Raw genomic sequence first — 230686 nt, 5'->3', positions numbered from 1 at the left:
GCCTCGGGAAAGCCCTCGTCAGCCACCCGATCCCACACCTGCACGCCATTCACCAGGATGCGAAATTCACCCTTGCTGGCCGGTACCAGGGCTACCTCACCTAGCTCGCTGTCGAAGGTGGAGAGCAGCTCCTGGGCCAGCCAGGCGGCGCGCAACATCCAGCGGCAGAGGGTGCAGTAGCGGATCTCGATGCGGGGTTTGCCGACCAGGATGGACAAGTCGCTCATTCGGTCACTCCATGAAAATCGGTCAGCCAGTGGCGGGCGATGGCCCGCATGGTGGATTCCGGCAGCTCCAGCAGGCTGGGAGCCAGGGGGCCGGCGGCCAGCATCCTTATCCCCTCCATGATCTCCGCCAGCACCAGATAGACGTATTCACCGATGACGGCGCCATGGACGAAGTTGACCGCCTCGCCCCGGTTGAGCAGATAGATCTGGCTGCCATCGGGACGGTTGAGGGCCAGCACATGGGGACACACCTCCTCGCTCGGCCAGGGTAGCCGGGCCAGGCAGAAGGCGAACTCGTCGTCGGCGGAGGTGACCGAGGCCACCATGGTGCCCGGGCGCAGTGCCTGCAGATCCGCGAGATCGAGAGAGCCATTGCCGGTGGAGCAGATCACCAGCTCGGCGCGGCGCAGGGCCTCCTCCTTGGTGATCAGGCGAAAGCCGTGGGAGAGCGCCTCGACCTGGCGCAGCACGTCCGTCTCCACCAGCCCCAGATGGAGGTTGCGGCAGCGCAGGTCGCGGGCGATGCTGCGCCCCACCTTGCCATAACCGAACAGCGCCGCCTCGCAGACATTGAAGGTGCGGTTGAGCGTGCGAGCCAGCGATTCGGCGGAGTAGACCACGCTCAGGCCAATCTGGATATCCTCGGCCTGCTTGAGGGGGCTGCGCGCCACCGACACGACAGGGGTCGCCAGCACCTCCTGCTCGTAGCGCTGATGGCCATTCTCGGTCATCTCCACCACGCCGAGAAAACGGGGGCCGAAATACTCGCTCAGGGTCGCCTGGGTCTTGGCAAAATAACCGCCGATATCGAGGATGATAAGTCGTTCGTGGGGGGCTACCAGCGGGGCTATCTGGGCGATGACACCATCGGGATCATTGGTCCACTGACGGTTGAGGGTACAGACGGGATAGTGGCGGGAGACCCACTCCAGGGTCGGCGCATGCACCGATTTGGGCTTTGGCAGGATGGCTGCGATGCGCCCCATCTGACCAAGGGCCTCGATAAAGCGGGGGCGGTCGGGGAGCAGATGGGTGACCAGCAGGATGCAAAGACCATCGATACGTCCCTGATCGATAAAATGGCGAAAAAACAGATGCTCAGATCCTTGACTGCGCAACTGTGGCCTCCTTAATGTGCCGCAAAGCAGGCAAACAGAACCCGGCATGACCGGGTTCTGTGTGTATCCAGTGAAATGAAAATCCTTTTTATCTTAAACACATAGGCGGCTCAATCATTATCTGCCAAGAGTATGAGCAGGTATGCAAAAATGCTCATAATTGTCTGTTTTTTATGCAAAAACTCAGTAAAGAGAAGCCTCGGGCCAGACCCACCACAGGCTGATGCCAGTCCCCACCCCGGCCAGCAGGATCAGGATCCCCCAACGGGTCTGCCACCGGGTGTTGCGAAGCCCCCACTCCAGCAGCGGCAGCAGCCAGACCGGCAGCAAGACGCTCAAAGGCACCTCCACGTATTGCCAGGCGAGCATCTGGACGAAGGCCAGCGCCAACGCCAGGGCGGCAGGCGCCACTTTCGCCCCGGCAAAGGTGGCCAGCAGCGCCCGAAAACCGGTCAATGCCGCCAGGGCCCCCGCCAGCTGGGCGATCAGCAGACTGCCATCGATACCGATCACCAGCGCCAGCCAGACAAAGCCGAGGGCAAAACCCAGCCCCTCGCGGCTATCCCCCTGCCAGGCGGCAACGCCGTACCAGACGATGGCGGGCAGCAGCGCCAGCCAGATGCGCGGCTCGCCAGCCAGCACAGAGGCCAGCCCCTGCCACCACACCAGGGCACCCGCCACGGCAAACAGCAGCAAGGCTGCGCGCTTGTCCGCCAGCTGGGCCGCGATGGCGGGCACCAGCAGGGTCAACGGCAGCCACTGCCACGCCTTGACCGGCACGCCATAGAAACCGCCCAGCAGCGAGCCCACCAGCCAGAGGGCCAGCGCCCCCCACAGATACGCCGCGCGCGGCCAGCGCCATGACAGCAAAGCGGCCCCCAAGGGGGCCGCCAGGGTTTGAAGCAGAAGTGCCGCACCCATTACTTGCGCACGCCTTCGACAAACAGCTGAATAGCCATCTCGTCAGGGATGCCCGGCAGCATGTAGTTCACGCCGAAATCGCTGCGCTTGATGGTGGTGGAGGCGTTGAAGCCGCTGCGATAGCCGCCCCAGGGATCCTTGCCCTCGCCGATCTTGACCAGATCGAAAGCCACTTCCTTGCTGACGCCGTGCAGGGTCAGGGTCCCCTTGAGCACGCCCTTATCCTTGCTGCCTTCATAGGCGGAGCTGACGAAGGTCATTTTGGGATACTGCTTCACGTCGAGAAAATCGGGACTACGCAGGTGCTTGTCCCGGGCCTCATGGTTGGAATCCACGCTGGCGGCATCCACCTCGAAGCTCGCCTTGGCGGCGGTCGGGTTGGCGTCATCCATGCTGAAGGTGCCGCTGAAGGTGTTGAAACGGCCCACCAGTTCGGAGAAGCCGAGGTGGCCCACCTTGAACTGCACCGTGGTGTGCGCCGCATCGACATCGTAATCGGCCGCCATCAGGGGGGTCGCCATAAACAGGCAGGAGGCCAGCAGGGCCTTGGTCATTTTCATCCGTTCGTTCCTTCATTGGGTTCACATCGGTAAACAAAATGCTAACCTCCTTGCCTGAATGAATAATCAGTGATTTATTAAATTAATTATTTACTGAGGATGGAAAATGGATCAGATCGCCGCCATGCGTACCTTCATCAAGGTGGTGGAGTGCCAGAGTTTTACCAAGGCGGCCCATCAGCTCGGCATCTCGGTGGCCATGGCCTCCAAGCTGATGCAGCAGCTGGAGGAGTCTCTCGCCACCCGCCTGCTGTCGCGCACCACCCGCCAGGTCAATCCCACCGAGGCGGGCCAGTTCTACTATCAGCGCTCGCAGGCCTTGCTGGCGGAGCTCGAAGAGACCCACAGCCAGCTCACCCACCATAACCAGCAGCCCAATGGCACTCTCAAGCTGTCGGTGCCGATGGATTTTGGTTACCTGCACCTCTCCCCCGCCCTGCCGCTGTTTCGCGAGCGCTTCCCCGATCTCAAGCTGGATATCGAATACAGCGACAGGCGGGTGGCACTGGTGGAAGAGGGGTTCGATCTGGCGCTGCGGATCGGCCATCTGAGCGACTCCTCCCTGGTGGCGCGCCAGCTGGCGACGATCCGGCTCGAGCTGTGCGCAAGCCCGGCCTATCTGGCCCGCAAGGGAATACCAAAGAGCCCTGACGATCTCAGGCAGCACGACTGCCTCGTCTACACCCTGACCCAGCCGGAGTGGCACTTCAAACGGGATGGGGAGTCCCAGAGCGTGCGCCCGCAGGGGCCGCTTCGCGCCAACAACGGGGTGGCGCTGACCCGCGCCGCTTGTGATGATCAGGGCATCATATTGCAGCCCACCTTCATCGTGGGGGAGGCCCTGAACGATGGCAGGCTGGTAAGCTTGTTGCCCGAGTGGAACAAGGGTGAAGTGGGGCTCTATGCGGTCTATCCGCATCGGCGCTTCGTCTCGGCCAAGGTGCGCTGCTTTATCGAATTCGTGCAGGAGCGTTATCTCGCCCCGCAGAAGTGGGATCAGCCGGCCTGAAGCTAAGCCTGACTGGAGACAGAAGGTGACGCAGGCAGGTGGGCCAGCAGGCGTGCCGGCTCCGGGGTCAGCAGCCAGCGCGGCAAACGGGTGCGGATCGCCGTCAACTGCTGGTCGCTCAAGGCGTAGGGCAGTGTCACCTCAAGCTCCCTGCAGTCAAACATGGCGGCCAGCTGCAGGATCAAGATGAGGTTTGCCTCGTCGCTGCGACGCTTGTTGATGCGTTTTGCGATCTCGTGTTGCAGCTGGGTGCGCGAGTCCTGGGTCATCGCCTGCCAGCCAAACCCGAACAGGGGCACCAGGGCGCTGACGATGCCAAGGGCGGTGAGCGGCTGTTTGGGCGGGTGATAGAGCGCATTGAGATCCAGCAGAAGAGGATCCTGAGCACTCTCTCCCTCACCAAATAAAATCGTTTTCGTCATTGGATTACCCGTTATATTCCACTAGACTTCGCCGCATATTCTACCCCGACATGCCAACGAGGTGCTGATGCTAAGCGATATCGAGATCTCCCGCCAGTCCCCCCGCCTCCCCATCCACGAGCTGGCCCAGCGCCTCGCCATCCCGCCGCATCTGCTTTATCCCTACGGCCACTACAAGGGCAAATTGAGCCTGGATCTGCTCAAACAGGCCAACCCCAAGGCCGGCAAGCTGGTGCTGGTGAGCGCCATCACCCCGACCCCGCTCGGCGAGGGCAAGACGGTCACCACCCTCGGACTCTCCATGGGGCTCAACCATATCGGCCACCCCAGTATCGCCACCATACGTCAGCCGAGCCTCGGTCCCGTATTCGGGGTCAAGGGGGGCGCCGCCGGGGGCGGTCATGCCCAGGTGGTGCCGATGGAGGAGATGAACCTGCACCTGACCGGTGATTTTCACGCCCTGAGTGCCGCCCACAACCTGGCCGCCGCAGCCCTCGATGCCCGCCTGTTTCACGAGCGCAAACTCGGCGACCAGTTCAGCGCCAAAACCGGCCTGCCCCGGCTCGACATCGATCCGGCTCAGGTTCTCTGGCCACGCACCCTCGACATGAATGATCGCGCCCTGCGCCATCTCACCATAGGTCAGGGAGAGCCGGCCGATGGGGTGGAGCGCAGCGATCGCTTCGTCATCACCGCCGCCTCCGAGCTGATGGCCATCCTGGCGCTGGCCAGCGATCTGAAAGACTTGCGCGCGCGCATCGGCCGTATCCAGCTGGCCCTTGATATCCACGGCAACCCCATCACCGCCGAGCAACTTGAAGTGGCCGGCGCCATGACGGTGCTGCTCAAAGATGCCCTGCAACCCACCCTGATGCAGACCACGGAGCAGACCCCTGTGCTGGTGCACGCGGGGCCGTTTGCCAACATCGCCCACGGCAACTCCTCGGTGATTGCCGATCGCATCGCCCTTGGCCTCACCGACTATGTGGTGACCGAGGCAGGCTTTGGCTCCGACATGGGGCTGGAGAAGTTCTTCAACATCAAGAGCCGCCAATCCGGCATCACCCCCTCCTGCGTGGTGCTGGTGGCCACGGTGCGTGGCCTCAAGGCCAACAGCGGCCTGCTCGATATCCGCCCCGGCCAGCCGTTGCCCGCCAGCCTGCAGGGGGAAGATCTGGCCACCCTGCGCCAGGGCTGTGCCAACCTCGTTTGGCATATTCGCAATGCCCGCCGTTACGGGGTGCCCGTGGTGGTCGCCATCAACCGCTTCCCCACCGACAGCCAGGCTGAACTTGAGCTGCTGATGAGTGAAGCAATGAGCGCAGGAGCCTGTAGCACCGCCATCTCCCATGCTTTCGTGCAGGGCGGTGAAGGGGCCGCCGAGCTGGCCCAAGCTGTGGTCGATGCCTGCGCGTTGCCGAGCCGGAGCTCCCTGCTCTATCCCGACGAAATGAGCCTGAGTGCCAAGCTCGCCACCCTGGTGGAGTGCGGCTACGGCGGCCGCGGCGTCATCCTCTCCGACAAGGCGCGCCAGCAGCTGGCACGACTCTCGGCCGAAGGTTGGGATCATCTGCCCATCTGCATGGCCAAGACCCCCCTCTCCATCAGCCATGATCCGGCAAAAAAGGGCGTGCCCCGAGATTTCGAGATCCCCGTCGACGAAGTGAAACTGTGCGCCGGCGCCGGTTTCGTCTATGCCCTGGCGGGCCCCATCATGACCATGCCGGGCCTGGGCAGCCTGCCAGCCTATCGTCATATCGATATCGACGATAACGGCGACATCATCGGGCTGAGCTAAATAGTCAGGTAAGGGGTCTGGCGTCGGCCGATTACGCTTCGCTAATCGACCCTACGGTCAAAAAAACTGCCAGAAACGACAAGGCCCCGCCAATTGGCGGGGCCTTTCGTTATCACGCCAGCAAGGCTCTAGAGGGTAAAGCGCTGAGTCATATGGTGCAGGGTATTGGCCAGCTTGCTCAGCTCGCCACAGGCCTGGGCAATCTGGCTCGCGCCCTGGGCATTCTCGTCCGCTGCATTGTGAATGTTGACGATATTGCGGTTGAGCTCTTCGGTCACCGCGTTCTGCTCCTCGGTGGCGGTGGCGATCAGGGTGTTCATGTCGGTGATGCGCACCACGGCACTGTTGATGGTGTCGATGCTGGTCCCCGCATCCCGCGCCAGTCCCACGCTCTCCTGCATCTGGTGACGGCTCAGCTGCATGGCGTTGCCCGCCTCGGCGGCGCGGCTTTGCAGCAGCTCGATCATCTTGCTGATCTCGGCGGTGGAATCCTGGGTGCGCTGGGCCAGGGAGCGAACCTCGTCCGCCACCACGGCAAAGCCACGACCCTGTTCCCCTGCCCGTGCGGCCTCGATGGCTGCATTGAGGGCCAGCAGGTTGGTCTGGCCGGCGATGTCGCGGATCACATCCAGCACTACTGTAATGTTGGCGCTGTCCGCCTCCAGCTGCTGAACCACGGCACCGGCTTGCTCAATCTTCTCGGAGACCTCTTCGATGCTGCTGATGGCGCTGCGTACCACCTGGTTGCCATCGGCCGAGGTACGGGAAGCATCCTTGGCGGCACTCATGGCATCCGTGGTATTGCGGGCTACTTCGTTGACGGTGGACTGCATCTCGTTCATGGCGGTGGCAACCTGGGAGACTTCGCTCTGCTGGATGGCCATGCCGCTGGCAGATTGACTTGAGATGGCACTCACCTCCTCCACCGCGCTGCTGAGCTGGCTGACAGATCCGGCGATCTCACTCACCAGCTCGGACAGGGAGGTCTGCATCCGGTTGATGGCGCTGCCCAGCTGGCCCAGCTCGTCACGGTTGAAGCGGTTCTCCTTGATCCACTGTTGCAGTTCGCCCTGCCCCAGCTCGCCACCGGCGATACGCTGCGCCTGACGAGCCAGCATGATGAGGGGATCGCGGATCTGGCGGGTGAGCAGCATGGAGAGCATGACCACCAGAATGAGGGAGACCACCAGGGCGATGGAGACACTCCACTTGGCGCCATCGTAGGAGGCCACCACATCGGAGCGAGAGTCTGTGGCATAGCCGTGGTTGATACGGATCAGCTCGTCAACATAGTGATGCAGTGAGCCAAAGAGCGGCACCCCTTCTGCCAGGAAGATTTTCTGGGCTTCGGCCATCTGGCCGTTGTCCTGCAGCTGCGTGACCCGCTGGTGCAGGGCGACATAACGGGTCCACTCCGCCTTGACGCCGTCGAAGGCGCGACGCTCTTCCACATCTTCCGCCCAGATGGTGCGGTCATGGCCGGCCAGTTGCTTATCCACCTTGCGGATCAGATCAGCGGCCACATTACGATATTCCGCTCGCAGTTTCGGATCCTCGGCCACCACGAAGTAGCCGAGTTCATAGCGACGCAGTTCGCTGATGCGATCCCCAATCAGGGTGGTCCGGTTGACGGCCGGCAGTATGCTGTCGGTAAAGCGCAGCGCCGCTCCGTTCATGTTGCCAAACTGAACGATTGCAAAGCCGCCGATAAAGGCAACCATCAGGCCGAGCACGGCAAAACCGGCCGACAGTTTCTTGCCTATGGTCATGGAGCTGGTATTCATGGCATTTCCTGAAATTGAGTGAACAGGTTCCGCGGGCCTGTTGCGCGAGGCAAAGACCCGGATCCCGCGTTCCATCGCAGCTCATCGAGAAAATGAGTTTGGTCCTGAGGTAAAACAAGGGGCGTCAGGGGACAAACAGCCGTCTCCCGTGTCCCGAACAAGAAGGAATGGAGTCAAAACAACCCATTGTAAAAGCCTTATCGACCGACCTGGCCTATTCCTTGAGACTTTTATTGGTAAAAAATGCAGGCCGACTGTCAGCCTGCAGCAGAGAGGGAAAGTGCAGGGGCGGTTCTCATCGCCCCGCAAGTATCAGCTGCGCAAACCACCCAAAAACTCGGCGCGGGTATCAGGCTGGGTCTTGAACACGCCACCGAGGGAGGTGGTGGTGGTGTAAGAGGTGGAGTCCATCACCCCGCGAGCTTTCACGCAGAAGTGGGTCGCCTTGATGCTGATGGCCACATCCTGGGTGCCCAGCAGGGTCTGCAGCGCCAGCAGGATCTGCTGGGTGAGCCGCTCCTGCACCTGGGGACGACGGGCGAAGAACTGCACGATGCGGTTGATCTTCGAGAGCCCGATCACCTTGCCACGGGGGATATAGGCGACATGGGCCAGCCCGTCGATGGTCACGAAATGGTGCTCGCAGGTACTGGTGAGGCTGATGTCCCGCACCATGATCATCTCGTCTACCTGCATCTTGTTCTCGATCACCGTCACCTTGGGGAAGGTGGTGTAGTCGAGGCCGGAGAAAATCTCGTTCACGTACATCTTGGCGATGCGATGCGGCGTCTCGGCCAGGCTATCATCGGCCAGGTCCAGCCCCAGCGTCTCCATGATGGCGCGCATGTGGCCTTCGATCTTTTCCCGCTTCTGCTGGCTATCCAGCTGGTTGGCAACCAGGGGGGTTTCCAGTCCCTGGGCCTCGAGGGCAGCCCTGACCAGCAAGGCTTCCTGACTTAAGGTTGTCATTGTCGTCTCTCCCACGCTCAGGGACGGTGAGGGCCAATCGGGCGGCCCTTTATGGTATGGCGGCATAGTAAACGGCCATTGCCGCCAATATTCAAGTCAACTTGCGTTCCTAATCATACTTTATGGTCTAACGGGCACTTTTACCCTGCCACGACCTGCCCATCCGCAGGGATTTTTGTGATAATCCCGCCCTCAACCATAGAAAGAGGTAATGACGATGGGATTTGATACCAGCGGACTACTCCCCTTGAGCGATGCCCTGCAAGGGATGCTGGAGCAACTTGCCTGCTGCTGCGACACCGAGCAGCTGCCGCTGCCAGAGGCCCTCGGCCGGATCCTCGCGGACGATATCGCCTCTCCCCTCTCAGTGCCTCCGTTCGACAACTCCGCCATGGATGGCTATGCCGTGCGCCTGGCGGATCTCGCCGCGGGCACGCCGCTCATCATGGCGGGCAAGGCCTTCGCCGGCCAACCCTATCAGGGGGAGTGGCCCGCCGGCCACTGCGTGCGCATCATGACGGGGGCTCCCGTCCCCGCCGGTACTGATGCCGTAGTGATGCAGGAAGAGACCCGGGCCGATGGCGAACGGATCACCTTCCTCTGCCAGCCCGTGCCGGGTCAGAACATCCGCCGCGCCGGCAGCGACATGGCCAAGGGCGCCTGCGTGCTCGGCGCCGGCACCCGCCTCACCCCTCGGGAGATGCCGCTGCTGGCCTCTCTTGGCATCGCCACCGTCAGCGTGCGCCGCCCGCTCAGGGTCGCCATCTTCAGCACAGGTGACGAGCTCAAACCGGTCGGTACCCCGCTCGCTCACGGCGACATCTACGACTCCAACCGCTACGGCGTCAAGGCGATGCTGGCGCGTCTGGGGTGCGACTGCCTCGACCTTGGCATCCTGCCCGACAACCCGGATCTGCTGCGTGCCGCCTTCATCCGGGCCGATCAGGAGGCCGATGTGCTGATCACCACGGGTGGCGTCTCGGTGGGGGAAGCGGACTTTACCAAACAGCTGCTGGACGAGCTTGGCGAAATCGGCTTCTGGAAGCTCGCCATCAAGCCGGGCAAACCGTTCGCCTTCGGCCGCCTGCCCCACGCCTGGTTCTTCGGCCTGCCGGGCAACCCTGTCTCCGCCATGGTCACCTTCGATCAGCTGGTGCAGCCGGCACTGGCCAAGCTGGCCGGTCAGCGTTTCGAGCGCCCGCTCCAGCTCCAGGCCGTCGCTGCCGAGCCGCTCAAGAAGAGCCCGGGGCGCCTGGATTTCCAGCGCGGTATCCTCTGCCAAGGTCCAAACGGCCTCGAAGTGCGCAGCACCGGCTCCCAGGACTCCGCCGTGTTCAGCTCCCTGTCGCGGGCCAACTGCTACATCGTCCTTGAGCGCGAGCGCGGTCGGGTCGCGGCGGGTGAAACCGTCACCGTCGAGCCGTTCGGGGGATTGCTGTTGTGAGCGAGATCCTCTCTGACGCCGAGCTCTTACGCTACAACCGCCAGATCATCCTCAAATCCTTCGACTTCGAGGGGCAGGAGGCGCTCAAGCAGGCCCATGTGCTGGTGATTGGCGCAGGGGGTCTCGGCTGCGCCGCCAGCCAGTATCTCGCAGTAGCCGGGGTCGGCCAGCTTACCCTGGTGGATTTTGACAAGGTGGAGCTCTCCAACCTGCAGCGCCAGGTGCTGCACACAGATGAGCGCATCGGCCAGTACAAGGTGGACTCCGCCGCCCAGGCGCTGCGCGCCCTCAACCCCTGGCTCAAGGTCGACACCCACGCCACCGTCGCCGACGAGGCACTGCTCGATGCCCTGTTGCCCCTGCACCAGCTGGTGCTCGATTGCACCGACAACCTGACCATTCGCAACCTGCTCAACCAAAAGGCCCGCCAGCACGGGGTACCCCTGGTCAGCGGCGCCGCCATCCGGATGGAAGGGCAGATCTGCAGCTTCACCTGGCAGGAGGGCGAGCCCTGCTATGCCTGCCTCAGCGCCCTGTTCGGCGAGCAGGCCCTCACTTGCGTCGAGGCCGGGGTGCTGGCGCCCGTGGTCGGTCTGGTGGGCAGCCTGCAGGCTCTCGAAGCCATCAAGCTGCTGGCCGGCATGGGCAAGAGCTACAGCGGTCGCCTGCTGATGATCGATGGCTTGGGCGGCAGCTTTCGCGAGATGAAGCTACCCAAACGGCCAGACTGCCCGGTCTGCTCGCACGAGTGAGTTGCCCAGCCACTCTTTGCACCAACAAAAAGCCGACGCATAGGGTCGGCTTTTTGCAAACATGTATACGACAGTGATTAACCGGCGCAGTAAACACGCGCCTCGCGAGGGGTGTAAACACCGAAGGTCACGGCACCCAGCAAACCATTGAGGAAGGTATGCTGCGCTTCGACCCGCACTACCTTGTCGGCACCGTTGCAAACGGCAACAGCATCGATGGTTTTGCTTTGACCGAGGCCTGAGATGAAGAAGTGATGGGTCACTTCTTTGGTGGGTTTCACTGAATTACCGGAATGCACGGTAAAACCTTGCTGGGCACAACCAGCGATCATCATTGCAACGACCACAGTCAATACCATTTTTTTCATTTTATTATCCCTGACAACATTATTTCTCCCCGCTCTGCCGGTGCCACGCAATGAAATATTATTGTTTACTATCAATTATATAAACAAAACAACACTCCACGCTGCGCACACATTATCAAAATCCAGAGAGGGAAATTAGACCCCATTTGAGGCCCTTTAATATCTAATCCAAAATCACAGATTGCAATAAACCCGAGCCGTTCTCGGGGTATATATTCCCAGTGTCAAGACGGCCATCAGCGCATCCTGTGGGCTCTGTTGCATTTCAACCCGCACAACTTTCCTCGGGTCCCCATGGCAAGCCAAGGAAGCATCAACCATCTCACTCTGGCCAATCCCCGCCAGTACAAAATCATGGCTCACTTCTCTGTTTGGCTGGCCTGGGTTACCTTCGTGCACGAAAAAGGTCTGCCGAGCACACCCCGATAACAGCAAGGCGCAGCACGCCATCCATACTACTTTCTTCATCTGTTTTACCTTGACGAAGGTCATTGAGATCTTCTTAGAAGATCCCCTTGGCCTTCACTTTTCTCATGTTAGCCACTTGGCTCGAAAGATCTTCCACCAGAGGCTCAGGGGCTTCGGTGGCAGTGCTCTGGCGAGCAGGCGCACTGGCCAGGCGCTGGATCAGCCTGTGTTGCTCGCGAATCAGCCTGGATTGCTCCTCAAGCTGGCGCGAGAGCAGCTGGATGCTGCTGGCGAGGGGCGCCAGATCCGGCTCAGTCCCCGCAGCCGGCAACTTGCCCGCGATGGCCTCGGCCAGCTGATCATGATCCAGAGGGGCCGGCAACCCCTGGCGCAACTCATCCCACAATTCGGTGGGCTGCTGTTCACCCAACCGGCTCACTATCTCGTCCACCAGGTTGTCCGGCACCGGCGCCGCAGCCTGTTGGCCCAGACGCTGGACTATCTCATCCGCCAGCGCCCGGTTGTCCCCCTGTTCCAGCCGGGGGGCCAATCTGGCCACTATTTCGTCGATCAGGGTATCGGAGGATGGCGTATCCTCCGCTCCCAGCGAGAAGCCACAGCTGGCGAAGGCGTGGCGCAAGGTGGTCATGCTCACCTGCTCCGGCCCCAGGGCATTGGCGATGGCCTTGCACAGATTGGGGGCCAGCACATACATGAACATGCCGGAGAGATAGATATCCTTGTGGAACCGACTCTTGGAGAAGTCGAACTCCTCGCTGCCATCCTGGATCTTGCGTGCCCGCTGATACCAGTTTTGCAGCACCCCGACCGCATAGCGATCAGACTCCAGCGCACCCGGATCCATGTAGATGGAGAAGGTCATGCGCTTGAGTTGACTACTCATCGGCGACCTCGGCCATCACAGGCGCCTCGCGATAGACCTCGTCCTCTTCGGTGGTGTAGAGACAGATCTCGCGGGCCAAGGCGGCCTGTGCATCGTCCAGCAGTTCAACCCGCTCACCCAGGGTCGGATAAGCCGCCTTGATCGCATCATAGATAAGGGAAGCACCACCACCGACCAGATAGACCCGGTTCGGGTTCTTGGCGAACTTCTTCGCCTCATGGGCAACCTGGGAGCCCAGTTCGTCGATCTTGTTCTGCATCTTCTCGAGGATGCGCGGGATCTGGCTCTCGTCGTTCACTACGTCGCGCACAAAGCTCATGTCGTGGCGACGCTTGATGAACTCGTTGGCCACCAGATAGCTGGAGTCGCTGTCCGCCGCCGCCAGCGCCTTGCGGGTCGCGTCGGTCACCATGGAGACGCCGATCTCGTTGTTGCCGTAGACATCGGAGACGTCGTCGAATTCACCGACGATGATCCCCATGTCCAGGGTGGTACCACCACAGTCGATCACCAGGGTCTTGGTGAACTCGTTGCAGCCCGAGCCAATGAGGCGGGACAGGGCCGCAGGCAGGCTCTCCGGCATCACCTCGACGCTGACGATATTGAACAGCTCGCCCTTGTTGAGGCTGATGTCACGCATCAGGTTGCGGCGCTTCTTCTCGATCTTCTCTTCATTGCGCTGGCAGTCATCCGGGTTGTAGAACTCGGTGATGGGCAGGGTTACCGTGATGGCCACGTCACAGGGGGTCACGCCGGTCTGCAGCAGGGCATGGTGCACGGAGAGCAGGTTCAGATCGTCGTACTGGTACTCCACGTGAGTCGTTGCCAGCGACTTGTCGGAGGTGGCGTCATAGGTGTACTTGGTGTTGCCTATCTCGTAGTTGTAGATCTTCTTGTCCTTGCGCAATGCGGCACTCTTCCAATCCTTGCGAAAAGAGTTGGGAGAGATGATGGTCTTGAGCACCTTGTTCTCAATCCAGCTCACCTTGACGTTGGTCGAACCATCATCGATGGCCATTTTCATTACTTCAGACATGAGGAAATACCTGTTTTAAAAGCAAATTGAGCCCGCTTCCGTTGCCTTTTGCCAGTGGCAAGGGAAGCGGGCCAAGACATACACGGCTAAAAAAAGCGACAAGTTTAATGAATTTCTAGAATCCGGTGAAGCAATTGATTGAACCCGGAAGGATCTTCCGCCGGCCAGGCATGATGACCATTGGGGGTGTGAATGGTGGCATTGGGCAGGGCAGCGAACTGCTCAACCCGTCTGGCCAGCGGCAGATAGTCGTGACTGGTGGAGATGATGGCCACCGGCTGCCAGATCTGGCCGAGGCGGGATCGCACCGACCAGCCGGGCAAGGCCTCCAGCAGCGCCTTGTAGACCTTCTTGCGGTTGCGCACGAAACGCAGCCGGAAGGTGTGGCGCACCTGGGCGAGATCCGGACCGGGAAAGAGCTCCCGCCCCAGCCACCAGGCCAGCGGCCGCATGCCGAACCAGCGCAACCACTTCAGGCGCTGGGCGTAACGCTCCTGCTCTTTCGGCGTCTCCAGCAAAAACTCGCTAAAACCGTTGACCAGTACCAGACCACTCACCTTGTCGGGCCGTTGCAGCGCCAGCTCAAGCGCCACCATGGCCCCCAGGGAGAGCCCCACCACCCAGGCAGGCCCAGGCTGTGCATCGAGCCATGCCAGCACGTCGGCCGCCAGGGTAGGCACGTCAAACGGCCCCTCCTGCATACTCTGGCCGTGACCGCGCAGATCGATGGCCACGACCCGATAGCGTTCGGAAAAACGCTCCATCTGCGCCTGCCAGTCCAGGCTGGAGGAGCCCAGCCCATGCAACAGCAGCAACAAGGGTCCCTCCCCCGCACTGCGCAGGGCCAGGCCGTTGAATTTGATTACCTGATTGCGACGCATCCGTCTGTTGCCTCTCGACTCATCCCCTGATGCCTGTCCGTTGTCATCACACCCTTGGCATCACACAGTGCAGAAAACCTGCCGGTCAGCCTTCACTGACCAGGCTGACCGCCTTGATATAAGCGTATATTCGCTGATCCGGTTCCAGCGCCAGCCGGTTTGCCGAGCGGCTGGTGATCCGGGCCAGCAGTATCTGCTCCCCCAGCGCCAACTGCAACAGGGTCTGGCCGGGGCGCACTTCGCGCAGAGCCAGCAGGCGGGTAACCAGACAGTTGGAGAGACTGGAGTACTCGATGGGGGCGGTGGCGATCACCACGTCCCGTCCCGCCACCTTGATCTGCAGCGGGCCAACCTCGTCCGGCGCATGAGACATGGTGACCCTCAGGGTCTGCTCCCCCAGTTGCAGGGTCGCCATCTGCTCGTCGTCATCGTAGTGGGCCAGGGTGGCATCGAGCATGACACCGGCATCGTCACGACTGGCGAGCGACAGATCGGTGCGGGCGAAGATCTCGCTCGGCCGGCCCTGCGCCTCCACCTTGCCTCCCTCCAGCAACACCAGCTGATCACACAAGAGGCTCACCTCCTCCATGGCATGGCTGACGAAGATCATCGGGATGCCGCTCTCTCGCTGCAGCCCCTTGAGCACATGGGCCTGATGGATGCGGCTGCGCCGATCCAGCGCCGAGAAAGGCTCGTCGAGCAGCAGCAAATCAGGCTCGGCCAAGAGCGCCCGCCCCAGCGCCACCCGCTGGCGCTGGCCACCGGAAAGCGCATGGGCCGGCTGGCTAAGCAGCTCGGCAAACCCGAGCCGCTCGGCCAGCACCTGCGGCTGCCAGCGGCCGCGCCCCTTGCGCGCCGCCAGTTGCAAGTTGCCCAGCACTGTCATGTGGGGAAAGAGTCGCGAGTCCTGAAACACCAGGCCGATGCGACGCATCTCGGGCAGCAGGGGAGCCAGCTCGTGTCCTCGCCAGTGCAGGCGGTCGCACGGCTGGCGATCCAGCCCGGCAATGATCCGCAGCAAGGTACTCTTGCCACAGCCGGAAGGACCGAACAGACCGAGGATCCCCCCCAGTTCGAGAGCGAGTTCGCAGTCAAGGGTAAAGGGGCCGAAGGCACGGCGAGCTTTGAATTGCAGGCTCATCCAAACAGTCTCCGCTGACGGCGCTGCAGCACCCCGTACACCAATACCAGCATCACCAGGGAGAAACCCATCAGCCCGCCCGCCAGATAGTGGGCGTTCTGGTAGTCCATCGCCTCCACATGGTCGAACAGGGCGATGGAGAGCACCTGAGTTTCACCGGGTATGTTGCCCCCTATCATCAACACCACGCCGAACTCCCCCAGGGTGTGGGCAAAGCCGAGCGCCGCCGCCATCACGAAGCTGGGCAGCGTCATCGGCAAGATGATCTGGAAGAAGCGTTCCCAGGGCCCCAGCCCCAAGGTGGCAGCAGCCTCCAGCTCCTTGTTGCCCATGTTGACAAAGGCAGAGGTGAGCGGCTGCACCACGAAGGGGAGCGAGTAGAGGATCGACGCAAACAACAGGCCGGTGAAGCTGAAGGCAAGTGGTGCCCCGAAGGTGTGGCGCCACCATGCCCCCAGCCCGTATTCAGGGGAGAAGGCGAGCAGCAGATAGAAACCGAGCACGGTCGGCGGCAGCACCAGCGGCAGGGCCACCAGTGCTTCCACCAGGGGGCGCAACCGGTTCTGGCTGCGCGACAGCCACCAGGCCAGCGGCGGTGACAGCAAGAGCAGGATGCCCGTGGTACTGGCCGCCAGTTTCAGGGTCAACCAGACCGCCTGCAGATCCCCTTCACTCATGAATGACACTCGTCATGAATATCAAGGCAGGGCATAACCCGCCTCCTTGATGGTGTTCTGACCCGGCCCCTTGAGCCAGGCGACCAGAGCATCCACGGCCTCACCTTTTTTGAGCACCAGCCCCTGCTGCTCGATGGCAGGATAGAGGTTCTGTGGCACAGCCCAGGCTTCGCCGGTTTTACCCGCTTCAACCAGATTGGCCCAGGCCACGAAACCCATTTCGGCATTACCTGTGTCGACAAACTGCCAGGTCTGGCTGATGTTGGCCCCGGTCAGCACACGGTACTGCTTGGGATCGATCTTGAGACTCTCGAGGGTCGCCATGGCGGCGGCGCCATAGGGAGCGGTACGCGGGTTGGCGATGGCCAGGTTGCCCTGCCAGGCGCGAAGCTGAGCCTCATCCGGTGCGGGACCCCCTTTCTTCCACAGCCCCAGTTGGCCAATGGCATAGGTGAAGCGCTCGCTGCCCTTGCCCTCTTTCTCCAGCTTCTGCGGGGTGGCCACGTCGGCTGAGAGGAAGAGATCGAACGGTGCACCATGGCTTATCTGGGTGTAGAGCACGCCGGTTGCGGCCGAAGAGATGGTCACCTGGTGGCCGGTCTTGGCGGTGAACTCCTGGCCAATACGTTCCAGCGTTCCCTTGAAGTTGGCCGCCACGGCCACCTTCACTTCGTCGGCCTGCACCTCGGCACTGTGCAGCGCACCGGCACAGACTCCCAACACCAATACAGATAACAGCGGTTTCATTTCTTTCCTCCTGATGCGGGTCTGGCATGGCCCGGCCCGAAAATAGGAGCCATGGTTCTCGGCGAACCTACTCCTCTCGTTGCGACCCGGGCTGCTGCCAGCGGACGGCGGCCGCATTGTCGCTCTCTTTTGCGTCAACCCAGCGCTTGACCCCGTCAGCGGTCAGCTCTTTTTTCCAGAAGGGAGCGCGGGTTTTCAGAAAATCCATGATGAAGTGACAGGCATCGAAGGCCGCCTCGCGATGGGCACTGCTCACCGCCACCAGCACGATTTGATCGCCCAGCATCAGCTCGCCGATGCGGTGGATGAGCGTGCACTCCTGCAGGGGCCAGCGGCGGCGTGCTTCAGCCACGATCTCGATCAGCGCCTTCTCGGTCATGCCGGGGTAATGCTCGAGGGCCAGCCCCTTGACCTCCTCCCCCTGATTGAAATCACGCACCTTGCCCACGAAGGTGACGATGGCGCCGGTATCGGCGCGCGTGGCGAGACGGGCATACTCATCGGCCAGCGAAAAATCAGCCTGCTGGACCAGGATGCGATCCGTGGTGCTTGTCTGGCTCATATCAGCCTCCGGTCACGGGAGGGAAGAAGGCCACTTCATCGCCATCGTGAAGCTCGGTGGCAAGGGGCACCAGAGTCTGGTTGACCGCCACCAGCAGCTTGCCCTCCTCCAGCGCCAGCGCCCACTTGTCACCGCGCTCGCACAGGGCGGCACGCAGCGCCTCGGCAGTGGCATAGTCGCAGGGCAGGGTCAGCTCGTCGCACGCCACCAGCTCCCTGACCTGGGCAAAAAATAGTACCTTGATCATGCCTGCTCTCCTCTGTTGTCACCGACCTGGAAGTGGCCGGATTTGCCCCCCCGTTTCTCAACCAAGCGTACCTGTTCGATCACCATGTCTTTTTGTACCGCCTTGCACATGTCGTAAATGGTGAGGGCCGCTACCGACGCGGCGGTAAGCGCTTCCATCTCTACCCCCGTCTTGCCGGCGAGTTTGCACAGGGTGCGGATATGCACCCGGTTCTGCTCGGGCAGCGGAGCAATCTCTACCTCTACCTTGGTGAGCGCCAGGGGGTGGCAAAGGGGGATCAGATCCGAGGTCTTCTTGGCCGCCATGATGCCGGCGATGCGGGCGGTGGCGAACACATCCCCCTTGTGGTGCTGTCCGCTCAGGATCAGTGTCAGGGTCTCGGGGGCCATGGCCACAAACGCCTCGGCGCGCGCCTCACGCTCGGTGACCTGCTTGTCGGTCACGTCCACCATGTGGGCTTCGCCGCTTTGGTTGAGATGGGTCAGGTTCATCACTATCCCTTTAATGCAGGTGTTCAAAGATGGGAGACAAAATTGCACGGCTTGGTGCGGGCATCGAGCTGATCGCGGATAAGCTTCTCCCACCCCAAGCGGCAGGCACCGGTCGAACCGGGCAGGCAGCAGATCAGGGTGCGATTGGCCAACCCCGCGAGGGCACGGCTCTGCATGGCAGAGCCCTTGATCTCGGCAAACGAGAGCTGGCGAAACAACTCGCCAAAACCTTTGACGGTGCGGTCGAACAGCACGCCGACCGCTTCAGGCACCCGGTTCTGATCGTTAAAACCTGTGCCGCCATTGACCAGTACCACCTGGATGCCCTCATCGGCAATCCACTGGCTGACCCGGGAGCGGATCTGATAGAGATCGTCGGCAAGCAGCGCCCGATCAGCCAGCTGATGTCCCGCCTCGCTCAACGCCGACACCAGGTAGTCACCCGAGCTGTCTTCGGCGGCGGTGCGGCTGTTGGAGACCGTCAGCACGGCGATCTTGAGGGGAATAAATTCGTTATGTTTCTGTCCCATCGGGCAGCTCCTGTTAGCTATAAACCGTGAGAAATATGAGAAAAGGGCGAGGAGCCCGGGGCAGTCTCCCCTGGCAGGTTGACGGGAACAACCAGGTTCAGTCACCAGCACTTGTTCACTCGGGATCCTGCACGGTGGGCTGATTCTATCAAAGGTTTCACTGGATATGGGTCTAAAGGGTTCACAAAACCGTCCTTTACCCCACCGGTTGGCAAAAAAAGATGCAGGCCGGATAAATCCGGCCTGCATCTTTTGGGTTAGAAACCCTTCACCCCTGTCATGTCCGGGAGCTGGTGCGCTATCCCCTTGTGACAGTCGATACAGGTATTCTCGCCACTGGCCAGGTTGGTCGAGTGCATCTTGGCAGCGCGCTGCCCTTGCAGAGAGAAGTCCATGTATTCGAAGTTGTGACAGTTACGGCACTCTCTCGAATCCGTGTCCTTCATCCGTTTCCACTCCCGCTCGGCCATCTCGCGCCGGTGCGACTCGAACTTCTCGCGGGTGTCCACCTTGCCGGTGAGCTTGCCCCACAGCTCCTTGGACGCCTGCACCTTGCGAATGATCTTGTAGGTCCACTCATGGGGCACGTGGCAATCCGGGCAGCTGGCGCGCACGCCGGAACGGTTGGCGTAGTGGATGGTGTCACGGTACTCCACGTAGACGTTGTCGCGCATCTCGTGGCAACTGGTACAGAAGGCTTCGGTGTTGGAAGCTTCCATGGCGGTGTTGAAGCCGCCCCAGAAGATGACCCCGCCAAAGAAACCCATCATCAGCAGCACCCAGAGGGCGGCCTTCGAGGGAGACTTGAAGGTGGTCCACAGTCGCTGCAAAAAACCGGGTAATTTCATCTATGGGCTCCTCAGTTCAGGGCTTCAACCGGCTTGAAGGTATTCTCCACCAGCGGCTTGGCATCAGCTTGCGGTACGTGGCACTGCAGGCAGAAGTAGCGACGCGGGGAGACTTCACCCAACGTGCTGCCATCACGGGTCTCGAAGTGAGTCGGGCTGATCTTGGGCGCCTTCATCCTGGTGGCATTCTTGAAGCTGTGGCACGCCAGGCACTTGTTGACCTTGTTATCCACCTCGTAGTTGCGGATATCGTGGGGGATCAGCGGCGGCTGATGGATATATTGGCGATCATAGCTGTCGCCATCCTTACGGAAGTTCTTCAAGGGGGCCGGCGGCGCCTCGGTCACCAGATCGGTAGACCCCCGCTCAGACTTGATCCCCCCGGTGCTGTTGGTGATCTCGGAGGTGGCAGCCATCAAGGAACCCGCCATCAGGCAGGCCAGCATTGCTCCAATCAGCTTTTTCATTAGTTATTCTCCAATGTTTTTTCTGCCTTGACGGCAAAACCTACTTTGATTTCAAAAACATGCTCCGCGCAGACATCGATGCAACGGCCGCAGTTGGTACATTCCTGAGCCACTATCAGGGGCCCGTGACCGCGCTTGGCGCCATGAACCGGCCCGCGCAGGATGGGGCGCTCGGGACAGACTGCATAACAATCCATGCAGTTGCTGCAACGCTCGCGCCCCGAGGCTGCAATCTTGATAAAACCGACCCGGTTCACCAGGGCGTAGAAGGCCCCGACCGGGCAGAGGTGACCACACCAGCCGCGCTCCACCACGAACAGATCGAACAGAAACAGCACCGCCAGCAGCATCCACCCCGCCCCCATGCCGAACAGCAGGCCACGCAGGGCAAGCGATACCGGGTTGACCAGCTCCCACACCAGTACGCCGGCGATGGCCGGCGCCACCAGCACCATGGCCAGCAGCCAGTAACGGGTATTGCGGCTGAACTGGCCATTGCCCTTGAGACCGAGCCGGGCTCGCAGCCAGGCGGCGGCATCCGTGATGAGGTTGACCGGACAGACCCAGGAGCAGAACACCCGCCCCCCGACCAGCCAGTACCCCAGCAGCACGATGGCCGCTCCCAGCCACAGGGTGGTGATGGGCCAGTGGCCCGCTGCCACCGACTGAAGCAGGGTGAGGGGATCCGTCAAGGGAACCGTCTCCAGCAGCAATGAACTGGAGAGGTTGCCCTTCAAGATCCACACGCCGGCCAGCGGTCCTAGCAGAAACAGCCCCAACACGCTGAACTGGCTCAAGCGACGCAGCAGCAGGAAACGGTGTGACCGCCACCAGCCGAGACGCGCCCGTGCCTCTTGTCCCGGATAACGGCTCATAGTCCCTCCGGTTTGCGAGTTGGCAGGGTCAGTCGCTCACCGATGAGCGACTTGCCCGCCTTCTGTTTCTCTTCCCAGCCAAGCCGGTAGTGATGGCCCAGCTCCCCCTTGGCAAGGGCACGGGGCACCACCTTGATGGCAGCCTCCTCCAGCACGCAGGCATGCTCGCACTTACCACAGCCGGTGCAGACATCGCTGTGCACCGTGGGCAGGAACATGGCGTGCTTGCCGGTACGCTGGTTGTGTTGCAGATCCAGGGTGATCGCCTTGTCGATGAGCGGACAGACCCGATAACAGACATCGCAACGCAGGCCCAGATAGTTGAGGCAGGTCTCATGGTCGATGAGTACAGCCACCCCCATCCGCGCCTGATCGATGTCGGTCATGGCCTGATCCAGCGCCCCGGTCGGGCAAGCCACCACGCAGGGGATGTCGTCACACATCTCGCAGGGGACGCTGCGCGCCTTGAAATAGGGCGTTCCCGTGGTGACGGGCTCAAACAGCCGGGCAAGCTTGAGGGTATCGTAGGGGCAGGCCTCGACGCAGAGCCCACAGCGCACACAGGCACCGAGAAACTCAGCTTCATCGAGGGCCGCTGGCGGGCGCAGTGCCTGGGCCGGCACCGCCTCCACCTGCTGGCGGGCCATGCCGCCCAGCCCCACACCAAGCAGGCCCATACCACAGGCCCCCTTGGCCATGTCGGCCAGAAACTGGCGACGACTACGACTCATCTCTCGCTCCCCCGCCTCAGGCCTTCATCACCTTGACGGCGCACTTCTTGTAATCCGTCTCTTTGGAGAGCGGATCGGTGGCGTCCAGGGTCAGCTTGTTGACCAGCTGGCTCGCATCGAAGAAGGGCATGAACACCAGGCCTTTGGGCGGACGGTTGCGACCACGGGTCTCGACACGGGTCTTCACCTCGCCACGGCGGGAGGTGACAATCACCTCTTCACCACGGCGCACACCACGGGCTTTGGCATCTTCCGGGTGCATGAACAGCACCGCATCCGGGAAGGCGCGATAGAGCTCGGGGACACGGCGGGTCATGGTGCCGGTGTGCCAGTGTTCCAGCACGCGGCCGGTGGAGAGCCACAGATCGTACTCTTTATCCGGCGATTCGGCGGCAGGCTCGAACGGCAGCGCGAAAATCACAGCCTTGCCGTCAGGTTTGCCATAGAAACGCACTCCCTCCCCCGCTTTCACGTAAGGGTCAAACCCTTCGCGATAGCGCCACAGGGTCTCCTTGCCATCCACCACAGGCCAGCGCAGGCCGCGCGCTTCGTGATACTGCTCGAACGGTGCCAGATCGTGACCATGGCCACGACCGAAGATGGCGTACTCCTCGAACAAGCCCTTCTGCACATAGAAGCCAAAGTGTTCGGCCTCGTCGTTAAGATCCCCCTTGCTCTGCTCTTTCGGGAACTTGTTGACCTGACCGTTGGCATAAAGCACGTCGAACAGGGTTTTGCCCTTGAGTTCAGGCATCTTGGCAATAAGCTCGGCCGGCCACACCTCGTCCACGGTGAAGCGCTTGGAGAATTCCATCAGCTGCCACAGATCGGATTTGGCCCCTTCCGGAGACTTGACCTGCTGGTGCCAGAACTGGGTACGACGTTCGGCGTTGCCATAGGCCCCCTCTTTCTCCACCCACATGGCAGTTGGCAGGATGAGGTCTGCCGCCTGGGCGGTCACGGTCGGATAGGGATCGGACACCACGATGAAGTTGCGCGGATCCCGGTAGCCGGGCAGGCGCTCCTGATTCATGTTGGGACCGGCCTGCATGTTGTTGTTGCACATCACCCAGTAGGCGTTGAGCTTGCCGTCTTTGAGCATGCGATCCTGCAGCACGGCGTGGTAGCCCACCTTGTCGGGAATAGTGCCTTCCGGCAGTTTCCAGACTTTTTCGGCGATGGCGCGGTGCTTGGGATCGGTCACCACCATGTCCGCCGGCAGACGGTGGGCGAAGGTACCCACTTCACGGGCAGTACCGCAGGCAGAGGGCTGACCGGTCAGGGAGAAGGGACCGTTACCCGGCTCGGAGATCTTGCCGGTGAGCAGGTGAATGTTGTAGCAGAGGTTGTTGGCCCAGACGCCACGAGTGTGCTGGTTGAAACCCATGGTCCAGTAGGAGACCACTTTCTTGCTCGGGTCGGCATAGAGTTGGGCCAGTTTTTCCAGCTTGTCCTTGGAGACGCCGGAGAGCTTGGAGACGGAGTCGACATCGTAATCGGCGACGAACTTGGCAAACTCCTCAAAGGTCATCGGGGTCGCGTCGCCGCTATCCGGGTTCTTGGCCTTCTGCTGCAGCGGATCGGTCGGGCGCAGACCGTAACCAATATCGGTCACCCCCTTCTTGAACACTGTGTGCTTGTTGACGAAGTCCCAGTTCACCTTGTCGTTCTGGATGATGTAGTTGGCGACATAGTTGAGGATCGCCAGATCGGTCTGGGGCGTGAACACCATGCCGTTGTCCGCCAGTTCGAAGCTGCGGTGCTCGAAGGTGGAGAGCACGTGCACCTGCACTTCCGGGGTGGAGAGACGGCGATCGGAGATACGGGACCAGAGGATGGGGTGCATCTCGGCCATGTTGGACCCCCACAGCACGAAGGCGTCGGCCTGCTCGATATCGTCGTAGCAGCCCATGGGCTCATCCATGCCGAAGGTACGCATGAAACCGACGACCGCGGATGCCATGCAGTGGCGGGCGTTGGGGTCGATGTTGTTGGAGCGAAAACCCGCCTTGAACAGCTTGGCCGCGGCATAGCCTTCCCACACGGTCCACTGGCCGGAACCGAACATACCGACCGCAGTCGGGCCCTTATCTTTCAGGGTGGCCTTGAACTTCTCGGCCATGATGTCGAAGGCTTGATCCCAGCTGATGGGGGCGAAATCACCATCTTTGTCGAACTGGCTGTTTTTCATCCGCAGCAAAGGCTGGGTGAGGCGATCCTCGCCATACATGATCTTGGAGAGGAAGTAGCCCTTGATGCAGTTGAGGCCACGGTTGACCGGTGCATCGGGGTCACCCTGGGTCGCCACGACACGCCCATCCTGGGAACCCACCAACACGGAGCAGCCGGTACCGCAGAAGCGGCAGGGGGCCTTGTCCCATTTGATGGCGGTTTTATCGGTACTGGTGATCAGATTGGCCGCCATGGCGGGGGCACTGACACCAGCCACGGCAGCAGCAGCCGCCACCGCATTGGCCTTCATAAAGTCGCGTCGACTCAGCTTCATGACATATCCTCGCATTGCTTATCGAGTTCATCGAACTGGTGGTAAATCAGGGCGGCGGACAACACTCCCGGCATCGCCTGAATAGCATCAATAGCCGCCATGATGGGTTGCTGGCTCTCACCTTCCAGGGTGACGACCAGCTTGCCCTCTTCACTGACAGCGTGGACCTCGGCTCCTTCCAAAGCCGCGATCTGTTCAGCGAGCCGGTGACGCAACATGGGTTGGGTCAGCACCACCAGGCTCGATACGTGGAACTCTTGGGTCATTGTGGCTCCTGCTTCACAAACATCCTGATTCATATTGGGTTCTCCGACCCGGGAGCGCCAACCCGGATGCTGCCTACCGGGCAGTCCATCACACAGGCACCGCAACCGGTGCACGAGGCGGCATCAATACTGGGGGTTGGCACCCGACCCAGCATGGGAGAAAAGCGAATGGCGCGGGTTTCACAACTGTCCTGGCAGCGCTGGCAAAACACCTGGGCACTGGCCAGACAGTTGGCTTCAATATGGGCTATGTATTGCCAGGGCGCCTCCGTGGTCGGACGAAAAATCGGCGCCTTGCAGGCCGCAACACAATCACCACAGAAGGTACATTCACCGTGCCGGAACTCCACCATGGGAAAGCCGCCATCTCCCTTGACCAGGATCTGCTCTGGACAGGCCGTCAGGCAGTCGCCACAGCGAGTACAGTCGGCTACGAAGTCGGGCCAGGGGAGCGACCAGGGCAACTGGACGCCAGGCTCCTTCGACGTCAAACGGCCGCGAAACAGACCCCGACGTGACAGGTTGACACCCTCTGGCATATCGACTCCTTCCTGGTGATAGATAGCGCACTGGTGATCAATAGCGCACGGGCGAGTCCGATGACGGACATCTGCAATACCAATTATAAGATTGGGCGTATATTGCGACCCTGACAAGTTCAGGGATATACCACCAGGGAGATAAACAGGGGGGATTCTTGCGCTGGATCAAACCCTTGGCGCAATAATGTTCGATGGGCGCACATTTTGTACCCCATTGGGAAAAGCCACTTGGTAGGTGGTGATGGTCAGGTGTGCGAGCGGTTTAACCGCCTATCGATGCCAGATGAGGCGTCGCACCGGCATTCCCTTCATGCAGCCGATGAGTCGCCGCCTTGCCACTGAGCGCTGAGCGAATGCGTTGTTGCAACGCCTCCTGCTGGCTGTCTGCGCCAAGCAGATCCCGCAGCTCGACGCCATTGTCGCCAAACAGACAGAGGTGCAACTTACCCACCGAGGAGACCCGCAGCCGGTTGCAACCGGCGCAGAAATCCTTGCTGTAAGGCATGATGAGACCGACGCCCCCTTGTGACTCCGGGTGCATGAAGACCTGGGCCGGACCGTCGTCCTTGCCGCGCAGTTGCTGAACCCAGCCACTTTCCAGCAGGCGCTGTTTGATCTGCTCACCGCTGACATGATGGTTCTGGAACAGGGTATCCATCTCACCGGTCTGCATCAGCTCGATGAAACGCAGCTCGATGGGCTTGTGCTTGATCCAGGCCAGAAAGGCCTCCAGCTGGTAATCGTTGAGCCCCTTGAGCAGCACCGCATTGATCTTGACCGATTTGAAACCGGCGGCCAGGGCGGCTTCGATCCCCTCCATGACTTCTGCCAGCTTGTTTTCGCCGGTGATCTGGTGAAACTGGCGGGGATCCAGGCTGTCGACACTGACATTGAGGGCGGAAAGCCCGGCATCAAACCACTCGCGGGCCCGCTCCTTGAGACGATAACCGTTGGTGGTCATCGCCACTTTCTCGATGCCCGGGGTGCTTGCCACGGCTTCAATGATCGAAGTGAAGTCGCGACGCAGGGAGGGCTCCCCTCCGGTCAGGCGCACCTTGCGGGTCCCCATGGCGGCAAAGCCGCTCACCACACGGCGGATCTCGTCTACCGAGAGAAAGGATTTGCGCCCTTCCGGACGATAGCCGTCCGGCAGGCAATAGGTGCAACGGAAATTGCACACGTCGGTGATCGACAGGCGCAAATAATAAAAACGACGGGAAAAACCATCTTCAAGTGGCGACATAAACACCTTTCCAAATACGGGAGGCCAGGGCATTTCTTTCCTGACCCTTACAGCTCGAACATCGGCTGACGGCTGGTTTCCCCCTATCTCAAGGACTTAGGCAAAACCGCTCGGAGTTCATCTAGTTTTCCGATACTAACACAAGTTGGAGTACACTCCCACGCAACTAAAGAGGTAATCCACACATTCCGGAGACTTTTGGCATCATGCAAAAACGGTTCAGGGTCCGCTCGGTCAGCAGTGCCATCGGCCGATCCATGATTTTGATCCTCTTCATGGCCAGTCTGATCGCGCTGGTCGCCATGGTCACCCTGTTCTATTCGGTGCCCGACGCCAAGGCGATCAACCTGTCCGGTTCCCTGCGGATGCAGGCCTACCGAATGGCCTACGAAATCGAGCAGGGTGAGAGCGTACTGGGACGCCTCAACCAGTTCGAAGAGACGCTCCATGCCAGGGAGTTGCAGGAGACCCAGCGCTGGATCACCCCGGCCTCCCTGCGCCGCACCTATGGTGAGGTGGTCAGCCAGTGGCAGGAGATGCGCCAACATATCGAAGATCGGACTCCCAGACGATATACCGACAACACCGAAAAATTTGTGGCGGCCATCGACAATTTCGTCAACCAGATGCAATACCACGTGGAGTTCAAGGTACGCATGCTGGCACTGGCCGAAGGGTTGGGGTTGCTCTCCATCATTACCATCGCCTGGTTCACGGTGCGCTTTACCCGCCAACAGGTAGTGGCCCCCCTCAATCAGCTGGTTTATTGCGCCCGCCAGATCCAGCGCCAGGAGTTTGATCTGATCCTGCCGGCCCATCGCGACAACGAGTTGGGAGAACTGTCACGGGCCTTTGGCACCATGGCGGACGAGCTTGGCAAGCTCTATCGGGAGCTGGAGAACAAGGTCGAGGAGAAAACGGCCAAGCTGCAGCAGGCCAACGACACCCTCTCGTTTCTCTACAGCACGGCCCAGAAGCTGCACACGGCCCCGCTCAGTACCCGCACGCTTATCAAGCTGCTGGATCGCGCAGCGGCCCACCAGCATATCGATTACATCCGCCTGACCCGTTTCGAGAACAACGTCATGCCGGTTTACCTTTCCGGTCGCACCGGCTGGCCCGGGGATCTCGACGCGGTAGCCAGCTTCTATCTGCAGATGGATGAGCAGGAGTTTGGCCGGCTCGACATCATCAGCCAGCATCCCATCGACGAGCGCCTTATCAAGAACTTCACCATGTTGCTGGCCCAGGTGCTGCACAAGGATCAGACCCTGCTGCAACAGCAAAGGTTGCTGTTGATGGAAGAGCGCGCCGTCATCGCCCGCGAACTGCACGACTCGCTGGCCCAGGCCCTCTCCTACCTCAAGATCCAGTCCACCCTGCTCAAGCGCTCCCATGCCAAGGGCCAGCAGGAGAAAGCGCTGGAGGCGATGCAGCAAATCGACGAAGGACTCAGCAACGCCTATACCCAACTGCGCGAACTGCTCGGCACCTTCCGCCTGACCATAGGAGATGCCAATCTGGGTGAAGCCATCCGGGTCATGCTGGAACAACTGCAGCCCCAGACCACGACAGAGATCCGGCTTCATTATGGTCTGTCCGACACGGATCTGGAGGCTGGCCAGCATATTCATATCCTGCAGCTGATCCGTGAGGCAGTGCTCAATGCCATCAAACATGCCCATGCACAAGTGATTGATGTTAGCTGTCAGACCCTCGCAGATGGTAATATTGAGGTTCAAATTTCAGATGACGGTGTCGGGATTGGTCTCGCCAGCTCAGCGATCAACCACTACGGTTTGAGCATTATGAACGAGCGCGCCAGCAAGCTGCATGGCCTGCTGACCATCAGTGAACTGCAGCCACAAGGCACCCGGGTGCATCTGACTTTTCCCACCAGTCTAACGAGAGACGCTTGATGGACGTGATGAAATACAGTGTTCTGGTCGTAGATGACCATCCCCTCATGCGCAAAGGGATTGTGCAGTTGCTGGCTCTGGAAGAGAACATGGATGTCACCGGCGAAGCTTCCAATGGTACCGATGCCGTGGCCCTTGCCAAAGAATCCGAACCGGATCTGATCCTGCTTGATCTCAACATGAAAGGGCTATCCGGCCTCGACACCCTCAAGGCGTTGCGTGCCGAGGAGATCACCTCGCGGGTAGTTATTCTGACCGTCTCCGATGCCCGCCAGGACGTGGTGGCCCTGCTCAAGGCCGGCGCCGATGGTTACCTGCTCAAGGATACCGAACCCGACCTGCTGCTGGCCCAGCTGGCCGACGTGATGACCGGCAAGCAGATCCTGAGCGAGCCGCTGCGTCCCTACCTCGAGAACATCTACGAGCTGGATCACCTGCAGCAGAAACTCGAAAGCCTCACGCGTCGCGAAATGCAAATCCTGCGCGAAATTGCAAAGGGACTCTCCAACAAACAGGTGGCTTCCGTGCTCCATATCTCCGAAGGCACGGTCAAGGTGCATGTAAAGAGCCTGCTGAAGAAACTCGAGGCGCAAAGCCGCGTGGAAGCGGCCGTCATGTATCTGGAGCAGCGCAACTAAGCGCCTTCCTTCCCCCTAAAAGCCACCTTCAGGTGGCTTTTTTCATTCTCTGGCACAGTCGCTGCATTGTCTTATCCAGCAACTACTCAATGGAGGATGGAACATGAAAATTCAACCTTTGGCCCTGTTCCCCCTGCCTTCCCACATACTTCCGGGCGGCAAGCTGCCTCTGCGTCTGTTCGAGTCCCATCATCTGCAGATGCTCAAGGAATCGTTCATCAACGATCAGGGCTTCGGCATCGTGATGGAAGAGTCGACCACCTCGGGACAATCCGGCCGGATCCTGCCTGTCGGCACCCGGGTCAAGGTCACCGATTTCTACACCCTGAACGACGGATTGCTGGGCGTCACCGTACTCGGTCTGGAACGCTTCTGCATCCATGAGATGGAGACGGATCCGAGCGGTTTGCGTCGGGCAAAAGTAGAAATGCTGCCCAACTGGCCCAGCATCCATTCGGACTTCAACGACAAGTTGCTGGTGAATCGCCTGCGGGAGGTCTTCGAGCAGTATCCGGAACTGGATGAACTCTATCCCGAGAAACGGTTTGAAGATGCCTCCTGGCTTTGCCAGCGCTGGCTCGAGATCCTGCCGATGCCGATTTATGAAAAGCAGATGCTGATTGCCAAACAAAACAGCGAAGCGGCTCGTCAATTTCTGCATCGCCTGATTTCGCAGTGATAAAAGACCTTTGCAAAATGCAATTATTCCGACAATGAAAATTCATTATTCGCATTTTGCAAAAGACAGGGAGACGAAAAAGAGAGAGCCGTTGCGCTAATCGGCCGAATTGAACACAAAAAGAGTCATTAAAAGTTGGCACAGATTTTTCATACAGTTTAATACAACCCGATTTATCCCGTGCTCTCTTCAGTATTTGCTGAAGAACTGGTCAACCTAACAAGTTGACCATTTTTTTTATCCGCGCTCCGGCAATCGCTGGCTGAAATGACGCGCCAGGCACTCCCGCAGCCTCGCCAGGGTGATCGGCTTGGCCAGAAAATCATCCATCCCCTGCGCCAGGCAGCTCGCCTTGTCCTCCGCCATTGCATTGGCCGTCAGCGCGACTATGGGGATGGTCACCCCTTGCGCACGCAGTCGCCTGGTGGCTTCCAGCCCATCCATCTCGGGCATGCGCATATCCATCAAGATCAGATCCGGCAGCTGCTCTTCCACCAGTGTCAGAGCATCCAGGCCATTGGCGGCCAGGCGCACCTTGCTGACCAGTTTTTGCAACATCAGGGAGACCACCAGCTGGTTGACCGGGCTGTCTTCCACCACCAACACATCCAGTGGCAGCAAGGTCTGGGCACTCTCTTCCCGTACCGGTTGACAATGACAGGGCTGGGCCATGCCGGGGAGATCGAACCAGAAACAGCTCCCTTTGCCAGGCTCGCTCTCCAGCCATATCTCCCCTCCCATCAATGCCACCAGACGTTTGCTGATGGCAAGCCCGAGCCCAGCGCCGGAGAAGCGGCGCGTCGCCGAGTTGTCGACCTGAGAGAAGGGTTTGAACAGCAGGGTCTGATCGGCCGCAGCAATACCAAGCCCGGTATCGGTCACGGACACCCTCAACATCTCGTCATGCCACTCCAGTCGCAAAACGACCCGGCCCTGCTCGGTAAACTTGAGGGCATTGTCCAGCAGGTTGCCGATCACTTGCGACAATCGCATCGGATCCCCCTGCAACGTCTGTGGCACCGCCTCGTCTACCTGGCACAATAGTTCGATGCCACTGGCCTTAGCCCGGGGCAGCAGGGGTTCGTTGATCGATTGACACAACCCGACAGGTTGCAGACTTTCGCACTGCAGCAACAAGGTCTGGGACTCGATTTTCGAGAAATCGAGCACATCGTCGATGATGGTTTGCAGCAGACGGGCAGAATGGGTGGCATGGCGCAGCAGCGCCTGCTGATCGCTAGACAATTCGGCATGCAGCAACAGATCGAGCATGCCCAGCACCGCATTCATGGGAGAGCGGATCTCGTGGGTCATCATGGCCAGGAACTGGGATTTTGCCCGGTTGGCGGCTTCCGCCTCATCACGAGCCCTGGCCAGCTCCTCTTCCCGCTTGATCTGGTTGCTGATATCCCGTGCCGTCCCGCGATAGCCGAGGAAGTGGCCGTTCTGATCCATGTAGGGTTCCGCGTTCACCTCCATCCAGCAGGCTCTGTCCTGCAAGGCCACCAGAACCCGTGCCGCCCGTAGTGGCACCCGCTGCTCAAGCAGCCGCAGATAGCCCTGGGATTCCGGACTCTGCTTGTTGTAGAGATAGTCATGCAGGGTTGGTTGGGAGGAAGGGGTAATGAACTCCTCCATGTAACCCGGTTCGGAGGCAAAACTGAGGCGATGCTCGGCATCGGTTTCCCAGAACCAGTCGGAAGCCATGGCGGCAAAGCTGCGAAAACGACGCTCACTGGCCTGCAATGCCTCGGTTTTGGCGGCGACCTGCTCCTGCAAACGGGCACGGTAGGTGATATTGACCAGCGCCTGGGCGATGAGCGGACGACAGCGTTGCATCGCGGCCTTGCTGGTAAGATCGAAGGTGCCTGCCTGGGAATGGCGACAGATGAGGATGGCGGTAAAACCCGGGGCCTGCAATCCGGTCAAGAGCAGGCTGGCCCAGCCAGGTTCACAGGCCAGAGGCGCCAGCTCGGGCAGCAAGGAGGGATCGTAGATCACCAGGGTTTCGCCGGCGATGGCCCTGGCAAACGCCGGCGTCATTGACCAGAAGCGCCCCTGCTCTCCCGTCTCGCTGCTCAGGTGGGTAATACCCTGTTCTCCCTCCCAGGCCACCACATCCGCGTGTTCAAAACCGATGAAGGGTCTCAGTACCTCGATCAGACTCTCCAGTACCCGTTCTAGGGTCTTGGCATCTGCCAAGGTCTCTACCCCTTTGAGCAGAGTGTGGGACTCGTCACGGTACCTGGCTTCACGTTCACGGCAACGGGTAAGATCGACCAGAGCGGTTTGCAACTTTTCGCCCAGCGCCTCCAGTTCACCGCTCTCCATCATCTTGTCGCCTGTCCTGTGTCATTGGTCAGAAAGATCACGCTCGATACCATCAGGTTGCCATGAGCCAGTTCACCATGGGGCAGCCGCCCCTGCTCCCCGAAGGTAAAGGGAGTAATGAAGGGGATCTGGCCAAGCCGGGCCTGGCTCTGCTCCACAAACTGATACAGCATATCACCCAGCGCCAGACGGCAACCAGCACAGAAGATGATCAGCGCCCCGACGGGTTGCAATCTGGCATCGACACCGTACTCGGGATCGATCCGGATGGCACTGAGGCTGCGCTGCAACAGCCCTTCCTGGCTGCTGTACATCAACCACAGGCGCTCGCCCACGGTCACGTCGGTGAAAAGACGTAGCCCACCTCGCTCCGTCACGGCTTCGGGATGGGAGAGTTTGTAGTAGGGGACGCCATCCAGGGTACCCACCTGACGAGCCAGAGGAGTCAGGGTGCTTTCGTGCAGGATGGGGCCCACTGGCCAGGATTGCTGCCGACCACACCAGCGGGCATACACCTCTGCGGCAGGCTCATGCTCGATCGTCAACACTTCGCGCCCATCACAGGAAGTGATGGCGCCGTGGCTCTCGGCAGGTACATAACCGGAGTGAAACTGGAAGGCCAGCTGGCAGTCAGAATAGAGCACCGCCAGCGCCACCCCCTGCTTGCTCTGCCCTTCACTCCAGCAAAGTTGCCAGTCGCCACTCACCTTGTTGTCCGCCGCCGAGCCACCGACCACGGGCACCGAGTGACCAAACTCAGCTTCGATAGAGGCAAGCACTTCCTCCTCCTGGCCCGGGCTGGCATGAACCAGAACAAGCTGGGGCAGTTCGCCCGGGCGGCCGCACTCGAGCATGGCCCGGCGCAGCAACAGGCGCACATCGATAGGTTCCCCCTCGGCGCCGGCAACGCCGTAAGCCCCCTTCTCATCATAAAAAGCAGCCACTGCCACGCCATGCTCCTGCCTGACATGATGTCCCATTTCGGTCATCACGCCACCGCAGGAGCTGCACCCCAGCAAGGGGGTCGTCGGAAATTGACGCCCAAGCTGCTCACGCAGTACTGCAGCATCATGGGCCTGGGTAAAATAGACCAGCAACAGGGAAGGCGCCTGCATGGCATGGTGATGAAGCCGCGCGCAGATATCTTGAGCCGCCAGCAGGGAATTTTCCTCAAGAGAGTGAACGGTCAGAAAGTTCAACACCATCTCCTTGCGTTATCGGATTCATGTCGCAAGCAAAAGTCATACCCTTATCAAGTAATTAGCTGATATTCCTTGCTAACATAACCTTCTATCAACCCCAGTGACAGGATGCCCTCATGTGGCAAAAAAACATCAATGACTTCGATCGGGTCGTTGCCATCGGTGGTGGCCACGGTATGGGCCGGGTGCTCTCCGCCCTCTCCTTCCTTGGTCAGCGGCTGACCGGTATCGTCACCACCACGGATGATGGCGGCTCAACCGGCCGTCTGCGCAAGAGCCAGGATTGCATCGCCTGGGGGGATCTGCGCAACTGCCTGAACCAGCTGGTCACCGACCCCAGTATCGGCAGCCTGCTGTTTGAGTACCGCTTCGCCGGCCGTGGCGAACTGGCAGGGCACAATCTTGGTAACCTGATGCTGCTGGCACTGGACAATCTCTGCGTCCGCCCTCTGGATGCTATCAAGCTCATCAGTGACATGCTCAAAATTGAATCACAATTGTTACCCATGTCCGAATTACCCACCGATCTCTGTGCCCATATGGAGTGCGGCAACCAGATCCTGGGGGAGGTCTCCATCGATCAGCTGGCCACTCCCCCCCTCTCCTTGAGCCTGATGCCGGAAGTGCAGGCTACCCGCGAAGCGGTACAGGCGCTGCAGCAGGCTGACATGATCATCCTGGGCCCAGGCAGTTTTCTCACCTCCATCATGCCGCCGCTGCTGCTGGCGGAGATCGCCCAGGCTATCAACGAAAGCAATGCCATGGTGGTGTTCATCTGCAACCTGGTTGCGGAGAAAGGACCTGCCGGTCAACTGGATCTGGCCAGCCAGTGCCGCTGGCTGGAATCCAAGATCGGACATGGCCGAATTGATGCCATTCTGGCTCCCTTTGGCGCAGGGGAAGGGGGAACATGGCAAGGTCGCCTGATCGAAGCCGATCTGGGCGAGACGGCATTGCCCCATCGCCATGACCGGCTGAAACTGAAGCTGGCGCTGGACAAGACCATAGGGCACCTGCTCAACCAGCGTTAAGACGCCGCCACTGCCGTGTGGCAGTGGCCGGTTTTCAGTGGTAATCGGCCAGAAAGGCCAACACCTGTGGCAGAGAGTGTTCGAGTTGCTGCAGCTGACGCGCAGCCTCGTCACCATCGGCCTGCTTGCACGCAAGCTCCAGCGCCATCACCTGCTGATAGCTCGTCAGGGCACCATAGCTGCCGCAGGAGGATTTCATGCTGTGTGCCACCCTGGCCAGCGCCTCCCAATCCTGTTGTTCATACAGTGGCCTGAGCTGGCTCAGCTGCTCCCCTACCTCTTCGATAAACACGGTTATCACGACTGGCAACATCTCCTGACCGATATCGTCAGCCAGCTGTTGCAACACCTTGCGATCCACCCACTCCATGCGAGGCCTCTCAAAATGGTATTCAAACAGACCATACTATAGATAGTTTTCGGGCCACGGACGCCCGGACAGCTCACCTGAGACCGGCAAACTGCTTCAACACCCAGCCCAAAAGACGAAAAACGTGATCGGATTCAAAATATCAACACGCTTTGACAGCAATGCAAAATAACATCATTGCAACAAATTAACATTCAAGTAACACTGAGCATCATCAGAGTGATGATGCTCAGCAACACCTCTCATCCCTTTTGCCCTTTATGGCTGCTGCGAAGAACCAGGGTAGGTATCTACCCTGGTATTTTTTTATTGGCCGATCTCGTCGTGATTGCTGGCGATACGCTCACCCAACCGGAACAAGTTAAACTCACCAGGTTCCATCTTGACCCAGTGTTCATTCCCAGTCAGCGGACGAGTCGTGATGATGGTCACCACGTCATTGGGGGTCGTCTCGCTATGAAAATCGATCACCACCTCTTCATCCAGCAGACTCGCTTCACCAAAGGGGGCTCGCCGGGTCAGCCAGTGCAGGTTGTTGGAGCAAAAGGTCATCACATACTCCCCGTCCGAGAGCAGCATGTTGAACACCCCGAAGGCCCGCAGCTTGTCACACAGGGTAGCGAGGTAGCGAAACATGGCGGGGAAGTTGGCCGGTCGCCTCGGATACTTCTGCTCCAGCCTGTCGAGCAGCCAGCAGAAAGCGTGTTCGCTGTCGGTATCCCCCACCGGTCTGTGCCGCCCGGTGGCCAGCCTCTTGTAGCCGGTCAGCTGACCGTTGTGGGCAAAGGTCCAGTACCGTCCCCACAGCTCGCGGGTAAACGGATGGGTATTTTCCAGCGACACGCAGCCCCGGTTGGCCTGGCGGATATGGCTGACCACGGCGCAGCTCTTGATGGGCAGCGCCTGTACCAGCCTGGCGATGGGAGAGTGGGCACTGGGCTCGGGATCCTTGAAGGTACGAAACCCCTTCCCCTCATAGAAGGTGATCCCCCAGCCATCCTTGTGGGGACCCGTCTTGCCACCGCGCAGCATCAGGCCGGTAAAACTGAAGCAGATATCGGTCGGCACATTGGCGCTCATGCCGAGCAGTTCGCACATATCTGGACTACTCCTTCCTTGACTACTTGTTCATCTGGCTGACTTGGCAGAAAAGCATAGCCTTTCTTTGCATCAAGCCGCTTGTCCAGATTGGCGATGCCGGACAGGCACACTCCTGCCCGGCGTCAATGCCACTTACTTGGCCATCTCTTTTTCGACCAGCTGGATCAGGATATGGATCACCTTGATGTGCACTTCCTGAATGCGGTCGGCATAACCAAAGTGCGGAACGCGGATCTCCACATCGGCCAGACCCGCCATCTTGCCGCCATCCTTGCCGGTCAGGGTGATCACCTTCATGCCCTTGGCACGGGCCGCCTCGATGGCCTTGAGGATGTTGCCTGAGTTACCGCTGGTGGAGATGCCGAGCAGCACGTCGCCACGACGGCCGACGGCCTCGACGTAGCGGGAGAAGACGAAGTCATAGCCAAAGTCGTTGGAGACGCAGGATAGGTGGCTCGGATCCGAGATGGCGATGCCGGCATAACCCGGACGGTTCTCGCGATAACGGCCAGTCAGCTCCTCGGCAAAGTGCATGGCGTCGCAGTGGGAGCCACCGTTACCACAGGAGAGTACCTTGCCTTCCTCTTTGAAGGAGTCAGCCAGCAGCTTGGCGGCCGCCTCGATATTCTTCAGATTCTGCTCATCGGCCAGGAAGGCTTGCAGCACGCTGGCGGCTTCGGTCAGTTCATTGCGGATCAATTCTTGGTACATGATGTCTCTTCCACTTTTTTAGTGTGCGTGTAAGTCGCCGCTATTCTCGCACAAGGCAATCCCGTCGTCGCCCCCTCCCTCGGCAGGTCGCGCCACAGGCTGGCCTGCCACGTTACGGGGATCACAGTCGCAAGGTAATGAGCTTGTAAACAACTTGATAACTTTGTGCGTATGAATTACAACAAGGGCCAGACCAAACAGGTCAGACCTCTGGATCAGTTACGCCACATTGGCAACCTATCACGCAAGGAGCAAGCAATGACGACGACCCTCACTCTGCTCGGGGTGATCCTGGTTATCGGAGCCCTGGCCTATCGCCGGGCATCCCTGTTCATCTCGACCCTGGTAACCTTCGCCGCCCTTATCATCGGGGCCCTCTACGGTCATGTGCCCTTGCTGGTATGGGCCCTGTTTGCCGTGGTTGCCATCCCCCTCAACCTGGTGGAATTTCGCCGCAACCAGTTGACCAAGCCGCTGTTCAAGCTCTACAAATCCATCATGCCAGAGATGTCCCGCACCGAAAAAGAAGCCATCGAAGCGGGCACTACCTGGTGGGAAGCCGACCTCTTTGCCGGCAACCCGGACTGGAAAAAGCTGCACGCCATCCCGGTCAGCACCCTCTCTGCCGAAGAGCAGGCCTTCCTGGACGGCCCGGTGGAAGAGGTGTGCCGCATGGTGAGCGACTGGGAGGTAACCCACGAGCGCGCCGATCTCTCCCCCGAGGTGTGGCAATACCTGAAGGACAACAAGTTCTTCGCCATGATCATCAAGAAAAAATATGGTGGCCTGGAGTTCTCCGCCTACGCCCAGTCCTGCGTGCTGCAAAAGCTGTGCGGCGCCAGCGCCGTGCTGGCCTCCACCGTCGGCGTGCCCAATTCCCTCGGCCCGGGCGAACTGCTGCAACACTATGGCACCGATGAGCAGAAGGATTACTACCTGCCTCGTCTCGCGGTCGGTAAAGAGATCCCCTGCTTCGCCCTGACCAGCCCGGAAGCGGGTTCAGATGCGGGCTCCATCCCTGATTTTGGCATCATCACCAAGGGCGAGTGGGAAGGGGAAGAGGTGCTCGGCATGCGCCTGACCTGGAACAAGCGCTACATCACCCTGGCCCCTATCGCCACCGTGCTGGGGCTCGCCTTCAAACTGCGTGACCCGGAGCACCTGCTGGGGGAGGAAGAGGAGCTCGGCATCACCTGCGCCCTGATCCCGACCCACATCAAGGGAGTCGGCATCGGCCGTCGCCACTTCCCGCTCAACGTGCCGTTCCAGAACGGCCCGACTCAGGGCAAGGATGTGTTCGTTCCGCTCGATTTCATCATCGGCGGCCCGGCCATGGCCGGTCAGGGTTGGCGCATGCTGGTGGAGTGCCTCTCGGTCGGTCGCGGCATCACCCTGCCCTCCAACAGCACCGGTGGCGTCAAGATGCTGGCCCTGGCGAGCGGCGCCTACAGCCGCATCCGTCGCCAGTTCAAGCTGCCCATCGGCAAGATGGAAGGCATTGAAGAGCCGCTGGCCCGCATCGGTGGCAACGCCTACATCATGGGCGCCGCGGCGAACCTGACCGTGACCGGCATCGACCTTGGCGAGAAGCCCTCGGTCATCTCCGCCATCGTCAAGTACCACCTCACCGACCGTGCCCAGAAGTGCATCATCGATGCCATGGACATCCACGGCGGCAAGGCCATCTGCATGGGTCCCAACAACTATCTGGCCCGCGGCTATCAGGGTGCCCCCATCGCCGTCACGGTGGAAGGAGCCAATATCCTGACCCGCAGCATGATCATCTACGGCCAGGGCGCCATCCGTTGCCACCCCTACGTGTTGCCCGAGATGCTGGCGGCCAGCCACCCGGACAAGGAACAGGCCCTCAAGGACTTCGACAAGGCAGTGTTCAGCCATGTCGGCTTTGCCATCAGCAACCTGGTGCGCAGCTTCTGGCTGGGTCTCACCGGTGCCCGCTTCGCCGCAGCCCCCTATGGGGATCAGACCAAGCGCTACTACCAGCAGCTCTCCCGTCTCTCCGCCAACCTGGCGTTCCTGTCGGACATGGCGATGGGCACCCTGGGGGGCGAGCTCAAGCGCAAGGAGCGGGTCTCCGCCCGTCTCGGCGACGTGCTGAGCCAGCTCTATCTGGCCTCCAGCGCTCTCAAGCGCTATCAGGACGAAGGACGCCAACAGGCCGACCTGCCGCTGCTGCACTGGGCGCTGCAAGATGCCCTGTTCAAGGCACAGGAGGCGATCGATGAGCTGCTACGCAACTTCCCGAACCGCTGGATTGGATTGGCTCTGCGCGTCATCGTGCTGCCGCTGGGTCGCGACATGAAGCGCCCGAGCGACAAGCTGGACAACCAGGTAGCCCGCCTGCTGCAAACGCCGAGCGAAACCCGCAGCCGCCTGGCCAAGGGACAATACCTCACCCGCGAGGAGGGCAACCCCTTCGGCCTGCTGGAGCAGGCACTCGATGACGTGCTGGCCGCCGAACCGCTGTTTGACAAGGTGTGCAAGGCCGATGGCATCAAGCGCCCCTTCCTGGCGCTGGACAAGGTAGCCGACATCGGGCTGGCCGCCGGCGTGCTGAACCAGAGCGAGGCCGACCTGCTGCGCCGCGCCGAAGTGAGCCGCCTGCGCACCATCAACGTCGATGATTTCGAGCCCATCGATCTGGTGGCCAACAAGCAGCTGTTTGAAGCTTCCGCCTACCATCACGCGGCCTGAGTCGCCGCTCTGCCAATAACGCCTCCCACCGGGAGGCGTTTTTTATTCTGTACGGTGGCGACAAAGCGCCAGCCGCCTCCCCCCTGTTCTTGATCACAAAAAAGGGCACAATAGCCGGCAGTTCAAACACACAAGGAAGCCGAGATGAGCCTTGAGCACCTGATCCAGTGGCGCCGCGATCTGCACCGCCTGCCGGAAGCCGCCTGGAAAGAGTTTCGCACCACCAGCCTGATTGCCCACCACCTGAGCGGGCTCGGCTACCACATCGTGCTCGGTGACAAGCTGCTGGCCAGCAATCTGGTGATGGGACGGGATCTGGACGTGGCGGCCGAGAAGGCCCGCGCCCGCCGCCAGGGGGCGCATCCCGACTGGCTGGATCGCATCGGTGACTTTACCGGTCTGATGGGGGAGCTGGACACCGGCCGCCCCGGCCCGACGCTCGCCTTTCGCTTTGACATCGATGCGGTGGAGGTGGAAGAGTCCGGCGACGAGCAGCACCAGCCGCAGCGGGAGGGGTTTGCCTCCCACAACAAGGGGTGGATGCACGCCTGCGCCCACGATGGCCACACCGCCATTGGCATGGGGCTGGCCAGCCGGTTGATGGCGATGAAAGAGCAGTTGGGGGGGCGCATCAAGCTCTTCTTCCAGCCTGCCGAAGAGGGGTGTCGCGGCGGCAAGGCGCTGGCGGCCGGCGGGGAGCTCGATGACGTGGATGCCCTGCTCTCCCTGCATATCGGTATCCACGCGAGCAGCGGCGAACTGGTGATCAACCCCACCGAGTTTCTCTGCTCCACCAAGTTCGATGTGCACTTCATGGGTACGGCGGCCCACGCAGGTCTTGAGCCCAACGCCGGTTGCAACGCACTGGCCGCCGCCTGCATGGCCACCAGCGCCATGCTCGCCATTCCCCGCCACCGGGATGGCATGACCCGCATCAATATCGGCCAGCTCAACGGCGGCAGCGGCCGCAATGTCATCCCCGATCATGCCGAACTGCGCGGCGAGACCCGCGGCGCCGACAGCGCGTTGAACGACTACATGTTCGGCCAGGTGCAGCGCATCGTCGAAGGGGTTGCCATGGCCCACGGGGTCACCTACCAGATCATCAAACAGGGCGAGGCCATCGCGCTGGACAACAGCCCTACCCTGCAGGTCGAACTGACCGCCCTAGCCCGCCAGCAGGGGCTCGCCACCATCCAGACCCGCCGCTTCGGCGCCAGCGAGGATGCAGGTTTCCTGATGGAGCGGGTACAAAAACAGGGAGGCGAAGCCGCCTACCTGGTGCTCGGAGCAGATCTCGCGGCGCCGCACCATCACAATGCCTTCGATTTCGATGAGCGGGTGATGCAAAGCGGGGTCGATCTGCTGGCCGCCTGGGTGCTCTCCCGTCAAAGCACACAGCCAGCGGCGGCGCGCTGACCAGCACGGTAAAAGGCTATATCGCAGGATCAAAAAGGCGCCCTGGGCGCCTTTTTGACGAATGCATCGCAATGGATCCCGGAGCGACTCACTAGTGCGACTCGCCATCGCCCCGCTTGCGATTGGTGTTGGGGCGACCGCCGGTCACAGCATCGGCCCGCCCTTCCTCTTTGGCCTTCTCGGCCCGCTTCTTGCGCATCTCGCGCGGATCGGCGATGAGCGGTCGATAGATCTCGATACGATCCCCGTCCTGCAAGTGATCACTCCCCTTGACCGGACGACTGTAGATACCGAACTTGTTGACTGCCAGATCGATCTCCGGGTGCTTTTGCACGATACCGGACTGCTCGATGGCATCCAGCACGCAGGTCTCTGGCGCAACCCTCAGCTCAATCACCGTCTGCTGCTGCGGCAAGGCGTAGACCACCTCTATGGTGAGCTGCTCAGACACCGTAAACCTCCTTCGCCCGGTTGGAGAAGGCGGCGACCATGGAACTCACCAGATCGCGGAACACCTGACCGAAGGCCACCTCGATTAGCTTGGAGGTAAATTCGAAATCGAGATCGAACTCCACCTTGCAGGCATCCACATCCAGCGGAGTGAAGGTCCACCAGCCCGCCAGCTTGCGAAACGGGCCATCCACCAGCTCCATCCTGATCTGGCGGTTCATGTCCAGCTGATTGCGGGTGGTAAAAGTCTTGGCAATGCCCGCCTTGGCCACATCCACCGAGGCCATCATGTAGTCATCGCCGGCCTCGTGCACGCGACTGCCGACGCAACCGGGCAAAAATTGCGGATAGGCATCCACATCGTTAACCAACTTGAACATCTGTTCTGCACTGAACATCACCAGCGCACTGCGAGTAATACGGGGCATGGCTTTTCCTCATCCAATCGCCGCGATTTTATCATCATGTTCCGGCTTGTGGAGGTAAAACCTCGGCCAAACTGCTCATTAAGCCGCCACTCGAGCCGCTGCGCGTTTTACAGCCGCCCTCGCCTACGTATAATACGAGCCTCCTAGTCATTGCCGGAAATCGCCCGTCATGAGCAAAAAAAACAGTAAAAACAAAGCCGGGTCCAGCACCATTGCACTCAACAGAACCGCGCGCCACGAATACTTCATCGAAGAGAAGATCGAAGCGGGTCTGTCTCTGCAAGGGTGGGAAGTCAAATCCCTGCGGGCGGGCAAGGCCAACATCAGCGAAGCCTATGTCATCTTCCGCGATGGCGAGGCCTACCTGTTCGGCTCCAGCTTCCTGCCGCTGCAGGCCGCGTCCAGCCACGTGGTGTGTGACCCGACCCGTACCCGCAAGCTGCTGCTGAGCCGGCGCGAACTCGACAAGCTCGAGAGCCTGATCGCCCGTCAGGGCTACACCATAGTGCCGCTCGCCCTCTACTGGAAACAGTGCTGGGTCAAGGTCGAAATCGGCCTGGTAAAAGGCAAGAAAGAGCACGACAAGCGCGAAGATACCAAGGCCCGCGAATGGGATCGGGAAAAAGCCCGCATCATGAAGAACAAAAATCGCGGCTAATCCGATTGATGCTGCAAGGTCCGGGCTCCAGGCCCGGACTTTTTCTTTTCTGGCCTGCCTCTTACCCTCTCCCGCCCTGCTTGCGCGCAATAAATCGGCAAACAGAGCGGCTCCCCGCGGGAATGGCCATCAACGCCTTGCCATGGCAGCATTTTTGCGTACAATCCCTCTTAACAACTTGGGGCTGATTCTGGATTCGACAAGATTCACGAAACCCAAGGTGCATGCCGAGGTGCGGTAGGCCTCGTTAATAAACCGCAAAAAAATAGTCGCAAACGACGAAAACTACGCACTGGCAGCTTAATAACCTGCGCAGAGCCCTTCTACCCTAGCTTGCCTGTGTCCTAGGGAATCGGAAGGTCATCCTTCACAGGATCGTGTGGAAGTCCTGCTCGGGGCGGAAGCATTAAAACCAATCGAGCTAGTCAATTCGTGGCGTGTCTCTCCGCAGCGGGTTGGCGAATGTAAAGAGTGACTAAGCATGTAGTGCCAAGGATGTAGTAATTTTGGACGGGGGTTCAAATCCCCCCAGCTCCACCAAATACCGGTCCAACAGTGACCAACGAAGTCCAAGAAACCCGCATAGCATAAGGCTTTGCGGGTTTTTTGTTGTCTTATGCTGTCCAATGGGGTGCGTTGCCATCCAGCCCTTTTAGGCATATCGTTAGGCATATCGTTTTGTATGCCTTCCGGAGCGTATGCCTATGCCTCGTATCACCCGTCCCTTATCCCCAACCGAGATCAAAGCAGCCAAGCCCAAAGAGAAGGAATACACCCTCTGCGACGGGGCTGGTCTGGAGCTCGTCATCAAGCCCAATGGCTCCAAGTTGTGGCGCCTGCGTTACTACCGCCCCCTAACTAAACAGAGAAACATGATCAGCTTTGGCTCCTGGCCGGAGATGTCGTTGGCTGAAGCGAGAGAGAAACGCTCCGAAGCCAAAACGTTGCTGCAACAAAACATCGATCCCCAACACCATCGTGATGAGCAGGCATCCGCTGCGTTATCACAGAGCGAGCACACCTTTGAAGCCGTCGCCAAGCGCTGGTTTGATGTTAAGCGCCCTTCCGTCACCCCGGCATATGCCGAGGATCTCTGGCGTTCTCTCGAAATGTACCTGTTCCCCGAGATAGGCACAGTGCCCGTTATGGAAATAAAGGCACAGCGAGCCATCAAGATCATCGAGCCCATCGCTGCTGCTGGAAAACTCGAAACCGTGCGTCGCCTCACGCAACGGGTGAACGAGATCATGACCTTTGCTGTTAACTCTGGTCTGATCGACGCCAACCCTTGCTCGGGGATCAGCAAGGTGTTTCAGCGGCCAGCCAAACAGCACATGCCCAGCATTAACCCCAACCAGTTACCAGAACTGATGAACAGGCTATCGAAGGCCAGCATCAATTTGCAGACCCGCTGCCTCATCGAATGGAGCCTGCATACCTTGGCTCGCCCCAGCGAGGCGGCCGGAGCAAGGTGGGCAGAGATCGATATGGAAAAGAAACTCTGGCGGATCCCACCAGAGAGAATGAAGAAGCGCAGAGGTCATGACGTGCCCTTGACGCCGCAGACACTTGCCTACCTGGACCTCATGCGACCGATCAGCGGCCATCGTGAATTTATCTTCCCTGGTATCCGTAATCCTAAAACGCACACCAACGAGCAAACAGCCAATGCGGCCTTGAAAAGAATGGGATATGAAGGGACCTTGGTCGCTCACGGCCTGCGAGCCTTGGGCAGCACCACCCTGAACGAGAGAGGATTTGATCGAGACGTTATAGAAGCTGCCTTGGCGCACTCTGACAAAGATGAAGTCCGTAGCGCATACAACCGCACGGATTATCTGGAACGTCGCCGAGAAATGATGGTCTGGTGGTCAGAATATATCGATGCAGCATCCAGAGTCGGTTCAGCACTGACGTGGTTGCCATCGTCAAATGTCAGCTGAGCTAAGTTTCAATAACTCAACAACGCAATAGAAAAAGGACTGGTTAGCCAGTCCTTTTGACATCAAATCAGGAATTCTTCCAACTGCCTGCCTTGCTCCAGCATGGCGGCCAACGCTTTAGGAGTGCGTCCCTGGCCGGTCCAGGTGCGCTCTTCACCATTTGCCATATAACGATACTTCGGCGGACGCGGAGCACGTTTCGTGCCATCACGTTGAGCTTTCCCAGCTGGGACACCCTGTACGAGCTCAGTAGGGTCAATGCCAGCATCAGCAAGCATTGCTTGGAATTCGGCCAGCTTGGCCAAACGCTCGGCATCGGCTGCGCGGGTCTTTTCTATCTCAGCAACCCGCTCGTTATAAATCGAGGAGAACTTCTCATTCGCTTCTTGCAACTGTTCAAAGGAGAGCTCACGCAATGCAGCCCGCAAGCTACGGATATTCAGCAACACTTTCAGAAATTCAGTCATGATTAAGATCTCTCAATAAGGGGCACACCGTCAGCCACATGGATAGCTACTGACTCTGGTGATATAGGTCTTTCAATCTGGATCGTTCTGGTGACTGGTCTGAATAGTGAACAGCACGATTCAGGTAGTAATAACAGTGTTGAATTTTACGCTATTACACCTCATCGATGCAAATGCCATTAATTATCGTTTTAGCATTCTGTCGTCATCAGTGTCCATTTGAATTTGTTGTATTTATACGCAACACATAAAAACGAGGGGATTGGTCCCCTCGCTGTGCTTAACAGACTAGTCATCTCCGTAAATGCTACTAGAACGTTCATACAGAAGCAGCTGTTGTTTATACTACCCAAGTTTCCGGCTTCGCTTAGACGAGCTTACAGGGCATCTGGTGAACGCTAACAGCTCTTCAGGATTAATACGCTCTAAAGCGAGCAATTCTTTAATGTCAGCGATCACCTGCTGCCGCTCATGTGCTCTTACCCTCGCAGCCTCCTCTTCCTCAATGCGCTCCAGCGCTATCGCCTCGATTTCAGCATTCAGTGCTAACAAATCCTCCGATGACAATCCCTTTAATGCCGACCGTAACGATCGGGTATCTGTAAACACACTTGATGCAAGCTTCATTTGCCACCCTAATAAATCAATGCTCAGCCCGAAGTAGTTGGCTAGTACCAAAGTTGCGGTAGCCATCACCGCCGCTCTTCGTATTCTTTTTACTCAGGTACGCCATACGAAACAAAAATGCTTCGAAGTTGTCATCTAGCTCTCGGGCTGACTGGCGATCAAACCGGTACTGCGGATTATCAGGAAAATTCACTAACGTCGCGTTATCAGGATAAGGGAGGCTCAGGGCGCTGCACCACGCCTTCTGGATCCTGGTTCCCATATTGTTAGCGTCATAGTCCCGATAGTCTCCCAGAAAGGCATAGACGTCTTTGTTAAAGAGCAGCATCAGGTGGTAATGGGGTGATGCCGAGGTATCCTGCTCACGGCACCAGATAAAGGCCGGTAGAGACGGAGTACCACGTCGTTTCTGACGATAGTGGTCCGCACGTAGTTGGCTTTTCAGGGACTCCATAAAGCGAGTAATCACTGACGGGTCAGCCCGCTGTAGGCAGGTCAGCGTGTCAGCATCATCTTCAGGTGACTCAACAGCAAAGCGCAGGTCTACCCGCAGCGCATAAACACGGGGATACCTGGCAAGGGTATCGGAAACAACATCCAGACTACGTCTCAAATAGGTGCAATTCATGGGGCCGTAACTATCTGTGTATAATCTAGTAAGTGCTTTCATCTTCAATACTGAATTTTTTAAGTGATTCAACATAGGAGTCCCTACCTTGGTGAATAGACACGGAGGTATAGTTATTGAATTAAATAAATAGATGTGCTTTTTGCTTAAGTAAATACACCATGCTCTGGATGCTATCCATAGTGGTACATGCTTAGAGGCATGTAGTCTTCATGCTCCTCTCATCGTTAGATTGCATAGCGTATGCTGCTGAACGTTAGTAGTGTGCATGGCTATGGATGTATATAAGAGTGTATGTATTACTATATGTATTGCTATATATAATACATATACCGCATCATGGCTTATTTAAATAAACCCATACACTCCTCAATCAAATGGACATATATACTAAAATATAAACATAGGGTTCCTGATTCAGATGCAGTTATGATACCGCCCTATATAACAACACTCTTAAGTTACTTAAGCGGAGTACTGCAATCAGTTAATACTGAACCTTGATGTATGGGAATGGTGCAACCATTAGTGTCGGAGCTTATTTCTCATGTCAATCAACGGTCTCTCAAACAGTTCAACTGATGGTATTCCTGAATGGCGTCTTCCTTGATATTCTACTAGCTCGCTAACATAAATTTTATCACGGGTGCGGACTAAAGAGCGCCTAACAATCCTAGGGTATTTCTTCCAAGATAAAGAAATATAAATTGACTGTTTCTTTTTAAAGCAAATGATATCTCCTCGAGCAATAAGAACTTCTATTGCATCTTCTAGCTTATTCGAATTACGAACACAATGTGGGCCACTTCGTCTAATGTCACCTTTCAAAAACAGCTCATTATTCCAGTTATGAATAATCCACTCCAGTAGCTTATTAACATGTGTCTCGTCCACGAACTCCCTAGCCTCGGGCGATCTAAATATTATCAATGCTTGATGTAAGTATATTTCAGCTAGTTCAATAGCAGTCTGCATAGTCTCATGAGTCACAAGTGCGTTTCTGTAGTCTCTATTTTTAAACACATGAAGTGCCGCCGCGATTCTCGAAGCCTGCTCCATAAACTTTGAACCAAAATCTTTATAGTGTTCCAAATATTCCCCGCCCCTCATTGCGTATTCAATGTCATTAAACTTGTCATTCCAAATTTTCTTAGCACTCTCTGTTAAATTCAGGCAATGACGTTCCTTGCCTTGTGCTCTCATCTCGAGCCCTTCTTGCAGTAATGCATCAATCCTTGAGCTAAATCTACCTAATTTAATTTTATCATCTAGTGATGCGCTATCATCCCTATCTTCTTGACGATAGCCAATCTCTGACTCAGGCTCACACAGTAGAATTCGAGCGTCTAATCCAGAGCTTCTCATCGCATCACCATTACTATCTCTGAATATTCTATATATATCAGGCTGGATTTGCATGCTCAAAGTCAAACGAGCACCTTCAATATGAACTTCAGGGGCATTGGCTCTGTCAACACGTATAGTTTGACCTGACCATAGTGAGTTAAACAATGCATTATCTTTCATCAAGTCACTGGACAGTAGTGTCCCAGCTTCATCGGACACCAGAGCTAATGACGTATTCTTCTCAGCTAACATCGACTTCAGTTTTGCGACTGTTATATCCTCAGCTAAAATCCTCTTAACTAACGGAGCTATAGGCATATTTGAATGGTGAGTGTGCCATGCCTCTATTATAATGGGCTGCTCATCACCTTTTTTATACATCTCACCTAATTCCCTCCTTAACACTTTTTCCTTCATATTCCACAATTCCAGCTCGATCTGATATTTCTGCTGTGCAGCATCTACCTGCTCAGCCAAGCATTTTTCAAATTCACGGACTGGTTTCATCAGTAGCTTATCGACCGTGCTTTTTCTCTCGCCAGAAGCAGCTAGAATTAGAGTGTAAAGTGATGCCGGTATTTTCATCCCGCTTTTGGGGCTAATGTCTACCAGCTGCTGTGATGCGATAGCTATAACAGACAACATCTGAGTCAAAATCATAAACCTCGGGGCCTTTGTTCTATAGGCGACGACATCCAGTGGATCCCAAAGGGACTGATCTAACCTCTCGATGACACCTTCAATTGCTCTGTACTGATTCATGGCTAACCTCCGTTTACTGACTGTTTTTTGACCTGGTTGTAATCCATTGGTGGATCTCACTCTGACGCCAGCCTATGGCTGATGCACCAAGCTTAACCGCCCTCGGAAAGCTGGGATCATGCCGAGGAGATTTGGCGTTGAGCTTGTCGTAAATTGTTGATTTAGACAGGCTAATCATCTTAGTGAGCTCAGTCATCCTAATGATGGGGTCTATTGTCTCTAGCATTACGTGCTGTCCTTCTAACGTCTGAGTGAATGAGCTCGCATTATGGTGGGTTTTTGGGGTAGGTTCAGGGGGAGGAACTACGCCCCCAACGAGCAAATCATGAAAAAACATCACTTTGCTGAACTTATCTACTCTGTAGAAGACACCCTTGGTCTCTGGCATAGGACCAGAAAAACCGAGCAAATCAGTAAGCATTCGTACGATTCACACCGTGAACACTTCCAAAGTGATAGCCCAGCCACTTTTAACTCGAATGAACCCCATTCGAGGCTAGAAAATATATTCAACGTTCTGCATGTAGGCTGCAATTTGCCAGATGAAATGATGTCAAATCATGTTGATATATTAGAGAGTGTGTACAATGCGCTAGCTCGGCAAACAAACATCCTTAAAGAATCAACTGAAGATATCAAAGCTGCTTATATTAAAAATGCGCTAATACCTTTAATATGCACTGATATATTTATTTTTAAATCCAATGCCAGCCCAAGTTCAATCTACTTCCATCTTAACCGTCTATTAATGATTGAAAATATTGCTACGAATGATAAAGGCTCGATAAAATTCAGAAAGGCAACAGCAAAAAAATACATATGGGATTGTATTGATGAACATTTCCTTAAAAATAAAGATATTCTTGAAGAAACGCGTTATAAGAATGCGGAATTGTTAATTCCAGAATTGCTTCATTACTTAGAAGAGCGGCACAAAAATACAAATCAAAAATGTGTAAAATTACATGAAAAACTAAAAGATTGTAATGATAGAATTTCCAGCATGAATTTAGATGGGGCCTTTTTTAGTATTGCTCCAATATCAGCAGCTTACACCGCTACAATTATCCTTCAAGATATAGAAAACAAAACAGGTATGTTTGGTCGATTTTATCAAACATATAAGCAACTTATTCAGCGCGATAAAACACTCGAAGAATTAGAAAAAAGCATGCGTTACGCACTCAATTTCAACAATGAGAAATTGCATATTGCGGAAGTGGTATTTAATACTAAGCGTGGATACGAAACTCCACTTCACATATACGATTGCAAAATATTTTTCATAGAGAAAATCATAAATATAATTGTTTCATCATTCAAAACACCCACTATATATAAATTTGACAATGATGCTAAGTTGCCTCAAATTGAAAAGCAGCTAGATTATCTGTCGAATATAGTATCTCTACCACCTAGCTTTGAATATTCAATTATAGATAGCAATGACAGTGCTTACTTTAAATATAAAACTGTGAAATACATGAAGAACACTGTCACATTTGATAAAAGTAATGTCGCTGGAATTATTACATTGGCGAAACACAATGCCAATCGATATCAAAAATATTTTTTGCAATACATACCTCTAATAAACGCGCTAGATTGCATTAGAAATGAAAATCCAAGCATGGCTTTAGATATTATTGATAGCATACATGAAGAAAGCTTATCTCGGTTTGGTTTCGTTAAGCATTCACTAGCTGTGCTTAAAATAGGGTTGATGTACAATTTAAAGCCGAGCAGTATTAAACACGAGTCATTAACGGAGCAGGTTATTGAAATAATAAACCATCAAGGTATTGTTTCTATTCCTGTCTTTGCATCACCCAGTTTATTAGAAAATAATAATGCAGGTTGGCTTTCCGAACCCGAATATGAAGAACATTCTATTGTTTATGGCGGCAACACATATAACTCGATCGTAGCGCAAGCTATCTATGCTTATAATTTCACTGTCGCACGATGCACTCCCTCACGCAATCCACCGACAAACGAAGCTATCAAAAACCTGTCGACATTGACTCATCCAAATTATAATTATTCTTCGTCATTGATTGTACGCAACCTGCTTAAAAAGCTTAATGATGTCTCAGGTAAAATATTAGCCGGACTTGATAAAGTCAGCATCGATGTAGATCCTAAAGATCCTATGGGCCTTGCAAAATTTGCAAACGAATTGGTTAAAGAAAATGTAATTACTAGAGCAGAATTAAATGATAATCTAATCCGAGGCATTACAGGATCTTCTCTCGGTGTTTGCCTCTTGGACTATTCAACTATCATATTGTTATTGTTTGTTCCTGGGGATGATGTTGATAATATTATTGCGTTGGGTAAAAAGACTAATGTTGTAGAGTTATTGTTCAGGTATAAACACCCTTTACCTAAGGAAGATGAGAATAATTCACTAAACACAAAAAATGCATCTGCAATCAGTTGAACTGAAAGGACTGAAATTTTCAGTTTCTTTGAAGAGGGTACTTATTCGTACCCTCTCTAGTGAATGATTACTTGTTGATGCACATCAATTTCAAATATACCTGCGAGAATTGTTTAAATGCGTTTTTATTTCATGTATTATTTTCAGGGATGGAGTCGGTTGCCAAAACGTGGATTGAGGCACTGGTGACATTACAGCGCCACAATCCCACAGCATCAATTCAGGTGTATGGTTATTTCTCCTCCCCCCTGTCATCATGACTCCAGCAACCAATCAAGTAAGCTCTATCCAGATACTTTCAGATACGAATATCAAAAATATCTGGAATATCAAAAATTGCGCACACTAATGAGTCTCAAAAATGCAACTGGATGCCATTGCATACTCTCATATGGCACCATCTAATTTTATGGTGCGGTGCTGTCATCTGGCGCTCCCATTACTTCCATTCAAATAAATTTCAGATATATATTCTCTCGGTGAACCTACCTTGGGACTGTTCTATATAGTCCCATTTTCATTGGAGATTGATTTATGGCACACCTCATCGATACCATGGCCTACACTGGCCTAGCGCCCTGGCACGGCCTCGGAAATATCTTGCCCCCACAACAATCATTGGAGATCTGGCTTAAAGCTGCCGGTATGGACTGGACCATCGAGCAGAGCGACGTAATGTTTAACGTTGCTTCCGATGCCCTCCATATTCGCCCCTATCGCGGCAGTAAGGTGCTCTTCCGATCCGATACACTCGAACCGCTCTCGGTGGTCTCCCAACGCTATAACGTGGTACAGCCCCATGAGGTGCTGCACTTCTATCAGGATTTAGTGGAAATCGGCGGCTTTGAATTAGAAACCGCAGGCTCACTTAAAGGTGGCCGAAAGCTGTGGGCGCTGGCCCGTACCGGCCAAGACTTGAAACTCAAAGGCAATGACCTGGTGAAGTCCTATCTGCTGCTGGCAACCAGTTGTGACGGTACACTTTGCACCACGGCGCAATTTACCTCGTTGCGGGTGGTCTGCAATAACACCTTGCAAATGGCGTTGCGTAATAGCGCTGGCGCAGTCAAAGTCTCTCACTCGACGACATTTGACCCGGCTGTTGTCAAACAGGAATTAGGGTTGGGACTTTCCCACTGGGATGAATTCAAAACCCAGACCAAGGCATTGGCTGCCCGGCCTGTCGCCCCAGAAGAGGCGTTACGTTTCTTTAGCGACTTGCTGGCCCAACCGCTGGATGCAGATAATCAAATCATCCTTACTCGCCCTGTTCAACAGCTCCATGAGTTGTATCAAGGTGCAGGCATGGGCTCGGAGTTAGCCAGCTCTCGCAATACTGCCTGGGGGCTGGTCAATGCCGTCACGGAATATGTGGACCACCATCGCCGAGCTCGCAGCCAGGATTATCGCCTCGATTCTGCCTGGTTCGGTCAGGGGGCTCAGCTAAAGTCTCAGGCCCTCAATCAAGCCCTTACACTGCTGCAGTAATCCCGCACTCAGTTTTATTTCATTTCCCCGTCATAGACCCCTACCCAGCCATCAGGCCGGGCGGGGACGTTTATGCCGCTGACAAGGAGTCATGATGAAAGCAAAAACCAAATGCGGTCAGGCCATCCGTTTAGCCTCCACCTCCGACCTTCCTCGCGAACAGTGGCTGGCGATCCGCAAGCTGGGGATCGGCTCGTCCGATGCCGCCGTGGCGGTCGGCCTCTCACCCTATAGATGCCCGCTGTCGCTGTGGTTGGAGAAGACTGGTCGCAAGGAGCCGGAGGATATCTCCCACAAGGAGGCCGTGCTGTGGGGCATCGAGCTGGAGCCAGTCTTGGCACAGGTCTATGCCAAACGCACTGGTTATCGGGTGCGCCGGGTCAATGCCGTGCTCCAGCACCCCGAGCATCTGTTTATGCTCGCCAATCTCGACCGGGAGGTGGTGGGTCACCCCGATGGCCCCGGCATCCTCGAAATCAAGACCGCCAGCTATCACAGTGCCCCGCAATGGGAGGAAGGCGTACCGGTCGCCTACCAGTGTCAGGTACTGCATCAGCTCGCCGTCACCGGTCATGCCTGGGCGGAAGTGGCGGTACTAATCGGTGGTCAAGATTTTCGGATTTACCGCATCGAACGCGACGAGGAAAAGATCCGGGATCTCACCGAGCGGGAAGCGCAATTCTGGCATCAGGTCACCCACGACCAGCAGCCCGAGCCCGATGGCTCCGAAGATGCAGGCTCGGCGCTGGCTTGGCTCTTCCCCCGCGATGACGGGGAAACCGTCGATCTCTCCGATTCACCCGAGTTCAACCAGCTGTTCGGGGAGTTGCTGCATCTGCGCGAACACAAGGAGGAAGTGGAGCTACGCGAATCACAGATCAAGCAGCGGCTACAGGCCACGCTGGGAGAGGCTACGGCAGGACTCTTTGCCGACGGCAAGATCACTTGGAAACGCAGCAAGGATCGGCTGGCCCCGGACTTGGAACGGCTCGGGCAGGATCATCCCGACCTGCTCAGCCACTACGTCAAACCGGTGCCCGGCTCACGCCGTTTCACCATTCAGGCAGCTCACGCGGCCAGGAGACACACACCATGATCAAAGGACTGGCGATTACCCCACCCGTGATCGGGCGGATCTGTATCGGCAGGCTGGTACAGAAAGAGGGGAAATGGGTGCCTGAGAAGGACGACAGTTTCACCCTCACCACCCAGGTACAGCAGAAAGGGGGATGGTTGCTCCATCCCTTGCATCAGCAGTTCGCTCAAGGGCATGAGCAGGCCAAGATCCGCGCCATTCCGGTGCGGGTGCTGTTCAATGACAGCGATCTGAACCTGAGGGCGGAGTACAGCGCCTTTGACCGCCAGACTGGGCGGCCGCTCTGTGTCGGCAACGGGGAGCTGGCGAGACGAGTCGGCGCACAGGGGATGGAAGAGGTGTGCTGCCCCGGCCCGGAGCGCTGCCTTTACGGCCAGCAACAGGGCTGCAAGCTGTACGGACGGCTAAACCTGTTTGTAGAGGGACAGGGGGATGCACTCGGCAGCTTTATCTTTCGCACCACCGGCTATAACTCGGTACGAACCCTGGCGGCACGGCTCAAGTACTTCGAGGCGGTGAGTGGCGGCCTGACCCGCTATCTGCCGCTGACCTTGCGGTTGCGGGCCAAGAGCACCACCCAGTCTTACCGCACCCCGGTCTACTACGTGGATTTGACGCTGCGTGACGAGCTGACCCTGACCGAGGCGGTCGGTCAGGCACGGCAGGAGGCGATGCTGGACGATGAAGCAGGGCTGGCGATAAGCGAGATGGAAACCGTGGCGCGAGCGCTATTGCGTAATGGTCAGTTCGAGGACGTGGATGAAGAAGTGCCAATGCTACTGGAAGAGTTTTACCCCCAGGTGGAGGAAGGGGAGAATTTGACTACCGAACCAGCACCGCAAACAGTGGCCCAGCCACGGGGAACGCGAGCACGGGCATCCCCGTTAACCAACAAGCTAGGCAAGGGCGCCACACCGGCACCCGGTACACCCTGACTCAGGATTTGGCCAAGCGCTCGACCAGCCGCTCAAACGTCTCCAGCAGCAATGCCCGGTCATCGCTGTCCAGCCGGGCGAGTTTCTGCCCCAAGACGATACCCTGCTCGGTTGGGCGCGGGCTGGTTTCGCGCAAGAAATCGGCCAGCTCGCAGCCAAACAACTGAGCCAGTTCAGCCAGCCGGGCAATGGTCGGCACCACGATGCCGCGCTCCATCCGAGAGACGGCTTCCATCCCGATATTAAGGTGCTCTGCCACCTGATCCTGGGTCAATCCCGCCTGCTGGCGCTGCCGCCCGATCGCCTTGCCCACGCTTTTAGCCAACAGCTCACCTGGGCCTGGGATTCCCGTACCCTGACCTTACACAAATAGAATCGTCACTTTTCCACACTGATAACAGGGCACCCACGAGGTGCCCTGCTGCGTTTTTATGTCTGACCACAAGGAGTTATCTTCATGTCTCGATTCACCCCAGGCGATCATCTGGTGACCGCTCGCCTCGGTTATACCCACCACGGCCTCTATGTCGGGGGCGACCTCGTTATCCACTACCAGGGGCCTAATCACGGCCTACCCGGTGAGATAGTGATGACGTCTCTGGATGCGTTTTCCGATGGTAAGCCGGTCTGGTGCAAATTTTGCCCTGTTAGGCGGTATGACCGAACGGAGAGCCTCGAACGTGCCCGCACACGGCTGGGCGAACACCGTTACGATGTGTTGTTCAGTAACTGTGAACACTTCGTGATGTGGTGCATCCACGGTATCCACCACTCGACACAGGTTAGCCAGGTAGCAACGGCAGTGGCGAAAGCGGCCCTTCGTACTCCACAGGCCACCATCATTCCCCCAGCTATGACTGTGTTGAGCCGCGAGCGCACAACGTCTGATTACATAACGCTCGCCACCTCTGCTATCACCCTGACCACCCTCGCGACATCGCCAAGCTGGGTCCCCCTGGCAACCGGCGCATTAGCCGTTCACGCAGTCAGCCGCCTCTGGTCCTGGCTCACCGACTGAGCCACTGCCTACCCTCGCACAACAAGGAGCACAACCTATGACTATTCCCTTCTACCGGGACGGCTTTGCCCTGCCCGTCACCCCCGCCCTGCTGGCTCTGCTCAGTCAGGAAGCCGAACGAACCGATCTCGATCTGGGGCGCTGCACCCAGCTGACCTTCAACTTCCGTAACCCCGGTTACAGCGCCGAGCAAGGCGGCGTACATCCGGTCGAGATACGCTTGGTGCGCGGTCTTGACGACTGGCTGTTCGATTACGTCACTGATTTCAGCTATCAGGGATTGGGTCAGGATGCAGAGCTCTGCAAGGAGCTTGATTTCAACTTCCTCGACGGGGAACACACCATGTTGGGCTGGGGGCCGCTACGGCTGGCTGAAGCCCGGGAGTTGTTCGATATCTGGCAGAGCAACTTCATTGCCTACTGCCGGTTGGAGTGTTTCACCGTTTCGGTCACTGGAGATTAGGAGGTTGCAATGAGCCAAGAATTAGCGCTTTCGCACTACTCACGCCAGTGGCTGGGACAGATCACTATCAAAGCAAAATTAAGGCCCACACAAAGTGGCAAACGCTGGTTGCTGCATCTGACACCTGGTAGCCCACATGCCCGCACCGTCACCTTACAAGTGCGTTGGTCTGGGGTTCAGTGGCAACTGCTCACCATCAGCAATGCTGACGACTGGCGCACCATGAGCCAACCGGTGGATGAGATCTGCGTTGATCCCAAGCGCAGGTGTTTCTGGCATTGCCAGGCAGGGCCGGTCCCGTTCACCGAGCAGCCCAGGGTACTGGCCAGCTTTCTGGCTGACCTGCAACGCATTTGTATTCATCGCGGTTTTACCGTGGAGAGTGACCCCTTACCCCATCAGGAAGGTGCCGATGACCAGAACACTGCTCGCCCTTGAGCTGGAGGGGGTTCACGACAACGGGGGGCAGACCCAGGTGGTGCTGGACTACGGTCTACGGGTCGATGGCTACGCCCTCTATCTGCGCTATCAGACCGAACGGGGTGACGCACTGGCCGAATGGCTGTGCGATCACCCGGAACGGGAGTGGCTTTATGGCATCGGCAACCTGCTGGCCACCAGTTACCAGATCCCGTTGCACGACCTGACACAGCAAAGGCTGCGCTCTGCCAATCACTGACCCACTCATCGCAATCACCACCCCCCTTATCGCAAAACACACCCCACCGGCCAGTGGGGCGAACGCTTTTGGAGAATGAATCATGTTGCATCACAAACTCAGTGCTGGGGAGCAACCCGGCACTTATCGGGTGACCGACTTAGTCACCGACGACGACTTGCTCACCATCGCCCAGGCACTGGCCCGCCAGAAGCTCGCCAAAGGCGTGGCCCTCACCGACAAGCATCTGGCCCACCACGCGCTACAAGGGCTGCTGCAAACGCGGGATCGCGAAGTGTTCGCCGCACTGTTCCTCGATAACCAGCACCGGATCCTGGCCTACGAGGAGCTGTTTCTCGGCACCCTCTCCGCTGCGACCGTCTACCCCCGCGACGTGGTCAAGCGGGCGCTGCACCACAATGCCGCCGCGCTGATGCTGGTCCACAACCATCCCTCAGGTTACCCAGAACCCAGCCGTGCAGATATCGAGATCACTCAGCGACTGCAAAGCGCCCTAGCGCTGGTCGATATCCGCACGCTGGATCATCTGGTGGTGGGGGCGGAGGGCGTGGTGTCACTGGCAGAGCGTGGACATTTGTAACAGTTGCGCCGATCAGGCCGTCCTTTTCGGGAGTAATGAGCATGGTCTGCGATGACCTGTGCAAGGACCCACCCTCATTTGGAGTAAAAACATGAGCACGATAGGCAGTTGGGGATTACACACCCAGGTTCAGCCCCGTTTTGGCGCACGAGCCATTGTCGAACGAAGCGGAGTCTCCCTGCTCTGGGATCGCAGCGGCGTCTATGGCGAGGCCGACGAGCAGTGGCTCACCGACATCGACACCGTTTTACCGGGGTTTATTGAGCGTCTTAGCAAACTATTTCAACAAGGGGAACTGCTGAGCGACCAAGATAAATTGGTAACATTGAGGCAAGGGGAATGGGTCTGCCTGGCCAATCCAAGGGCCAGCTATGGCTACCTCTATCTGGATGTCTACCGGCAAGAAAGCGGCAATGTTCCAGCCACAGAGGCATAAAGTCGACACAAAGGGTGAGCCACAGACTCACCCTTTGCCCAAAACTTCTTTTTTTGGCTCTCTACTGAACCCCTAATGCCTTGTAAACGGCATCAATCAGATCAAACTGACCGTTACCTGATTTTGCCGGTGCTAGCCTTCCTTGGTAGACTTTGCCACCCATTCATCGAACACAAAGCCTCTAATGAAGCTGCTCAACACTTACGACGACAAAGACGAAGCCGAAATTGCATTAACCAAGATCACGGGTGAAAAACGCTTGGCCAGTGAACGTGATAGCACAGTTGTGATCTATAACCTGTTCGGCCAGCCCACTTGGGGTAACTTTCATCGGCTCGGCATGTTCGATTTGCCTGAGCTGCAGAGCATGTTAGAACAACGAAAAGCAGGGCAGCCAATTGATACCGCCCGCCATCGTGAAATTCTCTCCATGCTGCGTTATGCAGCCAGATCTTTCGAGCTCACCATCCCCGAGCATTGGTTATAAAAAGGCCGGTTTCCCGGCCTTTTGTTTTTTTACTCTTCAAATTCAGCATTGCCAAACTTGAGCATACTGCAATTCTCTTTGATGGCTCGCTGCAAGTTGGCATCAAACCCTTTCCCTGAACGGGCATTAATCTCAATTGAGATCTCCACATCCACTCCCAATTGGCTGGTGAAGTTTTGCACAACCTCATCCATCAGCGTGGCAAAATCCATCTTGGCCTTGATGGGGTCAATCCTGACCGAGCCATAGAACCGAGTTTTCTCGGCGATTGGAGGCGTAGGCAATGGACACAAGCCGTCTCCATCAGCTCCTTTTTGCCCATCAGTCCCTGTTGTTTTTTTGGTGTCGTTATCGCCGTCTTTTATAGAGGGCTTATCGATTTCCTTTTGTTCTTCTGTCTTACTTTTCTCTTTGTCCAGCTTGTCTCGATAACGTAGGGCTGCCTCGCGGTTTATCAGCAGGCTGTGCTCATCGATAAACACGGTGGCCGCTTTGCCAAAAGCAAAGCCCTCAAAACGATCTTCACGCTGGCTAGAGGCAAAGGCGAAATAGTCAGAGCCCTGGATAGCAGCTTCGATGCAGTGGCGCAATACCGAATCATTGACCAAGCGCGGCATATAAAGATACTGGCAAGCATCCTGCCACACCTTCAATGCGCTAACCGATTCAGCGCCTTTGCTGAAATAGTACTTATCCAACAAGTTGCGCAAATGAACGGGTGACCACTCTTTGATCAGCCACTCCTCTTCAATCAATCGGTTCTCGATCTCCTGGATCAATTTGGGCGCGCCTGAAGCGATCTGAGCGACCTCCCACTCCAGCGATTCGCCGGGCTCCTGCAACGGGGCTAGCAACCACTTGTAGGTATCGCGGATCAAGCTATCAAACTGCTTTTTCGCACCATCGCGGTTGGCTTTAGCCTGGGTCAGATGCGCCAGATCCTGATTGAGCACGCCGTTTTCAATATCGGTGACAATGGAGTGCCAAGCCAAGTAGGTTCTGCCTTGATCTTTCAAGCGACTCAGGCTGTCATAATCCGCAGCCAAGAAGAGCAGGCGGTTTTGCTTCACCCGAGGTTGCTCACCACGCTTGAGCAAGATGGCTTCTGCGGCTTTGAAAGCCTGATTGGTGCTACTGCTACGGCTGTATGCCGACAACCCCTGAGGTTCCAGCACCACCAGCCGTGGCCCACTGCCATATTCATCCGGCACATCGCTAGCAGGGGTAAAGACATGGATGCCAGCAAAACCGTGCTGAGCACCAAAGCAGCCCGTCACCGACTTTTTCAACAGGGGGAGCAAATCCTCACGTTCGCTGACATTGCTCTTACGCGTTTCCATCTCCCGCCGCAGGTTTGGCTTGGTATCGAGCCACAGCCGCTCTTTATCGCCATAGAGATAGGTCAGGCGGTCTCGCAAGCGGGTCAACACATCCTTGAACGTGCCAACCGTTTGACCGGGAGAGCAGGCTCCGAGCAAGATCCGCTCCACTTCCAAACCACGGTGCATCTGATCACTGGAACTCGGCGCACTGCCCAAAAACAGCGTGCGCATCACTCGGCGGGCAGCATGATATTGCCCAAAACGGGTGTCATTTTTATCAAGATCGGCGGCTTCCGAGCGAACACCATCCACCTCTTTTTCGATGACCGGCTCCCACCCTTGCGGCAGATAATGGATGCTCTTGCCGCGCACATTGCTGTCATCAAGGGGCAGCGAACCCGGCATGATCAACGCATCGCGATTATCCGCTACCCACAAACGGTGGATCACGATGGCCATATACTGCAACACACCACGGGTACGCTGGAATTTGTCCAGGGTTGACCAGTCCTCATAAAGACGGTCGAAGACTTCCGGGTGGATGGGATATGACTTGCACAACCGATCGTAGTAATGGCCTGACTGCGTTTCGTTCGGAAAATCCGGTGCATGTTGGCGATAGAAATCTGCGTATTGTTGCGCAATGCCTTGCACCTGAGCTGGATCACCGGCTGATTCAAACAGGCGGCGGCGCACAATTTCAAACGCCTCTTCGGTTGCAACCGGCTTCCAGACCGATTCAACACGAGCAAAATACTTCTCAAGGGAATCAAGCGCCTTCTGCCCCATCGTGCCGCCGACTTCCAGTGCGGATTCTGGCAAAGAGGCCAACAGCATGGCGTTGGGTACAGCCTTCATCGCCTCGGTCAACGCCTGAATAAAGGTGATATTGGAGTCAAAGGTCCCGGCATTAAACTGCTTGCCCACCTCCAACTGGCGCAAGAACGCCACCAGCTCATCCATCAAGACGACGCAAGGAGCAGCCTTGGTCAGTAACGCAACCAGCAACTCCTTACCCGGTGAAGTACCATCCCGATCACTGTCAGCAACCAGCTCATAACCCTCGTCGCCCAACAGTTGCCAAGCCAACTCACCCCACAGGGTATTGGCCCGCACTGCACCATGCTGGCGCGGCTGACTCACCGACAAGTTGATACCATCGATCACCGCGACTCTCGCGAGCGGCAATTGATCGATCCCGGCCGCATCCAGGATCGGCGGGATGCCCTGCAAACGATCCGTGGTCACGTTGCGTGATGCCAGATGATAAACGGCCAACATGGTGTGGGTCTTACCACCACCAAATGCCGTTTGGAGCTGAATAACCGGATCGCCTCCCTTGCCAGCCAACCGCTCGGCAACGGAGCCTAACAGCAGCCGCATCCCTTCGGTGATAAAGGTACGCGCAAAGAACTGCTCGGCATCTTGATACTCCAGCGGGGCCTTGCCGTTAGCCACTTGGGTAATATCTGCGGCAAACTCGGACTGTTTAAACGTGCCTTCCAGCACATCACGATGGGGGCGCGCAATCTCGCGCCAGGGTTTCAGACTCATTGTTAAGCCTCGTGCAATAAACGTTGAAGCCCTGTAATCAGAGCCTTAAAACTTGTTGAGCGATGAGCCTCATCCAGACGAAGGTAAGGGGCGATGCTTCTGGATCCGCTCAACTTCTGGTATGTGTTTTTTGTGATTTTTTTCAGTTCTTCAGCCGCGTTGACTAAGCGATCAGGATCACGAAATTTCTGGTTTCCTTGTAACTTGGCTAACCCTGTCAAATTCAATCCTTGTTCAACTGCTGCTAGATCACCCAGATAAAAACTTTCCAGTTCACGACAGGCGATTCGGATCAAGGAGTTCGGTCGACCTGCCTGTTCACACAAAGTGAATAATTGTGCTTTGATGTCCACGCAATTACCCGAGTCTTGATCGCGCATCACAACAAACAGTGCATCCCCCTGCCAACCTCGCAAACGCATCACCAGTCTCTTATGGAGATCCTGTTTTCCTTCAAAAACAACAAAGCGAAACTGAACATCAGGAAATAAACGAGGGATCACTCCCTCCAGCATGGCCCTAGCGGATGGCTCCTCCAAGCAAAAAACCACTGTCGTCATTGAGGGTCTACTCCCTCAAAGAAGCCATGTTTCCACAGATAACCTAACTGATCGCCTTCAGCCATATAGGCAGCCACCTGCTTATTATCTCTGGCTCTGACAATCTCGGTTGCCCCTTGTTTTTTTACCAGCCAATAAACAGAGTCCAGCTCGACTGCATTAAGAAAATCAGGGGAATGGGTAGAGACGAACACCTGGCCACCGCGCTGGGCATAGGCGCTGAACTCTTCGGCCAGTTCCCACAACAACCCCGGATAAAGTTGATTTTCAGGCTCTTCAACACACAGCAGAGGATGGGGAACTGGATCATAAAGCAGCACCAGATAGGCAAACATCTTGATCGTGCCATCCGACACATACCGCGCCAGAAAAGGGTCCTCAAAGGCACCATCTTGGAAGCGTAATAGCACGCGCCCCTCTTCTGTCGTTTTAGCATCGACCTTGGTAATGCCAGGAACTCTATGTGTCAGCTTGTCCAGAATGGCGGAAAAAACCTCCGGGTATCGGCTATGTAAATGCTGCGTCACCAGAGAAAGGTTATCCCCTTCACGAGAGAGGTGTTCGGCATAACCAGCCTCTTGTTCAGGACGAGCCCGATTGATATGGAAATCAGAGATATGCCAATTTTCGATCAGGGTACCGAGCGTGACGACAGCCGGGAACTGGGCAAATTGTGCTAACCCTTTAATCGCCAAAATGTCCGGCGACTTCAATCGCTGCTCCTCTCTCACCAACTGATTAACATCTTTGACTTTCTCGATTTCATTGGTGACAGCCATACCCGCACCGCGAGAAAAATCCAGAAAATGCCATGGCTGTCCACCGCTACCGCGTCGGTACTTCAAAATTTCGCGCTCGACTATCGGGCGGCCGTTGTCTTCACCAATCTCAAGAAAATAGGTCACCAGCGGGGCTGTATCATGCTCACGAAATTTCAGCTCAATCTCGATATTGCCTTCTGCCCCGCGGCTTTTTACCTCCTGAAAGCCCCGGCTTCCCCCGGCTTTCACCAAGGCAGTATGCAAATTGCTCGACAAGGCTTCACGCAGAAAATCAAATACCCCAAACAGGGTTGATTTTCCGGTTCCATTTGCCCCCACCAACACACAAAACTTGGGGATCCCCTCCATCTGTGTGTTACGGAAACTTTTGAAGTTCTTTAAGGTGATCGACTCAATATGCATACGGCTGTCCTGTGTTCATGTTGTTGGCGAAAGCCAATCAGAAATCAAATCCTTGTTGGTCGCCAACCTGACCGCTTTCGACCATCGCGCCTTGCATCGCCTCCCACGCCATGACCAACTCGTTATAGGCGCGGGCATCGCTGGCCCAACCTTTACGCTCGCAGAGGGTGTAAAGGCGATAGGCCAAGGAGCGGATGGCATCGCTCTTGCTTGGCATCAATGCCAGCATGGCCCCGGCGGCGCTGGCGCCTTGGCTATTTAACAGGCGAATCAGTTGATGTAGCCCCTCCCACACCGGGGTGCGGCTGTCGCGCTCAGGTGTCCAGTCGCTCGGCAGCTCTGCCCATTTGAGCAGACGCAGGTCCCCTTGTCCGGCCTCAACGACCCCGGCCTCGACCAGGCCCGCGACGCTGGTGCCCTTGGCGCGGGCCAACACATCGGCCTCGCCAAATTTGCCCACCCGCCAATCTTGCTGCTCAAACCAGTGCAAACAGAATTGGGTATCGGCGTCGAAGTCATCTTCGGCAAGGAAGCGGTTGATGAGTTGCAGTGCAGTTTTGACGCTCATCTTGCTGCCGTCGGCTTCCAGCACAGCGGCATATTTACTGAAGATCCCCATACCGGGGCCAATAATGGCCTGCGATAGATCCACCGGTGCCACCGCCGACTGATTGTTGCCCAGCGCATCGGTGGAACCTTGGGTCATGGCATCGAGCGCCTCGGGCAGTACCGCATTGAGTTCACGGATAAACTGACGACGGCTGATAGTGTCGGCGCTGGCTAAGCGCTTATTGCACACCAGTACCACGCTGGAAGCCAGCGCGTTAGTGCCAGAACCAATCATGCGATTTCCCATCTCGGTACGCATCGGCCAGGTGCCGCTAATGGCAAAGCCGGCATCGATCACCGCCTGCAAGAAGGTTTCCCAACCAGCGCTAGAAGTGCCGTCACTCTTAGTCTCGGACTGCTTAAAGGCGTAGTAGATGGTGACCGGGAAGGCGGGGTGAGCCTGCTCGGCCAGTTGGTGGATCGCCTTGCCCATGCCGTCCAAGAAGAAGGCTTCGGCCCCCTCTTTGCCACCGTGGCGATAGGGAGTGGCCACCAGCTCTTCCGTCTTAGGTACGGCCATAGTTGCATACAATCCAGGGAAGATCGGGCGTAGGGATTTACGTAACCAGACATAGAAAAAGTCTGATAGATCGGCATAGCCGATATTATCGTAATAGGGTGGATCAGTAGAGATTACTTTGTCTTTACTAATAGTCTGTCTTTGAGCATCTTGGTGAAGAACAGCCCCCTCGACCTTCGATTGGAATCGCTCAATAACTCGGATAAGGCTACCTAGGCTGGTTGCATAATCGCCTGCCGCATCGTTAAACAAATTGTTCTCGCCAAAATCCCAAAGCATTGGGATAGCTTGTTTTGTAAACAAATGCCGAACTTGGGTTTTCGATGTTTCCCAACTACATAAAGTATTTTGAATATCAGCCAACCGGCTCACACCTAGTCCCAAATACACCCCCACTGCCTGCGCATAGGCTGTTGCGCCTGTGCCTCCGGCATCAAGGCCGATACCATCATCCACCATTCCAGCAGTGCGGGCATCTTCACGGCAGCGGGCAATGGCCTCAGCAACCAGATCGGAGAAAGTAGTCAGCGCGACTAATTGGCGCGGAGTGAACAGGTCACCAAATTTATCCAAACCGTAGTTAGGCGTTTTAAAATCGCGTGGGTTATTGGGCAGGGACATTTCTGGTGACCACTCAGGTCTCGCTTGCAGCGCTGCAGCAAGTTGCTCATCTGTTGGGGATAGATAAACCCGCCCCTTTTTGCCTTCGGCGACAATTGCCATCAGCCGTTGCCCCATCCGCCCAGCACTGCCTTCGCTGCGAATGTATTTGTAATCGACAGGGGAGCCCGACATCAGGCAGATAAAAGCCGCCCGTTTGCCAGCGGTGGTGCCGCCTTTGGCCGATTCTGATGGGAAGCCCACCTTGACTGTGAATTGGTAACTGTCCCCGCCTACTACCGGCTCGACATAGGCCTCTTTACCGGCTTTAGAAGAGAGAATAAAGCTTGAGACCAATGGTACATCCACATGGGAGAACGCCGGGTTGGGGCTATTGACAGTACGGGCCCAGAGCCAGGCGATAACTGTCAGCTCTTCACCCAGATAGGGGGCCAAGTCGGGCCGCTCGGTCACCATCGCCTCGGTGATGACGACCTTGGGATAGAGATGGCCGATACGCTTTAGCGCCTCTTCACGCATCCAGCCGCCGTAGCGGCGCACATCTTCCGCCAGCCCCTTGGCACCGGACCAATCCTCGAAAGCATCCTTGGTGGCTTTTTTCTTGCTTAGCTTATCGCAGGCAGGCAGAGGCCCCACCGGCTCGCGGCCGGCAAATTTGGGCGGGATCTCGATCATCGCCTTATTGATGGTGACCGCTACCGGGTTGAGATCGGAGGCGTGGGATTCCAACCCCAACCGCTGCGCTTCCAGCGGCAGCGCACCGCCGCCAGCAAAGGGGTCGTGAAAGCCCGGTAGTTGCTCTGGGTTAAAGAGTTCGGCCGCCTGCGGGTGATCCTTGTTCAAATCGCAGATCTCGCGCCAGCTCTCCCAGATCGCGGCACGGGCTTGGTTTAACACAGCCTCGTTATTGGTGTTTTCCCACTTCACCAGCTCGCGCAGGATATTGAACAGCTTTTCGCGCTTCTTGGCGGCTTCCTGCTTGTTGACCCCGTACTTAAACCCCGCCCCCTGCTGATAACCGGGATCGTTGACCATCTGGGCAAAGATCACCGCCCGTGCGGCCGCCAAGGGGCGACGCGCCCACCACAGATGCAGGGTCGACGGATGGCCGTGACGGATCGATTTTTCCCGGGCTGCTGCCGCATTGATATCATCCAGCGGCAAGGCCACTTCGATCAGTTTTTTGGGGGATTTGATTTGAGTCATACGAGTTCTGGGGCCTCACGCTGCAATACTGTTTCGGCGACAGGGCCGAAGAATTGGCGAGTTAGTGAAAAAAAATGGTTTAGCTGATGATGCGCCGTCGGCACTAAATCAAGGTGTAATAGCTGATTAAGATCCCAGCCTTTGGTGAGATGTTCTTCTTGGAGTTGCTCTAGCTCGTCCCACCATTGCTGGCGTAAATTCACCAAGTAAGGGCTATTCAGGTTGAGCAAGTCGATGCTGTATTGAGCCCGCTGTTGCTCACCTGCATTCAAATGAATGGAGGGTACCACTCGACCATCCGACATATAGGCAAAATAGCGCGCACAATCTGGTTGGTAACAGTGAACAAACCGAGCCATCTCCACGCCAGCTTGTTTACCCACCGCATGGCCACCAAAAACATCGGCCTTCACTCTCGACGAGACTGTGTCAGAGCTGAACGCACTTGCGGCGAGATTGGTTTCATCAAAGGTGCGGGTAGGCACTTGGCTTTTGTTCTCTACATGTTCGATGTGATAATCAAGCCCCAGTAGATCAGCGCGCACCTCGCTGTAGCAACAAAGTTGATATTGCTGGTTGCATAACCGGGACAATAGTTCGCGCTTGTGGCCAAAAGAGGACCAACGGCTTGTCGCTTGTTCCTGTGTGTGTGGTGGTGTTTGATGAGCCATTGCTAGGCCATGCACATGCAAACCAGATTGGTTGACATATCTCATTGCTTTGCATCCAATCCTTTCAGCCATTGTTGACGGGCGATACTGCGCTGCAATCGTTGTAACTGTGGGTGCCCAGCCCCCAGCACCATCAGCAATTGAGCCATCAGTCCCTTGGCTTCTTCCTCATCGCCCAATCCTTGATCGACTAGCTCGGTCAAGCGAAGCAATAAACTTTTTTCGTCAATCGGTGGCTGAGGATCAACCAGCATGACCGTGCGCAAGACATTATTACTCGGCTCACCGTAGGTGTTAGCTAGAGGGATTGCGGCAATCGCATTGCCATTGACATCCTCACCCAATACTCGAATTGATTCGGTACGCACAGTGCTGATTACCTGCGGGCTATGGGTGGTGACGATAAATTGGAGATTGGGAAATGCCTGCTGCAACGAGGCCAATACTGTCTGCTGCCACGCTGGGTGAAGGAACATGTCCACTTCATCGATCAGTACGATGCCTTGGGTTTTGTGCGCCGCATCCACACCTAAGTGAGGGTTGAGCTTGATACAGCGAAAGGCAATATCCGACACCATGGCAACCATATTACGCAGACCATCGCTGAGCAGGGAAAGCGGCATATAGCCCAGTTCGGGATGCTCCATCACCAGTTGCTGGCCCATGCTGGAGCGGTATTGCAGATCCCGCCAGCCGGTCAGCGAAGTTGTGAGGGTGTTGATGGCACGCTGCACGACTTCAATGGCAGCCGCGAAGTTGGCCAGCGCACTCTGATCCGGCTTCTTAAGTCGATTCTCCAGCTGATCGATTTGCAGCTCGCGATAACTGCGAAATACCCAGCCATACCAGGTTTCAAACTGCTTATAGCTAGAGGTTGCCGTTAGACAGTTCTGGTAGCCCCAAAGGCGGGAAAACACGCTGGTATCGAGCTTTTTATCTTTTGCTTCAGAGGTATAGCGCCCCTGATACCAGAGGCGCCCAGTTCCTAAATAGACCACCAAGGGTAAATCGATAGCGTCTATGTTGGCTTCCTGCCCTTTATAAATCGTTGACTGGAATTTCTTTGCGAGCCGAGTCAGAACTTGTGTCGACTGATCCCCCTTGGTTTGGGTTCGTGGCTTGACCTGATCGCGGCTCTGTTGCCAGTGGAGCGGACGCGGCTTCTGATCCTGATTGGGGATACTACTGGTCTGGGCCGTAATCTGGCTGGGCAATATCGGTTCCATCTCTTGTTCACGGCGCTCAAGACGCACGTCTTCAATCTGAATAGTGGCCGACTTGCCGGTTTGGCTGCCCAGATCAAAGCCTTTGACGAACGGCCAAAGCGCAATGCGCACCGCATCGAGGATCGTGGTCTTGCCCGCACCATTGGGGGCAATCAAGACAGTCATCTGCGGATGAAAGGTCACATCCAGCAGCTCAAAACAGCGGAAATTTTTTAAGGTAATTTGTTCAATTTTCATAAGCTACCTTCGGCATCGGTGGCGCGCGCCAGCAAATCCGCCAGATCGTAATTGATGCTCGCCACGCCCATATCCGGCTCTTTGGTAAAGGGCTGGCGAATATAGAAGGGCACCTCGGTGTTGTCACCCTCTACCAGCACAATGGCCAGCAGGAATTTGTCGGCCTGGTTGAGGGCATAGAGGATCTCGTTGCGACTGACGGTGATGGTGGTTTGCCCCTTGCTGCGCCCTTTGACTTCGATATGCCGGTCTGGTTTGAGTGAGCCATCGGCATTCAACTGCGGGCGAGCGGTGATATCCCAACCACATTTATCCGCCGATACGTCGATCACCGTGTGGCCGAGGGCTTGCTCGGCCTGCGTCACGGCCTGCATTGCAATCTTCTCGATATGGGCCCGGCTGGCGGCATCTGGGCTAAAGATTGCTTCGCCTTTGCGTTTGGCCAGTAAACCTTGTGGGATCACTAAGGCACTGCCAATCACCACCGGGGTGCTAGAGACCACCTGCTTGAGTGCGGTGAGCTCTGCCGTGCGCTGTTGCAGACGTGCGGTCAATTCATCGACTCGGCGACGAGCGTTTTCGGGCTGCATTTTGGGTTGCTTGCCCGCTTTGACGTCATCGCTCAATTTCAAGAAGCGATCCTGCCAGTAGTTGATCTCTTTGATCAGTCGCTCATGCACAGCCGTGAGGGTTTTATCGGCTTGCAGTTCACGGCGCGTTTTCACTTCCGCAAAGTGTTCTGGCACCAGCTTTTCAGAGGCCAGTTGCAGCGCCAGCGGTTCGAGTGGCTGAGATAACCAGGGTGAGTGCAGGATATCCTGCACCAGTGCCAGATCAGCATCCGCTATCGGTTGCAGGTCTAAATGGGGGGCCCAACCGGCATAGCTGGCCCGACAGGCAGTATCGATGGCGACAAACTGCAACCGCCGTGAGGCGACACTCTTGGCTTGTTCGCTGGTTTCGCGGATTGAGTGCTCCAGCATCATGATGAGGCGAGGTTCGTCCCCTTCATCGGCCGGGTCCACCAGCACAGCCCCCTGCTTGAGCTTGGTGCGATGGGCTTGCAAGGTGAGATCGAGCAGCGAGTGCATCAGTGGATGTACGGGATGAAGCAGTTCGGCCAGCACCTTGCCGGTGGGCCTGATCAGCTGCTTTTCAAAACAGACGCGTTCATAACGGGACAACACAGGGGTGCGGCTTTCGCCGATGCTGCGATCCCGTTCGCGGATCACCGCTGGGACATGCTTTATTTCATAGCGGCCCTGTTCACGCTCCCTCAGTTCGCCGTTTAATCCGGCAAAGGCTTCTTGGAAAAACGCCCGAATAAAGAACGGCTGCAAGCGACGGGCTTCTGCTTTTTCCATCTGCTCTTTGATGGCGTAAAGCCCCTCTAAGCCCATATGGGATTCAACCAGTGCGTTGCGGCGCATGATCTCTTTGAGATGGTCGCTATCGAGTGCCCCTTCAATGACCTGATCCATCTTGGCGCGCACTGCGGGATCTTCACCATAGCGAATGGCGTCGATCAGCAAGTCTTTCAGAGAGACGTTATCAAAGGCTTCACCAAGGATGTCGAACACCTTACCACCCAAGGCTTTTTTTTCTATTTCCAGCTTATCAAACAGCTTTTGGAACACTTCCCCTTCACGGGTTTCATTGGCCACGATATTCCACAGGTGGCATACCTCTTTTTGGCCGATCCGGTGAATACGGCCAAAGCGCTGTTCGAGGCGGTTCGGGTTCCAGGGCAGGTCGTAGTTGACCATCAGGTTGGCGTTTTGCAGGTTGACGCCTTCCCCGGCCGCATCGGTCGCAATCAACACCAAGACGGTGGGATCACTGCGGAACTCGCTCTGGATCTTGCGGCGCTCATCCCGATTGGTGCCGCCGTAGATGACCCTGACTGCTTTGGGCTGACCCAGCAGATCACTGACACGTTGGCGTAGGTAATTCAGAGTGTCTTTATGCTCGGTGAAGATAATCAGTTTGCGACGACTGCCGTCGCGGTTCTTCATCTCGGGGGAGTCTTGCAGCAGTGATGAAAGCTGTTCCCACTTTTTGTCATTGCCAGACTGCACCAGCGTCAGCGCCTGCTGCTCAAGGTCTTTGAGTGAGTGGATCTCGGCGTCCAGCTCAATGATGGTTTCTGCTGCGGTGGCCTGATCTGCCACCTGTTCGGCATAGAGTTCGTACTCTTCGGCACTGAGATCTTCATCCAGCTCATCCCAGTTATCAGGCAGATCGATCTGTTTGGTGATGGTGTAAGTGCCGAGTGTTTCAGCAACACCCGCTTGTTTAGCCTTCTGGCCACGGGCTAGCAGCTTCATCTCAGCAAGTTTGTCTTGCAGTCGATTACGTCGGCGCTTCAGCGATTGATAGATTGCCTCCGGGCTGGAAGCCAAACGCCGTTGTAGCTGGGTTAATGCAAAACCCACGGTGGTTTTTTTCTTGTTATCGAGCTTGTCGGCCCGATTCATCTCTTCCCTGACGTACGTCGTTACCTGCTCATAAAGGCTGGCTTCAAGGGGGGAGAGATCATAGTTGGCCGTGTAGGCGCGGCGCTCAGGAAACAGGGGAGTGCCGTCGAAGGTGAGCAGCTCTTCTTTAACCATCCTGCGCATCATGTCGGTGATATCGACCTTGTGGGCGCCTTCGCGGAACTTGCCATAGAAGCGGTCGCTGTCGAGCAGTGACATCCAGACTTGGAAGTCTTCCTCTTTGCCATTGTGTGGGGTTGCTGTCATCAGCAGGAAGTGGCGGCAAATAGACCCCAGCAGCTCACCAAGGACGAAGCGCTTGGTTTTGTTGATTTTGCTGCCAAAGTAGTTGGCTGAGAGTTTGTGCGCTTCATCGACGATGATTAGATCCCAGTCGGTATTGCGCAGCTTCTCTTGCAGCTCTTCGCTACGAGAGAGTTGGTCCAGTCGGCAGATCAGGCGATCGGTTTCAGAAAAATAGTTACCGGTCGCGCACTGCTCTTGTTTTTCTTTGCTAAAGATCTCAAATTGCAGACCAAATTTTTCAAACAGTTCGTCCTGCCACTGTTCAGTCAACGAGCCCGGCGAGACCACCATGACCCGTCGAGCATCTGCACGAAGCAGCAGTTCAGAGATGAACAAACCCGCCATGATGGTTTTGCCCGCACCTGGGTCATCGGCCAGAACATAACGCAATGGCTGCTTGGGTAGCATGTATTCGTAAACTGCTGAAATCTGGTGCGGTAGTGGGTCAACGTTCGCCATGTTGACCGCCATCATGGGGTCAAACAGTGCAGCCTGCGAGATCCGGTAGGCTTCCAAACCAAGTTTAAAATCTGCCCCTTTTGCATCAAATGACCAAGGACGGCCTACTGTGGCCAGATCCAATGCTATCTCATCGGTTCGGAACAACATTCGCTCAGCTAGATTGCCACTGCTGTCTTTGTAATAGACTGTCAGCGCATGTTCACCAATAGGTTCAACTGTCACAACTCGCACCACTTGCCCTTCGACAATGCCGCGAACCTGAGCATCCTTTTTGATTTCTTCGAGCTTGAGCATATTGTTCCTATCGATGGTCTGGCAGATAACGGGCTGGGGTAGGCAATGTCAGATCTTGGCTGGATCGAGCCCTGCCGCTTTCAAACGTGCAGTGAGGTTACGCATCTTGCTAAATTCGGTGCCAAGACTCTCTTTGAGTTCCACTTTTTCGCAAAACTCTTTAGCCGTCACGTGCTTGAGTTCGTCGGCATACTTGAGCATTTGCAGGTGCATTTCGACCATGTATTGCTTGCGAGGTGCAGCTAACAAGGCACTTTTGATCTGCTGGTAGATCTCTTCCTCAGTCACTCAGGGACTCCAAATCGGCAGGGCACAGCTAATTTAGCTAAATTAGCTTGCAGCCCCCTAAATGGCAAGACTGAAAAGTCTCAAATGTGACTTTCAACTCATACAACAGAACGCATTTACAGTGCATTCTCAGGCAAGATGCCCCATCACTCTCCTTCGAGAACCGCAGGCGGCGCACTCTGACCATCACACCTGACTTGCCCCAGGGAGTTGGTGCGACAGATGGTGCCATCGGAGGCGCGCAGGTTGCCGAGGCTATCCTTGCGCCAGGTGACCGTATCGCCGGTACCCGGATTGCTAACGCGCACATTGCCCAGGCTGTCTTTGCGATAGGTGGCGCCTTCGCTGCTGCGGACATTGCCGAGGGAATCTTTACGCCAAGTGGTGCCACTTTGCGAGTCTCTGACGTTACCGAGACTGTCTTTGCGCAGGGTGCCGCTCTTGCCATCGTCACACTGGTAGCGGGTATTGCCGAGGCTGTCTTTACGATAGGTGCAGTCAGCGGCCCCAGCACTCTGGGCCACCAGCAGCAACAATAAGACCGCACTGAACACAGTGCTAGATAAGAGTGACATTTCATGTCCTTGGGGCGGATTTTCAAGTTGGCTCAGTATATGTCGTCTGTATACTCATGCCGATACTGGTTACATTAACATGTCGCATTTTGGAGCACATATGCCCCCTAAGGCTCTCACTTGGGATCAGACCCTGCGCTTTCGACTACTTGAGATCGTGCTGCTATGGGAAGGCCGTCTTACCACCAATCACCTCTGCACCGCCTTCAACATAGGACAGCATCCGCTGCTCTACCCGCTGGTGCTGGCAAACCGGGACGAGTTGGTAGCCAAGGGCTGCATCTTCAAGCTCCGAAGCCCGGATTTGCGTGAGAGTTAAGGGACTTAGAGTGTTCCCAGAATAAAAACATGACTACAGGAAGGCTAGCCCCGTTTGTACCTACTTACTTGCTCAAGAAAGTAGCTGCCCAGTTCACCCTTATGCTGGCTTGCTTTCTGCGCTGGCCAAGTGACCGTTGCGCTCCTTCCATACGGCATATGCGGCAGCCTTCTCGACCTCGACCCGTTCTTGCTGCTCTTTCGGTAGGGCACACAGATTGTGACCCATACTGACCTCTTTGTTATTTATTGGTGCCATGGTACGCCATCAGTGATATGCGGGACTTGCGCTGGTTCAAAGGTGGTGCGCTATAATACCTGTATATAAATACAGGTGTTGTTGCCATGAAGCTGTTAACCCCAGACCCATCACCCGCCGAGGTGACCATCCCGCTGTTCTTGCATCGCGCCTCTTGTGGCTTTCCCAGCCCAGCCAGCGACTATCTGGAAGGGAAGTTGGACCTCAACACCCACTGCGTGTCGCACCCTGCAGCAACCTTCTATCTGCGTGCCGAGGGGGAAAGCATGACCGGGGTCGGCATCTTTCCCGGTGACTTGCTGGTGGTCGATAAGAGCTTGACCCCACGCCATGGTGATGTGGTGATTGCACTGCTCGATGGCGGCTTCACGGTAAAGACCTTGCAGCTCAAGCCGAGGCTGCGGCTGTTGCCAGCCAATCCGGCGTTCGCGCCTATCGACCCTTGCATGAGCCTCTCCCTAGAGCTGTTCGGGGTGGTCACCCATGTGATTGGCAATCTGAGGCAGCGTGATGGCCATAGCGCTCGTTGATGTAAACAACTTCTACGCCAGCTGTGAGCGGCTGTTTCGCCCTGAGCTGCGTGGCCGCCCGATCGTGGTGCTCTCCAACAACGATGGATGCGTGGTGTCGCGCAGCCCCGAGGCCAAGGCGATGGGCATCAAGATGGCTGGGCCCTACTTCAAGATCCGCGAGCAGTTCGAGGCGCATGGCGGTTTGGCGTTCAGCTCCAACTACGCGCTCTATGGCGATATGTCTGGCCGGGTAATGAGCACGTTGGAGACCATGGCCCCCGAGCTGGAGGTCTACTCCATCGATGAAGCATTCCTGTCACTGTCAGAGTCGTTTGCCGGGGACCTGACAGCCTATGGGCAACAGATCCGGCAGCGAGTGTGGCAGTGGACCGGCCTAACGGTAGGGGTCGGGATCGGCCCCACCAAGACCCTCGCCAAGCTGGCCAACTATGCAGCCAAGAAGTGGCCTGCCACTGGCGGCGTCGTGGACTTGCGTGACGAGCTGCGCCGTGCCCGGCTGATGGCCATCACCCCGGTGGATGAGGTGTGGGGCATAGGACGGCGCTTGGGGGCAAAATTGGTGGCACAAGGTATCAACACCGTGGCCGACCTGGTGGCCAGTGATGCCAAAGGGTTGCGCGCCCAATACGGCGTGGTGGTCGAGCGGATCGTACAGGAGCTGCATGGCCTGCCTTGCGCGGAGCTGACCGTTGAACCGGTGGCGAAGCAGCAGATCCTCTCGAGCCGTTCCTTTGGTGAGCGCGTGACTGACCGTGGGGAAATGGCCCAAGCGTTGTCAGGCTTTATGGCTCGCGCTGTCGAGAAGCTGCGAGCCGAGGGGATGTGTTGCCAGCGGGTACACCTGTTCGTGCGAACCAGCCCCTTTGACGAACGAGCTCCTTACTACAGTGAGCAGGCTGGCGTCCGACTGGTCTGCCCTAGCGATGACACCCGGTTGTTACTGCAGCAAGTGAGCGTGCTGCTACCGCAGATTTGGCGTGACGGTTACCGCTATCAGAAGGGGGGCGTCATGCTGAGTGAGTTCACCCCCAAGGGGCAGCAACAGACCGATCTGTTTGCCCCGTCCTATGCTCAATCGGATGCGCTGATGGCTGTGATGGACCAGATCAAAGCCAAGGGATTAGGGCGCATAGGCTTTGCCAGCCAAGGCACGAAGTCAGCCGAGTGGATGATGCGACAAGAACACCTGAGCCCCTGTTACACCACTCGCTGGGAGGACCTGCCGGTGGCGAGGTAGCGACCTCCTGGAGGTTCGTCTGATAGGCAAATTTGGACGGGGAATTTTTTTCCAAACGAGGACCTGATACAATAGAGAGTGCCGACTTTCGCAAAAGGCAGTTACCTTTTGAGAAAGGTAAGAATTAAAATTTCCTATACTGTCAACTAACCACATATGGCCATTCCAGCCCAGATAACACTATGTTACTGCTGATGTTCTGATGTTAGGCATACGGTTAGGTATATGAAAATTTTCTGAATTGGGTATTCTTCATTTAAATCATGCTGATGGCTCCATGATTCAACATCCCCCAGCCCACCAAATAATGTTCCGAGCAGGAACGAGAAAGACCAGAAACCCGCATAGCATAAGGCTTTGCGGGTTTTTTGTTGTCCGAGATAGTCCAAGGAAGTCGCCTAGAGCCAGCTCAAAGAGTAACATGTGCGGTAACAAGGTTCTGGTAACACCGTTTTGGGTGTTACTGCTGGAGGGGGTAACACCATGAGCAAGGACAAGCTGACCGACTCAAAGTTGAGGACAGCCAAGCCCGAGGGGAAGGAATACAACTTGGGGGATGGTGATGGCCTCTACCTGAGGGTTAAAACGAACGGGGGCAAGCTGTGGCTGTTCAACTACTACCGCCCTGGTGACAAGAGGCGGGCCAACCTCAGTTTCGGCCCCTACCCTGACGTTACCCTCTCCGCCGCCCGAGAACGACGGCGACAAGCCCGCGCCCTGCTGGCCGAAGGTATTGATCCCCAACTCCACCAGCAAGAACAGGTCGCCATTGCCCAAGCCAAGCAAGAGGCCAGCGCCAACACCTTTGAGCGCATGGCCGCCAAGTGGCTGGAGCTGAAACGGCACGACGTGAGCGAAGCCTATGCCGCCGATTCGTGGCGCTCCCTTGAGCTGTATATGCTGCCTTTCATCGGCTCCATGCCCATCGACCAGATACGCGCCCCCCTGGTGATCGAACTACTGCGCCCTATTGAGGCTGATGGCAAGCTGGAGACAGTGCGCCGGCTGTGTCAGCGGATAAACGAGATCCTCGACTACACCGTTAACCACGGCCTGCTCGATGCCAACCCCTGTTCCGCGATCCGCAAGGTGTTCAAGAAGCCAGCCAAGAAGCATCAGCCCACCCTCAAGCCGGACGAACTGCCTGCGCTGATGGCCGACATTGCCAATGGGCGGCTTGATCACACCACCCGTTGCCAGATTGAGTGGAGCCTTCACACTCTGGTGCGCCCCGGTGAATCGGCGGGCACCCGTTGGGATGAGATCGACTTTGAGGCCAGAGTCTGGAACATCCCCAGCGACAGGATGAAGATGGAGCGCCCCCATCGGGTTCCACTCACCCCGCAAGCCCTTGCCCTGTTGGAGAGGATGAAGCCTATCAGCGGCCACCGCCCCTTTGTGTTCCCCGGCTACCGTAACCACATGGGCCATATCAACGACCAAAGCGCCAATGCGGCCCTCAAGCGACTGGGCTACGGCGGGCGGCTGGTGGCCCACGGACTGCGCTCGCTGGGGAGTACCACCCTCAACGAACAAGGTTTCAACCCGGACGCCATCGAGGCGGCGCTATCCCATGCCGATGACAACGAGATCCGCCGCGCCTATAACCGGTCGGACTACTTCGAGCAGCGGGTGATCATGATGGGCTGGTGGAGCAACCACATCGAGCAGGCCAGCCAAGGGAACCTCTCTCTGGCGAGCGGCTTTAAAGCATTGAAGGTGGTAGGCGAGTAACGCCAGCCTAACGACTTGCCGGGCCTAGATAGGCCAATCGAAAAGCGGGGAACCTTGCCCGCCTGACCCGGCAATCTTTTCAAGGTGCGTGAAAGGTAACGCGACAATGAGCAAAGACACCCCATTATTACCGCTGGAGTATTGCCGGATTGATCGAGCCGCCCGCCTATTGGGTTGTGAGGTTGAGGACATTCTGCATTGGTGCTCTATCGGTGCGATCGAGGGCTCTGCCTGGCTATCTGCCGTTCCTGCTTACCCTGTATTCGTAAAAGACAACTCGATTGTTGAAGATGAAGATGAATATGACGAGCAGCTTGATTTGCTTTTCTATCCTGATGAGACCAGCGGCATTCGCCCCCAACCAACCAGCATCGGTTGCAATGCAAAACTAACCAGAAGATATGGCACTCACGGCTCTCCAACTACTATCGCTGATGGGCTTTGGTCACTGGATAAGAGCCTATTTGAGCACATGCTTCTTGAGCGAAAAACATATCTGAGCGAGTGGAGCCTTCTGCCTACTGGTTTTGATTATGGCTGTAACTTCGTCAGCATCGTTGTTGAAAGCAGCACAGGAGAGGCCCCCATTGAACCCAACCAAATATGGCTAATTAGACGAGACTTAATATTGCTGAAAAAGCATATTGAATCAGGCGACCAAATTCCCAAAGAAGCATATTTACAGACCCAACGGGCAAGCCACAAAACACCCCCCCAGCATCCAATCGCCGAGTACCATGCTGCTAACCGAGAGCGTGTGCTAGCTGCTGCAATCCGCGCAAAGCTCAACCCCGCCTGGCAGGATGATCCTGACGATACTGCCGTGGATTGGGCAACCAAGGTCATAAACTACGAGCACGCTCTATTCGATGACAAGAAATGCCCACTGGCACTCGGCACAGTTGAGCGGTTACTTAGCACAGCAATGACGACTGGCAGGCCCCGCAAAGACAAATAACCACTGTAGGGTAATGCTACTCAACGTCGAGTTAGGATTACCCGACATCGAAATCCCCCCTCTACGTGCTCCAATGACCCCATCGAAACCAAACGAATGATGAGGACAAATATGGAACAACACTATTCCCTTAACTGCCCCACAACGCGCTTTATCCGAGTGCGGGAGGTGATCAAGAAAACCGGCCTGAGCAAATCGAGCGTCTATGACTTGATGGCGCAAGGTCTTTTCCCGCAAACCGTGCGCCTCACTGGACGCTCAGTTGCATTTATCGAGGCTGAGATTGACGCCTGGATGGCAGAACGTATCGCTGCTCGCAAAGCGGCATAAGGGGCAGCATGAGCAAAAAAGAAAAGGCCGCACCGCAGAACGGCACGACCCCAACAACTCCAAGCCCAGGCCATGCTACCACCAAGGCCCCCAAAGTACCGACCTTGCTGGAACTGGCTGCCGTCCACCTGTTGGAGCGCGGGATGAAGGGCACCAGTCAGTTGACGTTCTTTCCCCTTTATCACGACTTCAACTACCGCAACCGCATCGACGAGTTGCGCAACGACCATGATGTGATCATTCACAGCATGCCGTTTGACCACCGCAACAGCGCGGGCCGCACCACCCGCTTTGAGCGGTATTGGTTAGCCAACCGGGAGGAGGCCCGCAAGGTGGCCGAGCTGGTGAACCTCAAGCGCCGCCAGCGCAACGCCTTGCCGATGGAGCAGGAGCAGATTGCCCGTTACCTTGCCGCCTTCCCTGCCACCCCCGACGAGCTTCCGCCCGCCGCTTAACGGAGCCACCACCATGACTATTCAAAAAAGCAGATTCAGTTCTGAGGCCGCCCCGCATCCTGCTGGCAGCCAAGATGAAGCGGGATTGGCTGGCATGATGGATTCGATCCACCGCACAGCGTCAACTTTCCGACGACTACCAAATTTTGCAATTGGCTTGTACGAGGACGCCCGAGGCGGTACGATTCGTGCCGTCGCCACCTTAGACAAGTGGCGGCATGGCTGGCGGATTAGACACCCGCAAGCTGCGACCACACAGAGACAATCAGCCCTCATTTCCCGAGACTTCGGCCACCGCGCCGGGGATCTATCCAGTTTCGGGGCATGGGTCGGGAGCCAAAGAAAACGCCCCGGCTGCGCCTTATCTGTGGGGCGCTGTCTTGCGGCTACCCGATCCGCCTCTGTCAAAATCACAGAGGCACTTCCCATGATCTACACCTTCCTGATCCAGCATTCCCGTACCTGCCGTTTGGCAGACCTACGCCGTATCCGCACCATTACCGCCGTTGCTGACACCGAAGCCCAAGCCCGCGCCGCCCTGGCCGGTTTGCCGTTGGTGTTTGTCAGCCGCCGTCCGTCTGGGAGGGCCGCCGCATGAACAAGCAACATCAAGATACCGCCAACGAGCTGTACAGCATTTCATCCGCGCTAGAGAGCGCCATTTGCTTGAAGCGTGACCCCAGCGCCGATGATTTGGTTTGGAGCCTAATCGCTTGGGCGCAAGGGACAGCCGAGGAGACCGCCGATAGCCTGATGCGGGAGCAGCCAAGCCCGATCAATCAAGACGACAGGCCGACTATCCAAGTCAGGGTTGAAGTTAAGGAAGTTGCCCCATCCCGCTTAGAGGCACTCATCGAGCAGCTTGGCAACGCCTTAGAGAAAACCGACCTAGACCCCGTGGAGCGCACACAATACGGCGCTTTGCTTGATGCCCTGCGCGTCGAGGCGGGTATCCCATCACACTGCAACAGGGGGTTGCAATGACCGAGATCGATAAGCTGGTGGGGCAAGTGGCAAGGGCCTATCTGGCGGTGAGTGGTAACACGTTCAACCATCTGGGGGTTCAACTGCCGTTGACTGCCGAACTGTTGGCGCTGGCGATTACAAACAACATCGTGGGCGCTTGCTTGGAACGTGGTGGCGGCAAGCAGGGGCGAGAGGATGCCCTGCTGATGCTGCGCCATATGGTGACTGGGGGCGAGCTAACGCCACTGGGCCGCCTGATGCTGGACGAGATGAACACCCTCTTCTGTGCCGATGTGCGGCAGATGCTGGATGAGGGCAAGGATCCAATGGTGGAGCTGGCGATAGAGCAGACCAGGAGGGCCACACAATGACCATGGCAATCAAAGGGGGCGCAAGCCCCCGATTCGTTTCTGATGTGGCCGCTGCTGCCTGTGGTCACTGGCCCGAGCTGCTGGCCGCTGTGGGTATCGACATACCGCGCCGTGGTAAGCATGGCCCCTGTCCTGCCTGTGGTGGGCGTGACCGGTTCCGGCTCGATGACAAGGGCGGGCGCGGTACCTGGATTTGCAACCAGTGCGGCAGCGGGGACGGCCTGGATCTGGTGTGCCGGGTGCTGAGTACCACCCCAAAGGCGGCGGCTGAGTTGCTGGCCCCGCTGGTGGGCTTGTCTGCCGGTGGTCTCGACCCTGCCGAGCGGGAGCGCATCCAGCGCCAGCAACAGGCCAAGGCAGACCAAGATCGCAAACGGAGCGAACAACAGCGACAGAAGGCCGCCAGACGCGCCGCTGACATCATGGCGGACACCGGGCAGGGGGAGAGCCCCTATCTTGAGCGTAAGGGCTTTGGTTCGCACCTGAGCGCAGTGAATCGAACCCTGATCCGCGAGGGGGGCGAGAACTTCCATGCCGGGTCGCTGGTGGTCGCGCTGACCGACGAGGGGGGCGCTCTGGTGAACGTTCAACTTATCCGGGCTGATGGCAGCAAGCGTTATCTGGCTGGCGGGCAGAAGGCCGGGGCCTATCACCGTATCGAGGGCGGGGCGTTGGTGGCCGTGGTGGAGGGGTACGCAACCGGGCTATCTGTTCACCTAGCTATCGGGGCGACCGTGTATTGCGCGATGGATGCCGGGAACCTTCACGCCGTGGCCCAGATTGCCCGCCGCCAGCACCCAGAGGCGCGGATCCTGCTCTGTGGCGACAATGACGAGGGCACCCAGGGCAACCCCGGCAAGGCCAAATCCGAGCAAGCCGCCGTTGCTATAGGCGGGCTGGTGGCGCTACCGCCTGAGTTTTCAGGAGATTGGAACGACTATCACCAGGCCCATGGGCTTGAAGAGACCGAGAGAGCCATCATGCAAGGCGAAATCACCCAACAAGACCAAGACGCCCACCAGAGGGAAGGGGCTCCCTGGCAGGCCGAAGTAGTGCCGCTTCACCCGGTTCGCGATGACGAGACAGAGAAGGGGCAGGACATGCCGGAGGGGTTCGAGATCCGGGGTGAGCGGTTGTACGCACTGGTAACGCTGGGGCGCGGCGAGGATGCGCACTCGGAGTGGATCCCCATATCTAGCCCGGTGCGGGTACAGGCTGAAACCAGTGACGAACACGGGCGAGGCTATGGCCGCCTGCTTGAGTGGCAGGACAGCGCCGGACGAGCGAGACAGTGGGCCATGCCTGTGCGCTCCCTAGTGCCGCGCAATGGAGAGGATGTATTCGTCTCGCTGCTGGATGCAGGTTTGCCGTTCATCGAGCTGGGCCACAAGCGCAAGCTGGCCGCTTACCTGATGGCCTGTCGGCCCGATAAGCGGATCACTTGTGTGGAGCGCACCGGCTGGCATGGGCGGGCCTATGTGCTGCCAAGTGGCACCATCGGGCCGGATGCCGAGGGGGTGATCCTGCAAACGGCGGGCTATGCGGCCAGCGACTTTACCGAGCGGGGCACCCTGGCCGAGTGGCAACAGGGGGTTGCAGGGCTGGCGGTGGGCAATAGCCGCCTCTGCTTTGCCTTGTCGCTCGCCTTTGCGGCTCCCTTGCTCTCCTTGGTAGGCATGGAGGGCGGTGGCTTCCACCTCAAGGGCGAGAGCACGGACGGCAAGACCACCATCATGAAGGCCGCCGCCAGCGTGTACGGCAACCCTGATCGCTACAGCCAAACATGGCGGGCAACCGGTAACGCCATCGAGGGGATCGCCAGCCGGCGCAATGATGCCCTGCTCTGCCTGGACGAGCTGGGGGAACTGGACGCGCGCGAGGCGGGGCAAACTTCCTACATGCTGTCAAACGGTCAGGGCAAGGGCCGCAGTAAGCAGGATGGCGAACTGAGGGAGCGCAAGGCGTGGCGGCTGCTGTTCCTGAGCACGGGTGAGCTGAGCCTTGAAGATCACGCCGCCAGCGCGGGCCAGCGCACCCAAGCGGGGATGGAGGTGCGCACCATCCAGATCCCGAGCGACACCGGGCAACACGGCGCGTTTGAGTGGCTTCACGGCATGGAGAGCGGACGTACCTTCGCCGACACACTCAAGGCCCACTGTGACCACCAGCACGGCACAGCCTTCCGAACCTATGCCGAGGCATTGGCCGGGGAGCTGGAAGCGCACGGCGAGCGGCTGAGGGCCGAGATTAAGCGCATTGCCGCCGAGCTGACCCCGAGCGGAGCAGGCAACCAAGTAGGTCGTGCCATTAACCGCTTTGCGCTGGTGGCCGCTGCTGGTGAGCTGGCGACCCGGCTAGGGGTGACAGGCTGGCCCGAGGGGGAAGCGATCCGGGCTGTGCGGGTCTGCCTCAAAGCATGGCTGGCGGAACGGGGCCACCTTGGCAACAAGGAGGACGCCGCCACCTTGGCGCAGATCCGGGCCTTTATGCGGGCTCACCAGTACACCCGCTTTGTTGATGTGAGCGACCCGAACCATCGCCCGGCAAATGTGGTTGGTTACAGGCGTAACCCTAGGCATGGCACCGATGATGAACTGGAGTTTTGGGTTGACCCATCGGGCTGGGTTGAGATCACCAGCGGACGCGATGCTAAGAAGGCCGCCAAGCTGTCAGCCAAAGCGGGATACCTGCTAGGCGGTGAGGGGCGTTATCAGCTATTGAGACGGCTCCCGACCGGAAAGCGAGCGCGGGTCTATGTGCTGACCGATCTGGTATTAGCCGATGATGCGGAAGGGCCGGAGGACGAATAACGCCAGCCAGAAGGAACCAAGGGGCCGCCATGCGTGGCCCTTTGCTTTCCTGCCTCATGCGCGCGCACGTAAGGGAAAAACAGTGGTTCCACTGGTTCACTGGTTCCTAGATGGCTCAATCCCTTGCTACATAAGGCCTAGAGCCGGAACCACTGAATTAAATATGACTGGTTCCGCACTGGTTCCACTGGTTCCTAAATGGGGTCGGAATTAGGTCGGAACCAGTGAATGGGGTCTAGGAACCAGTGGATAACTTACAAGTGGTTCACCCATAAACCCAGTAATGGCGCGGGCTGGCGGGGTGCTGGAACCACTGAACCACCGGAACCACCGTTTTTTTTAATCTATAGAGCGGCAAGAGCCGATCAAGATCACACTTTTTCCGCAACAGGGGGTTGCCATGTTTCATTACGGTCTTGCCTTTATGCCCACCGACAAAGAGCGGGCCGAGGCCAAAATAGAGATCCACAACAAACGAGTGAGAGCGCAGACCGCCGAACTGGCAGCGGCCACCGCCGAGGTTATGAGCGCGTTCCCCTCATGCGTGAACGAGCTGGTATTCCACCCGGTCAGACGATGGCGCTTTGATCATGCTTGGCCCACCCAGATGATTGCCGTTGAGATCCACGGCGGGGTTCACTCTGGCGGGCATCATGTCAGTGCCGAGGGCTTCATAAACGACCGACACAAGATGAATGAGGCGCTACTGATGGGATGGCATGTGATTGAGGCCACCACCGATGATGTGCGCAATGGCAAGCTAAAGGAGTGGCTGACAAAGGCGTTTGAGCTGTGGGGCAACCTGAACGGTGAAGGTGCTCCAAGTTCAGTAACGGTATCAAGGAAATCGTGATCCCCTACCCCGTCACCTGGAACGAGCCCATGCTTCCCACCGCACCTATAACCGCATATGGATCCGGGCAGCCATGATCACCAGCGGCTGACTTTTCAGCCAATCCGCAAGACCCTCTCCGAGCTGGGAAGATTCTCCCCTCTCCGACTTCGACCCCTCCCACATTGGATTCCCCGAGACACACGGTAAGAAGTGTCACGGTTTCTCGGACAGTGTCCGGGCAACCATGACAGCAACTCCGCACCCAAATCGGCAGTAAACCGCCACACCCCTCGCCACTACTGGCCGCAAACTCCGCAGTTAAACCGGCATACGAGCCAGATGAAAACGGGCATTCCCGCTTCTAGGCTCTACCCTCGACAACTTTGCGACACCCCACCACGGCCAGCACCAGGGCAGGCCAGCCAGGGGAACCCCTCTCATCTGGATGGCATCTTGTTGATCTCTCCACTGCGCAAATTGCGCAATTCATCCAAAAACGAATACCAACGGCGAGCTGCGCAAAACGGTTGCTCATTAGCTGGCAGCCTAAGCAGCACAAGGGATTGCGGGGGATTGGGGCTAGTAGGGAACTGCGCAATTTGCGCATTCCTAACTGCGCAGAACTGCGCAGATTGGTGAATTGCTCACAAGGGGGAAATGAGGTGTTGAGCACAGGGATTTGAACCCGCATCCGACAAGGGATTTGAACCAACCTTCTGTGGTGCTGGAGAGGTAGAACCAGTGGCTCAAACACCAAAAGCAGAGGGGGACTTTCGCCAACAGTAACACCCAAGGTAACACCACAACCAAACGTCAAACCTTCATAAGCAATAAAAACAATAACTTAAAATTACAATTCAGACTCCCCCAGCCCAACGTTTGGAAAGGGCCTCTTCTTCGGAAGAGGCCCTTTTTTGTTGGCTATCGAGCAGTCAATTCAACCGTGCCGAGACTCCAAGCACAGCCAGGCACGGCGCTTTGTCATATTTTGGTAAACAGCCCGGCTTTGTCATCTCGTGCTGCCAGCCTCACCACACCTGTGTTTGTCCTGCCATCTCCCCCGTTTTTTCACCCGTTCCCGGTTTTTCATTTTTGATGGCGGGTTACACCAACACGTCAACACGTCAACACGTCAACACGTCAACACGCACGAATTTCAGACAATCTAACGAATAACAAAAAGGATTCCAATGATGCCAATACACGACATCCTTTCAGGATCTCTATTTACTGCTTCATCTTGAATACATGCCCCCATTTTTAAGGCTCTCTTTTCTCTGTGAGCCAATTCAATTTTTTGTATTTGAATACTGCCCGATTTCGGATAATCAATGCCGAAACGGGCAAGCCTTGTTTTCAACCAAATACATATACTTCAACTAGTTATATGCATCGCTCATGTGGTGTTATGCCCGTTTTGATTGTTTTACATCCGTTTTTCACTCGGTAAATCCTGCGTCAGATCACACATATTACGAGTCACCTCCCCCTATAATCGGCTCATTCCAACAAAGCAGAGCCAATTATGTTGTCACCTCGTGTTATCGATATTGAAAAATATATTGTTCAAGCCGGTTCAGTCACCGTTAAGGAACTCTCCGAGCGTTTTTCAGTATCGCTGGAAACAATACGTCGTGATCTGCAGGAATTGGAATCCAATGGCTCTGTAAAAAGAGTGCATGGCGGTGCCATCTCTCTGGATAATGCCGATGCCGGGCTGGCATTCAATAAACGCAAGCACGAGAGTTCCATTGAAAAAAAGCTGATCGCCTATAAGGCGCTGGCCCTGATTAACCCCGGTGATATTATCATGCTCGATGCCAGCTCAACGTGTTGGTACCTGGCTGAAGCACTGCCAGATATATCCATGACGGTAATCACCAACTCATTTCGAAATGTGCTGAGCCTGGCAGTCAAGAAGAATATCAAGACCATCGCCATCGGTGGTGAATACTCTGAGAAATATGCTGCCTTCGTTGGCACCATTGCCAGTGGCAACATCAGCCAGTACCGGGTGGATACTCTTTTCTTCTCCTGCGCCGCCTACAGCAAAGGCAACGGCGTCTGGGAAAACAATGAGATAAACGCATCGACCAAGAAGGTGATGCTGGCCTCAGCCAGGCAGAAAGTATTGCTGGCTGATACCCGGAAAGAGAACCGCTCCGGAATTGTCAGGATCTGTCAATTCAACGATGTTGATGTAATTCTGACAGAAAAAGATGAAAACAATATAAGGCAATTAAGCAGATACAAAAAATAACACACTGTACCATACTCAATATAAAATAAATGGAGTTTACATTATGGCTAATACATCCAATGCCGCTGTTTGCGAAAACAGCCGCGATGATATTGTGCCCGAAAGCACGGGAATATCCAGTCAGGTAGTTCCCAGAAGTATATTGATCCCCTTTATTTTGCTGACCAGTTGCTTTGCCCTGTGGGGGCTTGCAAATAATATGACGGATGTCCTGATTGCTCAATTCAAAAAGGTATTCACCTTGACGGATATGCAATCGGGTCTGGTTCAGACTGCCTTTTATGGTGCCTATTTTTGTTTGGCCCTGCCCGCTGCGCTCTTTATCAAGCGGTTCAGCTACAAGGCGGGGGTATTGCTCGGGCTCGGGCTCTTTTGCACCGGTGCACTGATGTTTTATCCGGCCAGCCAGATCATGACCTATGGCCCCTTCCTCGCCTCTCTGTTCGTGCTGGCCGGTGGTCTCTCTATTCTGGAGACCAGCGCCAACCCCTACATCATTGCGATGGGCCCGCAGGAAACCGCCACCCGTCGTTTGAACCTCGCGCAATCGTTTAACCCCATCGGTTCCATCACCGGCGTGCTGATCGGCAAGTTCTACATTCTCTCGCAACTGAATCCGGCCACCGATGCCGAACGGGCACTGATGTCCGCCGACGAACTCGGCCAGATCCAGGCCGGCGAGCTGGCCGCGGTCATGGGACCTTATCTGATGGTGGCCCTGGTCATCGTCGCGGTGTGGCTGGCCATCGCCTTTACCCGCATGCCGGTGGCGCACGATACCAACAGCACGGGGCTGGACCTCAAGGGCAGCTTCGCCCGCCTGCTGGCCAGGGGCTACTTTGTGCGCGGCGTGCTGGGCCAGTTCTTCTATGTCGGCGCCCAGATTGGCTGCTGGTCCTACACCATTCGCTACGTGATGACGGAAGTGGGCGGCAACGAGGCCGATGCCTCCACCTACCTGCTCGCCTCCATCGTGATCTTCTCGGCCTGCCGCTTTATCTGCACCGCCCTGATGACCTACATCTCCCCCGCCAAACTGCTCGGGTTACTGGCCATGGGAGCGTCGTTCTGCCTGCTGTGGGTGATGTTTGCCGGCGGCATGGCTGGCGTATACGCCCTGGTCGCCGTCTCCGCCTGTATGTCCCTGATGTTCCCGACCATCTTCGGCCTCTCGGTACACGGTCTTGGCAAGGACACCCAGTTCGGCGGCAGCTGTCTCATCATGGCCATCCTCGGCGGCGCCGTCCTGACTGCCCTGATGGGCCAGATCTCGGACATGGCCGGCATTCGCATGGCATTCATCATCCCGCTTATCGGATTTATCTACCTCATTCACTTCGGTTTCAAAGGCCATAAGGCATAAGGAGCAAGACATGAACAAGTTGATCGGCGCACTCCCCACCATCGGCATCCGTCCCACCATCGATGGTCGTCGCATGGGGGTCCGTGAATCCCTGGAAGAGCAGACCATGAAGATGGCTCGCATGACAGCCGAATTGCTCAGCCAGCACCTGCGCCATCCGAGCGGCGAGCCGGTGGAATGCGTCATCGCCGATACCACCATCGGCGGCATGGCCGAGTCCGCCGCCTGCGAGGAGAAATTCAAATCCTGCAACGTTGGCCTTTCCATCACGGTCACTCCCTGCTGGTGCTACGGCAGCGAGACCATCGACATGGATCCGCTGCGCCCCAAAGCCATCTGGGGTTTCAACGGCACCGAGCGTCCGGGCGCCGTCTACCTGGCAGCGGCCCTGGCGGCCCACAACCAGAAAGGGCTGCCCGCCTTCTCCATCTACGGCAAGGATGTGCAGGATGCAGACAGCGATGGCATTCCGGCCGACGTACAGGAGAAGCTGCTGCGCTTCGCCCGCGCCGGTCTGGTGGTCGCCACCCTGCGTGGCAAGAGCTATCTCTCCCTCGGCGGGGTTTCCATGGGGATCGCCGGCTCCATCGTCGATCACACCTTCTTCGAAGAGTTCTTCGGCATGAAGGTCCAGGCAGTGGACATGACAGAGCTGCGTCGCCGTATGGACAAGGGCATCTATGACTCGGCCGAGCTGGAGCTGGCCCAGAGCTGGGCCGACAAGTACTTCAACGAAGGGACTGACCGCAACCCTCCCGAGCGTCGCCGCAACCCGGAGCAGAAGCAGGCCGTCCTACGCGAGAGCCTGCTGATGGCGATCTGCATGCGCGACATGATGCAGGGCAACCCGCGCCTGGCCGAGCTCGGCTTTGGCGAAGAGGCGCTCGGCTACAACGCCATCGTCGGCGGCTTCCAGGGCCAACGCCACTGGACCGATCAATACCCCAACGGTGACACCGCCGAAACCCTGCTCAACAGCTCGTTCGACTGGAACGGCCCCCGTGCCCCCATCATCATGGGCACCGAGAATGACAGCCTCAACGCCATGAGCATGCTGCTGGGTTACGGTCTGACCGGCACCGCCCAGATCTTCTGCGATGTGCGCACCTACTGGTCCCCCGAGGCAGTCGAGCGGGTCACCGGCCACCGTCTGGCAGGGCTGGCCGAGCACGGCATCATCCACATGATCAACTCGGGCTCCGCCGCCCTCGACGGCACCGGCCGTCAGCGCGACGCCAACGGCAAGCCGACCATCAAGCCCCACTGGGAAGTGACCGAGGACGACGTGAAGGCTTGTCTTGCCGCCACCGAATGGTGTCCGGCCGTTGACGAGTATTTCCGTGGCGGTGGCTTCTCCACCCACTACCTGACCGAGGGCGACATCCCCTTCACCATGAGCCGCATCAATATCGTCAAGGGGATAGGTCCGGTCCTGCAGATCGCCGAGGGCCACAGCGTGACGCTGCCGCAACAGGTCCACGACGTGCTCAACGAGCGCACCGACGCCACCTGGCCAACCACCTGGTTCGTTCCCCGCCTCACCGGGCAGGGAGCCTTCCGCGATGTCTACTCGGTCATGGCCAACTGGGGCGCCAACCACGGCGTGCTGACGGTCGGCCATGTGGGCAGCGAACTGCTCACTCTGGCGGCCATGCTGCGCATCCCGGTCTGCATGCACAACGTCTCGGAAGAGAAGGTGTTCCGGCCCTCCGCCTGGGGCGCCCACGGCATGGACAGCGAAGGGCAGGACTATCGCGCCTGCGCCAACTACGGCCCGCTCTATCGCTAAGTACCGGCAGGGCCGCAAGGCCCTGCTCTCTTCCCTCGTAGTAAGGAGTTGTCATGAGGCAAGATGTTGTCATCGTGCTCGATTGTGGTGCCACCAATGTCCGGGCCATTGCCGTCAACACCGCAGGTGAAGTGGTGGCCAAGGCAGCCGTGGCCAATGCAACCGAGCCTGCACGGGAACATTCGGAGTGGCACCAGTGGTCACTGGAGGCGATCCTGGCACGCTTCACCCACTGCTGCCGCGAGTTGCAACCGGCGCTGGCCGGGTACGAGATCCGGGCCGTCACCGTCACCACCTTCGGCGTCGATGGTGCCCTGGTGGATGAGGACGGCGAGCTGCTCTATCCCATCATCAGCTGGAAGTGCCCGCGCACCGTAGCGGTGATGGAGCAGATCCGTCGTTATCTGGATCCCGAGCAGTTGCAGCGCCTCTCCGGGGTGGGCCAGTTTGGCTTCAATACCCTCTACAAGCTGATCTGGCTGCGCGAGCAGCACCCCGAGCTGGTCGAGTGCGCCCACGCCTGGCTCTTCATCTCGTCGCTCATCAATCACCGTCTGACCGGCAAGATGACGACCGACCGCACCATGGCCGGCACCAGCCAGCTGCTCAGTCTGCAGCAGGAGTGTTTCAGCCGCACCATCCTGGATGCTGTCGGCCTGTCCGAGCATCTCTTCCCACCCATGGTAGCGGCGGGCGAAGTGATCGGTTCCTTGCTGCCCGACTTCGCCGAGCGGCTCGGCCTGCCTGCCGGCATCCCGGTGGTGAGCGCCGGCCATGACACCCAGTTCGCCCTGGCAGGCTCCGGCGCGGGCCCGGATCAACCGGTCCTCTCGTCGGGCACCTGGGAGATCCTGATGGTGCGCACCCCGCAGGTAGACAGCGACGCCCTGGCCCGGGTGGCAGGCTCGACCTGCGAGCTGGATGCCGACTGCGGCCAGTTCAATCCCGGCCTGCAGTGGCTCGCCTCCGGCGTGCTGGAGTGGGTTCGCACTCTTGGCTGGCCCGAGGGCGGTGATTACGAGGCAATGATCGATGAGGCGCGCGCCGTGCCGGTCGGCTGTGACGGCGTGCGCATGGCACCCAATCTGCTGGCCAATGGCGTGGGGCATGGCCAGGGGGCCTTTACCGGCCTCTCCCTCTCGACCCGTCGCAGCCATCTCTATCGCGCCGCCCTGGAGGCGCTGGCCTTTCATCTCAAGGGGCAACTGACCCGGCTCGAGCAGATTGGCCACTTCCAGGCGCAGCAGTTGCTGGTGGTGGGCGGCGGCTCGCGCAATGCCCTGTGGAACCAGATCAAGGCCGATGTGCTGGGCTTGCCCGTGCTCGCCATCGACGAGGCGGAGACCACTGTGCTCGGCGCCGCCCTCTATGCTATGACAGGTGCCCGACTGCACCCCACGCTGGCAGCTGCCCATGCCGCCCTCACCAGACGCTATACCCCTTTCCAGCCTTCGGCCGATGCCGGGGCTTACCAGACTCTCTACAAGGAATTGCACTCATGAACTGTGATATTCGTACTGCCGCAGACTGGACCATCAACCCGCCTCTCCCCGACTTCGTCTATCACTGGGAAGAGGGCAAGGACCCCGTCACCCCGGAGCAGGTACACGCCTTTTTCTACAGCGCCCCCATGGAGCAGCTCAAACAGCGCATCTGCGATATCGGGCGCCGCCTGTGGCAAAAAGAGTACGTGGATGGCAACGGCGGCAACATCTCGGTGCGCGTCGGTGACAACCTGGTGCTCTGCACCCCGACCCTCATCAGCAAGGGCTTCATGCGTCCCGAGGATCTCTGCCTGGTAGACATGGACGGGCGCCAGAAGGCCGGCATCCGCCCCTCCACCAGCGAGATCAAGACTCACCTCGCCATCATGCGTCGCAGCGGTGCCCGCTCCTGCGTGCACGCCCACCCGGCCCATGCCAACGCCTTCCTGATCACCGGCTCTGTGCCCCCCTCCGGCATCATGCCAGAGCCGGATATCTTCTTCGGCGAGGTAGGGCTGGCCGCCTATGCCACGCCAGGGAGCCAGGAGAACGCCCACAACGTGGGAGAAGCCTCGGTCGATCACCAGTGCATCTTCATGGAGAACCACGGCGTCATCGTCTGGGGGGATCACGTGGAGGATGCCTACTGGAAGCTCGAGAACGTCGACGCCTACTGCCGCATCCTGCTGCTGGCCACCGAGCTGGAACGTCCCATCACCCGGGTCGATGCCGCCTCGATGCGCGACTTCATCCGCATTCGCCAGGCCCTCGGCATGCCCGATGCCCGCAGCGAACGCAGCGATGCCGAGCTCTTTAACGCGACCGAGTTTGCCGGCCGCCCGCTGCACACCCGCTAAGGAGAACCCCATGCTCAAGGGAATTTCACCCCTCATCAGCCCAGACCTGCTCAAGGTGATGGCCGAGATGGGCCACGGCGACGAGCTGATCCTTGCCGATGCCCACTTCCCGGCCCACCAGCTCGGCCGGCGGGTACTGAGGGCCGACGGCATCCCGGTCGATGCCCTGCTGGCTGCCATCAGCCCGCTGTTTGAACTCGACGCCTACGCCCCGCCCCTGGTGATGATGGCGGCGGTGGCGGGAGACGAGCTGGATCCGGCCGTGGAGCAGCGCTACCTGGCTGCCCTGGCCGGGCACAACCCGGGGGTCGACGTGACGCGCATCGATCGCTTCGCCTTCTATGAGCGGGCGAAGGAGGCCTACGCCATCCTGATCACCGGCGAGTGCGCCAAGTACGGCAACATCCTGCTTAAAAAAGGGGTCACCCCGAGTTGACCCTGATGCGGCGGGGCCAGACCCCGCCCGAGTGTCCCGATGAACGGGCAGACCCGTTCATGGATACATTCGAAATGTTCAAGGAGACAATCATGAGCTTTATGCTGGCCATGCCCAGACTGAGTTTTCACGGCGCGGGTGCCATCGGTGACATGCTGGATCGGGTGGCGCAAGAGGGTTTCAAGCGGGCGCTGCTGGTGACCGACCGGGATCTGCTGCGCCTCGGATTGCATCAACCTGTGGTGGAGGGGCTCACCGCCCGCGGGCTCGATCACTGCCTGTTTGGCGAGGTGATGCCCAACCCGACGGTGGCGATCGTCGAGGCAGGCCATCGCGCCTTCGTGCGCAGCGACAGTGACTGCATCATCGCCCTCGGCGGTGGCAGCGCCATCGACGCCGCCAAGGGGATCAGCATCCTCACCGCCAACCCGGGCCCCGTCACCGCCTACAGCGGGGTGGGCAAGGTGGCCAAACGCGGTGCCTTTCTCGCCGCCATCAACACCACCGCCGGCACTGCCGCCGAGGTGACCAGCAATGCGGTGATCACCGACACCGACCGCCAGGTGAAGGAGGTGATCATCGATCCCGCCATCCTGGTCGATATCGCGGTGGATGACCCGACCCTGATGCTCGGCATTCCACCGGCGGTGACCGCTGCCACCGGCATGGATGCCCTGACCCACGCCATCGAAGCCTACGTGGCCAAAGGGGCCCATCCACTTACCGATCACTCGGCGCTGGCGGCCATCGAGATCATCGGCCGCTGGCTGCCTCACGCGGTGGAACAGGGGCAGGATCTGCAGGGGCGCGAGATGATGGCCTATGGCCAGTATCTCGCCGGCATGGCGTTCAACAGCGCGGGACTGGGTCTGGTACATGCGCTGGCGCACCAACCGGGTGCGACCCACGACCTGCCCCACGGGGTCTGCAACGCCATCCTGCTGCCCGTCATCTGCGACTACAACCGGCCGGTGTGCGTGAGCCGCTTTGCCGCCATCGCCCGCGCCCTCGGCGTGGACACCACCACCATGGATGAGGAACAGGCGAGCCAGGCTGCCATCGAGGCAATCCGTACCCTCTCGGCACGGGTAGGCATCCCCGCCGGCTTCTCGGCCCTTGGCATCACCAGCACCGACATCGACCGCTGGATTGACAAGGCGATGGCCGACCCCTGTGCCCCCGGCAATCCGCGCGCCGCAGATCCCGAACAGATCCGCGCACTCTATCTGGCGGCGCTCTAACCCTCTGTTGCAGGCGGTCACCCCCCCCTGGCATCATGACGGCCGCGGTATCAACCGCGGCCCTTTCATGTGGCAATATGGCACCATGGCAACCTTTTGTGCTGATGCCAGCCGCCCGGGCCATCCCTTCCTCATTGCAAAAACAGTTGTAGAAAAAGAGCCAGATGGCCCACACCCCATCTTTTCTGGCGTCATTCCTTGCTGGTAACCCTGTCGTTCACAAGCCGCAATGACTCACTAACATACTGCTATTAAAGGAATTATCTTTAACGGCTCGCCCGCTGACCCAGGCTCAGAGCCAGCCTTGAAAGCGTTTTCCCCTATGGCGCAATAACCTGTCCGAAATCAAATAAAGTTGTGGATGACCTTTGGTAATGTGGGGTTATATCCAGCGATTGTTCGATCGCTTCTCCTGCTGGCTCCGCCAGATGCAGCATTTTCTGCGCCTTGACCCGAGTTTATGACGCCATGCTCACTCTCACTCTCGATGGGGCTCAGCTGACGGTTGATCCGACCCTGACCCTGCTTCAGATAGCAAAACAGCACCATATCGACATCCCCTCCCTGTGCGGCGACAACGACCGTACCCCCAAGACCCCGTGCGATCTCTGCGTGGTCGAGATCGCCGGTGTCGGCATCCGGCGCGCCTGCGAAACCCGCCCGAGCGAGGGGATGGTGGTCACCACCCAGTCGCAGGCCCTGAGGGATCACCGCCAGCAGGCGCTTGGCCACATCCTCTCGGATCACTACGCCGACTGCGAGGCCCCCTGCCAGCGAGCCTGCCCGGCCGAGGTGGATATCCAGTCCTATCTGCACCATATCGCCATGGGGGATCACGAGGCGGCCACCGCCGTCATCAAGCAGACACTGCCCATGCCGCTCTCCATCGGCCGGGTCTGTCCGGCCTTCTGCGAGGCCGAATGTCGCCGATCCCTGGTAGATGAGCCGCTGGCCATCCGTCAGCTCAAGCGCCATGCCGCCGATCTGGATCTGGCCGGGATGACCCCCTATCAGCCCCCGAAAAAGCCCGCCAAGGGCAAGCGGGTCGCCATCATTGGCAGCGGCCCGGGGGGCCTCACCTGCGGTTACTACCTGGGCTATGAGGGGTTCGACGTGGATCTCTTCGAGGCAATGCCCGAGGCCGGTGGCTGGCTGCGTTACGGCATCCCCGAGTACCGGCTGCCCAAGGCGATCCTCGATCAGGAGATCGCATTGATGTGCGAGAGCGGCATGCGGATCCACACCAGCCAGCGCCTGGGGCAGGAGCTCAGCCTCTCGGCCCTGTGCCGTGACTACGACGCCGTCTGTCTGGCGGTCGGCGCCTCCCAGGCTGTGCCCATGGAGTACCCCGGCAGCACTCTCGAAGGCTGCTATCTCGGGGTGGACTACCTCAAGGATCGGATGCTGGAGCAGCGCCTCACCACCGGCAAACGGGTTGCGGTGATCGGTGGCGGCAATACCGCCATCGACTGCGCCCGTACTGCGGTGCGCCTCGGCGCCGAGACCACCCTCATCTATCGTCGCACCCGCGCCGAGATGCCCGCCGAGGCGTACGAGATTGACGAGGCGGAGCACGAAGGGGTGCGCTTCATGATGCTGACCAATCCGGTGGAAAACCTGGCCGATGAAGCGGGCCGCGTCTGTCAGGTGCGGCTCGAGAAGATGGCCCTCGGCGAACCGGATACTTCCGGCCGCCGCCGCCCCCAGCCCACCGGCGAGTTCATCGTCGAGGAGTTTGATACCGTCATCGCCGCCGTCTCCCAGCGGCCGGATCTGAGCTTTATGGAAGGGGAGTCGCTGACCCTGCCCCTCACCCGCTGGAATACTCTGGACGCCCACCCCGAGACCATGCACAGCGGTCACGCCAATCTGTTTGCCATCGGCGATCTGCGCCGGGGTCCGGCCACCGCCATCGAGGCGGTCGCCGACGGGCGCAAGGCGGCGCTGGCCATTGACCGCTTCCTGCACGGCACCATGGTGGATCCGGTACGCCCCTTCAACGCCAGCAAGGCCCCCTCCCTCAAGCAGGTGGACCCCGCCCAGTTCGCCCACCTGAAGCAGGTCGCCCGCGCCGTCATGCCCCATCTGGCCGATCGCAGCGGCAGCTTTGCCGAGGTGGAGCAGGGCTTTAGCGATGCCGCGGCCCGGGCCGAGGCGGCCCGCTGCCTGGAATGCGGCTGCCAGGCCAATACCGATTGCGCCCTGCGCGACTATGCCACCGAATACAAGGTCGACCAGAGCGCCCTCGATACCCATGACTGCCAGAAGTTTGCGGTGGACAACAGCAGCGAATTCATCGTGTTCGATGCCAACCGCTGCATCGGCTGTGGCCAGTGCGTGCAGGCGTGCAACGAGCAGGCAGTACAGGGCATCCTGCAGTTTGCCAGACAGGCCGACGGTACCCTCTCGACCCGGCCGCAGTTCGAGGCGGGACTGGCGATGGGAGATTCCCACTGCGTGCAGTGCGGCGCCTGTGTGCAGGTCTGCCCCACCGGCGCCATGGTGGATGCCCGCGACAAGTCCCAGGGGCGCACCGAGTTGCTCACCCCGGTCAACACCATCTGCACCTATTGCGGGGTTGGCTGCGGCGTCACTCTCTATGTGGATGAGGCGCGGCAGCGCATCCGCTATGTGGAGGGCAACCGCCACTCCCCGGTCAACCAGGGGCTGCTCTGCGTCAAGGGGCGCTTTGGCTTTGACTTTATCCAGAGCGAGGAGCGCCTCACCACACCGCTGATCCGCAAGGATGGCCAGCTGGTGCCCGCCAGTTGGCAGGAGGCGATCGCCCTGGTGGCCGAGCGCTTTGGTGCCATCAAGGCAGAGCATGGCAGCGATGCGCTGGCTGGGTTCTCCTCGGCCAAGACCACCAACGAAGACAACTACCTGTTCCAGAAATTCATGCGCCGGGAGCTTGCCACCAACAACGTGGATCACTGCGCCCGCCTGTGCCACGCCTCCACCGTCACCGGGCTGGAGGCGTCGCTCGGCAGTGGGGCCATGACCAACGACATCCCGAGCATCGATCACTCGGATCTCATCTTCATCATCGGCTCCGATACCTCGGCGGCCCACCCCATCATCGGCTCCCACATCAAGCGGGTGGTGCGCGAGGGCAAGGCACGGCTGGTGGTAGCGGACCCGAAACGAATCGAGATGGCCGATCATGCCAGCCTCTACCTGGCCCATCGCCCCGGTACCGACGTGATGCTGCTCAACGGCATCATGCAGCAGATCATCCGGCACGACTGGCACGACAAGAGCTATATCGCCGAGCGGGTGGAGGGGTTTGAGTCGCTCAAGGCCGAGGTGCTCTCTCCCGCCTATGCGCCGGACAAGGTGGCCCTCATCACCGGCGTCTCCGCCGAACAGGTGATTGAGCTGGCGCGGCTCATCGGCACCGCCGAGCGCACCGCCATCTACTACTCCATGGGGATCACCCAGCACACCACGGGCCACGACAACGTGCGGGCCATCGCCAACCTGCAGCTGCTGTGCGGCAACATCGGCATCGAGGGGGGCGGCATCAACCCGCTGCGCGGCCAGTCCAACGTGCAGGGAGCCTGCGACATGGGAGCCCTGCCCAATAACTTGCCCGGCTATCAGAAGGTGGCTGACCCGGACGTGCACGCCCGCTTCGTGGCCGCCTGGCAAGCCCCCTGGCTGCCCGCCAAGCCCGGCCTCACCCTCACCGAGACCATAGATGCCGCCTGCGCCGGCACCATCAAGGGGCTCTATGTGATGGGGGAAAACCCGGTACTGAGCGATCCGGATCAGCATCACGTCATCGAGGGGCTCAAGCGCCTCGAATTCCTGGTGGTACAGGATATCTTCCTCTCGGAAACCGCCCAGCTCGCCGATGTGGTGCTCCCCTCCTGCTCCTTTGCCGAGAAGAGCGGCCACTTCACCAACACGGAGCGGCGGGTGCAGCGCCTCTCCCCCGCCATCAAGGCGCCGGGGCAGGCGCGGGAAGACTGGTGGATTATCCAGCAGCTCGCCAATGCCATGGGGGGCGACTGGCACTACCAGAATGTGGCCGAGATCACCGAGGAGATCTGCCGGGTGACGCCCCAGTACGCCGGCATCCACTGGGACAAGGTGGGTCAGGCCGGATTGCAGTGGCCCTGCCATGACCAGGCTCCCGAGGGGACTCGCCTGCTCCACGGCAAGCAGTTCACCCGGGGCAAGGGGGAGATGGTGGCCACGCCGTTCCGCTATGCCGCCGAGCTGCCGGATGAAACCTATCCGATAGTGCTCACCACGGGGCGCCTGCTGGAGCAGTTCCACACCGGCACCATGACGCGCAAAACCAGGGGGCTCGACAAGCTCGCCGGCCCCAGGGTGATGATGAGCGTGGCGGATGCCGAGCGCCTGGGCATTGGCAACAGCGAGCGGGTGAAGGTCACCAGCCGCCGCGGCCATATCGAGCTGCCCGCCTTCGTCACCAAGCGGATGCAGCCCGGAGTGGTATTCATTCCGTTCCACTTTGCCGAGGCGCCGGCCAACCGGCTCACCATCAATGCCACCGATCCCCACGCCAAGATCCCCGAGTTCAAGGTCGCGGCGGTGCGCATCGACAAGCTGGCCACCCCGGCCAACGCCCGGGAGGCTGAAGCCGAGATGGCCTGATGGCCTGCGGCAACCCCGGTTCGGCCCCCTATGTACGGCCCCATAGCAACAGAGCCACCCGACGGGTGGCTCTGTTCTTTTCAGCGCGGCTTATTTTTTCTTATGTCTCTGCACCTTAAGTCCCTGTCCCTTCAGCCTCTCTTCCTCCAGCCTCTTCTCAAGGCGCTTTGACGAGGATCCGGGAGAGCGTGCCAATGCCGCACGACCAAGGGATCATTGCAGTATCTGTGAGAAGGCCCTGTTTCTGTCCTTGCAAGTCGCCCCGGTGCAATCCCAGGAACGGAAGGGCGACAAGGTGACCTGGCGATCCTGAGCCTGACTCGCATCCAGATTGAGCGTCAGACCACTGAAGCGATTGACCAGGCGATAGCTGCCATCGCGGCGCTCACTGCCATCGTCACGGCTAATCACAGTCGGCACCTTGATCCACTGCGCGCTCAAACACTCATCGGCGGTGGCATCCTGACATGGATTATCAAGCAACCCGACCTCGGCCCCCCACTTTCTCAAATCGTTGACCGTTCCGCTGCCGATCACCCCCAAATATCGTTTTTGCGCCGTATTCCCGGTTGGATAGGCCACCACAGAATAATAACCATCCTGCCTATCCTGTAATCCCCAGGACATATCACCCTCGCCCGGTTCTTTTTTCACCGCCAGGTTGAACTTGTCATCTGCGGTCAATACCTCGCCGTCACGGTTTTTAAGCAGGGTATTTTCCAGTGTGGGCGAGATCTCTTCTTGTGAGCGCTGGAGGGTCACATCGATATATTCACCACCATATTTCTGGCACTCAACATAGCAATAGGTCCGGAAGGTTTTTCCCACGATAAAATTGGACCTTGTCTGAACCTGCGGATCCATCATGAAGCGATACCAGGAGCGGGTGACATAGTTGTCCAATGTCAGCAACTTCTCCCACTTCTGGCTCGACAGACTATCGGTCACGTAAAGCGCCAACGGCGCCTTGCCCTCATTTTTCGGCCCTGACGATGGCTCGGGGGTTGCCACATATTTTTTCAGATAACTATTCCACGCCACATTGATCACTCTTAATGGCGAATTGACCAGTTTGCCCTGCCCGGCCAGCTCGGATGCGGTGCCGCTCATGGTGACAGGGTCATATTCGGGAGTGAAATACCCCTTGGGGGACAACTCTACCGACACTATATTGCTGGCGGCACCGGCATTACCCAGGGAATAGTCATCCGCAGAGAATGCTTCCCACTTTCCATCGTGATATTTTCGCCACGTCTCTGGCGACATTTTCCCCGAGATCGGGGCCCTCATGACATGCTCCTGCATGAAGGAGCTGAACCCGGACCAGCCGGACAGATTCATGACCCGACTGGTGTAGAAGAGATAAAAATAACCGGAGGCATAATCCACGAAGAGACGAGGGTCGCCACCACCGTAATTGTAAGTTTGCCCCAGCGCTTCGTCTCGCGAATCCGCCATGCCATATTGGGAGGTCTGGATGACATCGGTGACGGCCCAATTCAATCCTTTATCCGTGGATTTGACCAACTCGATGGCATCATACCTGGGAGTCAGACCAAAAATTTCGTCATGCAGCAAGCCATACCAGTCCCCGCTATCCGGATCGACCCAGACATCCATCAAACCGCAGTAATTGATATAGTCATAGCCACTGCCACGAGGTTTTATACGCTTCATCAAGGGAGTATTGGTACATAACGGAACCGTGTTCTGTACCGTTGCCTGGTCGTAGATCTGTTTTATCTTTTCATAATCCCCCAGCTTGTCTTTTATATTGTCGCTTGCCCCCTGGTAGTTTTTGGCGCTGAAAAATCGCCAGGCATGATCGGCATTATTGGGATTGTATTTGTTATATTGCGAGAGGGTATCGTGATACAGGTATTTCCCGGCTTCATCAATAAATGAGAAACCCGGTGAATCATTGACCAGAAACACCTGCTCGGGAGACGTATGTTCAGCTGTCACCGCAGCCCAGACATATTGAACGGAGAAACAACCGAGACCTATTATTCCACTTATCATAAATCGCGTGTGTTTTTTCATGGTAAACCTCATGTGACAATATAAAGCGATGCTGCCGTAAAAATACCGGCAACATCGTCAATGAATTACATGCAGGTCACTCTGTTTTTATATTTATCCAGATTGACGCGGTTCGCCTCGGCAGCCTCTACGGCATTGACCGAGCGCCATAGCTGTGGTTTTTGATCCAGCCTGAGTATCTGTTTGACACATTCACAAACCAGGCTGTTCAGGATCGTAAAACCGATAATGGAAGAGATTGAACCGGTGGCAAAATCATGATGGGGAACAGGCACGATGGCATCTCCCGGCACACCGCCCATATCCAGCAGGTAATCGCACATGTCCGCCAGTTTTTTACCACTCTGATGCCGGGAGCTGACCGAACGGGTAAAGGCAAGAGACGTCAACCCAATCACGGTCAAGCCTCGCTTCTTCCCTTCCATGGCAAACTCGACGGGCACCGGGTTGCGGCCCGATGTCGATACCACGATCAGAATATCCCCCGCCCGCAACTCTTTTTCGGCATCCAGCACGATGGCGGCCAAGCCATGCTGCCGTTCGGCAAAGGTGCTCATGGGGGCATAAGGGGCTAATGCCAATACCGGTGGCAGAATCGCATTCACCTGCACAAGACCACCCGCACGGTAATACATCTCATGGGCAAACATCTGTGAATGGCCACAGCCGGTGACATGGATCATGCCATCCTGGATGATGGTCTGCGCCATCGCCTTGGCACACGCCTCTATTGTTGCCTGCTGCTCCTTCACGACATCCATATGCTGCAGCAATCCGGCCACATATTTTTTGTACATAGTATTCCCTCCCTCACAGGCAGCTGACCCGTCCTTTCATGGACAAAATATGTTCTTTGTTTATCTCATCGCCCCTGTCGAGATTGGAACTCACCCACACGAGAGGGGTCAGGCCGGATTCGGCCAGATTGCATACTGTCTGCGTCACCAGCGCCTGGATGACGGTGAAACCGATCACGGACGAGACAGGGCAACATTTTTCAGACAAGCCCTCCAGCTCGATAACGGCATCCCCGTAAGGAATATGCAGATCGATCGTCACATCGGCGATATCGCTCAGGAAGAGACCGGAAGAGTGTTTCGGTGTTGTCTGCCTGCTAAATGCCAGTGACTGCAATGCAATCACCGGCAAGCCCCGTTTTTTGGCGGCCAATGCTATATCCACCACGGGGATGGTGCGGCCCGCTATCGACGCCAATATGATGCAGTCATTCGTCGAGACGCATTGATCCGCAAAAATAGTGGAACCGATCCCCTCCACCTCATATATGTGATCGGAATAAGCCTGGGTACGCGGCGCCGTCGCAAAAATATGGGGTAATAGCGGGTTGATGGGCACCAGACCGCCGGCCCGATAAAAAGTTTCCATGGCATAGATATGGCAATGACCGCCAGATACATGGATCACACCATCCTGTGCAACGGTGCGGGTCATCAGGTTTGCTCCATGCAAAATATTATTTTCTTCACTCTTCATCACCTGCTCGATGATGATTTTGCATTCCTCTAGATAGCTAATCATTATTCGCTTTCCCTCACTGGCTCAAAGTATTCCGGCGTAATGAAAAATGATCGAACCGGCGATCATGCCAAGCATGATTTTCACAGGCGACAAGCCACGCATAATCAGCTGGTAACAGCAGGCGACGACGATAAGCGGCAAGATATTGGGCATAATCTTGTCTAACAGTCCTTCCTGAAGACTCAACGCCGTCTCGCCCAGCGGGATCTTGACGTCCAGTTGAACCCGGACAAAGGAGGCCGTCAGCGCCCCCACCACCATCAGGCCAAGAATGGTGGCACCGCGACTAAAGGCTTCACTCTGTTGTTTCAAGGTGCTCAATGCATTGAGCCCCAATTTATAGCCATAATTGAAAAGAGGCACCCATATCGAGAATCTCACCATATTGAACAGCACCAGAAAAATAAGCGGTGCTATAAAGACTTTATCCAGGGCCAATGATGCTGCGATGGAGGCTGTAATAGGCAGCATGGTCAACTGGCACATGGCATCACCAATACCGCCCAATGGCCCCATGGCGGCCACTTTGAAGGTTCGAATGGTTTCGATGGGTTGCTTGCCTTTTTCCATGGCCAAAATAACCCCTTGCATAAAACTAACCAGCCAGGGAGAAGTATTGAAAAATTCATTGTGCAACCGGAGTGACAATGACAGATCATGTTTGTTTTTATGGATCCGCTGCAATGCCGGCAACATGGCGTAGAGAAATCCGGATGATTGCATGCGTTGATAATTGAACGAAGCCTGCACCCACAGCATCCGCAGCCAGGATTGCCGCATCAACTTTTTATCCAGCACGATTTCATTGCCCTGATCGAGATATTCATCATCGTTTTTGATTTCATTGGCTTGCTGTGACATGTCAAATTCCCTCATCCATCTGTTTATCCTCAACTCGGGTCATGCTTTGTTTGCGTTCGGCCTGGTTGAAATAATCTATAATGGCAACCGACAAACCGAGCAGCGCAATGGCAATCACCGGCAGTTCCAGGAAGGTGACGCAAATAAAACCGATGATGAAAAATGGAATATATCTCTTTTCTTTCAACATCATTTTCAACAGCATGGCAAAACCGAGCGCAGGCATCATGGCACCGGCAATGCTTAATCCTTCGATAATACCCTTGGGAACCTGCTCGACGATCGTTTTGGCAACAACGTCCCCATAATAGGTTGGAATGAATGCGCAGATGAAGAAGGTAAAAAAATAGGCCGCCATTCCCAGATAATTTATTCGCTCGATCCCTTTTATATCGCACTCTGCGGCCATTTTATCGACCCTGGCCATCAAGGTCGCAAAGGTTGTGAATTGAATGACGGTCAACTGCTGCATCAAGATGGCAAAGGGGATCACCACCCCGACGACCGCACTGGAAGACAATCCTGACTGGATACCAAACACGACCCCGACCGCCGAGCCGATGGTGACATTGGGCGGCTGGGCGCCGGCCAGCGGCACCAGCCCAAGCCAGGCCAATTCCAGCGTGGCGCCGATCTCGAGACCGGTTTTGAGATCGCCCATCAAGAGGCCAACCACGGACCCTGTGACAATAGGGCGCCCAATCATCAGTCCGGAACCATAGTAATCAAGGCCCGCCAAACCGCACCAGATGGCGATGGCCAATACAGTTATCATATCCATATCTACACCTTCACATATTGTTCAATATCGATTGGAGTGTCTGATGGATTACGCTGAATCGTGCAGGGGATCCCCAATTCAAGCAGTTCCCGAAATGCATTTTTGTCATCATCATCCAATGACACAGTGGCATGAACCTGCTCCTTTCCTTCCTTGTAGTGCATATTTCCTATATTGATTTTGGTAATGGGTACACCCCCCTTCACCAGCGTCAATGCATCCTGAGGGGTACGCACCAGAATAAATATCTTCTGGTGACCGGCGGCCTTATGAATAACATCAATGGTTTTTTGCAAAGTAAAAAAGCGGGTATCAAATTCACCTGCCGACATATTTGCCAGTGCTTGCTGTGCCGGATCATTGGCCACTGCATCATTGGCAAACAGAATTAAATTGCAGCCCGAGTGTGGCCCATGACCCACGGTCACCTGGCCGTGCAACCCTCGTTCATCAATTCGGGTGTAGACAATATTTGGCATAGTGGCATTTCCTCCCTTCACGTAATTGAGATGAGTTGTTTTTATAATTTGCCATCGCTCATACACATGCATATCTTCGCGGCGACGACCTCTTCCATGGCGGCCATCGCTGGCACCAGATACTGGCGTGGATCACTGGCATCGGGGTGACTGCCGAGAAAGGCCTTCATGGCATCGGCAAAGGCGATCTTGAGTTCGGTCGCGACATTGACTTTGCAGATCCCAAGTCCGATGCAGCGCCTCACATCGGCCTCCGGCACGCCGGAGGCGCCGTGCAGCACCAAAGGGATATCCACCTGCTGGCGAATGGCGGCGAGGCGGGCGAAGTCGAGACGGGGTTCCTCCTTGTAGAGACCATGGGCAGTACCGATGGCGACGGCCAGCGAGTCGATGCCGGTACGCAGGACAAATTCGGCCGCCTTCAGCGGATCGGTCAGGTGGGCGTGGCCGGCATCGACCACGAGGTCATCCTCCTGACCGCCAAGCTGGCCCAGTTCGGCCTCGACACTGGCCCCCATCCGGTGACAGAAGGTCACCACACTGCGCACTTTGGCGATGTTCTCCTCGAACGGGCAGTGAGAGGCATCGATCATCGCCGAGTGAATGCCCGCCTCGACCTTGCGGCGAATGTCCTGCTCGTCCTCATGGTGATCCAGGTGCAAGACCAGCGGGATGCGGTACTGCTGCGCCGCGGCCTGGCAGATGGAGACGAGGTACTCCACGCCGGCGTGACGATAGGTGCCCGGCGTACCCGCTAGGATGACGGGGGAGCCCATGCGCGCCGCCGTGCGGGCCACGACCTGCACGGTTTCCAGGTTATGGATATTGAAGGCGGGAACGGCATAACCCCGGCGCTGGGCATCCTTGAGCATTTCATGGGAAGAGATCAGATACATGGTGACTCCTGTGCGCCATGGCTGACGCGAGACTCAGAGAAGAGGGGGCTGAAACAGGCTGGATCTATCTCCCTGCCCGCCACCCAGATGTGTTGTTGAGCGAGCTCATTGCCAAGGGCGAGCAGGTTGGCCTGCTTGCCGACCGAGAGGGAACCGAGGCGATCCGCAATTCCCAGCATGCGGGCCGGCGCCAACGAGGCCATGTGGATGGCATCGGCAAGCGGTACGTCCGCAAGCTGTACCATGTTGCGTACCGCACCAAGCAGGGTCAGGGTGCTGCCGGCCAGGCCGCCGGCCTCAGTGCGTACCACTCCCGCTTTCATCTCCACCCTGTGGTTGCCCAGCAGGTAGTGACCGTCCGGCATGCCGGCGGCGCGCATGGCATCCGTGATGAGCAGCAGGCGCTCACCGGCGCAGCAGTGACAGAGCCTGAGCACGCCGGGATGCAGATGGTGACCGTCGGCGATGAGCTCCAGCCAGGCATGGGGATGGATCAGGGCCGCGCCGACCATGCCGGGTTCCCTGTGGTGCAGGCCGCGCATGCCGTTGAAGCAGTGCACCAGCCCGGTGGCCCCGGCCGAGAGCGCGGCCATGGTGGTGTCATGGTCGGCAGCCGAGTGACCCAGCATGACCCGCACATCGCTGGCAACAAGGTGACGGATGGCCTCCAGCGCCCGGGGTTTCTCCGGCGCCAGGGCGACCACCCGCAGGGTGCCGCGAGCAAGCTGTTGCAGTCTCTCCAGCTCCGGAATATCCAGCTCGCGGAACAGGGCCTGATCGTGGGCCCCCTTGTGCTCGGGGGTGAAGTAGGGTCCTTCCAGATAGCTGCCAAGCAGCTGTGCCCCCGGCATCCCGCTGGTCACCCTGTCGGCGATCCTGGTCAGGGTCTGCTCGATCTGCTGCAATGGCGCGGTCACAGTGGTGGCCAGAAAGGCGCCGACCCCTTCGGCCGCCTTGGCAAGGGAGAGATGGACCAGGGCGCCGCCCTCCTCATCCATCACGTCCACCCCGGCGCCGCCGTGAACATGACTATCGATAAGGGCGGGCACTAACAGCTCGACATCCCATTCCGGCTCGCCTCCCGTGAAGGGGTCGATGGCGGTGATACGCCCCGCCTCGAAGGTCAGTTGCTGATGTGCCAGCCACCCCTGCTCGGTCAGCAGGTAACGGGCACGGATCCGTGAAGCCATTTAAATCCCCCCCTCCACCAGACCAGCCTGTGTTTGCTGCTCCTTGTTCATCTCGTCGGCCAGGGAGGTGAGTCCCCGATGACCGCAGGCAAGGGCCTCGATGCGAAACTCGCTGGCACTCAGGTCATCGCGCTCCAGCAGCATCTCCAGCAGCAACTGCAGGTTGGTACCGGTGATCACCTCTCGCCCGGGCACCCTCATGGCCAGCAAGGAGGCTACCCGAAAGGGGGTTCCCCCCAGCAAGTCGGTGAGAAACACGACCCCGTCCCCCTGATCCACCGTCGGGATAGCCTGGGCAAATTGCCGCTCCAGCCGGGCGGTGGTGGAGGATTCGGGAAAATCGATGGCCACCACGCAGGGTTGTTCCCCCAGGATCTGCTCCATCGCCTCTGCCAAACCGCTGGCGAACCCGCCGTGACCGCTGATGATGATGCCCAGCATGGGACTCACTCCTGTTCTGGTGATGACGGACACAGGGCCCGAACCGGTTGCAAACGTTTGCAATTTCGAGTGCAAAACAGGCTCACAGGCATAACAGGCCCCCCTCCTCGCCTCTTGCGAACATCGCCCTCTCATCCAGGCGTTTGTACGGATAGATGTTGACCCCTTGCACCACCCGGTTGACCTGCCCCGTCGGGCAGGGATTGTCCGGGCTGATGCCCAGGCACAAGGCGGTATGAAAGGCATAGAACTGGGCATAGAGCAGGTAACAGAAGGCCAGCTGGGCATCGTCCTGCGCCAGGGTACGAGGCAGGTAGATGTGCTCCCCTTCCTCGATGCGGGAGTCGTGCCGATCGGCGATGGCGACGACCCGGGCCGCCTTGCCATCGGCGCGCAGCTCGCGCAGCAGATCGAGATCGTATTGACGGGTATAGGGGTCGTTGGAGACAAACAACACGACCAGGGTTTGCTCGTTGACCACGGACTTGGGACCGTGACGAAATCCGGTGGGCGAGTCATGCATGCCGATCAAGAGGCCGCCGGTCAGCTCCAGCAACTTCAGGGCAGCCTCCTGGGCGACCCCCTGCAGGCTGCCGCTGCCAAGATAGATGACTCGCTCGGCCATGGGGTCATTCCAGGCGGGGAGGTGCTGTGCCGCCTGGGCCAGGATAGCCTCGCTGGCGCACACCAGCTCGACACAGCCCCTCGGGTTGAATTGTGCCGGCAGGAAGACGGCCAGACAGCTCAACATCATGCAGGTCAAGCTGCTGGTCATGGCAAAACTGCGGTCATGGGTCTGGGGCGGCATCAACAGCGCCAGGGAGTTGGCCTCCTGCTGGCAGCGTCGATAGAGCTCCCCCTCGCTATTGCAGGTGAGCACCAGGTGATAGCAGTCACTGAGCAACTGGCTGGCCAGCTCGACTGCGGCCACGCTCTCCGGACTGTCCCCTGAGCGGGCGAAGGAGATGAGCAGGGTCGGACAATCCTGCGCCAGATATTCAGCCGGATCGGTGACTATGTCGGTGGTTGCTATCGCCTCGACCCGCTTATTCAGGCGAGCCGCGAGATAAGGGGCCAGGGCGCGCCCGGCAAAGGCGGAGGTACCGGCACCGGTCAGGATCACCCTCAGATGGTCATGGCAGAGCAAAGGAGCGAGAAAAGGATCCAGCAGATGGCGACACGCCTCGACCATGGTGAGGGTCTCCCGCCAGGTGGCGGGCTGCTGGTGGATCTCGCTGGCGGTAGCCAGGCCATTGGCGAGACGCAATGTCTCAACGGAATAACCAAGGATCATCTCTGCAACTCCTTATACAACTGGGTCTAATCGGGGATGACAGGCGAACTCGTAGTGCCGCAACACCTCTTGCACCTGATCGAGAATGAGGTCGTGGGGATTGGCCGACAGCGTGCCCTGGCGCACCTTGCGATACTGCAGGGGCATATGCTGGCTGAGCAGGGGCAAGGGGATGGGCTCGGCGGCCAGGTTGGCGAGCAGTCTGGCGTAGCTGGCGTCGACCCGGCTGTCCGGCCAGTAGTAGCGAATGCGATCCGAATAGCTGTAACCACGAGCCAGACGGCACTCCCTGGCACTGCCATGGTAGTGATGGCGCCAGTAATCGGGGTGATCCAGCATCGCCTCTTCCATCACCTGACGCAGGCCCGAGCAGGCATAGGTGGGGACCAGCTCCTCTTCAATGGCAACAAGGGCAAACAACGCCTCGCGCAGGGCAAAGGTCAGGGCCGGGCCGACCTTGAGAATGACAAAGTGGTCGCGCACCAGCTGGCGACAAGCCGTCGGGGTCTGGTAATCGGTGGAGTGGGCCTCGAACACCATGTCGGGATAGGTTTCGATCATCCGGCTGAGGGGCGCCGCCTGTTCGGGCCGATAATCGATGACACGGGTGTGATCGAACTCGACACCGGGCTGCACCACCAGGCCAATGACCCGTGGCCAGACCGTATTCAGCCCTGCGTGGGCAAACGCCTGCCGGTGCGCCTCCAGGGTGTGACGAGCCGCCTGTGGCGTGGTGACGGCCAGCTCAACCAGATCGTCATGGGCGCCCCCCGGCACCGGCACTTCGGTACCGATCACGTAGACCAGATCGCTGCGCCCGAACCAGGCCTGGCAGGTATCTTCGGCCACCCGTGCCAGACGAGCGGCCCGCTCGGCGACCAGCTCATCGCTCAGGGGCACGGCATCTCCCTGGCAGGGCATGCTGCAATCGAGATGGATTTTCTTGAAACCGGCGGCGACATAGCTGGCGATCAACTCATCGGCATGAGCCATGGCCTGGTCGGCCGGCTCCCCTTGCCAGCGATTGGGTCCCAGATGATCGCCCCCCAACATGAGGCGGTGCACCGGGAAGTCGCACACCTTGGCCAGCCGATACAGATGGTCACGAAAATCGGCGGGCGTCATGCCGGTGTAACCGCCGTATTGGTCGACCTGGTTGGAGGTCGCCTCTATCAGCAACAACTCATCCCCTGTGGCGGCCAGGCGCATGGCCGCCTCCAGCACCAGCGGGTGGGCGGAGCAGACGGCATAGATGCCGACCGGCTCCCCCTGCTTGTGTCTTTCGATCAACCCCTGCACCGATTTCATTGCACCACCATTGACTATTTAATCACCAAGATGCCTTTCGATTCCTTTTCAAACCATAGACTTCAGACGCATTTAACGAAATGAAAGCTTGTTCAAATCATGAGCAGGATCACAAATGGAAAGGTATTGAAAGACTAAAAGAGGGGAAAGGAGCGCGACCAGGCGCGGTGCGATGAGTGAGAGCTTGCTTTGCAATGGCCGCTGAGCATTAATATGAAAAACGAAAAATAACGAAAGTGGTGGGCTCACCACGACACTCCGGCAGAAGAGCTTATGCAGACAACCGAAAAGAGCGTGCTCGGTACCAGCGAGCGGCGGGAAAAAATCATTCAGCAACTGCGCGCCAATGGCAGCGTACAGGTCAACGATCTGGCCAATCACTATCAGGTGTCTACCGTCACCATTCGCAACGATCTGGCCTTTCTGGAACGCCAGGGAGTGGCGGTGCGCGCCTATGGCGGCGCCCTGCTCTGCGAGCCCAATCAGGCGCAGGCGGTGCCCGAGCGCACCATCGCCGACAAGAGCGTACTCAACACACCGGTCAAGCAGCGCATTGGGGCGCTGGCCGCGACGCTCGTCCACCCCGGCTGTCGCCTCGTGCTCGATTCGGGTACCACTACCCTCGAGGTGGCACGCCATCTGCGCGCCCATCACGACATTCTGGTGATGACCAACGGCATGAACGTGGCCAATGCCCTGCTGGAGGCCGAAGGGGTCGAATTACTGATGACGGGGGGGCATCTGCGCCGCAAATCGCTCTCGTTTTATGGCGCCCAGGCCGAGCAGTCCCTGCAGAACTATCACTTCGACCTGCTGTTTCTCGGGGTGGATGGTATCGATCTGGAACGGGGCATCAGCACCCACCACGAGGATGAGGCCCGCCTCAACCGCTGTATGTGCCAGGTGGCCGAACGGATCATAGTGGTCACCGACTCCAGCAAGTTCCGGCGCCTGAGCCTGCACAGGATCATCGACACTCATCGCATCCACACCCTGATCACCGATGACGCCCTGCCCGCCGAACTGCTCAACGGCTTGCGCCATGCCGGGATCGACGTGCTGCTGGTACCGGCTGATGCCCCCTAGAGGTCACAGGAGCATCAAGCCCCGTCGGTCACCGTCAACGTCATGACGAGCGCCAGCCGATCACCTGGTGCCAGCAACCGCAAACCGGGATGGCCCGCCATGTGGTGGGCATTGGCGGCATGGCTCTGGGGCTCCAGACAGACGAATTCGCTCGCCTCGTCGGGCTGATAGAGCATCAGGAAGGCACTGTCGCTGGTCAATGTCAGCCGCTGCCTGCGAGCGGGATGTGCCAGCTCGGCCCGGCCACACCAGCCGCCATAACAGTGGTTTAGCCACCCCTGCGGGCGTCGCCAACGGCGAAAATCGAGGTGGGGAGCCAGCGTGCCGCTCCAGCTTGTCGGCAGATGATCCGCCCCCTCCAGCCAGACACCGCTCGCCAGAAAACGTACCCGGGTCAGGACATCTCGCCAGAAGAAGGGGTGGAAACCGGCGCCATAGAGGCAGGGGCTCTCCCCCAGATGAGTCAACGTGATGCGCGCTACCAGGCTGGCCCCTTCCAGCCGATAGTCGAGCTCTGCCTGGTAGTGAAAAGGGCCGTTGTCGCTGATGAGCTGCAGCGTCACGGCGCTGCCACTCAATGCCACCGGTTGCCACTGTCGCAACCAGCCATCGCCGTGCAGGAAGAAGTCGGGATCGACGGGGCTTTCTGGCAAGCCATGCTCCTCCCCCCATAGCTCAAAACGGTTGCCAGCCACCCGGTTGGCCAGCGGCATCATGGGAAACAGGGCGCTTTGCCCGGGATGCCATTGCCCGGGATCACAAGGAGCATCGGGGTCACTCTCGCGCAGCAGTGGGAGCCCTTGCTCATCCTCCAGCCCCAGCAAACAGGCCCCTTGTGTTGAAACCCGCATCCGAAGGTGCGGGTTGCTCAATGTGTAAACCGTCATGCCGAGGCGCTCGCCTTGCCAGAGGTCAGCTCAACCTTGCCCCGGGCCAGCTGGGCTTCCAGTGCCTCCAGGGTCACCCCCTTGGTCTCGGGCACCTTGCGGAAGATGAAGATGAGCCCGGCGAAACAGATGAGGCCATAGAGCAGGAAGCTGCCCGAGGCTCCCAGCCCGGCATTGAGCAGCGGGAAGGTATAGGTCAGCACGAAGCAGGCAATCCAGAGCGCCAGGGTGCCAGCCGACATCGCCAGACCACGCACCCGGTTCGGGAAGATCTCCGAGAGCAGCACCCAGGTGACAGGCGCCAGGGTCAGGGCATAGATGGCGATGGCTGCCAGCACCAGCAGCAACACCGGCAAGCCCAACACGCCGCTGGCATAGGCTGCCGCCATCATGCCGTAGATAATGGTCAGCCCGGCCGAGCCAATCAGCATCAGCTTGCGGCGCCCTATCTTGTCCACCATGGGCAGCGCAATCAGGGTAAACAGCAGGTTGATAAGGCCGGTGGCGACGATGGATTTGAGGGTGCTGTTGATGTCAAACCCGGCGGAGGCAAAGATCTCCTGCGCGTAGTTGAAGATGACGTTGATGCCGCACCACTGCTGGAACACCGCCAGTACCATGCCGATGATGAGGATGGGGCGCACCGAGGGCTTGCCCAGCTCCGCCAGCGACACCCGATGCGCCTCTTCTCCCACCAGGGTCTGGCGGATCTCGGCCAGGGTCTGTTTGGCATAGGCATCGCCGCCAATCTTGCCAAGCATACGGGACGCCTGCTCATACTGGCCATCTTTGGCCAACCAGCGGGGTGACTCGGGCACGAAGAACATCAGCACCAGAAAGGCCAGGGCCGGCACCAGCTCTGCGCCAAACATCCAGCGCCAGCCGGACTGGCCATTCCAGGTGGCGAGGATATCGGCCTGGGTTGCGTTGCTCGCCACCGGATCGGCGATCATCAGATTGACCAGCTGGGCCGCTAGCACGCCGATGACGATGGTGAGCTGGTTGATGGCCACGAACTTGCCGCGCCTGTCGGCCGGGCTTATCTCGGCGATGTACATGGGCGAGAGCGCCGAGGCCAAACCAATTCCGATACCGCCCACGATGCGATAGACCACGAACAGATCGAAGCTGCCGGCGGCGGCGGTGCCCCAGGCCGAGATGGTAAACAGGATGGCCGCCAGGATCAGCGGCTTCTTGCGACCGAAGCGATCGGCCGTCCAACCCGAGATGGCCGCTCCCAGCACGCAGCCCACCAGGGCCGAACTCATGGCCCAGCCGGACTGGGCCGGATCCGTGATGGCAAAATAGGCTTCATAGAAGGGCTTGGCCCCGCCAATCACCACCCAGTCATAACCAAACAGCAGGCCACCACAGGCAGCCACCAGGCAGATCATCCAGACGTAGCTCATATTGAGCCCATTCGTATCTGATTGATTTTTCGTGCGTTCCATGACTCATCCTTATCATCTTTGTCGATTGTAGGGTGCAGGGGCGCCCCTCACAGTGGCGGGGCGCCGGTTTTTGTTATGGGGTGAGCACAAGCTCACGGCAGATCAGGGTAAACAGATGCCCCTTGTCATGGGCCGGGTTGAGGGTAAGCAGCTCGCCAAGCGTCTGCTCGCAGGCCTCCCGCCGTCCCAGCCCCAGCTGGCCGAGCGCCCGCACCAGCAGGCAGTGCTGGCGGTGTTGCTGCTGCGGATCGTCGTCGAGCACGATGAGGTCGGGTAGCGACACGGCAAAGAAATCCGCCTCCACGGGGGCCTTCATGGCCTCTTCAGCCCAGGTCACCATGCCCTCAAACAGGCGCTCTGCCTCCTGCCCCCGGCCCAGCTGCGCCAGCGCCATCCCCCGATAGAAGAGGTAATCCACCGGCTGATCGTTGTAGTAACGGCTCGCCCCCAACCCGGCCTGACCGAGGCAGGCCTGCTGCAGGCACTGGCTTGCCAGACTCTGGTCGTCACAGGCGAGGTGACAGAGCGCCAGCAGGTAGTGGATATCGTTGTCGGTTTGCCCCACCAGACGCCCCTCCCCCAGGTTGAGGGGATAGTGCAGCGCCTGTTGCAGCAGCGGGATGGCCTCCTGGTGACGCCCTGCTGCCATCAGGGCCAGGGCCCGGCGCTGCTGGTTGATGAGGTACTGGCCGGTCACCTTGCCCTCGCCCCCCTCCCAGGGGTGGAACTCGCGCAGCCGCAATATCTCGGCCGCGGCTTCCAGCCGATGAGTGATGTGGTAGAGGCTGAGCAGCTCGGCGGTCAGATCGTCGCGCTTGAGGGTGACCTCGCGATGGGCCTCCAGCAGATCCAGTCGTTCGGCGGGTGCCATGGCGCAGCGCTTGTGCAGCTGATCGAGCTCGAACAGCAGGCGGGCATCGTCCGGTTTGAGGGCAAAGGCACGGCTCAGGCACTGTTCTGCTGCCGCCAGATCGCCGCCCTTGTTGAAGTGATGGATGCCAAGGTTGCGCCAGGCTGCGGCAAACTCGGGCGCCTGCTCGCACACCGATTGCCACAGGGCGACTGCCTGCTGGTAGTTGCGCTTGCTGTAGTGAAAGCAGCCCAGCAGATAGCGGGCAAACCAGCTGTGTGGCAACCGCTCGAGCATGGCCACCTCGCCCAGGGTGTTGGGAAAGCGCACCCGGCGACCCAGGGCCTGCTCGGCCCGCCGCAACAGCGCCTCCTGCTGCGCCCCTTGTGGTTGCAGGCTGGCCTGAAACAAGAGCGGCAGGCTCTCTTCCACCGACAGGGTCTGCAGCAGTTGGCGAGCCAGTTCGGGGCGCCCCAGCTCGAGCAAGGCACTCGTGAGGAAGCAGAGATTGACCCCGCGCCCGTTGCAAAGACGTGCCAGCGCCTCGAGATCCGCCGCCTGCTCGCTCCCCAGCCAGCGCAGGAACGCCAGCTGGTAATGAAGAGGGTGGCGCGCCTGCTGCTCGTCGAGATAGGCAAGTGCCGCTTCCCGCTCGCCGCACTCCAGCAGCGCCAACCCCTTGAGGGCAATGGCGCCATAGTGGGTGCCGTTGACCGCGAGACTCCTCTCGACAAATTGCAGCGCCTGCGCGGGGTCACGGCGCACCATGGCGATGCGGGCCAGCCCGAAGAAGCCGCTGTCACGGCAGTTGCCGCTCCAGGTCGCCTTGTGGAAGTCATCGAAAGCGGCATCGAGCCGGCCGAGGCGCTCCTCGATATGGGCGCGCAGCAGGCTCCCCTTGCCGCACTGGGGGTTCTTGTTGAGGCGATGGGCCCGGGCCAGCGCCCGATTGGCATACTCCAGTGCCTGCTCATAATTGGCGCGATTGTATTCGAGGGTCGCCAGCGCCAGGTTGCAGCGATAGTCGCCGCTGTCGAGCTCCAGCGCCCGCAGGTAGTAATCAAAGGGGGAGCGGCTGGCGTGCAGGTACTGCTCCAGATGCTGACCGATGAAATAGAGCTCGTCGACCGAGTCGAGATTGGCGGCAGGTGCAGGGGCCGTTGCCGGATCCGGCAACGCCTCGCCTGCCGGCTGGTGTTCGAGGTAACTCAGGATCATCTGATCGTGCTCATCAAGCAGGCTCACTCGCAGGCGCCCTTCACTGCTCGCTGCGCTCTCTTCCAACCAGGCCTGGCCCGGCTGCAGTGCAAGGGCTTTCGTGAACAGTACGCCGTGCTCGTCGCTCACCTCAACACGGGCACTGGATAACGGCGCCACCGCATAGACGCCGCACAAGAACCCGCCATCGGTGCGTTCCAGCTTGAGGGCGGCGCGGGTGTTGGCGTTTTGCACAGTGCCCAGGGTGTTGTAGGGCAGAAAGTGCTGGACGAACACCTTCTCTTCGCCGGCATCCAGCCAGGTGAAGTCGGGCTGGTTGTCGGTATAGACCCCGGTCATCAGCTCGATATAGGGACCATTGTCATCGGTCAGGTTGCGATCCCAGGCAAGGCCGAAATCACAGTTGCCCCAGGTCCACTGCTTCTTGCCAGGGGAGACGTGGTGATCCGCCACATGCAAAAGCCCGCCCTGTTCGTCATGGCTGTAGGCGCCGACAAAGTCGTAGTCGGACTTGTCCGCCATGTAGGAGGTGGGCACCGGAATGTTGCGATAGCGGGAGATATCGACCCCGCTCGAGTAGTCCACCTTGTAGTAGGTGCCACGGGCGATGGGGAAAGCGCTGACATCGCGCTTGCCGTGGTCATAGACGGCGGTCACATCCGGCGGGAAGACGCTCTGGTGATCATCCCCCCCTTTGACTGCCGGGTTGGACCACCAGAGGAAGTGGCGCGGCGTGTCGTTGCCGTTGAACACCTTGCCGGTGATCTCGATAAGCGCCCTGTCCGGATAGAGGGTAAAACCGGCCATCACCTGCAAGCCACGCATCGCCTCCACCTCGCCGAGCCAGACGGTCCTGGCTCCGCCCTCGCGCTCCTGGATGGTGAAGTCCACCGGCATGAAGGTGGTGGGCCTGTGGTGCTGTGGCCAGTTGAACTCGATCCCGCCGGAGATCCAGGGACCCACCAGCCCCACCAGGGCGGGTTTGATCACCTCGTTGTAGTAGACAAAATCCCGCTGCATCACTTTGTCATAGGCGCGGTGAATGCGACCCCCCAGCTCGGGCAGCAGCATCACCTTGATGAAGTCGTTCTCCAGCCAGATCGCCTGATAGGGCTTCATCTGCTTCTGCCCGGTGAGGGTATCTATCACGCCATAGGGGTAGACGGCTCCCGAGGAGCCCTGATAGACCCGCTTATCGAGGAACATGGGGTTGGGATCTTCGGGGCCAACCTCGTAGGTCGGCAGGGTGACGGTTTCTTCCCAGACTCGTACATCCGCTCTCATCAATCTCGCCTCACTCAACATTAATTAGTAAACTTTTCGATGAGGCCAGTTTAGAATAGGGTTTTCAGTGATTTTCGCTCAAAAATCACGCAATACAGTAAGCGGGGTTTAGTGAAATGAGACACGCCGGCTTGAACAACCAGAAGGTCCGCCACCATAACAAACAGGTGCTGCTGGCCCTGCTCTACCAGCTCAAGGAGGCGAGCAAGTCCACCCTGGCCCGCCATTGCGAACTCTCCATCCCGGCGGTCAGCAAGATCCTCGACGAACTGGTCGCCGACGGCGCCATCAGCCACAGCGAGCAGAATCTCTCCGCACGCGGCATCAGTGGCGGCAGCTACCGCATCGCCAGCGGCCAGGGGGCGATCCTCTGCCTCAACATCAGTCCCACCAGCCTGGAGAGCATACTGGTGGACAATCTGATCACCCCGCTCGGCGAGTACTCTGGTCAGAAAATCTCGCCGCAAACACCGGAGGAGTTACTGAGCCTGATTGAAACCTGCTACTACCAGCACAAGCGCCGCCACAAGGGAGTGGCGATCCGCCTGGCGCTGGCGATACATGGCCAGGTCAACCCGGCCACCGGGGTCTCCCAGACCATGCCGCAGGCCCCCTGGCATGCACCGGTCGAACTCAAGTATCTACTGGAAGAGCGCCTCGGCTGCGAGGTGATGGTGGATAACGACTGCATCATGCTGGCGCTGTCCCAAAAGTGGCAGGGAGCGGAAAACGTCGGCGATTTTTGCGTCATCAACGTCGACTACGGCATAGGTTCGGCCTTTATCATCAACGGCCAGGTCTACCGGGGTGCCCTGTTTGGCAGCGGCCAGATAGGCCATACCATCATCAACCCGGATGGCAGCGCCTGTGCCTGTGGCCGTTACGGCTGTCTGGAGACAGTCGCCTCCCTCTTTGCCATCAAGAAACGGGCCCGGGTGTTTCTCAAGCAGCAGGCCAGTGCCGATAAACCGGCGCCGGAAGGCGGAGAGCTCGACACGGCCCGCTTGCTCGCCCTCTACCATCAGGGGGATGTCATGATCCGAACCCTGGTCGATGAAGGGGCCCGCGCCATCGGCCTGAGCCTCTACAACTTCCTCAATATCCTCAACATCAACCGCATCTGGCTCTATGGCCGCAGCTGCCAATTTGGCGAACCATGGCTGCAGACCATCATCCACCAGACTGGCGCCAATCCGTTCGATTGCAGCGATGCGGTCAACGCCACCCACATCCGCTTCGGCGAACTCACCCGCCCCCAGCAGGTGATGGGGATTGGTTATCTCTATGTGGAGCAAGCCTTAGAAACGCATAGATAGACAAATTACCAAGCGTTAGAAGTCAGAATAAGTGGGGCAGCCAATATATTGAGGTAAATTTTGCCCCCTCATAACTAATAAAAATCATAATATGATATCCAGTCAGTTATTGGCATGGTATAAAAAACAATCCGATATTGATTAATTTATTCTTTAAGTGCATTTGAATGACATATTATTACACTCTGACCGGAGGTTAACTTGAGTAATTTGGGAATCCTGAAGTACATTGTAATTACAGTATCACTTGCCAATATGAGTTATGCGGTAGCGGCTGGTGGTCGGCCAAAAACTAGTGTGGCCCAAACATCAATACTGATTGCTTATTACATCCATCATGGAGTACAACGCGATGACTCGAGTTATATCAATAATGATAATCTACGCCATGTTGGAAAAATGGCTGAATGCCCGCAAGTGTCAATAAAAGAAAATCCATTCACTTATCGGGTAGATACAAAAATTGATCGAGAGGATATGACAGTTAAAATCGAGATCAATAGGGTAATCCCCCCGAAAAACTGAGGTGCTCATAAGTAGAATTTTCTCGTATCTTGAACGCAGGAGGTTCTACATGAAAACATCACGCTTTAGCGATGCACAGATCATCGCCATCCTCAAGCAGGCCGAGTCTGGTTCACCCGTCCCTGAGCTCTGCCGTGAGCATGGCATCAGCTCCGCCACCTTCTACAAGTGGCGCTCCAAATTCGGTGGCATGGATGCCTCTCTCATGGCGCGCCTCAAAGAGCTGGAAGAGGAAAATCGTCGCCTTAAGAAGATGTATGCCGAGGAGCGCCTAAAGGCTGAGATCATCTCCGAGGCGATGGCAAAAAAGTGGTGACGCCATCTGCCCGCAGGGAGATGGCGACCAAGGCTGTGGCTCATTACGCCATTTCTATCCGTCTGGCTTGCCAGGTGTTCAAGGTGAGCGAGGGTTGCTACCGTTATCAGCCCGTGCTGGCTGATGAAAACCAGGAAATTGCCGACTGGCTGCTGCGCCTCACCGCCAACCAGCGCAACTGGGGTTTCGGACTGTGCTTCCTGTACCTGCGTAACGTCAAAGGCTTTGGCTGGAACCACAAGCGGGTCTACCGGATCTATCGGGCGCTAGAGCTCAATCTGCGGATAAAACCCAAGAAGCGGCTAGTGCGGGCCAAGCCGGAGCCGTTGGCAGTCCCTGACCAACCGAATCACTGTTGGTCGATGGACTTTATGCATGACCAGCTCAGCGATGGTCGTTCGGTGCGGTTGTTTAATGTGATCGATGACTTCAATCGCGAAGCACTGTGCATCGAGGTGGATTTTTCCTTGCCTGCCTCGCGAGTCAAACGGGTGCTGGAGCAGGTTATCGAGTGGCGGGGCAAACCAGCCGCAATCCGCTGTGATAATGGTCCGGAATACATCAGCGAAGAGCTCAAGCAATGGGCGCAGCAGAAGAGGATTGCGCTGAGGTATATCCAGCCAGGCAACCCGCAGCAGAATGCCTACATAGAGCGATTTAACCGCACTGTGCGTTACGACTGGTTGGGCCATTACCTGTTTGAGTCACTGAATGAGTTACAGGAATTTGCCACGAACTGGCTGTGGGTTTATAACCATGAGCGGCCCAATATGGCGCTGGGCGGCTACACGCCGAAACAGCGCTTGGCACAGGCCGCATGACCTCTACTTTTGAGTGCTCCAAAAAATGGGGGGATTACCATAGGAGTAACTGCCAAATCGATCAAGCCGCAGTCAAAGCATACCTAGATGATGCAATTAAGACAAACCAACGCAAATGGCTAGAACAATCTGAACATGAGCAACGTGCAAAGGCTGTTGATCCGAAAGGGCCATATAAATTGGGCTGTGAAGCGTACCAACAACATGTGAAAGGATTACAGGATGTAACCGCTGTTGATACAGCCATCAAACTATACCCTAAACTGAATTCCACGTACGTGAAGAATCTTTTCATCACAGGTTGGAACGACGCCAGCGTTTACGGTGCTCGTGGTGTGGACTGTGAGTATCTGAGCATTGGGATTCGCAGTTAATCCACCTCAACGTAACATCAACATCTAGCCATCTAAACGGTTATGTTACGGAGCGCGATCCTAGCCACCCCTTCACTTCGAGGGGCACTCTAGAACAGGCAATAGGTTGCAAGCTCTTAGGCCTAGTGTTGGGCCAATCCGCAAAAAGCATAAAGGGTTAGCACCGTGATGGTGCTAACCCTATTTTATCTGGTGCCGGTAACAGGAGTCGAACCCGCGACCTTCGCATTACGAATCCAAATATTTATCGTCTATGGTTGTTTAGCGAAGTCCACGACAATTTTGTAACCAATTGATTTTCATTTAATCTTTTTTGCTTCTTGTTCTGGATTGTCTAGCGAAATCTATCTACATACAATATCATTTGTGTACGCGAGAGTGTACGCAAAACAGCGAGGTTGTATGAGCAAAGGTGCAATCAAAAGTGATCTGGAATGTCAGTCGCTGGCTCCGGAGGATGGGCAAAGCCGAGTTGTGCGTGCCGTCTATAACCGTGCTGGTGGTGGGCTTTGCCTAGAGGCCAGGAGCGGCTCAAAAAACAAATCTTGGATTTATCGGTATCGGCTCGCGGGATCAGCGCATAAGCAGACGCTTGGGAGCTACCCTAGAATGAGCCTGGCGGAGGCTCGTGTCGCTCATACCGAAGCTATCGGGCTCGTGAAGCAAGGCATAGATCCGCGACAGGTTGCGAAACAAGCCAAGGCAGCCAACCTCGAGATGCCGACATTAGTGGAATGCTATCGCGACTGGCTTTCGATGCGAGCCAAGTCAAAACCTATAGGCCCGCGCACCCTACGAGATTACGAGGGGACCTTTGCCCGTCATATTGAGCCGGCGATTGGTAAAACCCGGGTATGTGACTTGTCCCGCGCCGTGCTCTATGAACACTTTCGCAGAGTTGATACCGCAGAGGGCGCACGAAAGGGGTTGATCGTCCTGAACCAGTGCCTTGATCACGCCGTGTTACAAGGTCACATAGAAATCAACCCCGCTCGCTTGCTCAAGCCCGCCATGTTTGGTGCATCTATGCCCCCACCACGTGAACGCTGGTTAACACGAGATGAGTTGCGCCAGCTGTGGGCAGCACTTGAGCAGGCAACCGCTGGTGGAGGTTCTGTAGCTGCTGGTGGCCGTGGGATCGCGGCTAACGTCGTCTTATCGCAGGCGGTAGCAAACTGCTTGCGGTTAATCACCTTGACAGCTGTACGCCGTTCAGAGGCCGTTGGGATGTGCTGGTCGCACATTAACGGCGACCGCTGGACAATCCCAGAGACCAAAAACGGACGTGCCCACGTTGTGACCCTGTGCCCACCGGCAATGGCGATCTTAGAGCAACAGCGGGTGCTATCAAACGGTCCGTTTGTGTTCGAGTCCAGCAGCTTACCAGGACAGCCGATTACCGGCGATGCGGTGACCCGAGCACTTGAGCGCGTGCGTCTCAAGTACCTGGGTGAGCTTGAGCCGTTCAGCCCGCACGATCTTCGCCGGAGCGCTGCGACCGGTTGCGTTGAATATTTGGACGCCCCCGAGCGATTGATTGAGTTGATGCTGAACCATGTGCCAAAAGATAGGCTCATTCGAACATATCAAGTCGGCCAGCAGGCCGAGAAGCTGAGAGCTCTGTTTTTACGGTGGGGTTCGTTTGTTGCTGATCTGGTTAGACCGGTGGAGCACCAGGAGCCTAGCAATGTGGTGCGCATGGAGTTTGGGAGGCGCTGAACGATTGAAACCTGAATTAAGGCAGTTTAAGCACCTAAATATTTGGCAGGTTTAAGAATTTTTATTCGTTTTTTTATTAATAAAATTACATTGTTCTGCCAAGTAGTAACTCAATCTTGAAATCGCCTTTTACTTAAAGGCAATTTCTAGGGCTTTCTCATTTTTGAGTAAGCATTGTTCTTATAAATCAAGGCCTTAAAATCCACCCTAAGACGTTACAGGACTATCGGGGTGAACATGCAGCCACTACAGCTCATTAAAATCAGTGAGGTGATCCGCCGAACCGGTGTAAGCCGGGCAAGGGTGTACCAGCTTGTCAAAGCGGGAGATTTTCCCCAGCAAGTTAACTTGGGGCCACGCTCCGTTGCTTGGGCTGCACATGAGATTGACGACTGGATTCAAGGCAGGCTTGCAGCCAGAAACTGACTGAGCCTAAAGAGCCGGTGACCGCATGGTGGTTGCCGGCTTTTTTTTGTTCCATGGCCGCGCTTATTCCCGAATAAAACTCTCTTTATTGTTTCTAAGAATATTCTTTTATATGCCTTGCTCGGAATTGATCAAGGCGTGCGTGAAATCCATTCCAAATAAAGGAAAAACTCAGGATTAATCAAATTATATCAATAAAATCATTAGTTTACACGGCGTGGCATGGACGATACCTTGCGACTCATGGAATGGGATCACTCCGGACCGAGAGCACCGCCCGGAAGACATGTTCAACGCGGCGGCAGTGGCGAGAAATCGCAGGGTGCTCCGGCCTGTTCCAACGCTGCCGCCGCACTTTAACCCCGTTGGAACCGGGGTCATCGGAGAGCAAACCATGAACAAACTGATCACTGATTTGCGCACCCTGAGCTCCACCGATCGCATGATCGTTGTCGCTACACCACTGGCCGGCGTCGTACTGAGCGCGGCATTTTTTTTCAGCTGATGTGTCTCAGGTTGGCTCGTTGTGATGCGAGCCTCGAGAGGCATTCAATAAGGGAAGAGTCGATGAGCAGGTACTTGCTAGTTCGAGACATGCTGGCGCTCCTGAAGTGCTCAAGGGCAACTTTGTACCGAGAGGTAGGAGCTGGCCGACTACCAAAGCCATTTCGGCTAAGTGCAGGCAAAAGCGCCTGGCTGGAAAATGAAGTGAAGAGCCTGCTCGAGCAGCGCCGTATGGCTGCTAACGAGCAATAAAAAAACCCGCCTGCCAGCGGGTTCTTAGGTGGCGTTTCCGCCGAGTAGTATTTCCAAAACCTGTAGAAATATTACTCATACGACCGGTTCCGGTCAACGGTAAGCGCCAAGAAATTAATATTTTTTGAGGCGCTATTTTTATGGAGAAACTCACCGATTTTCGTAAGGCCGCCGTCGGTCTGGCACTGGACCAATTCTTGGTGGCTGCTGGCGATACCAGCTCCGCGGTGAACGACGACTTTATCATCGACGCCCTGAAGCTGTTCGGGATCCCGTTTAGGGAGGATGCCAGCATTGTGTCCTGGCAAACTGGTGGCCGTTCTGTTGCTGGAATCAAGCGTCTGGCACACGATATCCGTCAGGGTGGGATGCCAGGCTGGCGGCGTCTGTACCTGGTCGGCAAAGACGGTGTAATCCCGACCAGTGGCTCGGGCTGCCCAGTGCTGGATTTCAGTGCTGACGGACAAACCGTCAACTTCTCTGCTCGCCGCAATGCTGAACCGGTGGCCGCCAGCCTGGGCGAGGTTATCGATGCAGCCGTCGAGCTCTGCCAGCGCCGCTATGGTGACGAGGTGCCGGCATGAGTATGACCATGACAATGCCAAGCCTCAGCCTGGCGGATACCATCGACCAGTTCCTGTCCGCAATGCTCGAGCAGGGCATCGAGACCGACGACGAGATCGTCGCCGATGGAAAGCTGCATCGCTTCCATGTGATTGGTGATGCCAGAGGATCACGCAACGGTTTCTATTGCCTGCACGCAGACGACCGCCCAGCTGGAATTTTCGGCTGCAACAAGCGCTACGGGTTCGATCATAAATTCCAGTGGCAGTCCAACGTCAAGACGGCGCCATGGACTGAGGAGCAGCGCCAAGCGTACCGCGAGCGCGTAGCCAAGGAGCGGGCCGAGAAGGACGCTGCCGAGAAGGCGCGCCACGAGAAGGCCGCCAAGATTGCGAACGCCATCTGGGAAAACGCCGAGACTGCTACTGGAGATCACCCGTACCTCAAGGCAAAGGGCGTGAAGGCTCACGGCTTGAAGGTTAGCCGGTGGTTCAAGGTGAACACCGAAACCGGCGAGGCTCGCCTGATCTCGGAAGATGCCCTTCTGGTGCCGATCACCGACCGCAAGCGCCAGATCCACTCCCTGCAGGCGATCTTCCCAGCCAAGCTGGCGGCCGTAGGGAACCGCAGCAAGGACTTCCTGGTTGACGGGGCTAAACGCGGCCTGTTCCACACCATCGGCAAGCCGCTGATGCACAATGGCAAGCCGGTTTTCGTCCTGTGCGAGGGCTACGCCACTGGCGCCTCAATCCACGAATGCACCGGCCACTGCGTCCTGGTCTGCTTCGACGCCGGCAACCTGCCGGAGGTGGCCCAATCCCTTCGCTCTGGCTTAAGCGAGGTGGGTAAAGACGCGGTCATCATCGTGGCGGCCGACAACGACCGTTGGACAACTCAGCCGATTGAGAACCCCGGGGTGTACCATGCCAAGAACGCGGCCAAGGCCGTCGGCGGGCTGGTGGCAATCCCAGACTTCACCGATCTCTCAGGTGAGCCGACCGACTTCAACGACCTGCACCAGCGCGAAGGTGCCGAGGCGGTGGCCAATGCCATCGCTGAGGCCCTGACTCGGCTAGATGTAATGGCGGAAGACGATGCCGAGTCGGCTCAGCCCATGGTTGGCAACCAAGTGGCAGAGATTGAGGCGAGCGATGCCGCGAATGTCGACGATGATGACATGGATGACTGCAACTTCACCGTTGTAGGGTATGACCGCGACCGCACCTACATCTACCATCATGGGCGTGGTCAGGTCCGCCACTATAAAACCAACGAATTCACCGACAACGCTCTGGTTGAGCTCGCTCATCCGAACTGGTGGGAGATGCACTTCCCCGGTGAAAATGGACGAATTAACCGGAAGGCTGCTCTTAGCTGGCTTTTCAATCAGGCTCAGAAGCGCGGCATTTACGATCCCGAGTGCGTCCGCGGGCGTGGGGCGTGGATCGACCAGGGTAGAATGGTTGTTCATCTTGGCGATCGCCTGCTGGTGGATGGGGAGGTGGTCGCCCTGAACAAAATTGCCAGCCGCTTCGTCTATGAGCGCGCAAAAGCCCTGGGTGACATCTCGGAAAGCGCCATTTCTGACGCAGAAGGCGCAAGAATCGTGAACACAGCCCGCCTGTTCCGCTGGGAGCGCAGCGTGAGCGCTGATCTCCTTTGCGGCTGGCTGTTCCTTGCCCCTGTTTGTGGTGCGCTCAAATGGCGGCCGCATATCTGGGTTACCGGCGGGGCCGGAAGCGGCAAAACCACGATCATGGATAAATTTGTGCGCCTGCTGATGCCGCACGGCTCGCCGCTTTTCGCGAACGGTGACTCCTCTGAGGCAGGTCTCCGCCAAGCACTTGGCAGCGAGGCACGCCCGCTTCTGATCGATGAGACAGAAGCGGACACGCAGAAGGCGAAGGCCAAGATCGAGCAAGTGATCGGCCTGCTGCGCCAGAGCAGCAGCGAGACTGTTGCCAAGACATATCGTGGCACCATCAGTGGGAGCCATCAGTCGTTCGCTCTGCGCGCCATGGCTTGTCTCAGTAGTATCGGGGTGTCACTGGAGCAGGCCCAGGATATCGAGCGCGTGGAAGTGCTACACCTTCGCCCGAAAACGGACCGCGTGAGTGACACACCGTGGGAAGTGCTGTCCAGGCAACTGCGTGAGCTGGCGGCCGATATGCAGATCGGGGATCGCATGCTACGCCGCGCCATCAACATGGCCGACACCATCAATCGGGCGATCGAGGTATTCAGCCGTGCTGCTGCCGTCACTCTGGAGAGCCAGCGCAACGGCGATCAGATTGGCGCCTTACTGGCTGGCGCCTGGTGCCTGCAAAACAGTGAGGCCCCTACGTTTGAAGACGCGGAGCGCGTCATTTCCTCGATCGACTGGACTGAGCGCAAGACGACGCACGTTGAGGAAGAGGTTAGCCTCGTTGCGACGCTGGTGGCTTCCCCCGTGAACGTTGGCAGCGGCGTGCGCATGACCATCGGAGATCTTGTCGAGTACGCCGCAGGGATGGGAGATGACCAGGTGATGACGTGCAAGAGCGCGGTGCACCAGCTCCAAATGTTCGGCATGAAGGTTATCCCTGCTGAGGGGATGGTTCGGATCCACACTGCTAACCGTGAGCTGCTGGCATTGATGGAAGGCACCAAGTTCTCGACCGGGTTTCATGACCGCGTGCGCCGCATCGAGGGGGCTGACACAATGTCGGGTAAGCCGTTCCGCATCGGGAAGGCCTCACGCAATGGCGTGGCGATCCCGTTGAGCGCCCTGATTGAGGTGGACCACAACCAGTCACCGATATGACGTCACAGACTCCCGCCAGATAAGCCCGGGCTCTGCTCCGGGTTTTTTTATGGGTGCCTCACGGTCCGTGAGGTGGTGAGCGGCTCAAAAAATGAGCGGTGCGTGAGGAGTGTGAGGGTATGTGAGGGACAGCCTCACGCGAAATTCCCTTTAAGTAAAAGGGGAAATCCAGAATGTGAGGAACGTGAGGGTTTTTCAGAACACATAACTATATAGAGAGTAAAACTTTTCTAGGTGGTAAACCATAGTGAGGTAAGCACCTAAACCCCCTATATATATCCTTATAAATACTCACATTCCTCACATTCCTCACGGAATCCGTATATTCCCTTTTGTATAAAGAGTTCTCGAGTGTGAGGAATTGTGTGAGGGTTTAGGCCGTCCCTCACATTTTGGATGTCGACCTTTCTCTGGGGCTGTCCCGCTGCTTGCTGCTAGATAACGCCCTGATGCGCTCCAATTGGCGGGTCAGTGTCCCTGCTCGTGTCACCAGGTGTCCCCGTGAAGGACAGGGTGACACCGCAGCGGCGTGACCACATCATCGCAGTATCAGATCACAAGTTTGGTGCACGCCATGAAGGGGAAGAAGAGTAAGGAGCCGGTCGATGTCCGGGCGGCTGCAAGGTTGATGTACGAAAGCACACCACTGACCGTGGAAGAGGTAGGCAAGGAGGTCGGCGTGAGCGGCCGCACCGTGAAGCGCTGGAGCGCTGCCGATGGTGGTTGGCGCAAGGTGGTGATACAGGGGCTCTCCCTGCGTGCTCATGAGGCCGCTGACAAGGTGCGGGATGCCGTGGCTGAACTGCCACAGGACGCACCGCCAGAGCGTAAGGCAGAAGCGCTGGCTGCAGCTACCGAAGGTGTCGCTGTGGATGAGCGTGCCGCGCTCCTGGCAAAACACAGGAAGCAATGGAGCATCATTGACGGCTTGGTGGCTGAGGCAGTTCGGAAGCGGGATCTCAACGCGGCCAAGTTGGCGGAGTCCGTTTGCCGCACCATAGGTCTGAAGCAGGCCGGTGAGCGGAAAAGCTGGGGCCTAGAGGGCAGCGAGGGGCCAACGCAGCAGATCCAAGTCGTTATCGAGAGGGAGTAGCAGAAATGAATAAAAAAGAACTGAAGGCCAAGCATTTGGCTGAGCGCAAACTTATGAAGGCAACCATTGCAGGCGATACAGATGCCTTTGAGCAGTTGGCAGAAATGATCGGTGATGGTGCGGAGATTGATCCATCTGAACTTATATGGGTCGATGAAACCAACTCCTTGCAACTGGAGTGCGAATCACCTGCACTGAGTGAAGAACTGGTCGAGGTAATCATCAGGCGAGAGTAATGGACGACAAATGACACACATGGACGCTACCATCCTAGAAAATAGGGAGGGTTAGGAATGAGACCATCAGCAATTATAATGGCAATGGCAATGGCAATGGCCATCATGATAGCGCCGCATGCATCGAAAGCAGAAACGCTTGGAGTGATCACCAAAGAACTGGCGAACTCTGATTTGTTCGAAGTTCGGCTTACGGACATACCATCAACCCACCCCTACTGCCGCAACAAACTTGAAGCCGTATCGGACATTCACGACCGTAATACTGGAGGGGTATTCCCTCACTCACGTGGCTGCTGGGAAGTGGCTGATAGTGGCAAAATATCCGTAGATATGTGGACATTTCATGGAGCTGACGAGGTGTCTTTGTCTGTCAGTGAAGAAGAAATAAACCTTACAGACCTCGGAAAAAAAGCATTCAAAATTAATGGGCAGAAAGCCGTTGTTCCACCTACTAATAATCAACTAAAAGCCAATATAGGCAATGTAATGCTGGCAGGCTCCTGCTCTGCTGTATGGGATGCCCAAAATTTGGCAAAGTCTGACAATGAGCTAGATTTCATAAAAAGGCTGAAATCTTCTATTGCGTCCAATGGTAAGTTCAACGTTGGCAACTTTGATGATGTGTGCAGAAACGCAATGGGTAAAACCATGGCGATGGCTAATGAGGTCGACCGATGAAAAGAATCATTGTAACTATCATGTTGTGTACCTCCTTTGTCTTGACTGCTGCAGCTGAAGATGCGTCATCCTGCTATACAATCAGCGATCCAGATGCTCGGGCGCTCTGCCGGGCAAAGGTCCACAAGGACTCATCAATCTGCTACAGCATTCAAAATCCTCAGTTGAAAGCAGAATGCAGGGCTGAGACCAGAAGGTAGCGCGTTTTACTTCTGCCAGCCGTGTTTTCGATGAGGAAGCGTAACACAGGCTCGTGCACCTGAAATTTCAGCTCAAGCCAGCTCTCCTACACCTCGATAATTGGGTCACCGACATCATAACTTAGTTGGCGCTTCAAAGGGCTCACTGCGTTTTTTATGGGTCTATGCCAAGAGATACGCACTGTCCGTTCATCAAAAATGAGTAAAGCCTAGTTTTTCCTTTCAGTTAATTGATAAAGCACACCCAAAGTGAGACACTTGTTTTTGAGACATTCAAAGTGAGACACAGGGGGCTTTATGTTTGTTCGTGCCTATCTTCGAGCCAGCACCAAGGAACAGGATGCAGAGCGCGCCAGGGAGATGCTTGATAAGTTCGCCGCCGAACATGGCAAGGTTATCGCCTCCCGCTACACCGAGAACGAGTCAGGAGCCCGGGCAGACCGCCCCGAACTACTGCGCCTGCTGGCGGACGCCTTGCCTGGGGATGTTCTGCTGTTGGAGAGTATCGATCGCCTGTCGCGCCTGCCGGAGGATGACTGGCGCCGGCTGAAGGCTGCGATCGACGGGAAGGGACTCCGAATCGTGGCGATCGACCTGCCGACCTCGCACCAGGGCATGAAGGAGATCAGCAAGGGCGACGAGTTCACCGGCCGCATGCTGGCCGCCATCAACGGCATGATGATTGAGATGATGGCCGCGATTGCTCGCAAGGACTACGAGCAGCGGCGACAGAGACAGGCGCAGGGTATCGAGAAGGCCAAGAAGGAAGGCATCTATACCGGGCGCAAGGCAGATCCAGATCTGCACCGCCGCGTGCGCGATGCGCTGGCCGCAGGCATGGGTATCCGTGCCACTGCCAGAGTCGTGGGATGCTCCACCAACACAGTCACCAAGATCCGCGACGAACTGGCTGCCTAACTAGCCAACCGCTCCGCCAGCACACCCAGGCACCCCGATCGGCAAGCCATCAGCACCGCGTCGGGGCATTCTTCATTCCACCTGTCTGCCCTGATAAGGGTGTGAACCCACCGCTGCAACTCTAGCTCGCTGGCTTGCCACACCCATTCCGGCGTCCGTTCTGCAAATCCTGAATCCATATCAACGTCTGGACCGGTAAATCCGGCCAGCTCTGCCGCATCGACAAACTGGCGGTATGTGCCCGTGCTTGCGAAATCCAGCGGCTCCACACCTGGCTTTTGCTCGCATGCTGTCGCCAGAAACTCAATCGCCTCTGAAAACTTCATCGTCGCCCCCTGTTGAAAGTTGTGCGGCTGGGTATGTCGTGACGCGATTATGTAGTTATCCGTTGAGCAGCCGTTGCTCAGCCGTTGGAAAAGACGATGAGGCAGAAATGACCAATATTCAAGTGATTCAATCCAAGATTGCAGATGTAAAGGCTGGTATTCAAGCCGCCCTGTTCTTGGGCGATGACACCCAAAGTCTGCGTGCAACCCTCTCTGATCTCGAGGCTGAGCTCGCCAATGCTGAGCGTGCAGCAGCCGATGAGGCTCTGGCACTCCTGCAGGCAGAGGCCGAGCGTACCGACAAACTAGCCTCCGAGGCTGCCGTCGCGGCTCACCAGTCGCTGGTGAGCGCTGTTGGCCCGGAAGAGGTTGCAGGCGTAAAGATGCCTACCCCTGATGCGGATCCAGCCATCGAGGCAGCCGCCTCCCGCTTGGCTGCCGCCCGTGACCGACTGGAGCGCGAGCAGGCCATCTACATGGAGCACAACGCCAAGGTCTCCGCCCTGCGTGGCCGCCTGACCGAGAAGGCGCGAGCTCGCGACGAGATCCTGGCCCGCCGCCGCGGTGGTAACGAGCAGGCTGGTGATGCCGCTGAGGTCTCCCTGCTGGTGGAGGATATCGCCTCTCTTAATGAATTGGTTGAGGCCGCACAGCGTGCCGCTGACAACCACAAGCCAGCAGCAGCACAGCGACTGGTCAACGAGGCAGAGACAGCTCTTTCTACCGCTCAGCGCTCTGCCGTGTTCCGCGTCAAGCAGGCCCGACTGCAGGTGCTCGAAGCTGCATTCATCGAGGCTCACGCCGAGCTGGTCGATGCGGCCTCTTCAGTGGGCGTGAACAAGTTCGCAGCCTTCAAGGCTTCACAGCAACTGCGTCTGATTGCCTACGGCACCGGATCATTCTGAGGAAAGGGGAAACCATGAGCGACCAACGTAACGACCGAGATCACAAGGGCCAGTTCGCACCAGGTAACACCGGTGGCCCCGGTGGCGCACGCAAGCGCAAAACCCCAGAGCAAAAGCTGCTGGCCGCCATCGAGCGCGACGCGCCGGCTCTGGTGGAGCGCGGGCTTATCGTCAGCATGACCGACAACACAGTTCTGGCGGCCGCCCTTGGATACCTGACCGAGTGCCTGCGCTGCAAAAACATCGAGCGCGAGGCCGAACTGCAGGCCCTGAAATACACCGCCACCGGCGGCGTCCACTAACCAACCACCAATCATGTGAGATAACAAAATGAACAAACAACACACTGATATCGACGACGGCATCATCAACCTGAACGGCGAGATCGCCGATCGCGAGCGGGCAGAGCAAAAGCTGCTGGCCGCCAAGGGCAGCGGCAAGGAGCGGCTGACAGACGACGAAGACGAGACCTTGGACGAGCTCAAGGCCAAGCTGGCCAAGCGCGCCAAGCTGGCCGAGAGCGGTGATCCCGGCTCCTTGGAGCAGATGACCAAGAGCCTGGGGCACTCCATCAGCAACTTCCTGCGCCGTCGAGTTCGCCGCGAGCAGACCATGGCCAAGTCTCTGCGTGCAGGGAAGCGGCTGGTGCTTCCGGCTCGCTCTGGCGGGGTATCCGGCAGCCTGCTGATCAAGGCCAGTGCAGCATATGAGGCTGGCATCATTACCGGAACTCAGCTCAACACAATCGACGTAGCCCACCGCGCCGGCTTCCGCATTGAGGACGCCGAGCTGCTGGCCAAGATCCGCGGCGCGTAAGGGGCTAAGCCATGAGCATCAAGATCCCAATCAGTGCCGACTTCAATGGCGATGATGTCAAGAAGCAGATCGCGCAGATCAATACCGCGATCAAGTCCATGGGTGAGGCCGTAGCCAAGGCGAATGGGCAGAAGTTCGAGCCTATCAAGCTGAGCAGCAAGGATGACCTGAAGTTCTTCATCCAGCAGTCCGAGAAGCTGTTGAAGATCCAGGGCGAGCTGAACAACCGGATGAAGCGCTCCGGCCAGGAGGGAAAAAACCCCTTCATGGCTAACTGGAGCCAGCTCTACCTGAACGAAACCACCCGCCTCAAGAAGCAGCAGGAGGCGCTTGTTTTCCTTGGCGCCTCATTCGAGGGGGTTGGCTCCCCTCGCCGCCCTGACGCTACGCCTCCCCATCGCCCAATCAACCGTACCCCGACTGGTGGTTCAGGTGGTGGTTCGAGCCAATGGGCTCAGCAAGGCGCTAAAGTGCTTCAATCTGGCCTCAACGCTGCGGGGCCGGTCGGAGGTGTGGTCTCCAATGCTCTTGGTACCGGGATGTCTGCCGGGTTCGGTGCTGGCTTGGCTGGTCTGGCTGGTGGTATGGCTGCCCTAGGGGTAGGAAAGCTGATCGGTGCAATCGCTGACAAGGTGAGCGACGCGCAGGTTGAAGCCATCATGAACGACGCCCTTATGCGCCGCCTCGGTGGTGGTGTTGGGTATCTCCCCATCCGTGAGGGGCTGCGTGGCGCATCGAGTGCGCTGGGCATTTCGTACAACGAGGGTCAGCAGCTGGCCTCACAGCTTGCTCGGACTGGCAACCTGGGAGGTGATCGCGCCTCCGAACTGCCGGCCGAGCTGCTGAGCGCTGGCGGGTTCTCTCGTGGGTTCGGTGTAGACCCTGCGACTGGCGTTGGCCTGTTCGGCTCGTTGCGCGGCCTGCGCCTTACCGGAAGCGATCAGGACAGCCGCAAGGTTGGGCTTATTATCGGCGAGACCATTGCCCGCTCAGATGCGTTCGCAAAGGTCGAGGATGTGATGGAGGCGATCGGCGGCTATGCCTCCAGCCAGACCCGCCAGTCTCTTGGCGTGCTGAATCTGGCTGGCTACAGCGGCCAGCTGTCAGCGATGGCAGGATCAGGCATACCTGGCCTCGACGTGACCGGATCTGCGTCACTGCTCGCACGAGTCAACGCAACCCTGGCAGCAGGTGGCGCCAATGGAGAGGCGTCACAGTTCTTCTCCTCGATGGTGGCAAACCGGATGGGCCTCGACCCCATCCAGATGGCGATCATGCGCGAGGGTGGGGCATTTGCCACCAACAGCCAGATGTTTGGCTCCGGCAGCATGGCCGCCCGCTACGGCATCAGCGGCCCGGGCGGTAACTCCACCTTCCTGCAGGAAACTCTGGGAACGCTGCGCAGCAAGTACGGGAACAACCGGGGCTTACTGGCTCAGGCGACGGCCAACCACCTCGGGGTTGGGATTAATCAAGCCATGGCCCTGCTCAGCATCAATCCGAACGAAATGGGGGGCATTCAGTCCCGCGTTGGCCGACTCGGGGTTGACATGAGCAACCTCGACGCCACCGGTATCGCTGATCTGGGGCGTATAGAGACAGCAGACGGCACTGGCCTGAAGCGCATCGCGAATCAATACCTCGGCCGAACCGGCAAGGGTGCGCTCACTGCGGATGAGGCTCGCGATCTCAAGGCTGCAATGGAGGGTGGAGACCAAGAGCGGATCAAGGACTCGCTGGCTAAGCTGGCGGCCGCAAAAGGCGCTATAGAGACCGAGGGATCCAAAACCCGCGACACAATAGCCAACGTCTCAAACATCATGCAGAAGTTTGCCAGCGAGAGCCTGCCTATCCTGAACGAGAGTCGCGCAGCTCTACTGTTCCTAGCCGGTCAAGGAGGGGCAAAGGGTCCTCGGGATCTGCTCGAGCGAGCCATGCAGTCCCGCCACGACGAGAACGTCGACGTTATAAAGCAGAAGTACCGCGCCCAAATAAACGAGCAGGTTGAGCGTTCAAACCGGGCGCGTATCGGGACTATGGGAGTGCCGGTCGGGGATGAGGTTAATCTGCCGCGGGATCAGCAGGGGCGAGCAATAATCGAGCGCCAAGCACGAGCCAAGGCAGAGATGGACGCCGCAAGCGCCGAGATCAAGCGACTGGAGACCGAGCGCGATAAAGAGCTGGCGGCAGAGGACGCACGCCTCAAGGCTGAGCGGGAGCAGGAACAGCGGCGACAGGAGAAGATCAGGGATTCCAGTAACTGGACACCTGGATCGTCCCCGATAAACCACGAGGCGATTGCGATTATTGAATCTGGCGGGAGGCATTATGACCGTGCAGGGAATATCATCACTTCGTCAGCTGGAGCTCTTGGCCGTATGCAGACCATGCCTGGCACGCTCAAAGATCCGGGCTTTGGTGTCACACCTGCACGCGACAACTCTCCGGAAGAGATGGAGCGGGTTGGCAAAGACTATATCGATGCGATGTACGAAAAGTATGGCGACATCGAAAAGGCTCTTGCCGCCTACAACTGGGGTCCCGGCAGGCTGGATGATGCCATCAAGAAGCACGGTGACAGCTGGCGCCGATATGCGCCGACACAGACGCAGCAGTACATTCGCAAGTATCACCGCACAAATGACGAGCTCCAATCAAGATCACCGGCAGCAATGCCGGCTCAGGTACCAGCTGATGAGCAGTACCGCCGCCAATCTTCAGGCGCTCCGGTGCAGCACGGCCCACTGTCTGGTGAAGTCAGTGTGAACTTGTCAATGAATGGTGACTTGCGCCGCATCCTGAACCCGCCAGAGCCACTGGTGACCAAGGTTACATCGAACTGGTACCGCCATGCGTAAAGAGAAAGGCCCCTTCGTGGGGCCTTATTCATTGTCGGCTGTCGCATAGTGGGCATCGCGCCTCGGTTCGCCAATCTGGCCGCTTCCTCACCTGAATAGGGTAGTGTTGGCAACGATCGCAGATGTGGGCGGTGGGCGTCCATCCCTCTGGCGCATCGTCATAATCCAGTGCGGCGAGCTCTTTCGGGATGATGCTGGTTGGCGCCACAACGCGGGCCACTGGGAGCGCTTTTGCGCGACTTGGGGAGCATACTGGGCAGATGTATTCAACGTCGCCGTCACCGCTCACCAGCTCGCGCAGAGCGCCGAATTCGCCATGGTGTTTGCTGCAGCGGTACTCAAACCTTTCAGACTTCACATTCCATGTGGGCGTGCCTGGCTGCATGCTGTGGAATTTCACACCGTCTATCTGGCGGATGGCCCGGCTCACAGCTTCGCCATCGTGCCAAGACAGGAACCGGCGATAAGCAGGCTTTCCACCCACTACCAGACCGACGCGGCGAGAGGTCATGATGATCGGGTTCATCAGCGGTTTACCGCGGGCGTTGTATCCGCGCTCAGTCTCGCGACGGCGGTTCCAGCACGAGACGCACTCACCGGTTCCCGATACCAGCCGCAACCCCACACGCGCACACCGCGCACACTCACCAGAGCGCCGAACGTCTGCCCACTCTGCTGAATCAGCTGAGGTGCTGCTGTGCAGGTGCTGGCCAATCAGGCAACTCCTACACGCTGCGCGTCGATCAATGTCGTCAGGCCCTCGACTGGAGTGGGCTTCATCCCAGTTTCTGCGGCACGTTTCGAGCGTGATGGTGGCTCTATGGCGCTGACACACGAAAAACAGGGCGCCAGGCATCAGGTCAGGGTGCGCCTCAACCAGCTCAATCCCCAGCTTGGCGGCGGTGGTATGGTCACAGACTGGTGATGTATGGTCACGCATCGTTCTCCCCCTTGTCCAACCACTTCGCCGCTACCAGAATGCCGAGCTCGATTGCTTCGCTCTGTGTCACGTCGTGCTCTTCCGTGATCTGGCGGAGCGTGGAAATTGCCTTTCTGCTTAGGAGCACGCTGGTGCGGTGAGCGCCTTGATCTTTGAGCTTTCGGCGGCGCGTTGCCTGCCGTTCCTGTGGGGTGTTGGCCATGGTTCCTCTCGTGGTGGTGCCGTATGGTCACGGCATAACGATTCAACGAAAGGATATGGTCACGACAAGGTGGCGCGTGTGGTCACGCGACAGCCATGCAACTAGGCACAGGGGATAATTGGTGTGTACGCCAATGTGTACGCAAGGAGATAAAAGCACAATGGGCCAGCCTCACAGTGAGGCTAACCCATTGTTTTATATGGTGCCGATAAGGGGAATCGAACTCCTGACCTTCGCATTACGAATGCGCTGCTCTACCAACTGAGCTATACCGGCCAATGCCTTCAGATTCAGAAAAAACGGCCTACAAGTCAATCGAGCCAAGACGATTTTATGAGTTGGCTCATGGTGTTACCTGCAAGCTTACAGATCGGCGAACTCGGGAATATGGGCGCGGCCACGGCTCTCGAGAAAATCGAGCAAAGCCCGGGGTGAGCGCACCAGGATCCGCTCCTCGGGGAAGCCCGTCTCGGTCACCAGACGGTGACAACGGTCGAAATCCCCCAGGCTAAAGGCCACGTGGGAGTCGGAGCCAAAGGTGAGATAGGCGCCAAGGTCGCGCGCCGCCTCGACGATGGCGCGGCAGTTGCTTTCACTGCCCGCACGGGAGTGGCTGAACGAGGAGTTGTTGACCTCCAGCGCCACCCGGTATTCGGCAGCGGCCTTGACTACCGCCTGAATGTCGATGGGAAACGCCGGATTGCCGGGATGGCTAATCATGTCGACCCGACCACTCTTGATGGCGTTGATCATCGCCTGGGTGTGAGTGGCCTGATCGCAGGGGGGAAATACCGGCTCGTGAAAGCCCGCCATGATCATGTCGAGGCGCGACTCGTAACGCTCGGGGAAGTCTATCTCGCCATCTATGTTCTTGATGTTGGCCTCGATGCCGCGCAGGATGCCGACCCCGTCCACCACCCGCGGCAGCACATGCAGATTGACGAAATGCCAGAAGTGGGGAGCATCGGCCATGTCCGGTCCATGATCCGTGGTGGCAAACAGCTTGATCCCCTTGGCCCTGGCGATGGGCAGATAGTCGTGGATGGTGCTGTAAGCGTGGGTACTGGCAACGGTATGAGTGTGGGTATCGACCGGGTACTTCATCTTCTCTCCCCTTCAGACTGGAGTCGTCAGCATAACAAAGGGCGGATGTCGGGGCCATGTCGCCCCTTGCCATACTTTGTCACAAAATGACGAGAACCTGACATAGTCTGGCTGGCGCGGGCTGGCATACTGGCACCATCGATGAATGCCTGAACTCGCATCGATAGTTTGCCTCAGGATGAGGAAAACTCACTTTCCCCACCGTCGCGCCCTGCGGCGGTTTTTTTTTGCCTGCCGTCCGTTATCGGCAAGGAGCGGGTAAAAAAATGCCCAACTAGCATGAAGCAGGTTGGGCGAGACTTAATGTTTAATTGCAGTGGCATAGATATAGAGTCCCGCCGTGCGACTTAAGTTCCCCTTCTGTTGTACTTTTCGCAAAAAACATTTCGCTAACACTTGTTCACACTCTCTTGACACTTGACCTTATGAAACGTACTTTTTAAACATTCGTTTAAGTGAGGTGTACAGTGAGTAAAATCGATACCAAAAACCGTATTCTCGATGCCGCGGAAGTGCTGTTTGCCGAGCGGGGATTTGCTGATACCTCTTTGCGCCTGATCACCAGTGAGGCCGACGTCAACCTGGCGTCCGTCAATTATCACTTCGGTTCCAAGAAGGAGCTGATCCAGGCGGTGCTCGATCGCTACCTTAGCCTGTTCATGCCGGAACTGGACGCCCGTCTGCGTACCCTGATGGCGCAGGATCAGCTGAGTCTGCTGCAGGTGTTTGAAAGCTTTGTCGATCCCCTGATGAAACTGGTTGCCGTGCGGGCCAACGGCCCAGCTCTCTTCATGCAGCTGCTGGGACGCGGCTACATCGACAGCCAGGGCCACCTGCGCCGTTTCATCACCGCCCATTACGGCGCCGTGTTGCAGCGGATCACCCAGGCCATCTCCAAGGCCAATCCGGCCCTGTCGCCAGCGGATCTCTTCTGGCGCCTGCATTTCACCCTGGGCACCGTCGTGTTCACCATGGCCTCCGCCGATGCCCTGCGCGACATCGCCCAGGCCGATTTTGGCCAGCAGCTCGATGTGGAAGGGCTGGTGCGCAACGTTATTCCTTATCTGGCGTCCGGAGTCGGGGCGCCCGTGGAGTCGACCAGGCAGGCCCTGGCCGTGTAACAACCAACAATAAATCAACGGAAACAGTGAAATAGAAGGAACTTCGGTATGATCACATTGCTAATCCTGCTGGTGCTGGCGATAGCCGTCGTGCTCGGCGTACCCTCCATCCGTAAAAAGATGGTAACCCGTCCGGTATTCGGCATCTTCAAGAAGATACTGCCGCCCTTGTCGGCCACCGAGCGGGAGGCCATGGAAGCCGGCTCCGTCTGGTGGGATGGCGAGTTGTTTCGCGGCAACCCCGACTGGAAAAAGCTGCATGGCTACGGCAAGGCCGAGCTGACCGCAGAGGAGCAGGCCTTCATCGACAACCAGGTCGAAACCCTGCTCGCCATGGTCGACGACTTCAAGATCGTCAACGAGACCAAGGACCTGCCGGAGCCGGTGTGGGATTATCTGAAGAAGGAAGGCTTCTTCTCCCTGATCATTCCGAAATCCTATGGCGGCCGCGAGTTCTCCGCGATTGCCAACTCCACCATCGTCACCCGTATCGCCACCAAAAGCCTGAGCGTGGCGGTCACCGTCATGGTGCCCAACTCCCTCGGCCCGGGCGAACTGCTGATGCACTATGGTACCCAGGCCCAGAAGGATTTCTGGCTGCCGGGGCTGGCCAACGGCAAGGAAGTACCCTGCTTCGCCCTGACCGGTCCGGAAGCGGGCTCCGATGCGGGCGCCATCCCGGACAAGGGGATCGTCTGCAAGGGCATGCACAAAGGCGAGGAAGTGCTCGGCATTCGCCTGAACTGGAACAAGCGCTACATCACCCTGGCGCCGCGCGCCACCGTGCTGGGACTGGCGTTCAAGCTCTATGACCCGGAAAAACTGCTGGGCGACAAGGAAGAGATCGGCATCACCTGTGCGCTGATCCCGACCGATCACCCGGGCGTGCGTGTCGGCGATCGTCATTACCCCATGGGGCTGGCGTTCCTCAACGGCCCGACCTTCGGCAAGGATGTGTTCATTCCGCTCGACTGGATCATCGGCGGCCCGGATTACGCCGGCCGTGGCTGGCGCATGCTGGTCGAATGCCTCTCCGCCGGTCGCGGCATCTCGCTGCCTGCCCTTGGCACCGCCTGTGGCCACATGGCGAGTCGCACCGTGGGTGCCTACTCCTACGTGCGCAAGCAGTTCGGCATGTCCATCGGCAAGTTTGAAGGGGTGCAGGAAGCGCTGGCCCGCATCGGTGGCCTCACCTATCAGCTCGAAGGGGCCCGCCGCATGACCGCAGGCTCCCTGGATCTCGGTCAGGCACCGGCCATCGTCACCGCGATTTCCAAGTACCACATGACCGAAATGGCGCGCCAGATCATGGATGACTCCATGGACATCCACGCCGGTCGCGCCATCCAGCTTGGGCCGAAAAACTACACCGGCTACGCCTACATGGGTATCCCGGTGGCCATCACGGTGGAAGGGGCCAACATCCTGACCCGCAACCTGATGATCTTCGGCCAGGGTGCCACCCGCTGCCACCCGTACGTGTTTGCCGAGCTGGAAGCGGCGGCCGACACCGACGTAGAGCGCGGCCTCGAGAAGTTTGACGCCCTGCTGATGAAGCACATCGCCTTCGGTACCGGCAACTTCTTCGGTGCCCTGTTCCAGGGGCTGACCCTGGGCCAGTTCAACAGCGCCCCGGTGGCCGGCGAAACCACTCGCTACTACAAGCAGCTGTCACGCATGAGTAAAGGGCTGGCCCTGTGCGCCGACGTCTCCATGCTGATGCTGGGTGGCGATCTCAAGCGCAAGGAGATGATCTCCGCCCGTCTTGGCGACGTGCTGAGCCACCTCTACCTGGCCTCCGCTACCCTCAAGCACTACGAGGATCAGGGCCGCATGGTCTCCGATCTGCCGTTCGTGCAGTACGCGGTGGAGCGCAACCTCTACCTCATCGGCAAGGCGTTCGAGGGCTTCTTCCAGAATTTCCCGAACAAGGTGGTGGGTGCCGTGCTCAAGCGGGTAGTGTTCCCGTTCGGCGTCGGTTACAAGATGCCGGCCGATGATCGCTGCCACGCCATCTGCCTGGCCATGATGAAGCCGGGTGAGTTCCGCGATCGTCTGACCGCCCTGTGTTATGTCGGCAAGGACGAAGCGGACCCGGTAGGCCTGATGGAGCGCGCCTTCCAGGCCATGGTGTCGGTTCAGTCCTACGAGAAGAAGCTGGTGCAGGCCCAGAAAGAGGGCAAGCTGCCCCGCAAGATGGCCCTGCCCGAGCTGGTTGCCGCAGCCCTGTCCCACTCCATCCTGAGCAAGGATGAAGCGGACAAGCTGCTGGCCGCCGACGCCCTGCGCTATGAAGCCATCCAGGTGGACAACTTCGCCCCGGGCGAGCTGGAAGGCCTCTCCCAGCCCAACCGGGTCGACAACGCAGCCTGAGTTCTTCAGGCAACAGTGTGATAAAACAGCCCCGTTCAGGGGCTGTTTTCATTGATGTGAGCAGAGTTTGCGCACTCGAAGCCCTTACGTACAGCCAAGCGGGCCACAGTTTGCTATCTTGGCGGCCATCACTCGCGTTCAGAGCAATCACAACCCATGAGCATTATTTTGGGCATTGACCCGGGATCGCGGATCACCGGATACGGGGTTATCCGGGTAGTCGGCGGCAAGGCCGAATATCTGGGGTCGGGCTGTATTCGCACCGATTGCGGCGAGCTGCCGGAGCGCCTCAAGCAGGTCTACGACGGGGTGTGCGAGATCATCACCCAGTTCAAGCCCACCGAGTTTGCCATCGAGCGGGTCTTTATGGCCCGCAACGCCGACTCGGCCCTGAAGCTGGGACAGGCCCGGGGCAGCGCCATCGTGGCCGCCGTCAACGCGGCCCTGCCGGTGAGCGAATACTCCCCCACCCAGATCAAGCAGGCGGTGGTAGGCACAGGCGGCGCCGCCAAGGAGCAGGTGCAGCACATGGTGACCCATCTACTGAAACTCTCCGCCACCCCGCAGGCCGATGCGGCCGATGCCCTCGGGGTGGCGCTGTGCCACCTGCACACCCGCCAGAGCCTGATCAAGATGGCGGGTCGCACCAGTGGCTCGGTGCGCGGCCGCTACCGCTGACCCCCTCTCCCCGCCAATCGGCGGGGCTTTATTTTGCTACCAGTTCCTCCAGCGCCCCGACCAAGGCAGCTAGCCCCTGCTCCACCTTGTGGCGGGAGCAACCGACGTTCAAGCGGATAAAACCCCTGCCCTCGGGGCCATAGGTGTCGCCGCGCATAATGGCGACCCTGTATTTTTCCACCAGCAAGCGTTGCAGCACATCCATCCGCTCGGCCGAGTCGATACCGAGCCCGTTCAAATCAATCCAGGCGAGGTAGGTTCCTTCGGGCACCCGATAGTCGATGGCGGGAAAGGCGGCGTTGAGCCGCGCCGCCACCAGCGCCAGATTGCCGTGCAGATAGGTTTTGAGGGCGTCTAGCCATTCATCCCCCTCCCGATAGGCGCTGATATGGGCCAACACCCCGAGGATAGGGGGGGACGAGAGGCCGTGGGCAACCTTGAGCTGCCGCAGATAATCCGCCCGCCCCCCCTCATTGGGGATAAAGGCGTAGGCACCACCCAGCGCCGGAATGTTGAAGGATTTTGACCCCGAACTGACCAGCGCCCAGCCATCATCCAGGGCCACCTCGCTCCAGGGCAGATAGGGGGCAAAGCTCATGTCCATATGGATGTCGTCCGAGATCACCTTGACCCCGTAACGCTGGCAGATGTCCGCCATCCGGCCCAGCTCATCGCGCGTCCAGACCCGCCCCGTGGGGTTGTGAGGGCTGCACAGCAGCAGGATGCGGCAATCGGGGCGGGCCGCCTGACGCTCGAAGCAGGCCCAGTCAATGTGATAGCTCCCCTCCCCCTTTATCAGCGGACAAGGGAGCAACACCCGATCGTTGGCGCTGAGCATATTGCCGAAGGCGTCGTAAGCCGGGGTGTGCACCAGCACTCCCTCCCCCGGTTTGGACCAGAGGCTCACCAGCTGAGCGATGATGTAGATGACGGAAGGACCGTAGACCAGACTCTCGGGGTCGAGGCGAGCCCCGTAGCGGCGGGTGAACCAGCCGGTGACCGCCCCCTTGAAGTCGTCGTGGTTCCAGCGGCTGTAGCCGAAGACCCCGTGTTCGAGGCGCTTGGCCAGGGTCTGGCGAATGCAGGGGGCGGTTTCGATATCCATGTCGGAGATGGTGAAGGGGAGCAGGTCGGCGTGGCCAAAGCGGTCGGCCACATAGTCCCACTGGGTGCAGTAGGTGCCGTGGCGATCGACCTGGCGGTCAAAATCAAAGGGTTCAGTGTTGGACATCTCTTTTTCTCTCGCCAGCAAAGATACGAATGAACAAGGGGGCGTGACGCCCCCGGGGATTAAGGTAAAAGGCTGGCCGGATCAGGCCCCCATCAGGCTCTGCAGCTGGTTTTTCACCAGATGGACCTGGGGCCCTATCACCACTTGCAGGTTGTGCTCGTCGAGCTTGATCACCCCGATGGCGCCGTTGGCCTTGAGCAGCTTGTCATCGACCCGGCTCATGTCCTGCACCGACATGCGCAGGCGGGTGATGCAGTTGTCCAGCGCCAGGATATTGTCGGCACCGCCCAGGGCATTGAGGATGATCTCACCGTTGTAACCGCTGTTACCAGCCTTCTTGCCGGCCGGCTGCGCGGCCTCACTGGTTTCGATTTCCCGGCCCGGGGTTTTGAGGTTAAAGCGCACGATGGCGAAGCGGAACACACTGTAGTAAATGGCAAACCAGATCCCCGCTACCACGGGCACCAGGTACCACTTGGTGGCGGTGCCCTGCAGCACGCCGAACACCAGAAAATCGATGAGGTTGCCGTCGGTGTTGCCGATAGTGACGCCGAGCAGCCCCATGGTCATAAAGCCCAGACCAGTCAGGATGGCGTGAACGAAATAGAGCACGGGTGCCACGAACAGGAACAGGAACTCCAGCGGCTCTGTGATCCCGCCGATGACGCAAGCCACCACACCGGAGACCAGCAGCGCCTTGATCTTGCCACGATTTTCCGGACGGGCGCAGTGATACATGGCAAGCGCCGCCCCCGGCAAACCGCCGAGGAAGGCCGGCATCTTGCCCTGGGAGAGGAAGGAGGTGGCCGAGACCGAGAACTGGGTGGTATCGGCACAGGAGAGCTCGGCATAGAAGATGTTGAGGGCGCCACTCACCTCGTTGCCGCACACAAGCTGGGTGCCACCCGCTTCAGTGAAGCGAATGAGCGCTACCAGAATGTGGTGCAGGCCAAGCGGCAACAACAGACGCTCACCGGTACCGAACAGGAAGGGGCCGAAGGGGCCGGCGTGGGAAATCAGCGCCCCAATGCCGTTGATGCCGGCGGCGAACCAGGGCCAGACGAAGGGCACCACCAGACCGACGACACCCAGCACCAATGCGGTGATGATGGGCACGAAGCGGGCACCGCCGAAGAAGGCGAGCGCATCCGGCATCTTGTAGGTGTAAAAACGGGCGTGGAGCTTGGCGACGATCACCCCGACGATGATGGCCCCCAGAATACCGGTATCGATGGAGCTGATGCCGAGGATGGCTTTCACCCCGTAGGCCTTCTCCGCCGCGGCGTCACCGATGACGTTGGCGACCGTCAGGTAGAAGTTGATGGAGAGGTTGAGGGCTGCGTAGCCGACGAAACCGGCAAAGGCCGCCACTCCTTTCTCCTCGCGCGCCAGTCCGAGGGGAATGGCGACGGCGAACATCACCGGCAAATAGATAAAGGCCACCAGCCCTACCTTGGTCATCCAGAGGAAGAGCAGTTGCAGCAGGGTATTGTCGAGGAAGGGCATGCTCTGCTTGACCGCATCGCTGGTGAGCGAGCTGCCGACACCGAGCAGGATACCGGAGAAGGCCAGCAGGGCGACCGGCAGCATAAAGGTCTTGCCGAGGCTTTGCAGGAACTCCCATATCGTGGATTTGGCGGGTGACTTGGCCATGTGTCTGATCCTTGTAAGGTTAAGGGCACGCCCGATGTCGGTCACTGTCGCCGTTGTCCACTCCCTTGCTGGCAAACAAGGGCGACAGCCCCCCATCAGGTTTTGCTGAATGATAAAACGTTTTATCACTTCGCAATTGCCAAGATGATCACAGAATGACCGAGCTGGCAGGATAGGCGTTGCGAAACTGTGAGCCAGATCGGCTCGAAGGTGATGTAACGTTTCACTCGGGCAGACGAGGGGGTATGCTGGAGCCTCGGTATCCATCTGCTGTCGCCCGTTCGCCTATGTCCCCCAAACCGCTCTTGTCGAAAAACCCCAAGATCACCGACGTTGCCCAGCTGGCGGGAGTCTCGGTCACCACCGTCTCCATGGTGCTGCGGGGCAAGGGGCGCATCTCCCCCGCCACCACAGAGCGGGTGCAGCAGGCGATCAAGCAGCTCGACTATGTGCCCAACAGCGCTGCCGCCAACCTGCGCAGCCAGCAATCCAACCTGGTGGGACTGATCTTGCGGGACATCACGGATCCCTTCTATACCGAGGTCACTGCCGGGGTGAGCGAGGTGTTGGAGCAGCAGGGATATCTGCTGTTTCTGACCCAGTGCGGCCACAGTCCGGAGCGGTTGCAGCAGAGCATCCAGTCCCTCTCGCGCCAGGGGGTGGCGGGCATCATCTTCAATCCGGTGCGCGGCGCGGCCGCCAAAACCATGGAGGCGCTGCTCGACTCCGAGCTGCCCGTGGTGTGCGCCGCCCGCTCCTATTATCGCGATGATGTGGACTTTATCGGCCCCGACAATACTCATGCCGCCCAGCAGGCCACCACCTACCTCATCGATCAGGGCCACCGCCATATCGCCTATGTGGGGGGGCGGGCTGACTCGCTGACCCGCGCCGAGCGGATCGGCGGCTACTGCGCCAGCCTGCTGCAATACGGCCTGCCCTTCAAACCCGAGTGGGTGCTCGAATGCGATCGCACCCAGCGCAGCGCCGCCGACACCATAGCCCAGCTGCTGCACCAGCATCCCAAGGTGACGGCCATTCTGTGCCACTACCCGGAGGTGGCCCTCGGCGGCATCTACGGGGTGGAAGCCAGCGGTCGCACCGTGGGCAAGGACAACTACATCGGCCAGCAGGTGGCCCTGCTCGGCTTTGACGACGTGGCAGAGGCCGAACTCACCGCCCCCGCCCTCACCTTTGTCAGTTCGCCGGCGCGGGAGATCGGTCGCCAGGCCGCCCTGCGTCTGTTGACCCGGATGCAGCAACCCGAGCTCGCCCCCAACCGCCATATCATCACCCCCAATCTGCAGAAGCGGGAATCGGCGTAAATCACCGGGAACGGGCGAGACAAAACCCCGCCCTCTCGTTTCGGCCTGACACGCCGGTAATGCCATCCCGAACAAGGGGTTAGCCCTGCTTGCTCACATACAGAGCCCACACCCTGAACAAAAAAGAGGCGTTATTGGCGATCTTTTTCTAGACGACCGGTCTAGTAACCACTACCATGCCGCCATGACCGACAGATACCAAGACACGCGCCAGCATCTGCTCGACACTGGCCGCACCATACTGACCACCCACGGTTTCAACGCCATGGGGTTGAGCTTTTTGCTGCAAGAGGCCGGGGTGCCCAAGGGCTCCTTCTACCACTACTTCAAGTCAAAAGAGCAGTTTGGCGAAGCCCTGCTGAGTCACTACATCGACAGCTATCTGGTGGAGATGGAGGCATTGCTCGGTGGCCAGGACAAACCGGGACGCGAACGCCTGCTACGCTACTTCGCCCACTGGAAAGGGAGCTGTTGCGACTGCCTGGTCGTCAAGCTGAGCGCCGAGGTAGCGGATCTCTCCGACACCATGCGCCTCATCCTGAAGACCGGTACAGACAGGGTCGTGCGGCGCCTCGCGCTGGCCATCGAAGAGGCCATCGCCGATGGCAGCCTGAGTCACAGAGCGACCCAGCCGCTGGCGACCAACCTCTACCAGCTCTGGCTGGGGGCGGCCCTGCTCGGCAAACTGGATCGGGAGGGGCAACAGCTGGAACACGCCTACACCATGACGCTCCAGCTGCTGGCCCCCTGAATAAACAGGCCCGATAGATGTCGGGCTTTTTTGGCAATCAACACTAGACGACCGGTCTAATTTTGCAAAAAGAAGGCGCTCACCATGCCATAAGGATGACGCCTTCCCGACTCGCGCCGTTGCGGGCAAACCAGCTGCGCAATGGCACTGACACCCAGTAATGTGAGGAAATACCATGAACCAGAGCCGAACCGAAAACCGCCAGATGACCCTGGCCGCGCGTCCCGTCGGTACCCCGGGTGCCGAACACTTCGCCCTCAAGACCACCCCAGTCCCGAGCATAGCGGAGGGGCAACTGCTGCTCAGAACCGTCTACCTGAGCCTCGACCCCTATATGCGCGGTCGCATGAGCGATGCCGACTCCTACGCCGACCCCGTGGCCATCGGTGGCGTCATGGTGGGCGGCACCATCAACCGGGTCGTCGCCTCCCGCCACCCCGACTACCGGGAAGGGGACTGGGTCCTGAGCTACGGGGTGGGCTGGCAGGATTACGGCGTCTCCGACGGCAGCTTCCTGTTCAAGCTGGATCCCGCACAGGCCCCCGTCAGCCACGCCCTCGGCGTGCTGGGCATGCCGGGCTTCACCGCTTTTATGGGGCTGATGGATATCGGCCAGCCCAAGGCCGGTGAAACCCTAGTGGTCGCCGCCGCCACCGGCCCGGTCGGCGCCACCGTCGCCCAGATCGGCAAGATCATGGGCTGCCGGGTCGTTGCCATCGCCGGATCCGACGAGAAGTGCCAGGTGGCGCGCGAGGAGCTCGGCGCCGACGTCGCCCTGAACCACAAGGCGGGCGACTTCGAGCAACAGCTGGCCGCCGCCTGCCCGGATGGCATCGACATCTACTTCGAGAACGTCGGTGGCCGGGTGCTCAAGGCCGTGCTGCCCCTGCTCAACGCCAAGGCCCGCATCCCGCTGTGCGGCACCGTCTCCAACTACAATGCAAGCGCCCTGCCCCAGGGGCCCGATCATCTGGACTGGGCCTGGTCTACCATCCTGACCAAGCGGGCCACCGTGAAAGGCTTCATCATTTTCGATGACTACGGCCATCGTTATGGCGAGTTCGCCGAGCAGATGGGCAAGTGGGTGAGTGAGGGCAAGATCCACTATCTGGAGCAGATAGTGGATGGTCTGGAAAACGCCCCCGAGGCGCTCAAGGGACTGCTGGAAGGCAAAAACTTCGGCAAGCTGGTCATTCGCGTCGGCCAGGACGAGCTGGCCTGAGTTGAGGTGCCAGCCATAACGGCATCTGACACGGGAATGCAAACGTCCTCCCGGGAATTCGCCGCCGACAGGCACAGTGCTCCTTAACATTAAAAATCCGAAACTGCTTCAAGCAGTTTCGGATTTTTTTATGCGGACCTGTGAGCCACCTCCCCCCGTTAACCCACGATTAGCGTCAAGGTGTGACAGTGACCAAGGATTAATCAGGGTTTGTCTGTTTGGCGTGCTATGGCTTTATAGTATCTTGACAAAGCCCTCCCTACTCAAAGGTGTCCCATGAACACACCGCGCTGCACATTGTCTTTACCGATATTTATCCCAAGCCTCTTGTTTATCATCACCCTGCTGGCGGTCTGCTCGCTGGCGCCGGAGGCGGCTGCCCGCTTCTTTGGCGACGGCCAGAGCTGGATTGCCCAGCACTTCAGCTGGTTCTACGTGCTGGTGGTCGGCATGTTCCTGATCCTGCTGCTGGTGCTCGCCTTCAGTCACTACGGCAACATCCGCCTCGGGCCGGATGATGCGCGCCCCGAGTTCAGCTTCACCTCCTGGCTCGCCATGCTGTTTGCCGCCGGCATGGGCATAGGTCTCATGTACTTCGGGGTGGGCGAGCCCATGACCCACTTCGTCTCGCCGCCCCAGGCGGCCCCCCTCACCCCGGCCGCCGCCCGCGAAGCCATGGTGACCACCTTCTTTCACTGGGGCTTTCACGCCTGGGCCATCTACGCCATCGTCGGCCTGGTGCTGGCCTACTTCGGCTTTCGCTACAACCTGCCGCTGACTATCCGCTCCGGCCTCTACCCCATCTTCAAGGAGCGGATCCGCGGGCCGCTCGGCCACGCCGTGGATATCTTCGCCCTGGTGGGCACCATTTTCGGTATCGCCACTACCCTGGGATACGGGGTGCTGCAGCTCTCGGCGGGGATCACCCGACTCACCGGCATCGACACCTCGGGGGAGCTGTTTCGCTTCGGCCTCATCGGCGTCGTCATCGCCCTGGCCGCCCTGTCGGCGGTCACCGGCCTCGACAAGGGGGTCAAGCGCCTCTCCGAGCTGAACCTCTTCCTCGCCATCGTGCTCTTGCTGTTCGTGCTGCTGGCCGGCCCCACCCAGTACCTGCTCGGGGCCCTGTCCGAGAACATCGGCAACTATGTCTCGTCCCTGACCCAGCTCACCTTCCGCACCTTTACCTACAGCGAGACCAGCCAGGCGGGCTGGTTCGGCAACTGGACCCTGCTCTACTGGGCCTGGTGGATCTCCTGGTCTCCCTTCGTCGGCCTCTTTATCGCCCGCATCTCCCGCGGGCGCACCCTGCGTGAGTTCATCCTCGGCGTCCTGTTCGTGCCCACCGCCTTCAACTTGCTGTGGATGACGGTATTCGGCAACGCCGCCATCTGGGTCAGCCAGCGCGCCGGGGGGCAGACCCTGGCCAGCTCGGTCGGCAACGTTGACACCCTCCTGTTCAACTTCTTTGACCTCTTGCCGGGATCCGACATCACCTCGGCGCTGGCGGTGATCCTCATCAGCGTCTTCTTCGTCACTTCCGCCGACTCGGGGGCCTTCGTCATCGACAACATCGCCACCCAGGGCAAGGAGCGCTCCCCGATCTGGCAACGCCTGTTCTGGGCCGTGCTGCTCGGTATCACCGCCGGCACCCTGATGGCCACCGGCGGGCTGGCGGCGCTGCAGTCCATGACGCTTATCGCCGCCCTGCCGTTTGCCATCATCATGGTGCTGCTCTGCCTGGGGCTCTGGCGCGGGCTGGTCGCCGACCGGGAGCACTCGGCGCGCCGCCTCTCCCCCGCCACCGATTTTTGGAACGGCAAGCAGTGGCGTACCCGCATGGATCATTTGCTGCGTCCCTCCACCGAGGCCGATGCTCACACCTTCCTGCGTGATACAGCCCTGCCTGCATTGACCGCCTTGTGCCGCGAGTTCGAAGCGCGCGGCCTCGCCAGCCGGGTCGTGCAGGAAGATGCGGATCAGTGCCACCTACTGGTGCCTCAGGAAGGGCGGCGTGACTTCTGCTATGGGGTGCGCATCGAGGCCCGCCCCGCCCCCGCCTTCAACCCGCTGGAGGCGGCCCACAACCACGACCCGGACGCCCGCATCTTCGAGCCCATCACCTACTTTGCCGACGGCCGCGCCGGCTACGACATCCAGTACCTGACCCGCGACGAGCTGAGCGCCGATGTCTTGCGCCAGTACGAGCGCTACCTGGTGCTGAGTCAGGACGAGGGGCTGGATCTGCTAAGCGGCGCACCGGAGCACACGCCGCCTGAATCCGGAGCCTGATATTCATGCCCCGGGGATTGGCAAGGAGCGGCCTATCCCCTCCTTGCCAACCTCACCGCCGGAGCGAGAGCCGCAATGCCATGATCATCAGCGCCAGCAGAAGAACCGATATCCCGGCCTTTTATACCCCCTGGTTGATGAACCGGATAAGGGCCGGTTTTTTACTCACCCGCAATCCGTTCAATGCCAATCAAATCAACCGGGTGTCACTGCACCCGGATGAGGTCGATGCCATCGTATTCTGGACCCGGCAGCCAGCCATGCTGATGCACCACCTGGATGAAATCGATGCCCTCGGCCATCGCTACTATTTTCAATACACCCTGACCGGCTACCCCAAAGCCCTGGAGAGCCGGGTTCCCAGACCCCATAACGCCATCAAGACCTTTTGTGAGTTATCAGACAGAATTGGCCCCCACAAAGTCATCTGGCGCTACGACCCCATACTGCTGTGCAACCTGGTCGATCTGGCCGAGCACAAGCGGCTCTTTTACAAGATTGCGTCCCTCTTGGCCGGCAAAACCTATAAGGTCGTCATCAGCTTTGCCGACCTTTACAAGAAGACAGAGAAGAACCTGCGTGCGGTCGAGAACCTTGTCTTTCACGACCTGCTGGATAAGGCTCCGGACAACCATGATGCGCTGGATGAGCTGGCAGCCTTTATGGCGCAGACCGCCGCCCGTTTCGGGATGACCATAGAAACCTGTGCCGAAACTATCGACCTCGCCCATCTCGGCATCGCCCATGGCAAGTGTATCGATGATGAGTTGATCCACGCTCTTTTCAACCGCCGGGTCGACGGCAAAAAAGATCCCGGCCAGCGCGAGGCCTGTGGCTGCGTCAAGAGCATCGATATCGGCGCCTACAACACCTGCCTGCATGGCTGTGCCTACTGTTACGCCACCTACAGCCAGGAATCGGTTATCAAGCATAAGCAACGCCACGATCCCCGGAGCCCCTTTCTGATTGGCGGGACAGAGGGAGTTGATGAGCGTTTTCTGGTTGCCGAGCCGGTTCAGAGACCGCTCTTTTAATCCCATATATGGCCAAGCTGTGGTTGCTGGTCAGATCGAAACATGTTTCCAATCACCAAGACTTTTGCGTGGCAAGCATCAAGTCATCCGCAGGCCACTCTCAAATGCCAATCTCCATATAGCCATAGCGCTTCCTATTTACAGCCCTGCCCTTGTCCCCTTTTACCAACCAGCCGCCACTCGCCCCTGACTATCGGCATCGAGTGGCAACCCAGGCCGCGCCTCACACCAAATGTTGAGCTGGCGCATAAAACGCAGATCTTATTGATGGTTACGTCATTTTCTGACTGGTTTGTCAGTATGGCCAAGACATATGATGGCCATTCGGTGCCTATTGAACGGTGATGGGTTACTGCCCTCACTGGTCACTGGAGCATATTGGAAGCTGTAATCCACGGGCGGTAGCGTGGGTTCTGGCAAGCGATATACGCAACTTGTAAATTGGTGCTGAGCGCAGCGAAGCCCAACAATCGCGCCCTCTGTCGGTTGGTGCCACACACTGCGAAACCGAACAAATTGGATGCATCACCCCGATATGGGATAAGGAGGGCCATGCGCTATCGCCGAGCCATTGCCAGCGGCGCATGCTGGTTCTTCACCGTCAATCTGGCCGACCGGAAGCAAGATCTGCTGATACGCCATATCGACCTGCTGCGCGAGGTGATCCGCCACGTCAAACAGCATCATCCCTTCGAGATCATTGCCATGGTGGTAATGCCGGATCACCTCCATACCATTTGGCAACTACCACCGGATGACAGTGACTATCCCCTGCGCTGGTCTCTGATCAAGGCTGGATTTTCACGAAAGCTCGCCAAAACAGAGCGGATACGGGAGAGCAGACTCAGAAAACGGGAGCGCGGCATCTGGCAACGCCGCTATTGGGAGCATCTGATCCGGGACGACAAGGATCTGCAAGCCCATGTCGATTACATCCACTTCAATCCGGTCAAACATGGCTATTGTGCCAAACCGGTCGATTGGCCTTATTCCTCCGTCCATCACCATATTGCGGCAGGATGGATAGGGCAAAATTGGGCCATTGATAGTGACTCTGGTCAGGAATAATTGGTTTGGGATATTTTGTAGGTTGGTGCTGAGCGCAACGAAACCCAACAAATGGGATAAATAATTTCCAAAATACGATAGGAATTGTGGCAATAGATAATCAGCAACCGAATTTAGTTTTCTCGGTAAACGTTGGGCTCCAGTTTGTGTAGGTTGGCGTTGAGCGTAGCGAAGCCCAACAAATGGGAAAACTGATTTTCAAAATACGATTGGAATCGTGACAATATAAAATCAACAACCTAATTTAGCTTTCTCGGTAAACGTTGGGCTTCACTTCGTTCAGCGCCAACCTACGAGGGTTAGCCCAACATACGGTAATCCCCCCGAAAAACTGAGGTGCTCATAAGTAGAATTTTCTCGTATCTTGAACGCAGGAGGTTCTACATGAAAACATCACGCTTTAGCGATGCACAGATCATCGCCATCCTCAAGCAGGCCGAGTCTGGTTCACCCGTCCCTGAGCTCTGCCGTGAGCATGGCATCAGCTCCGCCACCTTCTACAAGTGGCGCTCCAAATTCGGTGGCATGGATGCCTCTCTCATGGCGCGCCTCAAAGAGCTGGAAGAGGAAAATCGTCGCCTTAAGAAGATGTATGCCGAGGAGCGCCTAAAGGCTGAGATCATCTCCGAGGCGATGGCAAAAAAGTGGTGACGCCATCTGCCCGCAGGGAGATGGCGACCAAGGCTGTGGCTCATTACGCCATTTCTATCCGTCTGGCTTGCCAGGTGTTCAAGGTGAGCGAGGGTTGCTACCGTTATCAGCCCGTGCTGGCTGATGAAAACCAGGAAATTGCCGACTGGCTGCTGCGCCTCACCGCCAACCAGCGCAACTGGGGTTTCGGACTGTGCTTCCTGTACCTGCGTAACGTCAAAGGCTTTGGCTGGAACCACAAGCGGGTCTACCGGATCTATCGGGCGCTAGAGCTCAATCTGCGGATAAAACCCAAGAAGCGGCTAGTGCGGGCCAAGCCGGAGCCGTTGGCAGTCCCTGACCAACCGAATCACTGTTGGTCGATGGACTTTATGCATGACCAGCTCAGCGATGGTCGTTCGGTGCGGTTGTTTAATGTGATCGATGACTTCAATCGCGAAGCACTGTGCATCGAGGTGGATTTTTCCTTGCCTGCCTCGCGAGTCAAACGGGTGCTGGAGCAGGTTATCGAGTGGCGGGGCAAACCAGCCGCAATCCGCTGTGATAATGGTCCGGAATACATCAGCGAAGAGCTCAAGCAATGGGCGCAGCAGAAGAGGATTGCGCTGAGGTATATCCAGCCAGGCAACCCGCAGCAGAATGCCTACATAGAGCGATTTAACCGCACTGTGCGTTACGACTGGTTGGGCCATTACCTGTTTGAGTCACTGAATGAGTTACAGGAATTTGCCACGAACTGGCTGTGGGTTTATAACCATGAGCGGCCCAATATGGCGCTGGGCGGCTACACGCCGAAACAGCGCTTGGCACAGGCCGCATGACCTCTACTTTTGAGTGCTCCAAAAAATGGGGGGATTACCATACGAAATTATTTTTGGAAATAATACAACATAAGGAAAATCATATGAAACCAGAATTAAATCCAACATCGTTGAAAATAGATAAATTAATAAATAGAATTGACAATGGAGAAATTAAAATACCCGCATTTCAACGAGGGTATGTATGGAGACAAAACCAAATAATTGAATTATTAGAAAGTTTAGTTAAGCAATATCCAATCGGTAGCATCTTGCTTTGGGAAGCATCTCATAACGAGAAATTGAGGTCAACGAGAAATATTGCAGGATACAGATTGCCAGATAAAGGCGATAATTGGCCAGTCAATTATGTATTAGATGGTCAGCAAAGGCTTTCATCTATTTATGCGGTACTCAGCGAGCATATAGAACAAGAACCATCAAGTGAAAAATACAACCCAAACTTAGATATTTTTGAAATATACTATGATTTTTCCACGAAAAAATTCATACCTAAAATTGATGTGAAAGTGAAGAGCGACTCTGTCGTATTACTCAGAAACATCATAGACCCCATCAAGTTATTTGATGAACTTGTATCCTTAAACAAAAAATACCACTCTGATGCAAAAACATTATCGTCTATTTTCCTGAATTATGATGTCCCTGTAATACAGATAAAAAATAGAACTAGAGAAGAGGTAGGTGTTATTTTTGAGAGAATTAATAATACAGGAACCAAACTTGATCTTCTCGATCTAATGACAGCATGGACATGGACATGGACATGGACTGAAGATTTTCATCTACTTGACTCCATTGACGCACTTTTGGATTCACTTGAAGAAAAATCGTTTGGTCAGATAGACCATAAGCTAATATTGCAAATAGTTTCAGGAATAATACTTGGTTCCACTCAAACTGAAAATATTCTTAAATTAACAGGGGAACGTGTAAGAGATAATTGGGAATTTATTGTGGATGCAATAAAAAGAGCTGTTGATTTTTTATATACTGAAATTAAATGCGCTAATATTGAATTCCTACCATTCCATCAACAAATGATACCTCTATGCCGATTCTTCTCTAGAAGTAAAAAACACACAGCAGACCAACTAAATATTATAAAACAATATTTTTGGCGAACATCATTCTCTGACAGATACTCGACAGGACAAACAACAGCCAAACTAGATTTTGACATAGAGTTTATAGACAAGGTATTAGATTATGATTTTTCAGACATCAATAAATATAAAACATCTATTTCTCCTGACGACTTTATAAACACCCAGTTTTCAAAAGCAAACCCAATGACTAGAGCATTTCTTTTATTGAGCGCTCAATACTCACCCCTTGATTTGACAAATGGCAGTACTATAGATATAGGTTCATCACTTGCATCCTTTAACAGAAAAGAATATCACCATGTATTCCCAAATGCATTCCTTAGTAAAGCTGGAGAAACAAAACAAAGAAGATTTGCCGTTGCCAACTTTTGCTTTTTACCATCCAATTCAAATAAGAAGATTTCAAGTAAAGCACCGTCAATATACTTTTCCAATATAATCCCAAAAACAGAGAAAGATAGAATCCTTGAAAGCAACTTATTGCCGAAAGAAGATGATATATATACCAATGACAACTTTGATGAATTTTTAAATGAAAGATCTAAAATACTAATTAACGCAATTTCCGCTTTGTCTGGAAACTAATATTGATAAAGATTCAAAATATCTCTCATTGAAGTCCTACGCTAAAACAAAAATCCCCCGTTACCGGGGGATTCTTATTTCTATCTGTTATCTCAGCTCGGCGGCTTAACCCACCAAAAACGCCCTTAACCGAGCAAACTCCGCAGGCAAATTAACGGAGAGCAGCGGCAGTTCGGCGTGTTTGGCCAGCGGGCCAGGCAGTGGCACATCCAGCCTCAGGATCTCGTCCACCGACTCCTTGAACTTGGCCGGGTGGGCGGTGCAGAGGAACACCCCTACCTCGTCCTCGGCGAGCTGTTCGTTCAGCAGATCCCAGGCAATGGCGCCGTGGGGCTCGCACAGGTAGTCCAGCTGGTGCAGGCGCTGCAACGCATCCCGAGTCTGGGCATCGTCACGCATGCCGGAGCCCAAGGTTTCCAGCGCCCAGCCCTTGCGGCGGCACAGCTCCTCTACTCGTGGCCAGTTGTTGGGGCGGCTCACGTCCATGGCATTCGACAGAGTCGCCACTGTCTGGTGCGGATCCCACTGACCGGTTTTCAGGTAGCGCGGCACGGTATCGTTGGCGTTGGTGGCGGCGATAAAGCGCTTCACCGGCAGCCCCAACGCCTTGGCGATCAGGCCCGCGGTAAGGTTGCCAAAGTTGCCGGACGGCACGCTGATGACCGCCTTGGCGCGATCTGCTTTGGGCAACTGGGCCACGGCTTCGAAGTAGTAGCAGACCTGGGCCAGCAAGCGACTGATATTGATGGAGTTGGCGGAGTTCAGACCAATCGCCTTTTTCAGCGCCTCGTCATCGAAAGATTGCTTCACCAGCGCCTGGCAGGCATCGAAGTCGCCGTCGATGGCGATGGTGCGGATGTTGCCACCCAGGGTGCAGAACAGCGCCTCCTGCAGCGGGCTTATCTTGCCCTTGGGATAGAGGATCACCACTTCGATACCTTCCAGCCCATAGAAGGCGTGGGCCACGGCGGCGCCGGTGTCGCCCGAGGTGGCGGTGAGTATGGTGATCTTGTCCTTGTTTTCGGCAGACGCGAGCCTAAAGGCCGCGAGGCACTGGGCCATAAAGCGGCCGCCGAAGTCCTTGAACGCCAGGGTCGGGCCGTGGAACAGCTCGAGGGCATAAGTGCCGTCTTTCAATTTGACCAGCGGCGCCGGGAAGGTGAAGGCGGCATTGACCAGCACGTGTACCTTGGCCGCGGCCACTTCGTCCCCCAGCAGGTGGCTCAGAATGCGCGCCGAACGCTCGACCAGCGGCAGATCGAGCAAGGCATCGACGTCCGCCAGCGGCTCGAGGGTTTCTGGAAAGAAGAGCCCCTGTTCGCGGCCCAGACCCTGACGCACCGCCTGGGCGAAGCTCACCTGTTCACTCTTGTCCTTGATATTGTAAAGATTCATAGCTCGCTTCCTGTTACCCGTGCCCCGGCCATATCGAGTTTGCAAACCCGGGCGAATCCATCTTCATTGCGCACGAAATGCGCTTCCATCCAATCCTTCATCCGCTCGGCCTGGGCCAGATCCTTCATCACCACAAACACGGTGGGACCGGAGCCCGAGATGCCGGTGGCCAAGGCCCCGTTCTGGGCCGCCTGAGCCCGCACCTCGTTAAAGCCTTCGATCAGCGCCGCGCGGTAGGGCTCGGCAATCACGTCTTTCAAGACGCTCGCGGCCAGGGGCTCCTGACCGGTGTAGCTGGCATGGACGAACGCAGCCAGCCGGCGGCCATAGGTGAGGCAATCCTGACGGCGATACTGGGCCGGCAGGATGGCGCGGGCAGCGGCGGTCGAGACCACAGTGCCCGGGTAGCAGACCACCCAGTACCACTCGTCAAATACCGGAATGCCCTGGCTGATAACGCCCCCCTCCTCCACCACCAGCTGCATGCCGCCCAGATAACAGGGGGCCACGTTGTCGTAGTGAACGGAGCCGGAGATCTTGCCCTCCATCTCCCCCATCAGCAACAGCAATTCGTGCTCGCTCAATGGGTTACCGTGAAAGGCATTGAGCCCCTCGAGCGCCGCCACCACGCTGCAGGCACTGGACCCGAGGCCCGATCCCACCGGCAGGCTCTTCTCCAGCACCATCTCAAGCGGCAACATGATCTGACCGCGTTTTTCCAGCGCCTCGCCATAGGCGAGCCAGCAGTCATAGAGGATGTTCTTTTTCGGGTCATCCGGCAGCTTGTGGGCATAGCGGCCCACCGCCGAGAGGGCAAACGCCACCTCTGCCGGTTTGACCTGAACCCTGTCTCCCAACAGGGAGCCATCCACGGGGGCGAGCGCCGCCCCCAGTACATCGAATCCTACGCTCAGGTTGGCGCTGGAGGCCGGCGCATAGGCCACCACGCTCTCGTTTCGCTTCATCTCTGCGCTCATGCTTACAGCTCCTGCTTCCAGTTCTGGGTGCGCAGCACGTCGGCGAAGACGCCGGCGGCAGTCACCTCGGTACCGGCGCCGTAGCCGCGCAGCACCAGCGGGATCGGCTGGTAATAGGTGGAGAAGAAGGCGAGCGCATTCTCCCCGTCTTTTACCTTGAACAGCGGCTCGTCGGCACCGACCGCCTTGATGGCGACCTTGCACTTGCCACCCTCGATGGAACCCACGTAACGCAGTACCTTGCCTTCACTCTGGGCCAGGGCGAACTGATCGCGGAACCAGCCGTCAGCCTCGGGCAGGCGGGCCATAAAGGCTTCCACGTCGCCGCTGACATCAAAGCCCGGTGGCAACGCCTGCTCCACTTCCACGTCGGAAAGCTCCAGCGCCATACCGGCCTCGCGAGCCAGAATGAGCAGCTTGCGCGCCACGTCCATACCGTTGAGATCATCGCGGGGATCCGGCTCGGTAAAGCCGTTGCCACGAGCAATCTTGGTCGCCTCGGAGAAGCTCATCCCCTCGTCCAGCTTGCCGAAGATAAAGGAGAGCGATCCGGAGAGGATGCCATCAAAAGCGCGCAGCTTGTCACCGGCCTTGATCAGGTTCTGCAGGTTTTCGATAACCGGCAGGCCCGCGCCCACGTTGGTCTCGTAGAGGAACTTGCGGCGAGTCTGGCGGGCGGTGCGGCGCAGCGCCTTGTAGTAATCGAGCGACCCTGTGTTGGCCTTCTTGTTCGGAGTGACCACGTGGAAACCGGCGGCCAGGAAGTCGGCATACTGCACGGCGATGGCCTCGCTTGAAGTGCAATCGACGATCACCGGGTTGATAAGATGGCTGTCTTCCACCAGCTTCTGCACCGCTTCCAGGCTGAAGCTGTCGCGGGCTTCCACCAGCTGCTCGCGCCAGTTGGCAAGATTGAGCCCATCCTTGTTGACCGCCATCTGGCGGCTGTTGGCGATACCCACTACCCGCAGGCCAGTGCCTTGCTCGGCCAGCACCGGCTGCTGGCGCGCGATCTGATCCACCAGGGCCGCGCCGACACCGCCGACTCCGACCACGAACAGATCGATGAACTGCTGGCTGCCAAAGAAGTTCTGGTGACACGCCTTGATGGCCTCCGCCACCTTGCCGGCACGCACCACGGCAGAGATGGAGCGCTCGCTGGAGCCCTGCGCAATGGCGACGATATTGATGGAGGCTTGCGCCAGCGAGGTGAAGAAGCGCGCCGCCATCCCCTTGCTGGTGCGCATGCCGTCACCGATGAGGGAGATGATGGCCAAATCCTGCATGATCTCGAGCGGGTCCAGCAGCTGGTTCTTGAATTCCAGCTCGAACTCGCGCTCCAGCACCTTGCGGGTCTTGTCCAGATCGTAGCTGTGGATACAGAAGCTGACACTGTACTCGGAAGATGACTGGGTGATGAGGACGATGCTGACCCCGGCGCGGGAAACGGCGGAGAAGATACGGCCCGCCATGCCCACCATGCCCTTCATACCGGGGCCGGAGACGTTGAACATGCACATGCCGGAGAGATCCGAGATGGCCTTCACTTTCAGATCATCATCCCCCTGCTCAACCCCGATCAGGGTACCCGGCCCCTGGGGATTGAAGCTGTTCTTGATAAGGCAGGGGATGTGGAACTGGGCCACGGGGGCGATGGTTTTCGGGTGCAGCACCTTGGCCCCGAAGTAGGAGAGCTCCATCGCCTCCTTGTAGGAGAGGGTTTTCAGCAGATAGGCGTCCGGCACCAGGCGTGGGTCGCAGTTGTAGCAACCTTCCACGTCGGTCCAGATCTCGCAGCACTCGGCGTCGACACAGGCGGCCAGCACGGCGGCGGAGTAGTCGGAGCCGTTGCGCCCCAGCAGCACGGTTTCGCCCTTGTCGCTGCCACCGGTAAAGCCCGGCATCAGGTAGAGACAGTCAGAACGCAGCCCCTTGGCGGCAAAGCGCAGGCGGGAGGCTTCGATATCGACATGGGCTTCCAGGTAGCCGCCGTCGGTCACCAGCAGCTGCTCCGGCACGATGAGATCCAGTTCGAGGCCGCGCACCCGCAACAGCTCGTGCATAAAGGCGATGGAGAGATTTTCGCCCCGGCTCAGGATGCGAGCCTGCACGTTGTCCGGACACAGCCCCAGCAGGCGGATCCCCTGCATCAGCCGCTCCACCTGATCCAGCTCACTGGTCAGCCGGGCCTGCAGCGCCTTGTCATCCAGCGCCGGGTAAGCCGCCTTCAATCCGGCCAGCAGGCGGGAGAAGATACCGTTGATTTCAAACAGGGTATTGGTGGCATCCATGCCGCGACTGGTCTGCTCCACCAGGGCCACCAGGTGGTTGGTCACCTTGGCCGGTGCCGACAGCACCAGGGCGACCTGAGACTGGCCATGGGTATTCACCGCGATATCGGCTACCCGTAAAAAACGCTCTGCGTCGGCCAGTGACGAACCGCCAAACTTCAACACTCTCATCGCACTCTCTCCCTGTAATCCCTTGAAAAACGGTATGAAAATAACCCAACAAAAAAGGCCCGTACTGGGTGGGTACGGGCCTTTTCAGATTTCTGTGCTTGTTCGTCAGCGCATCAACCGGCCCCAGTGCCACCTGTGGTGGTACCGGTAATAATGGTGGTGGTGGTGATGTGGCTGAAAAGGGGCATGACGAACTCTCTTGAACGAAGCTGGCTTTTAGCAATACCGCGCCGGGCGCCCGGCTGTCAACCTAAACCTCTTGGCCAAACTTGCGGATCAGGTCTTTGCAGAGCAAATGGAGCATATTCAGATCCCGCTGCGGCAGCATGGGTACCCGGTCCATCACCCATTGATGCAGCTTTTCATCCTGTGAAACTCCGAGTTCACCCAGAATTTCTGCTGTTTTTTGTTTCAGCACGCGAACCTGCCCAACGGTATCCCCTTTTTCTGCTACAGCCTCTGGCCCATCCAGCAGCTGACTCAGCTCGTAGGCATACAGCATGATCGCCTGACCGAGGTTCAGCGATGGATACCCCACCTTGAGGGGCAGGTAGCTGATGAGATCGACCTGGGCGAGCTGCTCGTTGGAAAGCCCCGACTCCTCGCAGCCAAACACGATGGCGACCTTGCGAAGCGACGACTTGGCGCGGATCTGATCGCGAATTTCCGCCGGAGTGAGGTAGTGCTGATAGCGGCCGCGCTGACGGGCGGTGGTGGCGATCACCAGATCCATGTCGACCAGGGCTTCCGGCAGGGTGTCGAAGGCCTCGGCGTTAGTCAGAATCTCCTGCGCGCCGTGCGCGACCCAGCCCGCCTCTTCCTCCTCGTGCACCCGGCTCGCCACCAGTCGCATGGCGTCAAACCCCATGGTTTTCATGGCGCGCGCGGCAGCCCCCACGTTCGCGGCGCGAGCGGGTGCCACCAGGACAAAATAGAGTTTCATTGGGTTTCCTCTTGGGCCGGGCCGAGCTGCGAAAACAGACGGCAAACAGTCGGTAAAACAGGGGCGCAATCTACCGTTTATCCCCGAAAATTGCCACTTGAACAGACGTTTGAATGTTGCCATAGTGGCCAGACGTGCGCAGAAAACGCGCACCTTTGCCCGCGCTATCGGCCCGACACAGCACAAGGAAGAGAGAGATGCCGCAGCCATTGGAACAGGCCGTCGCCGAGACCATCTTGCAACGCTTCGAGTCGTTTTACAGCCGCTTTCTCGAGATCACCCGCGGCAGCAAGAGCCGCTTCGAGAACAGTGACTGGCTGGGGGTCCAGCTCGCAGGACGAGAGCGGATCCGCCTCTATGATCACCACGTGGGTGCCACCGCCAGCTCCATCCGCCAGATGATGGGGGAGCATCACGCCACCCAGGCGCTGCTCAAACGGGTGAAGGGGGCTTTCAGCGATCTGCTGCCCCACTGCGAAAACTTTGAGGTGGCCGAGTCCTTCTTCAACTCCGTCTATCGCCGGATCTTTCGCCACCGCAACATCCGTGACGAGAACCTCTATATCCACCCGTTTCTCAGCCGGGGGGAGCACCCGGATCTGGGCAGCCTGCTGCGGGTCTATCGCACCGATCTGGCTCATCTGCCGCAGACCCTGAGCCAGCTCTTGGGGGATTACAGCTTCACCCTGCCCTATGAGGACAAACAGCGCGATATTGTCGACATCCACCACCATCTTGCCGAGAACGGTCCGCAAATCCTCCATGAGGAACCCTTCACCATAGAGCTGCTCAAAGAGGTGTTCTATCGCAACAAGGGGGCCTATCTGGTGGGGCTCATCCGGGTGAAGGGACAGGTGTTGCCCTTTATCCTGCCCCTGCTCAGCACGGGCCAGAGCATCTATGTGGATACCGTCATCTTCGAGCCAGCCATCGCCTCCATCGTGTTCGGTTTCGCCCGCGCCTACTTCATGGTCTATGCCCCCGTGCCGGCCCTGTTCGTGATCTTCCTTCGCCAGATCATGCCCCACAAGGCGGACTACGAGATCTACAACGCCATCGGCTGCCAGAAGCACGGCAAGACCGAGCTCTATCGCCACTACCAGCAGCATCTGGCCCAGAGCCGGGAGCAGTTCGTCATCGCCCCCGGCATCAAGGGAATGGTGATGAGCGTGTTTACCCTCCCTTCCTACGACGTGGTGTTCAAGGTGATAAAAGACGAGTTCACCCCCCCCAAGGAGGTGAGCCACGCCCAGGTCAAAGAGAAGTACCGGCTGGTAAAGCAGCACGACCGGGTGGGGCGGATGGCCGATACCCAGGAGTTCACCAACTTCGAGTTCCCGCTGGAGCGCATTTCGCCGGAGCTGCTGGCCGAGCTCAAGGCGGTGGCCCCCTCGGCGCTCACCCTCACCAGTGACAAGCTGGTGATCAAGCACCTCTACACCGAGCGCAAGATGATCCCCCTCAACCTCTATCTGGACAAGGCGGACGAGCAGCAGACCCGGCTCGCACTGGAGGAGTACGGCAACGCCATCAAGCAGCTGGCCGCGGCCAACATCTTCCCGGGGGACATGCTGTTCAAGAACTTTGGCGTGACCCGTCACGGCCGGGTGGTGTTCTACGACTACGACGAGATCTGCTACATGACGGAGTGCAACTTTCGCCAGATCCCGCCGCCACGCTACCCGGAGGACGAGTGGAGTGCCGAGCCCTGGTACTCGGTGGCCCCCAACGACATCTTCCCCGAGGAGTTCGCCACCTTCCTGCTGCAAAAGCCCCAGGTGCGGGAGATCATGATGCAGCTGCACAAGGAGCTGTTCGATGCCAGCTACTGGCAAAAGCTGCAAGGCAATATCAAGGAGGGGCTGTTCGAGGATGTCTACCCCTACCGGCGCAAGAAGCGTTTCAAATACCAGCGCGGGGGATGACGGGGAGAGGCCCGCTCATTGTACAAGGCGATAAAAACAAGTGGGTGGCCATGCCACCCCCCTTCTCTTTCCGGCCATTGACGACGCCTAGCTGCCGCGCCGGCGGATCACCCCTTCCTGCATGGTGCTGGCCACCAGCACCCCATCACGGGTGAAGAACTGGCCGCGCACCAGGCCGCGCCCGCCGCTGGCGCTCGGGCTATCCACTACGTAGAGCAGCCAGTCGTCCAGCCGGAAGTCGCGGTGGAACCACATGGAGTGGTCGATGGTGGCCACCTGCATGTCCGGCTCCCAGTAGGAGACGCCGTGGGGCTGCAGGGCGGTGAACAGGAAGTGGAAATCGGAGGCATAGGCCAGCAGGTATTTGTGGACCCGCAGATCGTCCGGCATCTGGCCATTGGCCTTGAACCAGACGTGGCGCAGCGGCTCGTGCACATCCGGGCGGATCGGGTCGACCAGGGTCACCGGGCGAATTTCGATGGGCTTCTCGCACATGATCTTGTCCCGCAGCGCCGGCGGGATCTGCTGCTCGTAGGGGCGCACCAGCTCCAGCTCGCTCTTGAGCTGCTCGGGAGGGGTGATCCCCGCCGGCATCTGCGCCTGGTGCTCGAACCCCTCGGCCTCAATCTGGAACGAGGCGTTGAGATAGAAGATGGGCTTGCCGCCCTGAATGGCCTTGACCCGGCGGGTGGAGACGGTCTGGCCATCGCGGATATTCTCCACGTCGTAGACGATGGGACGGTTGGCATCGCCGGGGCGCAGGAAGTAGGAGTGGAAACTGTGTACCTGGCGATCGGCGGCCACTGTCTGCTTGGCGGCTGACAAGGCCTGCCCCATCACCTGTCCGCCAAACACGGCCCGCAGGCCGAGATCCTGGCTCTGGCCCCGAAACAGGCCCTCCTCGATTTTCTCGAGCGCCAGCAACGCCAGCAGCTCGTCCAGTACCTTGCTCATGGTTCACTCCTATGTCAGAGCCGCAAAGGCTAACAAGCCCGGCCACGCCGGGCAACCACCCTGATGCGCCTCCCTGGCAGAATCCCGTTCCCGACCTCCCCTCGCGCAAGGTAGAGGCGTAGGCCGACGTCCTCGCCCACAGAGAGACTACTCTGGCCCCCTCCCCTGACAAGGGGAGGGCTGGGGTGGGGTCAGACGTGATCAAGCCATGTTCGAATCGATACAACCACCCCGGACAAGTTTTGCATCACCTCCCTGTTGCTAAATCGCAGTACCGTCAACGACAGGCGCGCCATATAGGCATCCCGTTGCTCGTCATGGCTCAAGCCCCGCTAAGCAGCAATTAGGACACCCACATTTTTGAGTAAGCCACTATCAGGCTGCTTGCAGACACCTTGCAGACACAATGAGGGTGAGTGAATTCGAACTGACACCTGCAAAGTCAGCTAGTGAGAGAGATTTTCAGGTTTAGAAAGCAACAGCCCCTACACAGTCATTCACTGAACTGTGTGCAATACCCAGAGCTATCGACAGGGTGAACGCCAAGTAATCAAAGGCGTGGTTGATGGCATCGCCGCTGGCCACAATGGCGAGCAAACTGCTGGCATTGCTCTCTGTCTCCCACCACTCTGATCCCTTGTCGCCTAAACAGCGTCACCTGCTTCAACCAGCACATAGCATCAAGGCCTAGTCGTTCCAGAATAGGTCCAAGGTGAGCCGGAATATGACCACGCTTGTCGGGCCGAATTGCACGACCTGTCCAATCAACCAACATTAGGTAGTCCGTGAAGGCATAGGGCAATTTTTCAGGCTTCCCCTGGCTGGCAAACGGCAGCAAAAGGGGTGGCAAAACCTCAGTCGTAGCAGGCTCGTCAAGGCGCTGCTTGATACTGGTGTAGTCACTCAGCTCTAGCCGCTCGGTCAACGCGGCTCGTATCGGATTGAGGTCAACATACGCCATACAGGCCAGCAAGGCTGATTCGGTGAGCAAAGCCTGACTCTTGAAGCGGCCCTCCCAGAAATGGCCTTTGCAACCATCTTCCTGATTGGCCTGACGGGCCAGATTTTCATTGAGTAGCCGAATAAACCAACTGATGGAGTGAAGCCGCTCCCGCCATTGGGCCAGCAATTGCTGCACAACAGCCAGTTCAGGCTCGATCAACATCTCCCCTTGATACCAACGCCTAACCAACAGCGGCCACTGGAAAAGCGCAGCCCAGCGCTCGGCCACCTCCCGCTCACTCCAGTTGGCTGCGGTATCGGGCTCCACCTTGAGCACCAGATGATAGTGATTGCTCATCACCGCATAAGCACAAATGCCGATAGCAAACAACCGCGATAGTTGCCCCAACTTGTCGACCACCCACTGACGCCGATGCTCGTAACTCTGGCCTGAATGGGCATCGTCACCACACAGGAAGGCTCGCCGCACACAGCGGCTGACCACGTGGTAGTAAGGCGTATCCTGCAAGCTGATTTGACGTGAACGGGCAATGGTCATGGCGCATCCCTCAACGGTGACCTCTCAAGTCAAGAACAGCACTACGCCACTGTCAAAAAGGTGGGTGTCCTAGATTCCAGTCAAAAAGGTGGGTGTCCCAGATTCCGGCCCCAGATTCCGGCCATACCTATACACCGTCTCCGCCCGGTCTGCGCCGGTATTGACGTCATTTTCATCCCCAGTGACGGCTACTGCAGACAAACCACCCAATACCTTGTTCAAAGCAACCTGGTGCTCGGAATCAGAGAAAACCTGACTGCCCCCGCAGGAAACTTGCCACCGGTGCCACTGACCATGGCGTTCTTATTCTAGGTATGGGCCATCACCCAGGATGGGCACCAACTGAGCCAGATAAAGGGTCACGACACTGATAGATGTATATACAACAATCTTCTCCAATAAATATCCACTACTAATAGCTACTATTTATTCCTCTCAACTCATCACCAACGACTTGAAAAAGAGAGCTCTAACGCCGCCATGATAAAAATTTCGACCTAACTATCGAACATATTAAAAGCAGAAGAAAGACACCACTAAGCGATACTCCATACATTGCACCTTTCTCTGCAAATGAAATTAACAACGACCATGACAGATTCAATTTACGTCCATAGACGATGAATGTAAAGAAATTTACAGAAATATAAATAACACCACCAATAATGGAAAATATAATTGGCGGACATAGAAAAAAAAACACTCCAGAAAAATACCTCACCAGTCAACCTCTTTTAATTCACCTTCAAAAAACTTGGTTGATAGCTCCGATGAAATGGAACCACCTGCATTTCCAAAAGAACTCGGAATAATACTTTCCGGTTTGTTCTTTTGTATAGTCAAACCTATGTCAATGAACTCATACTTTATACCATTTTGGTTCACGTTAAATAAATTTTTTGCCAATGGCTCAACGAATTTACCGGCCCAATATCCAGTACCAGCTCCCAAAGAACTCGCGAAACCACCGACAAGTGGATCTTCTCCTTTCAAATGGCTCGTATAAGCTCCACCTGCAGCATTGACAGCTACAGTTGGCCAGAAGCTCCAACCTGCTGTACCTGCACTTAAGTAAGTAGAAAATACAACCTCGCCCACATCAACTTTACTTAAGTCACCTTTATTATCCCACAGCTCAAACCCAAATTTGGCCCCTCCCCCTATTCCCCCCGCAACTAGCAACTCTGATGGAAGCAGGGGCAAGCCCACTAATCCCAAACCAGCAATCATCATTTTTTTACATTCTGCCGATTCACCACAAGTCTTGTATTGATTTCTTTTAGCCTCCATCAACTTGGCAAATTGTTCAGGATCGCGCGCTTTCAGCGCGGCTAACGTATGTGCCATAGCATTGTACCGATGCACCGTCTCAGCCCGGTCTGCACCAGTATAGAAGTCGTTTTCATCCCCGGTGACGGCCACTGCCGCAAGTCCACCCAACACTTTGTTGAGGGCAACCTGATACTCCTCGTTGCCGCTAAAGGCCCCCAGGCTCCAGTTACTGGCCAGCTCCGACATGGCACCGCCTGCAGCGCCTGCAGCGAACTTGCCACCGGTAATCTCGGCAATGGCACCGCTGGTCACCCCATGGGCAGCGATTTTCCCTGCCTCTGCCAACGGGCTGTTGGCAGCATCAAATTTAATGCCTTGATCCCCTATCCAGTTGGCCGTGGCTTTACCCACTTCCCTCTGAATATTGGATAACAGGCTGGCTTTGAAGCTATCAGCAAAGTGGGAACCATTGATGGTGCTATCTATTCCGGCACTAATCCCGGCGTTGCTGGTGACCCGGTTGAAGGTATCCCACGAGAACACTTTAGTCGCCCCCGGCTGGGCATAGGGAGCGGGAGCGTTGGGGGCACCGCTTGACAAGCCAGCCCATTCGTTAAAACCAGTCAAGGCCCCCGCCGTTGCCAAAAAGGTGGGTGTCCCAGATTTCGTTGAGGTCGATGTTACCCGCGGTGATGACGCTACCGGAGAGATGGCGTTTATCGGCCTCCACCAGATAGAGCTTGGGCGCGAGCACAATCTGGCAGTTGAACCAGACCGGCAGGTTAAGGTGGGTGTCCCAGCTCTTTGACACTCAATAGATTGTCCAGCCCACCTTTTGCACCTACTCGACGAGCTGAAATTGCTCAGGGGATAATGCTAACTGCACAACTGTTCTTCCCTGATCGTCACAAAATTCTATTTCATAGCCCTCAACTGGCTGACTATATATCTCAATAATCACCCCTTTCATTCCTGCTCGCAGCCCTGCCTCTGGCATATCTTCAACTAACACAACCATATCAAAAAGCGAATAATCCACCTTGCACTCCTTACTTGACATAGAGAGTCGTCATCCGAGGTGTGGCAGAGCCCGGATCATATATCCAGCCTGTCCGAACGGTTACTGTATTACCGTTTGGCCCTGTTATTGGCATATCTATAAGGTGGGTGTCCCAGATTTCGGGGCCACTATCGAAACGCTCAAGGCGTATGTCGCCTCGCAGAACACACCAGATTAGCTCCCCTTATATCCCCGCCCGATTGGGCGAGGGTTTACGGGGCATCTGCTAACTAAAAAAGTGGGTGTCCCAGAATTTCGATGCCAGCACAAGGCTGATGTTGGTTGAACAGAAATTGGATATATTAGCCATACGTAAACTCAATCCCCAACTTCATATCTTCAACAGTTAAATTTATTTCACACCCAGACCAGATACCGGCTCCAGCAGTCAATTCATAGGTGTGAAAGTATTCACGTAGCTGAACCAAAAACTCAGTCAATTCCCCCACAGCTCGACCATCTGGATCAAACCAGCTCAGCTCGCCAGCCTTGTCAACATAATCAAATTCGTACTTTCCCCCATCCCCCTCAGGAAATAGCTCTGCTCTAACGATTAGTCTCTGAGCACCTGAAGGTCCCGCATCCACTAAGAGTTGCCCAATTTTTTGATATATTTCTTGATCAGTCATCAGAAACCACCTGGAGAATTTTTGAAATCAATGATCACTGGACGACCACCATCAATAGAGTACCTGACAGTAAATCTATAAACCAATTACTGGGACAGCCATCGGCGTTGTTGCCCAAATCAGCCAGCAAGTCATGACTTCCCCAGCCCTGGGTAACCGCTACACTCGAGGCTTTCTGACAGGTAGGCCCAGGGTATTCAACTTGTTTATGGCACTTACATACGCCATGACTTCTCCCACTTGGCCGTTGTAGTTACGCAGACTGATTTTCCCCGCCAGCAACTGCTTGAAGCGATACATCGCCGTCTCTGCCAGCGAGCGACGGTGATACCCCGATATCTTCTTCCAGTGCGCCAGCCCTTCCTTGCGCATCACCAGCACAGCGTCATTTCTTGGGTGTCCCTTTTTCCATAACCCCGCGCTCTTGCGAGGCGGGATACAGGCTGTCGCCCCTTTGCGCGAGATAAGCTGATGGTTGGCTTTGCTGTCATAAGCTCCATCCGCATAAACATGTCCCAGCTTACGCCGCAGAGGGTTGAGCAAGGTGGGCAACACCTCGGCATCATGGACATTTTCCAGCGAGACTTCCGCCGCCACGATATCGTGGGTCACCGGGTCTACCGCCAGATGCAACTTGCGCCAGACTCGCCGTTTCTCGGTGCCGTGTTTTCTGACCTTCCACTCGCCTTCACCAAACACCTTCAGACCGGTTGAGTCGATAACCAAGTCGGTAATGCGTCCCTTTGAGGGCTGCCGATAGGCCACTGTCACCGTGCGGGCCCGCTTGCAGACACAGCTGTAATCGGGGGCACAAAGCGGTACGTTCATCAACTCGAACAGGGAGTCGAGTAGTCCCTGGGTGGCCCGCAGAGTGAGGCTGAAAATCCCCTTGAGCATCAGGAAGGTACAGATGGTCTGGTCAGTGTAAAGCTGGCTGCGGCCCCGCCGCCCATGATGGTCGTGGTGAAACCAGTTGCTCATGGCCTCGGCATCAACCCAGAAGGTGAGTGAACCACGATTAATCAAAGACTTGTTGTATTTAGGCCAGTTGGTGATGGGGTGAAGCGACGTGCCCATGATGCAGACTTGAAAAGGATGGTGGTGATCAGATCACCAAGTCCTCAGTTAGTTCCATTCAAGCTGCATCGATTTGGGCAACAACGCCACAGCCATCTTTCTGACAAAGGCATAACATCACCAGCATATCCGATAGGAGCCGCTGCCGGACACTGAAAAAAAGCCCGCACCATGGGGTGCGGGCTTTGATAACTGCTGGTGGCACCGGTAGCTGACGGGCCACCTGCGCCATGGCGGGTGCTTATTTGCTGCCGGTACCCGAGTTGCGGGTAGAGGAGGTCGGCTTGCGACGGGCGGTGGTGGCGCGGGCGCGCGGCTCCTTGCCCTGCATCTCCTTGTGGCGCTTGACGGCCCGGCGGATCTGGGCGGCCTGCTTGTGACGGCTGCTCTTGCCATCTTGCTGCAGATCGACCTTGGATTCGGTCTCCGGCGGCAGATTGACCAGGCCGCGCAGGTAGTTCACCTCGGGCAGCTTGAGCTCCTGCCAGCCACCGCGCGGGATAGCGCGATCCAGCTTCACATCGCCGTAGCGGATCCGCATCAGGCGGCTCACCTGCACTTCCTGGGATTCCCACAGGCGGCGCACTTCACGGTTGCGCCCCTCGGTCAGGGTGACGTTGAACCACTGGTTCAGCCCCTCGCCGCCGGCCGGCTTGATCTTGTTGAACTTGGCCATGCCGTCTTCCAGCTGGACGCCCTTGCGCAGGCGCTGCAGCATGGCTTCGGTGATCTCGCCAAACACCCGCACCGCGTATTCCCGCTCCACTTCGTGGCTCGGGTGCATCAGGCGGTTGGCCAGTTCACCGTCAGTGGTGAACAGCAAGAGACCGGAGGTGTTGACGTCGAGGCGGCCGACTGCAATCCAGCGGGCCCCTTCCATCTTGGGCAGACGATCAAACACGGTGGGACGACCTTCCGGATCGTGACGGGTACACATCTCCCCTTCCGGCTTGTGGTAAGCCAGCACGCGGCAGATCACTTCCTCTGCGGCACGGGTCTTGACCTGGTGACCATCCACCCGGATCACGGCGTTCACTTCGACGCGATCCCCCAGTGTGGCGACCTTGCCATCCACACTGACCCGACCTGCGGTGATCAGGGCCTCCATCTCACGACGGGAGCCGTGACCCGCGCGGGCCAACACTTTTTGCAGTTTTTCACTCATCGGGGTTACCTGATTGTTGATCGCTGCCCACCGGCATGGGGGCAACGGTTGTCACTGTGGCGGGGCCCTTCGGGCAGTCCGCCACCGTTTGCATGATTAAGAGACCCGGTCAGCATTTTTGTCGCCGACATCAGGCTCGCTCCCCTCATCCACCATGGTGGCCAACGAGGGTTGCAGTTCGGGATCCAGCTCGGGGAGCTGCTCCAGACCCTGCAGGTTGAAATAGTCCAGAAATGCCCGGGTGGTGGCAAGCAGCTCGGGGCGCCCCACCACCTCCTTGTGGCCGATGCTGCGCACCCAGCCACGATCCTTGAGCGTGTTCACTATCTGGCTCGACACCGCCACCCCGCGGATCGCCTCGATCTCGGCCCGGGTGATGGGTTGACGATAGGCGATCAGCGTCAGCGTCTCCATCACGGCGCGCGAATAGCGCGGGGCCCGCTCGCTCCACAGGCGCGAAAGCTCCTCGGCGTAATCCTGGCGGGCCTGAAAGCGCCAGCCGGAGGCGACCTCCTTGAGCTCCACCCCCCGCTCGCTGTAATCCTGTTTGAGCTCCGCCAGCAGCAGCTGCACGTAGCGGGTGGTGACAGGATAGTCGGCCAGCACGCTGTTTTTCAGCTCGCTGATATTGAGCGGGCGCCCTGCGACAAACAGGGCGGCCTCGATCAGCGTCTTGAGTCGTTCAGTGGGCAGCGCCACGGTTGCCCTCCTCACTCTGCTCGGCCAACGCGAAATGGAGCTTGTCCCAGCGGCGCTGGCTACCGCTGAGCAAACAGGGCGCGAACTCAATGGGTCTGTTCACTTGTCACGCTCTCTTCTGCCGCCAACGCGAAATGGATTGGACCCAGTGGTTCTGCTTGCAGGATCCAGATCAGTTGTTCCTTGCACAGTTCCAGCAGGGCCAGAAACGTCACCAGTACCCCCATGCGCCCCTCTTCGGCCCGCAGCACCTGTTCAAGGCGCAGGGTCTGGCCCAGGGAGAGCATGGCGAGGATCTCCGCCATCCGCACCCGGGTCGGGATCTGCTCACGGCGGATCTGGTGATGTTCAAAATGAGTCGCGCGTTTTACCACACTTTGCATGTAAAGGGCGAGCTCAACCAGCGAAACATCGGGAGTCAACGGCTTGAGGGAGCCAAAATCCGGCGGCAGAGCGGCGGCGATGAAGATCTCCCGCTCCACCCTGGGCAGCGCGTCCACCCGCTCGGCGCCGACCTTGTAGCGTTCGTACTCCTGCAGGCGACGGATCAGGGTCACGCGGGGATCTTCCCCCTCCTCATCATCTTCCAGCTCGGGCGCCTTGGGCAGCAGCAGGCGAGATTTTATCTCCGCCAGCCAAGCTGCCATCAGCAGGTACTCGGCCGCCAGCTCCAGATTGAGCCCCTGCATCAGCTCTACGTACTCCATGTACTGGGCGGTGATCTGCAGGATCGGCAGGTTGAGGATGTCGAGCTGCTGGCGCCGGATGAGATAGAGCAAGAGATCGAGCGGCCCCTCGAAGGTATCGAGGAACACCTCCAGCGCATCGGGCGGAATGAACAGATCCTGGGGCAGCTCGTGATAGGGCTGCCCCAGGACTTTCGCGATAGGGGTGAGGGCTGCTGCCCCCTCCCCCGTCTCGCCGGGAATCGTCGTGGCCGTCACGGACACGGGTTCAGCGGTCTCACTCAAACGGAGTCGGATCCCCGGCACCGCGACGACGCAGCACAGGCTCGTCGTCGGAGAAGTCCACGACCGTGGTGGGCTGCTCGCCCAGATAACCGCCGTTGACCACCAGATCCACTTGCTTGCCCAGCTTGTCGAAGATCTCCTCGGGGTCAAACTCCGCCATCTCGGAATCGGGCAGGATCAGGGTGGTGGAGAGCAGCGGCTCACCGAGGGCTTCGAGCAGCGCCTGGGCGATCTTGTTGTCCGGTACCCGGATGCCGATGCTCTTCTTCTTATCGTTCATCAGACGACGCGGCACCTCTTTGGTGGCCTTGAAGATGAAGGTGTAGGGGCCGGGGGTGTTGTTCTTGATCAGGCGAAACGCGCTGTTGTCCACTTTGGCGTAGGTGGCGATCTCGGAGAGATCGCGGCACACCAGGGTGAAGTCGTGGTTGGGATCGATGCGACGGATGCGGCAGATACGCTCCAGCGCCCCCTTGTCACCCATCTGGCAGCCCAGGGCATAGCCGGAATCGGTGGGATAGACGATGACACCGCCGTTTTGCAGAATTTGCACCGCCTGGCTGACGAGACGCGCCTGGGGATTTTCCGGATGTACGTAAAAGTGCTGACTCATAACATGTTCTCGCAATGGGGGCAGCAACATCTGCCCGCTTGATGGTCATGGACGCAACCCCATGACACTACCTTAATCTGTTTGGCGTTGCGGCGCCCGCTTCATTAACGGCTGGCCAGCAAGCCGGCATGCTCCTCGGCGCTCAGGCCGAAGTGGTCGGGATAGGCCAGCCACAGTGGCGTGCCCTCCTTGGGCAGCCAGAGGTGGCGGCCAAGCTCGGTCCAGTTGGAGGGGAAGTGAAAATCGGACCCCACCGATATATAGAGATCCTGATCTTTGGCCCACTGGCCGAGATTGGCCCGCTCCTGGGGGCTTTGCTGGGGCAGCGAGACCTCCATGGCGTCACCACCTGCGGCCTTGAAGGCCACCAGCAACCGCTTGATCCACTTGGCGGTGAGATCGTAGCGGCTCGGGTGGGCCAGCACAGCCAGGCCGCCGGCATCGTGAATGACGGCGATAGCATCGCGCATCTCGGGCCACTCGGCCGGCACATAGCCCTTGTTGCCGCGGCTCAGGTACTTTTTGAATACCTTTTGCATGTTGTCGGCCACCCCGCGCGCCACCAGCACCCGGGCGAAGTGGGCCCGGGTCACGGCGGCGTCACCGGCAAGCGCCTTGGCCTCTTCATAGGTGCCGGGGATAAGGCACTTCTCCAGACGACGCCCTATCTCCTCGGCTCGGGCCTCGCGACGAGCCTGCTGCCCGCGCAAAAATTCCACCAGACGTGAATTTTTTTCATCCACGCCCAGCGCCACGATATGGATCTCGTGGTGCTCCCAGCCGGTGGAGATCTCGACCCCGCTCACCAGCCGCAGCGGCAGTTGCTCGGCGGCGATGGTCTGGCGCACCTCCTCAAGCCCGGCAAGAGTATCGTGGTCAGTAACTGCTAACACCGCCACCTGTTTTTCGGCGGCGCGGCGCACCAGGTCGGCCGGGCTCAGCACCCCGTCGGAGGCCGTGGTATGGCAGTGAAGATCGAATCTCATCAGATTATTCCGCTCTCGTGGTCAGGTCACTGTTTGTAGTAATTCGGTGAAAGAAGGCTAAAAAGCGACTTGACTTGGCCGCGGCTTTATCGTTTTCTGTAGGCACTTCATTGCAAACATCTTTTTACAGGAATTTATCATGCAAACGACTTCCATCCTGACCATTTGGTGGTGGCACACTCCCTGACATGCGGGCGTGTGGTCGTTGCTGTACCTGTAATCTGACAGCAAACAAAGAACCAAAGAAAAAGCCCGCTGACCCCAGCGGGCTTTTTTATTATCCGGCAAATGGACCTGTGATGAAACCGAGAATTCAGACAAGCATACCGACCTGGCGATGGCGCCCCTGACAAGCGCAACCAGACCCATTCAATTTCAAAGGCATTTTTAAAGGTATTAAACGTCATGAACATCGGTAACACGCATCACATGCAAGGGAACGCACTATGACAGCCACGTATCGCCTGCCACTGGGTGAATTCGATACCCTCAAGTTAAACGCCCCCTATGTGGCCGACCCGCTGGCGCTCTACAGCCAGCTCTGTCAGGGCCGCCCCAACAACCTGCTGCTGGAATCGGTGGAGATCGACTCCAAGGCGGGCAAACAGAGTCTGCTGCTGGTGGATGCCTGCCTGCACATCGAGTGTCGTGGCCGCACCGTGCGGGTACGCAGCCTCAATGACAACGGCGTCCAGCTACAGAGCCTGCTGATCGAGCGGCTGCCAGTGGTGGTTACTCGTTCGCTGGTAGATGGCGAACTGCAGCTCGACTTCCCGGCATCGGATCGGGCGCTCGATGAAGACAGTCGCCTCAAGGGCACCAGCGTGCTGGACGTGCTGCGCACCCTGCAGCAAGAGCTTGGGTGCGAGCAGGGCAAAGAGGCGCTCTTTATGGCGGGCAGCTTCGCCTACGACCTTATCGCCTCCTTTGAAGATCTGCCCGAGGTCCCCGAGGGGAGCAACGACTGCCCCGACTACTGCTTTTATGTGGCCGAGACCCTGATCACCATCGACCATATCGCGCGCTCTACGGCGCTGCTCGCCTGCATCTTTGGCGGCGACAGCGACGAGCGCGAGCTGGATGAGCGCTACAACCACCTGAGCGATCGCCTCGAGCAGTTCAAGCTGGCCTGCCAACAGGCGGCCGAGCGGGCACTCGCTCCCCAGCCCCCGGTCGAGGGCATTCATGGCGGCATGCAGGTGGACAAGAGCGACAAACAGTTCTGCGCCGAGGTGGAGAAGCTCAAGGGCTTTATCCGCCGCGGCGACATCTTCCAAGTGGTGCCGTCACGCTGCTTCTCCCTGCCCTGCCCCAGCCCCGTCGCCGCCTATCGCCGCCTCAAGCAGACCAACCCCAGCCCCTACATGTTCTACGTGCAGGATGAGGGCTTCACCCTGTTTGGCGCCTCCCCCGAGAGCGCAGTGAAGTTCTGCGCTACCAGTCGCGATGTCGAGATGTATCCCATCGCCGGTACCCGCCGCCGCGGCTTCAACCCCGATGGCACCATCAACCGGGATCTCGATGGCCGCATCGAGCTGGAGCTGCGTCAGGATGAAAAAGAGGTAGCCGAGCACCTGATGCTGGTGGATCTGGGCCGCAACGACATCGCCCGCATCTCGGAGCCCGGCACCCGCTACGTCAAAGAGCTGCTGAAAGTGGATCGCTACAGCCACGTGATGCACCTGGTCTCCAAAGTGGTGGGCACCTTGCGCGCCGATCTTGACGCCCTGCACGCCTATCAGGCCTGCATGAACATGGGCACCCTCACCGGCGCCCCCAAGATCCGCGCCAGCGAGCTCATTCGCATGGTGGAAGGCAAGCGCCGCGGCAGCTACGGCGGCGCGGTCGGCTACATCAACGGCGCCGGCGAGATGGATACCTGCATCGTCATTCGCTCCGCCTTTGTCAAAGAGGGCGTGGCCCACGTGCAGGCCGGTGCCGGCGTGGTCTATGACTCCAAACCCCAAGCCGAAGCGGACGAAACCCGCGCCAAGGCGGCGGCCGTGCTGGCCGCCATTGCAGCCAGCCATGGCACCTCCCTGCAAGCATTGAGCGCCCAGCAGGAACAACATAAGGACGTGAGCCAATGAGTACTGGATCAACAGCCACTAACATCTTCCTGCTCGATAACTTCGATTCGTTCACCTACAACCTCGTCGACCAGTTCCGCTCCCTCGGCTATCCGGTGCGGATCTACCGCAACAGCCTGCCGGCGAGCCGCATCATGAGCGAGATCGCCGCCTGCGAAGGGGATGCCGTGCTGGTGCTCTCCCCGGGGCCGGGCGCCCCCCATGAAGCGGGTTGCCTGATTGATCTGATCAAGCTGGCCCGTGGCCGGGTGCCCATTCTCGGTATCTGTCTCGGCCATCAGGCCCTGTGCGAAGCCTACGGCGGCACCGTCGGCGCGGCAGGCGAGATCGTCCATGGCAAGCGCTCCCTGATTGAGCACAACGGCCACGGCGCCTTCGCCGGCCTGCCGAGCCCGCTGCCGGTGGCCCGCTACCACTCGCTGGTCGCCACCTATGTACCGGAAGAGCTGACGGTAATTGCCCACTATCAGGGCATGCCCATGGCCATCGAGCAACAGGATGAGCGGGTGCTGGGCTTCCAGTTCCACCCGGAATCCATCATGACCTCGGAAGGGGCCCGCCTGCTGACCCAGGCCCTCGCCCATATCACCCGTCCAGAAAGCAGTGTGCGGTAAGGAGACCAACATGCATCATCATCTCAACACCCTCTATCAGGGTCAGTCTCTGAGCCGTGAAAGTACCCGCGACGCCTTCGGCCAGGTGGTACGTGGCGAAGTGGATCCCATCGTGCTCGCCAGTCTCTTGACCGCTCTCAAGATCAAGGGGGAGACCCCGGAGGAGATCGCCGGCGCCGCCGAAGCCTTGCTGGCGGAAGCGCGCAACTTCCCGCGCCCGGACTATGAGTTCTGCGACATCGTCGGCACCGGTGGCGATGGCCTCAACACCATCAACGTCTCCACCACCTCGGCGCTGGTCGCCGCCGCCTGCGGTCTGAAAGTGGCCAAGCACGGCAACCGCTCGGTCTCGAGCAAATCGGGTTCGAGCGATCTGCTGGACAAGATGGGCATCAAGCTCGATATGAGCCCGGCGCAGGCGCGCCGCTGCCTGGATGAGCTCGGCATCTGCTTTTTGTTCGCCCCCCAGTACCACGCCGGCGTGCGCCATGCCATGCCGGTACGTCAGGCCCTCAAGACCCGCACCCTGTTCAATGTGCTGGGGCCGCTCATCAACCCCGCTCGCCCCACCTATCAGCTGATGGGGGTCTATGCCCCGGAGCTGGTGCGCCCCATCGCCGAAACCCTGCTGGCTCTGGGGCTGAAAACCGGTATGGTGGTGCACGGCGCAGGGCTGGATGAAATTGCCATCCACGGCCCGACCCAGGTGGCCCAGATCCGTGACGGCGAGATCCGCGAGTTTCTGTTAACCCCGGCTGACTTTGGCCTGGAGACCTATCCGGTCAGCGCTATTCAGGGCGGTGAGCCTGAAGAGAACCGCGCCATCACCGCTGCCATTCTGGAAGGACGTGGCACCCCGGCCCACAACGCCGCCATTGCCGCCAACGTGGCACCGCTGCTGCTGATGGCAGGCAAGGCGACCGATCTCAAGAGCGCGGCGGCCGAGGTGCTGGCGGTGCTGGCGAGCGGCAAGACGGCGGAGCTCGCCGCTCGGCTGGCCACCTTGAGTCATCAGGAGGCATGATGTCAGCCACGACTCTGCACAGCAGTCATTCAGAACGCCCACAGGGCAAGAGCCAGTTTCGCAAGGATAACGAGATGTCAGACCTTATTGCCCCCCATGCCTTTCTGAACATGGCCTCCATCAGCCAGACCATTCTCGGCAAAATCGTGGCGGCCAAGCAGGAGTGGGTTGCCGCCCGCAAGCTGGCCCAGCCGCTGGAGAGCTTCCAGAGCGCGCTTACCCCCAGCGATCGGGATTTTGTCGGGGCGCTCAAGGCGGGCTCTACCCGCTTTATTCTGGAGTGCAAGAAGGCCTCCCCCTCCAAGGGCTTGATCCGCGACGATTTCAGCCCGGAGGCGATCGCCGACATCTATGGCAAATACGCCACCGCCATCTCGGTGCTGACCGACGAGAAGTTCTTTCAGGGGGATTTTGCTTTCCTGCCGCGGGTGCGCAGCCGCGTCCAACAGCCGGTGCTCTGCAAGGATTTCATGATTGACCCCTATCAGGTCTATCTGGCCCGCCACTATCAGGCGGACGCCATCCTGCTGATGCTCTCGGTGCTCACCGACGATGGCTATCGTGCCCTGTTCGCAGTGGCCAAAGAGCTGGGCCTCGGGGTGCTCACCGAGGTGAGCAACCAGGAGGAGCTGACCCGCGCCATCGCGCTGGGGGCGCCGGTCATTGGCATCAACAACCGGGATCTGCGGGATTTGAGCGTCGATCTCAACCGCACCAAACAGCTGGCCGCCATCCTGTCACAAAAAGCTCCGGCCGATCGGGTGGTGATCAGCGAGTCCGGCATCAACCACCGCGCTCAGGTAGCGGATCTGCGCCACCACGCCAAGGGCTTTCTGGTGGGCTCCTCCCTGATGGCCGAGCCGGATCTGGAAGCGGCAGTGCGCAAGCTGGTACTAGGCCAGAACAAGGTGTGTGGCCTCACACGCGCCAAGGATGCCGCCGCCGCCCATCAGGCGGGCGCGGTATTCGGGGGTCTTATCTTTGTGGCCAAAAGCCCGCGTTATGTGGACATCCCCGCCGCCCGCGCCGTGATGGCGGGCGCGCCGCTCTCCTATGTGGGAGTATTTCGCAATGCCCAACCCGCCACCATCGCCAAGACGGTAAAGGCGCTGGGGCTCACCGCGGTGCAGCTCCATGGGGATGAAGATGCAGCCTACATTGAGACGCTGCGCCCACTGCTGCCGGCTGGCTGCCAGATCTGGAAGGCCGTCGGCGTCTCTCTTGGCAAGGAAAGTGGCGAGCCGCTACCCGCCCTCGACTACCCGGCGGATCGCCTGCTGCTGGATACCAAAGTGGGCAGCCAGAGCGGCGGCACCGGTCAGGCGTTCGACTGGGCACTGCTGGCCCATCTCGATAAAGCCAAGCTGATGCTGGCGGGCGGCCTCAACCCCGACAACGCCCTGCAAGCCGCGCAAGTGGGCTGCCTCGGCCTTGATTTCAACTCCGGGGTAGAGAGTGCCCCGGGCCAGAAAGATGCCCGCAAGCTGGCGGCTGCGTTTGCTGTCCTGCGCCAACTGTAAGCGCGCCCTGTGAGGCCACTACTGAATCACTGTTTCGTAATTGATGTTCCGTTTTCGACTCAAGGTATAAGGAAGAAACCATGACCCTGCTCAACCCGTTTTTTGGTGAATTTGGCGGCATGTATGTGCCCCAGATCCTCATCCCCGCCCTGCTCCAGCTGGAGAAGGCCTTCGTCGACGCCAAGGATGATCCGGCCTTTATCGCCGAGTTTCAGACCCTGCTGACCGAGTATGCCGGTCGCCCGACCCCGCTCACCCTGACTCGCAATCTGACCAAGGGCACCAAGACCCGCCTCTATCTGAAGCGCGAAGATCTGCTGCACGGCGGCGCCCACAAGACCAACCAGGTGCTGGGTCAGGCGCTGCTGGCCAAGCGGATGGGCAAGAACGAGATCATCGCCGAAACCGGCGCAGGTCAGCATGGCGTGGCCACCGCGCTGGCCTGCGCCCTGCTCGGCCTCAAGTGCCGGGTCTACATGGGTGCCAAGGATTGCGAACGCCAGAAGCCCAACGTCTTTCGCATGAAGCTGATGGGTGCCACCGTTATTCCGGTGCACTCCGGCTCCAGCACCCTCAAAGATGCCTGCAACGAGGCGCTGCGCGACTGGGCCGCCAACTACGAGTCGGCCCACTACCTGCTCGGTACCGCCGCCGGCCCGCACCCCTTCCCCACTATCGTGCGGGAGTTCCAGAAGATGATCGGCGAAGAGGCCAAGGCCCAGTGCTTCGAGAAGGAAGAGCGACTGCCCGATGCGGTGATCGCGTGCGTCGGCGGCGGGTCGAACGCCATCGGCATGTTTGCCGACTTTATCGACAACCCTGAGGTGCGCCTGATCGGCGTCGAGCCGGGTGGTCACGGCATCGAGAGCGGCGAACACGGCGCACCGCTCGGTCACGGCAGCAAGGGGGTCTTCTTCGGCATGCACTCCTACCTGATGCAGGACAATCAGGGGCAAATTCAGGAGTCCTACTCCGTCTCGGCGGGGCTGGACTTCCCCTCCGTCGGCCCGCAGCACGCCCATCTGGCCGCCATCGGCCGCGCCGAGTACCCCTCGGTGACCGACAAGGAGGCGCTGGACGCCTTCCAGGAGCTGGCCAAATCCGAAGGCATCATCCCGGCGCTGGAGTCCTCCCACGCGCTGGCCCACGCCCTCAAGATGGCTCGCAGTGAACCGGAAAAAGAGCAGGTGCTTATCGTCAACCTCTCCGGCCGTGGCGACAAAGATATCTTCACCGTTGCCGATATCTTGGAAACAGAAAGCTTTGAGAAAGAAGGAACCTGCAAATGAACCGTTACGCACAACTCTTCTCCCGTCTGGACGCGGCCAATCAGGGCGCCTTTGTGCCGTTCGTGATGCTGGGTGACCCCACCCCAGAATTGTCACTGGCCATCGTCGATGCGCTGGTCGCAGGGGGCGCCGACGCCCTCGAGCTCGGCATTCCCTTCTCCGATCCGGTGGCGGACGGCCCCACCATTCAGGGCGCCGCCCTGCGCGCGTTTGCCAGCCACACCACCCCGGACGACTGCTTCGAGCTGCTCGGCCGCATCCGCGCCAAGTACCCGCAGTTGCCCATTGGCCTCTTGGTCTACGCCAACCTGGTCTATGTGCGCAAAATTGACGGCTTCTACGAGAAGTGCCAGCAGGCAAGCGTAGATTCGGTGCTGGTCGCCGACGTGCCGGTGCAGATGTGCGCCCCCTACAAGGCGGCCGCCGACAAGTTCGGCATCGACAGCATCTTTATCGCCCCGCCCAATGGTGACGCCGAGACGCTCAAGGCCGTGGCGGAGCTCGGCAATGGCTACACCTATCTGGTGAGCCGCGCCGGCGTGACCGGTGCCGAGACCAAGGCCGGCATGCCGGTGGAAGGTCTCATCAATACCCTGCGCGAGTTCAACGCTCCCCCCGCCCTGCTCGGCTTTGGCATCAGCGAACCGGCTCAGGTGCGTGAAGCCATCGCAGCTGGCGCCGCCGGAGCCATCTCCGGCTCCGCCGTGGTGAAGATCATCGAGACCCACCATCAGAACCCGGAGCATATGCTCACCCGTCTGAAAGAGTTTGTGGAAGGGATGAAGGCCGTGACCAATCGGTAAGAGGCGGCATGGGCCACATGCCATTGACCGTGAGTGCGGAAAGGGAGCCTGATAGGCTCCCTTTCTATTTCCTGCTTGTTGCCGCTCCCAACGTCTTTATCCCCTCTCCCCTTGGGAGAGGGTTAGGGTGAGGGAACCCATAATAATCCAGCGTTATCGAATCGTAGGTTCGAGTAGCGAAGCGTAATCGGATGTTCGCGATCCGGGCGGAGCTAATCCGAACTCCCGAGCCAGCGGTTGGCCCCTTGATGCGGCTTCGCCGCATGGGACGCGAGGGCGCCGCCCCCTATGGGGTTTCGCCCGCCCTTCGGGCTGAGGCGAGTGACTTTGGAAAGCCCCAAAGTCACCAAAGGTCTTCTCCCCCGCTTATTCGCCCGACTGACGTCGGGTACCTTCGGCTCACCCTCTTGCCCAACGGCACGCGCCGATGGGCCTTTGGCCTCCGCCATCCATGGCTCCGGCCAAAGTCCGCTTCGAACATCCGTGTTCTCGCGCCAAATCGGGTCGAGCTGTGCTCGCCCTTTCCCGATTTTGCCCATGGCCCAGCGCCGCTCGCTCGGCGTCCTGCCTCGCGGCCTGGACAAGAGGGCTCGCCTCAGCGAACAAGAGGGGGATCAACACCGTGCCAGCCTGAAGCTACCGTGCAACAGTGAACAAACCCCCTCTCCCCTTGGGAGAGGGCTGGGGTGAGGGGAATTCCCCCCATTAACCCGACAGCTCACTTAAGCAACAGTTTTCACTAATTGATTGAGCCAGCTCAGATTTCTATCAACTTCCACTTTTCATATCTCAATCAGGCCCCTTAAAATAGCCAAACGATAATCCATCTCTCGGGAGAGTGCCATGGAAGCAATTGTTGCTATTTCACAGGTTAACAACAGCAGACTGGGGGCTGTAACCCAGGGGCGGTAGCGTGGTTTTTGTAGATTGACGCAGCGTGTAGCAAAGCCTAACAGGCGAGCATTATTGCACCAACCCGGTCGGGCTAAACAAGGATGTGGTAGATCCGTAAAACAGATTTGCATATATATTTCGCAGTAATCGTTGGGCTTAAATTCGTTCAGCACCAACCTGCGATTTTTAGCCCAACATACGAGATGCTTTGAATTTATTTTTTGTGGCAACTATTAGGACAGAGTGAAGTCATATAAGAAGGCTCTGCTATCGTATTAGTACCGCCTTATATCTAATCACTGTTATAAAAACAAATCAGTTTTATAAGGATGTGAAGTGAAAAAGTTCTATCATGCTGATGTGACGGGCTCTTTAAAAGAGGACATGCACATTAAGTTAGGTAATGGTTCACTGTCGAAATTTGGAAAAATATATCAGGCAAGGTTTAGGCGACTTGGAATTAATGGATTTTGTAGTAATCCACCACCAAAAGAAGTTGCACTCCTAGATAACTCTAGCTATCGAGAATATTTTCTAGAATTCTTTCGGATAGAGCATCCTCACTTAAAAAATTTAGACTTAGTCTCCAGACTGAACTGTTTTTTTGCTGTAGAGTCTATTGATAAAGCATATGAATATGTTGAAAGGCATGGTCATAAAACTAAACCTACGATTTATGAAGTTCATACTGACGGACCAATAATGAAGCTAGATATGACCTGGCTTGATCATCAGTTTCCAAGGGAGTTTAGCGCTTTCGAGTATTACTATAGACACTATTGGCTCGGTAAGAAAATTGAAGAAGATCAACACCTAAGTGGGCATGAAAAGCGAGGCTCATTCATAGAGGTTTTGATCAGTGGAGATGTGTACGTAGGATCAAGAGTAGAGTAAATAATTTTTATATCAAGCCATTCGAGAGGGATTCGCAACGCGTGGCATTTTCACTATGCGTTGGTTTGAATGGTTAAGGTGGCATCGGTATTGCGTTACGCATCCTTAATAGGGAGTTATAACTCATTTGAGGTAAACTCATAAAAATGGCTAAACGGGACGACTTCAAAGCCGCTGTAGTGCGAAAGGTTGCTGAGCGCGCTGCATACATTTGCAGCAATCCTTACTGTCGCAGGATCACCATCGGACCTGACCAAGCCGCATCGAATCTTTCAATTAAAACAGGGGAAGCTGCTCATATCTGCGCAGCCAGTCCGGGCGGTCCTCGTTATGACATGTCACAGACAATTCAACAAAGAAGTGGAATAGCCAATGCAATTTGGCTTTGTGGTGCCTGCGCGGACTTAGTCGATAAGAATGGTGGGCATGGTTATCCCGCAGAACATCTCCGAAAGTGGAAGCGTGATCATGAGTCATTAATGAAGGAATGTCTCGAGGGTGGAAAAAGAGTAGTGTTTCAATTTCTTCCTCACCGGCCGGACGAGAAGTTAGCTAAACGATTGATTTGTCTTTTGGAAGATAAAGGCAGCCTTTTTGAACCGTACGATCAGGAAGATCCCAAAAGGGTCTTTGAGTCTCTTAAGGAGCTGCGGCTACTCATCACAGGAATTCGGGCTGAAATTTCTCCAGATTCCCCGCTATCCATCATTGCCGAATCTATCGTTAGAGCTTGCCGCCATTACATGAATTCAACGCCTAACAATCCAGACCTCCAAGAGCTCAATTTTTCCTTGGGTGCCGTGAGGAAAGTGGTTGGAGTGAACGTCGGTGATCTCATGAAGCATTATGAGATCACTATCAGTAGTGAACTCCAATCAATAGTCCCAGAATGAGTTCTAACAAGCGCAGGTACTGGGACAAAATCTCCGCTGCGCTTCAATTTTTCCCGTGCTGTGGGAGTCCTGCTTCTGGAGGAATTTGAAGTTATGGAAGTAGAGTTTACTAGCTGGCTGAAGCAGTCAGGTAATGATTGGGCTGTGCCTAGTTACCCAGAGTTAATATCTAGGCTATCAAGACATTACTCTGAGCAGACAGGTAGCAAGGTTAATATTTATGAGCTCACAGATTCTCATGTTTTAAAAAACCTTCAGAAGCTATATGGTAAAAATGGTAAGTTTTTCAATATAGGAGAAGAATTGGAAGGCGCTGTTAAATCAGCTCTTTCTTATTATATTCGTTTTTACTCTCAGCAGCAGGCTCAAAAGCAAAATGAAGATCTAATGAAAGCAGTCGAAGACTATTGTAATGATACAAAAGCTGATGAAATGCAAGAATATTGTACTCGGCAAATTTCAATACCACCACAAAGCCAAGCTATTCAATTAAGTGCTCTTTCAATGAACTTTGCTTATGAAAAGGACTTACAACAAACCCTTTGCATGCAAGTTTCTGAATTATTCCCTAGCTATCAGATTTTCGGCGGCGTAGATGTTGGCATAGAGTATCCTATTGGATCTAGAAGAATAGACATACTACTGGAAAAAGCGGATGATAAATCGCTTTTAATCGTAGAGCTTAAGGCTGGTTTAGCTGACTATAAAGTATTTGGGCAAATATCTATGTATTTGGGGTTAATTAAACGCAAGTTTAGCGAACGGTTAGTTGAAGGGGTCATTATTGCAGGCGAAATTGAAGAAAGCTTAGTTCAAGCAGCTGAAACCAATAGTGCAATAAAATTAATGACATACCAGATGAGTCTCAAGTTGGAAGACGCATAACAAATGCCTCAAGACGGATTCGCAAAGCTCGGTGGTTTTGGTTTGAATCGGCTTCAGTGTTTACGGTGTAATAATTGAATATGGTGGCAGCGTTGCTCACCACTTAAGCGGGCGTTAACTGGTAATAGGAAATGCCAAAAGTACCCGATCAAACAAAAATCAGGACACCCATCTTTATGAGCAAAACATTGCATAGCCAGAACCCAAAAGATGGGTGTCAAAGTCTTTATTTTTTGCTCAGCCACGGTATATCAGCCCCTCTTTCCAATCCCGTCGCTACCGCCCCCTTCCCCACACCCGCCACCCCATCAAAGTCAGCATCAATACCATCCCCGGCAGCCAGACCCAGTAGAGCTCGGAGAGGATCACCGCTTCACTTCGGGCGGTGAAATAGGCCTCCAGCCTGAAGGGGGCAACCCGGATCACCTGCCAGGGGGCGAAGAAACGCTCATCACGCCACGGCCAAAGCCAGCCCACTCCCTTGCCGCCGGTGGTGAGCGAATCGAGCAAGCTGTGGGAGAGCAGAGAGACCAGCAAAAACGACCAGACGGTGGCGGCACTGGCCCGAAATTGGCGGTGAAGCAGCATGGCCAGCGTGGGCAGGACAAAGGCGAACAGCAGGGAGTGGGTAAAGCCGCGGTGGCCAAAAACATGGCCGTAAGCGACCCCCAACTTGAAAGCGAGCACATCGGCATCGGGCAGCATGGCGATGGCAACCCCCGCCAGCAGCAGGCGTGGCGGGATAATCCGGCTGCCAAGCCCGAGCCCAAGACAGAGAGGGACGGCGACGTGAGTGACGATGGTGGGCATAGGGTGAAGCTCCAACTGAAAACGTTAGCCTACCTTATCCCCGCTCGGTGAAGTGAAGGTGAAGTTGCGTACCACCAGCCTTGAGCCCATGGCGGGCATTGCCTACAATGACCCACTTTTTATCACACTCAGGTAAATAAAATGAGCGACAACAAACCGGCCCTGCCCGACCGCCTGGCGGCCAACCCGCGCAGCCCGCACCATGTGGCGGAGTGCTTCCAGCACGAGATCGGCATTCGCGTGAACGGCAAGGAGCGCACCAATGTCGAGGAGTACTGCATCAGCGAAGGTTGGGTGAAGATCCCCTCCCCCAAGGCCAAGGATCGCTACGGCAACCCCATGCTGATCACCGTCAAGGGCACCGTCGAGGCCTTCTACGCCTAAGCCCGCCATGGCTCCACCCCTGACAAGGGGCTGAGATCCCAAAACACCGGCCTTGCGCCGGTGTTTTGTTTCAGGGCCCCTGTGACACGCCAAGCGGTGGGCAAGAGTTGTCGCAACCCATCCAAGTCCCTCTTGCATCGCTCTGGCGCCTCGGCAATCCTTGCCGCCCTTCTGTCAGTTTCAAGACTTTTCCATGAACAAACTGTTTACCCTGTTTACGCTATTGACCCTGGCGGGGATGGCCCGCGCCGATATCCTGATCAACCCCAATATCGTGGTCGCCAATGGTGGCCAGGGTTACGGGGGCGGACGCATCCATGTCTGCACTCTGACCCCCTTCAATAGCGTCTATGCCGATGCGGGGCGCAGCGAGTGGCTGGCGCGCCAGAAGGTGAGCCGCCGCTGCCAGCAGGGCCAAGGCAACAACAGCCTGTTTTGCGAGGCGGCCAAGGCGAGCTGCCTGACAACCCGATTGGACGAAGGGGACGACGCCAGCACTCTGTTGGTGTTTGACGGCGCCCATCAGAGCGGCGAGTCCCTGCGCATCGACCGGGATATTGCGGATCTCGGCCGCTACGGCTTTGCCAACCGTATCTCCTCCTTCACCGTGCCGGCTGGCTGGGTGGTGCGTTTCTTCGAGGAGACCGACTTTCGCGGCGGCTACTACACCCGCAAGGGCGGCGAGCAGGAGGCGACCGATTTCAACAACCGCATCCGCTCGGTGCGGATCCTGAGCCGCTAGCGCCTTGCCCCATCACCTCTTCGCCATAAAAAAACCTCTGCTTGGGCAGAGGTTTTTGCTTTTTGATGCTTACTGCCAGTTGGGGTCGGCCTCAACCTGCTTCATCAGGGCGGCCTGCATCCCCTTGTCCGGCTGGCCGAGCCAGGTGTAGCGGGCAAACTTCGACGGGGTTTCGCGGGCGGCATCGGTATCTGGCAGGTCAATCAGCACGCCCCACACCCGCTTGGCCTTGGCATCCACCAGCAATTGCATGTAGTGGCTGGCGCAATCGTGGGGTTTGCAGACCGAGCCGCTCTGATAGGGGGTGCCGGCCACTGCTTCGAGCGGGGAGCTGGTACCGTTGCCGCTGCGCACCCACTTGGGCAGGTTCTTGATGCCGTCCGTCGCCTTGGCCCAAGGGGCCTTGAAGTCCGCCGACAGCAGCAGATCCGAGGTATAAGTGGCGGCGGCAAACGCCGGCACGGCAGTAAGTATTCACCGGAACAGTATTGACACAGGAAAAATGAGACGATCGTCTCTTGATCCCACTTTCCTGCTTGCTTGATCCTGCTCCTTAGATACGCTCCCCCCATGAGCAAAAACACCATGCATTCCGCGGGAATGCCCACCACTCTGGAGCAGGCCAACGAGCTGATTTATAAGCTCCTCGACCGCATCGCCGAGCTGGAGGACCGCCTCAATCAGCACAGCGGCAACTCCTCCAAGCCGCCTTCCAGCGACGGCCCCGGTGCACCGCCGCCGGCCCGCAAGCGTCCGGCGTCCGGCAAGCAACGGGGGGCGCAGCCCGGTCACAAGGGACATCGCCGCGAGCGGCATCCGCTTGATGCCCGCCTGACCCTGGTCCCGCATTACCCTGCCGCCGATTGCGCTTGCTGTGGCGGGGACATGGTGGCCCATGCCAAACCCTATCAGGTTCATCAGGTGTTCGAGCTGCCCGAGGTGAGCTATCTCGTCACCGAACACCAACTGTATCGTGCGACCTGCTCACGGTGTATCGGCACGACCCAGGCCGCACTGCCAGACAACGTCAGCAGCAGCCAGATGGGGGCCAATCTGCTCAGCTACATCGCGCTGCAAAGCGGCCAGTTTCACCAGAGCGTCAGCCAGATACAGCAGCAGCTCAAACAGCATTTCGGCCTGAGTTTTAGCCGGGGCGCCATCAGTGAGGCGCAGGGGCGGGTGAGTGCCATGCTCACCCCGACCTACCAGGCCATCAAGCAGCAGGTGCAGACGGCCACCCACGTTCATGCCGATGAGACCCGGCATCAGCGGGGTGGAGAGCGCCGCTGGATGTGGCTGGCGCTGAGCAAGATAGCCGTCTGCTTCATGACGGCCTATGGCCGTGGTCAGGAGGCGGCCAAGCGGCTGCTGGGCGCCGAGTTTGACGGGGTGCTGGTGACCGACCAGTACGCCGGCTACCGGTTTATCGACGCCGACCAGCGGCAACTGTGCTGGGCCCACGTGGCCCGCAATCTCGTGGCCATCGCCGAGAGTAGCGAGCAGTGCAACCAGCCCATCGGTGCCCGGTTGGTCTTGCTGGCGGATGCGGTGTTTCGTACCCGGCACCGTTGGGAAAGCGGTGCGTTGAGCAAGCAGAAATACCTGCGCAGGCTCGCGCGTTACCGGCAAAGCTGGCGAAGCCAGTTGGAGCGCGGCGCCCTGTTGTGCAGCAAACGCTACCGTGGACGATGCCAGTTGCTGCTGCGGGATGACGAGATGCTGTGGCGGTTTATGACTGACGACGAAATAGCGCTGACCAACAACGAGGCGGAGCGGGCGCTGCGTGGCTATGTGCTCTGGCGCAAGGGTAGCTACGGCGTGTGGTCTCACCGGGGCGAGCTGTTTCGCCAGCGCATCCTGTCGTTGGTGGAGACCGGCAAGCGATTGGGCCGCTGCCCACAGGAGTGGTTGAGGGCCGTGGTCAGGGCGTGCATCGAGAAGACAGATTATCCCATCCCGGCAGAACTGATGCCGTCAACCCCGTCCTGGTGAATAGATACGCACGGCACTGGTCAGCAGCAGGGAGATCGCAATAGCGCGAGAGAGACGGGTCATGGAAACTTCCTTCTTAGGTAATGCCTGAAAAACGCGCTCACAGCGCATCGTCACGCTACTCCCTCCCCGGCTACCTGTCGACTACGAGAACATCAGGAACCCGACATTAGACTTCGTCATTTTATGGCGTAATAAAGTAACAATTGTTCCCTTCAACAGGAAAACGTTTTCTTTGCTTTTGCGCTGTTAGCGCCCTATTGATAATCAAGTAGGTATAGACCAGCACATTATTTGTGATCAATCACTCATTTCCATTATTTCTTGAACGCAAGAAACTATCTATCTGCGCGTCTCGAAATTAACCCAACCCAGAATGTTAACTTATTGGTGATTTTCGTTTTGTTTTTGTTTGAGCCGCCAAGAAAACAAGTAGTTATAATTCCACACCAGACCACTAAAAACCTAAATTTAACAATAATTTTTCTGCATATAAACATTAATGGGCGTGGTTCACATTTATTGAGGGGCCGGCGGATTTCCACTATTGCAAAACTTATATTTGCGCAGCCAGGCAGGAGGAATACCTGCTCTATCCACCCTACATGCAAATAGGTGAACCAAGGTGAAAAAATCCATTTTCAAGATCGGTGCGCTCTCTCTGGCAATGCTATCTGCCGGTGTGGCGGCCAAAGATTACGAGATCGTCAACGTTGTGAAGGTGTCCGGCATCCCATGGTTCAATCAGATGAACAAGGGAATAGAGCAGGCAGCGACTGACCTTGGTGTGAATGCTCGCCAGGTTGGGCCTTCAACCCCGGATCCAGCCCAACAAGTAAAAATCATTGAAGATCTGATCGCCAAAGGCGTCGATGCCATCACTGTTGTTCCCAATGACGTCACTGTACTGGAACCCGTCTTCAAGAAAGCCCGTGAAAAAGGAATCGTGGTGTTAACCCATGAGTCGCCTGATAAACACAACGCAGACTGGGACATAGAGACACTGGACAACACCGCATATGCCAAAGCCACTATGGATGAGTTGGCCAAGCATATGGGGAATAAAGGTGGTTACGTTGTTTATGTAGGCTCTCTCACCGTTCCTCTACACAACAACTGGGCAGACCTCGCCATCGCGTATCAAAAAGAGGCTTACCCAGAGATGCATGAAGTCACCAGCCGAATGCCTGTCGCTGAAAGCGTTGATGCCTCATATGCCACTACCAATGACCTGATGAAAGCGCATCCGGATATGAAGGGTATCGTCTCTTATGGGTCGCTGGGGCTGATCGGTGCAGGTGAAGCCATCAAGAAAAAGCGCGCCAAAGACAAGATCAACACCGTCGGGATCCTGATGCCAAGCCAGGCGGCTCCTTATCTGGTCCGTGGAGAGATCGACAAAGGCTTCCTGTGGAATCCTGCCGATGCCGGTTACGCCCTGGTTTCAGTGGCCAAAATGATGCTGGATGGCAAAGAGATCAAAGAGGGTCTGGAAATTCAGAACCTGGGCAAGGCCGAGGTCAATGCTGATACCAAGGTCATCAAATTCAACAAGATTCTGGAAGTAGACAAGACCAACGCCAGCAGCTTGGGATTCTAACTCCCTTCTCCGCATAAGGGTGAGTCAGGGGAATGGGGTGTCTGACTCACCTTCTTGTGAAACCTGTAGCCGTCCCTATATTCACCGGCAGGATATATATGTCGAACGAATTCATCACTCTCAAAAACGTCTCCAAGCACTTTGGTTCCGTCAAAGCACTGAGCAATATCAATATCAGTTTCAAGCGCGGTGAAGTGCATTGTCTCGCAGGTAAAAACGGCTGCGGCAAAAGCACGCTTTTCAAGGTGATATCAGGAGTTCATGCACCGGAGAGCGGGGCCCGAATTATCATTGATGGACAGGAATACAATCGCCTGACCCCCCAGCAGTCTCTCGAACATGGTGTGCAGGTTATCTATCAGGATCTCTCCTTGTTTCCCAATCTCACCGTGTTCGAAAACATAGCCATTCAGGATCATATGAAGTGGTATTGGGGATTTGTCAGCAATACGCGACTAAAGCAGATCGCCAGACATGCCATGTCCACAGTCGGTGTCGATTTACCATTGGACAAACGGGTGGAACAACTATCTATCGCTCAATGCCAGCTTGTCGCCATCTGCCGAGCCATGGCTGCCGATGCCAAACTGGTGATCATGGATGAACCCACTGCCTCCCTGACTCGAAGCGAAGTGAACAACCTGATAAAAGTTGTGGCTGACCTGAAAGCCAGAGGTATTACCGTTGTGTTTGTGAGTCACAAGCTCGACGAAGTCATGGAGATTTCTGATCGCATTACCGTGATCCGTGACGGTGAAACCGTTGGAACCTTTGAAGCCAATGCCGTGGATAGTGATGAACTGGCATTTTTGATGACGGGACAGCGTTTCGAATTCACGCCCATCGGAGATTTCACACCGAAATCTGATGGTGGCGATGTTCGCCTGACGACCGACAAGCTCTCAAGAAAGGGGCAATTTTACGATATCGATCTGGTGCTACGTGCAGGTGAAATTGTCTCCATTACCGGACTACTGGGGTCGGGACGAAGCGAACTGTGCCTGTCGTTATTTGGCATGACCAAACCTGACAGCGGTGCCATCGCCATCAATGGCGCATCTGTCAGCTTTGACAACAACCGCGACGCCATTGCCAAAGGCATTGGCTACGTGACTGAAGACCGCATGAGTACCGGGTTGGTGATGGCTCAGAGCATCGCCGATAACACGACGGCAACCATTCTTCCCGACTTATCCCACCATGGCATGCTGGATCATGATAAAGCCAAGAGGCTGGTCAACCAGCTCATCAAATCTCTTGCCATCAAGGTTGCCGACCCCGCGTTGCCGGTAACCAGTCTCTCTGGTGGCAATGCCCAGCGTATTGCCATCGCCAAATGGATTGCCGCCAATCCCCAGATCCTGATCCTGGATTCACCCACAGTGGGCGTCGATATTGCGAATAAAGAGAGCATCTACCAAATCGCTCGGGATTTAGCCGCACAAGGGATAGCCATTCTGATGGTCAGTGATGAAATTCCAGAGGTTTATTACAACAGCCACAGGGTGATTGTGATGAAAGAAGGGCGTTTCACTCATGAGTTCACACCTTCAAATTGTACAGAGCAGGAGATTATGGAGGCCGTCAATGCTTGATATACGAAGCCTGTTCAAGCACCACGAATTTTATCTGGCGGTACTTATTGTGCTATTGATGACGGGTTTGAATGTCGGCACAACAGACTTTATGACGCTGGGCAATATCTTTGACATGACGGTAAGCTCAGCCATTTTGGGGATCATGGCCTGTGGTCTGTTTGTCGTGCTGATCGCCGGAGGCATCGATATATCATTCCCCGCCACAGCCGCTATTGCCCAATATGTCATGGCCAGCTATATCCTCGCCAACGGAGGCAACTTCACTCTTGCCTTTATCATTGCGGCGGCTGTTGGCTCTCTCCTCGGCATACTTAACGCCGTACTGGTATACCGGCTCAAGGTCCCCGCCATCATCATCACCATCGCCATGTTGAATGTCTATTTTGGTTTGCTGATATACATCAGCAACGGTGAATGGCTCTATGGCTTCCCTGAATGGTTTATGGAAGGGACCGAATTGCTGAGCTTCACTGGCAATGACGGCTACGACTATGGCCTGAATCTGCCGATCATGGCACTGCTGATCACTATCATCTTCACCTCCCTGCTGATGAACAAAACCCGTATCGGTCGACAAATCTATGCAATGGGAGGCAACAGCGATGCCGCAGGCCGCATTGGCATCAACCTGTTTGCTCTACATCTGTTTGTCTATGGCTATATGGGAGCCTTGGCAGGCATAGCCGCCGTTGTACAGACCCAGATTACGCAATCAGTTGCGCCCAACTCCCTCATGGGTTTCGAATTGACTGTGCTGGCAGCGGTGGTATTGGGTGGGGCCAGCATGACTGGCGGCAAAGGCACCTTGTTAGGTGTCATCCTTGGGGTCGCCTTGCTGGCCATTCTCAAGAATGGATTGACGCTGCTGAATGTTCCGTCTTACTGGCACACCGTCGTGACCGGCTTGATCATCCTCCTGAGTATCAGCATTACCGCCCTGAATGAAAAACGACAGGCACAACAGGAGGCCTAATGGACGCATTAATGAATACCCTGAAGCTGCCAACGGACAGAAACATCCGCTATCTGCTGGTGATTATGGCCATCATCTTCCTCCTGATGGCCCTGAGCTCGGGAGCCACCTTCTTTTCAATGGCCAACTTGCAGTCCATGTCATCCCAGATGCCACTGCTGGGGATCCTGGCACTGGCGATGATGGTGTGCATGTTGACCGGTGGTATCAATCTGTCGATCATCGCGACGACCAACGCTTGTGCATTGGTGATGGCCAGTATTATTACCGGCGGCCCGGAAAACACCCCGGTGTTGATCACCGCGATGGCAGCCGGTTTGGCGACTGCCATCGCGGTAGGATTGGCCAATGGATTCTTGATTGCTTATATCGGTGTCTCACCAATCTTGGCGACCCTGGGCATGATGACCTTCATCAACGGCCTGAATGTACTGATCTCCGGGGGAAGCGTGATCTCCGGTTTTCCGGAGGCCTTGCTTACGCTAGGCAATGGTTCCATTCTCGGGATCCCCATGCCCCTCGTGCTGTTTGCCCTATTTGCTCTGGGCCTGTGGGCCATGCTGGAGCATACCCCATTGGGCCGGACCATTTACCTAATTGGTTCCAACGAAAAAGCCAGCCGCTTTTCCGGTATCAATACCCAGAAATCTCTGATGTATGTCTATGTAGTCTCTTCGGTGCTGTGCTGGGTCTCGGCATTGATCATGATGGCCAAGTTCAACTCGGCAAAGGCAGGCTATGGCGAGTCATATTTGCTGGTTGCCATCCTGGCCTCCGTATTGGGAGGTATCAACCCTGATGGCGGTTTCGGTCGCATCATAGGCATCTGTCTGGCTCTTATCGTGCTACAGACCCTGGAAAGTGGTCTCAATCTGTTGGGTGTTTCAAGTTACCTGACCATGGCCCTTTGGGGGGGCATCCTCATTCTTTTCATCGCCCTGCAAAAGTACAAAGCATAGGAACCCGTTATGAGTAGTTATTTTATCGGTGTGGATGTGGGTAGCGGCAGTGCCCGGGCCGGCGTATTCGATATCTATGGTCGCAAGACCGGTGAGGCCAAACGTAATATTCAAGTCTTCAAGCCCAGCGCCAATTTTGTTGAACAGTCATCCGATGATATCTGGCAATGCGTCTGCATGGCCGTACGTGATGCCGTATCCCAGGCCAACATAGAGCCTATTCAGGTCAAAGGTATTGGTTTTGATGCAACGTGCTCCTTGGTCGTACTTGATCAACAGGGCCAGCCACTGACCGTCAGCCCCACAGGGCGACAAGAACAAAACATCATCATGTGGATGGATCATCGCGCTATTGCACAAGCAGACAGGATCAATGCTGGCAAGCATCCTGTACTGGCTTTCGTCGGCAATACCATTTCCCCCGAGATGCAAACCCCCAAGCTTTTGTGGCTGAAACAACACATGCCATCGACTTGGGCTAAAGCCGGATATTTCTTCGATCTGCCAGATTTTCTGACCTGGAAATCGACCGGAGACAACAGTCGTTCTCTATGCTCCACAGTATGCAAATGGACCTACATGGGACATGAAGAACGATGGGACAGAAGCTTTTTTGAATCTATTGGCCTTGATGATCTGCTACGCAACAATGCGCACGCAATAGGCTCGGATATTCGCCCCATGGGACAGCCTTCTGGTAATGGTCTGACCCGCCAAGCAGCTCAGGAATTGGGGCTGGTCATTGGTACTCGGGTAGGCACCTCCATTATTGATGCTCATGCTGGAGGCATTGGTGTATTAGGTGCCGCGGGTACCACCGGAGAAGCCGCCGATTTCAACAAACGTCTGGCATTGATCGGGGGAACATCTTCTTGCCATATGACAGTGTCAAAAACCGCACGCTTTATCGATGGTATCTGGGGAGCCTATTACAGTGCCATGATCCCGGGGTATTGGCTCAACGAGGGGGGACAGTCCGCGACCGGTGCGCTTATCGATCATGTCATCACCGCCCATCCATGCTACGAACAAGCAGCCTCACAAGCTGATGCCGCCGGGCTCACCATCTATGAACTGCTCAATGAATTGTTGCTCCAACTAGCTGGCAGTAAAGAAGATATTGCTTATCTGACCAAGGATCGTCATGTGCTTCCTTACTTCCACGGCAATCGCTCACCCCGCGCCAACCCACACCTGACGGGCTCGATGACAGGGTTGACCATGAACCGAACTCTGGAAGATATGGCACTACAGTATCTAGCCACGATTCAAGCTATCGCCTTGGGTACGCGGCATATCATTGAGGTCAAAAACGCGGCAGGCTACGAGATAGATACCATCATGGGATGTGGCGGAGGAACCAAAAACCCTGTTTTCATTCAAGAACATGCGAATGCAACAGGGTGTGCCATGTTACTACCGGAAGAGAGTGAAGCCGTCTTGCTTGGGTCTGCCATGCTGGGAGCAGTGGCTGCAGGCTTTTATGCTGACATCCCTGATGCCATGAATGCCATGAGCCGTATCGGTAAAACAGTCACTCCCCAGGCCAACAAGAGCAAACGCTACTACGATGCCAAGTACCGGGTATTTCAGCAGATGTATGAGGACGATTGCCACTATAAGGCCATGATGGCCGAATTTTGATGGACTAACGTCAGCGAACAGCAAAGTGACATTACTGGAATAGAAAAGCGGCTCATGCCGCTTTTCTATTTTTGTGGTTATGAAGAATCACCCTCTCCACAAAAACAACACCCCGCCGCGTCGGGTGACGGGCGGGGTGTTGTAGCGCACAACTCTATCAGGCCAGGGAGACGAAGATCCCCGCCAGGGTGGCGCTCATCAGGTTGGCCAGGGTGGCGGCCAGTACGGCGCGCAGGCCCATGCTGGCCACATCGTGGCGGCGCTCAGGGGCCAGGGTACCGATGGAGCCAAGCTGCACCGCAATCGATCCCAGGTTGGCAAAGCCGCACAGGGCGAAGGTGATGATGATCTGGGAGTGGGCGCTCAACTGATCCTTGATGGAGGCGAAGTCCAGATAGGCGACGAACTCGTTCATGATCACCTTCTGACCGATAAGCGATCCTGCCGCCATCATCTCGTCAGCCGGCACACCAATCAGCCAGGCCACCGGGGCAAACAGGTAACCGAGCAGCTGCTGCAGGGTGAGCGCGCTCCAGCCGAACCACTCGCCGACCATGGTGAGGCCGGCATTGATCATGGTGATGACGCTGACGAAGGCCAGCAAGATGGTGCCGATGGCCACGGCGATCTTCATGCCGTTCATGGCACCGCCCGCCAGGGCATCAATGGCGTTGCTGTAGTCACTCTTGTCGAGGGTGATCTCGTCCTGCTCGCGCACCCGCTCCTGCTCGGGCACCAGGAGCTTGGCCATCAACAGGCCCCCCGGCGCAGCCATAAAGGAGGCAGCAATGAGGTATTTAAGCTCCACGCCAAGACCGGCGTAGCCGCCCAGCACCGAGCCCGCCACCGAGGCCATGCCGCAGGTCATCACCGCAAAGAGCTCGGAGCGAGTCATGCCGGCCAGGAAGGGGCGGATCAGCAGCGGAGATTCCCCTTGCGAGAGGAAGATATTGCCGGTGGCCACCAGGGATTCGGCGCGGCTGGTGCCGAGCAGGCGGTGAATGCCACCCCCCAACACCCGGATCACCCACTGCATGATGCCGAAGTGATAGAGCACGGCGATCAGCGCACTAATGAAGATAACGAGCGGCAACACCCGCACGGCGAAGATAAAGCCGTTGGTCGCCAGATCGCCGAACACGAAGCGGATGCCGCTGTCGGCAAAACCGAGCAGGGCAGAGACGCCATTGCTCATGGCACCGAGCATGATTTGACCGGGGGGGAAATAAAGCACCAGAGCGGCAAAGCCGGTCTGCAGGGCAAGCGCCCCCAGCACGGTTCGCCAACGGATGGCACGGCGGTTTTCACTCGCCAGCCAGGCGATAAACATCAGGGCCAGCATACCGACCAGACTCAATAACAGTGTCATCTTGCACCTATGAAGAGAGGAGTTTCATACGGCAAGTCTGCAGACGGGTGTCGCGAGACGGTCAGGCGGGAGGCGTGCCGACCCACGCGACACACAGACCACAAACCTACAGGTTAGTGGCGGGTCCCATCCTGGGGTCATTCACGTTCCGGGTGACAGCATGTATCGGGTGACGCCAGCGCCGTCGCGAGGAGAAATGCGGCCGGGTGGCAGGTCGGGCGGCGATGGTACAGTGATTGGCATCACAGAAAAAGCGGTAAAACGATTGGCAGGGGCAACTTTTTCAAAAAGGGCACGGGTCCCACCCGAAACAGGGTAAAACCCGGCCCGTCGAAGGGGTTTAAGGGGTTACTTGAGGCGCTTGCCCTGCTCGTCCACCACCTGCTCGCCATCCTCCTTGGCGAAGGCACCTTTTTGCTGGCAGGGCAATATATCGAGCACCACTTCCGAGGGGCGGCACAGTTTGGTGCCGAGGGGAGTGACCACGATGGGGCGGTTGATCAGGATGGGGTGGGCCAGCATGGCGTCGATCAGTTCGTCATCGCTGAAGCGATCTTCTGCCAGAGCGAGCGCCTCGTAGGGGGGCACGTTCTTGCGCAGCAGCTCGCGCACCGGCATCCCCATGGCGGTGATCAGCGCCACCAGCTCATCGCGGGAGGGGGGCGTCTCCAGATAGTGGATGACGGTCGGCTCGACGCCGCTGTTGCGAATAAGCTCCAGGGTGTTGCGGGAGGTGCCGCACTCTGGATTGTGATAGATGGTGATTGCACTCATTGGCATGTCTCTCATGGCTTAAGTGAATAAAAACAGTAGGTAAAAAGGGTTAGCGGCCATCTGTTAACGGCTTAGTCCCGCTTCGTACCAGGGTTTGCTGGCGTTGACGATGCGCACCACCAGCAGCATGACCGGCACCTCGATCAGCACCCCAACCACGGTGGCGAGCGCGGCGCCGGAGTGAAAGCCGAACAGGCTGATGGCGGCGGCTACCGCCAGCTCGAAGAAGTTGGAGGCACCGATAAGGGCAGAGGGACAGGCCACCGAGTGCTTCTCCCCCACCTTGCGGTTAAGCCAGTAAGCCAATCCCGAATTAAACAGCACCTGGATCAGGATCGGCACCGCCAACAGGGCGATGACCAGCGGCTGCTCGATAATGGCGTTGCCCTGGAAGGCGAACAGCAGCACCAGGGTGAGCAGCAGGGCCGCCACCGACCAGGGCTGGATGCGGGTCATGACGCTGTCAAAATGGGCCTGCCCTTTTTGTAACAAGGCCTTGCGCAGCAGCTGGGCGATGATGACCGGGATGACGATATAGAGCACCACGGAGGTGAGCAGGGTATCCCAGGGCACCACTATGCTGGAGACCCCGAGCAGCAGCGCCACCAGCGGGGCGAAGGCAAACACCATGATGAGGTCGTTCACCGCCACCTGCGACAGGGTGAAGTAGGGATCGCCATTGGTCAGCCGACTCCAGACAAACACCATGGCGGTACAGGGGGCCGCCGCCAGCAGGATCAGCCCCGCCACATAACTGTCGAGCTGATCCGCCGGCAGCCAGTCGGCAAACAGCACCCGGATGAAGAGCCAGCCGAGGAAGGCCATGGAGAAGGGCTTGACCAGCCAGTTGATAAAGAGAGTGACCCCAATCCCCTTGAGGTGCCCCTTCACTTGATGCAGGGCACCGAAGTCTATCTTGAGCAGCATGGGGATGATCATCACCCAGATAAGCAGCCCCACCGGCAGGTTGACCTTGGCCACCTCCATGGCGCCGATGGCCTTGAAGAGATCCGGCAAGCCCTGCCCGAGCCCAATCCCCACCAGAATGCAGAGGGCCACCCAGGCGGTGAGGTAACGTTCAAAAAAGCCAATCGCCGGTTGGCTCTTGGCATCACAGGTTGCAGACATGAGGGCTCCCGATGCGGTCATCCCGCATCTCTTTCGTTAACGGCAAATGTTCATCAGCCCCGACCACGCGGCCGGGGCCCTTGTTCAGTGATGCTGACTGCTCAGTGGTGCCGGCAGAGGCGGCGCAGGGCATCCGACCCCACCGGCTCCTCTGCGAGCAGCGGCACCACGGCGTAGCGGCTGGCATGCTGCCGCTCGACCGCCTCGACATGGGGCTGCTGGCGCTCGGCCCGAAGTTGCAGCAGTGGCGAGCTGACCGCGGCTTGCTGCAAGCTGTGGTTGATGAGCCAGGCCCAGGGCTCGATGCCGGCGCGACGCAGATCGGCCTGCAGATTGGCCGCCTCCTGCACCGGGGTGGGCTCGGGCAGGGTGACGATCAGCACCTTGGTCTGCTTGGGATCCTGCAGCTGCATCATGGGGGTGGTGAAGTGCAGCCCCTTGCCCCCCATCTGGCGGGCAATCTCCCTGTGGTAGGCGCCGGTGGCATCGAGCAGCAGCAGGATGTGGCCGGTGGGGGCGGTATCCATCACCACGAAGCGCTTGCCCGCCTCGCGGATGATCCGCGAGAAGGCCTGAAACACGGCGATCTCCTCTGTACAGGGGGAGCGCAAGTCCTCCTCCAGCAGCGCCCGCCCCTGCTCGTCCAGTGCAGCCCCCTTGGTGGCCAGCACCTGGGCACGATAACGCTCGGTTTCGGCGCGAGGGTCGATGCGGCTCACCTCGAGATGGGGCAGGTTGCCTGCCAGCGTCTCGCCGAGGTGCGCGGCCGGATCCGAGGTAGTGAGGTGCACCGGCAGGCCACGGCTTGCCAGCTCCACCGCTACCGCAGCGGCCAGGGTGGTTTTACCCACCCCGCCCTTGCCCATCAGCATGATGAGGCCGTGACCGTCGGCAGCCAGTTCGTCCACCAGCGAACTCAACTCGGGCTGGACTGGCTGATGGGCTGACGTTGCCAGTGGTGCCTGCTCATCAGCATCCTGTGGTTGCAGCAGCTGGCGCAAACTGTCGAGCCCCACCAGGTTGGTGGCCAGCAGCGGCACCAGATCCCGGGCCAGCCCCTTTATTCCCTGCGGCATGTCGGCGAGGGCCTGCTGCTCACGCCGCCAGATGGCCTGCGCCAGCGTGTCACCGGCGATGGCCGCCTCCGGGAAGAGGCCGTTGATCACCAGCTGCTGGTTTGCAAGGCCGATGGCCGCCAGCTCCTCATGGGTGCGGGCCACTTCCCGCAGGGTGGAATGCTGTGCGCGCGCCACCAGCACCAGCCGGGTGCGAGCGCCGTCGGCCAGCGCCGCGACGGCCTCGGCATACTGGCTGCGCTGCTTCTCCAGTCCCGCCAACGGGCCCAGGCAGGAGGCATCCCCCTTGCCCTGCGCCAGAAATTCGCTCCAGGCCCCCGGCAGTTGCAGCAGGCGGATGGTATGGCCGGTGGGAGCGGTGTCGAAGACGATATGGTCGTACTCGGTCAGCAGCGCCTGGTCGGTGAGCAGGGCAGTGAATTCGTCAAAGGCGGCGATCTCGGTGGTACAGGCGCCGGAGAGCTGCTCCTCTATGCTGCGCACCACGCGCTCGGGCAGCTTGCCGCGCACCGGGCCGACGATCCGCTCCCGATAAGCCTTGGCCGCCGCCGGGGGATCTATCTCCAGCGCCGACAAACCGGGCACGGCGGCGATGGCGGTGATGCGATTGCCTATGTCGGTGGCAAACACCTGCCCCACGTTGGAGGCGGGATCCGTGCTCACCAGCAGCACCCGCTTGCCGGCGTCACAGAGGGCCACCGCACTGGCGCAGGCCAGCGAGGTCTTGCCCACCCCGCCCTTGCCGGTAAAGAAGAGAAACGGCGGCGGACTGCTTAGAAACTGGTACATAGACTCTCCTGTCGGCTCAAGGGCATGGTTCCGGAACTCTCTGTGTTTAGCAGCAACCGCTATCAGGACGGCAGCCACCTTTCACTATGCCCTTGATGGTGGCCTGCGGCGCGGGCAGCCCGGCATAGCGGGCCAGCTCGCTGCGGCTCGGATAACGGCCGGTCAGTACCACCTGACCATCCACCAGCACCAGCGGCAGCCCCTCCTCCCCGGCGTGGGTCAGAAAGGCGCTGACCGCCGCCGTCTCGGCAAACTGCAGCGGCTGCTGGGCCAGATTGAAACGCTCGATGGCAACGCCCTGCTCCCTGGCCCAGGCCAGATCGGCGGCAAAGGTAACCAAGGCCTGATCGACCTCGGTGCCGCAGACGCCGCTGGCACAGCAGAGGGCTGGGTCAAAAATCTGGATGACTGACATGGCATTACTCCTTGTTGCAGCAAGGCTGCGCGGGCAAAACATGGGGGGAGCAAGTGGACTCGGCGCGCATCACACCGCACGCCTCCGGGTGGCCGGCGCAGCACTCCTCGGTGAGATAGCCGATAAGATCCAGCATCAAGGGGATATTGGCGCGGTAGCGCAGGAAGCGCCCCTCCTGCTCCACCGACAAGAGGCCGGCATTGAGCATCGCCTTGAGATGAAACGACAAGGTGTTGGGGGCGATGTCGAGCTCGCTGGCCAGTTCTCCGGCCACCTTTCCCTCCAGCCCGGCCTTGACCAGCAGGCGCCACACATCGAGCCGGATGCCGGATGCGAGCGATTCGAATACCTTGGTGGCCACTTCTCTGTTCATCTTGAACCCTCGGCTGCAATCTTCATTTCAACTATACAAGAATTATTGAAATGATCAATTTGCCGACACAACCAAACAAGACTCTCATCGCGGAAACAAAGCGGCCCAGTTGCGACGAGATATGCCAGAAACAGCAACGCCCTCCAAAAGGAGGGCGTTGCCACGGCCGAAAAACCGGCGTCGTTACTTGGCCGGCACGGCGTTGAAGGTCAGCAGCTCCGCCTTGTTGGCATCGCTCAGGGTAAGCTGGTTGCCATTGATGGTGTAGCTGGCAACCTTCTCCAGAGTCTGCAGGTACTCCATCTCCTTGCCCATCTGATCCCCGATGCACATCATGCGGGTAGCCCCCATGGGGCCCAGCGCCAGAACACCGTCACCCTGCTTGGTGATGGCGCCAAAAAAGCGGTTGCAGGCGCCCTTGCCCGCCACCTTGCCGTCTGCAACATGCAAAGTGAAGGTATCGCCGGTTGCACCTTGCAACTGCCAATCGGATGCCTGCAGTTGAGCCATGTTGGAACCCGTTGCCACGGCGCAGCCTCCCAGGGCCAGAGCGGCCAGTAATATCAGCTTCTTGCTCATGAATTCACCTCTTAATGATTAGAACCATCAATTCGACCGCCTGTTTACCACGGTATGGGACTCAGGCCAACGAAATTTATTGTGATCCGAGTCCCCTTTACTAACAGCTGGCATGTGCCATGCTTGGATCCAGTTCCGGACCCATGGAGGGGAAACGAATGGTCAGATCGCTCATCATCACGCTGCTTGCATCCTGCGCCAGCATGGCCGTTCAGGCCGCCGACTGGGATCTCTTCAAGCAGGAGTCGGACCCCGCGCTTTACATGAAGAGCTACTCCGGGGTACTGCTCAATCAGCAAGCTCATCACAGCGACAGTTTTGATCTCTGGCTGGTCAACAGCGGCTATCAGTACCCGGTGATGGATGATATGACTGTTTTCATGGAGGCCGGCCCGGCGGTGGCGGATCAGAACCGCCAATCCGGCTTCAACATGAGCTCGGGGGTACGCTACCAACTCTCCCCCTCCATCCATATTGGCAGCCAGATCACCCACTTGGCACTCGACCAAGAGAGTACTCTGCTGGAACTCAACTCCAGCCTGCTGCTGACCCCCAGACTCTCCCTCACCGCCAACTATGGCATTGGCGCCTTTACGGCCGAGCAGGCACTCACGTTGGGAGTCGGCTTTACCTTCTGATCGTCAGAGCAGCGGTGTGGCACTCACTACCACGCCGTTGCGATCCGCATAGACATAATCCCCTTCATGAATGGTCACTCCGGCAAAACTGACCACGGCGCCGAGTTCCCCCTGTCCCCGCTTCTCGGTCTTGACCGGACAGGCCGCCAACGCCTTGACCCCGAGCGCCAGGGTAGCCAGAGTCCCCACATCCCGGGCGGCACCGTGGATCAAAATGCCTTCCCACCCCTGCTCCACCGCCTTGATGGCCAACTGATCCCCAAGCAGGGCGCGGCGCAAGGAGCCGCCACCGTCGATCACCATCACCTGCCCCTGGCCAGGGCGCGTCACCAGCTCCCGCACCAAGCTGTTGTCTTCGTAACAGGAGAGGGTAACGGCGCGGCCGTAAAAAATATCCTTGCCGCCAAAATCCTGAAACACGGGGTCGGCCACTTGCAGCACATCACCGTGCTGATCGCAGAGGTCGGGCAGTAGATCCAGCATGATTTGATTCCTTTCAGATGCATGAAGGTGTTCATTCTTTCATCGGATTGGCGTTCTGGCAATCCAGTAGGATTCAATATTGCCCAAACAAACTGCTGTGTTTTCAATCAATACCGGTACCAGCCAAAGCTGCCCTTCCTCTACCCAGTAGAGGGCATTCTGGCCGAAACGGACCGCCAGCTCGCAGGCCCGCTCCAGCGGCAACGCCACCGCCAGCGATGACTCGCGCCACTGCTCATCAGGGGAAGATCCCCACAAGGGGCCGGCTACGCTCTCCCCTTCCAGTTGCCGCCACAAGGCTCTTTCACGGCGCAGGTTGCGACGTTCACTCACCGGCTGACTGGCCGGATTCCAGGCGGTGATAATGGCAAAAGCAGGCCAGGGAGGCGGCTCAAATGGCGCAATAAAGCGGATTTTCTTGTAGTTTTCCCACAAAATCATGTCAATCACATGTTACATTCCATTACATTTAATAGGGGTAAAAATCGTCATCAGGCCAAGTATCATGCTGTGAACTTGGGGTTTGACCTATATCAAAACAGAGTTAAAAAGTTGCTATCTGACAGCAAAGAGTGTTGTTATGCTCCTGTTAACTGATAAAATACCGCAACTTTCCGTCATGGATGACCTTTCCGGGCTTCTCTTTATCAGATTTGTTGGGAGCCAAAATGTGGCACAGGGATGTTTGCCAATGCTGATGCCAAATTCGCGATATTCCGACCTGACTCTCATACCCAGGATGACGTAATTAATTTTCAGGATCAGTCAGGAATTCGGCTTGATACGCCAAAGAGTGTTAAATTTAAGATAATTAACTGATAAGAATCTGGGAATTTTCATGCAAACACCACACATTCTGATCGTCGAAGACGAACTGGTCACCCGTAACACCCTGAAAAGCATCTTTGAGGCTGAAGGTTATGTCGTGCTCGAGGCCAACAATGGCGACGAGATGCACCAGGCCCTCACTTCCCACACCATCAATCTGGTGATCATGGACATCAACCTGCCGGGCAAGAATGGCCTGTTGCTGGCCCGTGAACTGCGTGAAAACGACAACATCGCCCTGATGTTCCTGACTGGCCGCGACAACGAAGTCGACAAGATCCTGGGTCTGGAGATCGGTGCCGACGACTATATCACCAAGCCGTTCAACCCGCGCGAACTGACCATCCGTGCCCGCAACCTGCTGAGCCGCACCATGAATGTGGCCGCTGGCGGCGAAGAGAAAAAGCTGGTCGAGCGTTACCTGTTCAACGGCTGGGCGCTGGACATCAACAGCCGTGCCCTGGTCAGCCCCACCGGCGACATGTTCAAGCTGCCACGCTCCGAGTTCCGCGCCATGCTGCACTTCTGCGAAAACCCGGGCCAGATCCAGACTCGTGCCGAGCTGCTCAAGAAGATGACCGGCCGCGAGCTCAAGCCCCACGACCGTACCGTGGACGTGACCATTCGCCGCATTCGCAAGCACTTCGAGAGCGTGGGCGACACCCCGGAGATCATCGCCACCATCCATGGCGAAGGCTACCGCTTCTGTGGCGAGCTGGAGCAGGAATAAGGCTCTTTGCAACGCATTAGAAAAAGGCGCCCTCGGCGCCTTTTTCATTTCTTCGCTACGGATTTCATCCCTTCGCCACCTAGCAATCAGTGGAAATGGTTCACCCTGACCAAAAGGCAGGCAGTGAAGTCTGGAAGCAATCAATGGGAGAGAAAGCAAAAAGCCCACTCGCAGGAGTGGGCTTTTGACTGGAAGCTGGAGCGGGCAGCGGGAATCGAACCCGCATCATCAGCTTGGAAGGCTGAGGTAATAGCCATTATACGATGCCCGCCTGGCATCAAAACTCGTTCTGGTGTGAGGGAATACCCACGACAGACAGCCTGTTGGCTGGGGTGACAACAGCCTTGGCTGCCATCTGGAATTTGGAGCGGGTGATGGGAATCGAACCCACGTATGCAGCTTGGGAAGCTACCGTTCTACCATTGAACTACACCCGCGTGAGGGCTCCTACTATATGCATTTTGCCGCCGAGCGCAATGCTACCTCCGTCAATTTTTTCAATAAATCAATCTGTTCGGACAAGGATTGAACAGGCGGTTGCTTTTTCAGCCAAACATTTAGAACACAGATAATTTACAAGGTTGCCAAGGCCAAACGGCAAGGATAGTCTTGCGCCACTCGACGCGAGGATGGTGGTAATGGATAAAAAAACGCAAAAACGTCTCTATGGCTGGTTGCGCAAGCAATCGAGTCACGGTCGCCGCTGGATCGGCCTCTCCATCGCATTTGGCCTGGGCCAGGGCGTGCTGATGGTGGCACAGGCCTGGCTGCTGGCGACCCTGTTGCATGGCTTCATCATCGAAGGGTCGACTCCGGAGCAATCCATCCCGCTCTTTATTACCCTGCTGCTGGTGACCCTCGGCAAGGCAGTGCTGGCCTATGGCCGCGAAGTGGCCAGTTTTCAGGCGGGCAGCGCGGTGCGCCAGACCATCCGCGAGCTGGTGCTCACCCGCCTCGGCCGGCTCGGCCCTGCCTATATCCAGCGCCGCCCGGCTGGCAGCTGGGCCAGCTTGCTGCTGGAACAGATTGAAAACATGCAGGATTTCTTCTCCCGCTATCTGCCGCAGATGGCTATCGCCGTCTTTATACCTTTAGTGATCCTGGTGGCCGTGTTCCCGGTCAACTGGGCCGCGGGCCTTATTCTGCTGGGTACGGCGCCGCTTATTCCGGTCTTCATGATCCTGGTGGGGGTCGGCGCCGCCGATGCCAACCGCCGCAACTTCCAGGCACTGGCCCGTCTCTCCGGCCACTTCCTCGATCGCCTGAAGGGGCTGCGCACCCTGCAACTCTTCATGCGCACCCAGGCGGAAGGGGAAGCCATTCGCGATGCCTCGGAAGATTTTCGCGAGCGCACCATGGAAGTGCTGCGCCTGGCGTTTCTCAGCACCGCCGTGCTGGAGTTCTTTGCCGCCCTCTCGGTGGCTCTGGTGGCCGTCTACTTTGGCTTCTCCTATATAGATCACCTGAACTTCGGCCACTATGGCAACAAGGTAACCCTCTTTACCGGCCTGTTCGTGCTGTTCCTCGCCCCCGAGTTCTACGCGCCCCTGCGCGAGCTTGGCGCTCACTATCACGCCAAGGCGCAGGCCATCGGCGCCGCCGAACAGTTGCTGGAATTCCTCGAGGCCGAGGTGAGTGAACCGGCCTCCGGTCACGCGCCCTTCCATGCTGACAGCCCCATCCGGGTGGAAGCGCGCGCCCTCGAGGTGTTGAGCGCCGAGGGCAAGGTGCTGGTCGGCCCAATCGATTTCACCCTGGAAGCGGGTTCACGCACCGCCCTTATCGGTGTCAGCGGCGCAGGCAAGAGCTCGCTGGTCAACGCCCTGCTCGGCTTTGCCCCCTATCGTGGCGAGCTCAAGGTCAACGGCCAGGAGCTGGCTACCCTCGACATGAGCCAGTGGCGCCTGCAACTGGGTTGGCTCTCCCAAAACCCCCAGCTGTTCCATGCCTCCTTGCGGGACAACCTGTTGCTGGCCAAACCATCGGCCAGCGACGCCGAGCTGGAAGATGCCCTGAAACGGGCCCAGGCGTGGGAATTTGCCATGGAGAAGGGGCTCGACTATCCGGTGGGGGATCAGGCGGGTGGTCTCTCCGTCGGTCAGGCCCAGCGCCTGGCGCTGGCCCGTACCCTGCTCAAATCCACCCAGCTGATGGTGCTGGATGAACCCACCGCCAGCCTGGATCGCCACTCCGAGCGCGCCATCATGACCACGCTGGAGCAGGCCATGGCCGATCAGACCCTGTTGATGATCACCCACCGCCTCGATCAGCTCACCAAGATGGACAAGATCCTGGTGCTGGAGCGCGGCAAGCTGGTGGAAGAAGGCAGCTTCCAGCAACTCAGTACCGCTCAGGGGCCCTTTGCCCGCCTGCTGTCCCAACGTAACGAGGGTTCTCTCGATGACTGATCTCTTGCCGTTTCTGCGCCTCTACCGCCAGCACTGGCTCAGCCTCTCCATCGGTCTACTGCTGGCGCTGGTTACCCTGGCTGCCGGGATGGGGCTCTTGTCACTCTCCGGCTGGTTCCTCTCCGCCGCCGCCGTGGCGGGGATGGCGGCCGCCACCCGCGATCACTTCAACTACATGACGCCGGCAGGCGGGGTGCGCTTCTTCTCCATCATCCGCACCGCCGGACGCTGGGGTGAGCGGGTAGTCAGCCACGATGCCACCTTCCGGGTACTGACCCGGCTGCGAGTCTGGTTCTGGCAAAAGCTCTCGCCCCTTGCCACCGGCGCCCTGGCCGGGTTTCGCCAGGCAGATCTGCTCAACCGCCTGGTGGCCGACATCGATGCGATGGACCACGTTTACCTGCGCCTGCTCACCCCCATAGGGGCGGCCCTGCTCAGCAGCACCGGCCTGGTGCTCTTCCTCTCCTTCTTTGACAGCGAGCTGGCCCTCACCCTGGGCGCTATCCTGCTGTTTGGCATGATTGCCCTGCCGCTGGTGTTCTACTTCCTCGGCCGCAAGCCCGGGCAGGCGCTGATCGCCGAAAAATCGAGCCTGCGTACCCGCATGGTGGACTATCTGGACGGTCAGGCCGAGCTGCAGATGTTCGCCGCCGCACCCAAGGCCCTTGGCGAGCTGCAACAGGCAGAACAGGCCCTGCTGCGCGCCCAGGCCCGCATGGCCAGGGTGAGCGGACTGGCCAATGCCTCGGTGCAGCTGCTCAGCGGCTGGACCCTGACCCTGATGCTGTGGCTGGCAGGCCATGGCGTGGCAGGAGCGACGCCGGATCCCATCACGGCGCTGATGGTGTTTGCCACCCTGGCGAGCTTCGAGGCACTGATGCCGCTGGCCGGCGCCTTCCAGCACCTCTCCACCAGCCTCACCTCAGCCCGCCGCCTCAACGAGATCCTGCAGGAGGCCAAGGCTCCCGAGTGGGGGGAGGAGGAGCGTCACGCTCCCCAGGGCGCCCTGCAGATCAACGACCTCTATTTCGGCTACCCCGGCAACCCCCATCCGGTGCTGCGTGGCTGCACCCTGCAACTGCATGCTGGCGAGAAGCTGGCGCTGCTGGGCCAGACCGGCTGCGGCAAGTCCACCCTGATGGGGCTGCTGACCCGCGAATGGAGCCCGCAAGCGGGCAAGATCCTGCTCGATGGCAAGCCGCTGACCGCTTACAGCGAAGGGGCGCTGCGCGCCTCCATCTCGGTGGTGAGCCAACGGGTCCACCTGTTTGCCGATACTCTGCGCGGCAACCTCAAGCTCGCCGCCCCCGACGCGAGCGACGAACAACTGGTCGAGGTACTGAACCGGGTCGGCCTTGGCAACCTGTTGGAGGATGATGAAGATCTGAGCGATACCGGCCTCAATGCCTGGCTCGGGGATGGCGGCCGACCGCTCTCCGGCGGTGAGCGGCGCCGCATCGGCATCGCCCGCGCCCTGCTGCACGACGCCCCGCTCTGGTTGCTGGACGAGCCGACCGAAGGGCTCGACAGCCAGACCGAGCGGGAGATCATGGCGCTGCTGTTCGAGCTGGGGGCGGATCGCACCCTGCTGCTCATCTCCCACCGCCTGCTGGGGCTGGAACGGATGGACAGGATCGCCCTGATGGAAGAGGGCCAGATCCGCCTGTGCGCCCCCCATCAGGCCCTGCTGGCCGACGATTATTACCGCAGCCTGCACCAGCGACTGGCGCCGGTCTGACCGGGGTCACACCCTGACGCCATGGCGCGAGAGGGGGCTGGTCGCCACCGACGACTGGCCCCTATAATGTCCCCTCCTTATTCGACAAGATGCTGATATGAAACGCCTGATCCTGATGATGCCCCTGATTGCCTCCGGCTGTGCCAACTACGCCTTCAACAGCAATCTGGATAAAGAGAACTTCGACGACTATTTCAAGCCGGGCGGCGTTCGTATTTACGAACAAAACGAACTGGCCGACCTCAACTATCTCTACCTTGGCACCGTCGAGGGGGAGTCCTGCCAGGCCGATACCAACCAGCCACAGCCCAATGCTGGCGATGCCCGTACCCAGGCCCGCCGTCACGCCGCCGACATGGGTGGCAATGGCGTGACCATCGACAAGTGCGCCGAATTCAGCGATACCCCAGGCTGCCTGAAGCAGGTGATCTGCTACGGCCAGGCACTGAAAGTCGCCGAGGAGTAAGCCATGGCGCTGGCCATCGTCCGCCTCGGCACTCCCCGCCTCCCTGATGAGGGGTTGCGGGTGGGTACCGTGCGCCGCCCCCCTCGCGGGGTGCCCAAAGACAAGTTTGCCAGCCAGAACTGGTATGACGTCTGGTTCCCCAACCTTGCCCCCAGCAGCGAGACCATGAAGCTGGGCCAGGGCGCCGAGACACAGGCCCAGTGGGCGGCGTTTTGCAAGCAGTACAAGGCCGAGATGGCAACGCCCGCCGCCAGACACGATCTGGCGCTCCTGGCCGCCCTCTCCCACACCACCAACCTGTCGGTGGGCTGCTACTGCGAGCAGGAGTCCCGCTGCCATCGCACCATCTTGAAGGAGCTGCTGGTCGCCGCTGGCGCCAGCTTGCGCCCATAAGCAAGCTCCTGGGCACCATCATCAGCATCCCGAAATAAAGAGGGCATCCCGCAGGATGCCCTCTTTTGCATGGGTCCGGTTTCATGGCAAGCGCTATTGCGTCACGCTGAGGCGCTGGCGCAGCGCCGCCTCCTCTGCTGTCGTCATCCCGTCCAAAGGCACAGCCCCATTGTCGGCGAGCCAATGGGCCAGATCGATGGCGGTCTCCTCCAGCGGACGGAAGTTGAGCCCCTGCACGATGGCCGCCTCGGCGCTGATGCGGCCATAGCCGGCATACTCAGCCAGCCCGTTGGGCAAAAGCGTGGGATAGCTCTGCCAGGGCTCGACCCCGGCCGCCAGCATCTCTTGCCAGGGCATCCACTCGGGCTGTAGCACCTTGGCCGGTATCAGTCTCGCGGCCAGCCGCTCCACCCAGTCCGCCAGCGTGATGCCGGGCTTGACCAGGTTGAAGACGCCCCCCAACTGACGCTCGGCGGCCCGCAGGGCAAACTCGGCGCAGTCGCGCACGTCGAGATACTGCAAGCGATCCTGCCCATCCCCCGGCAGTAGCCAGGGCCCCCCTTGCTGCACCCGTTTTACCCACCAGGCCATGCGCCCGGTAGGGTCAAAGGGGCCGCACAGCACACCGGGACGCAGGATGCAGAGCCGCTTCCCCCAGCGGGCACGATATTCGGCCTCGCACAATACCTTGAGCGGGCCATAGTCGGTGGGGAATTCATCCTCGCTGATCTGGTGCAGGGGCGCCGACTCATCCATCTCTGGTTGGGCAAAGTCGCGATAGACGCTGATGGTGGAGATAAAGATCAGCCGCTCGCAGTGCCCGAGCAGGGCCGCCGAGAGGCGCGCCGCCTGCTCCGGGTGGTAGCAGCAGGTGTCGATGACAAGATCCCAGTAGAGACCATCCCCTTGCAGCGCACTCAAATCCCGGTCCCGATCGCCGGTGAGCTGAACCAGATCCCGCCAGTCCGGATGCTGGTAGTGGCCGCGATTGAACAGGGTCACCTCGTGCCCCCAGTCCAGTGCCAGCGCGGTAAGATGGCGGCCGAGAAATCCGGTGCCGCCGATGATCAGCAATTTCATCCATGTCCCTCCTGATCGGCACAGGCGCTCCCGTCTCCCCACCGATCTATTCATCCTCTGCGGCTGATGTTGCGCAAACTGACCGCGCCGCCATCCTGCCGGCTCCTTGTCTGCCCCTACCCTACGCAACTTGGCAGCCAGACACAGCCTGCGCAGCGCCGGGATGGGACGGGGATCACGGCAGCAGACGCGCAGGGATGCTATCGGGTCATGCCTGCGTTTTGGGGCCGGTTGTGCTAAATTGCCGGGGTTTTCAGTCAGGATCCGCCATGAAGTTCGAAATCGACACCTTGGGTATCATCCGCTCTCCCTACAAGGAGAAGTTCGCCATCCCGCGCCAGCCCGGTCTGGTCAAATCGGCCCGCGCCCGCCTCGAGCTGCTGCCCCCCTACGATCAGCCGGACGTGCTGCGCGGCATCGAGCAGTTCTCCCACCTGTGGCTCAGCTTCGTGTTTCACCAGACCATGGATCAGGGCTGGCACCCGACGGTGCGCCCACCACGCCTCGGCGGCAACGAGCGAGTCGGGGTGTTTGCCACCCGTTCCACCTTCCGCCCCAACCCCCTCGGCCTCTCCGTGGTCGAGTTGCAAGGGGTTGGCCGCTCGCGCGGCAAGCTGTGGCTGGAGCTGGGGGCGGTGGACTTGCTCGATGGCACCCCCATCGTCGACATCAAGCCCTACATCCCCTATGCCGACAGCCTGCCGGATGCCCGTGGCGGTTTCGCCCCGGATGCCCCCACCCCGCCCCTTTGCGTGAGCTTCACGCCAGAGGCGGAGCAGCAGTTGCAACCCTGGCTCAAGGCCCATCCCGAGCTGCGCCAGCTGGTGAGCGAGGTACTGGCCCAGGATCCGCGCCCCGCCTACAAGCAGGGCAAGCCGGATGACAAGGTGTACGGGGTGCGGCTGTTTGACTGCAACGTGCGCTTTAGCATCAGCGAACCCGCTTGTCAGGTGCTGGCCATCGAAGCCGCCTGAGGCTGACAGGGCCCCATCAGTGCCCGATTTCACGAACATTTCACGCACCCGGGCGCCTAATGGCCCTGCAAATGGTGTGGTCAGGTGCTACCCTCTCCCCGGCCGCCCACGGCTGCAGTACCCACCCGCCGTTTGCCGCCCATGGAACCGGCCCGACCTCGCGCCCGGCTATGCCACACGGATGTGACGCTCTCACTGAAGGAAACCAATCATGCTGATGAATACCGAACAACGCTACGGCGCCCTCAATATCGGGCTGCACTGGCTGACCCTGTTGCTGATGATCGCCGTCTACGCCCTGATCGAATTTCGTGACATCTTCTCCAAGGGAGATCCGGGACGGGACCTGATGAAACAGTGGCACTTCATGCTGGGGCTGCTCATCTTCGCCCTGGTGTGGGTCCGCCTCTTTCTGCGCGCCATCAGCCCGACGCCCCGCATCGTGCCCGAGTTGCCACCCATGCTGAGCCTGTTGGCCAAGCTGGCGCCCATCGCGCTCTACGGCTTTATCATCCTTACTCCGCTGTTTGGCTGGCTGCTGCTGAGCGCCGGCGGCAAACCAGTCCCCTTCTTCGGCATGACGCTCCCGGCGCTGGTCGCCCCGGATCCCGAACTCAAGAAGTGGTTCAAGGAGATACACGAGACCCTGGGCAATATCGGCTATGCCCTGATCGCCCTGCATGCGGCGGCGACCCTCTATCACCACCATGTGCGCAAGGACAACACCCTGACCATGATGCTGCCGCAGCAGCGCGACTGACATCATCAACACAGACGAAAGAGGGGGCCAACAAGACCCCCTCTCTCTTTCTGGCAAACCGGTTCAAGCCTGCGCGACAAGCGTCTCGGCCACTTTATCCCCGGCTCCCCGGGCCCGCTCTTTTGCCTTGGGCTTGCTGCTTTTGCTATCGGGCAGCGGGTTATTTGGCGGCTCGATGGTCGCTCTCTCCGCCGGTTGGGAGTGGCCAATAAAATTGCCTCCCTTGCAGATGGAGAGGGTGCCTCCCTTGAATACGCCCTGCATCCGGCCATTTTCCAGGATTTCCACCTCTTGCGAGCTGCAGGTGCCGTCCAGCAGGCCGTTGATGACGACCCTGGGTGCACTCACCTCCCCTTCGACAAACCCACCCTGCATGATGCGCAGCACCCCCTTGCCAATTTCGATGGTGCCATTGACGTGCCCCTGCACCTCCAGGTCACCATCAAGCAGCAGCTCTCCCTTGAAGCGGGCTCCCGCCGCGATCACGGTCGTGCCCGCCGGCGCGCTGTCACCGGACTGACTCGCACGTTTTCGTCCAAACATCCTGACTCTCTCCATCAACCAAATGAGCAAAACCAGCGGCATGGGCGCCACCGGCCATAAGTAGTTATCCGACCCCAGCACATAGAGCAGCAGGGCCGCTCCCCAGCAGAACCAGACGATATAAAGAAGGTCGCTACGCTCCCTGCCTTGCAGGCAGGCGCGCCATCTTCGGGGCTGATCTTTCATCCATCACCCTCTCTTGCTGCATGAACCGCCGGCAAGATACCGGACTGGATGCCATCAATAGCATCATGTCCGGTTTAAACGACCAGTTGACAAAAAGTCTGAAGTCGGGCTGATTCAGTCCCGATACAGGAGGGGCGCATTAGGATACGGATTGACTCTGCATGACTAACCCTTTCTAATTGGCAGCCTGGACCTCCTATGACCGCCCATATCATGAAAATTTTATTGGTCGAAGATGACAAGCTGCTCAATCACCACCTCTCCTCCCTGCTGACCGAGGCCGACAATCAGGTTTACAGCACGGATCAGGCTGGTATTGCGCTGCACTACGCCGCTGACTATCCCATTGATGTGGCCATCATCGATCTCGGCCTGCCGGACATGGACGGCCTGCAGCTGATCCGCCAGATGCGCGAACAACAGATCCCCTTCCCCATCCTGATCCTGACAGCTCGTGGCAACTGGCAGGACAAGGTCGAGGGGCTGGAAGCGGGCGCCGATGACTATTTGGTCAAGCCGTTCCAGAAAGACGAGCTGCTGGCTCGCCTCAACGCTTTGCTGCGCCGCAGCGCCGGGTTTATCTCCCCACGGGTGAAGGCCGGTGATTACGAGCTGGATCTCTCCCGCAAGGAGCTGACCATCGCCGGCGAAGTGGCGGTACTCACCAGCTTCGAGTACCTCATTCTGGAATACCTGATGCGCAATGCCCGTCAGGTGGTTTCCAAGCAGCAGCTGCTCGATCAGCTCTACGGCGACGGCGAAGGGGACCCCAATACCATAGAGGTAATGGTGAGCCGGCTGCGCAAGAAGCTGGATCCGGAAGGGACGATTCAACCCATCTCCACCATCCGCCGCCAGGGCTACATCTTCAACCTGTCGTGCAACTGATGCAGCTCCCCCTGTTGCTGCGCCCCGTGCAGCTGCTGCGCCGCTCCCTGCACATCAAGCTGCTGCTCAGCTCGCTGCTGGTGATCGCCCTCATCATGAGCTTTGCGGTGTATGCCCTCTACCTTGCCCATGTCGAGGAGCTGAGCCAGAAGGCGAGCGCCCGGATGCAAGAGAACCTGGCCAAGCTCTTCTCCTCCACCGAGCCCTCCCAGAACAAATCCGCCGATCTTGGCCACCTCTCCCGCAATGCCGGGGATCGCAACCTCGACACCCTGATCTGCCGTGCCGACGGCGCCCTGGTGTGGTCCAGCCTGCATCTGCCCGAGGTGATCAAGACCAAGCAGACCATCTGCGGGGATCTGATGAAGTACCTGGGGGGGATGGATCTCGACTACTTCTTCAAGAAGCACACCATACAAAACGGCGAGAGCTACTTCGTCTACAGCCTGCGTTTTGTTCGCAACCCCGGCACCGGCACTACCGCCTACTACGTGGTGATGATAGATTCCGCCAAGCGCTACCACGCCCAGGCGCTCGCCTACCTCAGCCAGACTGCGCGCCAGGCGCTGCTGGCCTATATGCTGCTCGCAGGCATGCTGGTGCTTACCACCTTCTGGAGCCTCAGCTCCCTGCGCGCCATCGCCCGCCAGCTCGACGAGATCCGGGCCGGCAAGCTCGACGCCCTCTCCAGCGATGTCGAGCGGGAACTGGCGCCCCTTACCGACTCCATCAACCAGTTGCTGGAGAACGAGCGACAGCAGACCCAGCGTTACCAACACGCCCTCAACGATCTCGCCCACAGCCTGAAAACCCGGCTGGCGCTGATCCAGATGACCACCCGGGAGAGCAAGCTCGGGCGCGACATCCACGACAACATCAACGAGCAGATCCTCACCATGGATCAGATGGTCCAGTACCAGCTCAGGCGCGCCGTCACCGGCCGCCAGCGCCTCGCCAGCAAAGGCACTGAGCCGGTGCCCCTTATCGAGAAACTGCTGGCCAGCCTGACCAAGGTCTATCGCCACAAGAAGCTGCAGACCCAGTTTCACTTCGATGACGACGCCCTGTTTCACGGTGAGCAGGGGGATCTGATGGAGCTGATGGGCAACCTGCTCGACAATGCCTGCAAGTTCGCCATCAGCGAAGTGCATGTGACGGTGTGCCGTCAGGCCGAGCAGCTGCGCATCGAAGTGGAAGATGACGGCCCCGGCATAGAGCCGGCCAAATCGGAGCAGATCTTCCAGCGCGGCGTGCGGGCCGACAGCTCCCCGGGGCAAGGCATTGGCCTCGCGGTCGTGACCGAGATAGTCCACAGCTACGGCGGCCAGATCCGGGTGGACGAATCGCCCCTTGGCGGTGCCCGCTTTACCCTGACCCTGCCCTGACCCTCAGGGCCCTGCCACTGGGCCCCTTGCTTTCCCCTCCTGCAATGCGGGTCGCGCCTGTCGTGCGCCCGCAGCACAAATCCTCCACCGTTTTCATTCAGATACTTGTGATGCGCCCCATCTCGGTTAAGCTAGGGACGTTTTTGTCTGTTAACCCTTTGATGGACTTGCTATCACACCATGGAAAACATGTTTGAAAGATTGATGTATGCATCGCGCTGGATCATGGCCCCCATCTACCTGGGACTCAGCCTTATCCTGCTGGCACTGGGCCTGAAGTTCTTTCAGGAGATCATCCATATCCTGCCGAATATCTTCGCAATGAAAGAGGTGGATCTGGTGCTGGTCACCCTGTCACTGATCGATATCACCCTGGTGGGGGGGCTCATCGTGATGGTGATGTTTTCCGGTTATGAGAACTTCGTCTCGCGCCTCGACGTGGGGGATGAGAGCGACAAGCTGGTATGGCTCGGCAAGCTCGACGCCGGTTCCCTGAAGAACAAAGTGGCCGCCTCCATCGTCGCCATCTCGTCCATTCACCTGCTCAAGGTGTTTATGAATGCCGAAAATATCCCCAACGACAAGATCAAATGGTACCTGTTGATCCATATCACCTTTGTCGTCTCCGCCTTTGCCATGGGCTATCTGGACAAGCTGACCCGCAAATAAGGCTCGGCCTTCATACACTGCGGCCACCTTCGGGTGGCCGCAGTGTTTTTACTCTTCCCCCTTTCACCGTATCCAGACGTCCCACCGACCCATTCAGGCAGCAACCCAGCCCGTGTTTAATTTATTGATCCACGACTGATTATTGCCCATTGCCTCTTCCAGAAAAGGCTTCATTCGGTATCATGGTCGCTCGACAAAGCAACGCATCCGAAGGCTCGCCATGCGCCTTCTTGCCGATTTTGTCCGAAGCATATTGGTTCATAACAGCAGTGTGGGAGCTGTAACTCAGGGGCGGTAGCTTGACCGTAGTGAGTAATCCGTGATGACAAATGTTAAACCTTGAAAAAATATGCATCCTTTATACCTATAAGAGCTCTTTATTATGAAGAAAACTCAAATAATAAATCAATTGGTAGAGGCAGTAGATGTTCATACATTGGAGCGCTTTTCTGCCGATGATTATAGGAATTATTTAAAGAGTGAAGGGCTATTTATGGTTAATCATCACGACATTCTAGTATCATCATGTGCTGGATACCCAATTGCCTTATCAAAGAAACATTTAGACATATACATTGAAGAATTAAAAAACATTAGACATCTACTGCCATAATAAAATAGCACATATTATATACTTGTTTTATTCTCGTTTTTATTTTTTAAATATCAGTTATTTACCCTGTTTATTATCAACATTAAAATATCTCTGTTTGAGGGAAGCCGTGAGCAAGGTGATACTAAAGGGATTTATTATTGTTCCTCCATCAGCTTTAGCTCAGGTTAAAGATGAGCTTGCCAAACATATCCAACTGACTCGCACTGAGCCCGGTTGCCTTGTCTTTGAGGTAATTCAAGATAGCGCTAATCCATGTCGATTCGATGTCTATGAAGAGTTTGTCGATAAGCTCGCCTTTCAAGCGCACCAAACCAGAGTCAAATCCTCGTATTGGGGAGAGATCACGGTCAACGTAGAGCGCCATTATACGGTGACGATAGCTGAATGATTTTCAGCTACGAGAAAGTCATCATCTGTTCATGAAAGCCCCATGACGCTTGACTCATCAAGTCGACCCCATCTCCATTTTTAACTATTGAGGAAACCATGATCCGTCCATTATCTACTGCCGATTTGGATGCCGTGGTAGAGCTCTGGTATCAGGCATCCATACGGGCTCACCACTTTATCCCCGCCTCTTTCTGGCATGCACAGCGGGCGGAGATGCGGGATATCTATCTGCCCGCCAGCGAAAGCTGGGTCTATGAGGAAGGTGGCCAGCTCCTGGGGTTTGTCTCCTATCACCAGGGAGCACTCGCAGCCCTCTTTATTACCCCGGACAAGCAGTCACAGGGGCTGGGTCGCCAACTGATTGAGCACCTCAAAAGACGATATGAGCGCCTCGATTTGAGGGTGTATGCAGAGAATGATGCAGCGCGGCGCTTCTATGTCCGCAGCGGTTTTATCGGTGGGGCACACCAAGTGTGTGAGCATAGTGGGCGTTCTACCATCCCGATGTACTGGCAAAGATATTGAGTAGGAGAAACTTAATACACAGCTCATAATATTGAGTCGAAACAATTGATATTAGCTATAAAATAGCTATTAATGGCAACACAAGGAACGTAACAATGTCATATGAAGAGATAGCCAAGGTTTGTGAACAACTCAGTTATAGAGACAAGTTTCGACTTGCTCAACTTTTACTTCAATTAGGACGAAAACAAGAAGAGGATGAATACCCCGCCCCACGAATTACTTCTGAATCAAATGGTCATGATCAAACTGATTATGTTACCGAACGATTATTAAAGTTAAAACCAAGCAAGCTCACGTCTTTATCCAATTCCATTAGCGCGATGTTTCAATTCCAAGGCGGAATTTCTGAAAAGGACAAACAAGATATTATTGCAAAGCTAAAACAAAAAAATGTTATTCATATAAGTGATACAGGTAAGGTCTCATACTCGCAGTAATGTAAAAATTACCAAATACGCACTCATGACAAGGCCACCATTGGGTGGCCTTGTTGTTTCTGGCATCTTCCGGACAAGCCACGGACGGGTTGCAACACCGCCGCCCATACTCCCGCTGGTATAGGCCACTTCCTTCACGCCACCCTGACGGGGTGCCAGCTTACAGCAAATCGTGCTTGTCCAGCAGGCGATAGAGGGTCGCACGGGAGATATCGAGCTGGCGCGCCACCTCTTCCAGCTGATCCGGGAAACGGGTCAAGGTTCGTTGCAACGCCTGGCGCTCCGCCGCTTCTCGCACGGCCTTGAGAGAGTTGTTCATGTTCAGCAGCTGGGAGTCCCTGTGGATCAGCTCCATATCCTGGGCATCGATAAAGGGGCCCGAACACATGACGGCGGCCCGCTGCACCCGGTTGCGCAGCTCCCTGACATTGCCTGGCCAGTCGTAAGACTGCATGGCCTGGCGCGCCTTGCGGGTGAAACTTATCATGCGATTGCCCCGCGCCTCGGCCAGGACCTCGTCCGCCAGCAGCTGGATGTCTTCGGCTCGCTCACGCAGCGCGGGTGTGCGCAGGCGCACCACATTGAGCCGATAGTAAAGGTCCATGCGAAACGAGCCGTTGGCCACCGCCTGCTCTACGTCTATGTTGGTTGCGGCAATGACCCTCACATCGACGCTGCGGGACACATGGCTGCCCACCGCCTCTATGCTCTCTTCTTGCAAGAAACGCAGCAGGGTCGCCTGATCTTCGAGCGGCAGTTCGCCTATCTCGTCGAGGAACAGGGTGCCGCCATCGGCCGCTTCTATCCTGCCTATCTTGCGACTCTGGGCCCCGGTGAAGGCCCCCTTGACGTGACCGAACAGCTCGGACTGGATCAGCTGGTGGGGCATGGCGCCACAGTTGACGGCCACGAAGGGACTATCTTCCCCAAACGCGCTGTAGTGCAGCTCCCTGGCGACCAGCTCCTTGCCGGTGCCGCTGGGCCCGGTCACCAGCACCGGCAGGCGACAGTGCTGCAAGCGCTGGATCTGTTCACGCAGCTGACGAATGGGGGCACTCTCCCCCTGAATGAAGCGCGGTTGTTCCGCTATTTTCGGGCGATAGCGCCTGATCAGCCGGGCCATGCCGAGGGCATGGCCCAGACTGTGGGAGAGCCGTATCCGCTCGAGGGGAAAGGTGTGAAAATCATGGAAGCAGGCGGCCAGCAAATTGCGCATCTCCTCACTGGCGAGGGCATCACGCTGGATCAGGCCAATCCACAGGCTGCTCGCGTGCTGCGTGATCAAGGCCGACAATGCCTCGTGCTGATCAGGCTCGATGGCCACCAGCACCAGGGGATAATCCTTCTCCTGCAACTTTCTCTCTGCCATCGCCAGTGAACTTGCCTGCTCCACCCGCCACTCGCTTTTGACCAGCAGACTCTCCAGTACGGCACATGAATTGATGAGCAATAATGCCGTTGCTGTCATATGGAAACCTCCTTGTTCGAGCTTCTTATAAGCGTGCCAATCCTGACCCCGCAAGGTTCATGTTTTTATTTTGATAGAAATTCTCATTATCAAAGAGCTTAATTCGAACACATCAGGTGACGATAACTATAAACCATCCCGCCTAATTGACTGATGCGCAGCAATATTGAGACAAGTCAGTCTTAGGCTGAGAAAAATAAATTCATTGATAAACAACACCTTGGTGGATGACATAAAAATGCAGTCTCAAATTTGAGACAAAACAGTACGATCTGAAAACAAAAAAGTGATTTAAATCAACAAGTTAAGTTTTGGCATCGCCATTGCTATATCTGTAAACTCCAGGTGACAAACAATAGAGATAGCATGATGAAATATATTGTCGTGGCGATCCTTTCACTCCTCCAATTGATGAACTCATCACAAGCGGAGAATCGTGTTGATTTGGGGTCGCAAGCGCTTGGCAATATTCGTGGCAACCTGGGCGTCAATATGGTTGCTGGCAATCACAACCAACAAGGCAACCTCGCATCTATTTCCCTCTCGGGTCCGGCCGTAATTCAGTTCAGCCAACAGAATCAATCCAGCATCACCCCGGGCGGTCACCAGAGCGTCGCTATCCATGGCGCGGCACTTGGCCAGACCCAAGGGCTTTTGAGCATCAACCAGGCAGCGGGTGAAGCCAACCAGCAACTCAATGGCTTCGCATTGTCACTGGGCGACGCCGGGATAAGCGTCGTGACCGACGTGAATCTCGGCAACAGTATCGCCAGCCCCTCCCCGGGCCAGCTCCCCGCAAGCATGACAACCAGCATCTATCTGGATGACAACGCCCTGAGCGGCAGTAAAGGAGTCATTCAGGTGAACCAGGTCACGGGACAGGGCAATCAGGCCGTCAACATGGTTGCCCTGCCCCTGGCGGGCGCAGTAACGGCATCACCCTGATGCCGCAGGGACAGGAAGCGAAGTCCGGGAGCGCAGCACCTGCCGATGGGCGGATCTTCCCCAGAAAGTTCAATGGAGAGACTCAATATGCGTGGACTTATTTACAGCTCATTAGCCGCCGCTGTCATCATGGCGATGTCCGGCACCGCATCCGCCGAGTACCGCGGTGACAAGGATGAGACAGGGGCAACCTTGACCAAGAAGGTCAAGGCTGAGGTCGATGTGAAGTACGAAGGCAAGGTGATGGTCGGCGGCTTTGTCAACGTCAACAAGCTCGGCATGGCCGTCGTGGACAACCAGCAATCCAGCACCATGATAGGCACAGTCAACAGCAGAACGGAGAACGCAAGCAAGATTGATGGCTCGTTCCAGGGGGCATCCGGCAACATCGGCGCCAACGTGGCGGCCGGTGACTCCAACGTGCAAGGCAACAGCGTCTCCCTGGCCGCCTATGACCAGGTCGATGCCGAGTTTGTCATGGGCGGTGGCCACCCTCACGGCAGCGCGGGTGGCTCTTCGGATGCCGAGATCTTCTCCAGCCAGAGCGCCAGCATGAACTGGGCCAGCAACCAGGGGCACCAGAACAGGGCGAGTGTCGGTGGTGGTGCCTTCAAGAATGCCGCAGGCAATATCAACGCCAACGTAGCCTCCGGCTCCGGCAACGTGCAGGCCAACAACCTGGCCGCCTCGGTATCCACCGGCGCCATGGCGGTAGCCACCGTGGCCAACAGCCAGCATGTGTCCAAGAACCTGACCGAGAACAAGAGCCTGAGCGCCACCAGAACGGTGGAGAACGCCCCGGTTCACCTCAAGCTCGATGCCAAGGGTAATTACGAGGGGACGAGCAAGCAGTCCAACAACGTCTATCCGGAGATCTGGCAGGATCGTGATCACCCCAACGGCGGCAGCCTCTGGGGTCACATCGACTACGACAATCTGGACAACGACGGCAGCAAGGACTCCAAGTTCGAGTTCAAGGAAGAGGGTGACATGACACTGCACGGCTCGGTGACCGGCTACATCCCCGTGGTCAACACCTACACCGCCCGTGAGACCTTCAACCATGCCACCATAGACGGCGGCTCCTTCAATGGCGCCGTGGGCAATATCGGGGTGAACGTCGCGTCTGGCACCAACAATCTGCAAGCGAACAACCTCTCGCTGGCAGCCGGATTTGCCAAGTGATCCACCCTTGGGGGGCCTGTGTGCCCCCCATTTTTTGCCCACAAGGAGGTGTCAATGCGCTGGCTATTGCCGTTGCTGTTCAGCCCCGTCGTCTGGTCGGCGACCCTGCCGATGGGAGAGCATCTCCCGGCGCTGGGGGGGCTTGCCAAACCGGTACAGAGCATCCAGGAGCGCCGCTATGCCAATCTCGAGCGCCAGCATACCGACTTCAGCTGTGGCGCGGCGGCGGTGGCCACCATACTGCGCCATGCCTATGGCCAGGCGACCAATGAACGCTGGGTGATGGACGGCATGATGGCCATGGCCGATCCGGCGCAGGTCAAACGCTACGGCTTTTCCATGCTGGACATGAAGCAGTACGTGCAGATGCTGGGGATGCGTGCCCGGGGTTACCGCCTGAGCGATACCAAGCTGCGCCAGGTAAGGGTGCCGACCATAGTGCTGCTCAATATTCGCGGCTATCAGCACTTCGCCGTGCTGCGCGCCATCGACCGCCGTGACCGCGTCTATCTGGCAGACCCTGCCCTTGGCAACCGCATCATCTCGTTCAGGGAGTTCAAGGAGAGCTGGAACGGGATCCTGCTGGCCGTGATCGGTGCAGGTTATCGCCCGGACGCTCCCCTGGCCAACCCCTCCCCTCCGTTCTCGGCCAGAGGCAGGGACGGGCTGTTCGCCCCGGTCAATGAAACATCCCTGCTGGACTTTGGCTTCCAGCACAAAGAATTAATGTGAGGTCAACATGAACATCCGGCCCGCCCTCTACCTCGTCTGCAGCCTGGGGGCCTTGCCCCTCCCGCTGCTGGCGACATCCGATCCCCTGGCACAACTGTCGGATCTGTTTGCCCCACAGATGTCCGATAGCGAGCTGGCCGGCTTGCGGGGACGTTATGTCAGCGCTCACGGCATCCATTATTTTGGCATCGAGTTCATCTCCACCCTGACCACGGCCCAGTCCCGACAGACGGCAGCCATGAACCTGGCACTGAGCGTGGAGCAGCACACCCCCAGGCTGGATATTCGCATCAAAGAGGGGGCCAGCGCGGTCGCCACGGCCCCTGCCAGCGCCCCTGTGCAGGGGGCGGGCCTAGTGCAGGTGATGCAGCTGGAAGGGCGCGGCAACCGCTCGGTGAACCTCACCGGCATCGGGACGACACCCCCCGAGATGGCCGGGGAGCTTGTCTCCGCCGGCCATTATCAGCAACAGGGCGTGCTCGGCACCGCCAGTTACAGCGTCTCGGGCAACTACGCGGGCCTGCAGTTCAATACCCCTGATGGTAGCGTCCGGCTGGAGCAGAGCCTGCGGGGCACGGACTTCAGTCGCGGCCTGCTGCAACTCAATCGGGTCAGGGGGGATGGCTTGCAGACCCTCAACCAGACGAAGATCTGGCTCTCCCGCTAGTCTCTGCTCCCCTGACGGCACGAAAAAAGGACGATAAACAACAACAAGGATCCGCTCCCATGAAACAGTCCCCCCTGCTGTTGATGATGTTGACCCCGCTGACATGCTGGGGCGCCACCGCAGAAGAAGAGGCGTTGCAACAACAGCTGGATCAGTTGCGCCAACAGTTGATCCAGCAAAATCAGGCGCTCCACCAGCTGCAGGCCAGGCTGGAAGCCGTCAAGAGCAGCGGAGTAACCGCGACGGGTACCGACACGGCTGCCGTGACACCGGCCAGGGCACAGCAGGAACCGGACCGTCGCAGCCCGGAGCCCGGTCGCAGCACCGAAGATCTGCTGCTGGAGCAGCACAACGTCTTCGATCGCGCCCTGACCTTCGACCTCGGCCTCTCCTACCAGCATTACAACCGCAAGGATCTCGCCCTGCGCGGCTTTCTCGCACTGGATGCCATCTTTCTTGGCGAGATCAATCTGGACAGGGTGCGCTCCGATCAGATCAGTGCCGATCTGGTGACCCGCTACACCCTCAACGATCGCTGGCAGCTGGAGCTCGCCATCCCCTACCTGTTTCGCAGCAGCAACTACCAGAGCACCGGCAAGGATAACTCCAGCCGCAGTTTCGAGGAGCAGAGCGTCAGCGACGGGGGGCTCGGCGATCTCAGCCTCGCCGTCTATTACCGGGTCATGGCCGAAGACGAGGAGTGGCCGGATCTGGTGTGGAATGTCAGGGTCAAGGCACCGACCGGCACGGATCCTTACGGCATCGAGCTAGACACCTCGGCATCGGGCAACCTGATGACCCCGAAGGAGCTCGCCACCGGCAACGGGCTCTGGCAGCTGTCGACCGGTTTCTCGCTGGTCAGGACCCTGGATCCCGCCATCCTGTTCGCCAACATCAACTATGGCCACAGCCTCAAGGAGGATTTTGACGACATCTCCTATCAACCGGGGCAGCAACCGGGTAGCGTCCAGCTGGGAGACTGGTTTGAATACGGGCTCGGGGTCGCATTCGCCCTAAACGAGCGCTTCAGCCTCTCCTTCAACATCAACCAGCGCATCACCCGCGAGTCCGAGCAGGGGGTGGAAGGGTTCGGGATGGAGAAGGTCATCGGTTCGGATGCCAACGCGGCGAGTTTTGGCATGGGTTCGACATGGGCCATCACCGACCGGCTCTCCATGGTGGTCAACTGGTCGGCAGGGCTCACCACGGATGCCCCCGACTACAGTATCGGGATCCGTTTTCCTTACCGCTTCTAGTCAGACCGAGTGTGGGAGGCAGGTTTTATGGGGAACAAACAATGAGGGAGGCATGATGCCTCCCTCGGGTGATTCCGGGCTGACGATAGAGCCTTGCCCTTGCATCGCCTCCCGCTGGGCCGCTTACACCCCCAGGCGATCGCGCAGGGTGTACCAGGCAGCGCCGGCGGCGGTGAAGGGAATGCGGAACATGCGGCCCCCCGGGAAGGGGTAGTGGGGCAGTTTGGCAAACGCATCGAAGCGCTCCGCCTGACCGCTCAACACCTCGGAGAGCAGCTTGCCCGCCAGATGGGTGCAGGTGACGCCGTGGCCGCTGTAGCCCTGCATGTAGTAGATGTTGGGGCCGATACGACCAAACTGCGGCAGGCGCGACAGGGTCAGCAGGAAGTTGCCGGTCCAGGTGTACTCCACCTTGACGTCGGCCAGCTGGGGGAAGGTTTTGCGCATCTTGGGGATGATCAGCCGCTCGATATCCGCCGGATCCCGCGCCCCGTAAACCACACCGCCGCCATAGATGAGCCGGTGATCGGCGCTGGTGCGGTAGTAGTCGAGCAGGTAGTTGCAGTCTTCCACGCAGTAGTTTTGCGGCAGCAGTGAACGGGCCCGCTCCTCACCCAGCACTTCGGTGGTGATCACCTGGGTGCCACAGGGCATGCTCTTGCCGGCGAGCTCGGGCACCAGGTTGCCGAGATAGGCGTTGCCGGCCACCATCACGAAACGCGCCTTGACCGCCCCCTTGGCGGTCTTCACCAGTGCAGGCTGGCCCGGCGTGATGCTGGTGACGGCGGATTGTTCGAAAATAAGCCCCCCCTGCATGCGGATCGCCTCCGCCTCCCCCAGCGCCAGGTTGAGGGGGTGGATATGGCCGCCGCTCTTGTCGAGCAGGGCGCCGACGTAGCGATCGCTCGCCACCACTTCACGCACCCCCTTGGCATCGAGCAGCTCCAGCTTGTCGTTGCCCCACTTCTGCCAGCGGGCCTGCTGGGCCTTGAGCTCGTGCAGCTGCTTCTCGGTCTCGGCGGCGAACACACCCCCTTCCTGCAGATCGCACTGGATGTTGTAGCGCTTGATGCGATCGCGGATGATCTGGCCCCCTTCAAACAGCATGGAACCGAGCAGCCTGGCCTGATCCGGCGGGCAGTTCGCTTCTATGGTGTCGATGTCGCGGCTGTAGGAGTTAACGATCTGGCCGCCGTTGCGACCGCTGGCGCCAAAGCCGACCCGGGCCGCCTCCAGCACCACCACCTTGTATCCCTTCTCCACCAGGTGGAGCGCACTGGAGAGGCCGGTATAACCCGCCCCGATGACGCAGACATCGCACTCCAGTTGCTCGGTCAGAGTGGCAAAAGGCGCATGTTGATTGGCGCTGGCTGCGTAATAACTGTTTACATGCTCGGTCATGATCCCTGTTTCCTTACCGGTTCTTTTCCCTAGCGAGGCATCGCCTGTCACTAGAAATTTGCCGGGGTATGCGCGCTGATGATGCGGCATGTCTGCCCCGACGGATTGCTGAAGCTGTGGGGCTCGCCCGTGTCGATCACATAGCTGTCGCCCGCTTCCAGCTGATAACTCTGTCCTGCCACCGTCAGGGTCACCGACCCCTCCAGCACCGTGCCAACCTCTTCCCCCTGGTGCTTGACCTGGCCACCGGTGTCGGTGCCGGGGGGATAGGTCTCCAGCATGAAGCCAAGCTGGCGTCGGTTGTTGCCGTTGTGCACCAGCTTCATGGAGACCCCCTGGCTGCCCAGCTCGATCAGCTGCTCGGCCTTGATCACCACACCCGGCACGCTCTGCTCCTCTTCGGCGAAGAAGCGCGACAGTGGCAGGCCGTAGACGGTGAGCAGCTTTTGCAGGGAGGCCACCGACGGGCTCACCTTGTCCTGCTCTATCATGCAGATGGCGCCGTGGGTCAGGCCGCTGAGCTCGGCGGCTCGCCGCTGGGAGAGCCCCAGCTGATGGCGCACCGCCGCCAGCCGTTCCCCCATGCTCTGGTATGGCAACCCGCTCATGGCAGTCCCCGGGTATCTTCGCTCTTGTCTCTTTGGTACATGATCAACCTCCCTGTCGCCGCTGGTTAAAATAGCGGACCAATCATCCCCCGGCTGTTTGCTATGTTACACAGCGCGAGCGTTCATTATTTTGCACACCCTTGATACCATCCTGTGGCACCATATGGGATAGACCGTGCGTCACAGCCCATTTTCTAGCATGCTGAACACCAATAATTCAAATATATTTAACACTTGAAAAACATTTCGGCTCACTTTATGTTCTCCCTGTGCTTATTATTTTATACGGCAGCACCACAGGGAGGATCGGGTAACCGGCCCCCTGCTGCCCGGATCCACACTCGAGGCTTCCCATGTCAGGAACGATACCCAACAGCAGCTTGATCAAATCCCGCGCCTATATAGATGGTCACTGGTGCGATGCCGCCAGCGGCCGCACCTTCGAGGTCACCAATCCGGCCAGCGGTGCCGTGATTACCCAGGTGCCCGACATGAATGCCGAGGACACCCGCCGCGCCATCGACGCCGCCAAGGCCGCCCAACCGGCCTGGGCCGCCCTGACCGCCAAGGAGCGCAGCAACAAACTCTACGCCTGGTTTGCCGCCATCACTGCCCACACCGACGAGCTGGCCCGCATCATGACCTGCGAGCAGGGCAAGCCGTTGGCCGAAGCCAAGGGGGAAGTGGCCTACGGCGCCAGCTTCATCCAATGGTTCGCCGAAGAGGGCAAACGCGCCTACGGCCGCACCATCCCGGGTTTTAGCGGCGATCGCCGTCTGGCCACCATCAAGCAGCCGGTGGGGGTGGTTGCCGCCATCACCCCGTGGAACTTCCCCATCGCCATGATCACCCGCAAGGCGGGTCCGGCACTGGCCGCCGGTTGCACCATCGTCATCAAGCCTGCCGCCGAGACCCCTCTGTGCGCTCTCGCTCTGGCGGCACTGGCCGAAGAGGCGGGCATCCCGGCCGGCGTCATCAACATCATTACCTCCCATCAGGCGGCGGCGGTGGGTGACGAGCTGTGCCAGAACCCTGTGGTACGCAAGCTCTCGTTCACCGGCTCGACCCGCATCGGCAAGCTGTTGATGCGCCAGTGCGCCGACACCATGAAGCGGGTGTCGCTGGAACTTGGCGGCAACGCCCCCTTCATCGTCTTTGACGACGCGGATCTTGATGCCGCCGTGGCAGGGGCGCTGGCCTCCAAATACCGCAATGCGGGCCAGACCTGCGTCTGCGCCAACCGCATCCTGGTGCAATCGAGCGTCTACGACGCCTTCGCCGAGAAGCTGACCGCCGCCGTCAAAGCCTTCAAGGTGGGGGATGGCATGAGCGAGGGCACCCAGATTGGCCCCCTCATCAACCCCGCCGCCGCCAGCAAGGTGGCCGAGCTGGTCAACCAGGCCCGGGACGCCGGCGCCAGGGTGCTGCTGGGGGGCGAGGCCCACCCCGCCGGCCCGCTCTTCTATCAGCCCACCATCCTCGGCGAGGTAAAGGGGGACAACCCCATCCTGCAGGAGGAGATCTTCGGGCCGGTGGCACCGCTGGTGCGCTTTGACAGCGAAGAGCAGGCCATTGCGCTGGCCAACGACACCCCCTATGGCCTGGCCGCCTACTTCTATGGCCGCGACATCGCCCGGGTGTGGCGAGTTGCCGAGCGGCTCGAATACGGCATGGTGGGCATCAACGAAGGGATCATCTCCACCGAACTGGCTCCCTTTGGCGGCATCAAGGAGTCGGGTCTGGGCCGCGAAGGGGCGGCCGAGGGGCTGGAGGAGTACCTCGAGACCAAATACCTCTGCTTTGGCGCCATCCGCTAGGCAGGATAACGATCACCCCACCTCGCCTTCATCAAGGGAGGCGCAAACCCGCCCCTCCAAACATGGGAAGGGACGGGCGGGGTCTGGCCAGCCTGCCAAGGCTTGCCACCACACTATTCAAGGACGAAGTGAGCGCTCCCGCCCGGGAGCCTCGCCAACACTCAAGAGAGGGGGCAAACGCCCCCGCAGGGAGGAAAAATGAGTCATTCAGACAACCAGTCAAACCAGGCCTGGCAGGCCCGCCGTGAAGCTGCCGTGGTGAACGGCGTCGGTACCCTGCAGCCGGTCTTTATCGACAAGGCGCAGAATGCCGAGCTGTGGGACATCGAGGGCAACCGCTACATCGATTTCGCCTCCGGCATCGCCGTGCTCAACACCGGCCACAACCACCCGAAAGTGGTGGCGGCGGTGCAGGCCCAACTGGAGAAATTCAGCCACACCTGCTTCCAGGTCACCCCCTACCCCGGCTATATCGAGCTGGCGGAAAAGTTGAATGCCCTGGTGCCCGGCTCCACATCGAAGCGCACCCTGTTTCTCTCTACCGGCGCCGAGGCGGTGGAGAACGCCATCAAGATCGCCCGCGCCCACACCGGCCGCAGCGGTACCATCGCCTTCAAGGGGGGCTTTCACGGCCGCACCATGATGGGCATGGCTCTGACCGGCAAGGTGGTTCCCTACAAGACCGGTTTCGGCCCCTTCCCGGGCGAGGTCTACCACATCCCCTTCCCCGCCGACTATCTGGGGGTGAGTGAAGAGGATGCCCTGCAGGCCCTCGACCTCTGCTTCAGCGCCGACATCGAACCAAGCCGGGTGGCTGCCATCATCCTCGAACCGGTTCAGGGCGAGGGTGGCTTCTATCCCGCCTCCCCCCGCTTCATGCAGAGCCTGCGCCGCATCTGCGATCAGCACGGCATCCTGCTGATCTGCGACGAGATCCAGAGCGGTTTCTGCCGCACCGGCAAGACCTTCGCCACCGAGTATGCCGGCATCGAGCCGGACATTATGACCCTGGCCAAGAGCCTGGCCGGCGGCTTCCCCCTCTCCGCCGTAGTGGGCAAGGCCGACATCATGAACTCGGCCAAGCCGGGTGGTCTGGGCGGCACCTATGCCGGCTCCCCCATCGCCTGCGCCGCCGCCCTGGCGGTACTGGAGGTGATCGAAGAGGAGCAGCTCAACCACAAGGCGCAAGCCCAGGGCGAGCAGATCAAGGCAGGACTGCAACGCATAGCCGAGCGTTTTGACTGCATAGGTCAAATTCGCGGCCCCGGCGCCATGGTGGCCATGGAGCTGGTGAAGCAGCGCGATGCCGCCCAGCCGGATCCCGACCTCACCAAGCGTCTGGTGGCCGAGGCGGGCAGGCGCGGTCTGGTCCTGTTGTCATGCGGTGTGCGCGCAAATGTCATCCGTTTTCTCGCCCCCCTGACCGCCCCTGCGTCCGTGATTGACGAAGGGCTGCAAATCCTTGAAAAGTCACTGGAGGCCGTGCTGGACTGACCAGCATGAAAGTGACCGCTCACCAGTGCAAATAAATGCAATTTTGCCCCTTTTATCGCTTGTCAAGGGGGCCCTGCAAATGCACAATGCGCGGCCACTGAAAGTACCGGTGCAGCCCAGCGGCATCGGTACTTTTTTCACAGTGAACAAACCCATAAACGAGGCCGGATCACCCCCGGAAAAGATAGCGAGATTGGCAGCAATCTCCCGACACCAAGTCTTAGTGAGGAACAACATGGGGCATGTCAATGCTTTCCTGCCGGCCCTGGCCGGTGCGCGCCACCCTGGCGCCCTTGATCCCCGGGCCACTCTCCCGGTTTCGTTGATGGACCGTGCCACCCCGGCACTGCGTGAGGAACAGGCATGATGACAACCCCGGCGGTTGGTCTGAAAAAGACCCTGAAACTCTGGCAGGTCGTGGTCATGGGCCTGGCTTACCTCACTCCCATGGCAGTGTTCGACACCTTCGGCATCGTCACCGAGATCACCGACGGCCATGTGCCGACGGCCTATCTGTTTGCCCTGATGGGCATGCTGTTCACCGCCCTGAGCTATGGCCATCTGGTACGCAAGTTCCCGTCGGCCGGTTCTGCCTATACCTATGCCCAGAAGGTGTTTCACCCCTATGTGGGCTTCATGGTGGGCTGGACCTCCCTGCTCGACTACATGTTCATGCCGATGATCAACATGCTGCTGGCCAAGATCTATCTGGAGGCCCTGTTCCCGAACGTGGAGCCCTGGACCTACATCTTCGGTCTGGCCGCCGTGATGACGGCCCTCAACCTGCGCGGCATCAAGCTGGTGGCCAACTTCAACAGCCTGATCGTCATGATGCAGTTCAGCATCATCGCCGTCTTCATCGGCCTCATCGCCTGGGGCGTCTACAACGGTGAAGGGCTGGGAACCGTGGCCAGCAGCCGTCCCTTCTTCTCCGAGCAGATGCACATCAACCCCCTGCTGACCGGCGCCTCCATCCTGTGCCTGTCGTTCCTGGGTTTTGATGCCATCAGCACCCTGTCGGAAGAGACCCCGGACGCGGATCGGGTGATCCCCCGCGCCATCGTGCTGACCGCGCTGATCGGCGGCGTGCTGTTCGTCACCACCTCCTACTTCCTGCAGCTGTTCTTCCCGGACATCTCCCGCTTCCAGCAACCGGATGCGGTCCTGTCCGAGATTGCCCTCTACGTGGGTGGCAAGCTGTTCCAGGCAGTGGTGCTGGTGTGCACGACAGTGGCGGTGCTGGCCTCTGGGCTGGCCTCCCACGCCGGCGTGTCGCGCCTGCTCTACGTGATGGGTCGGGATCGCGCCCTGCCTGCGCGCTTCTTCTCCTATATCCATCCGAAGTGGCAGACTCCGGCGCTCAACGTGCTGCTGGTGGGCACCCTGGCCCTCTCCGCCGTGTCGTTTGATCTGGAGATCGCCCTGGCCCTGATCAACTTCGGCGCCCTGGTGGCCTTCACCTTCGTCAACCTGGCGGTCATTGCCCACTTCTATGTGAAGCTCGGTCGCAACAAGACCCTGAAGGATCACCTGCTGTTCCTGGTGATGCCCCTGTGCGGCGCCGCCTGCATCGGGGTGCTGTGGCTCAACCTCGAGCCCTCCTCCTTCGAGCTGGGGCTGATCTGGGCGGCGCTCGGTGCCCTCTACCTGTTCCTGCGTCTGGTGGTGTTCCGCATTCCGCTGCACACCGCCGACAAGGTCGAGGTGGCCCAGTAAGTCTGTGCGAGCATGAATGTACTGAATCAAAAGGAGCCTTTAGGCTCCTTTTTTCATGCCTGATTGAAAGCCTGATAAAAAATCCCTTTGTACTCAATTCCCTAGCTTGCCCCTCTTGCCCCCACCACCCATGACCAAAAACGGTGTTCACCCGGATAAAGTGACCATTTATTCGCGCCTCTCTCCTCCCTTATGCTGGTCGCCAGAGCAGGAGCCATGCACCAGACAGATCCCCTTGCCAGCCAACCGGAAGAGGCCACCCGGCCCGGGCGCCTCTTCCTGTACCAATGCGCCCTGCAGCGGCGAAATGGCGAGATTCCGTACTGGATGAGAGCGAGGCTCCCTCATCCAGCGTGACCTGAAAAACGGGGGAAGAAGTAACATGAGGGCAGTACGGGGAGAGTGATCGCTTACCTGTCAAAGCAGAGTGCAAAAAAATGCGATCCGGCGCCCATTATTGCTTGTCACGGGGGGGCCACAAATGCAAAATACGCGGCCAATTGAAGAGCCGATGTTCCTTGCGACATCGGTTCTTTCTTTTGGGCAGAACACCAAACCAACCACAGAGGCCGGAAACCTTCCGGAAGTGATACCGAGATTGCCAACAATCTCCCGACGTTAAGAGGAAAAAAATGGGGCGTTTCAATGCTTTCCTGCCGGCCAACACCGGTATGCGCCTCCCCGGCGCCCTTGATGTACAGGTCTGCGAATTTTTCGTCTCCCTGTGCGCGTTGCAAGCATGTGCTCCGGCACTGATTGAGGAGAAAGCGTAATGGCATCTCAAGGCGCCAAGCTGCTCAAGACCCTGACCCTGACTCAGGTTATCGTAATGGGTCTCGCCTATCTGACCCCCATGGCCGTATTCGACACCTTCGCCATCGTCGGTGACATCACCGAAGGCCGGGTCGCCACCGCCTACCTGCTGGCGCTGGGCGGCATCCTGCTGACCGCCCTCAGCTATGGCCACCTGGTGCGCAAGTTCCCCTCCGCGGGCTCTGCCTACACCTATGCCCAGAAGGTGTTCAACCCCTACGTCGGTTTCATGGTCGGCTGGTCATCCCTGCTCGACTACATGTTCATGCCGATGATCAACATCTTGCTGGCCAAGATCTACCTGACCGCCATGTTCCCGGGTGTCGATCCCTGGATCTTCATCTTCGGCCTGGTGACCGTGATGACCTTCCTCAACCTGCGCGGTATCAACCTGGTGGCCAACTTCAACGGCGCCATCGTCTTTATCCAGCTCGCCATCATCGTCGTCTTCATCGGCCTGATGGGCTGGGGCCTCTACCATGGCGAGGGTGCCGCCACCCTGATGAGCAGCCGGCCGTTCCACTTCGAGAGCGCCAGCATGGTGCCGCTCTTTACCGGTGCGACCATCCTCTGCTTCTCCTTCCTCGGTTTTGACGGTCTGAGCTCCCTCAGTGAAGAGACCCCGAACGCCGGCAAGGTGATCCCCAAGGCGATCGTGCTGACCGCCCTCATCGGTGGCGTCATCTTCGTGGTGGTCTCCTACTGTCTGCAGCTCTACTTCCCGGATCTGGCCCGCTTCAAGGAGCCGGATGCCGTGCTGCCTGAAATCGCCCTCTACGTGGGCGGCACCCTGTTCCAGAGCATCGTACTGGTCTGCACCACGGTCGCCGTACTGGCCTCCGGCATGGCGGCCCACGCCGGTGTCTCCCGCATCCTCTACGTGATGGGCCGCGATCGCATGATCCCGGAGCGGGTGTTTGGCTACATTCACCCTAAATACCGCACCCCGGCCATCAACGTGCTGCTGGTGGGTGCCCTGGCCCTCTCCGCGGTGTCGTTCGATCTGGACATGGCGCTGGCGCTGGTGAACTTCGGTGCCCTGGTGGCCTTCACCTTCGTCAACCTGTCGGTCATCGGCCAGTTCTGGGTCCGCGAGAAACGCAACAAGAGCCTCAAGGAGCACCTGCTGTTCCTGCTGCTGCCGCTGCTGGGTGCCGCCACCATCGGCGCCCTGTGGATCAACCTGGAGCAGAGCTCCCTGGAGCTGGGCCTGATCTGGGCTGGCCTCGGCGTCACCTATCTGTTCCTGCGTCTGGCGGTGTTCCGCATCCCGTTCCGCCAGTACGAAGAGGCGACCGACGCTCAGTAATGGCGCGGATACCGGATAGCAAAAGGGGAGTCACTGGCTCCCCTTTTTAATGCGCTGGCCTGAGTGACGGCGCTCCCCTGCCTCTTATCTGTCAGTATGTTCCCGTGTGGCGCAGCACCGCCTTGCCCGCCGCCTTGAGCGGATCATCCACCACGTTATCGATCCTTGGCGTTGCGTGTCTTGTGGTAGGCCTCATCCACCCCGGTCGCCTCGGCCGCCTTGCGCTTGGCGTAATCCCCCGGGTTCTCTACCGCATTCTCGACCCGCTGCTTGGTGTTGCGCGCCTTGTTGTAGGCTTCATCGACTCCGGTCGCCTCGGCTGCCTTGCGCTTGGCGTAATCCCCCGGATTGTCTATCGCGTTCTCGACCCGCTGCTTGGTGTTGCGCGCCTTGTTGTAGGCTTCATCGACTCCGGTCGCCTCGGCTGCCTTGCGCTTGGCGTAATCCCCCGGATTGTCTATCGCATTCTCGACCC

General features: G+C 58.1%; 217 protein-coding genes, 3 tRNA genes, 1 other RNA gene, 1 riboswitch and 1 other annotated feature (2 of these 223 running past the window's edge). Of the genes, 114 read left to right on the top strand and 107 right to left on the bottom strand.

From position 1 onward, the window contains the following. From I6L37_RS11810 to I6L37_RS11795, 4 genes are all read right to left on the bottom strand, one after another. A protein-coding gene (locus tag I6L37_RS11810; RefSeq protein ID WP_216991912.1) for a SelT/SelW/SelH family protein crosses the window boundary here: on the bottom strand, window positions 1-227 show its 5' portion. It extends 85 nt beyond the left edge of the window; the window shows 227 of its 312 coding nt (coding positions 1-227); it begins with the start codon at window positions 225-227; the stop codon falls past the left edge of the window. Next, the gene (locus tag I6L37_RS11805) at window positions 224-1345 is read right to left on the bottom strand and encodes an adenosylhomocysteinase (RefSeq protein ID WP_042027443.1); all 1122 of its coding nucleotides are present in this window, start codon (window positions 1343-1345) and stop codon (window positions 224-226) included. The genes I6L37_RS11810 and I6L37_RS11805 overlap by 4 nt, the downstream gene beginning before the upstream one ends. 183 nt (window positions 1346-1528) lie before the next feature. Continuing rightward, window positions 1529-2266 (bottom strand): hypothetical protein, encoded by a 738-nt coding sequence (locus I6L37_RS11800; protein ID WP_216991911.1) that lies wholly within the window; start codon window positions 2264-2266, stop codon window positions 1529-1531. Continuing rightward, window positions 2266-2826, bottom strand: coding sequence for a YceI family protein (locus tag I6L37_RS11795; protein ID WP_042027448.1), 561 nt, complete (start codon window positions 2824-2826; stop codon window positions 2266-2268). The genes I6L37_RS11800 and I6L37_RS11795 overlap by 1 nt, the downstream gene beginning before the upstream one ends. A 106-nt stretch (window positions 2827-2932) precedes the next feature. Between I6L37_RS11795 and I6L37_RS11790 the strand changes: the two genes are divergently transcribed. Then, window positions 2933-3835 carry a LysR family transcriptional regulator gene (locus I6L37_RS11790; protein WP_042027450.1) on the top strand — a complete coding sequence of 301 codons (903 nt, stop codon included), beginning with the start codon at window positions 2933-2935 and terminating at the stop codon, window positions 3833-3835. A gap of 2 nt (window positions 3836-3837) precedes the next feature. On the opposite strand, the gene I6L37_RS11785 is transcribed toward I6L37_RS11790, so the two are convergent. Further along, complete coding sequence (locus tag I6L37_RS11785; protein WP_026458566.1) at window positions 3838-4257, bottom strand: hypothetical protein; 420 nt, start codon at window positions 4255-4257, stop codon at window positions 3838-3840. A 67-nt stretch (window positions 4258-4324) separates the two neighbouring features. On the opposite strand from I6L37_RS11785, the gene I6L37_RS11780 reads away from it, so the two are divergent. After that, a complete protein-coding gene (locus tag I6L37_RS11780) occupies window positions 4325-6055 on the top strand; it encodes a formate--tetrahydrofolate ligase (RefSeq protein ID WP_216991910.1) in 1731 nt (576 codons plus the stop codon). A gap of 128 nt (window positions 6056-6183) precedes the next feature. On the opposite strand, the gene I6L37_RS11775 is transcribed toward I6L37_RS11780, so the two are convergent. Together I6L37_RS11775 and folE are read right to left on the bottom strand one after the other, a co-directional pair. After that, entirely contained in the window at window positions 6184-7839 is a 1656-nt protein-coding gene (locus tag I6L37_RS11775) for a methyl-accepting chemotaxis protein (RefSeq protein ID WP_216991909.1), read from the bottom strand. A 312-nt stretch (window positions 7840-8151) separates the two neighbouring features. Then, complete coding sequence (gene folE, locus I6L37_RS11770; RefSeq protein ID WP_042027456.1) at window positions 8152-8808, bottom strand: GTP cyclohydrolase I FolE; 657 nt, start codon at window positions 8806-8808, stop codon at window positions 8152-8154. Window positions 8809-9025: 217 nt separating this feature from the next. Between folE and moeA the strand changes: the two genes are divergently transcribed. Both moeA and moeB read left to right on the top strand, forming a co-directional pair. After that, the gene (gene moeA, locus I6L37_RS11765) at window positions 9026-10252 is read left to right on the top strand and encodes a molybdopterin molybdotransferase MoeA (protein WP_302056702.1); all 1227 of its coding nucleotides are present in this window, start codon (window positions 9026-9028) and stop codon (window positions 10250-10252) included. Next, the gene (gene moeB, locus I6L37_RS11760; protein ID WP_216991907.1) at window positions 10249-11004 is read left to right on the top strand and encodes a molybdopterin-synthase adenylyltransferase MoeB; all 756 of its coding nucleotides are present in this window, start codon (window positions 10249-10251) and stop codon (window positions 11002-11004) included. Before moeA ends, moeB begins: the two co-directional genes overlap by 4 nt. A 77-nt stretch (window positions 11005-11081) precedes the next feature. Here the strand turns inward: moeB and I6L37_RS11755 are convergent, their stop codons facing one another. The 20 genes from I6L37_RS11755 to moaA form a co-directional block, all read right to left on the bottom strand. Further along, the gene (locus I6L37_RS11755) at window positions 11082-11372 is read right to left on the bottom strand and encodes a Bor family protein (protein WP_216991906.1); all 291 of its coding nucleotides are present in this window, start codon (window positions 11370-11372) and stop codon (window positions 11082-11084) included. Window positions 11373-11546: 174 nt separating this feature from the next. Beyond that, window positions 11547-11864, bottom strand: coding sequence for a Bor family protein (locus I6L37_RS11750; RefSeq protein WP_224210000.1), 318 nt, complete (start codon window positions 11862-11864; stop codon window positions 11547-11549). A 10-nt stretch (window positions 11865-11874) separates the two neighbouring features. Continuing rightward, window positions 11875-12684: a hypothetical protein gene (locus I6L37_RS11745; RefSeq protein WP_254203482.1), complete on the bottom strand. Its 810-nt coding sequence runs from the start codon at window positions 12682-12684 to the stop codon at window positions 11875-11877. Then, entirely contained in the window at window positions 12677-13720 is a 1044-nt protein-coding gene (parM, locus tag I6L37_RS11740) for a plasmid segregation protein ParM domain-containing protein (protein WP_223378403.1), read from the bottom strand. Before parM ends, I6L37_RS11745 begins: the two co-directional genes overlap by 8 nt. A 104-nt stretch (window positions 13721-13824) precedes the next feature. Then, a complete protein-coding gene (locus I6L37_RS11735; RefSeq protein ID WP_201941002.1) occupies window positions 13825-14601 on the bottom strand; it encodes an alpha/beta fold hydrolase in 777 nt (258 codons plus the stop codon). A gap of 85 nt (window positions 14602-14686) precedes the next feature. Beyond that, on the bottom strand, window positions 14687-15742 hold the full coding sequence (gene modC, locus I6L37_RS11730; RefSeq protein ID WP_042027461.1) for a molybdenum ABC transporter ATP-binding protein: 1056 nt from the start codon (window positions 15740-15742) through the stop codon (window positions 14687-14689). Then, entirely contained in the window at window positions 15739-16419 is a 681-nt protein-coding gene (gene modB / locus I6L37_RS11725; protein WP_042028172.1) for a molybdate ABC transporter permease subunit, read from the bottom strand. Before modB ends, modC begins: the two co-directional genes overlap by 4 nt. A gap of 21 nt (window positions 16420-16440) precedes the next feature. Beyond that, window positions 16441-17166 (bottom strand): molybdate ABC transporter substrate-binding protein, encoded by a 726-nt coding sequence (gene modA, locus I6L37_RS11720; RefSeq protein ID WP_042027463.1) that lies wholly within the window; start codon window positions 17164-17166, stop codon window positions 16441-16443. 67 nt (window positions 17167-17233) lie between these two features. Then, on the bottom strand, window positions 17234-17728 hold the full coding sequence (gene moaE, locus I6L37_RS11715) for a molybdopterin synthase catalytic subunit MoaE (protein WP_216991905.1): 495 nt from the start codon (window positions 17726-17728) through the stop codon (window positions 17234-17236). 1 nt (window position 17729) lies between these two features. Beyond that, window positions 17730-17975: a molybdopterin synthase sulfur carrier subunit gene (gene moaD / locus I6L37_RS11710; RefSeq protein WP_061475784.1), complete on the bottom strand. Its 246-nt coding sequence runs from the start codon at window positions 17973-17975 to the stop codon at window positions 17730-17732. Next, the gene (moaC, locus tag I6L37_RS11705) at window positions 17972-18466 is read right to left on the bottom strand and encodes a cyclic pyranopterin monophosphate synthase MoaC (RefSeq protein ID WP_042027469.1); all 495 of its coding nucleotides are present in this window, start codon (window positions 18464-18466) and stop codon (window positions 17972-17974) included. The genes moaD and moaC overlap by 4 nt, the downstream gene beginning before the upstream one ends. Before the next feature lie 23 nt (window positions 18467-18489). Next, window positions 18490-18996: a molybdenum cofactor biosynthesis protein B gene (moaB, locus tag I6L37_RS11700; RefSeq protein ID WP_026458449.1), complete on the bottom strand. Its 507-nt coding sequence runs from the start codon at window positions 18994-18996 to the stop codon at window positions 18490-18492. A gap of 257 nt (window positions 18997-19253) precedes the next feature. Continuing rightward, window positions 19254-19844, bottom strand: coding sequence for a cytochrome c3 family protein (locus I6L37_RS11695; RefSeq protein ID WP_042027471.1), 591 nt, complete (start codon window positions 19842-19844; stop codon window positions 19254-19256). An 11-nt stretch (window positions 19845-19855) separates the two neighbouring features. Further along, a complete protein-coding gene (locus tag I6L37_RS11690) occupies window positions 19856-20311 on the bottom strand; it encodes a nitrate reductase cytochrome c-type subunit (protein ID WP_216991904.1) in 456 nt (151 codons plus the stop codon). Beyond that, a complete protein-coding gene (gene napH, locus I6L37_RS11685) occupies window positions 20311-21186 on the bottom strand; it encodes a quinol dehydrogenase ferredoxin subunit NapH (RefSeq protein WP_042027474.1) in 876 nt (291 codons plus the stop codon). The genes I6L37_RS11690 and napH overlap by 1 nt, the downstream gene beginning before the upstream one ends. Next, complete coding sequence (gene napG / locus I6L37_RS11680; protein ID WP_026455826.1) at window positions 21183-21917, bottom strand: ferredoxin-type protein NapG; 735 nt, start codon at window positions 21915-21917, stop codon at window positions 21183-21185. The genes napH and napG overlap by 4 nt, the downstream gene beginning before the upstream one ends. A 16-nt stretch (window positions 21918-21933) precedes the next feature. Further along, on the bottom strand, window positions 21934-24423 hold the full coding sequence (napA, locus tag I6L37_RS11675; RefSeq protein ID WP_216991903.1) for a nitrate reductase catalytic subunit NapA: 2490 nt from the start codon (window positions 24421-24423) through the stop codon (window positions 21934-21936). Then, window positions 24420-24689 (bottom strand): chaperone NapD, encoded by a 270-nt coding sequence (locus tag I6L37_RS11670; RefSeq protein WP_026455825.1) that lies wholly within the window; start codon window positions 24687-24689, stop codon window positions 24420-24422. The genes napA and I6L37_RS11670 overlap by 4 nt, the downstream gene beginning before the upstream one ends. Before the next feature lie 29 nt (window positions 24690-24718). Further along, window positions 24719-25228: a ferredoxin-type protein NapF gene (gene napF / locus I6L37_RS11665; RefSeq protein ID WP_042027476.1), complete on the bottom strand. Its 510-nt coding sequence runs from the start codon at window positions 25226-25228 to the stop codon at window positions 24719-24721. 265 nt (window positions 25229-25493) lie between these two features. After that, a complete protein-coding gene (gene moaA, locus I6L37_RS11660) occupies window positions 25494-26474 on the bottom strand; it encodes a GTP 3',8-cyclase MoaA (protein ID WP_216991902.1) in 981 nt (326 codons plus the stop codon). Then, a riboswitch (molybdenum cofactor riboswitch) is annotated at window positions 26462-26602 on the bottom strand. (Overlaps the previous gene by 13 nt.) 78 nt (window positions 26603-26680) lie before the next feature. Between moaA and narQ the strand changes: the two genes are divergently transcribed. The 3 genes from narQ (at window position 26681) to I6L37_RS11645 (ending at window position 29710) form a co-directional block, all read left to right on the top strand. Then, window positions 26681-28393, top strand: coding sequence for a nitrate/nitrite two-component system sensor histidine kinase NarQ (gene narQ / locus I6L37_RS11655; RefSeq protein ID WP_216991901.1), 1713 nt, complete (start codon window positions 26681-26683; stop codon window positions 28391-28393). Continuing rightward, window positions 28393-29031: a two-component system response regulator NarL gene (gene narL / locus I6L37_RS11650; RefSeq protein ID WP_026455821.1), complete on the top strand. Its 639-nt coding sequence runs from the start codon at window positions 28393-28395 to the stop codon at window positions 29029-29031. The genes narQ and narL overlap by 1 nt, the downstream gene beginning before the upstream one ends. Before the next feature lie 103 nt (window positions 29032-29134). Then, a complete protein-coding gene (locus I6L37_RS11645) occupies window positions 29135-29710 on the top strand; it encodes an LON peptidase substrate-binding domain-containing protein (RefSeq protein ID WP_026455820.1) in 576 nt (191 codons plus the stop codon). Between the two features lie 237 nt (window positions 29711-29947). On the opposite strand, the gene I6L37_RS11640 is transcribed toward I6L37_RS11645, so the two are convergent. Next, entirely contained in the window at window positions 29948-32044 is a 2097-nt protein-coding gene (locus I6L37_RS11640) for an ATP-binding protein (RefSeq protein WP_216991900.1), read from the bottom strand. Next, the gene (locus I6L37_RS11635; protein ID WP_216991899.1) at window positions 32041-33246 is read right to left on the bottom strand and encodes an FIST signal transduction protein; all 1206 of its coding nucleotides are present in this window, start codon (window positions 33244-33246) and stop codon (window positions 32041-32043) included. Before I6L37_RS11635 ends, I6L37_RS11640 begins: the two co-directional genes overlap by 4 nt. A 113-nt stretch (window positions 33247-33359) precedes the next feature. Here I6L37_RS11635 and yvcK point away from each other — a divergent pair, with 113 nt between their 5' ends. Further along, entirely contained in the window at window positions 33360-34274 is a 915-nt protein-coding gene (gene yvcK / locus I6L37_RS11630; RefSeq protein WP_216991898.1) for a uridine diphosphate-N-acetylglucosamine-binding protein YvcK, read from the top strand. A gap of 34 nt (window positions 34275-34308) precedes the next feature. Here the strand turns inward: yvcK and I6L37_RS11625 are convergent, their stop codons facing one another. From I6L37_RS11625 to lpcA, 3 genes are all read right to left on the bottom strand, one after another. Continuing rightward, window positions 34309-34644 carry an Hpt domain-containing protein gene (locus tag I6L37_RS11625; protein WP_026455815.1) on the bottom strand — a complete coding sequence of 112 codons (336 nt, stop codon included), beginning with the start codon at window positions 34642-34644 and terminating at the stop codon, window positions 34309-34311. 306 nt (window positions 34645-34950) lie between these two features. Then, window positions 34951-35742, bottom strand: a complete 792-nt coding sequence (locus I6L37_RS11620) for a class II glutamine amidotransferase (RefSeq protein WP_216991897.1) — start codon at window positions 35740-35742, stop codon at window positions 34951-34953. Window positions 35743-35877: 135 nt separating this feature from the next. Further along, window positions 35878-36456, bottom strand: coding sequence for a D-sedoheptulose 7-phosphate isomerase (gene lpcA / locus I6L37_RS11615; RefSeq protein ID WP_216991896.1), 579 nt, complete (start codon window positions 36454-36456; stop codon window positions 35878-35880). A gap of 258 nt (window positions 36457-36714) precedes the next feature. Between lpcA and fadE the strand changes: the two genes are divergently transcribed. Both fadE and I6L37_RS11605 read left to right on the top strand, forming a co-directional pair. Continuing rightward, a complete protein-coding gene (fadE, locus tag I6L37_RS11610; RefSeq protein ID WP_216991895.1) occupies window positions 36715-39171 on the top strand; it encodes an acyl-CoA dehydrogenase FadE in 2457 nt (818 codons plus the stop codon). Window positions 39172-39315: 144 nt separating this feature from the next. Beyond that, entirely contained in the window at window positions 39316-40590 is a 1275-nt protein-coding gene (locus I6L37_RS11605) for an amidohydrolase (protein ID WP_216991894.1), read from the top strand. 91 nt (window positions 40591-40681) lie between these two features. On the opposite strand, the gene I6L37_RS11600 is transcribed toward I6L37_RS11605, so the two are convergent. Both I6L37_RS11600 and I6L37_RS11595 read right to left on the bottom strand, forming a co-directional pair. Then, window positions 40682-41041, bottom strand: coding sequence for an RnfH family protein (locus tag I6L37_RS11600; protein WP_124240417.1), 360 nt, complete (start codon window positions 41039-41041; stop codon window positions 40682-40684). After that, on the bottom strand, window positions 41034-41468 hold the full coding sequence (locus I6L37_RS11595) for an SRPBCC family protein (protein WP_026455810.1): 435 nt from the start codon (window positions 41466-41468) through the stop codon (window positions 41034-41036). Before I6L37_RS11595 ends, I6L37_RS11600 begins: the two co-directional genes overlap by 8 nt. Before the next feature lie 169 nt (window positions 41469-41637). Between I6L37_RS11595 and smpB the strand changes: the two genes are divergently transcribed. The 3 genes from smpB to I6L37_RS11580 all read left to right on the top strand — a co-directional run bounded on the left by smpB (window position 41638) and on the right by I6L37_RS11580 (window position 44069). Next, entirely contained in the window at window positions 41638-42126 is a 489-nt protein-coding gene (gene smpB, locus I6L37_RS11590) for an SsrA-binding protein SmpB (RefSeq protein WP_026455809.1), read from the top strand. Between the two features lie 180 nt (window positions 42127-42306). Continuing rightward, window positions 42307-42666, top strand: a transfer-messenger RNA (tmRNA) gene (gene ssrA / locus I6L37_RS11585). 164 nt (window positions 42667-42830) lie between these two features. Further along, a complete protein-coding gene (locus I6L37_RS11580; RefSeq protein ID WP_010673972.1) occupies window positions 42831-44069 on the top strand; it encodes an integrase domain-containing protein in 1239 nt (412 codons plus the stop codon). Between the two features lie 62 nt (window positions 44070-44131). On the opposite strand, the gene I6L37_RS11575 is transcribed toward I6L37_RS11580, so the two are convergent. From I6L37_RS11575 to I6L37_RS11555, 5 genes are all read right to left on the bottom strand, one after another. Further along, on the bottom strand, window positions 44132-44536 hold the full coding sequence (locus I6L37_RS11575; RefSeq protein WP_010673971.1) for an H-NS family nucleoid-associated regulatory protein: 405 nt from the start codon (window positions 44534-44536) through the stop codon (window positions 44132-44134). A 345-nt stretch (window positions 44537-44881) separates the two neighbouring features. Beyond that, entirely contained in the window at window positions 44882-45229 is a 348-nt protein-coding gene (locus I6L37_RS11570) for a hypothetical protein (RefSeq protein WP_162624614.1), read from the bottom strand. Continuing rightward, window positions 45180-45866 (bottom strand): inovirus Gp2 family protein, encoded by a 687-nt coding sequence (locus tag I6L37_RS11565; protein WP_111896691.1) that lies wholly within the window; start codon window positions 45864-45866, stop codon window positions 45180-45182. Before I6L37_RS11565 ends, I6L37_RS11570 begins: the two co-directional genes overlap by 50 nt. 450 nt (window positions 45867-46316) lie before the next feature. Next, window positions 46317-47900 carry a YfjI family protein gene (locus tag I6L37_RS11560; protein WP_216991893.1) on the bottom strand — a complete coding sequence of 528 codons (1584 nt, stop codon included), beginning with the start codon at window positions 47898-47900 and terminating at the stop codon, window positions 46317-46319. Window positions 47901-47913: 13 nt separating this feature from the next. After that, window positions 47914-48096 (bottom strand): AlpA family transcriptional regulator, encoded by a 183-nt coding sequence (locus I6L37_RS11555; protein WP_277619642.1) that lies wholly within the window; start codon window positions 48094-48096, stop codon window positions 47914-47916. 129 nt (window positions 48097-48225) lie between these two features. Between I6L37_RS11555 and I6L37_RS11550 the strand changes: the two genes are divergently transcribed. The 4 genes from I6L37_RS11550 to I6L37_RS11535 all read left to right on the top strand — a co-directional run bounded on the left by I6L37_RS11550 (window position 48226) and on the right by I6L37_RS11535 (window position 53862). Further along, window positions 48226-50343 (top strand): hypothetical protein, encoded by a 2118-nt coding sequence (locus tag I6L37_RS11550; protein ID WP_216991892.1) that lies wholly within the window; start codon window positions 48226-48228, stop codon window positions 50341-50343. A 534-nt stretch (window positions 50344-50877) separates the two neighbouring features. Next, complete coding sequence (locus tag I6L37_RS11545; protein ID WP_216991891.1) at window positions 50878-51831, top strand: DUF932 domain-containing protein; 954 nt, start codon at window positions 50878-50880, stop codon at window positions 51829-51831. A gap of 94 nt (window positions 51832-51925) precedes the next feature. Then, entirely contained in the window at window positions 51926-52927 is a 1002-nt protein-coding gene (locus I6L37_RS11540; RefSeq protein WP_216994157.1) for a YqaJ viral recombinase family protein, read from the top strand. Then, complete coding sequence (locus tag I6L37_RS11535) at window positions 52924-53862, top strand: hypothetical protein (RefSeq protein ID WP_216991890.1); 939 nt, start codon at window positions 52924-52926, stop codon at window positions 53860-53862. Before I6L37_RS11540 ends, I6L37_RS11535 begins: the two co-directional genes overlap by 4 nt. A 1-nt stretch (window position 53863) precedes the next feature. Here I6L37_RS11535 and I6L37_RS11530 read toward each other — a convergent pair whose 3' ends face one another. Beyond that, window positions 53864-54187: a helix-turn-helix domain-containing protein gene (locus I6L37_RS11530; RefSeq protein WP_226009532.1), complete on the bottom strand. Its 324-nt coding sequence runs from the start codon at window positions 54185-54187 to the stop codon at window positions 53864-53866. Window positions 54188-54319: 132 nt separating this feature from the next. On the opposite strand from I6L37_RS11530, the gene I6L37_RS11525 reads away from it, so the two are divergent. The 7 genes from I6L37_RS11525 to I6L37_RS11495 all read left to right on the top strand — a co-directional run bounded on the left by I6L37_RS11525 (window position 54320) and on the right by I6L37_RS11495 (window position 57525). Then, window positions 54320-54880, top strand: a complete 561-nt coding sequence (locus I6L37_RS11525; protein WP_216991889.1) for a lecithin retinol acyltransferase family protein — start codon at window positions 54320-54322, stop codon at window positions 54878-54880. 37 nt (window positions 54881-54917) lie between these two features. Then, window positions 54918-55343 (top strand): DUF2787 domain-containing protein, encoded by a 426-nt coding sequence (locus tag I6L37_RS11520; protein WP_216991888.1) that lies wholly within the window; start codon window positions 54918-54920, stop codon window positions 55341-55343. 9 nt (window positions 55344-55352) lie between these two features. Beyond that, entirely contained in the window at window positions 55353-55781 is a 429-nt protein-coding gene (locus I6L37_RS11515; protein ID WP_129146649.1) for a hypothetical protein, read from the top strand. Next, window positions 55756-56022 carry a hypothetical protein gene (locus tag I6L37_RS11510; RefSeq protein ID WP_041211638.1) on the top strand — a complete coding sequence of 89 codons (267 nt, stop codon included), beginning with the start codon at window positions 55756-55758 and terminating at the stop codon, window positions 56020-56022. The genes I6L37_RS11515 and I6L37_RS11510 overlap by 26 nt, the downstream gene beginning before the upstream one ends. An 82-nt stretch (window positions 56023-56104) precedes the next feature. Then, entirely contained in the window at window positions 56105-56602 is a 498-nt protein-coding gene (radC, locus tag I6L37_RS11505; protein ID WP_041212667.1) for a DNA repair protein RadC, read from the top strand. Window positions 56603-56693: 91 nt separating this feature from the next. Then, window positions 56694-57038: a type IV toxin-antitoxin system YeeU family antitoxin gene (locus I6L37_RS11500; RefSeq protein ID WP_103858984.1), complete on the top strand. Its 345-nt coding sequence runs from the start codon at window positions 56694-56696 to the stop codon at window positions 57036-57038. Window positions 57039-57222: 184 nt separating this feature from the next. Beyond that, window positions 57223-57525 carry a hypothetical protein gene (locus tag I6L37_RS11495; protein WP_103858985.1) on the top strand — a complete coding sequence of 101 codons (303 nt, stop codon included), beginning with the start codon at window positions 57223-57225 and terminating at the stop codon, window positions 57523-57525. 29 nt (window positions 57526-57554) lie between these two features. On the opposite strand, the gene I6L37_RS11490 is transcribed toward I6L37_RS11495, so the two are convergent. From I6L37_RS11490 to I6L37_RS11450, 9 genes are all read right to left on the bottom strand, one after another. After that, entirely contained in the window at window positions 57555-60401 is a 2847-nt protein-coding gene (locus I6L37_RS11490; RefSeq protein WP_216991887.1) for an ATP-binding protein, read from the bottom strand. 2 nt (window positions 60402-60403) lie between these two features. Beyond that, window positions 60404-60961: a DUF4276 family protein gene (locus I6L37_RS11485; RefSeq protein WP_103858987.1), complete on the bottom strand. Its 558-nt coding sequence runs from the start codon at window positions 60959-60961 to the stop codon at window positions 60404-60406. After that, window positions 60958-62145 (bottom strand): AAA family ATPase, encoded by a 1188-nt coding sequence (locus I6L37_RS11480; protein ID WP_216991886.1) that lies wholly within the window; start codon window positions 62143-62145, stop codon window positions 60958-60960. Before I6L37_RS11480 ends, I6L37_RS11485 begins: the two co-directional genes overlap by 4 nt. Window positions 62146-62182: 37 nt before the next feature. Beyond that, entirely contained in the window at window positions 62183-65101 is a 2919-nt protein-coding gene (locus tag I6L37_RS11475; RefSeq protein WP_216991885.1) for a DUF1156 domain-containing protein, read from the bottom strand. Further along, entirely contained in the window at window positions 65098-65817 is a 720-nt protein-coding gene (locus I6L37_RS11470; RefSeq protein WP_103858990.1) for a retron system putative HNH endonuclease, read from the bottom strand. Before I6L37_RS11470 ends, I6L37_RS11475 begins: the two co-directional genes overlap by 4 nt. Then, window positions 65814-67235 (bottom strand): AAA family ATPase, encoded by a 1422-nt coding sequence (locus I6L37_RS11465; protein ID WP_103858991.1) that lies wholly within the window; start codon window positions 67233-67235, stop codon window positions 65814-65816. Before I6L37_RS11465 ends, I6L37_RS11470 begins: the two co-directional genes overlap by 4 nt. Beyond that, complete coding sequence (locus I6L37_RS11460; RefSeq protein ID WP_216991884.1) at window positions 67232-70774, bottom strand: helicase-related protein; 3543 nt, start codon at window positions 70772-70774, stop codon at window positions 67232-67234. Before I6L37_RS11460 ends, I6L37_RS11465 begins: the two co-directional genes overlap by 4 nt. 48 nt (window positions 70775-70822) lie before the next feature. Beyond that, window positions 70823-71062 carry a transcription factor gene (locus tag I6L37_RS11455; protein WP_103858993.1) on the bottom strand — a complete coding sequence of 80 codons (240 nt, stop codon included), beginning with the start codon at window positions 71060-71062 and terminating at the stop codon, window positions 70823-70825. Between the two features lie 146 nt (window positions 71063-71208). Beyond that, window positions 71209-71637 (bottom strand): hypothetical protein, encoded by a 429-nt coding sequence (locus I6L37_RS11450; protein ID WP_103858994.1) that lies wholly within the window; start codon window positions 71635-71637, stop codon window positions 71209-71211. Between the two features lie 100 nt (window positions 71638-71737). Here I6L37_RS11450 and I6L37_RS22080 point away from each other — a divergent pair, with 100 nt between their 5' ends. Next, the gene (locus I6L37_RS22080; protein ID WP_234924878.1) at window positions 71738-71956 is read left to right on the top strand and encodes a hypothetical protein; all 219 of its coding nucleotides are present in this window, start codon (window positions 71738-71740) and stop codon (window positions 71954-71956) included. A 99-nt stretch (window positions 71957-72055) separates the two neighbouring features. Here the strand turns inward: I6L37_RS22080 and I6L37_RS11440 are convergent, their stop codons facing one another. Next, window positions 72056-72184 (bottom strand): DUF3283 family protein, encoded by a 129-nt coding sequence (locus I6L37_RS11440; RefSeq protein ID WP_254203480.1) that lies wholly within the window; start codon window positions 72182-72184, stop codon window positions 72056-72058. A 116-nt stretch (window positions 72185-72300) separates the two neighbouring features. Between I6L37_RS11440 and umuD the strand changes: the two genes are divergently transcribed. The 19 genes from umuD (at window position 72301) to fdhF (ending at window position 96499) form a co-directional block, all read left to right on the top strand. Further along, window positions 72301-72744: a translesion error-prone DNA polymerase V autoproteolytic subunit gene (umuD, locus tag I6L37_RS11435; RefSeq protein WP_025201139.1), complete on the top strand. Its 444-nt coding sequence runs from the start codon at window positions 72301-72303 to the stop codon at window positions 72742-72744. Further along, on the top strand, window positions 72725-73984 hold the full coding sequence (gene umuC / locus I6L37_RS11430) for a translesion error-prone DNA polymerase V subunit UmuC (protein WP_216991883.1): 1260 nt from the start codon (window positions 72725-72727) through the stop codon (window positions 73982-73984). The genes umuD and umuC overlap by 20 nt, the downstream gene beginning before the upstream one ends. A gap of 483 nt (window positions 73985-74467) precedes the next feature. Continuing rightward, a complete protein-coding gene (locus tag I6L37_RS11425) occupies window positions 74468-75718 on the top strand; it encodes an integrase domain-containing protein (protein ID WP_216991882.1) in 1251 nt (416 codons plus the stop codon). Window positions 75719-75824: 106 nt separating this feature from the next. Beyond that, window positions 75825-76676 (top strand): hypothetical protein, encoded by an 852-nt coding sequence (locus I6L37_RS11420; RefSeq protein WP_113725241.1) that lies wholly within the window; start codon window positions 75825-75827, stop codon window positions 76674-76676. Window positions 76677-76787: 111 nt separating this feature from the next. Further along, window positions 76788-77006: an AlpA family transcriptional regulator gene (locus tag I6L37_RS11415; protein ID WP_017783410.1), complete on the top strand. Its 219-nt coding sequence runs from the start codon at window positions 76788-76790 to the stop codon at window positions 77004-77006. A gap of 8 nt (window positions 77007-77014) precedes the next feature. Next, window positions 77015-77461, top strand: coding sequence for a hypothetical protein (locus tag I6L37_RS11410; RefSeq protein ID WP_216991880.1), 447 nt, complete (start codon window positions 77015-77017; stop codon window positions 77459-77461). Window positions 77462-77888: 427 nt separating this feature from the next. Continuing rightward, window positions 77889-78059 carry a host cell division inhibitor Icd-like protein gene (locus tag I6L37_RS11405; protein WP_254203479.1) on the top strand — a complete coding sequence of 57 codons (171 nt, stop codon included), beginning with the start codon at window positions 77889-77891 and terminating at the stop codon, window positions 78057-78059. After that, complete coding sequence (locus I6L37_RS22075; protein ID WP_254203478.1) at window positions 78056-78445, top strand: hypothetical protein; 390 nt, start codon at window positions 78056-78058, stop codon at window positions 78443-78445. The genes I6L37_RS11405 and I6L37_RS22075 overlap by 4 nt, the downstream gene beginning before the upstream one ends. Then, window positions 78442-78798, top strand: a complete 357-nt coding sequence (locus I6L37_RS11395; RefSeq protein ID WP_216991879.1) for a hypothetical protein — start codon at window positions 78442-78444, stop codon at window positions 78796-78798. The genes I6L37_RS22075 and I6L37_RS11395 overlap by 4 nt, the downstream gene beginning before the upstream one ends. Then, on the top strand, window positions 78795-81608 hold the full coding sequence (locus I6L37_RS11390) for a DUF927 domain-containing protein (protein WP_216991878.1): 2814 nt from the start codon (window positions 78795-78797) through the stop codon (window positions 81606-81608). Before I6L37_RS11395 ends, I6L37_RS11390 begins: the two co-directional genes overlap by 4 nt. Window positions 81609-82008: 400 nt before the next feature. After that, window positions 82009-82461: a hypothetical protein gene (locus tag I6L37_RS11385; RefSeq protein WP_216991877.1), complete on the top strand. Its 453-nt coding sequence runs from the start codon at window positions 82009-82011 to the stop codon at window positions 82459-82461. A gap of 1507 nt (window positions 82462-83968) precedes the next feature. Continuing rightward, window positions 83969-84703 (top strand): DeoR/GlpR family DNA-binding transcription regulator, encoded by a 735-nt coding sequence (locus tag I6L37_RS11380; protein ID WP_042027570.1) that lies wholly within the window; start codon window positions 83969-83971, stop codon window positions 84701-84703. Window positions 84704-84797: 94 nt separating this feature from the next. Next, complete coding sequence (fucP, locus tag I6L37_RS11375) at window positions 84798-86066, top strand: L-fucose:H+ symporter permease (protein ID WP_082037556.1); 1269 nt, start codon at window positions 84798-84800, stop codon at window positions 86064-86066. A gap of 10 nt (window positions 86067-86076) precedes the next feature. Then, window positions 86077-87855, top strand: a complete 1779-nt coding sequence (locus I6L37_RS11370) for an L-fucose isomerase (RefSeq protein WP_124240702.1) — start codon at window positions 86077-86079, stop codon at window positions 87853-87855. A 53-nt stretch (window positions 87856-87908) separates the two neighbouring features. After that, window positions 87909-89357, top strand: a complete 1449-nt coding sequence (gene fucK / locus I6L37_RS11365) for an L-fuculokinase (RefSeq protein ID WP_216991876.1) — start codon at window positions 87909-87911, stop codon at window positions 89355-89357. Next, a complete protein-coding gene (locus tag I6L37_RS11360) occupies window positions 89354-90196 on the top strand; it encodes a class II aldolase/adducin family protein (RefSeq protein WP_052445754.1) in 843 nt (280 codons plus the stop codon). The genes fucK and I6L37_RS11360 overlap by 4 nt, the downstream gene beginning before the upstream one ends. Before the next feature lie 10 nt (window positions 90197-90206). Continuing rightward, window positions 90207-90632, top strand: coding sequence for an L-fucose mutarotase (gene fucU / locus I6L37_RS11355; RefSeq protein ID WP_216991875.1), 426 nt, complete (start codon window positions 90207-90209; stop codon window positions 90630-90632). 92 nt (window positions 90633-90724) lie between these two features. Then, on the top strand, window positions 90725-91873 hold the full coding sequence (locus tag I6L37_RS11350) for an iron-containing alcohol dehydrogenase (protein ID WP_026456117.1): 1149 nt from the start codon (window positions 90725-90727) through the stop codon (window positions 91871-91873). Window positions 91874-92341: 468 nt separating this feature from the next. Continuing rightward, window positions 92342-96499 carry a formate dehydrogenase subunit alpha gene (gene fdhF / locus I6L37_RS11345; RefSeq protein ID WP_216991874.1) on the top strand — a complete coding sequence of 1386 codons (4158 nt, stop codon included), beginning with the start codon at window positions 92342-92344 and terminating at the stop codon, window positions 96497-96499. A gap of 213 nt (window positions 96500-96712) precedes the next feature. On the opposite strand, the gene I6L37_RS11340 is transcribed toward fdhF, so the two are convergent. From I6L37_RS11340 to kbaZ, 11 genes are all read right to left on the bottom strand, one after another. Further along, the gene (locus I6L37_RS11340) at window positions 96713-98542 is read right to left on the bottom strand and encodes an RICIN domain-containing protein (protein ID WP_216991873.1); all 1830 of its coding nucleotides are present in this window, start codon (window positions 98540-98542) and stop codon (window positions 96713-96715) included. 65 nt (window positions 98543-98607) lie between these two features. Next, window positions 98608-99339, bottom strand: coding sequence for a sugar isomerase domain-containing protein (locus I6L37_RS11335; RefSeq protein ID WP_216991872.1), 732 nt, complete (start codon window positions 99337-99339; stop codon window positions 98608-98610). A gap of 13 nt (window positions 99340-99352) precedes the next feature. Continuing rightward, a complete protein-coding gene (locus I6L37_RS11330) occupies window positions 99353-100081 on the bottom strand; it encodes a sugar isomerase domain-containing protein (RefSeq protein ID WP_026456119.1) in 729 nt (242 codons plus the stop codon). Between the two features lie 21 nt (window positions 100082-100102). Next, window positions 100103-100942 (bottom strand): PTS system mannose/fructose/sorbose family transporter subunit IID, encoded by an 840-nt coding sequence (locus I6L37_RS11325; protein WP_216991871.1) that lies wholly within the window; start codon window positions 100940-100942, stop codon window positions 100103-100105. 1 nt (window position 100943) lies between these two features. Next, window positions 100944-101723, bottom strand: a complete 780-nt coding sequence (gene agaW, locus I6L37_RS11320; RefSeq protein WP_216991870.1) for a PTS N-acetylgalactosamine transporter subunit IIC — start codon at window positions 101721-101723, stop codon at window positions 100944-100946. 2 nt (window positions 101724-101725) lie between these two features. After that, a complete protein-coding gene (gene agaV, locus I6L37_RS11315) occupies window positions 101726-102202 on the bottom strand; it encodes a PTS N-acetylgalactosamine transporter subunit IIB (RefSeq protein ID WP_216991869.1) in 477 nt (158 codons plus the stop codon). Between the two features lie 41 nt (window positions 102203-102243). Beyond that, window positions 102244-103098, bottom strand: coding sequence for a tagatose bisphosphate family class II aldolase (locus tag I6L37_RS11310; protein WP_042072864.1), 855 nt, complete (start codon window positions 103096-103098; stop codon window positions 102244-102246). After that, window positions 103089-104288, bottom strand: coding sequence for an N-acetylglucosamine-6-phosphate deacetylase (gene nagA / locus I6L37_RS11305; RefSeq protein ID WP_216991868.1), 1200 nt, complete (start codon window positions 104286-104288; stop codon window positions 103089-103091). Before nagA ends, I6L37_RS11310 begins: the two co-directional genes overlap by 10 nt. Beyond that, a complete protein-coding gene (agaF, locus tag I6L37_RS11300) occupies window positions 104289-104729 on the bottom strand; it encodes a PTS galactosamine/N-acetylgalactosamine transporter subunit IIA (protein ID WP_216991867.1) in 441 nt (146 codons plus the stop codon). It abuts the gene before it with no gap. Window positions 104730-104811: 82 nt separating this feature from the next. After that, window positions 104812-106023: an SIS domain-containing protein gene (locus I6L37_RS11295; protein ID WP_216991866.1), complete on the bottom strand. Its 1212-nt coding sequence runs from the start codon at window positions 106021-106023 to the stop codon at window positions 104812-104814. Window positions 106024-106035: 12 nt separating this feature from the next. Beyond that, a complete protein-coding gene (kbaZ, locus tag I6L37_RS11290; RefSeq protein WP_216991865.1) occupies window positions 106036-107331 on the bottom strand; it encodes a tagatose-bisphosphate aldolase subunit KbaZ in 1296 nt (431 codons plus the stop codon). Window positions 107332-107604: 273 nt separating this feature from the next. On the opposite strand from kbaZ, the gene I6L37_RS11285 reads away from it, so the two are divergent. Further along, the gene (locus tag I6L37_RS11285; RefSeq protein WP_042027597.1) at window positions 107605-108417 is read left to right on the top strand and encodes a DeoR family transcriptional regulator; all 813 of its coding nucleotides are present in this window, start codon (window positions 107605-107607) and stop codon (window positions 108415-108417) included. Between the two features lie 14 nt (window positions 108418-108431). On the opposite strand, the gene I6L37_RS11280 is transcribed toward I6L37_RS11285, so the two are convergent. The 3 genes from I6L37_RS11280 to I6L37_RS11270 all read right to left on the bottom strand — a co-directional run bounded on the left by I6L37_RS11280 (window position 108432) and on the right by I6L37_RS11270 (window position 114107). Beyond that, complete coding sequence (locus I6L37_RS11280) at window positions 108432-109304, bottom strand: aldose 1-epimerase (protein ID WP_216994099.1); 873 nt, start codon at window positions 109302-109304, stop codon at window positions 108432-108434. Continuing rightward, window positions 109301-110755, bottom strand: a complete 1455-nt coding sequence (locus tag I6L37_RS11275; protein ID WP_216994098.1) for a sugar porter family MFS transporter — start codon at window positions 110753-110755, stop codon at window positions 109301-109303. Before I6L37_RS11275 ends, I6L37_RS11280 begins: the two co-directional genes overlap by 4 nt. A 73-nt stretch (window positions 110756-110828) precedes the next feature. Further along, window positions 110829-114107, bottom strand: a complete 3279-nt coding sequence (locus tag I6L37_RS11270; protein WP_216994097.1) for a DUF5107 domain-containing protein — start codon at window positions 114105-114107, stop codon at window positions 110829-110831. Between the two features lie 116 nt (window positions 114108-114223). Here I6L37_RS11270 and I6L37_RS11265 point away from each other — a divergent pair, with 116 nt between their 5' ends. The 12 genes from I6L37_RS11265 to I6L37_RS11210 all read left to right on the top strand — a co-directional run bounded on the left by I6L37_RS11265 (window position 114224) and on the right by I6L37_RS11210 (window position 126855). Beyond that, a complete protein-coding gene (locus I6L37_RS11265; RefSeq protein ID WP_254203567.1) occupies window positions 114224-115423 on the top strand; it encodes an ROK family transcriptional regulator in 1200 nt (399 codons plus the stop codon). A 201-nt stretch (window positions 115424-115624) separates the two neighbouring features. Next, window positions 115625-115948, top strand: a complete 324-nt coding sequence (locus I6L37_RS11260) for a hypothetical protein (RefSeq protein WP_216994096.1) — start codon at window positions 115625-115627, stop codon at window positions 115946-115948. A 49-nt stretch (window positions 115949-115997) separates the two neighbouring features. Then, window positions 115998-117085, top strand: a protein-coding gene (locus tag I6L37_RS11255; protein ID WP_088821966.1) for an IS3-like element ISAs22 family transposase whose coding sequence is annotated in 2 segments (ribosomal slippage) — window positions 115998-116250 and window positions 116250-117085 — 1089 coding nt in all. Because the reading frame shifts where the segments join, the coding sequence is not laid out codon by codon here. Window positions 117086-117861: 776 nt separating this feature from the next. After that, window positions 117862-119178 carry a site-specific integrase gene (locus I6L37_RS11250; protein ID WP_026140846.1) on the top strand — a complete coding sequence of 439 codons (1317 nt, stop codon included), beginning with the start codon at window positions 117862-117864 and terminating at the stop codon, window positions 119176-119178. 237 nt (window positions 119179-119415) lie between these two features. Beyond that, window positions 119416-119604: an AlpA family transcriptional regulator gene (locus tag I6L37_RS22240; protein ID WP_080632834.1), complete on the top strand. Its 189-nt coding sequence runs from the start codon at window positions 119416-119418 to the stop codon at window positions 119602-119604. A gap of 504 nt (window positions 119605-120108) precedes the next feature. After that, window positions 120109-120360, top strand: coding sequence for an AlpA family transcriptional regulator (locus I6L37_RS22235; RefSeq protein WP_080632833.1), 252 nt, complete (start codon window positions 120109-120111; stop codon window positions 120358-120360). Between the two features lie 140 nt (window positions 120361-120500). Further along, the gene (locus tag I6L37_RS11235) at window positions 120501-120944 is read left to right on the top strand and encodes a hypothetical protein (protein WP_017781110.1); all 444 of its coding nucleotides are present in this window, start codon (window positions 120501-120503) and stop codon (window positions 120942-120944) included. Then, window positions 120941-123727: a toprim domain-containing protein gene (locus I6L37_RS11230; protein ID WP_254203566.1), complete on the top strand. Its 2787-nt coding sequence runs from the start codon at window positions 120941-120943 to the stop codon at window positions 123725-123727. Before I6L37_RS11235 ends, I6L37_RS11230 begins: the two co-directional genes overlap by 4 nt. A gap of 628 nt (window positions 123728-124355) precedes the next feature. Beyond that, the gene (locus tag I6L37_RS11225) at window positions 124356-124820 is read left to right on the top strand and encodes a hypothetical protein (RefSeq protein ID WP_254203565.1); all 465 of its coding nucleotides are present in this window, start codon (window positions 124356-124358) and stop codon (window positions 124818-124820) included. A 5-nt stretch (window positions 124821-124825) separates the two neighbouring features. Further along, the gene (locus tag I6L37_RS11220; protein WP_216994094.1) at window positions 124826-125056 is read left to right on the top strand and encodes a hypothetical protein; all 231 of its coding nucleotides are present in this window, start codon (window positions 124826-124828) and stop codon (window positions 125054-125056) included. 57 nt (window positions 125057-125113) lie between these two features. Continuing rightward, window positions 125114-125737, top strand: coding sequence for a hypothetical protein (locus I6L37_RS11215; protein ID WP_216994093.1), 624 nt, complete (start codon window positions 125114-125116; stop codon window positions 125735-125737). Window positions 125738-126234: 497 nt separating this feature from the next. Beyond that, on the top strand, window positions 126235-126855 hold the full coding sequence (locus I6L37_RS11210; RefSeq protein ID WP_216994092.1) for a recombinase family protein: 621 nt from the start codon (window positions 126235-126237) through the stop codon (window positions 126853-126855). Here I6L37_RS11210 and I6L37_RS11205 read toward each other — a convergent pair. Further along, window positions 126852-127181, bottom strand: coding sequence for a hypothetical protein (locus I6L37_RS11205; protein WP_216994091.1), 330 nt, complete (start codon window positions 127179-127181; stop codon window positions 126852-126854). The two genes, I6L37_RS11210 and I6L37_RS11205, sit on opposite strands and share 4 nt — an antisense overlap. A 107-nt stretch (window positions 127182-127288) precedes the next feature. Between I6L37_RS11205 and I6L37_RS11200 the strand changes: the two genes are divergently transcribed. The 4 genes from I6L37_RS11200 to I6L37_RS11185 are packed head-to-tail and all read left to right on the top strand — an operon-like array spanning window position 127289 to window position 131760. Next, window positions 127289-128086 carry a hypothetical protein gene (locus I6L37_RS11200; RefSeq protein ID WP_216994090.1) on the top strand — a complete coding sequence of 266 codons (798 nt, stop codon included), beginning with the start codon at window positions 127289-127291 and terminating at the stop codon, window positions 128084-128086. A gap of 14 nt (window positions 128087-128100) precedes the next feature. Further along, a complete protein-coding gene (locus I6L37_RS11195) occupies window positions 128101-128388 on the top strand; it encodes a hypothetical protein (RefSeq protein WP_216994089.1) in 288 nt (95 codons plus the stop codon). A gap of 28 nt (window positions 128389-128416) precedes the next feature. Beyond that, window positions 128417-128902 carry a hypothetical protein gene (locus I6L37_RS11190; protein WP_216994088.1) on the top strand — a complete coding sequence of 162 codons (486 nt, stop codon included), beginning with the start codon at window positions 128417-128419 and terminating at the stop codon, window positions 128900-128902. Between the two features lie 11 nt (window positions 128903-128913). Continuing rightward, a complete protein-coding gene (locus tag I6L37_RS11185; protein WP_216994087.1) occupies window positions 128914-131760 on the top strand; it encodes a lytic transglycosylase domain-containing protein in 2847 nt (948 codons plus the stop codon). Window positions 131761-132692: 932 nt separating this feature from the next. Here I6L37_RS11185 and I6L37_RS11180 read toward each other — a convergent pair. The 3 genes from I6L37_RS11180 to I6L37_RS11170 form a co-directional block, all read right to left on the bottom strand. Then, the gene (locus tag I6L37_RS11180; RefSeq protein WP_216994086.1) at window positions 132693-132902 is read right to left on the bottom strand and encodes a hypothetical protein; all 210 of its coding nucleotides are present in this window, start codon (window positions 132900-132902) and stop codon (window positions 132693-132695) included. Between the two features lie 200 nt (window positions 132903-133102). Then, window positions 133103-133178: transfer RNA gene (locus tag I6L37_RS11175), tRNA-Thr, on the bottom strand. Window positions 133179-133265: 87 nt separating this feature from the next. Continuing rightward, on the bottom strand, window positions 133266-134006 hold the full coding sequence (locus tag I6L37_RS11170; protein ID WP_216994085.1) for a phosphatase: 741 nt from the start codon (window positions 134004-134006) through the stop codon (window positions 133266-133268). A 467-nt stretch (window positions 134007-134473) separates the two neighbouring features. On the opposite strand from I6L37_RS11170, the gene I6L37_RS11165 reads away from it, so the two are divergent. From I6L37_RS11165 to ruvC, 3 genes are all read left to right on the top strand, one after another. Then, complete coding sequence (locus I6L37_RS11165) at window positions 134474-135127, top strand: TetR/AcrR family transcriptional regulator (RefSeq protein ID WP_026456593.1); 654 nt, start codon at window positions 134474-134476, stop codon at window positions 135125-135127. Between the two features lie 48 nt (window positions 135128-135175). Beyond that, complete coding sequence (locus I6L37_RS11160; RefSeq protein ID WP_216994084.1) at window positions 135176-137500, top strand: acyl-CoA dehydrogenase; 2325 nt, start codon at window positions 135176-135178, stop codon at window positions 137498-137500. A gap of 156 nt (window positions 137501-137656) precedes the next feature. Then, window positions 137657-138178 (top strand): crossover junction endodeoxyribonuclease RuvC, encoded by a 522-nt coding sequence (gene ruvC / locus I6L37_RS11155; RefSeq protein ID WP_042027609.1) that lies wholly within the window; start codon window positions 137657-137659, stop codon window positions 138176-138178. Window positions 138179-138206: 28 nt separating this feature from the next. Here the strand turns inward: ruvC and I6L37_RS11150 are convergent, their stop codons facing one another. Further along, complete coding sequence (locus tag I6L37_RS11150) at window positions 138207-139409, bottom strand: MalY/PatB family protein (protein WP_216994083.1); 1203 nt, start codon at window positions 139407-139409, stop codon at window positions 138207-138209. 81 nt (window positions 139410-139490) lie between these two features. After that, on the bottom strand, window positions 139491-141062 hold the full coding sequence (gene malX, locus I6L37_RS11145) for a maltose/glucose-specific PTS transporter subunit IIBC (protein ID WP_216994082.1): 1572 nt from the start codon (window positions 141060-141062) through the stop codon (window positions 139491-139493). A 287-nt stretch (window positions 141063-141349) separates the two neighbouring features. Here malX and I6L37_RS11140 point away from each other — a divergent pair, with 287 nt between their 5' ends. From I6L37_RS11140 to I6L37_RS11105, 8 genes are all read left to right on the top strand, one after another. After that, window positions 141350-142387, top strand: a complete 1038-nt coding sequence (locus I6L37_RS11140) for a Mal regulon transcriptional regulator MalI (RefSeq protein WP_042027613.1) — start codon at window positions 141350-141352, stop codon at window positions 142385-142387. Between the two features lie 184 nt (window positions 142388-142571). Further along, window positions 142572-143138 (top strand): TetR/AcrR family transcriptional regulator, encoded by a 567-nt coding sequence (locus I6L37_RS11135; RefSeq protein WP_026457158.1) that lies wholly within the window; start codon window positions 142572-142574, stop codon window positions 143136-143138. A 175-nt stretch (window positions 143139-143313) separates the two neighbouring features. Further along, window positions 143314-144360 carry an NADP-dependent oxidoreductase gene (locus I6L37_RS11130; RefSeq protein ID WP_216994081.1) on the top strand — a complete coding sequence of 349 codons (1047 nt, stop codon included), beginning with the start codon at window positions 143314-143316 and terminating at the stop codon, window positions 144358-144360. A gap of 276 nt (window positions 144361-144636) precedes the next feature. Then, on the top strand, window positions 144637-146652 hold the full coding sequence (locus I6L37_RS11125) for a BCCT family transporter (protein WP_216994080.1): 2016 nt from the start codon (window positions 144637-144639) through the stop codon (window positions 146650-146652). Window positions 146653-146732: 80 nt separating this feature from the next. After that, window positions 146733-147686: a DUF1848 domain-containing protein gene (locus tag I6L37_RS11120; protein ID WP_216994079.1), complete on the top strand. Its 954-nt coding sequence runs from the start codon at window positions 146733-146735 to the stop codon at window positions 147684-147686. Between the two features lie 552 nt (window positions 147687-148238). Then, the gene (locus tag I6L37_RS11115) at window positions 148239-148754 is read left to right on the top strand and encodes a transposase (RefSeq protein ID WP_216994078.1); all 516 of its coding nucleotides are present in this window, start codon (window positions 148239-148241) and stop codon (window positions 148752-148754) included. Between the two features lie 384 nt (window positions 148755-149138). After that, a protein-coding gene (locus I6L37_RS11110) for an IS3-like element ISAs22 family transposase (protein WP_088821966.1) occupies window positions 149139-150226 on the top strand; the annotation gives its coding sequence in 2 pieces (ribosomal slippage) (window positions 149139-149391 and window positions 149391-150226; 1089 coding nt in all). A gap of 83 nt (window positions 150227-150309) precedes the next feature. Continuing rightward, on the top strand, window positions 150310-151920 hold the full coding sequence (locus I6L37_RS11105) for a DUF262 domain-containing protein (protein WP_216994077.1): 1611 nt from the start codon (window positions 150310-150312) through the stop codon (window positions 151918-151920). 105 nt (window positions 151921-152025) lie between these two features. On the opposite strand, the gene thrC is transcribed toward I6L37_RS11105, so the two are convergent. The 4 genes from thrC to I6L37_RS11085 form a co-directional block, all read right to left on the bottom strand. Beyond that, window positions 152026-153315 (bottom strand): threonine synthase, encoded by a 1290-nt coding sequence (thrC, locus tag I6L37_RS11100; protein ID WP_216994076.1) that lies wholly within the window; start codon window positions 153313-153315, stop codon window positions 152026-152028. Further along, window positions 153312-154292, bottom strand: coding sequence for a homoserine kinase (gene thrB / locus I6L37_RS11095; RefSeq protein ID WP_216994075.1), 981 nt, complete (start codon window positions 154290-154292; stop codon window positions 153312-153314). Before thrB ends, thrC begins: the two co-directional genes overlap by 4 nt. 2 nt (window positions 154293-154294) lie before the next feature. Continuing rightward, window positions 154295-156754 (bottom strand): bifunctional aspartate kinase/homoserine dehydrogenase I, encoded by a 2460-nt coding sequence (thrA, locus tag I6L37_RS11090; RefSeq protein ID WP_201978170.1) that lies wholly within the window; start codon window positions 156752-156754, stop codon window positions 154295-154297. A 48-nt stretch (window positions 156755-156802) separates the two neighbouring features. Next, window positions 156803-156935, bottom strand: a sequence feature (Thr leader region). A gap of 69 nt (window positions 156936-157004) precedes the next feature. Further along, window positions 157005-157697 (bottom strand): tRNA/rRNA methyltransferase, encoded by a 693-nt coding sequence (locus I6L37_RS11085; RefSeq protein WP_042027625.1) that lies wholly within the window; start codon window positions 157695-157697, stop codon window positions 157005-157007. 197 nt (window positions 157698-157894) lie between these two features. Between I6L37_RS11085 and aceK the strand changes: the two genes are divergently transcribed. Further along, window positions 157895-159622, top strand: coding sequence for a bifunctional isocitrate dehydrogenase kinase/phosphatase (gene aceK / locus I6L37_RS11080; RefSeq protein ID WP_124238473.1), 1728 nt, complete (start codon window positions 157895-157897; stop codon window positions 159620-159622). Window positions 159623-159709: 87 nt separating this feature from the next. Here aceK and tesB read toward each other — a convergent pair whose 3' ends face one another. The 14 genes from tesB to I6L37_RS11015 form a co-directional block, all read right to left on the bottom strand. Continuing rightward, the gene (gene tesB / locus I6L37_RS11075; protein WP_042072908.1) at window positions 159710-160576 is read right to left on the bottom strand and encodes an acyl-CoA thioesterase II; all 867 of its coding nucleotides are present in this window, start codon (window positions 160574-160576) and stop codon (window positions 159710-159712) included. A gap of 191 nt (window positions 160577-160767) precedes the next feature. Then, a complete protein-coding gene (locus I6L37_RS22230; protein WP_367948794.1) occupies window positions 160768-160902 on the bottom strand; it encodes a DUF559 domain-containing protein in 135 nt (44 codons plus the stop codon). 224 nt (window positions 160903-161126) lie between these two features. Then, a complete protein-coding gene (locus tag I6L37_RS11065; protein WP_216994073.1) occupies window positions 161127-162077 on the bottom strand; it encodes a transposase in 951 nt (316 codons plus the stop codon). 717 nt (window positions 162078-162794) lie between these two features. Continuing rightward, entirely contained in the window at window positions 162795-163976 is a 1182-nt protein-coding gene (locus I6L37_RS11060; protein ID WP_254203563.1) for a DUF637 domain-containing protein, read from the bottom strand. Then, window positions 163963-164160 (bottom strand): hypothetical protein, encoded by a 198-nt coding sequence (locus I6L37_RS11055; RefSeq protein ID WP_216994071.1) that lies wholly within the window; start codon window positions 164158-164160, stop codon window positions 163963-163965. Before I6L37_RS11055 ends, I6L37_RS11060 begins: the two co-directional genes overlap by 14 nt. A gap of 30 nt (window positions 164161-164190) precedes the next feature. After that, window positions 164191-164388 (bottom strand): DUF4926 domain-containing protein, encoded by a 198-nt coding sequence (locus I6L37_RS11050; RefSeq protein WP_216994070.1) that lies wholly within the window; start codon window positions 164386-164388, stop codon window positions 164191-164193. Between the two features lie 10 nt (window positions 164389-164398). Next, window positions 164399-164503 carry a DUF6883 domain-containing protein gene (locus I6L37_RS22225; RefSeq protein WP_367948793.1) on the bottom strand — a complete coding sequence of 35 codons (105 nt, stop codon included), beginning with the start codon at window positions 164501-164503 and terminating at the stop codon, window positions 164399-164401. 208 nt (window positions 164504-164711) lie between these two features. Beyond that, window positions 164712-165038 carry a hypothetical protein gene (locus tag I6L37_RS11045; RefSeq protein ID WP_216994069.1) on the bottom strand — a complete coding sequence of 109 codons (327 nt, stop codon included), beginning with the start codon at window positions 165036-165038 and terminating at the stop codon, window positions 164712-164714. A gap of 159 nt (window positions 165039-165197) precedes the next feature. Further along, window positions 165198-166115, bottom strand: a complete 918-nt coding sequence (locus tag I6L37_RS11040; protein ID WP_216994068.1) for an IS5 family transposase — start codon at window positions 166113-166115, stop codon at window positions 165198-165200. A 241-nt stretch (window positions 166116-166356) separates the two neighbouring features. Beyond that, complete coding sequence (rluB, locus tag I6L37_RS11035; protein WP_026458107.1) at window positions 166357-167280, bottom strand: 23S rRNA pseudouridine(2605) synthase RluB; 924 nt, start codon at window positions 167278-167280, stop codon at window positions 166357-166359. A 96-nt stretch (window positions 167281-167376) separates the two neighbouring features. Further along, complete coding sequence (gene scpB, locus I6L37_RS11030; RefSeq protein ID WP_216994067.1) at window positions 167377-167979, bottom strand: SMC-Scp complex subunit ScpB; 603 nt, start codon at window positions 167977-167979, stop codon at window positions 167377-167379. Between the two features lie 86 nt (window positions 167980-168065). Continuing rightward, a complete protein-coding gene (locus I6L37_RS11025) occupies window positions 168066-168950 on the bottom strand; it encodes a ScpA family protein (RefSeq protein ID WP_042072916.1) in 885 nt (294 codons plus the stop codon). Continuing rightward, on the bottom strand, window positions 168943-169563 hold the full coding sequence (locus I6L37_RS11020) for an L-threonylcarbamoyladenylate synthase (RefSeq protein WP_216994066.1): 621 nt from the start codon (window positions 169561-169563) through the stop codon (window positions 168943-168945). The genes I6L37_RS11025 and I6L37_RS11020 overlap by 8 nt, the downstream gene beginning before the upstream one ends. Before the next feature lie 104 nt (window positions 169564-169667). Further along, on the bottom strand, window positions 169668-170549 hold the full coding sequence (locus I6L37_RS11015) for a PHP domain-containing protein (protein WP_216994065.1): 882 nt from the start codon (window positions 170547-170549) through the stop codon (window positions 169668-169670). Between the two features lie 446 nt (window positions 170550-170995). Here I6L37_RS11015 and I6L37_RS11010 point away from each other — a divergent pair, with 446 nt between their 5' ends. The 9 genes from I6L37_RS11010 to I6L37_RS10970 all read left to right on the top strand — a co-directional run bounded on the left by I6L37_RS11010 (window position 170996) and on the right by I6L37_RS10970 (window position 181455). Then, window positions 170996-172639: an anthranilate synthase component 1 gene (locus I6L37_RS11010; RefSeq protein WP_216994064.1), complete on the top strand. Its 1644-nt coding sequence runs from the start codon at window positions 170996-170998 to the stop codon at window positions 172637-172639. Continuing rightward, window positions 172636-173253, top strand: a complete 618-nt coding sequence (locus I6L37_RS11005) for an aminodeoxychorismate/anthranilate synthase component II (RefSeq protein ID WP_216994063.1) — start codon at window positions 172636-172638, stop codon at window positions 173251-173253. Before I6L37_RS11010 ends, I6L37_RS11005 begins: the two co-directional genes overlap by 4 nt. A 10-nt stretch (window positions 173254-173263) precedes the next feature. After that, a complete protein-coding gene (trpD, locus tag I6L37_RS11000; protein WP_216994062.1) occupies window positions 173264-174277 on the top strand; it encodes an anthranilate phosphoribosyltransferase in 1014 nt (337 codons plus the stop codon). After that, window positions 174277-175797, top strand: coding sequence for a bifunctional indole-3-glycerol-phosphate synthase TrpC/phosphoribosylanthranilate isomerase TrpF (gene trpCF, locus I6L37_RS10995; RefSeq protein ID WP_216994153.1), 1521 nt, complete (start codon window positions 174277-174279; stop codon window positions 175795-175797). Before trpD ends, trpCF begins: the two co-directional genes overlap by 1 nt. Before the next feature lie 80 nt (window positions 175798-175877). Continuing rightward, complete coding sequence (gene trpB / locus I6L37_RS10990) at window positions 175878-177086, top strand: tryptophan synthase subunit beta (protein ID WP_216994061.1); 1209 nt, start codon at window positions 175878-175880, stop codon at window positions 177084-177086. Beyond that, window positions 177083-177889: a tryptophan synthase subunit alpha gene (gene trpA / locus I6L37_RS10985; protein WP_216994060.1), complete on the top strand. Its 807-nt coding sequence runs from the start codon at window positions 177083-177085 to the stop codon at window positions 177887-177889. The genes trpB and trpA overlap by 4 nt, the downstream gene beginning before the upstream one ends. A gap of 1230 nt (window positions 177890-179119) precedes the next feature. Next, window positions 179120-179677 (top strand): hypothetical protein, encoded by a 558-nt coding sequence (locus tag I6L37_RS10980; RefSeq protein ID WP_216994059.1) that lies wholly within the window; start codon window positions 179120-179122, stop codon window positions 179675-179677. Between the two features lie 146 nt (window positions 179678-179823). After that, window positions 179824-180570, top strand: a complete 747-nt coding sequence (locus tag I6L37_RS10975; RefSeq protein ID WP_216994058.1) for a hypothetical protein — start codon at window positions 179824-179826, stop codon at window positions 180568-180570. A gap of 93 nt (window positions 180571-180663) precedes the next feature. After that, entirely contained in the window at window positions 180664-181455 is a 792-nt protein-coding gene (locus I6L37_RS10970; protein WP_216994057.1) for an endonuclease NucS domain-containing protein, read from the top strand. A 276-nt stretch (window positions 181456-181731) separates the two neighbouring features. Here the strand turns inward: I6L37_RS10970 and I6L37_RS10965 are convergent, their stop codons facing one another. Beyond that, entirely contained in the window at window positions 181732-182265 is a 534-nt protein-coding gene (locus tag I6L37_RS10965; protein ID WP_216994056.1) for a metal-dependent hydrolase, read from the bottom strand. A gap of 141 nt (window positions 182266-182406) precedes the next feature. On the opposite strand from I6L37_RS10965, the gene I6L37_RS10960 reads away from it, so the two are divergent. Continuing rightward, window positions 182407-182649, top strand: a complete 243-nt coding sequence (locus I6L37_RS10960; RefSeq protein ID WP_005302916.1) for a DUF3297 family protein — start codon at window positions 182407-182409, stop codon at window positions 182647-182649. Between the two features lie 193 nt (window positions 182650-182842). Continuing rightward, window positions 182843-183391: a beta/gamma crystallin-related protein gene (locus I6L37_RS10955; RefSeq protein WP_216994055.1), complete on the top strand. Its 549-nt coding sequence runs from the start codon at window positions 182843-182845 to the stop codon at window positions 183389-183391. A 69-nt stretch (window positions 183392-183460) separates the two neighbouring features. Here the strand turns inward: I6L37_RS10955 and I6L37_RS10950 are convergent, their stop codons facing one another. Next, window positions 183461-183865 carry an inhibitor of vertebrate lysozyme family protein gene (locus tag I6L37_RS10950; RefSeq protein ID WP_216994152.1) on the bottom strand — a complete coding sequence of 135 codons (405 nt, stop codon included), beginning with the start codon at window positions 183863-183865 and terminating at the stop codon, window positions 183461-183463. 96 nt (window positions 183866-183961) lie between these two features. On the opposite strand from I6L37_RS10950, the gene I6L37_RS10945 reads away from it, so the two are divergent. From I6L37_RS10945 to I6L37_RS10920, 6 genes are all read left to right on the top strand, one after another. After that, complete coding sequence (locus I6L37_RS10945) at window positions 183962-185383, top strand: IS66-like element ISKpn15 family transposase (protein WP_032495448.1); 1422 nt, start codon at window positions 183962-183964, stop codon at window positions 185381-185383. Window positions 185384-186008: 625 nt separating this feature from the next. After that, entirely contained in the window at window positions 186009-186983 is a 975-nt protein-coding gene (locus I6L37_RS10940) for an autoinducer 2 ABC transporter substrate-binding protein (protein ID WP_042072935.1), read from the top strand. Between the two features lie 98 nt (window positions 186984-187081). Then, complete coding sequence (locus tag I6L37_RS10935) at window positions 187082-188578, top strand: sugar ABC transporter ATP-binding protein (RefSeq protein WP_216994054.1); 1497 nt, start codon at window positions 187082-187084, stop codon at window positions 188576-188578. Further along, a complete protein-coding gene (locus tag I6L37_RS10930; RefSeq protein ID WP_026458385.1) occupies window positions 188571-189554 on the top strand; it encodes an ABC transporter permease in 984 nt (327 codons plus the stop codon). Before I6L37_RS10935 ends, I6L37_RS10930 begins: the two co-directional genes overlap by 8 nt. Then, window positions 189554-190513 (top strand): ABC transporter permease, encoded by a 960-nt coding sequence (locus tag I6L37_RS10925; RefSeq protein WP_216994053.1) that lies wholly within the window; start codon window positions 189554-189556, stop codon window positions 190511-190513. Before I6L37_RS10930 ends, I6L37_RS10925 begins: the two co-directional genes overlap by 1 nt. Before the next feature lie 9 nt (window positions 190514-190522). Beyond that, entirely contained in the window at window positions 190523-192157 is a 1635-nt protein-coding gene (locus I6L37_RS10920; RefSeq protein WP_216994052.1) for an FGGY-family carbohydrate kinase, read from the top strand. Window positions 192158-192314: 157 nt separating this feature from the next. Here the strand turns inward: I6L37_RS10920 and I6L37_RS10915 are convergent, their stop codons facing one another. The 7 genes from I6L37_RS10915 to I6L37_RS10885 all read right to left on the bottom strand — a co-directional run bounded on the left by I6L37_RS10915 (window position 192315) and on the right by I6L37_RS10885 (window position 198660). Beyond that, on the bottom strand, window positions 192315-193526 hold the full coding sequence (locus tag I6L37_RS10915; protein ID WP_124239105.1) for a NupC/NupG family nucleoside CNT transporter: 1212 nt from the start codon (window positions 193524-193526) through the stop codon (window positions 192315-192317). A gap of 348 nt (window positions 193527-193874) precedes the next feature. Beyond that, window positions 193875-194300 carry a glutaredoxin-dependent arsenate reductase gene (arsC, locus tag I6L37_RS10910; RefSeq protein ID WP_216994051.1) on the bottom strand — a complete coding sequence of 142 codons (426 nt, stop codon included), beginning with the start codon at window positions 194298-194300 and terminating at the stop codon, window positions 193875-193877. Between the two features lie 63 nt (window positions 194301-194363). Beyond that, window positions 194364-195428, bottom strand: a complete 1065-nt coding sequence (gene arsB, locus I6L37_RS10905; protein ID WP_216994050.1) for an ACR3 family arsenite efflux transporter — start codon at window positions 195426-195428, stop codon at window positions 194364-194366. A gap of 101 nt (window positions 195429-195529) precedes the next feature. Further along, entirely contained in the window at window positions 195530-197293 is a 1764-nt protein-coding gene (gene arsA, locus I6L37_RS10900) for an arsenical pump-driving ATPase (protein ID WP_216994049.1), read from the bottom strand. Between the two features lie 46 nt (window positions 197294-197339). Further along, window positions 197340-197708, bottom strand: coding sequence for an arsenite efflux transporter metallochaperone ArsD (arsD, locus tag I6L37_RS10895; RefSeq protein ID WP_216994048.1), 369 nt, complete (start codon window positions 197706-197708; stop codon window positions 197340-197342). A gap of 4 nt (window positions 197709-197712) precedes the next feature. After that, a complete protein-coding gene (locus I6L37_RS10890) occupies window positions 197713-198081 on the bottom strand; it encodes a helix-turn-helix transcriptional regulator (RefSeq protein WP_042027661.1) in 369 nt (122 codons plus the stop codon). Between the two features lie 183 nt (window positions 198082-198264). Continuing rightward, the gene (locus tag I6L37_RS10885; protein WP_042027662.1) at window positions 198265-198660 is read right to left on the bottom strand and encodes an META domain-containing protein; all 396 of its coding nucleotides are present in this window, start codon (window positions 198658-198660) and stop codon (window positions 198265-198267) included. 158 nt (window positions 198661-198818) lie between these two features. Between I6L37_RS10885 and I6L37_RS10880 the strand changes: the two genes are divergently transcribed. Then, on the top strand, window positions 198819-199298 hold the full coding sequence (locus I6L37_RS10880; RefSeq protein ID WP_042027664.1) for a hypothetical protein: 480 nt from the start codon (window positions 198819-198821) through the stop codon (window positions 199296-199298). Between the two features lie 3 nt (window positions 199299-199301). On the opposite strand, the gene I6L37_RS10875 is transcribed toward I6L37_RS10880, so the two are convergent. After that, complete coding sequence (locus tag I6L37_RS10875; RefSeq protein WP_216994047.1) at window positions 199302-199781, bottom strand: putative 4-hydroxy-4-methyl-2-oxoglutarate aldolase; 480 nt, start codon at window positions 199779-199781, stop codon at window positions 199302-199304. A gap of 39 nt (window positions 199782-199820) precedes the next feature. Next, the gene (locus I6L37_RS10870; protein ID WP_216994151.1) at window positions 199821-200222 is read right to left on the bottom strand and encodes a DUF3293 domain-containing protein; all 402 of its coding nucleotides are present in this window, start codon (window positions 200220-200222) and stop codon (window positions 199821-199823) included. Between the two features lie 397 nt (window positions 200223-200619). Here I6L37_RS10870 and arcA point away from each other — a divergent pair, with 397 nt between their 5' ends. Beyond that, window positions 200620-201339 (top strand): two-component system response regulator ArcA, encoded by a 720-nt coding sequence (gene arcA, locus I6L37_RS10865; protein ID WP_026456262.1) that lies wholly within the window; start codon window positions 200620-200622, stop codon window positions 201337-201339. 196 nt (window positions 201340-201535) lie between these two features. Here arcA and I6L37_RS10860 read toward each other — a convergent pair. Both I6L37_RS10860 and I6L37_RS10855 read right to left on the bottom strand, forming a co-directional pair. Continuing rightward, window positions 201536-201610 (bottom strand) — tRNA-Gly (locus I6L37_RS10860). A gap of 92 nt (window positions 201611-201702) precedes the next feature. Next, a tRNA-Gly gene (locus tag I6L37_RS10855) sits at window positions 201703-201776 on the bottom strand. A 201-nt stretch (window positions 201777-201977) separates the two neighbouring features. On the opposite strand from I6L37_RS10855, the gene cydD reads away from it, so the two are divergent. From cydD to I6L37_RS10835, 4 genes are all read left to right on the top strand, one after another. Then, window positions 201978-203747 carry a cysteine/glutathione ABC transporter permease/ATP-binding protein CydD gene (gene cydD, locus I6L37_RS10850; RefSeq protein ID WP_216994046.1) on the top strand — a complete coding sequence of 590 codons (1770 nt, stop codon included), beginning with the start codon at window positions 201978-201980 and terminating at the stop codon, window positions 203745-203747. Beyond that, window positions 203740-205485 (top strand): cysteine/glutathione ABC transporter ATP-binding protein/permease CydC, encoded by a 1746-nt coding sequence (cydC, locus tag I6L37_RS10845; RefSeq protein ID WP_216994045.1) that lies wholly within the window; start codon window positions 203740-203742, stop codon window positions 205483-205485. Before cydD ends, cydC begins: the two co-directional genes overlap by 8 nt. 97 nt (window positions 205486-205582) lie before the next feature. Then, a complete protein-coding gene (gene rcsF, locus I6L37_RS10840) occupies window positions 205583-205951 on the top strand; it encodes an Rcs stress response system protein RcsF (RefSeq protein WP_026456265.1) in 369 nt (122 codons plus the stop codon). Window positions 205952-205954: 3 nt separating this feature from the next. After that, window positions 205955-206344, top strand: coding sequence for a DUF488 domain-containing protein (locus tag I6L37_RS10835; protein ID WP_042027672.1), 390 nt, complete (start codon window positions 205955-205957; stop codon window positions 206342-206344). 93 nt (window positions 206345-206437) lie between these two features. Here the strand turns inward: I6L37_RS10835 and I6L37_RS10830 are convergent, their stop codons facing one another. Next, entirely contained in the window at window positions 206438-207424 is a 987-nt protein-coding gene (locus tag I6L37_RS10830) for an NAD-dependent epimerase/dehydratase family protein (RefSeq protein ID WP_216994044.1), read from the bottom strand. Between the two features lie 269 nt (window positions 207425-207693). Here I6L37_RS10830 and tsaA point away from each other — a divergent pair, with 269 nt between their 5' ends. Both tsaA and I6L37_RS10820 read left to right on the top strand, forming a co-directional pair. Further along, window positions 207694-208398: a tRNA (N6-threonylcarbamoyladenosine(37)-N6)-methyltransferase TrmO gene (gene tsaA / locus I6L37_RS10825; RefSeq protein ID WP_216994043.1), complete on the top strand. Its 705-nt coding sequence runs from the start codon at window positions 207694-207696 to the stop codon at window positions 208396-208398. 211 nt (window positions 208399-208609) lie between these two features. After that, complete coding sequence (locus I6L37_RS10820; protein ID WP_216994042.1) at window positions 208610-209158, top strand: cytochrome b; 549 nt, start codon at window positions 208610-208612, stop codon at window positions 209156-209158. A gap of 63 nt (window positions 209159-209221) precedes the next feature. Here I6L37_RS10820 and I6L37_RS10815 read toward each other — a convergent pair whose 3' ends face one another. After that, window positions 209222-209887, bottom strand: a complete 666-nt coding sequence (locus I6L37_RS10815; protein WP_216994041.1) for a polymer-forming cytoskeletal protein — start codon at window positions 209885-209887, stop codon at window positions 209222-209224. Between the two features lie 213 nt (window positions 209888-210100). On the opposite strand from I6L37_RS10815, the gene I6L37_RS10810 reads away from it, so the two are divergent. The 7 genes from I6L37_RS10810 to I6L37_RS10780 all read left to right on the top strand — a co-directional run bounded on the left by I6L37_RS10810 (window position 210101) and on the right by I6L37_RS10780 (window position 214800). Continuing rightward, window positions 210101-210775 carry a response regulator gene (locus tag I6L37_RS10810; RefSeq protein ID WP_042028195.1) on the top strand — a complete coding sequence of 225 codons (675 nt, stop codon included), beginning with the start codon at window positions 210101-210103 and terminating at the stop codon, window positions 210773-210775. Then, a complete protein-coding gene (locus I6L37_RS10805) occupies window positions 210775-212160 on the top strand; it encodes an ATP-binding protein (protein WP_216994040.1) in 1386 nt (461 codons plus the stop codon). Before I6L37_RS10810 ends, I6L37_RS10805 begins: the two co-directional genes overlap by 1 nt. 180 nt (window positions 212161-212340) lie before the next feature. Next, on the top strand, window positions 212341-212829 hold the full coding sequence (locus I6L37_RS10800) for a TIGR00645 family protein (RefSeq protein ID WP_042027681.1): 489 nt from the start codon (window positions 212341-212343) through the stop codon (window positions 212827-212829). A gap of 382 nt (window positions 212830-213211) precedes the next feature. Beyond that, window positions 213212-213442: a hypothetical protein gene (locus I6L37_RS10795; RefSeq protein ID WP_216994039.1), complete on the top strand. Its 231-nt coding sequence runs from the start codon at window positions 213212-213214 to the stop codon at window positions 213440-213442. 109 nt (window positions 213443-213551) lie between these two features. Next, a complete protein-coding gene (locus tag I6L37_RS10790) occupies window positions 213552-213833 on the top strand; it encodes a putative quinol monooxygenase (protein WP_216994038.1) in 282 nt (93 codons plus the stop codon). A 98-nt stretch (window positions 213834-213931) separates the two neighbouring features. Then, window positions 213932-214360: an N-acetyltransferase gene (locus I6L37_RS10785; RefSeq protein WP_216994037.1), complete on the top strand. Its 429-nt coding sequence runs from the start codon at window positions 213932-213934 to the stop codon at window positions 214358-214360. Between the two features lie 95 nt (window positions 214361-214455). Continuing rightward, window positions 214456-214800 carry a hypothetical protein gene (locus I6L37_RS10780; RefSeq protein ID WP_124238226.1) on the top strand — a complete coding sequence of 115 codons (345 nt, stop codon included), beginning with the start codon at window positions 214456-214458 and terminating at the stop codon, window positions 214798-214800. Window positions 214801-214960: 160 nt separating this feature from the next. Here the strand turns inward: I6L37_RS10780 and I6L37_RS10775 are convergent, their stop codons facing one another. Further along, window positions 214961-216268, bottom strand: a complete 1308-nt coding sequence (locus I6L37_RS10775) for a sigma-54 dependent transcriptional regulator (RefSeq protein ID WP_042072970.1) — start codon at window positions 216266-216268, stop codon at window positions 214961-214963. Window positions 216269-216634: 366 nt separating this feature from the next. Between I6L37_RS10775 and I6L37_RS10770 the strand changes: the two genes are divergently transcribed. The 5 genes from I6L37_RS10770 (at window position 216635) to I6L37_RS10750 (ending at window position 221053) form a co-directional block, all read left to right on the top strand. Beyond that, entirely contained in the window at window positions 216635-217213 is a 579-nt protein-coding gene (locus tag I6L37_RS10770; RefSeq protein WP_254203561.1) for a hypothetical protein, read from the top strand. A gap of 87 nt (window positions 217214-217300) precedes the next feature. Continuing rightward, window positions 217301-218398 (top strand): hypothetical protein, encoded by a 1098-nt coding sequence (locus tag I6L37_RS10765; RefSeq protein ID WP_216994036.1) that lies wholly within the window; start codon window positions 217301-217303, stop codon window positions 218396-218398. A 54-nt stretch (window positions 218399-218452) separates the two neighbouring features. Continuing rightward, entirely contained in the window at window positions 218453-219130 is a 678-nt protein-coding gene (locus tag I6L37_RS10760; protein WP_042027687.1) for a C39 family peptidase, read from the top strand. A gap of 7 nt (window positions 219131-219137) precedes the next feature. Then, entirely contained in the window at window positions 219138-219797 is a 660-nt protein-coding gene (locus I6L37_RS10755; RefSeq protein ID WP_216994035.1) for a hypothetical protein, read from the top strand. A 59-nt stretch (window positions 219798-219856) separates the two neighbouring features. Continuing rightward, a complete protein-coding gene (locus tag I6L37_RS10750; protein WP_216994034.1) occupies window positions 219857-221053 on the top strand; it encodes a transporter in 1197 nt (398 codons plus the stop codon). A 123-nt stretch (window positions 221054-221176) separates the two neighbouring features. Here I6L37_RS10750 and I6L37_RS10745 read toward each other — a convergent pair whose 3' ends face one another. Then, the gene (locus I6L37_RS10745) at window positions 221177-222454 is read right to left on the bottom strand and encodes an FAD-binding oxidoreductase (protein ID WP_042027692.1); all 1278 of its coding nucleotides are present in this window, start codon (window positions 222452-222454) and stop codon (window positions 221177-221179) included. A 50-nt stretch (window positions 222455-222504) separates the two neighbouring features. Then, window positions 222505-223062 carry an HTH-type transcriptional regulator PuuR gene (puuR, locus tag I6L37_RS10740; RefSeq protein WP_216994033.1) on the bottom strand — a complete coding sequence of 186 codons (558 nt, stop codon included), beginning with the start codon at window positions 223060-223062 and terminating at the stop codon, window positions 222505-222507. Between the two features lie 353 nt (window positions 223063-223415). On the opposite strand from puuR, the gene I6L37_RS10735 reads away from it, so the two are divergent. The 4 genes from I6L37_RS10735 (at window position 223416) to I6L37_RS10720 (ending at window position 230211) form a co-directional block, all read left to right on the top strand. Continuing rightward, window positions 223416-224879, top strand: coding sequence for an NAD-dependent succinate-semialdehyde dehydrogenase (locus I6L37_RS10735; RefSeq protein ID WP_216994032.1), 1464 nt, complete (start codon window positions 223416-223418; stop codon window positions 224877-224879). A 198-nt stretch (window positions 224880-225077) separates the two neighbouring features. After that, complete coding sequence (gabT, locus tag I6L37_RS10730; RefSeq protein ID WP_216994031.1) at window positions 225078-226373, top strand: 4-aminobutyrate--2-oxoglutarate transaminase; 1296 nt, start codon at window positions 225078-225080, stop codon at window positions 226371-226373. A 366-nt stretch (window positions 226374-226739) separates the two neighbouring features. Further along, the gene (locus I6L37_RS10725; protein WP_216994149.1) at window positions 226740-228089 is read left to right on the top strand and encodes an APC family permease; all 1350 of its coding nucleotides are present in this window, start codon (window positions 226740-226742) and stop codon (window positions 228087-228089) included. Window positions 228090-228861: 772 nt separating this feature from the next. Next, on the top strand, window positions 228862-230211 hold the full coding sequence (locus I6L37_RS10720) for an APC family permease (RefSeq protein ID WP_216994030.1): 1350 nt from the start codon (window positions 228862-228864) through the stop codon (window positions 230209-230211). 155 nt (window positions 230212-230366) lie between these two features. Here I6L37_RS10720 and I6L37_RS10715 read toward each other — a convergent pair whose 3' ends face one another. Continuing rightward, window positions 230367-230686: the 3' portion of a hypothetical protein gene (locus I6L37_RS10715; RefSeq protein WP_216994029.1), read on the bottom strand. Its footprint extends 166 nt past the window's final position; the window shows 320 of its 486 coding nt (coding positions 167-486); its start codon lies beyond the right edge, outside the window — the gene reads right to left on this strand; it ends in the stop codon at window positions 230367-230369.

Source organism: Aeromonas sp. FDAARGOS 1407, assembly GCF_019048725.1.
Taxonomy (GTDB): Bacteria; Pseudomonadota; Gammaproteobacteria; order Enterobacterales; family Aeromonadaceae; genus Aeromonas; species Aeromonas enteropelogenes.
Note: the sequence above shows the minus strand (reverse complement) of the source record. Positions and strands in the feature narration are given on the sequence as shown.

Coding starts and splice junctions, on each gene's coding strand:
- I6L37_RS11350 (WP_026456117.1), top strand. CDS start 90,725: ATGAGCTTTATGCTGGCCATGCCCAGACTGAGTTTTCACGGCGCGGGT.
- napG (WP_026455826.1), bottom strand. CDS start 21,917: ATGAGTCGTAGTCGTCGCCAGTTTCTGGCCGACATGGCCAAGGGGGCC.
- I6L37_RS10970 (WP_216994057.1), top strand. CDS start 180,664: ATGGAAGTAGAGTTTACTAGCTGGCTGAAGCAGTCAGGTAATGATTGG.
- modC (WP_042027461.1), bottom strand. CDS start 15,742: ATGAGCCTGCAATTCAAAGCTCGCCGTGCCTTCGGCCCCTTTACCCTT.
- I6L37_RS11125 (WP_216994080.1), top strand. CDS start 144,637: ATGAACACACCGCGCTGCACATTGTCTTTACCGATATTTATCCCAAGC.
- modA (WP_042027463.1), bottom strand. CDS start 17,166: ATGAAACCGCTGTTATCTGTATTGGTGTTGGGAGTCTGTGCCGGTGCG.
- I6L37_RS11475 (WP_216991885.1), bottom strand. CDS start 65,101: ATGACTCAAATCAAATCCCCCAAAAAACTGATCGAAGTGGCCTTGCCG.
- kbaZ (WP_216991865.1), bottom strand. CDS start 107,331: ATGAAATCGGTGCAGGGGTTGATCGAAAGACACAAGCAGGGGGAGCCG.
- I6L37_RS22240 (WP_080632834.1), top strand. CDS start 119,416: ATGCAGCCACTACAGCTCATTAAAATCAGTGAGGTGATCCGCCGAACC.
- arsB (WP_216994050.1), bottom strand. CDS start 195,428: ATGTCTGCAACCTGTGATGCCAAGAGCCAACCGGCGATTGGCTTTTTT.
- moaB (WP_026458449.1), bottom strand. CDS start 18,996: ATGGGACAGAAACATAACGAATTTATTCCCCTCAAGATCGCCGTGCTG.
- I6L37_RS11370 (WP_124240702.1), top strand. CDS start 86,077: ATGAACAAGTTGATCGGCGCACTCCCCACCATCGGCATCCGTCCCACC.
- I6L37_RS11535 (WP_216991890.1), top strand. CDS start 52,924: ATGATCAAAGGACTGGCGATTACCCCACCCGTGATCGGGCGGATCTGT.
- I6L37_RS11390 (WP_216991878.1), top strand. CDS start 78,795: ATGACCATGGCAATCAAAGGGGGCGCAAGCCCCCGATTCGTTTCTGAT.
- fucK (WP_216991876.1), top strand. CDS start 87,909: ATGAGGCAAGATGTTGTCATCGTGCTCGATTGTGGTGCCACCAATGTC.
- I6L37_RS11325 (WP_216991871.1), bottom strand. CDS start 100,942: ATGTCACAGCAAGCCAATGAAATCAAAAACGATGATGAATATCTCGAT.
- I6L37_RS11295 (WP_216991866.1), bottom strand. CDS start 106,023: ATGATCCTTGGTTATTCCGTTGAGACATTGCGTCTCGCCAATGGCCTG.
- arcA (WP_026456262.1), top strand. CDS start 200,620: ATGCAAACACCACACATTCTGATCGTCGAAGACGAACTGGTCACCCGT.
- I6L37_RS11235 (WP_017781110.1), top strand. CDS start 120,501: ATGGAGAAACTCACCGATTTTCGTAAGGCCGCCGTCGGTCTGGCACTG.
- I6L37_RS11670 (WP_026455825.1), bottom strand. CDS start 24,689: ATGACCCAAGAGTTCCACGTATCGAGCCTGGTGGTGCTGACCCAACCC.
- aceK (WP_124238473.1), top strand. CDS start 157,895: ATGCCGCAGCCATTGGAACAGGCCGTCGCCGAGACCATCTTGCAACGC.
- I6L37_RS10935 (WP_216994054.1), top strand. CDS start 187,082: ATGTCGAACGAATTCATCACTCTCAAAAACGTCTCCAAGCACTTTGGT.
- I6L37_RS11340 (WP_216991873.1), bottom strand. CDS start 98,542: ATGAAAAAACACACGCGATTTATGATAAGTGGAATAATAGGTCTCGGT.
- I6L37_RS10925 (WP_216994053.1), top strand. CDS start 189,554: ATGGACGCATTAATGAATACCCTGAAGCTGCCAACGGACAGAAACATC.
- I6L37_RS10920 (WP_216994052.1), top strand. CDS start 190,523: ATGAGTAGTTATTTTATCGGTGTGGATGTGGGTAGCGGCAGTGCCCGG.
- I6L37_RS11545 (WP_216991891.1), top strand. CDS start 50,878: ATGGCACACCTCATCGATACCATGGCCTACACTGGCCTAGCGCCCTGG.
- trpCF (WP_216994153.1), top strand. CDS start 174,277: ATGTCAGCCACGACTCTGCACAGCAGTCATTCAGAACGCCCACAGGGC.
- I6L37_RS10820 (WP_216994042.1), top strand. CDS start 208,610: ATGCTGATGAATACCGAACAACGCTACGGCGCCCTCAATATCGGGCTG.
- I6L37_RS11510 (WP_041211638.1), top strand. CDS start 55,756: ATGACCAGAACACTGCTCGCCCTTGAGCTGGAGGGGGTTCACGACAAC.
- I6L37_RS11420 (WP_113725241.1), top strand. CDS start 75,825: ATGAGCAAAGACACCCCATTATTACCGCTGGAGTATTGCCGGATTGAT.
- I6L37_RS11210 (WP_216994092.1), top strand. CDS start 126,235: ATGTTTGTTCGTGCCTATCTTCGAGCCAGCACCAAGGAACAGGATGCA.
- I6L37_RS11385 (WP_216991877.1), top strand. CDS start 82,009: ATGTTTCATTACGGTCTTGCCTTTATGCCCACCGACAAAGAGCGGGCC.
- I6L37_RS11170 (WP_216994085.1), bottom strand. CDS start 134,006: ATGAAGTACCCGGTCGATACCCACACTCATACCGTTGCCAGTACCCAC.
- agaW (WP_216991870.1), bottom strand. CDS start 101,723: ATGGATATGATAACTGTATTGGCCATCGCCATCTGGTGCGGTTTGGCG.
- moaC (WP_042027469.1), bottom strand. CDS start 18,466: ATGAACCTGACCCATCTCAACCAAAGCGGCGAAGCCCACATGGTGGAC.
- cydD (WP_216994046.1), top strand. CDS start 201,978: ATGGATAAAAAAACGCAAAAACGTCTCTATGGCTGGTTGCGCAAGCAA.
- I6L37_RS11425 (WP_216991882.1), top strand. CDS start 74,468: ATGAGCAAGGACAAGCTGACCGACTCAAAGTTGAGGACAGCCAAGCCC.
- parM (WP_223378403.1), bottom strand. CDS start 13,720: ATGTCTGAAGTAATGAAAATGGCCATCGATGATGGTTCGACCAACGTC.
- I6L37_RS11525 (WP_216991889.1), top strand. CDS start 54,320: ATGTCTCGATTCACCCCAGGCGATCATCTGGTGACCGCTCGCCTCGGT.
- thrB (WP_216994075.1), bottom strand. CDS start 154,292: ATGAGCGCAGAGATGAAGCGAAACGAGAGCGTGGTGGCCTATGCGCCG.
- I6L37_RS10955 (WP_216994055.1), top strand. CDS start 182,843: ATGAACAAACTGTTTACCCTGTTTACGCTATTGACCCTGGCGGGGATG.
- I6L37_RS10755 (WP_216994035.1), top strand. CDS start 219,138: ATGAACATCCGGCCCGCCCTCTACCTCGTCTGCAGCCTGGGGGCCTTG.
- trpD (WP_216994062.1), top strand. CDS start 173,264: ATGCATCATCATCTCAACACCCTCTATCAGGGTCAGTCTCTGAGCCGT.
- narL (WP_026455821.1), top strand. CDS start 28,393: ATGGACGTGATGAAATACAGTGTTCTGGTCGTAGATGACCATCCCCTC.
- umuD (WP_025201139.1), top strand. CDS start 72,301: ATGAAGCTGTTAACCCCAGACCCATCACCCGCCGAGGTGACCATCCCG.
- folE (WP_042027456.1), bottom strand. CDS start 8,808: ATGACAACCTTAAGTCAGGAAGCCTTGCTGGTCAGGGCTGCCCTCGAG.
- arsC (WP_216994051.1), bottom strand. CDS start 194,300: ATGAGTGCAATCACCATCTATCACAATCCAGAGTGCGGCACCTCCCGC.
- I6L37_RS11625 (WP_026455815.1), bottom strand. CDS start 34,644: ATGGAGTGGGTGGATCGCAAGGTGTTGCAACAGCTGGCTGACGATATC.
- I6L37_RS11005 (WP_216994063.1), top strand. CDS start 172,636: ATGAGTACTGGATCAACAGCCACTAACATCTTCCTGCTCGATAACTTC.
- I6L37_RS11635 (WP_216991899.1), bottom strand. CDS start 33,246: ATGGTGTTGAACTTTCTGACCGTTCACTCTCTTGAGGAAAATTCCCTG.
- I6L37_RS10775 (WP_042072970.1), bottom strand. CDS start 216,268: ATGACAGCAACGGCATTATTGCTCATCAATTCATGTGCCGTACTGGAG.
- I6L37_RS11775 (WP_216991909.1), bottom strand. CDS start 7,839: ATGAATACCAGCTCCATGACCATAGGCAAGAAACTGTCGGCCGGTTTT.
- I6L37_RS11335 (WP_216991872.1), bottom strand. CDS start 99,339: ATGTACAAAAAATATGTGGCCGGATTGCTGCAGCATATGGATGTCGTG.
- I6L37_RS11045 (WP_216994069.1), bottom strand. CDS start 165,038: ATGACTGATCAAGAAATATATCAAAAAATTGGGCAACTCTTAGTGGAT.
- I6L37_RS11450 (WP_103858994.1), bottom strand. CDS start 71,637: ATGTCACTCTTATCTAGCACTGTGTTCAGTGCGGTCTTATTGTTGCTG.
- I6L37_RS10815 (WP_216994041.1), bottom strand. CDS start 209,887: ATGAAAGATCAGCCCCGAAGATGGCGCGCCTGCCTGCAAGGCAGGGAG.
- I6L37_RS10785 (WP_216994037.1), top strand. CDS start 213,932: ATGATCCGTCCATTATCTACTGCCGATTTGGATGCCGTGGTAGAGCTC.
- I6L37_RS11285 (WP_042027597.1), top strand. CDS start 107,605: ATGCAGACAACCGAAAAGAGCGTGCTCGGTACCAGCGAGCGGCGGGAA.
- I6L37_RS10885 (WP_042027662.1), bottom strand. CDS start 198,660: ATGAGCAAGAAGCTGATATTACTGGCCGCTCTGGCCCTGGGAGGCTGC.
- agaV (WP_216991869.1), bottom strand. CDS start 102,202: ATGCCAAATATTGTCTACACCCGAATTGATGAACGAGGGTTGCACGGC.
- arsD (WP_216994048.1), bottom strand. CDS start 197,708: ATGTCAGTCATCCAGATTTTTGACCCAGCCCTCTGCTGTGCCAGCGGC.
- I6L37_RS11280 (WP_216994099.1), bottom strand. CDS start 109,304: ATGACGGTTTACACATTGAGCAACCCGCACCTTCGGATGCGGGTTTCA.
- fdhF (WP_216991874.1), top strand. CDS start 92,342: ATGCTCACTCTCACTCTCGATGGGGCTCAGCTGACGGTTGATCCGACC.
- I6L37_RS10720 (WP_216994030.1), top strand. CDS start 228,862: ATGGCATCTCAAGGCGCCAAGCTGCTCAAGACCCTGACCCTGACTCAG.
- I6L37_RS11490 (WP_216991887.1), bottom strand. CDS start 60,401: ATGAGTCTGAAACCCTGGCGCGAGATTGCGCGCCCCCATCGTGATGTG.
- I6L37_RS11595 (WP_026455810.1), bottom strand. CDS start 41,468: ATGCCCCGTATTACTCGCAGTGCGCTGGTGATGTTCAGTGCAGAACAG.
- I6L37_RS11115 (WP_216994078.1), top strand. CDS start 148,239: ATGCGCTATCGCCGAGCCATTGCCAGCGGCGCATGCTGGTTCTTCACC.
- I6L37_RS10890 (WP_042027661.1), bottom strand. CDS start 198,081: ATGAACAGAGAAGTGGCCACCAAGGTATTCGAATCGCTCGCATCCGGC.
- I6L37_RS11180 (WP_216994086.1), bottom strand. CDS start 132,902: ATGGCCAACACCCCACAGGAACGGCAGGCAACGCGCCGCCGAAAGCTC.
- I6L37_RS10945 (WP_032495448.1), top strand. CDS start 183,962: ATGAGCAAAAACACCATGCATTCCGCGGGAATGCCCACCACTCTGGAG.
- I6L37_RS11135 (WP_026457158.1), top strand. CDS start 142,572: ATGACCGACAGATACCAAGACACGCGCCAGCATCTGCTCGACACTGGC.
- rcsF (WP_026456265.1), top strand. CDS start 205,583: ATGAAACGCCTGATCCTGATGATGCCCCTGATTGCCTCCGGCTGTGCC.
- I6L37_RS11015 (WP_216994065.1), bottom strand. CDS start 170,549: ATGAGATTCGATCTTCACTGCCATACCACGGCCTCCGACGGGGTGCTG.
- I6L37_RS11150 (WP_216994083.1), bottom strand. CDS start 139,409: ATGTCCAACACTGAACCCTTTGATTTTGACCGCCAGGTCGATCGCCAC.
- I6L37_RS22225 (WP_367948793.1), bottom strand. CDS start 164,503: ATGCCAATAACAGGGCCAAACGGTAATACAGTAACCGTTCGGACAGGC.
- I6L37_RS11465 (WP_103858991.1), bottom strand. CDS start 67,235: ATGAAAATTGAACAAATTACCTTAAAAAATTTCCGCTGTTTTGAGCTG.
- I6L37_RS11405 (WP_254203479.1), top strand. CDS start 77,889: ATGATCTACACCTTCCTGATCCAGCATTCCCGTACCTGCCGTTTGGCA.
- I6L37_RS11415 (WP_017783410.1), top strand. CDS start 76,788: ATGGAACAACACTATTCCCTTAACTGCCCCACAACGCGCTTTATCCGA.
- I6L37_RS11460 (WP_216991884.1), bottom strand. CDS start 70,774: ATGCTCAAGCTCGAAGAAATCAAAAAGGATGCTCAGGTTCGCGGCATT.
- I6L37_RS11360 (WP_052445754.1), top strand. CDS start 89,354: ATGAACTGTGATATTCGTACTGCCGCAGACTGGACCATCAACCCGCCT.
- I6L37_RS11550 (WP_216991892.1), top strand. CDS start 48,226: ATGAAAAAACATCACTTTGCTGAACTTATCTACTCTGTAGAAGACACC.
- I6L37_RS11540 (WP_216994157.1), top strand. CDS start 51,926: ATGAAAGCAAAAACCAAATGCGGTCAGGCCATCCGTTTAGCCTCCACC.
- tsaA (WP_216994043.1), top strand. CDS start 207,694: ATGAAGTTCGAAATCGACACCTTGGGTATCATCCGCTCTCCCTACAAG.
- I6L37_RS11640 (WP_216991900.1), bottom strand. CDS start 32,044: ATGATGGAGAGCGGTGAACTGGAGGCGCTGGGCGAAAAGTTGCAAACC.
- moaA (WP_216991902.1), bottom strand. CDS start 26,474: ATGTCGCCACTTGAAGATGGTTTTTCCCGTCGTTTTTATTATTTGCGC.
- I6L37_RS10880 (WP_042027664.1), top strand. CDS start 198,819: ATGGTCAGATCGCTCATCATCACGCTGCTTGCATCCTGCGCCAGCATG.
- I6L37_RS10760 (WP_042027687.1), top strand. CDS start 218,453: ATGCGCTGGCTATTGCCGTTGCTGTTCAGCCCCGTCGTCTGGTCGGCG.
- I6L37_RS11555 (WP_277619642.1), bottom strand. CDS start 48,096: ATGACTGAGCTCACTAAGATGATTAGCCTGTCTAAATCAACAATTTAC.
- narQ (WP_216991901.1), top strand. CDS start 26,681: ATGCAAAAACGGTTCAGGGTCCGCTCGGTCAGCAGTGCCATCGGCCGA.
- I6L37_RS11275 (WP_216994098.1), bottom strand. CDS start 110,755: ATGGAACGCACGAAAAATCAATCAGATACGAATGGGCTCAATATGAGC.
- umuC (WP_216991883.1), top strand. CDS start 72,725: ATGGCCATAGCGCTCGTTGATGTAAACAACTTCTACGCCAGCTGTGAG.
- tesB (WP_042072908.1), bottom strand. CDS start 160,576: ATGAGCAAGGTACTGGACGAGCTGCTGGCGTTGCTGGCGCTCGAGAAA.
- napH (WP_042027474.1), bottom strand. CDS start 21,186: ATGAGCCGTTATCCGGGACAAGAGGCACGGGCGCGTCTCGGCTGGTGG.
- I6L37_RS11785 (WP_026458566.1), bottom strand. CDS start 4,257: ATGACGAAAACGATTTTATTTGGTGAGGGAGAGAGTGCTCAGGATCCT.
- I6L37_RS11750 (WP_224210000.1), bottom strand. CDS start 11,864: ATGACCTTCGTCAAGGTAAAACAGATGAAGAAAGTAGTATGGATGGCG.
- I6L37_RS11220 (WP_216994094.1), top strand. CDS start 124,826: ATGAATAAAAAAGAACTGAAGGCCAAGCATTTGGCTGAGCGCAAACTT.
- I6L37_RS11195 (WP_216994089.1), top strand. CDS start 128,101: ATGAGCGACCAACGTAACGACCGAGATCACAAGGGCCAGTTCGCACCA.
- I6L37_RS10745 (WP_042027692.1), bottom strand. CDS start 222,454: ATGACCGAGCATGTAAACAGTTATTACGCAGCCAGCGCCAATCAACAT.
- I6L37_RS11330 (WP_026456119.1), bottom strand. CDS start 100,081: ATGATTAGCTATCTAGAGGAATGCAAAATCATCATCGAGCAGGTGATG.
- I6L37_RS11580 (WP_010673972.1), top strand. CDS start 42,831: ATGCCTCGTATCACCCGTCCCTTATCCCCAACCGAGATCAAAGCAGCC.
- I6L37_RS11160 (WP_216994084.1), top strand. CDS start 135,176: ATGATCACATTGCTAATCCTGCTGGTGCTGGCGATAGCCGTCGTGCTC.
- ruvC (WP_042027609.1), top strand. CDS start 137,657: ATGAGCATTATTTTGGGCATTGACCCGGGATCGCGGATCACCGGATAC.
- I6L37_RS10965 (WP_216994056.1), bottom strand. CDS start 182,265: ATGCCCACCATCGTCACTCACGTCGCCGTCCCTCTCTGTCTTGGGCTC.
- I6L37_RS11105 (WP_216994077.1), top strand. CDS start 150,310: ATGAAACCAGAATTAAATCCAACATCGTTGAAAATAGATAAATTAATA.
- I6L37_RS11120 (WP_216994079.1), top strand. CDS start 146,733: ATGATCATCAGCGCCAGCAGAAGAACCGATATCCCGGCCTTTTATACC.
- fadE (WP_216991895.1), top strand. CDS start 36,715: ATGACGACGACCCTCACTCTGCTCGGGGTGATCCTGGTTATCGGAGCC.
- I6L37_RS11470 (WP_103858990.1), bottom strand. CDS start 65,817: ATGAGATATGTCAACCAATCTGGTTTGCATGTGCATGGCCTAGCAATG.
- I6L37_RS11190 (WP_216994088.1), top strand. CDS start 128,417: ATGAACAAACAACACACTGATATCGACGACGGCATCATCAACCTGAAC.
- fucU (WP_216991875.1), top strand. CDS start 90,207: ATGCTCAAGGGAATTTCACCCCTCATCAGCCCAGACCTGCTCAAGGTG.
- I6L37_RS11020 (WP_216994066.1), bottom strand. CDS start 169,563: ATGAGTCAGCACTTTTACGTACATCCGGAAAATCCCCAGGCGCGTCTC.
- nagA (WP_216991868.1), bottom strand. CDS start 104,288: ATGGCTTCACGGATCCGTGCCCGTTACCTGCTGACCGAGCAGGGGTGG.
- I6L37_RS10770 (WP_254203561.1), top strand. CDS start 216,635: ATGATGAAATATATTGTCGTGGCGATCCTTTCACTCCTCCAATTGATG.
- I6L37_RS11560 (WP_216991893.1), bottom strand. CDS start 47,900: ATGAATCAGTACAGAGCAATTGAAGGTGTCATCGAGAGGTTAGATCAG.
- trpA (WP_216994060.1), top strand. CDS start 177,083: ATGAACCGTTACGCACAACTCTTCTCCCGTCTGGACGCGGCCAATCAG.
- napF (WP_042027476.1), bottom strand. CDS start 25,228: ATGCCAGAGGGTGTCAACCTGTCACGTCGGGGTCTGTTTCGCGGCCGT.
- I6L37_RS11605 (WP_216991894.1), top strand. CDS start 39,316: ATGAGCCTTGAGCACCTGATCCAGTGGCGCCGCGATCTGCACCGCCTG.
- I6L37_RS10795 (WP_216994039.1), top strand. CDS start 213,212: ATGAAGAAAACTCAAATAATAAATCAATTGGTAGAGGCAGTAGATGTT.
- I6L37_RS11695 (WP_042027471.1), bottom strand. CDS start 19,844: ATGAAATTACCCGGTTTTTTGCAGCGACTGTGGACCACCTTCAAGTCT.
- I6L37_RS11500 (WP_103858984.1), top strand. CDS start 56,694: ATGAGCACGATAGGCAGTTGGGGATTACACACCCAGGTTCAGCCCCGT.
- I6L37_RS11480 (WP_216991886.1), bottom strand. CDS start 62,145: ATGCATATTGAGTCGATCACCTTAAAGAACTTCAAAAGTTTCCGTAAC.
- I6L37_RS10875 (WP_216994047.1), bottom strand. CDS start 199,781: ATGCTGGATCTACTGCCCGACCTCTGCGATCAGCACGGTGATGTGCTG.
- I6L37_RS10960 (WP_005302916.1), top strand. CDS start 182,407: ATGAGCGACAACAAACCGGCCCTGCCCGACCGCCTGGCGGCCAACCCG.
- puuR (WP_216994033.1), bottom strand. CDS start 223,062: ATGAGCGGGTTGCCATACCAGAGCATGGGGGAACGGCTGGCGGCGGTG.
- I6L37_RS11250 (WP_026140846.1), top strand. CDS start 117,862: ATGAGCAAAGGTGCAATCAAAAGTGATCTGGAATGTCAGTCGCTGGCT.
- thrC (WP_216994076.1), bottom strand. CDS start 153,315: ATGAATCTTTACAATATCAAGGACAAGAGTGAACAGGTGAGCTTCGCC.
- I6L37_RS11735 (WP_201941002.1), bottom strand. CDS start 14,601: ATGCGTCGCAATCAGGTAATCAAATTCAACGGCCTGGCCCTGCGCAGT.
- I6L37_RS11395 (WP_216991879.1), top strand. CDS start 78,442: ATGACCGAGATCGATAAGCTGGTGGGGCAAGTGGCAAGGGCCTATCTG.
- I6L37_RS22075 (WP_254203478.1), top strand. CDS start 78,056: ATGAACAAGCAACATCAAGATACCGCCAACGAGCTGTACAGCATTTCA.
- moeA (WP_302056702.1), top strand. CDS start 9,026: ATGGGATTTGATACCAGCGGACTACTCCCCTTGAGCGATGCCCTGCAA.
- I6L37_RS11230 (WP_254203566.1), top strand. CDS start 120,941: ATGAGTATGACCATGACAATGCCAAGCCTCAGCCTGGCGGATACCATC.
- I6L37_RS11265 (WP_254203567.1), top strand. CDS start 114,224: ATGAGACACGCCGGCTTGAACAACCAGAAGGTCCGCCACCATAACAAA.
- I6L37_RS11440 (WP_254203480.1), bottom strand. CDS start 72,184: ATGGGTCACAATCTGTGTGCCCTACCGAAAGAGCAGCAAGAACGGGTC.
- I6L37_RS10735 (WP_216994032.1), top strand. CDS start 223,416: ATGTCAGGAACGATACCCAACAGCAGCTTGATCAAATCCCGCGCCTAT.
- I6L37_RS11575 (WP_010673971.1), bottom strand. CDS start 44,536: ATGACTGAATTTCTGAAAGTGTTGCTGAATATCCGTAGCTTGCGGGCT.
- I6L37_RS10830 (WP_216994044.1), bottom strand. CDS start 207,424: ATGAAATTGCTGATCATCGGCGGCACCGGATTTCTCGGCCGCCATCTT.
- moaD (WP_061475784.1), bottom strand. CDS start 17,975: ATGATCAAGGTACTATTTTTTGCCCAGGTCAGGGAGCTGGTGGCGTGC.
- agaF (WP_216991867.1), bottom strand. CDS start 104,729: ATGCTGGGCATCATCATCAGCGGTCACGGCGGGTTCGCCAGCGGTTTG.
- I6L37_RS11380 (WP_042027570.1), top strand. CDS start 83,969: ATGTTGTCACCTCGTGTTATCGATATTGAAAAATATATTGTTCAAGCC.
- I6L37_RS11140 (WP_042027613.1), top strand. CDS start 141,350: ATGTCCCCCAAACCGCTCTTGTCGAAAAACCCCAAGATCACCGACGTT.
- modB (WP_042028172.1), bottom strand. CDS start 16,419: ATGAGTGAAGGGGATCTGCAGGCGGTCTGGTTGACCCTGAAACTGGCG.
- gabT (WP_216994031.1), top strand. CDS start 225,078: ATGAGTCATTCAGACAACCAGTCAAACCAGGCCTGGCAGGCCCGCCGT.
- I6L37_RS10810 (WP_042028195.1), top strand. CDS start 210,101: ATGAAAATTTTATTGGTCGAAGATGACAAGCTGCTCAATCACCACCTC.
- I6L37_RS10780 (WP_124238226.1), top strand. CDS start 214,456: ATGTCATATGAAGAGATAGCCAAGGTTTGTGAACAACTCAGTTATAGA.
- I6L37_RS22235 (WP_080632833.1), top strand. CDS start 120,109: ATGTGTCTCAGGTTGGCTCGTTGTGATGCGAGCCTCGAGAGGCATTCA.
- I6L37_RS10750 (WP_216994034.1), top strand. CDS start 219,857: ATGAAACAGTCCCCCCTGCTGTTGATGATGTTGACCCCGCTGACATGC.
- smpB (WP_026455809.1), top strand. CDS start 41,638: ATGAGCAAAAAAAACAGTAAAAACAAAGCCGGGTCCAGCACCATTGCA.
- I6L37_RS11495 (WP_103858985.1), top strand. CDS start 57,223: ATGAAGCTGCTCAACACTTACGACGACAAAGACGAAGCCGAAATTGCA.
- I6L37_RS11200 (WP_216994090.1), top strand. CDS start 127,289: ATGACCAATATTCAAGTGATTCAATCCAAGATTGCAGATGTAAAGGCT.
- I6L37_RS11520 (WP_216991888.1), top strand. CDS start 54,918: ATGACTATTCCCTTCTACCGGGACGGCTTTGCCCTGCCCGTCACCCCC.
- I6L37_RS11755 (WP_216991906.1), bottom strand. CDS start 11,372: ATGAAAAAAATGGTATTGACTGTGGTCGTTGCAATGATGATCGCTGGT.
- yvcK (WP_216991898.1), top strand. CDS start 33,360: ATGTGGCAAAAAAACATCAATGACTTCGATCGGGTCGTTGCCATCGGT.
- rluB (WP_026458107.1), bottom strand. CDS start 167,280: ATGAGTGAAAAACTGCAAAAAGTGTTGGCCCGCGCGGGTCACGGCTCC.
- trpB (WP_216994061.1), top strand. CDS start 175,878: ATGACCCTGCTCAACCCGTTTTTTGGTGAATTTGGCGGCATGTATGTG.
- I6L37_RS10805 (WP_216994040.1), top strand. CDS start 210,775: ATGCAGCTCCCCCTGTTGCTGCGCCCCGTGCAGCTGCTGCGCCGCTCC.
- moaE (WP_216991905.1), bottom strand. CDS start 17,728: ATGAGCCAGACAAGCACCACGGATCGCATCCTGGTCCAGCAGGCTGAT.
- I6L37_RS11780 (WP_216991910.1), top strand. CDS start 4,325: ATGCTAAGCGATATCGAGATCTCCCGCCAGTCCCCCCGCCTCCCCATC.
- I6L37_RS10725 (WP_216994149.1), top strand. CDS start 226,740: ATGACAACCCCGGCGGTTGGTCTGAAAAAGACCCTGAAACTCTGGCAG.
- I6L37_RS11205 (WP_216994091.1), bottom strand. CDS start 127,181: ATGAAGTTTTCAGAGGCGATTGAGTTTCTGGCGACAGCATGCGAGCAA.
- I6L37_RS10765 (WP_216994036.1), top strand. CDS start 217,301: ATGCGTGGACTTATTTACAGCTCATTAGCCGCCGCTGTCATCATGGCG.
- I6L37_RS11485 (WP_103858987.1), bottom strand. CDS start 60,961: ATGACGACAGTGGTTTTTTGCTTGGAGGAGCCATCCGCTAGGGCCATG.
- malX (WP_216994082.1), bottom strand. CDS start 141,062: ATGGCCAAGTCACCCGCCAAATCCACGATATGGGAGTTCCTGCAAAGC.
- I6L37_RS11040 (WP_216994068.1), bottom strand. CDS start 166,115: ATGGGCACGTCGCTTCACCCCATCACCAACTGGCCTAAATACAACAAG.
- I6L37_RS11225 (WP_254203565.1), top strand. CDS start 124,356: ATGTACGAAAGCACACCACTGACCGTGGAAGAGGTAGGCAAGGAGGTC.
- I6L37_RS11745 (WP_254203482.1), bottom strand. CDS start 12,684: ATGAGTAGTCAACTCAAGCGCATGACCTTCTCCATCTACATGGATCCG.
- I6L37_RS11645 (WP_026455820.1), top strand. CDS start 29,135: ATGAAAATTCAACCTTTGGCCCTGTTCCCCCTGCCTTCCCACATACTT.
- I6L37_RS11010 (WP_216994064.1), top strand. CDS start 170,996: ATGACAGCCACGTATCGCCTGCCACTGGGTGAATTCGATACCCTCAAG.
- napA (WP_216991903.1), bottom strand. CDS start 24,423: ATGAAGCTGAGTCGACGCGACTTTATGAAGGCCAATGCGGTGGCGGCT.
- I6L37_RS11085 (WP_042027625.1), bottom strand. CDS start 157,697: ATGAAACTCTATTTTGTCCTGGTGGCACCCGCTCGCGCCGCGAACGTG.
- I6L37_RS11310 (WP_042072864.1), bottom strand. CDS start 103,098: ATGTATCTGATCTCTTCCCATGAAATGCTCAAGGATGCCCAGCGCCGG.
- I6L37_RS10975 (WP_216994058.1), top strand. CDS start 179,824: ATGGCTAAACGGGACGACTTCAAAGCCGCTGTAGTGCGAAAGGTTGCT.
- I6L37_RS11795 (WP_042027448.1), bottom strand. CDS start 2,826: ATGAAAATGACCAAGGCCCTGCTGGCCTCCTGCCTGTTTATGGCGACC.
- cydC (WP_216994045.1), top strand. CDS start 203,740: ATGACTGATCTCTTGCCGTTTCTGCGCCTCTACCGCCAGCACTGGCTC.
- I6L37_RS11065 (WP_216994073.1), bottom strand. CDS start 162,077: ATGACCATTGCCCGTTCACGTCAAATCAGCTTGCAGGATACGCCTTAC.
- lpcA (WP_216991896.1), bottom strand. CDS start 36,456: ATGTACCAAGAATTGATCCGCAATGAACTGACCGAAGCCGCCAGCGTG.
- arsA (WP_216994049.1), bottom strand. CDS start 197,293: ATGTACCAGTTTCTAAGCAGTCCGCCGCCGTTTCTCTTCTTTACCGGC.
- I6L37_RS11790 (WP_042027450.1), top strand. CDS start 2,933: ATGGATCAGATCGCCGCCATGCGTACCTTCATCAAGGTGGTGGAGTGC.
- I6L37_RS11620 (WP_216991897.1), bottom strand. CDS start 35,742: ATGTGCGAACTGCTCGGCATGAGCGCCAATGTGCCGACCGATATCTGC.
- I6L37_RS22080 (WP_234924878.1), top strand. CDS start 71,738: ATGCCCCCTAAGGCTCTCACTTGGGATCAGACCCTGCGCTTTCGACTA.
- I6L37_RS11185 (WP_216994087.1), top strand. CDS start 128,914: ATGAGCATCAAGATCCCAATCAGTGCCGACTTCAATGGCGATGATGTC.
- I6L37_RS11690 (WP_216991904.1), bottom strand. CDS start 20,311: ATGAAAAAGCTGATTGGAGCAATGCTGGCCTGCCTGATGGCGGGTTCC.
- I6L37_RS10835 (WP_042027672.1), top strand. CDS start 205,955: ATGGCGCTGGCCATCGTCCGCCTCGGCACTCCCCGCCTCCCTGATGAG.
- I6L37_RS10915 (WP_124239105.1), bottom strand. CDS start 193,526: ATGACACTGTTATTGAGTCTGGTCGGTATGCTGGCCCTGATGTTTATC.
- I6L37_RS11515 (WP_129146649.1), top strand. CDS start 55,353: ATGAGCCAAGAATTAGCGCTTTCGCACTACTCACGCCAGTGGCTGGGA.
- I6L37_RS11215 (WP_216994093.1), top strand. CDS start 125,114: ATGAGACCATCAGCAATTATAATGGCAATGGCAATGGCAATGGCCATC.
- I6L37_RS10870 (WP_216994151.1), bottom strand. CDS start 200,222: ATGATTTTGTGGGAAAACTACAAGAAAATCCGCTTTATTGCGCCATTT.
- I6L37_RS11130 (WP_216994081.1), top strand. CDS start 143,314: ATGAACCAGAGCCGAACCGAAAACCGCCAGATGACCCTGGCCGCGCGT.
- I6L37_RS11570 (WP_162624614.1), bottom strand. CDS start 45,229: ATGGCTACCGCAACTTTGGTACTAGCCAACTACTTCGGGCTGAGCATT.
- radC (WP_041212667.1), top strand. CDS start 56,105: ATGTTGCATCACAAACTCAGTGCTGGGGAGCAACCCGGCACTTATCGG.
- I6L37_RS11800 (WP_216991911.1), bottom strand. CDS start 2,266: ATGGGTGCGGCACTTCTGCTTCAAACCCTGGCGGCCCCCTTGGGGGCC.
- I6L37_RS11270 (WP_216994097.1), bottom strand. CDS start 114,107: ATGAGAGCGGATGTACGAGTCTGGGAAGAAACCGTCACCCTGCCGACC.
- I6L37_RS10800 (WP_042027681.1), top strand. CDS start 212,341: ATGGAAAACATGTTTGAAAGATTGATGTATGCATCGCGCTGGATCATG.
- thrA (WP_201978170.1), bottom strand. CDS start 156,754: ATGAGAGTGTTGAAGTTTGGCGGTTCGTCACTGGCCGACGCAGAGCGT.
- I6L37_RS11565 (WP_111896691.1), bottom strand. CDS start 45,866: ATGTTGAATCACTTAAAAAATTCAGTATTGAAGATGAAAGCACTTACT.
- I6L37_RS11410 (WP_216991880.1), top strand. CDS start 77,015: ATGAGCAAAAAAGAAAAGGCCGCACCGCAGAACGGCACGACCCCAACA.
- I6L37_RS10930 (WP_026458385.1), top strand. CDS start 188,571: ATGCTTGATATACGAAGCCTGTTCAAGCACCACGAATTTTATCTGGCG.